The sequence below is a fragment of the Dyadobacter sp. CECT 9275 genome (assembly GCF_907164905.1).
Lineage (GTDB): Bacteria > Bacteroidota > Bacteroidia > Cytophagales > Spirosomataceae > Dyadobacter > Dyadobacter helix.
In genome coordinates, this window is record NZ_CAJRAF010000002.1 from 749,731 (window position 1) to 980,416 (window position 230,686).

Annotated in this window: 174 protein-coding genes (2 of these 174 running past the window's edge); 96 read left to right on the forward strand and 78 right to left on the reverse strand. The window is 46.4% G+C overall.

Going from position 1 to position 230,686, the window contains the following annotated elements; translation table 11 throughout:
• The 4 genes in view from KOE27_RS11255 to KOE27_RS11270 are tightly spaced (at most 28 nt apart) and all read left to right on the forward strand, a layout consistent with a single transcriptional unit that may run on beyond the window.
• Positions 1 to 1,948 carry the 3' portion of a TonB-dependent receptor gene (locus KOE27_RS11255; RefSeq protein WP_215238982.1) on the forward strand. 437 nt of this gene lie to the left of the window's left edge, so 1,948 of the gene's 2,385 nt are visible here — the last part of the coding sequence; its start codon lies beyond the left edge, outside the window; its stop codon occupies positions 1,946 to 1,948.
• A 7-nt stretch (positions 1,949 to 1,955) separates the two neighbouring features.
• Positions 1,956 to 2,156 (forward strand): hypothetical protein, encoded by a 201-nt coding sequence (locus KOE27_RS11260; RefSeq protein ID WP_215238983.1) that lies wholly within the window; start codon positions 1,956 to 1,958, stop codon positions 2,154 to 2,156.
• Complete coding sequence (locus tag KOE27_RS11265; protein WP_215238984.1) at positions 2,137 to 3,153, forward strand: sensor histidine kinase; 1,017 nt, start codon at positions 2,137 to 2,139, stop codon at positions 3,151 to 3,153. Before KOE27_RS11260 ends, KOE27_RS11265 begins: the two co-directional genes overlap by 20 nt.
• Positions 3,154 to 3,181: 28 nt before the next feature.
• The gene (locus KOE27_RS11270; RefSeq protein ID WP_215238985.1) at positions 3,182 to 3,949 is read left to right on the forward strand and encodes a LytR/AlgR family response regulator transcription factor; all 768 of its coding nucleotides are present in this window, start codon (positions 3,182 to 3,184) and stop codon (positions 3,947 to 3,949) included.
• 27 nt (positions 3,950 to 3,976) lie between these two features.
• Here KOE27_RS11270 and KOE27_RS11275 read toward each other — a convergent pair whose 3' ends face one another.
• Complete coding sequence (locus KOE27_RS11275) at positions 3,977 to 4,375, reverse strand: response regulator (RefSeq protein WP_215238986.1); 399 nt, start codon at positions 4,373 to 4,375, stop codon at positions 3,977 to 3,979.
• Positions 4,376 to 4,866: 491 nt separating this feature from the next.
• Between KOE27_RS11275 and KOE27_RS11280 the strand changes: the two genes are divergently transcribed.
• Together KOE27_RS11280 and KOE27_RS11285 are read left to right on the forward strand one after the other, a co-directional pair.
• Positions 4,867 to 5,640: a helix-turn-helix domain-containing protein gene (locus KOE27_RS11280; RefSeq protein ID WP_215238987.1), complete on the forward strand. Its 774-nt coding sequence runs from the start codon at positions 4,867 to 4,869 to the stop codon at positions 5,638 to 5,640.
• Positions 5,641 to 5,726: 86 nt separating this feature from the next.
• Entirely contained in the window at positions 5,727 to 6,119 is a 393-nt protein-coding gene (locus KOE27_RS11285) for a DUF1398 domain-containing protein (RefSeq protein WP_215238988.1), read from the forward strand.
• Positions 6,120 to 6,434: 315 nt separating this feature from the next.
• On the opposite strand, the gene KOE27_RS11290 is transcribed toward KOE27_RS11285, so the two are convergent.
• A complete protein-coding gene (locus tag KOE27_RS11290; RefSeq protein WP_215238989.1) occupies positions 6,435 to 8,945 on the reverse strand; it encodes a phosphocholine-specific phospholipase C in 2,511 nt (836 codons plus the stop codon).
• A gap of 236 nt (positions 8,946 to 9,181) precedes the next feature.
• Here KOE27_RS11290 and KOE27_RS11295 point away from each other — a divergent pair, with 236 nt between their 5' ends.
• The 5 genes from KOE27_RS11295 to KOE27_RS11315 all read left to right on the forward strand — a co-directional run bounded on the left by KOE27_RS11295 (position 9,182) and on the right by KOE27_RS11315 (position 13,999).
• Complete coding sequence (locus KOE27_RS11295; RefSeq protein ID WP_215238990.1) at positions 9,182 to 9,475, forward strand: hypothetical protein; 294 nt, start codon at positions 9,182 to 9,184, stop codon at positions 9,473 to 9,475.
• A 28-nt stretch (positions 9,476 to 9,503) separates the two neighbouring features.
• Positions 9,504 to 9,743, forward strand: a complete 240-nt coding sequence (locus tag KOE27_RS11300) for a hypothetical protein (RefSeq protein WP_215238991.1) — start codon at positions 9,504 to 9,506, stop codon at positions 9,741 to 9,743.
• 283 nt (positions 9,744 to 10,026) lie between these two features.
• Positions 10,027 to 12,351 (forward strand): TonB-dependent receptor, encoded by a 2,325-nt coding sequence (locus KOE27_RS11305; RefSeq protein ID WP_215238992.1) that lies wholly within the window; start codon positions 10,027 to 10,029, stop codon positions 12,349 to 12,351.
• Positions 12,352 to 12,360: 9 nt separating this feature from the next.
• Positions 12,361 to 13,167, forward strand: a complete 807-nt coding sequence (locus KOE27_RS11310; protein WP_215238993.1) for a DUF4249 domain-containing protein — start codon at positions 12,361 to 12,363, stop codon at positions 13,165 to 13,167.
• A gap of 16 nt (positions 13,168 to 13,183) precedes the next feature.
• Entirely contained in the window at positions 13,184 to 13,999 is an 816-nt protein-coding gene (locus tag KOE27_RS11315) for a hypothetical protein (protein WP_215238994.1), read from the forward strand.
• 80 nt (positions 14,000 to 14,079) lie between these two features.
• Here the strand turns inward: KOE27_RS11315 and KOE27_RS11320 are convergent, their stop codons facing one another.
• Entirely contained in the window at positions 14,080 to 16,302 is a 2,223-nt protein-coding gene (locus KOE27_RS11320; RefSeq protein WP_215238995.1) for a carbohydrate binding family 9 domain-containing protein, read from the reverse strand.
• 88 nt (positions 16,303 to 16,390) lie between these two features.
• Positions 16,391 to 17,428 carry a helix-turn-helix domain-containing protein gene (locus tag KOE27_RS11325; RefSeq protein ID WP_215238996.1) on the reverse strand — a complete coding sequence of 346 codons (1,038 nt, stop codon included), beginning with the start codon at positions 17,426 to 17,428 and terminating at the stop codon, positions 16,391 to 16,393.
• 260 nt (positions 17,429 to 17,688) lie between these two features.
• Here KOE27_RS11325 and KOE27_RS29835 point away from each other — a divergent pair, with 260 nt between their 5' ends.
• From KOE27_RS29835 to KOE27_RS11340, 3 genes are read left to right on the forward strand one after another with little or no spacing between them, the layout of a single operon-like run.
• The gene (locus tag KOE27_RS29835) at positions 17,689 to 18,102 is read left to right on the forward strand and encodes a sialate O-acetylesterase (RefSeq protein ID WP_215238997.1); all 414 of its coding nucleotides are present in this window, start codon (positions 17,689 to 17,691) and stop codon (positions 18,100 to 18,102) included.
• Positions 18,099 to 18,482 (forward strand): sialate O-acetylesterase, encoded by a 384-nt coding sequence (locus KOE27_RS29840; protein WP_215238998.1) that lies wholly within the window; start codon positions 18,099 to 18,101, stop codon positions 18,480 to 18,482. Before KOE27_RS29835 ends, KOE27_RS29840 begins: the two co-directional genes overlap by 4 nt.
• Positions 18,483 to 18,512: 30 nt before the next feature.
• Positions 18,513 to 19,514: a Kelch repeat-containing protein gene (locus KOE27_RS11340; protein ID WP_229252740.1), complete on the forward strand. Its 1,002-nt coding sequence runs from the start codon at positions 18,513 to 18,515 to the stop codon at positions 19,512 to 19,514.
• Between the two features lie 117 nt (positions 19,515 to 19,631).
• Here KOE27_RS11340 and KOE27_RS11345 read toward each other — a convergent pair whose 3' ends face one another.
• The 3 genes from KOE27_RS11345 to KOE27_RS11355 form a co-directional block, all read right to left on the reverse strand.
• Positions 19,632 to 21,752, reverse strand: a complete 2,121-nt coding sequence (locus KOE27_RS11345; RefSeq protein WP_215239000.1) for a hypothetical protein — start codon at positions 21,750 to 21,752, stop codon at positions 19,632 to 19,634.
• Positions 21,753 to 22,018: 266 nt separating this feature from the next.
• A complete protein-coding gene (locus tag KOE27_RS11350; protein ID WP_215239001.1) occupies positions 22,019 to 23,065 on the reverse strand; it encodes a serine hydrolase domain-containing protein in 1,047 nt (348 codons plus the stop codon).
• Positions 23,066 to 23,103: 38 nt separating this feature from the next.
• Positions 23,104 to 23,472, reverse strand: coding sequence for a hypothetical protein (locus KOE27_RS11355; RefSeq protein ID WP_215239002.1), 369 nt, complete (start codon positions 23,470 to 23,472; stop codon positions 23,104 to 23,106).
• Positions 23,473 to 23,734: 262 nt separating this feature from the next.
• Between KOE27_RS11355 and KOE27_RS11360 the strand changes: the two genes are divergently transcribed.
• The 3 genes from KOE27_RS11360 (at position 23,735) to KOE27_RS11370 (ending at position 26,038) form a co-directional block, all read left to right on the forward strand.
• Positions 23,735 to 24,769: a sensor histidine kinase gene (locus tag KOE27_RS11360; protein WP_215239003.1), complete on the forward strand. Its 1,035-nt coding sequence runs from the start codon at positions 23,735 to 23,737 to the stop codon at positions 24,767 to 24,769.
• Complete coding sequence (locus tag KOE27_RS11365) at positions 24,766 to 25,512, forward strand: LytR/AlgR family response regulator transcription factor (RefSeq protein ID WP_215239004.1); 747 nt, start codon at positions 24,766 to 24,768, stop codon at positions 25,510 to 25,512. Before KOE27_RS11360 ends, KOE27_RS11365 begins: the two co-directional genes overlap by 4 nt.
• Positions 25,513 to 25,603: 91 nt before the next feature.
• Positions 25,604 to 26,038 (forward strand): hypothetical protein, encoded by a 435-nt coding sequence (locus KOE27_RS11370; RefSeq protein WP_215239005.1) that lies wholly within the window; start codon positions 25,604 to 25,606, stop codon positions 26,036 to 26,038.
• 51 nt (positions 26,039 to 26,089) lie between these two features.
• Here KOE27_RS11370 and KOE27_RS11375 read toward each other — a convergent pair whose 3' ends face one another.
• From KOE27_RS11375 to KOE27_RS11385, 3 genes are all read right to left on the reverse strand, one after another.
• Positions 26,090 to 27,211 carry a tyrosine-protein phosphatase gene (locus KOE27_RS11375; protein ID WP_229252741.1) on the reverse strand — a complete coding sequence of 374 codons (1,122 nt, stop codon included), beginning with the start codon at positions 27,209 to 27,211 and terminating at the stop codon, positions 26,090 to 26,092.
• Positions 27,212 to 27,378: 167 nt separating this feature from the next.
• Positions 27,379 to 28,581, reverse strand: a complete 1,203-nt coding sequence (locus tag KOE27_RS11380; RefSeq protein WP_215239006.1) for a GTP-binding protein — start codon at positions 28,579 to 28,581, stop codon at positions 27,379 to 27,381.
• Between the two features lie 202 nt (positions 28,582 to 28,783).
• Positions 28,784 to 29,212, reverse strand: coding sequence for a hypothetical protein (locus tag KOE27_RS11385; RefSeq protein ID WP_215239007.1), 429 nt, complete (start codon positions 29,210 to 29,212; stop codon positions 28,784 to 28,786).
• Between the two features lie 492 nt (positions 29,213 to 29,704).
• Between KOE27_RS11385 and KOE27_RS11390 the strand changes: the two genes are divergently transcribed.
• The 7 genes from KOE27_RS11390 (at position 29,705) to KOE27_RS11420 (ending at position 39,699) form a co-directional block, all read left to right on the forward strand.
• The gene (locus tag KOE27_RS11390) at positions 29,705 to 30,721 is read left to right on the forward strand and encodes a FecR family protein (protein ID WP_215239008.1); all 1,017 of its coding nucleotides are present in this window, start codon (positions 29,705 to 29,707) and stop codon (positions 30,719 to 30,721) included.
• A 50-nt stretch (positions 30,722 to 30,771) separates the two neighbouring features.
• Positions 30,772 to 34,230, forward strand: coding sequence for a SusC/RagA family TonB-linked outer membrane protein (locus tag KOE27_RS11395; RefSeq protein ID WP_215239009.1), 3,459 nt, complete (start codon positions 30,772 to 30,774; stop codon positions 34,228 to 34,230).
• Between the two features lie 15 nt (positions 34,231 to 34,245).
• Positions 34,246 to 35,691 (forward strand): RagB/SusD family nutrient uptake outer membrane protein, encoded by a 1,446-nt coding sequence (locus KOE27_RS11400; RefSeq protein WP_215239010.1) that lies wholly within the window; start codon positions 34,246 to 34,248, stop codon positions 35,689 to 35,691.
• Between the two features lie 122 nt (positions 35,692 to 35,813).
• On the forward strand, positions 35,814 to 36,407 hold the full coding sequence (locus KOE27_RS11405; protein ID WP_215239011.1) for an RNA polymerase sigma factor: 594 nt from the start codon (positions 35,814 to 35,816) through the stop codon (positions 36,405 to 36,407).
• Positions 36,408 to 36,454: 47 nt separating this feature from the next.
• Positions 36,455 to 37,735 (forward strand): polysaccharide pyruvyl transferase family protein, encoded by a 1,281-nt coding sequence (locus tag KOE27_RS11410; RefSeq protein ID WP_215239012.1) that lies wholly within the window; start codon positions 36,455 to 36,457, stop codon positions 37,733 to 37,735.
• Between the two features lie 16 nt (positions 37,736 to 37,751).
• On the forward strand, positions 37,752 to 39,023 hold the full coding sequence (locus tag KOE27_RS11415) for a polysaccharide pyruvyl transferase family protein (RefSeq protein ID WP_215239013.1): 1,272 nt from the start codon (positions 37,752 to 37,754) through the stop codon (positions 39,021 to 39,023).
• A 136-nt stretch (positions 39,024 to 39,159) separates the two neighbouring features.
• Positions 39,160 to 39,699 (forward strand): pyridoxamine 5'-phosphate oxidase family protein, encoded by a 540-nt coding sequence (locus tag KOE27_RS11420; protein ID WP_215239014.1) that lies wholly within the window; start codon positions 39,160 to 39,162, stop codon positions 39,697 to 39,699.
• Positions 39,700 to 39,797: 98 nt separating this feature from the next.
• On the opposite strand, the gene KOE27_RS11425 is transcribed toward KOE27_RS11420, so the two are convergent.
• The gene (locus KOE27_RS11425; protein ID WP_229252742.1) at positions 39,798 to 42,371 is read right to left on the reverse strand and encodes an ABC transporter permease; all 2,574 of its coding nucleotides are present in this window, start codon (positions 42,369 to 42,371) and stop codon (positions 39,798 to 39,800) included.
• Positions 42,372 to 42,509: 138 nt separating this feature from the next.
• Here KOE27_RS11425 and KOE27_RS11430 point away from each other — a divergent pair, with 138 nt between their 5' ends.
• Positions 42,510 to 42,938, forward strand: a complete 429-nt coding sequence (locus KOE27_RS11430; protein WP_215239015.1) for an ester cyclase — start codon at positions 42,510 to 42,512, stop codon at positions 42,936 to 42,938.
• Positions 42,939 to 43,025: 87 nt separating this feature from the next.
• Here the strand turns inward: KOE27_RS11430 and KOE27_RS11435 are convergent, their stop codons facing one another.
• The 8 genes from KOE27_RS11435 to KOE27_RS11470 form a co-directional block, all read right to left on the reverse strand.
• A complete protein-coding gene (locus KOE27_RS11435) occupies positions 43,026 to 44,645 on the reverse strand; it encodes a sodium:solute symporter family transporter (RefSeq protein WP_215239016.1) in 1,620 nt (539 codons plus the stop codon).
• Between the two features lie 171 nt (positions 44,646 to 44,816).
• Complete coding sequence (locus KOE27_RS11440; RefSeq protein ID WP_215239017.1) at positions 44,817 to 45,302, reverse strand: hypothetical protein; 486 nt, start codon at positions 45,300 to 45,302, stop codon at positions 44,817 to 44,819.
• Positions 45,303 to 45,432: 130 nt separating this feature from the next.
• Positions 45,433 to 45,939, reverse strand: coding sequence for an Imm49 family immunity protein (locus KOE27_RS11445; protein WP_215239018.1), 507 nt, complete (start codon positions 45,937 to 45,939; stop codon positions 45,433 to 45,435).
• Between the two features lie 310 nt (positions 45,940 to 46,249).
• Positions 46,250 to 46,636 (reverse strand): hypothetical protein, encoded by a 387-nt coding sequence (locus KOE27_RS11450; protein ID WP_215239019.1) that lies wholly within the window; start codon positions 46,634 to 46,636, stop codon positions 46,250 to 46,252.
• A gap of 48 nt (positions 46,637 to 46,684) precedes the next feature.
• Positions 46,685 to 47,506 carry an Imm49 family immunity protein gene (locus KOE27_RS11455; RefSeq protein ID WP_215239020.1) on the reverse strand — a complete coding sequence of 274 codons (822 nt, stop codon included), beginning with the start codon at positions 47,504 to 47,506 and terminating at the stop codon, positions 46,685 to 46,687.
• Between the two features lie 239 nt (positions 47,507 to 47,745).
• Positions 47,746 to 48,057 carry a hypothetical protein gene (locus tag KOE27_RS11460; protein ID WP_215239021.1) on the reverse strand — a complete coding sequence of 104 codons (312 nt, stop codon included), beginning with the start codon at positions 48,055 to 48,057 and terminating at the stop codon, positions 47,746 to 47,748.
• Between the two features lie 219 nt (positions 48,058 to 48,276).
• On the reverse strand, positions 48,277 to 49,146 hold the full coding sequence (locus KOE27_RS11465; RefSeq protein ID WP_215239022.1) for a GNAT family N-acetyltransferase: 870 nt from the start codon (positions 49,144 to 49,146) through the stop codon (positions 48,277 to 48,279).
• An 87-nt stretch (positions 49,147 to 49,233) separates the two neighbouring features.
• Complete coding sequence (locus KOE27_RS11470; RefSeq protein WP_215239023.1) at positions 49,234 to 51,621, reverse strand: ABC transporter permease; 2,388 nt, start codon at positions 51,619 to 51,621, stop codon at positions 49,234 to 49,236.
• A gap of 250 nt (positions 51,622 to 51,871) precedes the next feature.
• Here KOE27_RS11470 and KOE27_RS11475 point away from each other — a divergent pair, with 250 nt between their 5' ends.
• Positions 51,872 to 52,552, forward strand: a complete 681-nt coding sequence (locus KOE27_RS11475) for a hypothetical protein (RefSeq protein WP_215239024.1) — start codon at positions 51,872 to 51,874, stop codon at positions 52,550 to 52,552.
• Positions 52,553 to 52,632: 80 nt separating this feature from the next.
• On the opposite strand, the gene KOE27_RS11480 is transcribed toward KOE27_RS11475, so the two are convergent.
• The 13 genes from KOE27_RS11480 to KOE27_RS11540 form a co-directional block, all read right to left on the reverse strand.
• On the reverse strand, positions 52,633 to 54,045 hold the full coding sequence (locus KOE27_RS11480; RefSeq protein WP_215239025.1) for a sulfatase: 1,413 nt from the start codon (positions 54,043 to 54,045) through the stop codon (positions 52,633 to 52,635).
• Between the two features lie 26 nt (positions 54,046 to 54,071).
• Positions 54,072 to 55,541 (reverse strand): sulfatase-like hydrolase/transferase, encoded by a 1,470-nt coding sequence (locus tag KOE27_RS11485; RefSeq protein WP_215239026.1) that lies wholly within the window; start codon positions 55,539 to 55,541, stop codon positions 54,072 to 54,074.
• 1 nt (position 55,542) lies between these two features.
• Positions 55,543 to 57,651 carry a prolyl oligopeptidase family serine peptidase gene (locus tag KOE27_RS11490; RefSeq protein WP_406566850.1) on the reverse strand — a complete coding sequence of 703 codons (2,109 nt, stop codon included), beginning with the start codon at positions 57,649 to 57,651 and terminating at the stop codon, positions 55,543 to 55,545.
• A gap of 31 nt (positions 57,652 to 57,682) precedes the next feature.
• The gene (locus KOE27_RS11495) at positions 57,683 to 58,852 is read right to left on the reverse strand and encodes an alpha-L-fucosidase (protein ID WP_229252743.1); all 1,170 of its coding nucleotides are present in this window, start codon (positions 58,850 to 58,852) and stop codon (positions 57,683 to 57,685) included.
• 104 nt (positions 58,853 to 58,956) lie between these two features.
• Positions 58,957 to 59,640 carry an SGNH/GDSL hydrolase family protein gene (locus tag KOE27_RS11500; protein ID WP_215239027.1) on the reverse strand — a complete coding sequence of 228 codons (684 nt, stop codon included), beginning with the start codon at positions 59,638 to 59,640 and terminating at the stop codon, positions 58,957 to 58,959.
• 50 nt (positions 59,641 to 59,690) lie between these two features.
• Positions 59,691 to 61,679 (reverse strand): plastocyanin/azurin family copper-binding protein, encoded by a 1,989-nt coding sequence (locus KOE27_RS11505; protein WP_229252744.1) that lies wholly within the window; start codon positions 61,677 to 61,679, stop codon positions 59,691 to 59,693.
• Positions 61,673 to 63,499: a 3-keto-disaccharide hydrolase gene (locus KOE27_RS11510; RefSeq protein WP_215239028.1), complete on the reverse strand. Its 1,827-nt coding sequence runs from the start codon at positions 63,497 to 63,499 to the stop codon at positions 61,673 to 61,675. The genes KOE27_RS11505 and KOE27_RS11510 overlap by 7 nt, the downstream gene beginning before the upstream one ends.
• Positions 63,500 to 63,518: 19 nt before the next feature.
• Positions 63,519 to 65,501, reverse strand: coding sequence for a sialate O-acetylesterase (locus KOE27_RS11515; protein WP_215239029.1), 1,983 nt, complete (start codon positions 65,499 to 65,501; stop codon positions 63,519 to 63,521).
• Positions 65,502 to 65,549: 48 nt separating this feature from the next.
• Positions 65,550 to 66,944, reverse strand: a complete 1,395-nt coding sequence (locus KOE27_RS11520; protein ID WP_229252745.1) for a sulfatase family protein — start codon at positions 66,942 to 66,944, stop codon at positions 65,550 to 65,552.
• A gap of 87 nt (positions 66,945 to 67,031) precedes the next feature.
• The gene (locus KOE27_RS11525) at positions 67,032 to 68,534 is read right to left on the reverse strand and encodes a RagB/SusD family nutrient uptake outer membrane protein (RefSeq protein WP_215239030.1); all 1,503 of its coding nucleotides are present in this window, start codon (positions 68,532 to 68,534) and stop codon (positions 67,032 to 67,034) included.
• A 15-nt stretch (positions 68,535 to 68,549) separates the two neighbouring features.
• Positions 68,550 to 71,909, reverse strand: a complete 3,360-nt coding sequence (locus KOE27_RS11530; RefSeq protein ID WP_215239031.1) for a SusC/RagA family TonB-linked outer membrane protein — start codon at positions 71,907 to 71,909, stop codon at positions 68,550 to 68,552.
• A 126-nt stretch (positions 71,910 to 72,035) separates the two neighbouring features.
• Positions 72,036 to 73,100 (reverse strand): FecR family protein, encoded by a 1,065-nt coding sequence (locus KOE27_RS11535; RefSeq protein WP_215239032.1) that lies wholly within the window; start codon positions 73,098 to 73,100, stop codon positions 72,036 to 72,038.
• A gap of 176 nt (positions 73,101 to 73,276) precedes the next feature.
• Complete coding sequence (locus KOE27_RS11540) at positions 73,277 to 73,951, reverse strand: RNA polymerase sigma factor (RefSeq protein ID WP_215239033.1); 675 nt, start codon at positions 73,949 to 73,951, stop codon at positions 73,277 to 73,279.
• Positions 73,952 to 74,596: 645 nt separating this feature from the next.
• Between KOE27_RS11540 and KOE27_RS11545 the strand changes: the two genes are divergently transcribed.
• Positions 74,597 to 75,268, forward strand: coding sequence for a hypothetical protein (locus KOE27_RS11545; protein WP_215239034.1), 672 nt, complete (start codon positions 74,597 to 74,599; stop codon positions 75,266 to 75,268).
• A gap of 45 nt (positions 75,269 to 75,313) precedes the next feature.
• On the opposite strand, the gene KOE27_RS11550 is transcribed toward KOE27_RS11545, so the two are convergent.
• Positions 75,314 to 76,771: a glycoside hydrolase family protein gene (locus KOE27_RS11550; RefSeq protein WP_215239035.1), complete on the reverse strand. Its 1,458-nt coding sequence runs from the start codon at positions 76,769 to 76,771 to the stop codon at positions 75,314 to 75,316.
• Between the two features lie 253 nt (positions 76,772 to 77,024).
• Between KOE27_RS11550 and KOE27_RS11555 the strand changes: the two genes are divergently transcribed.
• The 4 genes from KOE27_RS11555 to KOE27_RS11570 all read left to right on the forward strand — a co-directional run bounded on the left by KOE27_RS11555 (position 77,025) and on the right by KOE27_RS11570 (position 79,609).
• Positions 77,025 to 77,204 (forward strand): hypothetical protein, encoded by a 180-nt coding sequence (locus KOE27_RS11555; RefSeq protein WP_215239036.1) that lies wholly within the window; start codon positions 77,025 to 77,027, stop codon positions 77,202 to 77,204.
• Positions 77,197 to 77,571, forward strand: coding sequence for a hypothetical protein (locus KOE27_RS11560; protein WP_215239037.1), 375 nt, complete (start codon positions 77,197 to 77,199; stop codon positions 77,569 to 77,571). Before KOE27_RS11555 ends, KOE27_RS11560 begins: the two co-directional genes overlap by 8 nt.
• Before the next feature lie 169 nt (positions 77,572 to 77,740).
• Positions 77,741 to 78,943: a TlpA family protein disulfide reductase gene (locus KOE27_RS11565; RefSeq protein WP_215239038.1), complete on the forward strand. Its 1,203-nt coding sequence runs from the start codon at positions 77,741 to 77,743 to the stop codon at positions 78,941 to 78,943.
• 150 nt (positions 78,944 to 79,093) lie between these two features.
• On the forward strand, positions 79,094 to 79,609 hold the full coding sequence (locus tag KOE27_RS11570; protein ID WP_215239039.1) for a DUF7678 domain-containing protein: 516 nt from the start codon (positions 79,094 to 79,096) through the stop codon (positions 79,607 to 79,609).
• Positions 79,610 to 79,629: 20 nt separating this feature from the next.
• Here the strand turns inward: KOE27_RS11570 and KOE27_RS11575 are convergent, their stop codons facing one another.
• A complete protein-coding gene (locus KOE27_RS11575; RefSeq protein ID WP_215239040.1) occupies positions 79,630 to 80,628 on the reverse strand; it encodes a bestrophin family protein in 999 nt (332 codons plus the stop codon).
• Between the two features lie 396 nt (positions 80,629 to 81,024).
• On the opposite strand from KOE27_RS11575, the gene KOE27_RS11580 reads away from it, so the two are divergent.
• Together KOE27_RS11580 and KOE27_RS11585 are read left to right on the forward strand one after the other, a co-directional pair.
• Complete coding sequence (locus tag KOE27_RS11580) at positions 81,025 to 83,190, forward strand: GTPase domain-containing protein (protein ID WP_215239041.1); 2,166 nt, start codon at positions 81,025 to 81,027, stop codon at positions 83,188 to 83,190.
• Positions 83,187 to 84,158, forward strand: coding sequence for a TRAFAC clade GTPase domain-containing protein (locus KOE27_RS11585; RefSeq protein ID WP_215239042.1), 972 nt, complete (start codon positions 83,187 to 83,189; stop codon positions 84,156 to 84,158). The genes KOE27_RS11580 and KOE27_RS11585 overlap by 4 nt, the downstream gene beginning before the upstream one ends.
• A 132-nt stretch (positions 84,159 to 84,290) precedes the next feature.
• Here the strand turns inward: KOE27_RS11585 and KOE27_RS11590 are convergent, their stop codons facing one another.
• A complete protein-coding gene (locus KOE27_RS11590; RefSeq protein ID WP_215239043.1) occupies positions 84,291 to 86,591 on the reverse strand; it encodes a PAS domain S-box protein in 2,301 nt (766 codons plus the stop codon).
• Between the two features lie 172 nt (positions 86,592 to 86,763).
• On the reverse strand, positions 86,764 to 88,017 hold the full coding sequence (locus KOE27_RS11595) for an alkaline phosphatase family protein (protein ID WP_215239044.1): 1,254 nt from the start codon (positions 88,015 to 88,017) through the stop codon (positions 86,764 to 86,766).
• A 308-nt stretch (positions 88,018 to 88,325) separates the two neighbouring features.
• On the opposite strand from KOE27_RS11595, the gene KOE27_RS11600 reads away from it, so the two are divergent.
• The 5 genes from KOE27_RS11600 to KOE27_RS11620 all read left to right on the forward strand — a co-directional run bounded on the left by KOE27_RS11600 (position 88,326) and on the right by KOE27_RS11620 (position 92,650).
• On the forward strand, positions 88,326 to 88,523 hold the full coding sequence (locus KOE27_RS11600; protein ID WP_215239045.1) for a hypothetical protein: 198 nt from the start codon (positions 88,326 to 88,328) through the stop codon (positions 88,521 to 88,523).
• 567 nt (positions 88,524 to 89,090) lie between these two features.
• Positions 89,091 to 89,264, forward strand: a complete 174-nt coding sequence (locus tag KOE27_RS11605; protein ID WP_215239046.1) for a hypothetical protein — start codon at positions 89,091 to 89,093, stop codon at positions 89,262 to 89,264.
• A gap of 445 nt (positions 89,265 to 89,709) precedes the next feature.
• Positions 89,710 to 90,048, forward strand: coding sequence for a PadR family transcriptional regulator (locus KOE27_RS11610; protein ID WP_215239047.1), 339 nt, complete (start codon positions 89,710 to 89,712; stop codon positions 90,046 to 90,048).
• Complete coding sequence (locus KOE27_RS11615; RefSeq protein ID WP_215239048.1) at positions 90,045 to 90,290, forward strand: permease prefix domain 2-containing transporter; 246 nt, start codon at positions 90,045 to 90,047, stop codon at positions 90,288 to 90,290. Before KOE27_RS11610 ends, KOE27_RS11615 begins: the two co-directional genes overlap by 4 nt.
• Positions 90,284 to 92,650 (forward strand): ABC transporter permease, encoded by a 2,367-nt coding sequence (locus tag KOE27_RS11620; RefSeq protein ID WP_215239049.1) that lies wholly within the window; start codon positions 90,284 to 90,286, stop codon positions 92,648 to 92,650. Before KOE27_RS11615 ends, KOE27_RS11620 begins: the two co-directional genes overlap by 7 nt.
• Positions 92,651 to 92,803: 153 nt before the next feature.
• On the opposite strand, the gene KOE27_RS11625 is transcribed toward KOE27_RS11620, so the two are convergent.
• The gene (locus tag KOE27_RS11625; protein WP_215239050.1) at positions 92,804 to 93,667 is read right to left on the reverse strand and encodes an AraC family transcriptional regulator; all 864 of its coding nucleotides are present in this window, start codon (positions 93,665 to 93,667) and stop codon (positions 92,804 to 92,806) included.
• 151 nt (positions 93,668 to 93,818) lie between these two features.
• On the opposite strand from KOE27_RS11625, the gene KOE27_RS11630 reads away from it, so the two are divergent.
• Positions 93,819 to 94,742, forward strand: coding sequence for a sugar phosphate isomerase/epimerase family protein (locus KOE27_RS11630; protein ID WP_215239051.1), 924 nt, complete (start codon positions 93,819 to 93,821; stop codon positions 94,740 to 94,742).
• Between the two features lie 62 nt (positions 94,743 to 94,804).
• Here KOE27_RS11630 and KOE27_RS11635 read toward each other — a convergent pair whose 3' ends face one another.
• Positions 94,805 to 95,695, reverse strand: coding sequence for an AraC family transcriptional regulator (locus KOE27_RS11635; RefSeq protein ID WP_215239052.1), 891 nt, complete (start codon positions 95,693 to 95,695; stop codon positions 94,805 to 94,807).
• 300 nt (positions 95,696 to 95,995) lie between these two features.
• Here KOE27_RS11635 and KOE27_RS11640 point away from each other — a divergent pair, with 300 nt between their 5' ends.
• The 5 genes from KOE27_RS11640 to KOE27_RS11660 all read left to right on the forward strand — a co-directional run bounded on the left by KOE27_RS11640 (position 95,996) and on the right by KOE27_RS11660 (position 105,782).
• On the forward strand, positions 95,996 to 96,844 hold the full coding sequence (locus tag KOE27_RS11640) for a phytanoyl-CoA dioxygenase family protein (RefSeq protein WP_215239053.1): 849 nt from the start codon (positions 95,996 to 95,998) through the stop codon (positions 96,842 to 96,844).
• A 164-nt stretch (positions 96,845 to 97,008) separates the two neighbouring features.
• A complete protein-coding gene (locus tag KOE27_RS11645) occupies positions 97,009 to 99,300 on the forward strand; it encodes an alpha-galactosidase (protein WP_215239054.1) in 2,292 nt (763 codons plus the stop codon).
• A gap of 151 nt (positions 99,301 to 99,451) precedes the next feature.
• A complete protein-coding gene (locus KOE27_RS11650) occupies positions 99,452 to 100,822 on the forward strand; it encodes a M14 family metallopeptidase (protein ID WP_215239055.1) in 1,371 nt (456 codons plus the stop codon).
• Between the two features lie 223 nt (positions 100,823 to 101,045).
• Positions 101,046 to 104,279, forward strand: a complete 3,234-nt coding sequence (locus tag KOE27_RS11655; RefSeq protein ID WP_215239056.1) for a SusC/RagA family TonB-linked outer membrane protein — start codon at positions 101,046 to 101,048, stop codon at positions 104,277 to 104,279.
• Between the two features lie 21 nt (positions 104,280 to 104,300).
• Complete coding sequence (locus KOE27_RS11660) at positions 104,301 to 105,782, forward strand: RagB/SusD family nutrient uptake outer membrane protein (RefSeq protein ID WP_215239057.1); 1,482 nt, start codon at positions 104,301 to 104,303, stop codon at positions 105,780 to 105,782.
• Between the two features lie 457 nt (positions 105,783 to 106,239).
• Here the strand turns inward: KOE27_RS11660 and KOE27_RS11665 are convergent, their stop codons facing one another.
• Both KOE27_RS11665 and KOE27_RS11670 read right to left on the reverse strand, forming a co-directional pair.
• Positions 106,240 to 107,649, reverse strand: coding sequence for a glycoside hydrolase family 28 protein (locus tag KOE27_RS11665; protein ID WP_215239058.1), 1,410 nt, complete (start codon positions 107,647 to 107,649; stop codon positions 106,240 to 106,242).
• Positions 107,650 to 107,651: 2 nt separating this feature from the next.
• On the reverse strand, positions 107,652 to 109,157 hold the full coding sequence (locus KOE27_RS11670; protein ID WP_215239059.1) for a glycoside hydrolase family 28 protein: 1,506 nt from the start codon (positions 109,155 to 109,157) through the stop codon (positions 107,652 to 107,654).
• A 366-nt stretch (positions 109,158 to 109,523) separates the two neighbouring features.
• Here KOE27_RS11670 and KOE27_RS11675 point away from each other — a divergent pair, with 366 nt between their 5' ends.
• Positions 109,524 to 111,239, forward strand: a complete 1,716-nt coding sequence (locus KOE27_RS11675) for a hypothetical protein (RefSeq protein WP_215239060.1) — start codon at positions 109,524 to 109,526, stop codon at positions 111,237 to 111,239.
• Between the two features lie 321 nt (positions 111,240 to 111,560).
• Positions 111,561 to 119,240, forward strand: a complete 7,680-nt coding sequence (locus KOE27_RS11680) for a choice-of-anchor Q domain-containing protein (protein ID WP_215239061.1) — start codon at positions 111,561 to 111,563, stop codon at positions 119,238 to 119,240.
• A gap of 52 nt (positions 119,241 to 119,292) precedes the next feature.
• Here KOE27_RS11680 and KOE27_RS11685 read toward each other — a convergent pair whose 3' ends face one another.
• From KOE27_RS11685 to KOE27_RS11720, 8 genes are all read right to left on the reverse strand, one after another.
• A complete protein-coding gene (locus KOE27_RS11685) occupies positions 119,293 to 120,039 on the reverse strand; it encodes a glycosyltransferase family 2 protein (RefSeq protein WP_215239062.1) in 747 nt (248 codons plus the stop codon).
• Positions 120,039 to 120,983, reverse strand: coding sequence for a D-2-hydroxyacid dehydrogenase (locus KOE27_RS11690; protein ID WP_215239063.1), 945 nt, complete (start codon positions 120,981 to 120,983; stop codon positions 120,039 to 120,041). The genes KOE27_RS11685 and KOE27_RS11690 overlap by 1 nt, the downstream gene beginning before the upstream one ends.
• Positions 120,980 to 121,801 (reverse strand): aldolase/citrate lyase family protein, encoded by an 822-nt coding sequence (locus tag KOE27_RS11695; protein ID WP_215239064.1) that lies wholly within the window; start codon positions 121,799 to 121,801, stop codon positions 120,980 to 120,982. Before KOE27_RS11695 ends, KOE27_RS11690 begins: the two co-directional genes overlap by 4 nt.
• Positions 121,798 to 122,589 (reverse strand): class I SAM-dependent methyltransferase, encoded by a 792-nt coding sequence (locus KOE27_RS11700; protein WP_215239065.1) that lies wholly within the window; start codon positions 122,587 to 122,589, stop codon positions 121,798 to 121,800. Before KOE27_RS11700 ends, KOE27_RS11695 begins: the two co-directional genes overlap by 4 nt.
• On the reverse strand, positions 122,589 to 123,320 hold the full coding sequence (locus tag KOE27_RS11705; protein ID WP_215239066.1) for a class I SAM-dependent methyltransferase: 732 nt from the start codon (positions 123,318 to 123,320) through the stop codon (positions 122,589 to 122,591). Before KOE27_RS11705 ends, KOE27_RS11700 begins: the two co-directional genes overlap by 1 nt.
• Before the next feature lie 142 nt (positions 123,321 to 123,462).
• Entirely contained in the window at positions 123,463 to 125,160 is a 1,698-nt protein-coding gene (locus tag KOE27_RS11710) for a DUF6044 family protein (RefSeq protein WP_215239067.1), read from the reverse strand.
• 89 nt (positions 125,161 to 125,249) lie between these two features.
• Positions 125,250 to 126,314, reverse strand: coding sequence for an HTTM domain-containing protein (locus KOE27_RS11715; RefSeq protein ID WP_215239068.1), 1,065 nt, complete (start codon positions 126,312 to 126,314; stop codon positions 125,250 to 125,252).
• A gap of 3 nt (positions 126,315 to 126,317) precedes the next feature.
• Positions 126,318 to 126,716 (reverse strand): hypothetical protein, encoded by a 399-nt coding sequence (locus tag KOE27_RS11720; RefSeq protein WP_215239069.1) that lies wholly within the window; start codon positions 126,714 to 126,716, stop codon positions 126,318 to 126,320.
• Between the two features lie 198 nt (positions 126,717 to 126,914).
• Here KOE27_RS11720 and KOE27_RS11725 point away from each other — a divergent pair, with 198 nt between their 5' ends.
• The 12 genes from KOE27_RS11725 to KOE27_RS11775 all read left to right on the forward strand — a co-directional run bounded on the left by KOE27_RS11725 (position 126,915) and on the right by KOE27_RS11775 (position 142,285).
• Positions 126,915 to 127,253: a PadR family transcriptional regulator gene (locus KOE27_RS11725; protein WP_215239070.1), complete on the forward strand. Its 339-nt coding sequence runs from the start codon at positions 126,915 to 126,917 to the stop codon at positions 127,251 to 127,253.
• Between the two features lie 7 nt (positions 127,254 to 127,260).
• Positions 127,261 to 127,437 carry a permease prefix domain 2-containing transporter gene (locus KOE27_RS30035; protein WP_406566851.1) on the forward strand — a complete coding sequence of 59 codons (177 nt, stop codon included), beginning with the start codon at positions 127,261 to 127,263 and terminating at the stop codon, positions 127,435 to 127,437.
• 356 nt (positions 127,438 to 127,793) lie between these two features.
• Positions 127,794 to 128,057: a hypothetical protein gene (locus KOE27_RS11730; protein WP_215239071.1), complete on the forward strand. Its 264-nt coding sequence runs from the start codon at positions 127,794 to 127,796 to the stop codon at positions 128,055 to 128,057.
• A gap of 268 nt (positions 128,058 to 128,325) precedes the next feature.
• Positions 128,326 to 128,880, forward strand: a complete 555-nt coding sequence (locus tag KOE27_RS11735) for an RNA polymerase sigma-70 factor (protein WP_215239072.1) — start codon at positions 128,326 to 128,328, stop codon at positions 128,878 to 128,880.
• A 19-nt stretch (positions 128,881 to 128,899) separates the two neighbouring features.
• Positions 128,900 to 129,931 (forward strand): FecR family protein, encoded by a 1,032-nt coding sequence (locus KOE27_RS11740; RefSeq protein ID WP_215239073.1) that lies wholly within the window; start codon positions 128,900 to 128,902, stop codon positions 129,929 to 129,931.
• A gap of 203 nt (positions 129,932 to 130,134) precedes the next feature.
• Complete coding sequence (locus KOE27_RS11745) at positions 130,135 to 133,470, forward strand: TonB-dependent receptor (RefSeq protein ID WP_215239074.1); 3,336 nt, start codon at positions 130,135 to 130,137, stop codon at positions 133,468 to 133,470.
• Positions 133,471 to 133,492: 22 nt separating this feature from the next.
• Entirely contained in the window at positions 133,493 to 135,139 is a 1,647-nt protein-coding gene (locus tag KOE27_RS11750; RefSeq protein ID WP_215239075.1) for a RagB/SusD family nutrient uptake outer membrane protein, read from the forward strand.
• Positions 135,140 to 135,269: 130 nt separating this feature from the next.
• Entirely contained in the window at positions 135,270 to 138,314 is a 3,045-nt protein-coding gene (locus KOE27_RS11755; RefSeq protein WP_215239076.1) for a PVC-type heme-binding CxxCH protein, read from the forward strand.
• 32 nt (positions 138,315 to 138,346) lie between these two features.
• A complete protein-coding gene (locus KOE27_RS11760) occupies positions 138,347 to 139,681 on the forward strand; it encodes a neutral/alkaline non-lysosomal ceramidase N-terminal domain-containing protein (protein WP_215239077.1) in 1,335 nt (444 codons plus the stop codon).
• Between the two features lie 23 nt (positions 139,682 to 139,704).
• Positions 139,705 to 140,955 (forward strand): polysaccharide deacetylase family protein, encoded by a 1,251-nt coding sequence (locus KOE27_RS11765; protein ID WP_215239078.1) that lies wholly within the window; start codon positions 139,705 to 139,707, stop codon positions 140,953 to 140,955.
• 252 nt (positions 140,956 to 141,207) lie between these two features.
• Entirely contained in the window at positions 141,208 to 141,831 is a 624-nt protein-coding gene (locus KOE27_RS11770; protein WP_215239079.1) for a hypothetical protein, read from the forward strand.
• Between the two features lie 109 nt (positions 141,832 to 141,940).
• Positions 141,941 to 142,285 carry a low molecular weight protein tyrosine phosphatase family protein gene (locus tag KOE27_RS11775; RefSeq protein ID WP_215239080.1) on the forward strand — a complete coding sequence of 115 codons (345 nt, stop codon included), beginning with the start codon at positions 141,941 to 141,943 and terminating at the stop codon, positions 142,283 to 142,285.
• A gap of 453 nt (positions 142,286 to 142,738) precedes the next feature.
• Here the strand turns inward: KOE27_RS11775 and KOE27_RS11780 are convergent, their stop codons facing one another.
• Complete coding sequence (locus KOE27_RS11780; protein ID WP_215239081.1) at positions 142,739 to 144,343, reverse strand: SusD/RagB family nutrient-binding outer membrane lipoprotein; 1,605 nt, start codon at positions 144,341 to 144,343, stop codon at positions 142,739 to 142,741.
• Between the two features lie 19 nt (positions 144,344 to 144,362).
• On the reverse strand, positions 144,363 to 147,740 hold the full coding sequence (locus tag KOE27_RS11785; protein WP_215239082.1) for a SusC/RagA family TonB-linked outer membrane protein: 3,378 nt from the start codon (positions 147,738 to 147,740) through the stop codon (positions 144,363 to 144,365).
• Positions 147,741 to 148,541: 801 nt separating this feature from the next.
• Between KOE27_RS11785 and KOE27_RS11790 the strand changes: the two genes are divergently transcribed.
• Positions 148,542 to 149,426 (forward strand): hypothetical protein, encoded by an 885-nt coding sequence (locus KOE27_RS11790; RefSeq protein WP_215239083.1) that lies wholly within the window; start codon positions 148,542 to 148,544, stop codon positions 149,424 to 149,426.
• Positions 149,427 to 149,593: 167 nt separating this feature from the next.
• On the opposite strand, the gene KOE27_RS11795 is transcribed toward KOE27_RS11790, so the two are convergent.
• From KOE27_RS11795 to KOE27_RS11825, 7 genes are all read right to left on the reverse strand, one after another.
• Positions 149,594 to 150,331: a 6-phosphogluconolactonase gene (locus KOE27_RS11795; RefSeq protein ID WP_215239084.1), complete on the reverse strand. Its 738-nt coding sequence runs from the start codon at positions 150,329 to 150,331 to the stop codon at positions 149,594 to 149,596.
• A 39-nt stretch (positions 150,332 to 150,370) separates the two neighbouring features.
• Positions 150,371 to 150,637 (reverse strand): HPr family phosphocarrier protein, encoded by a 267-nt coding sequence (locus tag KOE27_RS11800; protein WP_215239085.1) that lies wholly within the window; start codon positions 150,635 to 150,637, stop codon positions 150,371 to 150,373.
• Between the two features lie 82 nt (positions 150,638 to 150,719).
• Complete coding sequence (locus tag KOE27_RS11805) at positions 150,720 to 152,714, reverse strand: copper amine oxidase (protein WP_215239086.1); 1,995 nt, start codon at positions 152,712 to 152,714, stop codon at positions 150,720 to 150,722.
• A gap of 44 nt (positions 152,715 to 152,758) precedes the next feature.
• Positions 152,759 to 154,489, reverse strand: coding sequence for a phosphoenolpyruvate--protein phosphotransferase (ptsP, locus tag KOE27_RS11810; protein WP_215239087.1), 1,731 nt, complete (start codon positions 154,487 to 154,489; stop codon positions 152,759 to 152,761).
• A gap of 72 nt (positions 154,490 to 154,561) precedes the next feature.
• On the reverse strand, positions 154,562 to 156,145 hold the full coding sequence (locus KOE27_RS11815) for a PTS system mannose/fructose/sorbose family transporter subunit IID (RefSeq protein WP_215239088.1): 1,584 nt from the start codon (positions 156,143 to 156,145) through the stop codon (positions 154,562 to 154,564).
• 72 nt (positions 156,146 to 156,217) lie between these two features.
• The gene (locus KOE27_RS11820; protein ID WP_215239089.1) at positions 156,218 to 156,688 is read right to left on the reverse strand and encodes a PTS sugar transporter subunit IIB; all 471 of its coding nucleotides are present in this window, start codon (positions 156,686 to 156,688) and stop codon (positions 156,218 to 156,220) included.
• Positions 156,681 to 157,100, reverse strand: coding sequence for a PTS sugar transporter subunit IIA (locus KOE27_RS11825; RefSeq protein WP_215239090.1), 420 nt, complete (start codon positions 157,098 to 157,100; stop codon positions 156,681 to 156,683). The genes KOE27_RS11820 and KOE27_RS11825 overlap by 8 nt, the downstream gene beginning before the upstream one ends.
• Positions 157,101 to 157,332: 232 nt before the next feature.
• Here KOE27_RS11825 and KOE27_RS11830 point away from each other — a divergent pair, with 232 nt between their 5' ends.
• The 5 genes from KOE27_RS11830 to KOE27_RS11850 all read left to right on the forward strand — a co-directional run bounded on the left by KOE27_RS11830 (position 157,333) and on the right by KOE27_RS11850 (position 164,199).
• Entirely contained in the window at positions 157,333 to 159,111 is a 1,779-nt protein-coding gene (locus tag KOE27_RS11830) for a glycoside hydrolase family 9 protein (RefSeq protein ID WP_215239091.1), read from the forward strand.
• 174 nt (positions 159,112 to 159,285) lie between these two features.
• A complete protein-coding gene (locus KOE27_RS11835; protein WP_215239092.1) occupies positions 159,286 to 160,044 on the forward strand; it encodes a ThuA domain-containing protein in 759 nt (252 codons plus the stop codon).
• Between the two features lie 10 nt (positions 160,045 to 160,054).
• On the forward strand, positions 160,055 to 161,548 hold the full coding sequence (locus KOE27_RS11840) for an SUMF1/EgtB/PvdO family nonheme iron enzyme (protein ID WP_215239093.1): 1,494 nt from the start codon (positions 160,055 to 160,057) through the stop codon (positions 161,546 to 161,548).
• A gap of 49 nt (positions 161,549 to 161,597) precedes the next feature.
• On the forward strand, positions 161,598 to 162,530 hold the full coding sequence (locus tag KOE27_RS11845; RefSeq protein WP_215239094.1) for a hypothetical protein: 933 nt from the start codon (positions 161,598 to 161,600) through the stop codon (positions 162,528 to 162,530).
• Between the two features lie 79 nt (positions 162,531 to 162,609).
• Positions 162,610 to 164,199 (forward strand): SGNH/GDSL hydrolase family protein, encoded by a 1,590-nt coding sequence (locus KOE27_RS11850; protein WP_215239095.1) that lies wholly within the window; start codon positions 162,610 to 162,612, stop codon positions 164,197 to 164,199.
• Positions 164,200 to 164,286: 87 nt separating this feature from the next.
• On the opposite strand, the gene KOE27_RS11855 is transcribed toward KOE27_RS11850, so the two are convergent.
• The 3 genes from KOE27_RS11855 to KOE27_RS11865 all read right to left on the reverse strand — a co-directional run bounded on the left by KOE27_RS11855 (position 164,287) and on the right by KOE27_RS11865 (position 167,431).
• Positions 164,287 to 165,207 carry a sugar phosphate isomerase/epimerase family protein gene (locus tag KOE27_RS11855; protein ID WP_215239096.1) on the reverse strand — a complete coding sequence of 307 codons (921 nt, stop codon included), beginning with the start codon at positions 165,205 to 165,207 and terminating at the stop codon, positions 164,287 to 164,289.
• Positions 165,208 to 165,254: 47 nt separating this feature from the next.
• A complete protein-coding gene (gene dgoD / locus KOE27_RS11860; protein WP_215239097.1) occupies positions 165,255 to 166,403 on the reverse strand; it encodes a galactonate dehydratase in 1,149 nt (382 codons plus the stop codon).
• 179 nt (positions 166,404 to 166,582) lie between these two features.
• Positions 166,583 to 167,431 (reverse strand): hypothetical protein, encoded by an 849-nt coding sequence (locus KOE27_RS11865; protein ID WP_215239098.1) that lies wholly within the window; start codon positions 167,429 to 167,431, stop codon positions 166,583 to 166,585.
• 350 nt (positions 167,432 to 167,781) lie between these two features.
• Here KOE27_RS11865 and KOE27_RS11870 point away from each other — a divergent pair, with 350 nt between their 5' ends.
• From KOE27_RS11870 to KOE27_RS11935, 14 genes are all read left to right on the forward strand, one after another.
• Positions 167,782 to 168,843, forward strand: a complete 1,062-nt coding sequence (locus KOE27_RS11870) for a PAS domain-containing sensor histidine kinase (protein WP_215239099.1) — start codon at positions 167,782 to 167,784, stop codon at positions 168,841 to 168,843.
• A 274-nt stretch (positions 168,844 to 169,117) separates the two neighbouring features.
• Positions 169,118 to 169,774 (forward strand): RNA polymerase sigma-70 factor, encoded by a 657-nt coding sequence (locus tag KOE27_RS11875; RefSeq protein WP_215239100.1) that lies wholly within the window; start codon positions 169,118 to 169,120, stop codon positions 169,772 to 169,774.
• 67 nt (positions 169,775 to 169,841) lie between these two features.
• Positions 169,842 to 170,855 carry a FecR family protein gene (locus tag KOE27_RS11880; protein ID WP_215239101.1) on the forward strand — a complete coding sequence of 338 codons (1,014 nt, stop codon included), beginning with the start codon at positions 169,842 to 169,844 and terminating at the stop codon, positions 170,853 to 170,855.
• A gap of 76 nt (positions 170,856 to 170,931) precedes the next feature.
• Positions 170,932 to 174,486, forward strand: coding sequence for a SusC/RagA family TonB-linked outer membrane protein (locus KOE27_RS11885; RefSeq protein WP_229252746.1), 3,555 nt, complete (start codon positions 170,932 to 170,934; stop codon positions 174,484 to 174,486).
• A 23-nt stretch (positions 174,487 to 174,509) separates the two neighbouring features.
• Positions 174,510 to 176,315, forward strand: a complete 1,806-nt coding sequence (locus tag KOE27_RS11890) for a RagB/SusD family nutrient uptake outer membrane protein (protein WP_229252747.1) — start codon at positions 174,510 to 174,512, stop codon at positions 176,313 to 176,315.
• A gap of 2 nt (positions 176,316 to 176,317) precedes the next feature.
• Positions 176,318 to 177,793 (forward strand): hypothetical protein, encoded by a 1,476-nt coding sequence (locus KOE27_RS11895; protein WP_215239102.1) that lies wholly within the window; start codon positions 176,318 to 176,320, stop codon positions 177,791 to 177,793.
• A gap of 121 nt (positions 177,794 to 177,914) precedes the next feature.
• Complete coding sequence (locus tag KOE27_RS11900) at positions 177,915 to 179,414, forward strand: hypothetical protein (RefSeq protein WP_229252748.1); 1,500 nt, start codon at positions 177,915 to 177,917, stop codon at positions 179,412 to 179,414.
• Positions 179,415 to 179,508: 94 nt separating this feature from the next.
• Positions 179,509 to 182,532, forward strand: a complete 3,024-nt coding sequence (locus KOE27_RS11905; protein ID WP_229252749.1) for a PVC-type heme-binding CxxCH protein — start codon at positions 179,509 to 179,511, stop codon at positions 182,530 to 182,532.
• 11 nt (positions 182,533 to 182,543) lie between these two features.
• Positions 182,544 to 183,464: a hydroxypyruvate isomerase family protein gene (locus KOE27_RS11910; RefSeq protein ID WP_215239104.1), complete on the forward strand. Its 921-nt coding sequence runs from the start codon at positions 182,544 to 182,546 to the stop codon at positions 183,462 to 183,464.
• Between the two features lie 83 nt (positions 183,465 to 183,547).
• Positions 183,548 to 184,900, forward strand: coding sequence for a neutral/alkaline non-lysosomal ceramidase N-terminal domain-containing protein (locus KOE27_RS11915; RefSeq protein ID WP_215239105.1), 1,353 nt, complete (start codon positions 183,548 to 183,550; stop codon positions 184,898 to 184,900).
• Between the two features lie 47 nt (positions 184,901 to 184,947).
• A complete protein-coding gene (locus tag KOE27_RS11920) occupies positions 184,948 to 185,244 on the forward strand; it encodes a Dabb family protein (RefSeq protein WP_215239106.1) in 297 nt (98 codons plus the stop codon).
• 232 nt (positions 185,245 to 185,476) lie between these two features.
• Positions 185,477 to 186,004, forward strand: coding sequence for a YcxB family protein (locus KOE27_RS11925; RefSeq protein WP_215239107.1), 528 nt, complete (start codon positions 185,477 to 185,479; stop codon positions 186,002 to 186,004).
• Between the two features lie 241 nt (positions 186,005 to 186,245).
• Positions 186,246 to 189,503 (forward strand): DUF1553 domain-containing protein, encoded by a 3,258-nt coding sequence (locus tag KOE27_RS11930; protein ID WP_229252750.1) that lies wholly within the window; start codon positions 186,246 to 186,248, stop codon positions 189,501 to 189,503.
• A 9-nt stretch (positions 189,504 to 189,512) separates the two neighbouring features.
• Positions 189,513 to 190,991, forward strand: coding sequence for a DUF1501 domain-containing protein (locus KOE27_RS11935; RefSeq protein ID WP_215239108.1), 1,479 nt, complete (start codon positions 189,513 to 189,515; stop codon positions 190,989 to 190,991).
• 104 nt (positions 190,992 to 191,095) lie between these two features.
• Here the strand turns inward: KOE27_RS11935 and KOE27_RS11940 are convergent, their stop codons facing one another.
• From KOE27_RS11940 to KOE27_RS11955, 4 genes are all read right to left on the reverse strand, one after another.
• The gene (locus KOE27_RS11940) at positions 191,096 to 191,524 is read right to left on the reverse strand and encodes a hypothetical protein (RefSeq protein ID WP_215239109.1); all 429 of its coding nucleotides are present in this window, start codon (positions 191,522 to 191,524) and stop codon (positions 191,096 to 191,098) included.
• A gap of 295 nt (positions 191,525 to 191,819) precedes the next feature.
• The gene (locus tag KOE27_RS11945) at positions 191,820 to 192,056 is read right to left on the reverse strand and encodes a hypothetical protein (protein ID WP_215239110.1); all 237 of its coding nucleotides are present in this window, start codon (positions 192,054 to 192,056) and stop codon (positions 191,820 to 191,822) included.
• 112 nt (positions 192,057 to 192,168) lie between these two features.
• Positions 192,169 to 192,738, reverse strand: a complete 570-nt coding sequence (locus KOE27_RS11950) for a hypothetical protein (RefSeq protein ID WP_215239111.1) — start codon at positions 192,736 to 192,738, stop codon at positions 192,169 to 192,171.
• Positions 192,735 to 193,799, reverse strand: coding sequence for a hypothetical protein (locus KOE27_RS11955; protein WP_215239112.1), 1,065 nt, complete (start codon positions 193,797 to 193,799; stop codon positions 192,735 to 192,737). The genes KOE27_RS11950 and KOE27_RS11955 overlap by 4 nt, the downstream gene beginning before the upstream one ends.
• Positions 193,800 to 193,937: 138 nt before the next feature.
• Here KOE27_RS11955 and KOE27_RS11960 point away from each other — a divergent pair, with 138 nt between their 5' ends.
• On the forward strand, positions 193,938 to 194,546 hold the full coding sequence (locus tag KOE27_RS11960; RefSeq protein WP_215239113.1) for a hypothetical protein: 609 nt from the start codon (positions 193,938 to 193,940) through the stop codon (positions 194,544 to 194,546).
• Positions 194,547 to 194,753: 207 nt separating this feature from the next.
• Entirely contained in the window at positions 194,754 to 197,519 is a 2,766-nt protein-coding gene (locus KOE27_RS11965) for a CHAT domain-containing protein (protein ID WP_215239114.1), read from the forward strand.
• Positions 197,520 to 197,539: 20 nt separating this feature from the next.
• On the opposite strand, the gene rpiA is transcribed toward KOE27_RS11965, so the two are convergent.
• Positions 197,540 to 198,214 (reverse strand): ribose-5-phosphate isomerase RpiA, encoded by a 675-nt coding sequence (gene rpiA / locus KOE27_RS11970; RefSeq protein WP_215239115.1) that lies wholly within the window; start codon positions 198,212 to 198,214, stop codon positions 197,540 to 197,542.
• Between the two features lie 1,654 nt (positions 198,215 to 199,868).
• On the opposite strand from rpiA, the gene KOE27_RS11975 reads away from it, so the two are divergent.
• The 14 genes from KOE27_RS11975 to KOE27_RS12040 all read left to right on the forward strand — a co-directional run bounded on the left by KOE27_RS11975 (position 199,869) and on the right by KOE27_RS12040 (position 212,715).
• Positions 199,869 to 200,666 (forward strand): hypothetical protein, encoded by a 798-nt coding sequence (locus KOE27_RS11975; protein WP_215239116.1) that lies wholly within the window; start codon positions 199,869 to 199,871, stop codon positions 200,664 to 200,666.
• 196 nt (positions 200,667 to 200,862) lie between these two features.
• The gene (locus KOE27_RS11980; RefSeq protein ID WP_215239117.1) at positions 200,863 to 201,642 is read left to right on the forward strand and encodes a hypothetical protein; all 780 of its coding nucleotides are present in this window, start codon (positions 200,863 to 200,865) and stop codon (positions 201,640 to 201,642) included.
• A 132-nt stretch (positions 201,643 to 201,774) separates the two neighbouring features.
• On the forward strand, positions 201,775 to 202,074 hold the full coding sequence (locus tag KOE27_RS11985) for a hypothetical protein (protein WP_215239118.1): 300 nt from the start codon (positions 201,775 to 201,777) through the stop codon (positions 202,072 to 202,074).
• A gap of 303 nt (positions 202,075 to 202,377) precedes the next feature.
• Positions 202,378 to 203,064, forward strand: a complete 687-nt coding sequence (locus KOE27_RS11990) for a hypothetical protein (RefSeq protein ID WP_215239119.1) — start codon at positions 202,378 to 202,380, stop codon at positions 203,062 to 203,064.
• Between the two features lie 210 nt (positions 203,065 to 203,274).
• Entirely contained in the window at positions 203,275 to 203,979 is a 705-nt protein-coding gene (locus KOE27_RS11995; protein ID WP_215239120.1) for a complement C1q domain-containing protein, read from the forward strand.
• A 145-nt stretch (positions 203,980 to 204,124) separates the two neighbouring features.
• Complete coding sequence (locus KOE27_RS12000; protein ID WP_215239121.1) at positions 204,125 to 204,811, forward strand: C1q-like domain-containing protein; 687 nt, start codon at positions 204,125 to 204,127, stop codon at positions 204,809 to 204,811.
• Between the two features lie 92 nt (positions 204,812 to 204,903).
• Positions 204,904 to 205,569, forward strand: coding sequence for a hypothetical protein (locus KOE27_RS12005; protein WP_215239122.1), 666 nt, complete (start codon positions 204,904 to 204,906; stop codon positions 205,567 to 205,569).
• A 176-nt stretch (positions 205,570 to 205,745) separates the two neighbouring features.
• Positions 205,746 to 206,411, forward strand: coding sequence for a hypothetical protein (locus KOE27_RS12010; RefSeq protein ID WP_215239123.1), 666 nt, complete (start codon positions 205,746 to 205,748; stop codon positions 206,409 to 206,411).
• A gap of 142 nt (positions 206,412 to 206,553) precedes the next feature.
• Positions 206,554 to 207,804, forward strand: a complete 1,251-nt coding sequence (locus tag KOE27_RS12015) for a hypothetical protein (protein ID WP_215239124.1) — start codon at positions 206,554 to 206,556, stop codon at positions 207,802 to 207,804.
• A gap of 13 nt (positions 207,805 to 207,817) precedes the next feature.
• Positions 207,818 to 208,882, forward strand: coding sequence for a T9SS type A sorting domain-containing protein (locus tag KOE27_RS12020; protein ID WP_215239125.1), 1,065 nt, complete (start codon positions 207,818 to 207,820; stop codon positions 208,880 to 208,882).
• Positions 208,883 to 208,994: 112 nt separating this feature from the next.
• Positions 208,995 to 210,077: a T9SS type A sorting domain-containing protein gene (locus tag KOE27_RS12025; protein WP_215239126.1), complete on the forward strand. Its 1,083-nt coding sequence runs from the start codon at positions 208,995 to 208,997 to the stop codon at positions 210,075 to 210,077.
• Positions 210,078 to 210,288: 211 nt separating this feature from the next.
• Positions 210,289 to 210,702, forward strand: coding sequence for a hypothetical protein (locus KOE27_RS12030; protein ID WP_215239127.1), 414 nt, complete (start codon positions 210,289 to 210,291; stop codon positions 210,700 to 210,702).
• Positions 210,703 to 210,777: 75 nt separating this feature from the next.
• Complete coding sequence (locus tag KOE27_RS12035; RefSeq protein ID WP_215239128.1) at positions 210,778 to 212,247, forward strand: CAP domain-containing protein; 1,470 nt, start codon at positions 210,778 to 210,780, stop codon at positions 212,245 to 212,247.
• A gap of 183 nt (positions 212,248 to 212,430) precedes the next feature.
• Positions 212,431 to 212,715, forward strand: coding sequence for an HU family DNA-binding protein (locus tag KOE27_RS12040; RefSeq protein ID WP_215239129.1), 285 nt, complete (start codon positions 212,431 to 212,433; stop codon positions 212,713 to 212,715).
• Between the two features lie 268 nt (positions 212,716 to 212,983).
• On the opposite strand, the gene KOE27_RS12045 is transcribed toward KOE27_RS12040, so the two are convergent.
• The 8 genes from KOE27_RS12045 to KOE27_RS12075 all read right to left on the reverse strand — a co-directional run bounded on the left by KOE27_RS12045 (position 212,984) and on the right by KOE27_RS12075 (position 221,548).
• The gene (locus KOE27_RS12045) at positions 212,984 to 213,772 is read right to left on the reverse strand and encodes a phytanoyl-CoA dioxygenase family protein (RefSeq protein ID WP_215239130.1); all 789 of its coding nucleotides are present in this window, start codon (positions 213,770 to 213,772) and stop codon (positions 212,984 to 212,986) included.
• An 11-nt stretch (positions 213,773 to 213,783) separates the two neighbouring features.
• Positions 213,784 to 215,070, reverse strand: a complete 1,287-nt coding sequence (locus KOE27_RS12050) for an MFS transporter (protein WP_215239131.1) — start codon at positions 215,068 to 215,070, stop codon at positions 213,784 to 213,786.
• On the reverse strand, positions 215,067 to 215,951 hold the full coding sequence (locus KOE27_RS12055; RefSeq protein WP_215239132.1) for a sugar phosphate isomerase/epimerase family protein: 885 nt from the start codon (positions 215,949 to 215,951) through the stop codon (positions 215,067 to 215,069). Before KOE27_RS12055 ends, KOE27_RS12050 begins: the two co-directional genes overlap by 4 nt.
• Positions 215,952 to 215,974: 23 nt before the next feature.
• Complete coding sequence (locus tag KOE27_RS12060; RefSeq protein WP_215239133.1) at positions 215,975 to 217,336, reverse strand: Gfo/Idh/MocA family protein; 1,362 nt, start codon at positions 217,334 to 217,336, stop codon at positions 215,975 to 215,977.
• Positions 217,333 to 218,064, reverse strand: a complete 732-nt coding sequence (locus KOE27_RS12065) for a 3-keto-disaccharide hydrolase (protein WP_215239134.1) — start codon at positions 218,062 to 218,064, stop codon at positions 217,333 to 217,335. Before KOE27_RS12065 ends, KOE27_RS12060 begins: the two co-directional genes overlap by 4 nt.
• 96 nt (positions 218,065 to 218,160) lie before the next feature.
• On the reverse strand, positions 218,161 to 218,283 hold the full coding sequence (locus KOE27_RS29845; protein WP_255573756.1) for a hypothetical protein: 123 nt from the start codon (positions 218,281 to 218,283) through the stop codon (positions 218,161 to 218,163).
• 35 nt (positions 218,284 to 218,318) lie between these two features.
• On the reverse strand, positions 218,319 to 220,964 hold the full coding sequence (locus tag KOE27_RS12070) for a DUF7133 domain-containing protein (protein WP_215239135.1): 2,646 nt from the start codon (positions 220,962 to 220,964) through the stop codon (positions 218,319 to 218,321).
• A gap of 377 nt (positions 220,965 to 221,341) precedes the next feature.
• Complete coding sequence (locus KOE27_RS12075; RefSeq protein ID WP_215239136.1) at positions 221,342 to 221,548, reverse strand: hypothetical protein; 207 nt, start codon at positions 221,546 to 221,548, stop codon at positions 221,342 to 221,344.
• 545 nt (positions 221,549 to 222,093) lie between these two features.
• On the opposite strand from KOE27_RS12075, the gene KOE27_RS12080 reads away from it, so the two are divergent.
• Positions 222,094 to 222,693, forward strand: coding sequence for a hypothetical protein (locus KOE27_RS12080; RefSeq protein ID WP_215239137.1), 600 nt, complete (start codon positions 222,094 to 222,096; stop codon positions 222,691 to 222,693).
• 83 nt (positions 222,694 to 222,776) lie between these two features.
• On the forward strand, positions 222,777 to 223,364 hold the full coding sequence (locus KOE27_RS12085) for a hypothetical protein (RefSeq protein ID WP_215239138.1): 588 nt from the start codon (positions 222,777 to 222,779) through the stop codon (positions 223,362 to 223,364).
• A gap of 121 nt (positions 223,365 to 223,485) precedes the next feature.
• On the opposite strand, the gene KOE27_RS12090 is transcribed toward KOE27_RS12085, so the two are convergent.
• The 5 genes from KOE27_RS12090 to KOE27_RS12110 form a co-directional block, all read right to left on the reverse strand.
• Positions 223,486 to 224,313, reverse strand: coding sequence for an SGNH/GDSL hydrolase family protein (locus KOE27_RS12090; protein WP_215239139.1), 828 nt, complete (start codon positions 224,311 to 224,313; stop codon positions 223,486 to 223,488).
• Between the two features lie 106 nt (positions 224,314 to 224,419).
• Positions 224,420 to 225,814 (reverse strand): enolase C-terminal domain-like protein, encoded by a 1,395-nt coding sequence (locus KOE27_RS12095; protein ID WP_215239140.1) that lies wholly within the window; start codon positions 225,812 to 225,814, stop codon positions 224,420 to 224,422.
• 96 nt (positions 225,815 to 225,910) lie between these two features.
• Positions 225,911 to 227,359, reverse strand: a complete 1,449-nt coding sequence (locus KOE27_RS12100) for a hypothetical protein (protein WP_215239141.1) — start codon at positions 227,357 to 227,359, stop codon at positions 225,911 to 225,913.
• A 140-nt stretch (positions 227,360 to 227,499) separates the two neighbouring features.
• Positions 227,500 to 229,149, reverse strand: coding sequence for a RagB/SusD family nutrient uptake outer membrane protein (locus KOE27_RS12105; RefSeq protein WP_215239142.1), 1,650 nt, complete (start codon positions 229,147 to 229,149; stop codon positions 227,500 to 227,502).
• A 27-nt stretch (positions 229,150 to 229,176) separates the two neighbouring features.
• On the reverse strand, positions 229,177 to 230,686 hold the 3' end of the coding sequence (locus KOE27_RS12110) for a SusC/RagA family TonB-linked outer membrane protein (protein WP_215239143.1). Its footprint extends 1,919 nt past the window's final position; only the last 1,510 of its 3,429 coding nucleotides appear in the window; its start codon lies beyond the right edge, outside the window — the gene reads right to left on this strand; the stop codon is at positions 229,177 to 229,179.

Below are 230,686 nucleotides of genomic sequence, written 5' to 3' on the forward strand. Positions count from 1 at the left end.
CCGAAGATACGCCGGTACTTTGGGAGACCCGTCGCGCATGGCTGCCAACTTTGCCGGGGTAGTGTCTGGTAATGACGCACGCAACGACATTGTGGTCAGAGGTAACTCCCCCAGCGGCATGCTCTGGCAACTGGAAGGACTCAACATACCCAACCCCAACCATTTCGGATCACTGGGAAGCACGGGTGGGCCGGTCAGTATGCTCAACAACAATACTCTTGACAAATCAGACTTCCTGACCAGCGCCTTTCCTGCCCAGTACGGAAATGCTTTGGCGGCCGTTTTCGATCTGAGGATGAGAGAGGGAAATAACCAAAAAAACGAATTCCTGGGCCAGCTCGGTTTTAATGGATTTGAGTTAGGCGCTGAAGGACCATTGTCCAGAAAATCCAAAGCATCCTATCTCCTCAATTATCGTTACTCAACGCTGGGGGTATTCAAGGCATTAGGTATCAGGTTCGGCACCGGCACTGCGGTTCCCGACTACAACGATCTTAATTTCAAGATTGCCATTCCAACCGGTACACGAGGCAAGTTTACGGCCTTCGGTATCATGGGAGGAAGCGACGTGGCCTTCCTGGGAAATGAAGTGGATACGACGGCCAGCAATTTATATGGTAGCGAAAATACCAATACCAGAGCGAAGTACAAGACCAACATTGCGGGGTTATCTTACGAACATACCTTCTCCGCCAAAACATTTGCCAAGCTCACTCTGGGAACAAGCACTACCAATGAAAAGGCAGAAGGTGATTCCATCAGCATTGTCACAAGGGAAGCATTCAAAAGCGGAGAATCACGGTTCAAAACCACCAAATATTCGGCAGTATTCAACCTCAGGCACAAAATAAACACAAAGCACAGCCTGTACGGAGGTGTTACAACAGACCTGCTAGGCTTCGATCTGTACAGCAGGAGTTTTTATGAAGGAGGCCTGTATGATACCCTTCGCCTGGATGTGAAGGGCGAAAATACACTTCTGACACAGGCATATCTGCAATGGAAATATCGTATCAGCCGAAGCCTGATACTCACAACGGGTATGCACGGCCAGCATTTCAGCCTAAATGACCACATGGCATTGAACCCCCGGCTGGGTCTGCAGTATGCCTTTGGCAGGGGGCAGTCTATCAGTGTAGGCTATGGACTTAATAGTCAGGCACAGAATATTTACACCTATTTTATTCAGACCCAAAAGGATGCGGGCGCTGAATTAACCAACAAAAATCTCGATTTTACCAGAAGTCATCATTTTATAATGAGCTATGAAAACCGGATCGGGGAAAATCTGCTGCTGAAAATTGAGCCCTACTATCAGCAGTTATATCATGTTCCGGTAGAACGCAACCGCTCTTCGTTTTCAATACTCAATACCGGCAGTACATTTGGCGGAGTTGATAAAGACAGCCTGGTGAACGAAGGTACCGGCGAGAACCTGGGAATTGAACTGACGCTTGAAAGGTATTTTAACAAAGGTTATTTTTTCCTCCTGACCACCTCGCTTTTTAACTCCAAATACAAAGGAAGTGACGGAATCAGCCGCAACACTGCTTTTAATTCACATTATGTACTGAACCTATTGGCTGGGAAAGAGGTAAGGCTGGGTACGCGCCGCGACAATGTCGTAAGCGCCAGTATCCGGACTACCCTGGTGGGCGGCAAATACGTGGCACCGCTCAACCTCGAACAGTCCCGAATCCAGGGAAAAGCCGTCTACGATGAAACTCTGGCATTTTCAGAACGCCAGCCTACCTATTTCCGTACCGACTTAAAGCTCTCCTACCGGAAAGAATTGCGCAAATGCTCCATCGAAGGTTCCATTGATATCCAGAATCTGACGTGCAATAAAAACACATTCATGCAAACCTACAACGCCAGAACCAACAGCATGGCGACGATCTACCAGACCGGCTTTTTCCCGATGTCCCAGTTTCGCATTACCTTTTAATAGCAATATGACATCTTTTTTGGGCGCTGCCGTTCTTTTCTCCGAACTTTATGATTCGTTATCGGTCCCGATTCTCTCCGGTTTTAAACTTCCGGAATACAAAATAGAAACGGGCAACATCCAAAATTACGATCAAACGTGCAATGGGCGGAAAGCAGCAGCCAGTATCAGGAAAGCAACCGGAAGTTATGCCACACCAGCTCAATGACCGGGCCATACGCCTGATCGGAATCCCACTCGTAGCCATTCTTATTCCGATGGTCATTCAGTTTGAGGATTTTATGAAGCTCAATGCTCGTTTTGGTATTAACGCAATGGTTACGCTGTTTATAACTCTGACCTTTTGGGAAGGGAACCGGTACATCGTCGTGCTGGCGCGCCGTAAATTTCCTGCATACAGCCAGACCAGACAAAGGTTACTGACAGAAGCTGTGCTTGCATTGTTATACACAGTGGTGGCTACCCTGCTGATGGAACTGATACTGAGCAAGTTTATTTTTAAGACAAAGGTGGAGATAGGATTCCGGATTACACTGGTTACTACTTTGCTGGTGTACCTGGTTTATGAAGCCATTTATTTCTTTGAAGCATGGAAACTCAACGTCAGAAAAACCGAATCCCTGATGCGCGAAGGTGTTGAATCGCAGCTTGAGGTACTTAAAAATCAACTGGACCCCCACTTTCTTTTCAACAGCATGAACACCCTTGCGGCGCTGATCGACGATACCAATGCCGACGCCCAGCAGTACCTGGAGCGGCAGTCGGATGTATACCGTTATGTGCTTGTAAGCCGCACCAAAAACACGGTGCTGGTGGAAGAGGAAATGGCTTTTCTGGATGCCTATGTATATCTGAATAAAATCAGGTTCAGGGACAACCTGCTGGTAGAAAAACTGCTTTCTCCGGAAACGCTCCGGCTGCAGGTAGCTCCACTGAGCATTCAGATGCTGATTGAAAACGCGATCAAACATAACATCGTGTCCAGGGAGTATCCCTTAAAAATAAGTATCCGGCAAGAAGAAAATGATTACCTGGTGGTGGAAAACAATATTCAGCAGAAAACCATTCTTGAAAAATCAACGAAGGTTGGTTTGCAAAACATCATTAACCGCTATGCCCTACTCACCACTGACCGCCGTGTGGAGGTACAGCGCACAGAAAAATTATTCACGGTAAGGATTCCCCTGACCAGAACGGTATCCTGAGCAGCCATGGAATTACAAATTTTATCTTATGAAGGTTTTAATCATAGAAGATGAATATCCGGCTGCTGAAAGGCTGGAAAAACTGCTCAGAAAACTGGATAGTAATATAGAAACTATGGCTATTCTGGATAGTGTAGAATCAGCCATACGTTGGTACGGTACCAGACAAACGGTGGATCTGACCTTTTCAGACATACAGCTGTCGGATGGGCTGAGTTTTCAGATTTTCGAGTCTTTTCCGGCGCATAGCCCCATCATCTTCACTACTTCCTACGACGAATATGCCATCAAGGCTTTCCGTGTTAAAAGCATTGATTACCTTCTGAAACCTATTAAATCCCAAGAACTGACCGAGGCACTGAAAAAGTATCACGATTTTAAAGAGGATTTTTCGCCCCCGGCATATGCTAAAAAGGTGGAATCCTTACTGGACAGCCTTGAAATGAGCCGAAAGACATTCAAAAACAGGTTTCTGGTCAAAAATGGAGAACAGCTCATTCCGATCGGCCAGGAACAGGTAGCCTATTTCTATACCGCCAACGAACTGGCCTGTCTGGTCGGGAACGATGGCCGGCAATTCCTGGTAGATTATACTCTGGAAGAACTTGAGTCACTGGTGGACCCGGCCAGTTTCTTCAGACTGAACCGCCAGTTTATAGCCAGGGTCACCGCTATTCAAAAAATACACACCTATTTCAATGGTAAACTCAAAGTAGAACTCAGGCCTGAAACCCCTCAGGAAGTAATGGTGAGCCGGGAAAAAGCACCTGCCTTCAAAGCCTGGCTGGATAAATAAATCTAATCTGCTGAAACATTTACCTCCTCAGGCAAGATATTCAGTGGCGATCTGCTTAACGATGATCTCAAGGTCCTCGTAGGTAGTAGGTTTGGTAAAAAAGTGATCTACCCCTGCATCATACGCCCACGCAATGTGAACAGGATTGGAGCTTGTAGATAACATTACTGTGGGGATACCTGCATGTTTGGAATGAGCTCTCAGTAATCTGATAGTTTCCAATCCATTACTTTTAGGCATATTCATATCCAGAAGAATCAGGTTGATCCGAAGTACTTTTTTTTGCTGAATCAACCGGATCAGTTCAAGCCCATCTTCCAGCTCCACCACTTTTACGTTTTTGGTTACATCTTCTATGGCCAGTCGCAGCAACATTCTGTCCTCCGGGTCATCATCTATAATGTAGATCGTCTTACTATCTGGCATGGATCCTTTTCTCAAAATATTCTGACAGCTTACAATAGATGATATTAAGACCTAAAAATATAGCTGAACGGCACAAACAACGCTTTTTGACAAATATATGTAGCTATTTTCAGAATCCTGCCACTTTCTTATTTCTTAATTTAACCACTTCAAAAGTTTTTTCCCGTTTTAGGTATAATAACAATCCACCCAATGACAATCGTGTTTCGGAAAGTCTGTATCCGCGCAAAGTGTAGATACTCCGGCTGAGCCCTTTGCAAATGAATATCGAGAGACTCCGTTCTAAAGACAATGAAAATCCCTGTTGCCGGCGTTTGCCGTGTGAGTACAAGAATCTTTCGTTCCCCCAGCCCCTTGATCAAACCTCTTGCTTATTAAATGGCGACTATCGGGCCAGCCAAATCGAAAAAATTCATAAATTTGAATCTGTTGGTTGCACGCCATTAGCCCCGATCACACCAGGTAAAAAGGAAATTCCAGGCCCTAGAAAAATGACAAGATTTGAAACCATACCTGCTTCGGATATCCTGAAACCATACGTTAAGAACCTGGTAATCTCTGAAAATCCGGACGAAAAAACGTATCGGGTATATCCCTCCGACGGGCTTGTCATTGGTTTTCAGTATCGCGGGAAACTGGCAAACCTCCATGGACAAAATGTTTACCCGCTTGCCAGTGCGGGTATCACCGGTATCCACGACAAAGTACGGCTATTCAAAAATTCGGCAGATACCGGCACCATTCTGGTGGTTTTTAATGCAACTGGCGCCTCTCAATTTTTCCGTGAGCCTGTTCACGAATTATTTTCGCTTAGCTTACCCCTCGACCATTTCCTTCCCCACTCCGAATTGGAGGAAATAGAGGCATGTTTATCAGAAGCTGAAACAGACCTGCAACGAATAGCGATTGTTGAGAATTTCCTGGTTTCCAGGCTTAGAGAAAAGCAAAAAGACCTGCTGGTTGCGCAGGCCGTAAAATTGATCCGTGATGCTAACGGGACAATCCGCATACATGAACTGAATAAGTTACTCAACATCAGCCAGAGCCCGCTTGAAAAACGATTCAGGGCGGTTGTGGGCACCTCTCCGAAAAAATTCTCATCCATTATCCGGTTCAACTCCGTATTGGCTGCCTTGCAAAACGGGAAAAGCCTGACCCAGCTGGGGTACGACAATCAGTATTTTGATCAGGCACATTTTATCCATGATTTCAGGAATTTTACCGGAGAAACGCCGGAGAGATTTTTAAAGGAACTGCTCAAATAAACGATTTTTTACAATTGCCGCCTTTTGTAAACAGCCACCTTTGTAACAGAAAAACAAAGTTGGATCCAGATTTAAATCAAGCAAAAATGTTTACAATCGAACAAATCAAAGCAGCGCATTCAAAAGTAAAAAGCGGCGCCGATTTCCCTGCATACGTAAAGGACCTGAAAAAACTGGGTGTCTTGTATTACGACCATTTCGTATCCGACGGGCATACCAGTTATTTCGGAAACAGCGGTTTAAGTTTATCAGGAGATGCAAAATATCCCGAAATGGAAGTCGCGAAAAAAGCTTCATTAACTGAACTCCAGAACGCCCTGAAAATACACCAGGCGGGGAAAACTGATTATCCGACATTTTGCAGACAGGCTGTGGAATCAGGCGTAGAAAAATGGAAGGTGAACATGATTGGTATGACCTGCATTTATTACGACCTGGCAGGAAACGAAATGTTAACGGAGCAGATTCCTGATGTATAGTTTCGTGTTCCCGATACCTCCGTTCATTAAGGGGATGGTCGTAAACGACCGTACCGAGCTATCTCATCTCAAAAAAGACGCGGGTCAGGAAAAAACCATTGAAGGATTATTTTGTGTTTAACCCTATCTTCAGAAAGCCCTGACTTTCCTTTTATGAAACTTGCATATCCTTCAAGGTAGCCGTAAAGTCATTTCTGATCGTATTTATAATGCTCAGGTTTTTGGCCCTCATCGGTTGAGAATACTGGTAACTTAATTCTTAGGGTTAATTTTGATTACAGCGGCTTTGGTTTCCGAAGCCGCTATTTTCCTTCATCAGCCAGCCATCAACGGGTCCGTCACACTTTCTTTGCCTGTTTCCACATGCCCCGCAAAACGTTTTACGGTTTTATTTTCATCAATATGCACGTTGAAATCATACCAGCAATGGCTTTTGGAAAGTGGAATAATGAGCTCTGCCTGCCCGGCAGCTCCCACTTTTGTTTTTATTGTGTTTTGCTGATAGGAATTATCCTTCACCAGGATATTACAGGCCTTTTTTTCATTGTTTCTGATCAATAATTTCAGATCTCCGGTTGGTTTTTCCTTTTTATCAAGTACCAGTCCGCAGGTGATCTCAACATCAGCATCCTGTTCACTTCCCGAGAATTCCCTGAAAAAACCATTGGGACCATATACTTTAAGGTGATACCTGCCATCCGTAAAGTCGGCCAGCGCCCAGGTGTCTGACAGCGTATCCCCCGCCCTGACAGCGTAATTACGTACCAGCAGGGTTTCATTCCTGTGGTTCATCGCATAAATAATAAAGGGCGATCCGGCCGCATGATTTCCGAAAACCTTCTTGCCCGCACACAGGCCGATTTCGAAAGTTTGCTTGTCCTTGTCCAATTTCCCGTTCGCGTATAATTCATAAGGTATCGCACAGGAAATGCGCGTTCCCGGTTCCTGCCTTGGTAAATAAGGTGAAGTACCCAGGGTTTCATTGATTTCCGCAATCTCCTTATCCGTTAGCGGCCTGAAGTTACTGGGCACATCCTTAAACTGTGCCTTGTGGATGGTCGTCACAATTTCATCACGATCAACGGGTACCGGTTTTTTGTATACGGATGGGTTATAAGGCTGGAAAACCGAACTGATATTACCGCAGACGGTTCTTCTCCATTCAGTGATGTTGGTCTCCTTTACGTTCTTTTTGGATTTGTGGCTGGTAAATTCCTCCAAAAACTGAAGTATCGAAGTATGATCAAAAACCTGTGAACATACTTTCCCGCCACGGGACCAAGGAGAAGCCACAACCAGCGGAACCCTGAAACCCAGACCAATGGCACCACCCCTTGCATTTGCTTTCGGTACCTGGGTCATATCCTGCTCAAGAGTCACATACTCCGCTTTCACATCAATCCCTTCGGATACTTTTCCGGTATCGGCTTTGAATGGGTCGGGTATTGAAAACGGTGGCTGGTGGTCATAATAGCCGTCGTTTTCGTCATAACATAAAATAAAGATCGTCTTTTTCCATACCTCCGGATTTTTGGTAAGAATATCCAGCGTTTCTGAAACATACCAGGCACCGTACCAGGGCGCCGACGGGTGGTCGGAGAAATTCTGAGGCGCCGCAAGATAAGATACCATGGGTAATTTCCCTTCGTTCACATCTTTGCGGAACTGGTAGAATATATCACTTTTAGGGACATCCAGGGTTCGTTTTTCTGTCCCTTCCTGGTACGATAGGGTGCTCAGTTTGAGATAATCAGGATCATTCCGGTTGGTTATAAAAGCACGGTTGTGCAGGCTTTGTTCAACAACCGAAAGTTTTTTGAAATTTTCGGAATGATAGCGCGTTTGCTCCGTTTCATATTTTTCGAGCAAAGTACGCTGCTGTTCCAGTGCTGTGGTTAATTTACTTTTTGCGTCACCGGATACTTCCGCTAGCTGTTTTTGTAAACCAGCTATGGCTATTTTCACCTTTTCCAGTTCCAGCTTGATAAACCGGACGTATTCATTTGAAAATTTCACTTGGTACTGGGCGTAACGTTCAAGCGGGTTACAGCCAAAATTACCCAGCCATGACCCACCCCTGGGGTTAAATTTCATAACCGCACTGATCTCGTTCTGGTAAAAACCCCAGGAAATGCCCGCCTCTTCCATTCTTTCAGGAAAAGTTTTCCATTTTACCGGTTTATCAACCGAAAAATAACTGTTACGAACCACCGCCAGCGAGTCAATAGAGGGCGTTTCTCTGATCGTTCCCGACCACAGATAATAACGGTTAGGATGTGTGGGCGTCATGGAAGAACAAAAATTCTGATCGCAGACAGTGAATGCATCCGCCAAAGCGTAATAAAAAGGGATATCTTCGCGGTCGTAATACCCCAGGGTAAGCGGCATGTCCGAATACTCCTTATGCCCGGATCTCTTGGAAGCAAGCCATTTGTCATATTTTCCGCCGTTATAGGCATCCACCTGCGACTCACGGGAATGCGGGAGATCGTGCATCCAGGTAGCTTTTGTATCTTTAATATTCAGCCGGAAAGGCGCGTAGGTATTCCCCTGCTGATCCGTCTGCAGCCACACCTTGTTTTTGTTGGGCAATGATATAGCCCTCGGATCATTAAAACCACGCACGCCTTGCAGCTTTCCGTAAGTATGATCAAAAGAGCGGTTTTCCTGCATCAGAATCACCACATGTTCCGCGTCGAGGTAGGTAGTTCCCGGATCAGGGTGAATGGTCATTGCTTTCCGGACAGACTCGGGAAATAATCCCATCATACCGGTACCTCCAGCTAACAGAGCCGCCTTTTTTAAAAATTCTCTTCTCGAGTCCATGTGATCAGTATTCTGGTTCAGGAATAATTCAACCGTATAAACAGAAGAACCTTCTGGCACAAAATTACTGACTGCTGGCTGGAAACGGTTTTAAGGTTTTGTTAAGAAATGTTGTGAAAAGACCTGCACTTCTTCGAAGAATTAAATGAATAACAAACTGCAATCCGATTCTTTCCACCTCCAATTTTTCAGCATTTGGCTTACTCCCACTACCCGTGGATTAACTCCCTGGATGAATGGACCGCAGCTACTATGGGGCACGCATCTCCCAAAATCACAATCTGAACCAGGCTCCGGCCAATACAATATTCCTACTTGGAGAAGTACCCTTTTCGGTATCCAGGAAAAGTTTCCGAGAGCATGTTCCAAATTTTGATCCATTCTCCATCCGGCCAGCCTACCGAGCCATGAAGTTGCCCGCGTTACTTCGCAATTTGCCCGTTTACGATACCCTGCTCTTTTCGGGCTATGGTTTTGTATTCAATTTTGTACAAGAGCGGCAACATGGCTGCGAGTTCAGAATCAGATAAAAAAGTGTTCACTTTAAAAATTACAAAAATGAAAAAGGCAATCTTTTCACTGGCGCTGCTGATAGGCAGCATTTGTGCTACCACCGCGTCGGCACAAGTATATGTTTCTGTCCGATTTGGGGTGCCTGTTTTTTGTCCCCCTCCTCCTCCAAGGGTAGTGGTGGTAAAACCGGTTCCGGTTGCAACAAAAGTGGTGGTGGTACGCCCTGCCCCGCAGCCCTTGTATGTGTTAGCAAAGCCAAGAAGGAAAGTGGTGGTTTATCGGTAAAAGCACTTTTCACAGGTTTTGGGCTAAGAGGCCTGACGGGAAACCGGCAGGAACATGCCTCAACAAAAGTAAATACCGTTTGTAACAAAATGGCCCCAGCCTGCCGATACCAATATAACCTGGTAAAATAAGTGCTCGTTTTACCTTAAAACTTCCCAAAAGCCGAAACTGAAAACCATTCAATTTCGCAAGTCTGCCATTCAACAAATTTAAAAACCAATGGGACAGGCTCCATTCCCAATGCCTGTCCCCCCAATTATCACAGGATAATTCATTCCAATTTATGACCCGATTTATCAAGATTACGCTCTGTCTGCTCCTGATGGCGGCAGGGAATTCGTACGCACAACAAAAACAGGCTACTCTTGCCGGCACTATGAAAGATGCGGCAACCGGCGAAACCCTCATCGGCGCCACCGTACGGGTAAAACAACTGCCAGCCACCGGTACTGTAACCAACGAGTATGGCTTTTACTCACTGAGCCTGCCTCTGGGGTCATACACCCTGGTGTACTCTCTGGTAGGTTTTAGCGAAAAAGCATTTGAGATTACGTTGAGTTCAGACCAAAAGCTGGACGTTACACTGTCGGACCAAGCCACTATGCTGAAAGAGGTGGTTATCACGGCCGACAAAAATGACAAGGTTTCCAGCACACAAATGGGTGCAGAAAAACTGAACATCAAGGAGATAAGCACGGTCCCGGTCCTGTTCGGAGAACGGGATCCGCTCAAAATTCTGCAATTATTGCCGGGCATCAAGTCATCGGGAGACGGAGGGAGCGGCTTTTACGTACGCGGCGGAGCCACCGACCAGAACCTGATCCTGCTTGACGAAGCACCGGTATACAACGCGTCGCACTTGCTTGGTTTTTTCTCCACTTTTAACGCCGATGCCATCAAGGATATGACGGTTTACAAAGGCGGAATGCCCGCACAATACGGCGGGAGGCTTTCGTCCGTTCTGGATATTAAAATGAATGAGGGCAACAACCAGGATTATGAGGTGAGTGGCGGGATCGGGCTCATTTCGGCCAAGCTCAATGTAGAAGGACCCATTCAGAAAGACAAATCCTCGTTCCTGCTTTCCGCCAGGCGAACCTATGCCGACGTGTTCCTGAAGGCTTCCAGCGAATACAGGGATTATCGTCTTTATTTCTATGATCTGAATGCCAAACTCAATTTCAGCCTTGGAGAGAAAGATCGTTTGTACGTTTCGGGGTACTTCGGAAAGGACGATATGGGCATGGGAGAAACCTTCGGGCTGCAATGGGGAAATGCAACGGCTACCGTGCGCTGGAACCACATCTTCAACAGTAAACTATTTTCTAATACCTCACTCATTTTCAGCAACTACGACTACAACGTGGGTATTCAGAATGGTGGAAACCAGTTTGATATCTTCTCCCAGATACGCGATTACAACCTCAAACAGGAGTTTCAATGGTTTCCCAATAACAAAAATACCGTGCGGTTCGGCGTGAATGCTATTCACCATACCATCACACCCGGTGAGGTAACGCCCACCGGTACTTCGAGTATCAATGCTTCGGAACTGCAAAAAAGGTTTTCGTGGGAGAATGCCATTTTTGCTTCGAACAGCTGGCAGGTTTCTTCCAATCTGAACCTGACTTATGGGCTAAGGCTCAACGCATTCAGCGCTATGGGCGAGGGTGATTTTTATACAGTTACCCCTGCTGGAATGGTAACCGATACCCTGCATTACGACAAGGGGCAGATCGCCAAAACCTATCTAAACCTGGAACCGAGGCTGTCTGCCAGTTATCAGCTGGGTGAGTATGCTTCTGTGAAGGCGTCTTACGTGCGGAACGTGCAGAACCTCCACCTGATATCCAACTCCACTGCCTCCAACCCTACGGACAAGTGGATTGCCAGTAATAATAACATCAAACCCGAAATATCCGATCAGGTTTCGCTGGGCTATTACAGGAATCTGGCTGAAAACCGATACGAACTCAGTACTGAGGTTTATTACAAAACCATGCAAAACCAGATCGACTACCGAAACGGGGCTAATATATTCAGCAACTTCGATGCCATTGAAACCCAGCTGCTGTTCGGCAAGGGCCGGGCCTACGGATCTGAATGGCAGCTCAAAAAGAAGTCGGGCAAACTCACCGGCTGGATTAGCTACACCCTATCCAAAACGGAGCGAAAAATTGAGGCTATCAACGACAATCTTTGGTACAACGCCCGCCAGGATCGGACGCATGATGTTGCCCTGGTGGGTATTTATCAGTTAAACAACAAATGGACATTGTCTGCGAACTGGGTTTACTACACCGGGAACGCCATCACTTTTCCGGCCGGGAAATATCAGGTGGATGGCCAGACGGCCTATTATTATACCGAGCGCAACGGTTACCGCATGCCCGACTATCACCGCCTGGACCTTGGCGCAACCATGAAGTTACGCGACCGCAAACACCTGAAACAGGAGCTGGCTTTCAGCCTATACAATGCTTACGGCAGGGAAAATACCTATACGATCGAATTCCGTGATAGCGAGTCGGTCCCCGGCAAAACCGAGGCCGTCCAAACGGCACTTTTCAAATTTATTCCATCGGTCAGCTACAATTTTAAATTTTAACCAAAGCGTATGTCAACCTTAAAAAACACGGCCGCAATACTGTTGCTCACCTCTTCGCTGTTTTCTTGTGAAAAGGTTATAGACGTTGAACTGAACCCGGCCGATCAGAAGTATGTAATTGAAGGACAGATCACCAACCTGAAAAAGGGTGCCGTGGTGGTGATCTCTCAAACCACCGATTTCGAAAACACAGGTACCTATCCGGGTATTTCCGGGGCCATCGTCACCATTTCCGACGCGAAGGGAAATGCCTATCCATTGATCGAGACACAAGAAGGGTTTTATCAGGATACACTTCTGCTGGGGAAGCCTGGAATGACCTACCACCTTCATGTAAAATTAAACGGTAGTGAATATATGGCAACTTCCACAATGCCCGATCTGGTAAAAATGGATTCAGTATTTGTCGAAAAGGACGGTTCCAATTTTTCAAACCGGGAGCGGTACCTGGCCAATGTCAGCTACACGGATCCCGGCAATACGGTCAACTTCTACCGTTTTGTTCAATTCAAAAACGGGGTAAAAGAGAAAACCATTTTTATCCGGAATGACGAACGGACAAATGGTAATGCGGTAACCGCCCCGCTGCGTTACCCGGCAGACGACGACAACGACCTCCTGACCGGTGATAACATCCGAGTGGAAATGCAGTGTATTGACCAACCGGCATATCAGTACTGGTACAGTCTCGACCGTGGTGCTTTGGGTGACGGAAGCGCTGCGTCACCGGCCAATCCGGTCAGTAACATACAAGGCGGTGCGCTGGGGTACTTCAGTGCACACACCAGTGAAATACGTGAAGTAAAGGTTCCCTGAACAAACCTTATCCTGTATGAAAAGCATAGAACTGGTCCGCGCTGCCGGATTTTTCTTCTCCTCATTTTGCCTGTTAATTTGGGCCAGAACAACTGTACTGGCCCAAATCCCCAAAGACACCCTTCGTAAAACGCCGTCCCCGCTTCTGACCGTTTCACTGAAAAGCCAGTTCCCTATTCAGCAAGCCATAGGCGTTGAGGTGATGACAAAAACAAAACTATCGGGGTACCTGGGTTTCGGGCAATTTTCCAGGTTTTATACGACGGTGGCATTAAACGCTTTGCCCAACAAAAAAGTGGAGCAGCAAATGCGGCGACAGTTCATCAAGGACAAACTGAGAAATGGTACCGTTTTTGAAATCGGACTTGCCTATCACTTACCCAAGCGAAGGAAATTTTATGCGGGCATCAATTTTCAGAATCAGAACTTCACACTTCCCTCCACAACAAAGGAGTTAATTGAAAACTACGACTTTCTTGACAGCCAGGACAGAAAGGACAAAATACTCGATATGGTCGATAAAAATACACGGCTCCAGGAATTTTACGAGACCACCGAAATCATTTCGAAGGTCACGCTGCAAAGGCTCGGTGTTACTCTAGGCCGACGTTTTGGTTTCAGGAAAATACCACGTTTCGGGCTTCACATGGAGTTGTCGGGACAATGGAATATTGGTAGCCGCACTTCGATCGAGTCTAGCTCGTTCATAGGGAACGTGCTTGTCAACCAGTTCGCAGAGCCCATATTGCGGGAGAAAACCAAAGAAAGTTTCAGTTCTTTCTATTTGCCCTCGCTGACCCTGCGGATAAGTTATGCCCTGCTCACCCGATAGCGCCATTGTTACCTGCCCGGACCATCGGACGCACAAGATCACTTCATCACCACGCAGTGCGAACGGTTTCACCAAGCACGCTACAAATTCAGCCAAAAATTCAATTTAAATACCAACGCCCGGTTTTTTGCGTGGATTCCGGGGGTTACAAAATAGTTATCGGTGTACACCAGAAAGAAATCAGACATAGGCTTGTAGCGCCATTGCAGGCGGCTGTTGATATTAAAATGATTGGCCTGGGTATTGTACTGAAAAAATGTAGTCCAGAACAGATTATTTGTGAAATTCACCTCTGTTTTTGGGCTTATCAGTAAAATATTTTCCTTTGTGTGATTCATCCGTATCTGATTCCATTCTGCTTTAATTGTGAAATTGCCCCAGGGTTGCAACCGGTAGGTGAAGCTGGGTTTGATCGTTAAAATTTGACCTCCATAATAGCCCCCCTGACCCAGGGTAACCGCATAATAAAATGGTTTGATATTAGAGGAATTGTACTGAATACTCCATTTGGTAAAATCATAAACGGCTTTTTCAACAATTAATTTATCGGTCAGTTCAAAAGCATACTGAAGATTGATGTTGCTCCTATTCACTTTAAATGTGTAATTACTTCGATTCTTTAACTCTACAGCGGTTGTGAATTCCATGATGTTCTCATTGGTCGAATGGTCCGGATTCCAGACATGGCTGTTCCAGACGTTGAGTGTGATGGTGTTGATTTGACTTTTTTTAGGTCTGATGAAATAGTCGAACCTGTTATACCACTCCTTGAACCCTACCTGAAAACTTGTATCCCTTTCCATGTCATAGGTTTTGAGCCGGGTAGAAAAGCCCATATCCGCATAGTAACGGGTACCTACGTTAATGAAATCGGTAAAAAACTGGTAGTTACGCTCCTTGTAACGGGTTTGAATATTGTAGAACCAGTTATCGGTTTTGACCCCCTCCTTCCAGGAATAATGCAGTGATGGCGTGAAAGATAATTTACCCGACGAATTGATAAACTGGAACTCGGCACCCGCATTTCTACCGTAGGCAAGCATAGGTTCCGTTTGTTTTGCGGCGTCATCCATTTTGGATGCTCTGTTTAAAAAATAAACCTTGATGGTAGAGCGTTTCAACACACGCTGATTGAAAGAAATAGCCGAATAATTTTGTTGCGGGTGACTGGCATTGGCGGCAGTTTGCATATACATTGCCCCGATTCTTAGTGCAGGCGTAACATTTCCCGATAATCTTGCCCCGAATTGTATTGGAATCGTGTTGCCGTCATCATCCAAACCGATTTTTCTGGAAAAGAACGGAGTCATAAATTCCGGGATGGCGTAGTCAGCGAAAATATCAGAATTTTCGAGAAAGAAAGTGCGGCGTTCCGGGAAATAGAGGCTGAATCTGCCAAGATTTGTCTGCTGAGCATCTACTTCGATCTGGGAAAAATCGGGATTGACCGTCAAGTCCAGGTTCAGCGATGGTGTAATGGCATATTTTGCATCAAAACCCGCATTTAGCTTTCGTTCGACTTTATTTTCTTCAATATTGTCAATCACTCCCCCAGTGGCGTATGGAATAACCGCTATGTTTTTGCCGGGCCGTGCAGGCGCTTCTTTCCAGACGAGCGCACCCGTTTGCCCCAGGTCGATAGGCCAGAAGTTTACGGGCACTTTTGTCCAGGTAGTAATCTGATTGTTGTTAAAATCTGGCCTTACGAAATTGATACCCCATTCTAAATTCCCGCTGGTATATGGGAGAATACGTAAGGGAATAGCCATTTCGAGTGTCCAATAGCGATCATGAACCAGCGTGGCTGAAAGCCATTTGTTATCCCACGAAAACGTCATGTCCTTAAATAATACGCTGCCCAGCAAGTCATCCGACTGTACATTATTAGCAGAAAGCCCAAAGAAAAAACCATTGGAACGTCGATTCATCGGATCGAGTATGACGGCAAATGATTCACTGTTCCAAAAGCCCTGGTCTCTTTTTCGTGTCTGACTTACAAAATTCCTGCCTTCGATGCGTGCCGCTACATACAGATATTTGCTATCGTACGCCACCTGAACGGTGGTCTGGGTTTTTGCCAGTGCTTGATCATTGGGTTTACTCTCCCAGAACGGAGTAGTTTTTTGGGCATATTCCCATACATTTTCGTCCAGGCTTCCGTCTATGTTTATCGCACTTCCGGATACCTTTTCAGGTGAGAGCTGAAATTCCTGATGAAAATTACTTTGCGAAAAAGAAACATTCAGGTTAATTAAAACAAGCAATAAAATAAATAAAGGCCTTGCAACGGGAGCTGTGTTCATGATAAATGTTTTGTAGTGTGATACAAAACACCTCCCAAAAGCAGGGTTTATCTACCTGAATCGCGATTCTGTAATAGATTTTGAGTGGTTAATTTAAGTTTTTCAGCAAGTGCATATTTTTATACTCGGTGGGGCTGTAACCGGTCTTGGTTTTGAAAACCGCGTTAAAAGACGAAAGCGTGTTAAACCCCGAGTCGAATGCAATGGCTGCAATCTTCTGGTTCTGGTACTCTTCGGAAATAATCCTTTTTTTAGCATCTTCGATCCGAAGGCAATTGACCCAATCGGAAAAGTTGGTACCCGACTGCTCGTTGATGATCTGGGATAATTCCCGGGCAGTCAGCTGCATTTGTTTTGCCAAAGACTGAATACTCAAATCCGGATCCTGGTATACCTTTTCATGAATTACATACGTCCTGATCTTCTCAAACATCGTGTTTGACTGCGCATTACTTAGTTTGGACTTGCGATATTTCTCGACCCTGGGATGGGCAAATACAAACTTCCGGAAAGCAACCAAAACGGACAACACCGTCACGATCAGGGAGTACGAAAACGTGGAGGTGCGGCACATGAAGAAAATGCTGCCATCATAAACAAAAGCAAAAACATAACTTCCGATGATAATACCCATGGAAGCGGTGATGATCAATGCCCAGTTGTAGACTTCCTTTGGCTGAGCCCTCCAGTGACTTACCACCAGGCAGATACATGCCCCGAAATACAGCAGATTCTGGGTGAGGATAAAAGGATATATTTCCGGCTTGAATTGATCGTCAGGCAGGGTAATCAGCAGATATACCAAGGGAGATAACAGGTGCAGGGTATCGGAATAAACTAACTTTTGCTTTTTCTCTAGGATACATCTGAGATAGAGGAAAAGCAAAGGGACCGTGAACATCATAGACACCAGGCCCAGTTTTTCCAACCAAAACGGTAACTGTGCATAGAGCAGAAGGAGAGGTTTCACAACCCGGAGCGAAACCGACATCAGCAAAAACGCTAGCAGGGCATTCGCCAAACGGCTGCTTTGATTTTGATGCCTGAAAAGTATGAATGCCAATCCAAAACTCAGAAAGATGCCAAAGGCACTGATACTTGACAATAAAAAGATTGAAAAGTCCATGGGTTATTGTCGGGTCTGAGAGATCGTTTTTTCAAAAAAATAATAAAAAAACTGATTATTAATATTGTTTTTGATGGTCGGTCACAAGAAAGCCCACTGGCTCCTGGAGGTGGCTCAGCCTTGCCAGTTACCTTATTGATTTCTTCCTGCATACTTTGTCGTAAATAGGTCGGGAGAGGTAGCCTGTTAGTGGCAGAAAAAAGTAATAAAATCAGGACATGTGCAAAGTCACCGTTAACGACGTTTTAACAAATATTAAAATGAGTACCAGAATCCTCCCGTTCCTTTTTGCAGCGATTTGTTCAGCCGTTTTCCTCTCCGCTCACCAGCCGACTGCAAAAAAAGCTGACCTGTATCTGCTGATCGGGCAATCCAACATGGCCGGCCGCGGTGTGATTAGTCAGGATTCACCCAACATAAGCCCGAATATCAGGATGCTGAATAACAGCAATGCCTGGGTTATTGCCCAGGATCCGCTTCATGCAGATTTTCCCAAAGCGGCGGGTGTAGGACCTGGGCTGGCCTTTGCCAGGGAGATGGAACGCCAAAATCCGGGAAAGCAGATTGGGCTCATTCCATGCGCTGTTGGCGGGACCTCCATTGACGAGTGGCAGCCGGAGTTAAGCCAAAACATACGGACATATATCCCTATGATGCGATGCTCCAAAAAGTGAAAGCAGCTCAAAAGTACGGGACCATCAGGGCGATTCTGTGGCACCAGGGAGAGCAGGATAGTAATCCGGAGGCTGTAAAATCATACGAACAAAAACTCGCCGCGTTTTTCCAGAGGCTTCGTAAAGACCTTCACACACCTGATACCCCCATTCTGATAGGCACCCTGGCCGATTTTTATATCCCGGCCAACCCTGAAGCGGCTACCATCAATCAGATCATCAGGCAATACGTGGCAACCAAGCCGAATGTCTACCTCGTCTCTGCAACCGGACTTACGGACAAGGGCGACGCCGTACATTTTGATACCCCCTCCGCCTGTGAACTGGGCAGGCGATATGCACAGGCGCTACTTTTGACTCACAAAAAAAGCACTCATTGAATGGACAATAAACTATCTGGAAAATCCTGCATGAAATATTTAGCAATATCCGCATTGTTAATCACGCAATTGACCCATGCCCAGTCTTCCAAACCTGAATGGGTACTGGAAACAGGCAAGGCAGCTTGGCAGGCACGTGATTCACAGGGGGAACTGGTTTACAAAAGCAAGCTATGGATACTGGGGGGATGGTTCAACTCCAAAGAAGCACCTCCACGGGATGTATGGAGCTCCTCCGACGGCAGGGAATGGCAGCAGATAACCTCCTCCGCTCCCTGGATACACAGTGACCTGCCCATGTCCATTACCTTCAAAAACAAAATGTGGATGATGGGAGGCTGGTACAATGGCAGGTTGGAAGGACATTCGGCTGGAAACGAGGTATGGTCTTCCAAGGACGGGGTTAACTGGAAAGCCGAAACCAAACAAGCCTCCTGGACACCGCGTGCTGCAGCAGCTTTGGTGGCCTTCAAAGGCAGAATGTGGATACTCGGTGGTACCGAAAACTATTATTTCGGGGACGATAAAAGTCTTAAAAACGATGTCTGGTCTTCGGCGGACGGGAAAAACTGGAAGCAGGAAACTGCCTCGGCTGAATGGCCACCCCGGGCCTATCATCAGGCGGCGGTTCTGAACGGGAAGATATATGTGTTCGGAGGAGGTAATTATGTACCGCAATACAAGGCCTATAACGATGTGTGGAGCTCGTCGGACGGTATTCACTGGACACAGGAAACGGCCTCAGCCCCCTGGCACGAAAGGATATGGTTCTCCGCTGTCACCTACAGGGATCGTATCTGGGTACTGGGCGGGTGGTCCAACAATCCGTATAAAAACTGGCCGGACGTATGGTATTCCAAAGACGGCAAAAACTGGACACAGTTTGAATCTTCCCCCGCCTGGAAGGAACGGCATGAGCCTTCGGTATTTGTGTTCCAGGATAAGCTTTGGATCGCGGGTGGTATGGTTCCGCCGCTTACCAATGATGTATGGTCTCTGAAAATTCCTGAAAAATGGTTCGGGGATGATTAACCGGGACCGTTCGGACCACTTGCTGATCTGAATTTCACTCGGATCCTATACTACCCGGGCCAAATTCAGATCAGCACCATACATGATCTCAAAACAACTACCCCTGTTTCCGGAGGCTCATTTACCCAGTAATCCGTGATAATGAGCCATGTAATAAGGTAAAAGAAAAAAAGTACCTTCATGCTCGTCGTGGCCGTCTCCCTCAGAAGCCAGCAAGGCAAACCCGTCCCGGTCCTGGCGCACATGCCCGCGCTCATCCACGGGCAAAGCGTATCCGTTGGTTCGCCAGCCAACATTTTCCTCCTGCAAAGGTGAGGTATCAAAAACAACATCCAGGCGATGGGTATTATCCATGGTATAACCGATCAGATCCAGCGGAATTTTCTGAAGGTTTTCAAGAATATAATCTCCGTTGTTACTGGCCTTGTAAAGATTTTTAACCACTTTCGGTGCATATAGCCTGTTCTCGGGAAACAGATTTTTATTTTCAAACATTTTCTGGTCTGCCAGTTCCGTAAACCGGTTGGCCATAGATGCATAGATAGCATCCCAGAAAGCATTCTTCTGTTTGCTGATATGCTGCCATGCCGCTTCCAGCGACTGCCGGTACATCAGCAGCAAAGAAGGATCCGTTTCATATTTAATCAATCCATACATACTCATCAGGCATAGATTGTTGTCCCAGGGTACTACGTTTTCCGGCGGGAAAAACTCTTTCGGATGCATCGCACTGATATGATAGTTATACTTATCACGCAGCGTTTTAGCTTCCTGGTCATATTTGGGATCACCGGTGACGTGCTTGGCAACATTCAGGAACGACAGCATCATCATGGAGTTGAGCCCGCGCTGGTCATAGCCGTATACGGAATTGAAGTATTCAGGAGAAAAATCTCCCCAGCGCGTTACCTTCCCATCATAATCCACCAGTTTATACCCATGACGAACCAGATGATCAGTTATATCCCCTACCACCTCACGGACAGCTTTTTTCTCTTCTTCTGTTTTGGCTACCAGGTCATAATAAATCCCATAGAAGAAAAAATGGCCGGCCAGCTCATCCGAACTGGTGTCACATTTCCATAAAAACTTTCCATCCTTGCTTTTGGGAAAGCGGGGATAAATGTCCTTCCACATCGGATCCGACTTCTGGTGCCTCAGATTGGATTCGCGGCTGTATATTTCGTTCACCGGTTCATGCCAGTCGACAGGGATGATGACACGGGCCGGAAACCCTTTTTCATGGGAAATATCGACGAGCCATTTGCAGGCTTTAAAACTCCTGTCGGCCAGCGCCTTTGCTTCCATATCACCTGTTGCCGCGTAACGGAAAGCCTGCGCCGCACCATACATAGCTGTATACATGCCATCGTTATCCGAAATAGCAACCTCCGACGAAGCCGGATTAAAGCGTTCTGTCAAATGACTTTGCGCAATAAAACCCATTCGGTTGTGTCTTTCCTCAACCTGTCTGGTAAAAATTTGCGCCTTGTCTTCCAGCGACATAGCCACCCGTTTGATCCTGCTGACACCTTTACCTGTTGCAAACCAGGCGGTTCCATCCTGTTGCACGGCGATATGACTGATGCGGTCATCGGCTAGCCAGCGTCGGCTGAAACGGTATTTGAAAAAATCATTTTCAACTTCAATGGCCCCTTTCACCGTCCCGAACCAAACGATACCATCCTCGCCCGCAGCGGCGCAAGTAAATTTATTGTAGGGTAATCCTTCCTTGCCGGTGAACAATTTCCAGGATTTACCATCCAGGTACCCCACCCCCTCTTCCGAACCAAACCAGAGCCTGCCCTTGCTGTCGGTAACAAGCGCGCTGACATTTTTCATCACCCAGCTATACTTGCTGTCCTCCGGGAAAATTCTTTCTAATTTTTTACTGCTGCTGTAAATATATAATCCCTGCTCACAGCCAAGTGCATAACCTCCCCTGAAAGGTACTGCCGACAACACCTTGGTGCCCTGAACAACAGGTAATGAGGGAGAAGCAGCCGACTTGACCGAAGTAACAGCAATCCATTTTTCACCATTAAACTGAAAACTTTGCTGAGGCGTCTGCGCCACGGGATTTCCCTTACTGAATATTATTTTATCCACCGGGCCATCGGGCAATCCGTCCTTGGCGGTGTATACTGTAACAACTTCCTGAATAAACTTCTGATCGCCTGCGGACTGTGCCACAAGCTGGAAGGGGATAAGGAATAAGCAAAAGAGAAAAAACTTCATGTACAGATATTTAGGTCCGTGCCGGCTTTGGCAAAAACAGAACTAATACTTACCTATGCCGGAAAGTGACTAGTACCTCCGGAAAAATCCCCGTTTTATACATTTTAAAGTTTTGTTTCTCCAAGACTGCGATAGAGCCAAAATGTTGAAATAATGCTTGTGTATATAGCCTGAATGCCGGAAATGAAGGACCATGGTCCTTCATTTCCGGCCAGGTATCATATTTATCAACTGGTAACTGAAAAGGTTTCCGTAGATCCTGCCGTTTAATCATTTTCAACGATATCCCTGATCAGCTTCCTGACCTCGAGGCTGGTATTATTGCTTTTTTTGGGCGAGGTCTGGGTAAAAATAATACCTGCTATTTTGTTTTTGGAATCCTGCCACGGATGGGTACCAAATAAGCCCGGGCTGCTCGTTTCCAGTACCTTCCCGTCCGCATCCACAACATCCAGCCAGTTGCCCATTCCATACCTGACAGGATTGTCCGGCAAGGGTGAAAAAGGATTGGTAGCGTAGGGTGTACCGTAAATAACGGCCCCGTTGGTCTGATCTGAAAGCATGACCGAAACGGCGTTTTCACTTAATACCTGCTGACCATTGTATTCTCCCCGGTTCACAATCATTTCCAGAAAATTCAGGTATGCTGCGGCCGAGGTACGAACCCCACCAGCGATGATCGGATTGGTAACTGACCCATAACGCGCGACCATTTTGCATGGCCTGCCAATCTTCTCTTCAAACAGGTCCTGCCATTGCTTACCCGAAACAAGCTCCGCAATCCTGCCACCAATGTGCATGCCTGCGCTTCCATAGCTGAACGTAGTGCCAGGTGCAAATTTCAACACGGTATGTACAGCAATAGAATCCACAGCCTCGGCCAGTGTCAGTTGGCGTTGGTATTCGTAGCCCTGAGGAGTATCTCCGTCAAAACCCGCCGTATGTGAAAACAATTGGCGAATGGTGATGGAGCCTTTCCCGTTTGCCGTAAAAATGGGCAGAAATTTACCAACGGTATCTTCCAGGGCTATTTTATGGTCATCCACCAGGGCCATGATAACCGCGGCGGAAAGCCATTTGGAAGCGGAGGCAATAGGTCTGACACTTTCGGTATCTAGTCCAATGCCCTTCTGGTAAATGAGCTTCCCGTTTTGTGAAACCAGGACTATTACCTGGTTATTATAATCGGATGCATGCTGGTCTATAAACTGATCAACCGTTGTAAAATCATAGGGTTTTTCCGGATCTGGTCCTACCTCGACACGGCATGAGCAAATTACGAGAGCGATGAATACAAGAAGAATATTTTTCATTTCAAACTTCAAAAAAATTGTGAGTGAACCTTCCGAAATTACCTTTGCCTTATCCTATCCCTCATTTCTTCCTGCATTTTCTGGTACTGTCCAAACTGTTCCTTCGAAAGTACCTTCCTCAGCTCAGCTTGCTTCTCCTGATTAATATCCCGGAAAGCCTTCAATTTTGACATTCTGCTGCCATTGCCTTTTATAACCGGGTCTATCTTCCTGGCATATTTCAGATTGATATCTCCTACTTTAACCACCTGGACCGAATCCAGTTTTAAGGAAGCCGTCATTTTTTCCGTGAGCATTTTAGCCCGCTCATCTGCTGGTAATTCTTTTAGGGTACTTTGAGCGGAAATCTTTGACATCACCAGCACAAAGCTGGCAATGAGCAGGATAATTACTTTTGTTTTTTTCATGATCGTAAGTTTTAAGTGAACATTTTTTTATTCCGATGAGCCAAAACAACACATACGCTATCAGTGACGAAAAAATATTCAGCGAACTTGGAGAAACAGGCCACCAGCGGGCTGCTCTATCCTGTGATCGGCTTTTCATGCCACCTTTATTCATTCAAAGGAAAAAGTATACCATTCGTGGGTAAGGGGTGGGCATCCGCAGGAGAAAATTGATGATACCAGGCTTTTCATTTACACTTGTGACAAAAAACAAACACAGCCTATGTGGCAGAAAGCTGAATTTAACACGCGCCGGATGCAGCCCTATCTTTTCTGGCTGGGTTATTGGCTGATCTGGATACTCATATTGTCGGGCTTTCAGCAGTTCGACAGGGCGGTTTGGGCAGCAACGGTACATGTGGGCGTCCAGGCCATGACCGCCTATATCAATATCCTTTACCTGATCCCGGAATTCCTGGAAAAGAAAAAATACCTTGCATACGGCTCTCTGGTGGTGGTACTGCTGATCATTTTGTGCCGCCTACAGATCACGCTCCATGCTCCTGAGTTCAGAATACCCACCTGGCGCCGTGAAATCCGCTTCCCCAGGCTATTTTTATTCGGAAGGATCTACCTGTTTCTGGTCACTGTACTGATCAGCAGTACAGCCTATAAATTTGCCACGGACCGCTTTAAGGCCTTACAGCGGCAATCGGAAATGGCAAAAAAACAATTGGAAAGTGAATTGCAATTCCTAAAAAATCAGATCAACCCACATTTTTTATTCAATACCCTCAACAACATTTATACACTGGCTTACCTGAAAGAAGACAACGCTGCACCGATGGTCATGAAGCTTTCCGAATTGCTGCGTTATATGTTGTACGAATGCCAGGACGACCGTGTAAGCCTCGATAAAGAAGTAAGATTCTTACAGAACATGGCAGATATGCAGAAATTAAAATCGGTGTCCTATCAGGATCAGATCGACTTTCGAGCGTCAGGTATTGTACCTGAGCACAGGATCGCTCCGTTATTGTTACTCGGTTTTCTTGAAAATGCATTTAAACATTCCGACCTTGATATTAATCCACAAGGCTATATTAAAATAACCCTGGCGGTGGACGAAAAACATCGCCTGCTGTTCAGGTGTGTAAATACCAAAAGGAAAACTCCGGCAAACGCAGAACAACCCGGGGGGCTAGGATTGCAGAATGTCCGCAAACGGCTGGACCTGATCTATCCCGACCAGTACGTTCTGCAATTATCGGAAACTCCTGAAATCTATGAAGTAGAATTGACTTTACAATTGTCATGAAAAATATCAGCTGCCTGATTGTAGATGATGAAGTACTGGCCCGAAGACTTTTGGCCGATTACGTAAACAAGATACCTTCACTCCACCTTGCCGGTACTTGTGCCAGCGCGCTGGAAGCTCAGGTAGTTTTACAGCAGCGTCAGGTTGACCTGTTGTTTCTGGACATCCAAATGCCAGACCTTACCGGTATCAGTTTTCTGCAATCACTCAGCAGCAGACCGGTTACGATTTTCACCACTGCCTATACAGAATATGCCATTAAAGGTTTTGAACTTTCCGTACTGGATTATCTGGTTAAACCTATTTCATTTGAACGCTTTTTCCAGGCGGTTAGCAAAGCAGCAGAATATATTTCCTATACCAGCACCGCCCGAAAAGATACCGAATCCAGTGAGCCGCAGCTGCAAGAAAAAAGCCTTGAAACCAACTATCTTTTTGTTAAGGCGGACTACAAAATTCACAAAATCCACTACATGGAAATTGACTACATAGAAGCATATGGCGAATACATCCGGATCCATACTGATAGGGGCAAAATCCTGACGCTGGTTGCGCTCGGAAAAATGGAAGAAACATTACCCCGTTCTCAATTCATAAGGGTCCACCGTTCCTATATTATTAATTTTGCCAAAATAGATACCATTCAGGGCAATATGATTTTCGTAAAAGGAAATGAAGTCCCGCTGAGCAAAAGTTACCGCGAAGAATTCATGAGGCTGATCAATAAAGACGAGTTATTCTGAATAAAATTCAGCGGGCCATTCCATTATTAATATTACCCGCGCACTCTTCAGTCATTGAAAAGTTTATTAAACAATTGCAACACCAACACGCATGGCGGACATACACCCTGATATTACAAGATTGCAGCCAACATCCGATTCCCTGAACGTGCTCCTGAAGAATACACATTTTAAAGACAATCTGCTGGATTCCGGATCCAAAATTGGCCTGCAGATCAAATACCATGAAAACCTCCCGATTCTGATCTTCAGCTTTCACGAGCGTTATTACGATTTCCTGGAAGTTATAGATCACAAAATCCTGAATGGAAGCCACGCCTGGCTGGACAACGCCCATTTGACCATCACGCTTGTGTTGGCTGACCCCGTCATTACTGATCAAGTTTCTTCCAGAATATTCAGGCTTGATGTTCAGGAAAGTCAGCGGTTGAGAGAACGGCTGCGCGAACAGGAAGGAATGGAAAGCGTGGCACTCGACCGTATGACAGCATACGTCCGCCAGCACGCCAGCGTTTTTCTATCCTGATATTAAACAAATGACTATCATTCAATTAATTACCACCCCCCTTCCGACAATCTAATAGGTAAACTTTGCAATAATCCGTTTTCGGGCCGCATCATCAATGCCTAGCTGGTTCCTTACAAAAAGATCTGTACCGCCATACTGCTTATCCACAATTTCAAAAACGGCGTTCAGGTAACTTTCATCCACATTCATAAATACTTCTATCGCTTGCAGATCCATTCGTGGCTTAATCACCCTGGCAAGTTTTGCCTTGCCCAGCATTTTTTCAGTCTTGCCTCTGCGGTAATAGTTGGACATCAGGTATTCGTCGACAATCGTTTGCCTGTCCACATTCAACACCGATAAAATAAATGCAGATACCATACCCGTGCGGTCTTTCCCGGCAGAGCAATGGTACAGCACCGGCTTATCTGCGTCTAAAATCTGATGTACCACATCTCTGTACGCTGCCATATTCACCGTAACCGCATCCTTATAAAAGCCAATCGTTTGCGCCACCGCCTGCTCTTCTGATATTTCCCCGGCAATGACTTTTGCACGTAACTGTGCAATCTGCCCCTCGTTATCTTTCACCATCGGAGTATGGAAGTACTTTACCTGATCGGGCAGCTGATCCTCCTTTCCTTTTATTTCATGACTGGTCCGAAGGTCATAGACGGTGGAGATATTCAGGTTATTGAATTTATCAAATTCTTTGTTTTTCAACCTGGAAAGGTTATCCGACCGGAATATCTTTCCCCATCTGACAGTCTTCCCGTCTCTGGTGATGATACCCCCTATATCCCTGAAATTAACCACTTTCCCAAAATCAACGCGCCGGTTGGCTAACACCGTACTGTCTTTCCCGGATACAACATAAAAATAAGGACGTGATACCTGTTTTCGCAAAGCAATAAGGGTGTCGGACGTTGGGAATTTTGTGTAAGGCGCCATCCCCCCGGCATTGGTTTGAACGAATACCTGTGATCCTTCTGGTATGTTGTTGAGATGCAGGGTATAATCCTCTTTTCTATTTTCAACATAATCCTTTTCAGTCAGCGGCTTCCTGTAAAATTTGGCAGGTAGTTTTACATGGCAGGCCGTTAGTCCAAAGCCCAGCAGCATGGTCAAAAAGACATTCACAGAACAGGAAAGAAAATACTCATTTCTCCTGTTACAATTATTCATTTTCATAAATCCCGGATGATAAAATCAGCTTCTCTATATATTACATCTCCGCCGCTTTGCAGCAGACCTTAAGGGAAACGTTATATTCGGACATTTGGTTTACTGTCTACGCCAGGCCAGTTCTCTCCTTCCAGCCGTCTCAGACAATCCGTTATCGGCAAAATCTTCCGATTTCAGAAATTCGGGAAAGGATCCTTCAATTTTATGCCGCTTTCCATATCCCTGATCTCCTTCTCCGTACAGAGGCAAAGATTTAATTCTTTTGTAATGGAGTGCTGATCCAGATCCTGCCCGATGATCACCAACTCGTTCGAACGGTCTCCGAAGCGCCCCCACCCCGATTCGATCTGTGTGCGGTTTTCAATAAAAGCCTGGTACCTTAACCGCTGGGCTAATGGCATACTCGCCCACCATACGCCTGCAGGTTCTGCTCTCAGCGACCCGCCTGCCTGGCTCCAGTTCAACGCATCAGCAGGCCGGGATGCGATCCAGAACAACCCTTTGCTTCTGATAATACCAGCAGGCCAGTTGCCCGACAGATATTGCCAGAATCTCTGCGGATGAAAAGGCCTCGGATCCCGGAAAACAAATGAAGTAATTCCGTATGTTTCTGTTTCAGGAAGGTGGGTTCCATTTTTATTAAGCTCCTGGATCCAACCTGCCGACTGTTCGGCTTTTTCATAGTTAAACAGCTTTGTATGGAGAATATCCCGTATTTCTACTTTTGAAAACGAGCTTTCAATCATGCGTGCTACCGGGTTCAGCGCTTTAATCACGGCATGAAGTTCTTCCAGATTCTCCCTGGACACCAGATCAGTCTTGTTGAGAATGATAACGTCCGCAAATTCAATTTGATCCGTTAACAGGTTGACAATCGCTCGGGTATCTACTTCTTCCTCGTTCAGGCTTCGTCCCGCAACGGTATCCGCAGAACCAAAATCTCTGGGGAAATTAAACGCATCCACAACCGTAACCATACCGTCTATTGCTGCCCATTCCGAAAGGTCAATGCCATTTTTATCATCTACAAAACAAAAAGTCTGGGCAACAGGCACCGGCTCGGATATCCCTGTGCTTTCAATTAACAGATAATCAAACCGGTTTTCCCTTGCCAGCTTTTCCACTTCCACCATCAGGTCTCCCCGGAGCGTGCAGCATATACACCCGTTGGACATTTCCACCAGCCTTTCTTCTGTCCGGCTGAGGGTATTTTCATTTTTGACCAATTGCGCGTCTATGTTAATCTCGCTCATATCGTTAACAATCACAGCCACTTTCAGGCCCTGCCTGTTGTGGAGAATATGATTGAGCAGGGTTGTTTTTCCAGCTCCTAAAAAGCCGCTAAGAACGGTCACGGGTAACTTTTTTCTTGTCATGATAATGATTTATATTTGCAACAATGTTGCAAATATAAACAAGAAATAAACATGCAACAACGATGCAATTGTAAAATTGTTTACATACTGTGAATAAGCTCTTTCCGTCTCTGGTTGTTTTAGTTATGCAGGCGTGCTCAGGTCTGGCAGTAGAAAGTTCAACTCGTTCAGGGCCATAAAATACGAAGAGGCGCAGCCACTTTTATTCTCTGATGAATTTGGCACGCTGGACTCCGTAACAGTAGGAAATGATGATCTCATCACCATTTTGCTGGATATCCCAGCTCGGACATCCCACGCAATCTACATAAGCACAGGCAGGATTGTCCGGAAGCCCTGATTGGGGAATAATTTTAAATGCAACGCCATTAACTTTCAAAGAGTCGGGGCTGCAACAGGCTGGCAATCCCCTGCTGTCCAGTATGACGCCATCGTCACGGAAGCTGAAATAATAGGGATCCGTATACAAAACCTTTTCCCAGACCTTCTGACCGTTCACGGTATTTTCCACCGCGTCGGCACGCCATCTGCCCACAATACTTTCGAACGGTAAAGGCGTTTCTTCCTTGTCCTTTTTACAGTTCCAAAACACAACTGAAACCAGAACCCATACAATTATCCAGAATCTCATGGCAAGGTATTTTATCCGTGATGCAATTTTAGCCAAAATGGTTGGAATATAACGACATACAATTGGTTTATCCCAAATATGCCTGCAGATAACACCGGAATTGTTAATCAAAACATCCACTACGGGTGGCCGTAATACCAGTTATGATCGTATTGATTATGTTCAGGCCCTTTTGATTAAAATGGCGGAAGACTGAAATTTTAAATAGAGGTTAAGAGTTACAGCGCTCCGGGTTTCCGGGGCGGCTGTGTTGTTTGGGTGGCAGATACTAATCCCCTTTGTGCCGCTCCTATTATTCCGATAGCCCGAAGTTACCCTGTAGGCATTTGTTGAAATTCTTTGAATAACCCCAGAGAAACTATACACCTATCTTATTCTTAATCAGAAGCTTAATACATACTGCATTTTAATTTGAAAAATTTTCACTTTTTAAAGGTTACAAAATAACCCTCTTCTCTTCTTTGGATATAGTTTAAATATTCAGTTTTCTTTTTGTCCTATCTGAAGATGCATTACAGGAATTTTACCATCGAAGATTTTTTAGCTGACGACTTCTTCCAGGAATGGGTGTTACGCCCAGACACTGAAAGTAACGTTTTCTGGCAAAACTGGATCCGGGAAAATCCTGATAAAAAGGCATTGATCGAACAGGCCGTAGCCATTGTTTACAACAACCATTTCCCTGAACAATGGAGCGCCCAGGAGCGATCCGAGATGTGGAAAAATATACAGCAGCAACTTATTCCTGCTGATGTTACCAGACCGCAGGTTTTCCGTTTAACCGGACGAAAAATCTGGCTGGCAGCAGCCAGCCTGGTGTTTATTCTGGGTTCAATCGGAATTCTGTTTCAACAATCCGGTATGAAGGAGACTTCAACTTCATTTGGACAAATCAAAAAAATAACGCTGGCCGATGGGTCTATTGTAACCCTGAATTCCAATTCCAGGCTCCGATACGCGGCGGATTTCCTTGGCACGAACGAAAGAGAGATATGGGTTGACGGTGAAGCCTTTTTTGAAGTAAAAAAAAGAATAGTACATGCCAAAAAAATTCCTTTTACAGTGCATGCGAATGACCTTTCCATCCAGGTCCTGGGAACAGCGTTCAACGTTACCAACCGGCGCGGAACCGTGAATGTTGCCCTGGAACACGGCGCAGTGAAAGTGATTGACAAAAAAAACAAGGACAATTCCGTCCTGTTGAAACCCGGAGAAAGTGCCACGCAGTCGGACGGCCATCCGACACTGACAAAGGAAAAAGTAGCTGTGGAGGATTATTCCTCCTGGAAAAACAAGGTGATAGTTTTCAGAAAAAAATCGTTGGTCGAAATTTCCGAAATGATGAAAGACCTCTACGGGATGCAAGTTGTGATTGATAATCCGGCCCTCGAAAAGGAAACTTTTACAGGTTCGTTCCCTTCCGATTCTTCACAGGTTTTGTTTCAGAAACTTGAAAAAATGTTCCCGATGGAAGTCACCAGAAACGGCGACGAATATCATTTGAAATGAACTGCCGGGGCTAAAAATAAAATTCCTCTAAACCAAACATTTAAAATAGCATGTACAAAATATTATATGCAATCATTGCAATAGTGCTATGCATAACCAGGCCCGCACTGAGCCAAACGCTCGCCGCCCATTACATACAGGAACCCGCGCAGCAGGAGGACAAATCTCCCAACACCATTACCCTGAGTGAAGCACTGGATAAACTCAGCAAACATTACAATGTAAGCTTTGAATTCAGCGACCGCCTCGTGAAAGACAAAACGGTCAATACAAAGCTGCTGAGTGGCAATGAAGGGTTAGATAAAAAGTTAAAACGTATATTAGACCCGTTAACTCTTCAGTATGAACGGTTCGGCAAAAAATCTTATGTTATCTTTGTTCAGGCAGGAGAACAGAAACCTTCTGTAAAGCCTCAGACAAGCAATCTGAAACAGGAGATACTTACCGAACCCGCGGTAATGAGTGAAGACAACAACCGGGGACAGGCAACATCTTTCCAGGCCGGGAAAGCCAAAATTGTTACAGCTTCTTCGGATATTACGATCAGCGGAACCGTTTCCGATGAAAAAAATGATCCGTTACCCGGTGTCAGTGTGATTGTGAAAGGGACCCAGCACGGAACCATTACGGACCCCAACGGAAAATTTTCACTGGATGTCCCTGATCCCGCCTCAAAGATTATATTTTCCTTTGTGGGGTATCTTTCCCAGGAGATCACAGTGGGCAACCAGGGGAATATCAACATAGTACTTAAACTGGACACGAAGGCACTTGAGGAAGTAGTGGTGGTAGGTTATGGAACCGTCAGGAAAAGTGACCTGACAGGATCCGTTACCAAGGTAGGAGAAGCTAACATTAAGGCAACGCCCATTTCATCGCTGGACCGCGCCATGCAAGGCAGGGCCGCTGGTGTGCAGGTAGTAACCAATTCGGCGCGTCCGGGCGGAGGATCCACAATCCGTATCCGGGGCTCTGGTTCCGTCAATGCGGGAAACGATCCGCTGTATGTAATTGACGGCTTCCCTACCGGGAATTTAAACAGTATCAATACAGATGATATAGAATCCATAGAGGTACTTAAGGATGCCTCAGCAACCGCTATATATGGATCTCGGGGTTCAAACGGCGTGGTATTGGTTACCACCAAAAGAGGAAAAGCCGGGAAAGCCGTTATCAGTTACGACGGATACTACGGTAACCAGTCGGTGCGCCGGACCATCCCGTTATTAAATGCCAGGCAATTTGCGGAGCTTGTAAATGAGGCACAAACCAATAACGGCGGGAAACCTTATTTCGACGGAAGCACAGCGGATAAGCCCGCGCCGACTACCCTGGGTGCAGGCACAGACTGGCAGAAAGTAGTACTCCGCGACGCCCCTATTCAAAGTCATCAGCTATCTGTTTCTGGGGGAACAGACAAATCACGTTATGCCATTTCATTTGGTTACTTCGGGCAGGACGGTATTATTCTTAATTCGAATTTCAAAAGATACACCCTGCGGGCAAACCTGGACAACGATCTCAGTACCAGATTAAAAGTGGGACTAACCATGCAGGGGGCCTATACCACTGGCAGCAACGCACGTACAGAAGTGGACGGAAATGCAGGAGGAGGCGTTATCAGTGCTGCACTGAGTTATTCCCCAACCTTTCCGGTACGCAATGCTAACGGCAGCTACTTCAAAAACCAGGGTACGCTCAACGGGCTGGCAGTGGATAATCCTTTGGCGCTGGCGAATGAATTCACAAATAAAACCGCCACCATCCGCCTGCTGGCCAATACTTTTATCGACTACAAAATTCTGAACGGACTGAATTTCAGAACGAGTTTCGGAGCTGACCTGATCACTACCAAAACCAATGCTTACGTTACGCGGCTTGCCATTGACGGCGCCAGTGTGGGCGGGAAAGGTTCGGTGGGAAATACTCAAGATGTGAACTGGCTCAACGAAAACACCCTGAATTATAACCGCCAGCTAACACCCCGTCACAACATCAGCGCTCTGCTGGGTTATACCATCCAAGGTCTGGGCAGAGAAACGGTAACGGCCTATGCCAACACTTTTTCTGACGATTTCGCCCAATACAACAACCTTGGGGCCGGTTCCACCCTGGTATCACCCTCCACAGGCGCCAGCCAGTGGCGACTGATTTCCTACATAGCAAGGGCAAATTATGCTTACGACGACCGGTTTCTCGCTACTTTCACTGCCCGTCGCGATGGCTCCTCGAGGTTCGGGCCCAACAACAAATTCGGTTTTTTCCCCTCGGGAGCACTGGCCTGGAAAATTGCCAATGAAAAATGGGTAAAGGATATTACGGCCATCTCTGATGCCAAAATAAGGATGAGTTATGGCCTTACCGGAAATCAGGACATCGATAATTACAGATACCTCGCCAATATCAGCTCTCCCTCCTACGTAATCGGAGGTACGCTTTACACTGGCTCGGCAACCGCAGGCATTGCCAATCCCGACCTGCGCTGGGAAAAAAACGCTCAGTTTGATGCGGGTGTTGATATCAGTTTTTTCAGAAACCGCATCCAGCTGTCAGCAGATTACTATATCAAGAAAACCTCAGACCTGCTTTTTAGTGTAGGTGTCCCGACTTCCTCCGGATTCTCAACCACCCTGAAAAATATCGGCAGTGTCCGCAATGCCGGATTTGAATTTTCTTTCAACAGCATCAATATCGACCACGGTGGTTTTCGCTGGGCGTCGGAATTTAATATCACCTTTAACAGAAACAAAATACTGACGCTGGACGGCCGTCAGGAGTTCAGGACCGGCTCGGACGCTACCATTCACAACACTTCACAAAACCCGATTTTACTGAGGGTCGGCAGTCCGCTTGGCAACTTTTTCGGCTTGGTAACGGATGGTATTTTCCAGAATCAGGCCGAGGTGGATGCCTCTTCACAGAAAAATGCCAAGCCAGGTGACCTCCGTTACAAAGATCTCAACGGTGACGGCAACATCAGTGACCTGGACCGGGATATTATCGGAAATTCCAATCCTGACTTTTTCGGCGGCCTCAATAATACCTTTTCCTTTAAAGGTTTTGACCTGAATATTTTCATACAGGGAAGCTATGGTAATGAAATCCTGAACTACGGAACGTTTGATCTTCTTAACATGACGGGCGGAAACAACCAGTCGGCCAAGGCACTGGACCGGTGGACGCCTGCCAACCCCGGCAACACCATTCCCCGTGCCAATGCGGCGGGCGGTTCCAGGCTGCTGTCCAGCCTGCACATAGAAGACGGCTCCTACCTGCGTGTAAAGAACATCTCTTTCGGTTATAATCTGCCCAAATCCTGGTTGAGCCGGGTATCTGTCGGCTCGGCAAAGGTGTATGTGGCTTTGCAAAACTATCTCACCTTCACTAAATATTCGGGCCTTGACCCTGAGGTGAACCGGTACGGAAGTTCGTCGCTCAGCCAGGGACTGGATTATGGCGCTTACCCCGCAGCGAAAACGATCTTGGCAGGCATCAATCTAAAATTCTAAATCCTTGCATCCATCATGAAGATTTATAAAGTAGTACCTTTAATGGCCATTTTGTTCTCTGCATGTGAGAGCCAGCTGGACCTTTCCCCGGTAACGAATTTAACCAATGCTACCTACTACAAAACAGCAGACGATGCAAAAGCAGCGTTGGGAGCATGTTATGCGGTAATCAGTAACCCGGATCCCAATCTGGATATCACCACCACCGACGACGCCATTCCGTTCCTGACAGGAGCGGCAGACCGGCCATTGCTCTGGCGATATGACCTTACCCCCTCCAATTCGCTGATCAGCTCCTATGCCAGTTCTTATTCGGGGATCAATCGTTCCAATATTGTTATTGACCGGCTACCGGGAATAACCATGGATGAAGAACTGAAAAAAAGATACATCGCCGAAGCCCGGTTTTTAAGGGCTTTGCATTATTTTACATTGGTGCAGTATTACGGAGACGTCCCGATCGTCACCAAAGAAACCAGCTCACTGGACGGCCTGGAGATCGAGCGCTCCCCCGCGGCCAAGGTTTATGATCTTATCGAGTCGGACCTGAAAGAGGCAGAAGCAGTACTGCCCAAAACCTATCCGGCCAGCGAGTCTGGCAGGGCGACACAGGGAGCGGCCAAAGGAATCCTTGCCCGGTTATACCTGTATCGGGCCGGTACCACGCAGTCCTCTCCTTTCTGGGCGCAGGCAGCAACAAAAGCAAAAGAAGTAATGGACCTTGGGGTATACGACCTGCATGCCAATTTCGCCGATGCGTTTGCACTTACGGCGCGCGGTGGTAAAGAGAATATCTTTGAAGTACAATACCTCACCGATGTACGCGGGCATAGCCTTGGTCGTGGTTTTGGGGTGCGTTCAGCTCCCATTTATCCGGGAGGTGGTGCGGGCATTGCAAGACCAACCGCCAGTTTGTTTAACCTCTATACCGAAGCCGACAAACGCAAAGCGGTCACCTTCATTACTTCCTATGTCTATAACAATGTGACCACTACCCTGTCCATCACTGATCCGGATTTCACAAAAGCCATTTCATTTCAGAAACTCTGGGACAAGTCGGCCAAAACCAACGGTGGTGAAGGAACCAGCAGACCGGTACTCCGCTATGCAGATGTATTACTGATGTATGCTGAGGCATTGAATGAAACAAACAACGGGCCAAACGCAGAAGCCTATACGGCACTGAACAAAGTCCGGATACGGGCGGGACTTACGCCGTTAGCGGGGCTTACCTACGAAAGTTTTAAGGAGGCTGTATGGCTGGAAAGGCGCCTGGAACTGACATTTGAAAACAACCGCAGGTTTGACCTCATCCGAACGGGTCGTTTGATACAGGCCGTCAAAGCGGAAAACAGTTTTAACCGAAATGCACTCATCCAGCCATATCACGTATTACTTCCAATCCCACAGAATGACATGGACGTAAATCCGAAACTGGTACAGAATCCGGGGTACAAATAATTGTAATCCGGAATCAAACCGGAAATAGCTGGTTGATTTACGGTAATTATTAGTACCTTATTATAATATTTATTCCACTTATCGTTACATAAAACACTTCCTTCATTTCCCAGTCTCGCCTGATGCCATCGCTTTCCCGACATACCGATGAAACCAAAATTTGGATCAAGCTCCTGAATGGAGATCAGGCGGCACTTGCTTTTTTCTACGAAAGGTATGCCGACTGGCTCTTGAAATATGGGTTATCCGTGCATTATAACCGGGAAATGATACGGGATGCTGTACAGGAATTGTTTGTTAATATCTGGAATCGGCGCGAAAATTTATCCGTCCCGGATTCTGTAAAATACTATCTGGCCATTTCCCTTCGTCGCATTATACTCAAAGATGTAATCAATGCCAGGTTATCAACCGATGACTTTTCTGATGATTCGGTTTCCTGTTTATACTACGAAAACCTCGCAGACGAAGAACAGGAAGAAGATATGCACAGGAAATTGCAGGATGCAGTCAGGTCATTACCAGCCAGGCAGCAGGAGGTGATCTTCCTGCGTTTTTTTGAAAAACTCAGTTATGAAGAAATTACAGGAATCACCGGGCTCGACTATCAGATCCTGCGGAACACCATTTACCGTGCCATCAAAACCTTACGACAAGTACTGGTTGAAAAAATTGCACTGATTTCTTTTTTGTCCATCCTGCCGTCACTTTTCTGATCCGGCATCCAACCATAACCACCGGAATTCCGGATAACAACAACCACATGAGAAATATCAGATATCCCGGAAGAAGGGAATTCCTTAAGGGCTCTGCGCTTGCAGCACTTTCCTTATTAACCCCGCTGCAAGGCTTTTCTAACAAAAAAAATCCGGTACTTATCCTACGCTCGTCCTGGCAGACGGTTAACATCGGTGATATAGGGCATACCCCGGGGGTACTTGCGCTGCTGGAAAAATACCTGCCCGGCGTAGAAGTGCGCCTATGGCCCTCCGACGTTGGCAACGGCGTTGAAGAAATGCTCATGAAACGGTTCCCGAAACTGAAAATTATCAAAACCGATGAGGATAAAAAATCAGCCATGGCCGAAGCCGATTTTATGCTGCATGGCTCAGGCCCATCGCTTGTTGCCCGTGCCACGCTGGAAGACTGGCGCAAAACGGGAAAGCCTTATGGTGTTTATGGGATAACTTTCCCCGGAGTTTACGGTACGCCTGATCAGGCCAGGAAAGCCTCCCCACAGGATATTGAGTTACTGAACAACGCACGCTTCGCTTATTTCAGGGATTCTGTTTCTCTTTCCATTGCCAAAGAGGTGGGAGTAAAATGCCCGATCATGGAATTTGGACCGGACGGTGCCTTTGCTGTTGATGTAAAAGACGATGCTTCCGCAATCGATTTCATGAAAACGCACCACCTGGAAGAGGGCAAATTCATGTGCGTCATACCGCGCTACCGCTATACCCCCTGGTGGAAAATACCTAGTAAAAAAAGGACAATTGATGAAGAAAAGGATGCTATCAATCAGAAAATGAAAGAACATGATAACGGTCCGATAAGGGATACCATCATTGCGGTTGTCAGGCAAACCTCCATGAAAATCCTCATTTGCCCGGAAGATGAAACACAGGTGTCCATAGGCAAGGAAATGCTGTACGACAAACTACCTGAGGATGTAAAAGCAAAGGTGGTATTAAGGGAAAAATACTGGCTGACCGACGAGGCAGTAAGTACCTATATCCGATCAGCCGGATTATTCGGGCTCGAAATGCATTCACCCATTATGTGCATTGGTAATGGAATTCCCGCTACGGTAGGCCGTTTTGGCGAACAAACCAGTAAAGGTTTTATGTGGAAAGACATCGGTCTGGGCGACTGGCTTTTCGATATGGACGTCCCCTCCGATGTATCAGCCATTACGCCGGCTGTGCTGGCTATAGCCAAAGATCCCAAAAGCGCCAAAAAGAAAGCACTTAAGGCAAGGGATTTTGTGGTCAAAAGACAACAGGAAACGATGGCCGTTTTAAAGAAAAACCTGTACTCCTAACCTATTTCCGCATCGCATGTCTACCAGCCGACGAGCATTTTTAAAACAAACACCGGTATTACTGGGCCTGCTGCAGGGATTACCCGTTTTGGGATCAGGGCAGAAAAAGAAAAAAGTAATGATTCTCCGTTCTTCCTGGCAGACCGTCAATATAGGAGATATTGCCCATACACCCGGCGTATTAACCTTACTCGAAAAACATCTTCCGGATGTGGAAGTCAGGCTCTGGCCTTCCGATGTGGGAAATGGTGTGGAGGAAATGATCCTGCGCAGGTTCCCCAAACTTATCATTCTGAAAACGGAGGAGCAAAAAGCAGCGGCCATCCAGGAAGCCGATTTTTTCCTGCACGGATCAGGTCCATCTTTTACAGGAAGAAAAGAAGTGGAACGCTGGACACAGGCCAGTAACAAACCGTATGGGATTTACGGTATCACCTATCCCGGTGTTTACGGATTCCCCGAGGACCGGGGTAAGTTCAATCCTGCTGATATAGAACTGCTTTCCAAAGCCCAGTTTGCCTATTTCCGGGATTCGGTGTCTCTACAATTTGCAAAAAACCATGGAGTGAAATGCCCGGAGATGGCGTTTTGCCCCGACGGAGCATTTGCGGTTGATGTAAAAGATGATAAGTCGGCAGTGGCTTTTCTGAAAGAACATAATTTGAAAGATGGCAAGTTTATGTGTGTGATACCACAGTTCCGTTTCTCACCATGGTGGGAAATACCCGCCAAAAAGCTGGCCATGAACGAGGCTAAAAATGCCCATAACATGAAAATGAAGGAACAGGACAACGCACCGATCCGGGAAGCCATCATTGCGGTGATCCGTCAGACCGGCCTGAAAATTCTGATCGTACCGGAAAATGAAACACAGGTTCACATTGGAAAAGAAATGCTGTATGATCCGTTGCCCGAAGATGTTAAAAAGAAAGTGGTATGGCGGGATCATTACTGGCTTACGGACGAGGCTGTTAGTACTTATGCCCGGTCGGCTGGTTTGTTTGGACTCGAAATGCATTCACCCATCATGTGCATCGGGTTGGGAGTGCCAGCCATTGTCTGCCGTTTTGAAGAACAAACCAGCAAAGGATTCATGTGGAAAGACATTGGCCTTGGAGACTGGCTGTTTGACATGGACACTCCAAAAGACGTGGCCCGCATTGTATCAGCAGTGCTGGATATGGCCAAAAATCCAAAAGCGGCAAAAGAGAAGGCAGCGAAAGCATTAAAATTCGTCAGAAAAAGACAGGACGAAACCATGGCTTTTCTAAAAGAAAAACTGGTTTAAAATACCCGCCTGGCAGGGGCCTACACAGAGGAGCCTTTGGATTGATAGCCATATCAGTCCGAAGGTTTTTCATTCATTCATACTGGAACGATCTTTGTTGATATCGGAAATGTATCAATCTGAAAAAGAAAATATAATGGACAGCATCAATCAACAGCAGCCGGAGGAAAACCATAAGGACCTTTTTGGCAGAGAGGCCGGGCAAAAAATCAGGGAGATGGCCAAAAGCGCCAATACATGCCATTTTTGTACGAGGATAACCACCGGACAGCCACTAAAAGTAAGACCGATGTCAGTACAGCAAGTAGACAATGAAGGGAATTTCTGGTTTTTAAGTGCGGATGATAGTCATAAAAATGCAGATATACAGGCTGATTCCAACGTGCATTTATTGTTTCAGGGTTCCGCCTACTCCGATTTTTTAAGTGTGTATGGCACAGCAACTATTTCGAAAGACAAACAGATCATCAAAGAGCTATGGGAACCCATTTTAAAAACCTGGTTTACCGAAGGTATCGATGATCCCCGCATTACGGCCATCAGGGTGGAAGCCCGCGAGGGTTATTATTGGGACAATAAACACGGGAATGCGGTAGCGTTTGCCAAAACACTGGTGGGTGCTATGATCGGTAAAACACTGGACGATTCCATTGAAGGAAAACTGGTTAATCCGTAGTTTTTGTAGTGCCGCCTCTTCATGATAAACCGCTTGCCTCAGGAAATGTTGAAGTCTCTTCACATTTCCTGAGGCAATTGCATTACAAATGCTCCGGCCTATTCCGACCTCAATGATTTCACCGGATTTGCCAAGGCAGCTTTTAAAGACTGATAAATTACTGTCAGCCAACAAATTAATAAAGTGAGCACACAGGCCGTAATGAATACCCAGGGCTGGATGCCTGTCTTGTAGGGGAAACTTTGCAGCCACCGATCCATAGAAAAATAGGCAACGGGTATAGCAATGGGGAAAGAAAGCAAAACCAGGCGCGTAAAATCCTTTGACAATAAAAGTACAACGCTGGATACCGAGCCCCCAAGCACTTTACGAACCCCTATTTCTTTCACCCTTTGTTCCGTAGTAAAAGTTGCAAGGCCAAATAACCCCAGGCACGCAATTAAAATGGTAAGTCCCGAAAACACGGTAAAAATCTGCCCTCTCAGCTCATCTGCATGGTATGCCGACTGAAAATCCTGATCCAGGAAGCGGTATTCAAAAAGGCGGTCCGGGTATACTTCCTGCCATTTCTGGCGGATAAATGCTAAAGTACTTGCCGTATTACTGGTTTTGATTTTTACATGCATGACAGAATTTGCCCGTCGATACATCATAATCATAGGCTCAATAGGATTATAAAGTGACTGCTGGTGAAAATCCTTGACAACACCTACCACCAGGGCAGTTGGTGGTGGATTCTTTCCATCGGCAGGCAAGCTTCCCAGTACGATCTTTTTGCCTATTGGTTCTTGCCAGTTCATCCTTTTCACAGTAGCCTCATTCACCAACACACCGTTGGTGGTATCGGCCGGAAATTCAGTAGAAAAGTCACGCCCGGCAATCACTTTCATTCCCATCGTTTTGATGTAATCGTGATCAATTACACTGGGTTTGAAAGCCATTTCTTTCATCCCCGTGGACGACTCCACAGTGAAAATAATCCTGCCCCCGATATTGCTCACCGGAGCAGAGGCAGAAGCAACCCGCTCGATACTGGGGTTGTCCAGCAGCGCCTTTCTGAAAGCATTGTATTTATCTTGTGACTGGTTATCCTGGTAATCTATAGTAAGAACCTGGTCTCGGTCATACCCCATATCTTTGTTACGCATGTAATTGAGCTGCTGATAAACGATCCATGTGCAGATCAGCATCACCAGAGAAATCGAAAATTGCGCGACCACCAGCGCCTTTCTGAAAAAGCTACCGCCTCTTGCTTTAAATGAGCCTTTTAATACCTGGGCGGGTTCAAAAGCCGACAAATAAAATGCAGGATAACTCCCGCTGACCAGCCCTGTAAAAGCTACGATCGACAGGCCGATCAATACAAACCGGGGACTGAGCAGCTGCATGTATCCGATTTCTTTACCCGAAACAGTATTAAAAAAAGGAAGTAATGCCGCCACCAGAATCAGGCTGGACACCAGGGAAACCAATGTAATCAGGACCGATTCTGTCAAAAATTGTGTGACCAGCGCTCCTTTCATAGATCCCATCACTTTCCTGAGACCCACTTCCTTGGCACGCCGGGCCGATTGCGCCGTTGCCAGATTCATATAGTTAATACTGGCGATCAGCAGCATAAAAAAAGCGATTGCGCTGAATGTATAAACGTAACCTATATCCCCGTTGGATTCTCCGTCCAGTTTTGAGTGCAGGTGGATACTCGTTAAAGGCTGCATCTGATAAGTGATATGAATGCCCATCCTTTTGAAAATGGAGGACATATACTTATCGTACAGGCCGGGGAAACCAGCCTCCAGATTTTTAATATTCGCGTTTTTTGAAAGCAGCAGGTAACTGTTAATATAAAAGCCACCCCACCCGTCTGCGTTTCGCTGATTCTGATCGAGGGACAAAAGTGCATTGAAAGTAAAATGCGAATTTTTGGGAACATCTTCTATTACACCCGTCACCTTGTAGGAAGTTGCATCACCCGTCTGCAGAACCTGTCCGAGTGCGCTTTTCTGACCAAAAAAGCGCTGAGCTACCTTTTGGGTTAAAACAACGCTTCCCGGTACATCCAGTGCCTTCTTCGGATCGCCTTCCAGGAATTTATAGGTAAAAACATCAAAAACCGTTGAATCAGCGCAATAAATATCCTCTTCATAAAAACGCCTTTCGCCCTGGCGGAACATGACGCGGCCAGCAGGAAAAAATCGCACATAGTTTTCCACAAAGGGATAATCCTGTTTCAAGGTTTTCACTAGCGGCGGCTGGGTACTTACCCACCGGTTTATTTTATCAGGCTCGCGGATGTAGGATACGACCCGGTATATCCGTGAAGCTTTCTCGTGATAACGGTCGTAGCTCAGCTCGTCGGTAACATACAGGAACAGAAGCATTCCGCAGGTAACACCAATGGTAAGACCAAGTATATTGATCAGGCTGTAAAACTTATCTTTAACAAGATTACGAAAACCCAGAATAACGTAATTTTTAAGCATGGCATAAACAAAGAGGTTAGGATAGCGGTAGCAACTTTCGTACCAGATATTTAAATAACTATATGTCAGCACATTAAAAAACAAGCACACATAAATATGTCCGATACCGGACAGCCTCTGGCACAGTTCCGAACATTTGGTATACCAGCTCCAGGGAAGAAGATAGACTAACTGGATCTTCTTGTTCATGGTCCAGATTCTTCCTGTTGCTCCGCCAGTATTTCCATTAACTAATTATTTTGGGCCGCTGTTGGTAGTATGAAAATAATTCTCCTACTTGGTCTTTAATTCCAAATCACAAATTTCTATTTGTCTACATATACTATTATGGCAGTAAGTTCCGTAGAAGACAACAAAGCAATCATGCGTTTCATCGTTGAAAGAAACGACGCCCGTGATTTTTACGCCTATGCTAAGCATTTATCAGAAGATTTTGTAGGACATCATCATTTTATACCCGATGGTTTACACGGCAATACATCTTTAAGTGATTTTTTCTATCAGGTAGAAGGCATCTCCTTTCCGGATGGTAACCATACCATACATCACCTTTTTGGCGAAGGAGACCTGGTGGGCATAGACCTCTCGTTTATAGGCACATTCACTGTGGATTTACCAATGGGAGTACCTGCCAACGGAAAGCAGGTGGAGTTCCGGTACAACATCCTCTGCCGTTTCGATGGAGAGAAACTGGCGGAGTTATGGTGGTTCCCGTACGATTCGTTCCAGCTGATGCAGGGACTTGGCATGGCCTGAAACCAGGTTCAAAGCACTTCTCATATAAAATACCTGATTTCACAGCAGGCATTTTATATGAGCAGGTATTTTCAATGACGTATGATCCTACCAATAGTAGCTATAGAGGAAGGCTAATACCGATATTACTCCCAGTGCCCCCATGACGAAACCGCGATGCGGAACGAACATAGTAACGTCAATGGCCAGGCCTTTCCGCTCATCTGGCAATGCCAGTCCCAGCATAAACATCCCCGCTACACAGATTAAAAATACCAGTCCCATGCGGTCAATGAAGGGTACCTGCGTCCAGTCCGCAAAAGGAAAATAATTGTTGTGCATCGCTATCGCGATCAGAAAACCGCCGACAATAGCAAACAAGGCCCCGGCCGAATTGGAACGTTTCCAGAAAAAACCCATCGCAAACGAAGCGAATATGCCTGGTGAAAGGAGTCCTGTCATTTCCTGGATAAACTGGAACCCTCCCTTTTTATCAATCCCCATATAGGGCGAAGCTACAATGGCCAGCACCATGGCTACCACGATAATAATCCGGCCTATTCTGACCAGCGTTTTTTCGTCAGCTTCTCTGCCAATGTAATTCTTAAAAATATCAAGCGTAAAAATGGTGGCAATGCTATTGGCTTTACCCGCCAGAGATGCCACAACTGCGGCAGTGAGTGCCGCAAACGACAACCCTTTTAAACCTGCCGGCAGCAGATTCAGCAAAACGGGATAGGCCTTATCCGCATTGATATTCCCATCCTCGCCCAGCATTTCAGCCTGAAACATACCTTTACTATGCAGTGCATAGGCAGCAATTCCCGGCAACACCACGATCACCGGCATCAGCACTTTAAGAAATGCTGCGAATAAAATTCCGTTTCGGGCGGTTTTCAGGTCGGCGCCCAGAGCACGCTGGGTAATATACTGATTACACCCCCAGTAGTTGAGGTGGCCTATCCACATACCTCCAAGCAATACCGCAAGCCCGGGCAGCTGAAGATAAAAGGGGCTGCTTTTGGGGAGTATCATGTGAAAATGATCGTCGTATCGGGTATGCATGAGCTTCAAACCTGTTACTACGCCTTCCACTCCTTCCCTATCCGATACGAGGTTGACAGCCAGGTAAGTTGTGGCCAGCCCCCCTATCACCAGAAAGAACACTTGAATCACATCCGTGAAGCCAATCACCTTCATCCCACCGATGGTGATGACAATAGAGAAAATCGCCAGGGCAATCATACAAAGCTGAAAATTAAGCCCCGAAATTCCTGAAATAGCCAAGGCTCCCAGATACAGAATGGAGGTAAGGTTGACGAGAATATACAAGGCGAGCCAGAAAATGGCCATAATGAGACTGACAGCTGAATTATAACGCTGACTCAGGAACTGAGGCATTGTGTAAATCCTGTTTTTCAGGTAAATTGGCATAAAGAAAACAGCCACAATGATCAGCGTGGCCGCCGCCAGCCACTCGTATGACGATATCGCCAGCCCCATTGAAAACCCATTACCCGACATCCCGATGAACTGTTCGGCTGAGATATTAGACGCGATCAATGATGCTCCGATCGCCCACCAGGTCAACGATCCTTCCGCCAGAAAAAAGTCTTTGGTAGAAGTAGTTTCGGATTTTTTACGCCGGTAGATCCAGTAACCATAAACGGAAACAATTATAAAATAAAAACAGAAAACGAGGTAATCCAGGGTTTGTAACTGCTGCATCCGTATAGTACAGGTTATGATGAATTCTAAACCGGAATATATTTTAAATCAGCAGAAAATACATTCAAAACTGGTCGAAATATCCGGTTAGCGATCGTAAACAAACTACGTCAGCCTTTTATAATACTCGGATTACTCCTTTTAAGACCCATATATTTTTAACGAATATTCCTATTCTATTCTTGAATAAATCAGCCAGGTGTGCAGGTTGTGGCATACCAGAAAAAGGACCATTATCAGGATATAAATGTATTGGAGATAAGGAAAGCGAAAAAATGGCCTGTCACCGGCCAATCCGATTCCGGTCAGCCAAAGCAAAGGCGTAAAAGCCGGAGCAATGAACCCTGGTGCACTTTTACTCCACGGACTGTCAGGCAGGCAGATCAGCATCAGCCAGGAGGAAAAATATAGTAGCATGCCCAGAAAATATATCGCCAAACCAGCTTTTTGCCTTACCGTAGCCATACGAAGCGGCATCAGGAACATCAACCCAAAAAGGATGATACGAGAGATATGCTCTCCGTATGTAATGGCTACCGGGATATCATGCCCAAAAACGGCCGGCTGAAATATGGGGGGTAATTCATCCGCCAGCACCATGTTCCATACCAAAACAGGTATGGTCAGTAAGAAACAATTGGCCAGATATCTTTTCAAAAATTCTAATGAAACGGCCTTCGGGACAGCGGTCACGGGCAGGTGGATTCTGTTTTAATGACCAAAGTAAATATATCTTCACAAGATTTCAGGTCCTGATATTTCTTTTTTCATGAGGTCTCATAATCATTCATTCTTCCCCCAATCTCCACAAGTGTTTATAAGGATTTTCGTAATGCTCCAGCGGCTGCACGGGCATGAGTTCCATGGGTACGAGCGGATTATTAATCTGCACCTTCATGCCCTTTAACCAGGCCAGTTTGGCATAACCAACGGATGGAAAAGATATGATCTCTTCTTTGATAGGAAAGTCATTGTTATACCGGTGAATTTTTTTGGAGCACAATGTCTCAATGGCCGCAGTCGCTTTTACCGAATTGTTTTCCATCAGTGCCACAAAAAAGTCTTTGTGGTACTGTATTATTTTTGCCTTTTTGATAAGTTTATCAAAATAGAACATGTTCTTTTCTAATCCCTCCCAGTCATCCCTGAGCACAAACTGTACCGAGCTGGCTAGTACCAGATATCCTGTACTAAGTTTCTTTTCCCACCATTGATGATGAAGCTGACTGAACTGTTCGATCAACTCACGGCTGTCACTTAATAGCACATAGGAAAAGTGATCTATAAAACTCATGAAATTAACCCGTTCGCTTGGAGAAACAGAATCAATTTCTCCTTGGAAATACCCAAATCGAAGGGTGTTATAATTCGTTAGTGTACCACAGATATAAAATTCTATTTTGGTCTCAATAATATTTTTATTCACAAAAAATTGGTGCAGCCCAATCATTTCGTGAACACTCCACAATCTAGACGAAAGTCGATCAAATTCATATGGTGATTCTAATAATATTTTATTTAATCTCTGCATGCTATTTTCTCTATCCCGCAAAATTTTATCCGAAAGTCTGTCCGATAATTCATTGCTTATTTTCATATTGATCCTAGTTCAGTTTAATTATTCCAATAGTCTCAGATCCCGCATCAACCCCGGTTACCACTCGAGTAAATTTTTGTCTGTTATTGTCAAATTCTCTAAGTAATATCTCTGCCAGCTTTACTTGCTTTGGATCTTTACTGGTTGCCATTCTACCAATAACATCTTCTACCCACTCCTCTGTCATTTGCATTGGAAGCTTTTGGCCTTCCCCATTCATTCTAAAACCTCCTCCTATTTGTTTTGACTCATTGATGATAATACCTTCAATGTTAATCTCGTCAATTGGTTTGGTAAAATCAATTGCGGGTTTAATAAAAAGGCCGTCAAAACCATTACTGGATCCTAATTTACCGTTTTGACGAAAGTATCCATCTTTTCCATGAAATAACAAGTCGGCAATCTCTTCCGTAATAGTCCCATCGGGGTCTCCATTATTTTTTTATGATCCTCCATCCGTTTCCCCCAATCTCCACAAGTGTTTATAAGGATTTTCGTAATGCTCCAGCGGCTGCACAGGCATGAGTTCCATGGGAACGAGCGGATTGTTAATCTGCACCTTCATGCCTTTTAACCAGGCCAGTTTGGCATAACCAACGGATGGAAAAGATATGATCTCTTCTTTGATAGGAAAGTCATTGTTATACTGGTGAATTTTTTTGGAGCACAACGTCTCAATGGCCGCAGTCACTTTTGCTTCATTATTTTCCATCAATGCAACAAAAAAGTCTTTATCGTACTGTATCTTTTTTGCCTTTTTGATAAGTTTATCAAAATAGAACATGTTCTTTTCTAATCCCTCCCAGTCATCCCTGAGTACAAACTGTACCGAACTAGCTAAAACCAGATATCCTGTACTAAGTTTCTTTTCCCACCACTGATGATGAAGTTGGCTGAACTGCTCTATCAACTCAGGACTGTCACTTAACAGAACATAAGAAAAGTGATCGATAAAACTCATGAAATCCACATTGTCAATGGCTGAGATATAGGGAATCTCTTCATTAAAATATCCAAATCGAAGGGTGTTATAATTCGTTAATGTACCACAGATATAAAATTCCTTTTTGGCTTCGTCTATGTTCTCCGCAACGAATAAATTATACAACCCGATCATCTCATGATTAAACCAAATTCCATATGTAAGCCTGTCAAATTCAAATGGTTTTTCATTAATAATACGATTTATCTGTGGCATGGCGATTTCTTCAATATGCCGGACTCTTTTCGAAATTCTTTCCGATAATTCATCATTTATTTTCATATCAATTCAGTTTAACTATTCCAATTGTTTCAGATATTTGGTCCACTCCGGATACGACACGTGTAAATTTTCATCTATTTTGGTTAAATTCTCGCTCTAAAATTTCGGCCAGTTTTTTTGCAGAGGATCCTTACTTCCTAGCATCCTACCTATAACATTTTTACCATTGCTCTGTCATTTGAATAGGAAGCCTGTCCTCAGCACCATTCATTCTAAAACCTCCTCCTATTTGTTTTGACTCATTGATCGATAATACCTTCAATATCAATTTCGTCAATTGGTTTGGTAAAATCAATTGCGGGTTTAATAAAAAGGCCATCAAAACCATTATTAGATCCTAATTTACCGTTTTGACGAAAGTACCCATCTTTTCCATGAAATAGCAAGTCGGCAATCTCTTCCGTAATAGTCCCATCGGGGTCTACTCCGTTGTTTTTTATTGTTGTGATTAACCCCCGGATCTTGTCTACTTGGGGCGGTTTGGGCAGATCGAATTTAAACTGATTAAATACCGAAATTCTGAAAAATAGTTGGGAGGGGCCTGCCGTCATACCTGTGGAGAGGTCCAACCGCCATGGCCCTTAGCATAATTCCTTTAATATCACCACGTATAAAACACATAAATTAATCCTTCAGCATTAATTGGAACATTGTCTGCTGATAAGATTGTAAGCTCCCCGCAGCAATTTCCTGCCAGCACCTTACAATACTTTCTTTTTCAGAAAATTGCCTTCCTTATGGCATTGAGGCCTCTGAAAAGATAATTTACCTCAACCCTTTTCCGGGCCGGAACTTGCCCAGATCAGGCCCGGCGCATCCTGAACTTCTATTCCACGGTACATCCGCATAAATCTGCGCTGCTCCGTAAATCCCTGGGTCGCTGCCCACATCACAGCGGGCTGATTGGGTACCGGAATATCTATATAAACCTGCTTTCCTACGAAATGAGATACCACCGCATCCAGTACCTTACCGCCCGAATCCGGCGTTAAAGCCACAGCCGGACCGATCTGCACTGCATTGCAGCCTTCTCTGAATCCGGCAAATGCAGTTACGGTGTTTTCACCGGGGAGGCTATCATAATAAAACGGACTATCGGCTATTCTAAGCAAAGCGTTCACAAATGATTTCCGATCCGTGCCAGTAGCTTTTTTATCCAGATCCATTATTTCCGCCATGATTTGAGAATCTGTTGAAACAACCTGTAAATCTCCCCGGTATAAATCAGCCGGAGCAGGATATCCGCAAAACCGTATCACTTCATATTCTTCACGGAAACCCAATTTTTTGTACAATCCCTGCCCCATTGCCGTTGCATCCAGCCTGATCGTTTCCACGCCGTTTCTTTCCAGGTAAGCTATTGCATACTCAACCATTCGCCGGGCGATTCCCTGCCCTCTTGCTTTTTTATCCACTAGTACCATGGCAATCCATCCGATTCCTCCCAACCGGCAGGTGGTGGTTGTGGCCAGGGGAAAATTGTCTGCCATGGCGACAAAACAGCCTTCGGGTTCCAGTTCCATGGCACGCAGCCAGTCGGCATCGAGCTGGTTCCATCCGGCCTCCTGCACCAGATGTCGGCATAGAGGCAGGTCAGTTGCGCTCATTGGTCTGATCTGGAAAGCGGATGCTTCTTGCATACTTTGTAAGTAAATGTCAGTGTCAGGTTTAAAGGTAAGCAGTTTCTTGTTAGCAGAGAAAAAGTCTGATCCTGAGCATTTCTTACTTTATTCTGATCGCAGGCTTTCTACCGGGTTGGTCAAACTTGCCTTCACGCTCTGAAAGCTGATCGTTATCGCCGCCAATACGATCGACAGCAATCCGGAAAGTGCAAAAACCCACCATTCAATAGCCACCTTGTAGGCAAAACCCTCCAGCCAGGCTTTCATGACATACCATCCTATGGGTGAAGCAATGAAAATGGAAATCAATACCAGTCTCAAAAAATCCCGCGACAACAGCAATACAACCCCGGATACCGAAGCACCCAGCACTTTTCTTACACCGATTTCCTTCCTTCTTTGCTGTGCTGTGAAGGTTGCAAGGCCGAACAAACCCATGCAGGCAATAATGATGGCGATCCCCGAAAAGAACAAAAACATTGTTCCCTTACGCTGGTCGGACTGGTACTGCCGGGCAAAAGTCTGGTCCAAAAAGGAATAATCAAAGGCAGCGCCTGGATTGACTTGTTCAAATACTTTTTTGGCATAACCCAAAGCGGCTGGTATATCGTGCCCCGAAATACGAACCAGCAGCTTGTCGGTTCGTTGCTTTTTTAGAACAAGTACCAGCGGGTCTATCTGGTTATGTAGCGACCGTACATGGAAATCTTCCATGACACCGGTGATCTCCACTTTATTCTCATCTATTTCTATCAGGCCCTCCCGCCGGTTTTTCCATCCCAGCCGCCGGATCATGGCCTGGTTCACCAATACCGCATCAGTGGTATCGTTCTCCATGACTTCCGAAAAATTACTACCCTCTTTCAGGCGGATTTTGAGAACATCGAGGAAACTATCATCCACATTAAAATACTCCGTACTGATGGCTCTTTCAACGCCTTTGGAATAAAAGGAAAAAGTCGATTTGTTGTTCAGGCCATCTCCGATAACGCCATTGGTTAAACTCACGCCACTGATCAACGGACTTTGTAACAATGTGTTTTTCAGGACCCCGGCAGATTGCTGTATCCCCGCTTCATTCAAAGGAACGATGATAACCTGTTCCTGATTAAATCCCAGCTCTCTTTTTTCCATAAACCTCAATTGCCGGTACACCATGATGGTTCCGAAAATCATAATCATCGAGATACTGAACTGTACCACCACCAGCGATTTTCTGAGCATAAAACCTCCGCCATGGACAACAGATATTCCTTTCATCACCACCACCGGTTTGAAGCCCGACAGAATAAAAGCCGGGTAAAAGCCGCTGATCAAACCAATGGCCCCAATAAATCCGATATACAAAACTATATTTTCAGGATCTAAAACACTCAGAACCAAAGTTTTGTCTGCAAGCTGATTAAAAACAGGTAAGAGCACATAAAGCAGGCAGAGGCTTACCACACCCGCCAGAAACGACAGCAGTAACGATTCGGTTAAAAACTGTCCGATCAGTTGCGATCTGCGGGAACCGACCGCTTTTCTGACACCTATTTCCTTTGTTCTTGCGATTGACCTGGCCGTGGCCAGATTGACATAATTCACCACCGCAATAAAAAGAATGAAAAGGCCGATGACTGAAATCGTATACACGTAACGCATAGTGCTGCCATTCTCTTCCCCCATTAAATGCGCGGACCGGAGGTGGATATCACGAAGAGGCTGAAAGGTAATATTAAACCGGACCTTCTTGCCCGTGTCATCGCCTATCATGCGGGCAATATATTTTTTGTAAAAGGCGGGCATTTTGCTTTCCAGATCCGCTGCTTCCTGTTTATTATTCAGCAGTACATAGGTGGCTGAATTGAAACTACCCCATCCGTCGGGCACGATGTTACTGACAGCCTGATTGGTATAAGGCAGAATGGCATCAAATTGGAGATGATGGTTGGCCGGTACCTCTTCCATAACACCTGAAACCGTAAACGGCATATTTTCTTTAACCATCACCGTTTTGCCCAACAGCCCCGATGTTCGCCCAAACAATGCAAGTGCCGTGTGCCGGGTTAACACCACGTTGTTGGGCCCTGCAAGCGCCGATTGGGCATTACCCTCCAAAAAGCGGTAATCAAAGAAAGAAAACAGTGTTGAATCCGCATATATCATGCTTTTTACATTGACCTGTTTTTCTTTGTTCCTGAGCGTCTGGCTGCCTGGCTTGACCCTCAAAGTTTTGCTGATCTGCGGATATTCCTGCTGCAGTGCAGGACCGAAAGGGGCCGATGACTGCGCCATTTTGTATTCATTATCCTCCCATTTGATATTCAGGTTAATACGATAGATACTTTCGGCATTTTGATGGTACCCGTCAAAATGCAGCTCGTCATACACGTACAGTGCCAGCGCCAGGGCGCATGTCATACCGATGGATAAACTTGCCAGAAGCAGTACACTATAAGTTTTGCTACGGAGGAGGTTCCGCCAGGCGATTTTGAAGTAGTTTTTTAGCATGACAACGGCACAATGGTATGGATATATCCGGCGGAAAGCAATAATCGTTCCCTACGGCAAAATAAACACAAAATACTGACTTCGAGGCATATACAAACCCTCTCAATGTCCGTAACCGGACATGACTGTCCGATTCCGGAGACCAAATCAAACGCCCGATATACCCTGTCAGAGAAATTACTGCGCTTTGCTTGCAACCAAAGCGCGCGCAGGAGGGTCTGTAAGGTAACCCATCATCAATCCTTAACACATGAAAAATAGAGTAACAGGAATTTTACTTTTATTAACCGCGCTGGTGACCAGTTGCCAAACAGATGACAAGGCGGAGGTAACCCCGGCTAACACAAGTGTAACCTCCCGGCTTATCGGTACCGACAGCATTGCAACCGGGAGTTTTCTGGGCATACCCGTCCACGCAGAAGCCAGTCTTGCCTATCAGGCCATCCAGGAGCTTCAGAGCAAGGGAGTTTCTTACCTGAATATCGTTGGTAATGTTTCTTCGGATCTTGAACAATTGCATAACCGCATCCCTCTATATAGCTACATTCTGCTCGACCGCAATCAGGGAACAGATTCAGGTATACAGATTACACTCGAATCGGGAAAAGTAAAAAGTATTTACCTGAACAGCGGGGCCAAACTGACGCAGTGGCCTTCCAACAGCAGACCGGAGTCTTCCGTTCGTTTGGGTGACAATTCAGGAGATCTCTATGAAAAATTTGTCAGGATCAAAGCGCAGAGCTCCTATGGAAACAAATTTGAGCGCATCATGTTGTTGACCAAAGACATATCCTCTTCTTACGATCGGGTAATGGCCCAGTCTCCGCAATGGTATTTTGTGAACAAAACCGGCAGTCTATGGGACCAGATTCAGGTATACCTCAAAGATGGCAGGGTCAATTACATTAAAGTATCGCATTATAAAGATTAAAAGCACTGGTTGCCGGTCGGGCCACTTTATTTAGCGGGCGGACCGGCAACTCTTTACATTTACCCTTCCATCCCGGTTTATCAACGGGTACCTTTCTTCAGCAAGCCAGATAGCTCCGCAACCCTGTTCCTGTATCGATTTGCTGAAGCCAAATTCGTGAATTCTTCCGGATCATTCCGTTCATCATACAGTTCCGTTCCCGATCTGCCCTCGTCCCATTCGGTATATCTCCACCTTTCCGTGCGCACACTTCTACCCGTTATTTTTCCCTTTTGGATCTGAGAGAAGGCAGGCCTGTCCCACTTTGCGGATGGCCGCCTGAGCAGTTGCACCAGGCTTTTTCCTTGTGTCCCCGAGGCCGGTAAACCACACAATTCAGCGATGGTCGGGTAAATATCCAACAATTCTACGGTGCGTGCGGATTGCCTACCTTTTAAGCCACCAGGAACCGAGATCAGCAGCGGAGCTTTGGCCGAATTTTCAAAGAGGCTGAATTTCTGCCACTGTCCATGCTGCCCCAGGTTATATCCATGATCACTCCAGAACACGATGATGGTATGTTCCGATAACTTCAACCGGTCGAGGGCGTCGAGCAGCTTACCAACCTGTGCATCCATGAAAGTAATACTGGCATAGTAAGCACGTTGTGCCTGGCGGCGTTTATCTTCATCCAGTCCGTAATGCGGCGGGTTTGTAAAAATAGCAGCTTTGGGTACATCATCCAGGTCATTCGCAACTTCCCTGGCAAGGGGGATTTTGTCCAGCGGGTACAGATCAAAGTATTTTTTCGGGGCCACGTAAGGGCAATGTGGCCTGAAAAACCCAACTGCCAGGAAAAAAGGTTCATCCTTTTTCTCTTCGAGCAGTTTCACCGCTTCGTTCGCAATCATACCATCGGTTTGTTCATCGTCCGTGCCGTCGGCGGCCAGATAGGCAAAAGCAGCCCCCAGACCATGACCAGGCGTGAGGTTGGTCAGCAACCGTTCTTCTGCCTTGTCTCTTCCTTTGGGATTGATAACCTTATGCCATGAAACGGGATCATCCATCCCATCAGTACCAATTTCATTGGGTACGCCGTAATGAAATATCTTACCAACCCGTGCGCTGAAATAATTGTTGTTTTTGAACAGCTGCGGCAACGTGACCACATCGGGCAAATTGGTTCGGAAATTGGTTTTCAAATCATAAACACCTGTCACATCCGGACGGCGGCCGGTCAGAAGCGACGCCCGGCTTGGCCCGCATAACGGAAATTGCGAATACGCCCGACTGAAAAGCACGCCTCGTTGGGCCAGCCGGTCGATGTGCGGTGTTTGGACAAGCGGGTTACCAAAACACCCTATGTCATTGTTCAGGTCATCGCTGGATATAAACAGGATGTTATATCTTTTTGCTGGCTTCGCTCGCACAGCTTGTCCGAAACAGCCAGAAGACAGTTCCAGCATGGCCCCCAGCAAAAATGCGAAGAAAGAAAAGATGAATCGGTTTTTCATTTTACCAGCTGTTAGCTCATGATACACTACCATTTCAGCAACAGGGTATCACCCATCATTTTCTGCTCAGCCAACAGCCTGTTTTTCAGATCACGAATCAGGCCTTTATTTTGCTGACTTCCAGCAATATCCTTTTTTTCTCCCGGATCATTCCGCAGGTCGAACAGCAGGGTCTTGTTTATTTTTGGGTAATAGATCAGTTTGTACCTGTCCGTCCGTACCATCCTTTGTGTGTCCATGTAACAACCATATATCCCTGTATACTGGCTCGTTTTATTTTTATTTTTGATCAAAGGAAGCAGACTGTTGAAAAACACATGCTGCGGCTTTGGGACAGCCGCCAGCTCGTAGGTAGTGGCCATAATATCCTGCAAATACACCTGCTGATCTCTTTTTTCATGTTTGGGAATCCCCGGGCCAGCCACAATAAGGGGCGTCCGCACGCTGTGATCAAACATGCTCTGCTTGCCGAGCAATCCATGATGCCCCACAGACAACCCGTGGTCGGAAGTGAAAAACAGATAGGTATTCTCCATTTTCCCGCTCTTTCTGAGCGCCTGCAAAATCCTTCCGATCTGCTCGTCCAGGTGAGTAATGCTGGCATAATATTCCTGAATATGCTTTTTTACCGCGTATGGCGTACGCGGAAAGGGAGCAAGCTGCTCGTCGCGCAGGTCGGCGCCACAGCCCATAGCGTCTTTGAAAGGATACTCGTCCAGATAACTGTCCGGTAAAACAATTTTCTCAACCGGGTACATATCCACAAATTTCTTTGGAGCCTGTCTGGGGTCATGAGGAGCGTTGAAAGCCAGGTACATAAAAAAAGGCGATTCCCGCCGACTGGCTTCCTGAATATAACCTACGGCATCATCAGCGAGTACCTCACTCCAGTGTTTTCCGCCTTTCCAAAAGCCTCCGTTTTCCTCATCCCAGGGTTGCCAGGCAGTATCATTTACGGCTAATGGCCGGTTGTAACCTTTGGGTGTCTGGTTGGGCATGCCGGGCCGTTCATGAATCACATGATCAAATAACTTGTTCACATCGGCACGCACGTGCCATTTGCCGGTCATATACGTTTCGTAGCCTGCCTTTTTAAGCTGCTGACTCCAGAAGCCGCCCTTTTCCATCAAAGTCCCCAGTTTTTTTTCCTGCTGCTGCGCCTTCCATACGGGAAACCCGGTGACGAGCATGGTACGGCTGGCCACACATACGGCACCATGCCAGGCACCCATGTTATAGGCATGAGTGAAGGTAGTTCCCGCAGCCGCCAGTGAATCCAAATTAGGGGTAATGATCTGTCCGTTACCCAATGCATGAATGGTGTTGTATCGCTGGTCGTCGGTATAGATAAAAATAATATTGGGCTTTTCTGCCGCCCCCATTTCCGGAGACGGGTGCCTGATACTGCTGATGGTAAGTACCGCAGAGATGCTCAGGGTAATGCCAAACAGTAGTCTTCTTAGGCCGGTTCGGTGATTTTTAATGAGTGTTTTCATATTATTTCCAAGTGAGTCCCATATTCCGGAACATGAAGGCGTAAAGATAGGCGGACGTTTCTAGAGACTTTTTGGCATTACTGGCTCCATGCCCTGAGTTGATGTCCACCCTGAGCAACAGCGGGTTTACCGAACTGCCTCCTGCCTTTGCCTGCAGAGCAGCGGCGTATTTGAACGAATGAGCAGGTACTACGCGGTCGTCATGATCGGCGGTGGTAATGAGCACGGCAGGATATTGCCCTCCCTGACGGATATTGTGCAGCGGCGAATAGGCATAAAGGCTTTTGAATTCGGTAGGATTTTCACTGCTGCCAAATTCCGATGTCCAGCTCCAACCGATCGTAAATTTGTGAAACCGCAACATGTCCATCACGCCAATAGACGGAAAAGCCACTTTGAATAGTTCGGGACGCTGGTTCATGACCGCTCCCAGTAACAAGCCCCCGTTGGAACCGCCCTGAATGGCCAGGCGCTCCGGTGAGGTGTATTTTTCCCTGATGAGGTATTCGGCACAGGCAATGAAATCATCAAACACATTTTGCTTGTTAAGCTTGGTGCCCTGCTGGTGCCACTGCTCTCCATACTCCCCTCCTCCCCGGAGATTGGGCTGAATGTAAACGCCACCCTGATCCAGGAAGGCAATCCGGGTAGGACTGAACGTGGGTGTCCAGCTAACGCCAAACCCTCCGTATGCATATATGAGTGCGGGAGCATTGCCATTTTTTTTAAAACCCTTTTTGTATATAACCGATGCAGGGATTTTGGTACCATCTTTACTTGCGTAGAACAGTTGCTCCACCTCATAGTCATCAGGATTAAACTGCACCTCGGGCTTGCGGAAAACGCTGCTTTTTTGGGAACGGATGTCATACCGAAAAATCGTGGGAGGATAATTCAGGGAGGTATAGTTGTAAAATACAAAGTGATCACCCGTTTCTCCGGCAAAACCCGTGGCGGTACCAAGTATGGGTATTTTCACTTCATTCTCCAGTTCGCCCTTCATATTAAACACAAGGGCTTTGGTACTAACATCCTTAAAGTAAAGTGCAAAAATCTTTCCTCCGGCCGCACCCACTCCCTGCAGCGACTCCGGCTTTTCTGGTAAAAAATCCTGCCAGTTGCCTGTCCTTGCATCGTAGGAAAGTATCTTGCCATTGGTGGCATTTTCATTGGATTCAAATAAAAACCTCTCCCCGGCATTCGTGACATAATTGTATTTAAAACCGGATACCTCTGCCTTCACCGGTAAAAACTTGTTTGTACCGCGGCGCAGCAGCCATAAGCCATTCCCCTCCTTTCCCTTCCCGCGATCTCTCACGCTGAGCAATGCAAAATCTTCGTCTTCGGTGGTGGTAATGTTGTGAAAGCGCTGCGGGTTAGCGGGATCAGAAAAGATGAGTTTGTCGTCCTCCTGCCGGGTGCCTAGCGTGTGATAAAACACCTGGTGGTTTTCATTTTTGGCAGCAAGCAAAGAACCTTCGGGTTTCGGATAACGGCTGTAATAAAACCCATTTCCCTGCCACCCCACCGTGGAGAGTTTAACCCATTCTATTTTATCGTCCAGAAACCGAAGTGTATGCATGTTCATGACCTGGTACTCCCACCAGTCAGATCCACCTTTTGAAAAACCAAATACCGCATGGTCACCCGATTTCGAAAGACTGAAAACTACCAGCTTTGTGGTACCGTCTGCGGAAAGCTGGTTGGGGTCCATGACGGTTTCCACTTTGCCTGTTTCCTCGTTCTGGCGATACAAAACGGGCTGGTTTTGCATGCCATCGTTTTTATAGAAATAAATAAAGGCCCCCTTTTTGCGCGGAGACAGATATTTGGGATAGTTATTTACCCTTTCCAGATCTTTATAAATTTTGTCTTTGAAGGGAATGTTGTCAAGATAATTGTAACTAAGCTCATTCTGGGCTTTGACCCAAGCCGCCGTTTCAGCCGAACGGTCGTCTTCCAGCCAGCGGTAAGGATCCGCCACTTTCACGCCATGATAATCATCAGTGACATCCACCATTTTGGTAACAGGATACTTCGGTATCCCTTGGCCCATGCACCAGCCCCAGGTGATCAAAAAAAGAACAAGTGCCTTTACTATGACTTTCATTTCCATATATTATCTGCTCAAAAATTGTCAGCTAGCCTTTCATTATTTTCCCCACCTTCCGCAGTATCTCGGCGTCTCCTTTATGGATACCTCCACCTGGTAGTGGGCCGGTATTCAGCAGAAGGTTCATATTCCTGGATTTCGCATCTTTCAATAATTCCAAAACCTCATCCACACCCAGATGCTTGCGTTTTCCATCATTTTCCGGCTCGTATGACCAGGCACCGCGCTGCATGGTACTGCATGTCTCGTTGTGTTTGTTTTTATGCGCTTCCCATACGCGGTCGGCCAGTATTGCCGCCTTCTCACCGTACAACGTTTTTACCTTATCCGACAAGGAATGAGCCTTCCTTTCCGGTGCGGCAAAATCCTCGGTACCGGTTGCTCCCTGCTTAAAGGATATCAGAACATGCGGGCTCAATGAGCGGATATGCTGGTAAATTTCTTCCATCGGGAATATATCCGCGTTGGCGTACAAGCCCATCGCCGGGTCAAACCAGATACCCGCCGGATTGTACTGCACGATCAGCTCTTTCAGCTGTGCTTTTACATAGGCAATGTATTTCGGAAAGTCTTTCAGCGATTTGTACTTGTATTCCGGCTGTGGCTTGTCGTACTGCGGCCGGTACATTTCCCAGCCTTCTTTGTTCGAAGCAAAATAAGGATGATGCCAGTCTGCAGCCACGGAATAGTACAGAAACAATCCCAGCCCTTTTTGATCACAGGCAGTTCGCAGCTCGCCCACCAGATCGCGTTTTGCGGCGGAATGGACACTGTTATAGTCTGTTTGCGATGATTTGAACAAACAGAAACCATCGTGATGCTTGGCCGTAATATTGACGTATTTCATGCCGGCATCCTGGGCCAGATCTGTGATATAATCCGCGTTGAAATCCTTTGCGGTAAATTCATTCTTAAGTTTTACATATTCTGCCACAGGGATTTTCTCCATGTACTGCACCCAGGCGCCACGCCCCCAGATACTGTACAACCCATAATGCATAAAGAGCCCATATCCCGCCTGGCCAAACCATGCCAATGCCGCCTTTTTAGGATCCTTTTTGTACAGATCACTATATGCAGACAGGTACCCAGGAACAGCCAACGCAGGCAACTCCGATGCGGTTAAAATGTGCGGAGCAAAAATCGCCGCACCGCTCATAAGGGAAATCTTTTTTATAAATTCTCTGCGTTCAGACATTTTTTAAAAATTGGGAGTGGGGAAATAAGGAAAAGGGGAGAAAGGACGAAAGGGAGAAGGGAGGAAGGAACATAGTGTTGGTACTTCCATGGCTTCATAGGTTGTTATGAACCTTTTGCCACCTGCTCTTTAATGGCCGCCACCACTTTTCTGGCCAGGGCTTCACTCCCCTCCTTTTTGAAATGAACGTTGTTTGGGAGCTGCATAGCCGACATATCGGGTAAAATATAGGAATAAAGGTCGTTTACAGGGATTCTGTTTTTCTTCATTATTTTCAGCGCAACCTTATTGTACTCCAGCACATCGGCCGCATTTCGGTATGGCCCGCTGGGTTTGTCGGGATAAGGTGTGGTGGTGGCCCAGATCAGTTTGGCCCCGGAAGTTTTCAGTTTTTTCACGATCACTTCAAGGTTCTCCTTATATTCCTTTATGTTGGATTGCTGCGGGTCCTCTGCCTTTTCGCTATTGACGCGGGTGACGGGATCCACATGTTTCAGGTCATGCAAACCAAAATTGAAATGGATCACGTCCCAGGGCTCCGTACCGATCCATTTGTCGATCTTCTGAAGGCCAAATTTGGTACCCTGGCAGTTTTCAACCGGATGCTCTACATAGGCTTCGTCTTTCATCATTTCCTTCACATGCGGAGTGTAACCCACCGAGATGGAATCACCGATGATCAGCACCCTTAACAATTTCCCGGACCGCCTCGTGTGCCAATCGGGAAACGACAGTACCAAACCGAAAACTCCAGCCTGTTTGATAAATTCTCTTCTTGATGTTTTCATAGTCATTATGATTGATAATATCAGCCTGCTGTTTTGTGAAACTGTATCTTTTACTCAACGATTAATTTCCCTCGCATCACCAGGTAGTGCCCGGGAAAAGTGCATACGAAAGGGTAAACTCCCGGTTTGTCGGGGGCGTTAAAATAGATTTTCTCAGACGTGTCGGGCTGTAATATGGACGTATGGAAAAGTACCAGATCCGAATCAGGAACATAATGGTAATCCGGGCCTTTAATTCCGAGATCCAGCGAAAGCTTCCCTACCTTTTCTACTGCATCACCCGGTCTGGTGATCACCAGGTTATGCAGCATGTCGTCGTTGTTGTTGAAAATAAGCTCCACTTTGCTTCCCGGTCTGACTTTGAGTTCCGCCACATCAAACTGAAGGCCAGGTTTCGTCCCGATCGTCAGGGTAGCCTCCGGACCGCTTTTCCATGTATCAGGTATTAAGGTTACTCTTTTTGGATCAGCGTTGATGTCGTATGATTTGGCAACCGGACCATTTTTCGCCACATCCGTCGGCTTGTTCCCTCCCGGTATATTATTCAAGGTATAATAGCCTCTGTCATGCAGCAGCAGCAAACCCGCAGCTGATTTCACCCCGGAAGCCTTTATCTCATGAATATATCCCTGGCGCAATCCATGAACAATCAGCCTGGCCGACAGTCCGTCCCTGGATAGTATCACCTGATGCACCATGCACGCCTGCTGATTAATTGCCTTGCTTCCGTAGGTACTCCAGTAGTGATAAGTAAAACCTGTAACCTCATAGGACCTGGGGTCCGAGGCTGCCGCAGGATTAACGGGTTGCGTAAATTCAATCAGGAAACCATCGGGCTGCGCTTTGACGGCCTTCATTTCAAAAGGTATTTTCCCGGTCCACCTCAGACGCTGTAATCCGTAGAGTTCGGGGCCGGTAGAATTCCAGCCACGGCTGGTCATTCCCACAAACATGGCGTGGTCCTTTCCCCATTTCATCCGTAAAACCCCGGAAGAAAAACCTTCCCGAAATGGAAAGCAGGCCCCTTGATAGGCTCCGTTCACTTTTTCCAGAAACACCCGCATGACCTTACTATGTCCCTGATCCCCCACGAACATCTGTCCTTTAAACGGCCCGAAACCTCCTTTGGTGGTATCCGTTAAAATATCAGAAGTTGATACCCCCATAAGTCCATGGGGAAACCATACAGCCGGCAGAGTCAGTCCCGGAACTTTTCCAATTTCCTCATGCATAGGCTGCTCGGTATCGGGTACATCACCAGGTTTCAATGTCATGGGAGAGCCAGGCTCACCCGACCACTTAAGTCCTGCCGGATTTCCTGCAAAAGTACCTTTTTGCAAATGCGTCATCCTGCCTGCACCAACCCAATCGCCCTGGTTTTCTGTGTAAAACATATCTCCCTGAGGAGTCACCGTGAAACCAGCCGGTGATCGCAGACCGGTAGCAATGGGCGTCATCTCTCCCTTTGGGGTAATTTCAAGCAGCCAGCCTCTCCATTTGGCCAGGCTCGCCCCGCGTCCGATCCACGATAAATTCAAGGTAACCAACAGATTGCCGTTGGGGGCAACATGCGGGCCGTAGGAATATTCATGGTAATTCCCCGACAGCGGCCAGGAATAGACCGCTTTAAACTGATCGGCTTCACCATCACCATCGGTATCCAGCACGTTGGTCAGCTCTCCACGCTGTGAAAGAAGGAAACCTTTGTCTGTATACGCCAACCCCAGCGCTTCATGAAGGCCCGAAGCGAATTTCCTGAATACAGGTTTCTCATTCTTTTTGAAATAAGGATTTTCCAATATCCATACTTCCCCTCTCCTGGTACTGATACCGAGCTGGTTCTTTCTGGTAAAGGCCAGTCCGCCTACTTCCAGACTGATGTTTTCAGGAATTTGAATGGTCTCGATCCGATAGTATTTTGATTCCTCGGCGGTATCGGCCGGGAAACGTGAAGGCCGGGACATGCCTTCATTTGCTGCAAAAAACAACATGGCAAGCAAAAGCCATCCTGTCCGAAATCTGATGTTTTTGTTTACCATAGCAATGTATATTGTATTACCTGAGCGCCAGTGCCTTTTACGTGAATTGTGAGTTCCTGATACGCTCCTGAATTTTTTAATACCGGTTTGATACTCTCTTGATCGAATGTCAGATAATAATTTTTATCATGCATGGCGTATGATCCATCCGGGAGCTCTTCAATACGAACACCTGATGCTACCCTGAAAGCGATATCTTTATGGCTGGTCACTGTTATCCGTCGGGTGAGGCTTCTTTCTGTAACCGATGGGATGATTTTATCAGCAACCGCAAGGTCCCGGATAAGGTAACTGAATGTTGGTAATCCTTTATTATCAATATTATATTCTAAAAAACGGAAAGCGCTCTCCTTATCATTCTGATCGTGATTCCCGGCAGCGAAATCCAGCTCATCACCCAGCGTGATCACCGTTCCCAAGGGCGTACCGTTCTGCTGATTTCCCCGGCGGTGCCACATGGAGGTGGTTTCCAAAAAGGCACCATCCCACATTTGGAATAAACTTCCGGACGAAAGATCTATAGTAAAACTGGCGGCACCCTGTGTTCCAACGGATAAACAATGGGTCCGTTTATGGCCTGCTTCCTGGATAAAACTACGCTGTATTACTGATTTTCCACCCATTGGGGCAATCACAATCGGCGTTACCGGCGGCTCAGAGAATACCGACCCTTTTGCATGCAGCGGATGCAACGCCATGCCAGGGCCTTCCACGTACAGCGCCAGCCCTTTGCGCCAGCCGATGAGCTTATTGTGAATCAGGGTAAACGGCGCCGGGCCAGCGGTGGTTGTGTATTTCGCTACCACTTCTTCATCAAAATGATGTACACCATTATTAATGACGATGGTATCTCTGTTGATGATCAGCATGCCGCCGCCTCCGTTTTGAAGCTTGAACAAATAATCCCCTGACTTCGGAAACTGAAATACCCCTTTGTATTCCAGCAGATTGATCTCCTTTTCTACCGCAGAGAGGTAGGAAATTGAGTCTGTGGTGTTTTCGTGAAGCGGCACTTGCGAAGCATAGTTCCGGATAGAATCTCCCGTGCTTTTGAATTCTCTCAGCGACAGATTACTGATTTCCAAACCCTTACCATCATACAATTTATAGGCAATATCCTTAAAGGCAACCCGCCCATGGTTTCCCTGAATCATAATAGGACCGAGCGGTTTTTCGTCTTTAAAACCCGCCGATCGGGTAGGTCCGCTGACCTCGAAATTGTCCTGAACCAGAGAACCGTTTAGATATACTTTCAGAAACCGGGCATTGGCTATTTTTCTCCCCTGGCCGTCAAACCTGGGTGCCTGGAAAATAATTCTCAGGTGCTGCCACAGGCCGGGAGCCTTACTGGCATTGACCATAGGGGCCGAACCTTCATAACCTACATTCCTTACTGTATCTGTTCGCTGATAAATTCCTCCGATATCTCCATATTTAGGTTTTTCTTTTTTACCCCAGCTATCCTGTAACTGAAGCTCGTACCGGCCTTGAAAATAAATACCGGAATTGGATTCCTTCGCCATCATGACATCCAGTTCCAGTTCAATATCTCCATGCTCCATGGTGGTGAACAAATGGCCCCGGTTTTGAGTGTCCGAAATATTGGCAAGTACTCCTTTTCCAGGCATAGCCGCAAGCATCTGCGCTACGTGGCGGTCGGCATAGGCATTACCAACAATCTGCCAGTTGGCCGTCGTTGGTTTGAAAGCCGACAAATCGTTTAAAGGAAGGGACCGCAAAGGGAGCCTGTCCGCAGGCCCGGCAATACTGTTCATGGCTCCGCAAAGGAGCAGGATGATCGTTAAAATTTGAAATTTCATAAAACCCTGGTACGGTAATCTATTTGAAAAGAACCCCTTCGGTAATCCCTTTCCAGGTATCCGTACGGAAAGGAATAGCCGGGATACCTTCCTTATTGTAAAGGTTTGCTTCTATGTTATCGTCACTCCATCCATAACGTGCAGCAACCGGCTTACTCACCTCGTCACTCCAAATTATCAGCTTATCCCCGTCAATATGAGCCTGTGCCCAGTAAAATTTCCTGTCATCACCAGCTATTTCGAAACCTTTTACATAACCATATTTGTCAGACGACTTCAGTCCGCTTCCGGTACGTTTAAAGCTGAGGGTAATCTTGTTCCCGTTCACCTGCATGGACTCATAGGCCGGGCCACTGTAAACAATATCCTTTCCATAAACCTGCTTCAACGCACTGAATGCCAGCCGGTGTCCTACGTCCTGTTTATTTTTAGGATGGATATCGGCCGTTTCTCCTATATCATAGATTACCGCCATGCCAGTATTGGGTACCGTGTTGAGTGTCATGGTCTGTGCCTCCCGTAACTCCGCCCAGGTACTTCCCTTTTCGCTCGTGCCGTTGTTGGCACTCCAGCTGGCGAGCTGGACAAACAGAAACGGAAAGTCCTCCCCCCACCGCTTACGCCAGTCGCTGATCATTAAAGGGAATGATTTACGGTACTGATACGCCCTTGGGGCATTGGTTTCGCCCTGGTACCAGATGGTTCCCCGCATCGCATAGGGGATCAGCGGTGCGATCATCGCGTTATATAATATGGTACTGGTAACATTGGCTCCGGAAAGCTGCTTATTATCCAGTGACGACTCCACCCGGTATTTCCAGCTGCCTGCCAGCGGCAGTTCATAATCATCCCGCGTCAGTTTCATCTGCTCAGGCTTACCTGTAAATCCGCCGATTGCGCCGAGGTCTTCAATGCGCACCGTAATTACATTTTTACCCGCTTTTAGTAAATCCGCCGGTATGATGTAATTTCTGCCCTGGGGTACTTTTTTAAGCGATTCCCCTATTTTCACACCATTCACATAGGTTACATCTATGTCGTCAACAGGTCCGAGCATGAGTATCATGCTTTGGTCGGCCCACTTTGCAGGCAGGTCAATTTCCTTTCTGAACCATACGGCACCGTCCAGCCCGGGAAGAAATTTAAGGTCAAAATATCCAGGCATCTCCATGGTTTTCCAGGAAGCATCGTCCAGTGAAAATGAAGGCCAGGTTTTGAGGGTTTCAGCATCCGGGAAGCTCCCTTGTTCACTTATGATCCTGTCGTCAAGTTGTTTTTTCCGCATCGCGTTGAAAGCTTCCAGTGAGGTAGGCATCGAAGCCACATGCTCTTTGAAATCATCAAGACTTTTCATTGCGTCCAGACTGATCCAGGATTCCACCTGCGTTCCGCCCCAGGATGAATTAACCAGTCCGACTGGTACATTCAGTTTTTCATGCAGATCCCGCGCAAAAAAATACGCTACGGCAGAAAAATCGCCCACGGTTTCGGGCGTTGTCAACTGCCATTCGCCTCCGGAGATATCATCCTTGGGAACCAGGCTGCGGTCGTGGGGTACTTTAAAATGCCGGATTTGCGGAAAATTGGCTTTACTTTTCTCTTCGGTGGCATTCCTTGACCGATTCACCAACATTTCCATATTAGACTGCCCCGAGCAAATCCATACTTCCCCAAAAAGCACGTCATCCATGACAACCTTATTCTTCTTTCCCGAAACGGTAATTTGATAAGGCCCGCCCGCATCAACGGGATCTACCCTGAGTAACCACTTTCCATCCTTGCCTGCTTTGATGGTTTTGGTTTGGATTGCCTTACCGCCGCTGTTGAGTACCAGCATCACTTTTTCGCCAGCATCGGACCACCCCCATACGGGAGCTGGTTTTTTCTGCTGAATGATCATGTGTGAGCCGAATATTTTTGGCAGCCTGACGTCAGCACGTGCAACACTCACGATGCAGATCAATGCGGCAATTAAGCATTTAGGGATACGAATGGTCGTCATATTAAGAAATTGTGGTTGTCCGTAACTATTTATAAGAAGGCCGGTTCTTTAAGGAATATAATCACCTCCCGCAGCGCTTTTCGCACAGGAAAGAACCCATTGGTCCAGTGCAGCTTTCATGGAATCCAGTATGCCGGGTTGTTTCGCAGCGATGTCCGTTGTTTCTGAGGGATCGTTCAGGAGATCGTACATTTCGTAATGTGCCCCGTCGTCCGGCGAAAATATTTTGAACTGGTGGTCTGTTAAAGCTCTTTGTTTGTATGATCTGAACGGAATAGGACGTGGTCTGACGGCCAGGGATCCATCCAGAACCGGTGATACGTCCAGACCGTCCAATGGATGGCTCGTCCCTTTGTTTTTATATCCGATCAGCGACAGGATGGTAGGATAATAATCACTACTGGTTACAGCTGCGGTGATTTTTTTGTGTTCCCTGAATTTCCCTGGCCATTCCAGCAGAGCCGGAACCCGGATACCTCCTTCATACAAACTCCCTTTTCTACCCCTGAACGGCCCGGCAGTACCCTGCTGGCGTTTACCAGGATGCTGATCAATTCCGCCGCCTTCCCCCGCAGGACCGTTGTCCGAAGCAAAAAGAATGATGGTATCGTCTGCTATGCCCAGTTCCCTGATCCGCCTCCGAAGTCGCCCGATCTGCTCGTCCATGGCGGTGATACATCCGTAATAGTGCTGATGATTTTCATCCATACCGGGGTACATGTCCAGGTACTTTTGCCCGGCCACCACTGGTGAATGTGGGGTATGAAACCAGATGACCGACAGAAAAGGCTTTTTCTTTTTCACTGATTCTTCGATGAAAGGCAAGGCTCTGTCCATAATCACGCGCGAATCATCTCCGTCCAGGTTATCGGTTGCATATTTTTCAGGGCCCGTCCAGTAATATGTTTTCACCATCTGGGTCTTCATAGGATCCCAGGTCGGAACTGCCTGCTCTGTTGAGAAGCAGGTTTCAAAGCCATTTTCCCAGGGCGGCGAATATTCGTCATTGTTTTTTCCACCCCGGTGTCCATCGCGGATGGTCTTAGTCAGCGTACCCAAGTGCCATTTGCCAAAATGACCGGTTGCATAGCCTAGTGTCTTTAATGTTTCTGCCAGCGTAACTTCTTCTGCTTTCATGTGCCCCACATTTGCAAAAAGAATCCCGTACCGTTCAGGGTTTCTTCCCGTCAGGCAGCTTCCCCGGGTTGGTGAACACACCGGGGCTCCGGAATAGAAGCGGGTAAACTGCAGGCTTTGAGCAGCCATTTTATCCAGTTCCGGCGTTTTGATGAGCGCACTGCCGTTGAAACCGACGTCTCCCCAACCCAGGTCATCGGCCATTACCATAATGATGTTAGGCTTTTTTTTGCTCTGAGCCAGGCTATTTCCCGAAATGATCCAGGAAATAGCGGCAAGTAAAATAGGGAGAGTTCTGAATTTCATGATAGACGGTAAAGCCAGCAGATTTGTATCTGATCCCGGGAAATAACAAATTATCGCTCATCACTCCCCGGGATGCTGTGTATTCGGTTAATAATTAGGATTTTGTACTAAACTTTTATTGATATCCATTTCGCTCTGGGGGAACGGAAACAGATAATGTTTGGCAGGGTCAAATTTACGCAAGACTCCTCCTGGATCGACTATCTTCGGAATAACGTTTTCTGCTGTTCTCCACCGTTTGATATCCTGATACCGGAGACCTTCAGCAGCAAATTCGACACGGCGTTCATGACGGATACGCTCTCTCATCCCAGCCTGGGACAGGCCTGCCGGCAACGCAGGCATTTTCACGCCCACCCTTGCACGCACCTCATTAACGGCGTCATACACACTCTGGTCTGGTCCGGTTGCTTCGTTTTTGGATTCAGCATAAGTGAGCAGCACATCCGCATAGCGCAGAATCACGTAGTCCTGCTCACTGCGCGTTGAGTATGAAAACGGCAGATTTTCCGGTTCTACATATTTACGTACCAGGTAATTGGTGTAAATCCCCGCTGTCACATTGGTAAACTTCACACCTGTGGAGCTCACGAGCGGTTCCTTAATGTCGCGGATTGCAAAATTCAGGCGCGGATCACGGTTCTTTTTATAATCCAGCGGGTCATAAAGCAGTGATTGTGAAATAGGCAGTCCATCGATACATTCAAATTCGTCGACCAGGTTCTTGCTGCCATTCAATGCCGCAGCGTTACCATACTTCATGTCCGGACTTTCCGCAGAGAAACGGTCGGGGTTCAGATACCGGGCCGAAAACATAATTTCGGTATTGTTTGTCTGCCCTTTTGCTAAAAACATATTCTGGAAGTCGGTCGTTAGCTTGAACAATTTAGCCTGAATCACCTGGTTGGCTGCTTCGGCAGCTTCGGCCCACTTTCCGTTGTGCATCAACACCTTGGCTTTGAGTCCCAGCGCACTGCCTTTAACAACGTGCCCTGTGGTATAAAGTGCGGAAGGAAGGCTGGCAATCGCTTCATCCAGATCCCTAAGTACCTGGGTAATCACCTCTTCCTTAGTGCTTTTAGCAACACCCGTCTCTTCAAGCGTAAGGGGCTTGAGATACAGGGGCACGCCTCCATAAAACTCGGTGAGTGTCCAGTAATAAAAAGCTCTCAGAAAAAGAGCTTCTCCCTTGTATCGTTTTTTCTTTGCTTCGTCCATCGTAACCCTGTCCACATTGGCCAGAAAAACATTACAAGCTGTAATACCTTTGTAGGAATCGGTATAGATCTGAGCCACAATCCCTGCAGATGTAGGTTCAATAATACCTTTTGCGAGTACATCGACTTTCCCATAGGTTCCAAATAGAAAGAAATCGTCGGACATTGCATCCAGATCCATCTTATGGTGGTCGAAAGTCAGGCCTAGCAAGGTGCTGTACACCCCTGCAATGGCCATATCCGCATCTTTCTCCGTTTTCCAGAAAGTCTGACTTGAAAGCTGGTCCACCGGATTTTTATCTAAAAAATCAGAACAGCCTGAAAACAAAATGCCTGAAATGCCGGCAATGGTAATGATGATATATTTTTTCATGATCATGTTAAGGGCTTAAAATTTCACTTTTACACCTGCTGTCAAAATCTTGACCTGCGGATAGGTAGCGAAGCGCTGACGCCCCGTACCCACACGCTCAGGATCTGCCCCGGGATACTGGGTAAAGGTCAGCAGATTGTCTCCTGATACATAAATACGAAACTCCTTGAACCTGATTTTTTCGCTGACCGCCTTGGGCAACGTATAACCTACCACAAGGTTTTTCAGGCGCAGGTAGGAAGCATCTTTCAGGAAGTAGCTGGACTGCACACTGTTCATCGGACCATAGCCGTTCAGGTACATGGCCGGATGCGTAGTAGAGCGGTTTTCAGGAGTCCAGGCATTTTCCGCAAACTCGATCGTGGGTGCACTCCCTTGTGTGAAAGGATCAATACCCCAGCGGTCTACGTAAGTTTTGATACCTTCAACCCCCTGAAAAAATGCCGAGAGATCGAGATTTTTCCAGAAAACGTTAAAACCACCTCCATAGTAGAATTTAGGATAAGCCCCCTTCATCACGACACGGTCAGCACCATCAATTTTATTATCACCATTCTGATCTTTGAACCGGAGGTCACCTGGCTTGGGATTAAACTGGTGCACGGGAGCGTTGTTAATTTCTTCCTGGCTCTGGAAAATACCGTCCCATTCAATCATGTAAAACGACATCCAGGGTAAGCCTTCCTGAATCGTGTTAAAGTTGTCGTACGAGGGTATCCTCACACGCTGAACTTTGTTTGTATTCGTTGAAAAATTCAGGTTCACCTCGTACCGTAGCTGACCCACTTTATTGGCGTGGCCCAGGAGCATTTCAAATCCAGTGTTTTTCATTTTGGCGTAATTAACCGTTGGACCCGTGAGCCCGACAGCCGCTTCAACCGGAATTACATACAGGATATCATCGGTTTGCTTGTTATACCAGTCAAAAGAACCGGATATAAGCCCCCTTCTGAAGCTGAAATCCAACCCGAAGTCCGTGATGGTAGTGGTTTCCCATCTCAGATTTTTATCCGTAAGCCGGGTTTGGATCACCCCCTGCTGAAGGGTTTCAAACGGGTAGGTTGTGACAGACAGAATATCCTGGTAAGGATAGTTCCCGATGTTCTGATTACCCAAACGTCCCCAGGAACCACGCAGTTTAAGGTTGTCGATCCAGGTCTGGTTTTTCAGGAATGACTCATTGTTGATCCTCCATCCAGCCGAAAGCGACGGGAACAAACCCCAGCGGTTGTTGGACTGTATCCTTGAAGTACCGTCGTACCTGAAGTTTGCTTCCAATAAATACTTTTCCTTAAAGTCATAGGTTACCCTTCCGAAAAGCGACTGGATCGCCCATTCGTACGAGGTTCCGGTAGCAAGTGCTCCATCAACACCGGCATTAAGTTCCAGAAGATCATCGGACGGGTATTTCTGACGATTTCCCTGTAAAAATCTGTTTACAAAAGATTCCTGATTGTAGCCCAGCAAACCGGTGATATAATGGTCCTTCCCGATGGTTTTTTTATAATTCAATGTAGAATACAGCGTCGTCAGCAACGACATATCAAATTTGTCGGTCACGCCCAGGCGGGTCGGGTTACCATTGTTCTGATATTGTCCGTTAGAAAAGAAATAGGCGTCAACAGGATTTTCATGAACTTTTGAAAAATCATTGGAATAGTTGACCGCACCCTTTACCCCCCAGGTCAGATCTTTGGTGATATTGATATCTACATAGGTTTGTGCCGTGATATTGTATTTCTGGTATTTCACGTTACCACTATTGATGACCGCGAGCGGATTTCTGTTGGAAGGAACACCCTGGCGATAGTTACCGGAGTAGTGACCGGAACCATCCTGTACGAAAGGTCCGTTGGTAGGGTTGGCCGAGTAGATCAGCAGCATGTAGTCCGAATCGGTATAAGGAGGCTCTGTCACATCCTTACGTACCAGACCGATGTTAGCACCCACCTTGATGATCTTGTTGAGCTTACTGTCAACGTTCAGGTTGAAGTTGTACCGTTTGTAATCATGCCCACCTGCAATACCGTTCTGAGTAAGATAACCGCCCGCAAAGTTAAACGTGGTTTTTTCGGAACCGCCATTGATGGAAAGGTAATGCTGCTGGGCTTTTGCGTTGCCGATCATGAAGTCGATCCAGTCAAAATTGGGATACTTGTTACGGTCCGTGGCGTTCCGGTACATATCAATCTCCTGCTGGGTATACAATGCTGCCTGACTGGACCTCGCTCTGGCCTGATTGAAATACGTCATATAATCTGCTGAGTTCGTCACCAGTTTAGGCATCCGTGTAGGCTGATGTAACTGAAAATCACCGCGATAATCAATATTAAAGGTACCCGCTTTTCCTCTTTTCGTCGTCACAAGGATCACCCCATTGGCACCCCTTGCCCCGTATATGGAAGCAGAAGCTGCATCTTTCAATACCGAAATAGATTCGATATTGTCCGAATTGAGATTACTCAGCGTTCCAACGACACCGTCCACCAATACCAGCGGACCGGCACCGGCGTCACTGAATGTACCCAGGCCACGTATCACCATGATGGCGCCGTCGTCTCCTGGCTGGCCTGAGTTCTGCGTTACCTGCAAACCTGCAACTTTCCCTTGCAGTAAGTTCTCAACGTTAGGTGTAGACCGTTTCACGAGTTCATCAGACGACACCATCGCTACTGAACCGGTAAGATTCACCTTTTTCTGCTCGCCATAACCGATCACCACGAGTTCTTCGAGAGATTTTACATCGGGGCGAAGCGCTATGGTCAGCAAAGTTTTATTGCCAACGGCTACCTCAGTTGTGATATAACCTATAGAGCTCACCACAAGAATTGCCTTTTCGTCAGGTATCTGCATCTGAAACTTTCCGTTGGCATCACTTACCGTCCCCTGAGAGGTACCTTTGATTACTATGTTTGCCCCCGGCAAAGCCTGCCCGGATTCGTCGGTAACGGTACCCTGTACGTCGGTCGCTACGGAGGTCATGGATTTTTCAATCAGAGATACTTCCATAAATTTTTTCTTGCGGACATAAATCTGAGACTGCACGCGGAGAAACTGCAGATTTGCATCTTTGGACAAGGTCCTTAAAAGTGAAGCAAAGGAGATACTCCTCGATTCAAAATTGATGACTTTGTCTTTATCTACCGTTTCCCCGTTGTAAGCAAATGTAAATTGCGTCTGATTGCTGATCGTACTCAGCGCATCTTCCAGCCTTACATTTTTAAGGGAAACATTGAGATATATTTCCTCCAGGCTTTTGCTTTGAGCCAATCCGTCTTTGGCAAACAGAAATGAGGTCAGAAAACATTGCATGAGTATCCCGCATAAGCCGTACTTAGATATCATGATAATTTGTCGTAGTAAGTTTAATTTCATACTTTCGAGGGTTAAATGTTCACAAATCGTTTAACAAAAATGCCCTGTTCAAAGCTTCGCCAAAAGGATATGAAACAGGCGTTCGGGCCGGATGTCTCCGACATCTGGTTCTTTTTTTAACTGGAGTTATTTTTCATGTTTTTGGGTTACGTAAACTTTATCCTTCACCAGATTATACTGAAACCTGGAGGTATAGTTAAGTGCGTCCAGGATTTTTTTGATGGGTGCATTTTCAAATTTGGCACTGAATTCCTCTTTCACCTTCAATCCTTTTTCCACCACAAAGGTGACTGCATATTCGCGCTCCAGTACTTTTTTAATCTCAGGAAAACCTGCATTTTTCAGTATAATCACATTGTCTTTCCAACCCAGCTCCAGCTGCCGATCAAATCCTTCCATCGTCAGCCCGCCGGTTTCCTTTGCAAAGACAGACATTTCATCAGGCACAACCAGCATTTCGTTTTCTCCTCCACTTTTTGACTCCCCCATTACCCTCACCTTACCTGTCAGCACGGCTACTTTTATGATGGGATTCTCCTCATACGCACTGATATTAAAAGAGGTACCCACAACGGTGGTTGTTAACCCGCCGGTGCGGATCCGAAAGGGCCGTGAAGTATCATGTGTTACGTCAAAAAACGCCTCTCCTTCCAGGGTAAGATCCCGGTTCTTCCGGCCGAAGTCGCTCTGGTACACGATACGGCTTCCAGCATTGAGCTTAATTTTACTTCCGTCGGGAAGTGTCAGGGTTGTTTTTTCACCTCTTGCCGTCCGATGCTCCACCCTCACCGGGCTGCTAACAGCAACTGACTCCGACTGCGAATCCTTCTGATTGAGATAATTCCGCGACAGTAATGTCAGCAACAGGACGATCACAGCCGCCGCGGCATACCGTGTTACAGCCGGTAAAGGAAGCTGCCGGTACCATGGAGCCCGGGAGCTCGCACTACGCTCTCCCGATCTTATGTTTTCCCATACGGCCATCATCTCCGACTCGGCCGGTTGGTAATAATTTTTATATCTGACAGAAAGAATAATTTCCCGCGCTCTGGCAACAGTAAGTGCTTTCTCAGGATGTTCGGACAACCATTTTTCCCAAAACAGGATCTGAGCATCCGTTGGGTTTTTTACCCATTGAATGAAATCATCGTCTTTGAGAAAATCCTCTGGCTGGTAATTTTCGTAATGCATGCCTTACTAAAAATGAATCTTCGGTGGTTCATTTTCATAGAGACCGGATGCTTTCGGACATATACAGTCCAGAAGATTTTTTTTAAATATTTACAGATTTATTTTTAAAATTCTAAAACAACTTTCTTTCACAAAGAGAAAGTCAGAGCGGGATACATCGCTTTTCGGGGCTTGACTTATCTGTTAGCGGAGAAAGCAAGCAGGATGAGGTTCAGCATAATTACCGACTCTCCCAGTTCCTTGCGCAGTTTAAGAATGGTACGGCTCATCAGGATACGGGTGTAATCAATCTTGGCAAAACCCATTAAGGAGGTAATCTGCTGGTAGGAAAAACCTTCGTAAAAATAGTAGATGACAATTTCCTTTTGCCGCTTGGTGAGGGTAGCAAAGGCTTTGTCCATTTTTTGTTTCAGCTCCTCGTCTATAACCGAGGCACCGGGGTAATCATCGGTGAGCATTACCTCAAATCCCATGTTACCTTCATCATCCAGCTCCTCCCAACTGAAATTATTCCTGTTCAGGTAGCGGATAATGCGGTTACGGTATGATTTATACAGATAAAATTTGATGGAGGATACATCTCCCAAACGATCCTTTTTCTCCTGCAGGTAAATAAAAAGATCCTGAATGATATCCTTTACCAGATCCTTGTCGCGGGTAAACTGATTGCCATAATTATACAATACCGGGAAGTACTTCACATATATATATTCAAATGCCTCTTCATTTCCAGCTTTGAACCCTGCCCACAGCTCTTGATCCGAGGCATGCTCTAATGGAGCTACCCCATATTTAGCAGCACTGGCTTTGGCAGTATCAGCTAAAAGTATATTGTCGGACCGGACTTCCATTGCGTTAAAATATAAACAAAGGCAAAAAAGGAAAGGGTATTACAATTTAAAGAAAAAATTTAATCAGACTACTATCTCTCATTGTATATTCAAATATATATATTCTATTTAATCTATAAAAATAGTATAGATTATTTTTTAAAACTATGGCAGCTCTCTCATCAAAAATGGCGCAGACATAGCTGTGTTTTCCAAGGTGTTTCAGGTAACCTGCTGAAATTTATAGTCAGTACGTGAGGTCCGGGATTCCGGGCTATCGAAAGGAGGAGAATATAAATTGGTGCCTTGGAGTCTTCCAGACTTGGAAAGTCTATATTTTCAACGAACGTATATACAATAACGTTTTAAATTTATCAAAGTAAAGGATGCTGAAAAGCTACGTGATCCATCGACCGTTTTACGAACCGGAGAGCCCAGACTTTCCAAGTCTTGAAGAATTGGAAAGTCTATACCTGCCGCCACCGGGTTACTCTCATTCCCGTATTAAAAAAATTAGTAGTTCCCTGCAACATTTCCGCCCGGATCACTCTCTTTGCGTTAACTGATGGCCAGCAGGTAATGGATCACTCCTTATACACCGGGAATTAAATTCTCAGGGAGGATTTGTTATACATCATTCTTTACACCCCCAATCACTAAAAAGCCATGAAAAAATTCAAAATGATCTGCGTTCAATTATGCGTGCTTTCCTTATTTTGCAGTACCAATGCCGTTGTTTTGGGCCAATCCTACTATTCAGGAGAAGAATCTGAAAAAGGATACTGGAAAGTATATACTGATTATAAAAGCAGAAACACAATTGTTCAGTTTTTTGACGCCAACAGCCAGCTCCTGTACAGCGAAACGCTACCTGAAAAATATATTAAACTTACAAAAAGAAACATCCGGCGTTTCGACAGCCTGCTGAGCCGGTTAATGGAAAGGGACCTCCTCAGCACCACGATCAAATCCTACCAACTGTTGGCAGATAGCAGGACTTCGTTCCCCCGAACGACAGAAACCGAAACAAACACAACTCCGGAGCAACAGGCTTACATCCAAACCAGTAATTCCAATGTATATGTATTACGAAGCGGAAATTTAAGGATCATTTTAAAAAATGATCAGCACAGGTATCTCAACGTCTCCATACTGGACGAGCAATTTCAAACCCTTTACCAGGAACATGTGAATGACGGAGGATATGGACGTTGGTTCGATATGTCGCGACTCCCGGCGGGGAACTACCGTATCCGTATCACAGGACTTGGAAAAATCCTAAATTATAAACTTAAAATAGACAAGTTTAAAGGTTATGCACTGGCTGATCTAAAATGATCACAATCACCAATTTGTGCTGTAAGGATCATTTCCTGTAACGGCTCATTCAAACCAAAGTGCGTATAAATCGGCATCTTTCATACGGATTTTCAGCCGGATCTTTTTCCCTGCCAATTGCCTAACATCGCTTTTGCTATTCCAGAAAACGGTCCGGCTGATTTCGTTGCCGATGATGATACCCGCCTCATTAAATGTAAAACCGGGAACAGGTTTCCCATTTTCATCCTGGATTTCAACCTGTATTTCGCCGGGAGCCGAGGTGGCGTAGTTCAATAACAACTGGCTGCCTTCAAAAGTGAAAAATCTGGTAGTGAGGATACCCGGCTGATATGAGGCTGCCACTGAGGCAAATCCATCCAGCCGCAACGAGTACCGGTGCACATGGGCAGTAGGCTGCGCGTAATCCTGGTTCACATAAACGGACATTTCATCCGCTCCGGTTTGCACGACATTCAAAGCGGGATAATTGGACCGTGACACCCAGTTTTTCAATCCGATCCCCGGGCGGATAAACGACTCCATAAAGGTACGGTCATAGTTATTTCCACCCCGCGTAGACATGAGAATGGCATCTGAACAATCTTTATAGTAGGACGGATTAACATTTAAAATCCTGGCCTGCTCGTCTGAAACTACTTTCCTGCCGGGCATAAACCGGGCACCGATCGCGATGGCAATATGCGGAGCACGAAAGTACGGGCTCGTCTGATGGGTGTAGATATCTTCATAAGGCGTATCCCCGAACGTCATGGCAACCGGTTCCTGCCAATGAATAAAGTCACTTGAAACAGTTTTTGAAACAGACCGTTTTCCCTTGAATCCTCCTTCGGTCCATGTTCTGAAATAAAGTACATACCGTTTTTCTTCCTCCGACCAGAAAGCCACGTTTTGTGAGTCGAAGACCCCTTTTGTAAACACAGGGCCCTGTTGCGCCCTGGTCCAATGGAGGCCGTCCGGTGAGAAATAAGCATAGAGCCCCGTTTTCACCCCTCCCCCAATTGCCTTGTAGCGACGGGCTGCCGGTGCCTGAGGATTACTGTCAAGAAAAGGACTGAAATTGTGATTTACCGCAGGGTCACCAGCCAACACTACATTGTTTTTCGAATTCCCTCCCACCTGATACAATCCAAGTTCGGGTTTGGTCCAGTTTATTCCGTCACTCGAATTTGCCACACAGGTTACCTGTATCTCCGAGTCATCGGCAGCCGTCGCAGGCATACCCCGGTAGTAAATCCTGTATCCGGTCTTGTCTTTAATCACCGTCCCGTAAGCACTGAAAGGCCCCTCCCAGGGTTTGTCAAAATACAACACAGGGCCTTCATCCCTGGGTGTATGCATCACCAGACTGAGCCCCTCCATCTTATCAATCAGATATTTATCAACAAATATTTCTCTCCTTTTGCCAAGTGTAACCACAGGCTCGTTCTGAGCAACCACCACCTCGGACAGATGGACATGCACAATTAAACATAAGATTACGATCCGGGAATAAATATTCATCCTTGCCAGTATATTACAGTTATCAGGAAATACAAATTTAGGCCATTTAGAAACTCATAGCTTGCTATTTTCTTATGCTTTTGTGATACTATCCTTCACTATGGACACAGATTGCGGGAAGAAAATGCTCCGGCCACCAAATCAGCCTTACGTGTGAAGACGGATATCAACCTATCAAAACCAACATTCAATAATGGATATATTCCAATTAATTGGAATATATCCATTATATTTGTCCCGAAAATAATCTGCTATGGAAAACATCTTATACAAAGTTGTAGCGCCGGAAATGGTATGGATATATTATTATGATGAACTCAAAAACAAGCATTTCCGCGAACTGCTTGGCGCAGAGGCTCGTCGGTTTATAGACGACATACCAAACTTTTCAAAAGAACCGGGACAAATGTTTAAAAATGCGGACGATGAATGAGCTGCTACTGGAAAAACTATTTAACTCCGTAAAGCAATACTGGCCGTATTCCCTGCTCATGGACAGACCCCTGCCCTACTGGCCGGACGAAATCCGGGTATACTGGTTCACGACCAGAGCACAGTCCAGTTACCTAATACGGATTTTGTACGAACCCGATGATAGCAGTTTTGTCATGGCCAGCTACCATTGCCCCGATCCGGATGTTTTGCAGCAATTCCGACAGGAATACCTCAGGTCCGGGGTAGACTTTCTGATGCTGCCGTACGCCGTGCAAGGTATGAAAGTGATTATTAACGGGGACGGAACATTTCTTACAAATTCCGTTAAAACAAATACCGCCGGTATGCTCCGGCCGGGCAGGTGAATCAGGCTTGCTTCGGATAATTGTTGGGTAGTACTCATTTGTAAAACAGGGCTCTACCCTTCGGAGTTATTTATGAATCAGTTAGAGAACAACTAAGTCATTAGGTTTTAAACTATTTAATTAGTTAATTTGTCAGTAGAATTTTATCCTGACACAAATAGGCAGCGGTATGAAACAATTGTTATTTGTCGGATTGGTACTTTCGGCCTTTAAAGTATTTGCACAGCCAGGTTCGGTACGTTATCCGCTTAGGGTCATTACGGACAGCACTGCGTATCCGTTTTCCTACATTTCACCAGCAAAGGAGCTGTTTCAGGTAAAGATTCCAAAAATTGACCTACAGTATTACAGCTTGTCAAGAAGTATCAAACTGGAATCTCTTGGCAGCGTCCTGACCGTATTAATCGGAAAAGACAAGTCAAACCAGAACCTTGTCATTTTTGACTCAAACTTCGATAATGATCTCTCGGACGAGCAGGTTCACTATTTCCCGGATTCTGTAACAAGCCCTACAAAAGGAAATTTCCTGCATTTCGGGACCGATATACCTCTTCCTGGCCAAACGCTTTCACTTGAATTTGACTATTCCATTATCAAACCCAAGGCACTGAACATCAGTTTTGGTGATTCCCTGGAGGATAAGATTCATTTCATGGTTCGCCCCTTTCAATACCGGTATGCCACCATAAGAATAGACACCTCGGAATACAAGCTGGTTTTGTTTTCAAAAAACTTTTTTGATTTTTCCAAAACGTCTACCTCCCTGTCAGTGCTGCCTGGCCAGTCCGATGTACACAAATTAAAATCAGCTGACAAATCGGTTAATAAATATACTTTGGGAGATATTGTGCTGATGGCAGAAAATAAGTTTCTATTTGAGAAAATAACCGGTGCAGGCGATTCAATCGTCCTTTCTCCATTGGCACATTCGGCAGAAACGTATGGCTCTAAAACTGGTTTTTTGTCTCCTGATTACCTTGGAAGGGATATCCTTTCCAATGACTCCCTGCTGATTCACCAAATGAAAGGCAAATACGTCTTGCTTGACTTTTGGGGAACCTGGTGTGCGCCCTGTATCAAGATTCTGGACGATATCAAAAAACTCCATGCCTCACTGGACCCTCAGAAGGTCAAAATGATTGGCGTTTGTTATGATACAGACGTCAAAAAAGTAAAACACTTTATGAAAAACAGAGCAATGGGCTGGACGCAGATCTTTGACCCGCAGACCAGTTCAACCTTAGGAAAAATGTTTGAGATAACAGCTTACCCTTCTTTTGTGCTAATTGACCCTAACGGAAAAATTATATACAGAGACGAAGGGATAGATGGTTTCAACCGCACGGCTGCTAAACTAGATGAATTGTTATAAAACACTTAGGGGTAGTTGTTGCTGTGGTCCCGGCCGGTATCTATAATAGGAATAATTCTAAATTTTACTTCTAAAGCAGAAAAACTTCATTTCCTTCTTCAAATCTTTTTGAAGGTGTGTAATTTTGAGATAGGTTCAACATTGGCACCAGTGATACCACCAAAAAGACGAAGAAAAAACATTATCCTTACCGAAGCACAAAGCAAGCGGCTCCATGAACTGAGCGAGTTTGACGGGCTTGATCCGGTTGAGCACACCATGAGGGCCATTGATGAATACCTGGGCAAGCAAAACCTGAACTTTACTCCGCCACGGCAAAATGAGATCACCGCTGAACTGAAAGAAAATACGCCGGAACCCAACATTCCGGGAGCATACTGGTTATCAGGTACCGTGGACAGCTATGAGTTTTCTGCTTTAATATTAAAATCGCCTTCCAAATCAGGGATTGACAAAGGAAAAATATCCAAATTATCTATCTGGGACCCGGTTGTGCTGGAAAATACCAAAAGTTTTATTGGCTCCTGTGTAGTAAATTATGATCGCGGATGGGATATAAGGCCCAGCAAAATAGCGGAGCCTTACTACCTTAAAGTGAAATCCTTACTGGATCACTCGGTCGGACATGGACTTGGCAAGCAGGCTTCGGGTAAAACCGCTTTCTGACAACTGAAATATCTTCGTGCTTAAAACAAGGCCCCGAAATAAGGTTTCAGCTTTTCGGGGATCTCCTCTTCCCCCAGCATATCCTTAAGATCAATTTCAATATTCCTGACAATGGTACCAACCGGGGTATCGTTCAGCAAGCCTTCGAAGGGGTTTTCGCTGATATCCCCAACATATTCCATGAACATGAAAACCCAGGAAACGATCAGATTAAAAGGAATCAGTAAAAACATATACTTTTCGCCAAGATCAACAAACTGCGGCAACAGACCGAAAGGAAGCAGCGTCATGAACACAAAGATAAACAGGTTGGACGTAGTGGCATACTGACGGGGGAAAGGCGTATTCTTGATCCTTTCACTTTTGCCCTGCTCGTCATACAACTTCGAAATCAAATCCTGAAGGGCCACGTGCTGAAAGGCGTCTATCCGGCCCGATTTTCTGAGCATACTCAAATGCTGCGCCTGCCGGTCCAGTATCTGGACCGGAACATTACTTTTGGTTCTCACTTCAGCCAGCTCATTTTCCGGCAAATGTCTCGCGATTTCAGCATCACAGATTACTTGATCCATGTGGAAAGCCTCCCGTTGCCTGCGGCTCGCCCGGTCCTTATGTTCCCAGTTGGTGCGCTGTGCCATCGCATTTCTTAAAGCATAAAGCCAGGCAATGTGCCTGAAAATAACCACCCTAACCTGCCCGGCGGTTTCCGTACCTGTCCCTCCTGTATCGGATGCAAAAGCCCGTACGGCCGCGCTGAACGACCGGCTATGGTTGGTTATGCTACCCCATATCTTGCGAGCTTCCCAGGAACGGTCGTATGATTGATTATTTTTAAAACCAACAAAAAATGCAGTGGCCGTACCCACCAGGGAAACGGGCAGCCACGGAATGGCAACCCACCTCCATCCCAGGTAGTCGTAAACAAAAATGGCGAGTGACCCTGTCACCAATGAAAACAAAACCATTCGCCAGGAATAATAATAAACAATCAGCGGAGACAGGTAGCGCTTGATGTACATATTTGAAAGGAAACCTTTACGATAGAAGTGAGCAGATAGGACAAATAATTCCCGAATTTAGGAAATGCCTTGCAATGGTGAAAAATTATCATATCCTAAAAGTTTTTCGATTGAAAAAATTGCAATCTTAATTAATTTATACTAGGTTTGCCCCAACCCTTAGTACTAATTCTACCGTTTATCTCACGATTCTTTTATGAATTTTAAACCTCTTAGTTCTTCAGTCAGCGAGACATCTGGAGGCATTTTAACTCCGATTTCTTTCTTCTATTCCTTGTTAATGTAGCAAAATTTGAATTATCGGGAATTATGAGACTTAGAATCTTAATGTATATAGAATTAGTTTGATATTAAAAATATCGCACTCTTCAGTCCTATACGCTAACCCAAATTTGTATGGCCCTCTCCAATATTTCCCGGCTGTTGAGTAAAAGATCTGCCTATAACAACGACGTACTAAACGAAATTCAGAAGCTTTCTAAAGTAAGCTACAATTTATCTTTAATTGAAAATTCCAGCTCTAACCCTTCCGCAGCAAACACACAAACTACTGATATTGAAGGAAGTACATCAGTAATTGGAGAAATCCTGCAACAGATTGAAGCTGAACAGGAGTGCTTGGGAAAACTTCAGGAACGTTTTTCGAAAAGGGATATTACGATCGCAGTTATTGGCCGGGCCAGGCAAGGGAAGAGTACCATTTTACAAAGTCTGTCAGGACTGGATTCCAATCTTATTCCGGGAGGAAGCGGGCTTCATTGTACCGCCAGTCTTAGCAGAATCACCAATTCGGATCAGGATCAGGCCAGCGCTACGATCCACTTTTACAGCAGAGACGATTTCTTTAATACCACCATACTTCCCTATTTCCACAGCCTCAACTTATCTCCCGTACCCAAAACGCTGGCTGAGTTTGAGGTGTCGCCTCTGCCTGTTTTTCATCAGTCGACCAACCCGATTATACACGCCAGGTATCAAAAATTAAAGGAGTATCACGACAATATTTCCAAGTATAATTATTTGTTGACGGGTATTTCCAAGCAGGTAGAACAGGATGAGATTTATGAATATGTCACGCAATATTCGGAAAACCGCATGGCTACCTACAAATACCTGGCCGTTGCGGAAATAGAGATTGCCTGCCGTTTTCCCTATCCCAACCTGGGAAAACTTACCCTGATTGACATGCCTGGTGTAGGTGACGTTGGTATGATAAACGAAGAGAAGAAAATCAGGTCGCTGAGCAACAAAGTTGACTTTTTCCTCTTCGTCAGAAAACCTGATCCGCTGGGAGACGGCTGGTCGGCGATTGATCTGGATCTTTATAAATTGTTTACAGAAGCAAATGCCCAGACGGGCAAGCCCTTGTTACATATCAAGGATAATTCCTTCCTGATATTTAACCACGTCAATATCAGCCCTGAGGTTAATAATCTGGAGAATTGCAAGGATATGCAGGCCGGACTGGCAGGACATGGCATGGAATTCTCGGATGTAAGTATTATTGACTGCAGTAACAAAAAGGATGTAACTGAAAAAGTTCTGGGAAATATTTCCTCTTCATTTATTAATAAGATTAGTCAGTTAGATGATAAAATAATGCAGCGTTCGAAAGAAAGCATATTATCTATTTCAAACCACATTCAACAACTCCTTATTAGCATGGAAGAACAAAAACTCCCGGAAGATCATATTAATTTGTATGAGTTCAAAGAACTTTTCAATAACCTATGGTCCGTTCAGACCAATTCTTTTGAGAATTTGCTGAAGCAAAAATACTCGTTATGTAATGAGCCCAATACCTTGGTATATAACCACTTCGAACGTACCAAAGATCATATCAAAAGTCTGCTAAGCAAACTAACGGAAACAGATATAAAACTCAGCCGTAATGCGGTTGGATCGTACAACAAAGCATACGAAGATTTTCTGAATGAATACAAATCGCATATTACAAATGAATTTTTAAAACTTGACGATATTTTATTTGAAGTTTTAAAAGACATCAAAAATGAAGTGTATGAAATTCTGAAAAAAGAAGGCAGGCTTATCTATATGGATAATATGCCGGATTCTTTTGATACCGTGCTGATCGAAGAAATAAGCGGTGTATCCAACCTGCGTAATCCTGTTACTTCATTTGTAAATTTTCAGTTATCTTACCTTGGATTTCTACATTTTAAGATCAGAGAATACCTTAATATCCTTACACCGGATTATTTAGAAATCCGTTTGTCGCGCCAGGATACAGACGGAGACATATTAAATTATATCAGACATTCCGTAGAGGCATGTTTGTATCAGATCCAAAAAGAATTTTCAATCTGGTCAAAAGATATCAATAAAATATCTTTCTCCTTACTGGAAGAATTCCTCAATCAGATTTTCCGGTCCAATCATGCCAAGGATAACTGGGAAATTTTCTATCAGCTGAATTCTGATAAAATCTGGCCCGAGAAATATGGTAAAGTTGCCGACAAACAAAATGAGATAAGAAACCTTAAGCTTCATTTAAATAATACCAAAGAATTAACAAATTCAAAGAATTTGGCAACTGCATGACGACACCGATTAATATCTCCGTTCTTGGCAAATCAGGCGTAGGCAAAACCTCTGCACTGATTGCTATGTTTAACCACTTTCAAAGTGATTTCTTTGAAGGTTTCAATCTGCGGTTTGCTTTTGATCCTACCACCGGAAAGCTGATATCGGAAGAACGAAACAGGTTAATCAGTTCGCTGGAAAAAGGTACGCTGGACCATACCTATGGCATCAGGCCCACGCAGGATATCGTTAGGTACAAAGTACAGCTAGGCAGAAAGGGCGAAAACTTTACACCTCTTCACATTGAATTTATTGACTATCCCGGATCCTGGCTTACCGGTACAGCGGCGGAACAGAGCAACGTTAAAGATATCATTTCCAGTTCCAAAGTACTGATCATCCCGATCGACTCCGCTTTGCTGATGGAAACCGATAATGATCTTAGCGCTAATGAAATTCTGGCGGCGTTAAAAGATATTTATTCCGAACAAGCCGGCCCGCGTATGATTGTGTTGGCACCTGTAAAATCGGAAAAATATTATGAACCGGATAATTCCAGTCACCAGGGAAAAGCTTATTACTCTTTAATAAAGAGGGTACAGGAAAAATATGAAGGTATTATTTCCTTCCTTACCAGCAAACACCTGAACCGGACAACCTCTCTGGTAATTACGCCAATTCAAACATTGGGAAGTTGTAAATTATTATACTTTTCCAGTTCGGAAGACGCTCCGCAGACACCGGTATTTGTGGTAACGCAGCGTGGTGTGTACGCTCCTAAGCATGCCGAACAACCTCTCTTATCAATCCTTAGTTTTCTTTTTAAAGATCAGTACGAGGAACAGAATAAAGGATTCAAAGGTATCTTAAGAAGATTCAAAGGTGATTCTAAATATTTGAAAACAACTTCCGAGGAATTATCTCAGTTTGGCTCCAGCTACGACGAAATGAAATTCTCTCCGTATTCTTACATCTCGCATTTTTAATCAGATTATTGCATCCGGGTTGTTAAAAAAATAGCTGCTCCTATTGATGTGCTTACCGAACGGCGAGCACATTTTTTTATACTCCTGCTAAAAATAAAAGAAAGATTATGAGCATTGAAATGCTCTTGATTATTAAAACCTTCTGAATTTATTCAGATAAAAAGCCAGCTTATTATGCAGGTCAATTGGATTGAAAGGTTTGCTGATATAGTCATTCATTCCGGCCTCGATCATCCTGGCAGATACTTCGGGTGCACTGGAAGCGCTGATCGCAATCACGGGTAATTTACCAAATTCCTCGCCAGGTAATTTTCGGATCAGTCGGGTGGCTTCGTATCCATCCATTACAGGCATTTGCAAATCCATAAGGATCAGATCATACCCCTTACTTTTTACCATTTCCAACGCCACGCTTCCATTACTGGCCACGGTACAGGCGCATCCCCACTGATCCAGAAATTTCTTTACCACCTTAACATTGATGGGATAATCATCCACTATCAGAATTTCAGCTCCTTTCAGTACTTTATCCGGCTCAAAAGAAGCACCTGCCAGCGACGTCTTATTACCTCTTCTGAAAACAATATCAAATGAAAAAGTAGAACCTTCACCAACCCGGCTGCTCAAATGCATTTCGCTGCCCATTATTTCCAGAATCCTCTTACTGATGGTGAGCCCAAGCCCAGATCCGCCGTATTTACGGGTCGTTCCGGAATCAGCTTGTGTAAACATTTCAAAAATATTCCCCTGCATTTCCATTGCGATACCTATGCCCGTGTCGACCACCTGAAAGCCGATGGTGACAGTATCTTTATCCTGCCCCTTCATAGTAGAAATTAAAGATACCTTTCCGGAAGGGGTGAATTTGATTGCATTGGATACCAGATTGGTGATGACCTGAGTGGTACGGACAGGGTCACCAGTGACGTATTCCGGGATCAAGCTATCCGTAATCAGTTCCAGCTTTAAATCTTTGGCAGCTGCCTCATTCTGAAGCGAGGAAGTAATGTTATGAAGCAAGAGATTTAAGTTAAAATCAATTTGCTCCAGTTGCACCTTACCTGCATCCAGTTTGCTGAAATTCAGTATATCGTCAATCAGTATCAGCAGGTTTTCAGCCGAAAATTTGAGGATGTTCATATTTTCGAGCTGGTCGGGCCGAGGGTCCTGAAGCAGCAGATTGATAAAACCGATTACAGCATTCAGGGGTGTCCGCATTTCGTGACTCATCACCGATAAAAACTTGGATTTCATCTCCAGAGCCTGCTCAGCCTGTTTTTTTGCTAAAATTAAGGCTTCCTGATAGGCATGTTTTTCGGTGATAACGGCAGTGTATATAATAATACCTGCCACCTCGCCATTTGTTTCATACCACGGCCTCACTTCCCACTGCAGCCATTCTATTTTACCATCCGGAAGCACGAAGCTATCTTCATCCATCCGCAACACCTCACCTGCCAGCCCTCTCTTATGATTTTGTTTCCAGGCCTCCGGTGTCTGTGGAAATATCTCATAGTAATTCATCCCCCTGATATCAATTCCCTCAAGGCCAAAAAACGACTTCCAGATATCGCTGGCGGCAATGTGGTTCATGTTCCTGTCTAGCATCGCCAGCGCCACAGGAGAATGTTGTATAAAAGTGGCAAGCTGCTGCTCCTTCAGCAGCAGCCTTTCCTCGGTCAGTTTTTGTTCATTAATATCCTGTATCGCGCCATACAGCTTGGTGCATACACCATCTTCAAATTCAGGAGCCCACATGCACCGTATCCATACCTCCCTTCCCTTATCGGTCACAATCAGCAGCTCCATGTTAAAGGATTCTCCTGAAGCAATAGATTTGCCTACTGCATCCCTCAGCATCTGCCGGTTTTCCTCTCCCTTAAAGAAGTTGATGACCGATCCGCGGATCGGAACAAAATCAGCGGGCACTTCAAATATCACTCTGATGATATCAGTCCAGATGATCTCGTTTGTCTGGAGGTCCAGAGACCATCCGCCAACTTTGGCCAGGTGGTTCGTTTCATGAAGCAAATTTCTGACACCTGTCAGTTCGGCACTTGCACGTTTCTGGCTGGTGATATCAATATGGCTGCCCACCATCTTTTCCGGCATCCCGCTATCTGCCCTTTGGGTAATTTTACCGATTATTAAAACATAAATGACAGAGCCATCTTTACGGATGAAGCGTACCTCTTCAACCAGAGGTTTTTCTATTTTGCTTTGGATGTAGTTACGAAAGTTCCTGCTCAGTTTCAGCAGATCTTCGGGATGGATTAATGATCTCCAGCCGCGCCATTCATCCGGAAATTCATCTTGAGCATACCCCAGCGATTCCTTTAAAATGGGGTTGTACAGCACGGACCCACCTTGTAAATCCCACTCCCAAAATCCCGGAGACGTATCAACATGACTAAGGGGGCTAAACTCCGGCATATCAAAAAAATTTTATGGTTCTTCCGCTACCATCATTATGTCAGCAAGAAATTTATAAAACTATTTTAATATTTGCTACCAAAAATCCTATTTAGACCCAAACAAAACAGATGTAATTATTAGAGTTAATTTTACAAACTCATTTTTTCAAGACCATGGGCCCATTTGCATTCTACTTTGCAGCAGGTTCCACAATCCATTGATTAACATTATTGTATCTTCCTTCCAGCACAATTTTAAAAAATCCGGACGGGTATTTTGACAAATCAATTTTCGCCTGCCCTGCCGTTACCGGGACCTGAGCAACCAAATGATAAATATCCCTTTCTCCTTTACCAAAATGGTTGGTAGTGGTGAGCCAGATTTTCACCTTTCCTTCCTGGTCCCATGCTTTCCATTTAATGTTCAGAATATCTCCTTCCTTTTTCAAAGTTGGGTCCGTGAGTGAAATTTTCCCTGTAAAGGACACCCCGTCTACCTCAAAAGCCTGCTCCTTTGGTATCCTGACATCGAGATGCCGGGCAATGACCGGCATAATATCAACTATACCCGGGTTAGCCTTAAAATTTCCGTTCAGGTCTTTTGCGTTAGTGACAATCCAGGTACTTCTTTCTCTGTCCGACTGCCCGCCGTGCCCTTTTCCCGTTTGCGCGTCCCGGCCATGATCTGTGGTAATCACCATGAGCCAATCCTCCTTAAAATTTTGCTCACGGTATTGGATTGCCTTCCAAAGTTTACCCATCTGCCCATCCATCAGGCGGATCGCCTCATAAAACTGTTCGCTGTCACCATAACGGTGCCCCATATCATCCGTATATTCCAGATATACCCACGACAAATCTGGGGCGTCCGACCGGATATAACCAGCCGCTTCATGAACGACCGTTTCATCTATTTGGTGGATATACCTTGCCTGCTTATCATGCGGAAAATGGACGGTATCGAGCTCAAAACCATCAAACGGGTAATTTATACGTAACTTATTTGTCTGAAGTAACCCTTCGCCCAGCAGTTTGGTACGGTTGTCAAGCCAAGTGGAAAAAACGGCGGTTTGCTTATGTGGGAATTGTTCTTTTAAAAACCGGAAAATAGTCCAGTAATGATAATTCGGATCCGCAATATTATTATCCCACACATTATGCTTATTCACCCAGGTACCTGTGAGCAGGCTGTTATAACCCACAGCAGAAATCGTCGGGGTTTGGGAATAGGTACCTTTGCCTCCTCCCACATGCGCCCGTGTATAACCTCCGGTTTTGGCTATCAAGTCCAGATTGGGCTTCTGTATCTTTTCAATTACATCACTGGAAATACCATCGACAATGACAAATAAAACCTTTTTGGTCCTTTGTTGCTGCGCGAAAACATTGAAGTTAAAAACGGCAGACAAACCTAAAATAATGGGTAGAAAATATTTTACATTCATATTTGATACAATAATCTTAAAATTAGAATAATTTATACTGATATTTCTAAAACTGAAAATATTTGAGGAACCTGATCTATTATCTAATGAACGCTAAATGGTAACAACTTCCTTAAACGCATCCGTTTAAATACCTTGCCTGACAACCCCGGAGTTAACGAAAAATATGCTATCACATGAAAAGTAACTCACGGCCCCGGCGGATCTGGGTGGGAGTGTCTGGTGCATACGAAAATTTAAAAGATTAAAATTGACAAAACCCGGTATATTTCACAACGAAATAAAATCCTTAATACAAAGTTATTCATTTGAAAACCATGCTTGTCAGAAACATCAGCAGAATGACCGGAATACCCGCAACAGAACGGGTATTGCATCGTTATAACATTATTACAGCAAAAAAACTACCCGGCAAAACCGGAACAATCTTAGGCTATGATGGTGTTCAGCATGTATATGCTGCTCCGGGCATGCATTCAGCAAGGCATGTTCTAGAAAAAAAATGATAACATACTAGTAAAATTATTATCAGCTTGATTTTGTATTTATTACTTTTATGATTTTCACAAATCAACGGAATGGAAAATTACCAGCAGAATGACCCTGACTCTGTAAGCACAGAAGAACTTATTGAAGAACTCAGGCAGATAAGTAGCCGACTGGAAATTAGAGCTAAATATTATCAGCAATTAACGCAAGAATTAAATTCGCAGCATACGGATAAGCCGCAGGAGCATTTGTTTCTCTAAGAGTGGATCTCCTTCATGATCCGCTGAAACTATCCAAAAAGGCCTTCGTTTAGCTTCGGCAGCACCGCTGGCGTCAACTCTTCTCCCTCGCCGACAAGTGTAGTGCCAAAGTATACCTCCCCAAATCTGCATTAAATCTATATTTTTTTAATCTATTCTATGTTTAACACACCGGTGTGGATATCTCCTCATGAGGAATAATCATACCTGCATCACCAAACACAGTTATAAAAATAAAGTTATCTTTCAGAAAAATAGTACTACAATTACTTTATGAAGTATTATTACTTTTGCTAAAATTTCACCCTACCTCTTTTTAAAGCAATGGAAAATTCAAAAAAAAGTAATTCAAACAAGTACTACACGGAAAACAGTGTCGAGATGTTCGAAGAATTATTTAACCTGAGCAAGTCGCTGAAAGAAATGAACCAGACGATGGTGAAGAAGCTGGAACAAATCAACGCAGACCCGGTTACCTTCCTTTACCAGCAGAAATAATATGATGCTAATGAGAATTACGAAAGTCATGTAATTCCTGCTCCCGAAATTATTGAGAATTTTGATAGCCGTCAGGCTTATGTAACCAAGATAACAGGTAGAAAAAATCTGCCTGTTATCCTGTAACATAGTAGCGGGCGGTGGTAAAATCCACATCAATCCTTCATTAAAATTTCCGGCGTCTCCATCTGATACGGCCTGTCATCGGGGGGGGAGATGTCCGGGTGATATCGGTTTCCAGACCGGTGAATCAAATTCTGAAGTCACAAACTAAGTACAATCTTGTATTCGCCCAGGTGACACAAACACCGCTGTTCATTTCCGAACACTGCCCGTTCCCAAGCGGACACAAAATACTTCCTAAAATGCCGTTTACAACCCGTATTCTCACATTTGCTACTTGGCATGAATTTATACTATAAAATATAAACTAATTGTTTCTTTGATGCGCAGGACATATTTGGGAGAATTTGAAGAACTTGTTCTGCTCATGATTACCATCCTAGACGGGCACGCTTATGGCGTTACGGTCTCCCAGGAAATTGAGCAGCATACAGGCAGGCTCGTCGCCTTCGGCTCGGTTCACAATACACTGATCCGCCTGGAAGAAAAAGGATTCGTAACCTCCGAGCTGGGTGGGGCAACCACCGAGCGCGGAGGCAGGCGAAAACGCTTTTTTAAGATAACAGCCCTCGGGAAAAATGCGCTGACCGATATCCAGCAGCTGCGTAACAAACTTTGGAATTTAATGCCCGATGATACCTTAAAGCTGAGCGGTATATGAACACACCACAACCGCCGAGGTGGTCAAAAGCATTGCTTCGCTGGCTTCACCCGGAAAATACAATTGAAGAAGTAGAAGGGGACCTGGACGAGCTGTATGCGTATTCGGTACAACGCGTAGGAAAAACGAGGCTCTTATGCGTTACCTACTCAATGTCGCAACCGTTCTGCCGCCATTTGTCCGCCGGCGTCAGCAAAAAACAAAATATGAACAATCATTTTCTCTTAGCCCTGATATGTTAAAAAACTATTTCAAAATCGCCTGGCGGAACATTGTCCGTCAAAAAGCTTATTCCATATTGAACATTGCCGGTTTATCCATCGGCATGGCGTGCAGTATCCTGATCCTGTTATGGGTGCAGAATGAACTGAGTTACGACCGGTTCCATTCACGAGCCGGTCAGCTGTTTCGCCTGACGTGTAGTGCGGGCGACTTCAAAGTGGCCGTCAGCTCGGCCGGTATGGCCAGAGGATTGCAGTCGCAGCTACCCCAGATAAAAAGCGGAGTAAGGTTGAGCAAGCTCAGTGCCATGCTGTTCGAAGTAGGCGAAAAAAAAGTGGAAGAAAAACGCGTCTTCTATGCCGATTCTAATTTTCTTAAAGTTTTCTCCTTTCCCCTGCTGGCAGGAAATGCGGCTACGGCACTCAACGATCCGGGAGCAATTTTGATCACAGAACAAACAGCCGAAAAATATTTTGGCACGCGTGATGCTGTGGGCAAGACCATCCGGATCAACAATAACGAAAACTTTACCATTTCGGGAATTCTGGCCAATACACCTTCCAATTCTCATTTGCAGTTCGATGCGATCATTCCTATGAAAACCATGGCCAAATGGAACTGGGACATACAAAACGACACATGGGGTAATTTCAACTTTTATACCTATCTCGAACTCGACGAAAAGACGGCCGCATCTGCACCAGCGCAACAAAAACTGACGCAACAAATAGCCAAAATTTTCAAGGATCACGGTGAAAAGATCAAACTAGACTTCCAGCTGCAACCATTGACGGACATCCATTTGCACTCCAATCTACAGATCGATCTTCCCGGACACGGTAACATTCAGTATGTCAATATTTTCTTTTTGGTTGCTATCTTCATTCTGATTGTGGCCTGTATCAATTTCATGAATCTCGCCACCGCTCGATCCGAGCGGCGGGCCAAGGAAGTAGGGCTGCGCAAAGTGGTGGGCGCTAATCGTTACCAGCTTGTGTTCCAGTTCCTGGGCGAATCACTCATCTTTTCATTCCTCTCGCTGGTGATTGCGGTCGGTATCGTGTATATGTTGCTGCCAGTCTTCAAAATGCTGACTGAGAAGGCCCTCGCCATTCACTTGCTGGATGGAAAACTCCTGATGAACCTGATGGGCATAGCGGTACTGACAGGCTTGCTATCCGGCAGTTATCCTGCATTGTTCCTGTCTGGTTTCGCGCCTGTGAAAGTATTAAAAGGAAAACTAAGAGTCGCCGGAGGAAACCTGCTCTTCCGTAATGCATTGGTGGTGACACAGTTTGTGGTCGCCATCGTGCTGCTTGTGGGCACTGTGGTGGTTTACAAACAGCTGGATTTTATCAAAAAGCGCAACCTGGGTTTTGACAAATCCAATCTGCTTTACCTGCCCTTGAGCGGCGAGCTGGGTGGAAAACTACAGTCCTTGAAAGCGTCACTGGCGCAAAATCCGCTGACGGAAAATTTCACCGTCATTTCCGACTTGCCTACAAAGCTCGAATCCGGCACCATTGATATTGTCTGGGACGGACAAACGACCCGCAACCAAGTCGTCTTCCCGTCTATGGATGTAGATGAAAATTTCGTTAAAGTGTTCAAATCGCAAGTACTGGCAGGCCGCGGTTTCGACAAGTCGTTTTCGGGCGACAGTGCCAGCTATATAATCAATGAAAAGGCGATGCAGATCATGGGTATGAACGTCGGTAATGCGGTGGGAAAAAGCCTGACTGTTTACAATAACAAGGGTACGATCATTGGCGTTGTGAAAAATTTTCACTTCAAATCATTGCAATATGCGATGGAGCCACTGATCCTGCGTCTCAACAAATGGGGCGGCGTGGTGATGGTCCGCACAACTCCTCACACGAACGAGCAAACCATCAGGGCATTGGAAAAGATTAATCAGCAGCTCAACCCGGCCTTCCCTTTCACATTTGGCTTCCTGGATAAGGACCTGGATAATCTTTATCGTGGCGAGCAACAAATGGGAAGTATTTTTAATCTGTTTGCCGGTCTGGCTATTTTCATTTCCTGCCTGGGTTTGTATGGACTATCCGCCTTTATGGCAGAACAGCGTACCAAAGAAATCGGCGTGCGCAAAGTGCTCGGAGCGACTGTCGCCGGAGTTGTCGGTTTGCTTTCCCGGGATTTTTTGAAACTCATATTGATCGCCATTGTCATCGCTTCACCCATTGCGTGGTACAGTATGAATAAATGGTTAGAAGGATTTGCCTACCAAACCACCCTCCAATGGTGGATCATTGCCCTCGCTGGAATATTGGCCACCGGCATCGCACTATTTACGATCAGCTTTCAGAGTATCAAAGCGGCATTAATGAATCCTGTTAAGAGCTTACGCAGCGAATAGTAAGTGATCCTGGACACATCACTAAAAAACGACCTGATTTGCGAGATTAAAGTTCAATCCCGCAAATCAGGTTTGAAGTGCTCTATACAAAGATACGCTGTTGAATATTTACCTGCCTGATATTTCACTCGTTTCTGGATTAAGTAGAGCTCATCAGAGCATTCCTTTCCTGAACTCAAAAGGTGTCTGCCCCATTTGTTTTTTAAAAACCTGTATGAAATGGGAAACATTTTCAAAGCCGATCTCATAACAAACTTCCGTAACGGAGGTATCTTTTTTACAAAGCAGGTCACAGGCGTAACGTATGCGGAGGTCGGTGAGGTAATGCGTGAAAGTACGTCCCGTCTGGCTCTTAAAATAACGGCAAAATGCCGCTTCATTCATACTGGCGATTTCCGCAACCCGGGTGAGCGATATCTGTTCCGTAAAGTGTTCGAGCAAATAGGCATAAATCTTCCCCAGTTTTTCGTTGTTCTTCGTCAGCAGGGCGCTTGGCCGGTAATCGGGGGAAATCACGGTCATCTGCTCAGACGAGCCTATTTCATGAAGAATATCCAAAAATAGCATCAATTGTCTGAACCCCTCCTGGGCAATCAGCGCATGCAATGCATCTGCAACCCGGCTTCTGAGTGGCTCATGCAATTTCAAACCTCCTCTGGCTTTTTCGAAGAGCCTTTGAATAACCTGTGTTTCAGGTATCAAAAAAAAGCCTTTCCCTGCAAAGTCTTCTGCAAATCTTACCACGATAGCTTCGGGCTTTTGCAGGCATTCGGGCTGAAGAAACTGCTGATCATTTTTCCAGTAATGCGACAGGTGTTTGCCAAGCAGGATGATTTCCCCGCCTTCAAACTTTTCAATGTTGTTACCAATGAAGCGTGTACCCGAACTGGCCACTACGTAATTCAGTTCCAGCTCGGGATGAAAGTGCCAGGGGTTATTGAAATAAGGTACTATTTCATGGCGAATATCAAACGAACGGTCGTGATTAAGCGGAACGGTTAATCGGTTCGGGCGCATGGGTGTAATGTATTTATACGGTATTGTTTGCCAATTTGGATATTAAATTATAACCAATGCAAAAAAGACAATATTTTCCGCAAAGGCAACATTAGATACGTAAAATAAAAAGCAGGTCTTTTGTCTTCTGAAAACTTTAACCAGGAGATAAATGATAAAGTATCGTCCGGGCTCGTGGTGGTACGTGCGACTCACCGCCTGCTGCCTGATGGGACTTCTTTCCGGCACAACAACCAAAACATGGTCTCAGCAGATCAAGAATGAGTTCTTTCCGCTCCATAATATCATTCGGGGCGACTCGGTGTATGATACCTATTCCAAACAAGTAGCGCTCATTAAGAATGCGGGATACGATGGTATCGAGATCAGCCAGATCGATAGCTTTGAAGGCATGAAGGCGGCTTTGGATCAACACCACTTCAAAGGTTCCTATTTTTACGTAAAACTCAATGTAGAAGATCCGTATATAGATCATCGTTTAGAAGGTTATATCCAGCGTTTAAAAGGATCGGGCACCATTATCGCCCCATTTGTGACAAGTGACTCAAAGAAATACACCGACCCGGTTGCTGCCGCTGACTCAATTGTAATAAGCAGGATTGGCCAGATCGGCCAGTGGGCGCATGAAGCCGGTTTGCAGGTAGCTATTTACCCTCATTACAGGTTTTATGTCCAGCATATCAAACATTCCCTGGATTTGGTACGCAAAATAAACCAGAATAACGTAGGGACCAGTTTTAATTTATGCCACTGGCTTGCCACTACCCCGGCAGGTGAAAGGAAATCACTCAGAGCGGACCTTAAAACCATTGCCCCATACCTGAAGCTGGTAACCCTGTGTGGGGCTAATGATGTTATCTCCGCTAAGCGGAACGTATGGGATGACTACATTCTGCCCCTGGGAACCGGTGACTTTGATACCTACGGCTTGCTTAGCTACATCATCCAGGAACTGCACTATAAAGGACCGGTTGGCGCACAATGTTATAACATCAAAGGCCCCAAACCTGAGCTGGTCCGGACCACCATGCAGGCTTGGCTGGACTATAAGGACCGTTTAAAATCAGAAAAATAATGCTACCATCCCGGGACGTAGCCACCGGAAAACTTACGTGAGGATATTATACGATGAAACAATCATAGCGTTTCGCGGCTCCTTCTGTAGGTAATCGGCGAAACGCCCATCTGATGTTTGAATAATCTGGAAAAATAAAACGGATCGTCGATTCCGATTTGGGAAGCTACCTCATTGATACGCAGATCGCTGAAATGAAGTAACTGGCATGCTTTCTGTATCCGAAGGTAGTTAAAATAAGCTATAGGTGTGTAACCAGTGTCTTCTTTGAACTTCCTGGAGAAAAAGGAAACGGAAAGATTCACTGATCCCGCAATATTTTCGAGCGTAACTGTTTCCGACAAATGTTGCTGCATGTAGACAATGGCCTTGTCGGCGGTATTCATTTTTTGGGTGTTGTTGCTCTGCTGTCCAAAATGTTCCGGATTTATAAAGGTAGACAGGTAATACGACAAGGTCAGGTTCGCAAAGGTGAGGTTGCTCGTGCTGTATCCCTTACGCAACGTCATGACCATCTGTTTGAACAGCTCGGTACGTTCTTCCGAAAATCCGGCATAGATGGCCTCATACCGCTCCCACGAATCACGCATAATTGCCTTCCCGATTTCCATACAAAGGGAGCCGCCCACGTGAACCCAATAGATACTCCAGGGATTTTTGGCATCCGCACCGTAAGAATGAGGTGTATCGGCCGGGATCACAAATATTTCTCCTGCCCGGATGTTTACCTTATGATTTTCAATCTGAAGCCAGCCTTTGCCATCCGAACAATAAATAACAATCACCGAATGAATACCCCTGGGCCGCTGATAATAATGATGAAGTGCTTTTGGATAAAACCCGATGTGGGTAATATGGAGCCCCTGAATCAGCGGGAGTTTCCGGCAACTGGATAGTCCCACCTTGGGTATTTCTATAAACTGCTCTCCATCAAACCCCCTGCTTTTTCTCATGTTTGAGCTTCTGACCTGAATTTCCGTTAAAAATTTTCTGTAAAAGTAAGATAATCCATGTTTTCAATAAGATCGTATAGCTGACTTTTTGCCAGATAACCGAATTTTGTATGACAGAAATCAAGTATTCACATGATATCTTAGGCACATAAGATAAATAACCAAAGATTAATTATGAAGATAATTGAACGCTACAATTATTAAAAAATGGATTAAATTACTTAAACCCTATGGGTGCTATACAATCGTAACAAAGTTTTTCAAGAGCTGAAACCAAGGGCAGACATTACCCGAAGCATCATGACAAAAACATCTATCACTACCGATCAGATTGAACAGTACAACCGGGATGGCTTCCTGGCCATCAGGGGATTTTTCAGCCCGGAAGAAGTATCCAAATTGTATCGGATAGCTGTTGAAGACAACGTGGCCAGTAAAAATGCCATCAATGTCAATGACAGTTCGGGGAAACGCAGCAGGCTGTCTCTGTGGTACAAACCTGGCGACGATGTGTATGGACTGCTTGCCAGAAGCGAAACGCTGGTTGATGCAATTGATCGGCTTATGTATAAGGATACCGGAGCAACGGACGGGCAGGATGTCTGCCATTACCACTCCAAGCTCATGCAGAAAGAACCACACGTGGGCGGTGCCTGGGAATGGCATCAGGATTACGGATACTGGTACAAAAATGAATTCCTTTTTCCCGACCAGATGATGTCCGTCATGGTGGGTATAACGGATGCAAATAAAGAAAACGGCTGCCTGCAGGTAATCCGGGGTTCGCACAGGATGGGACGCGTTGAGCACGGCTTCTCAGGCGAACAAGTGGGGGCATCCCAACGTTTCGTGGACCTTGCTTTGCAAACCATGGAGCTGGTATATGTAACACTTACGGCAGGTGATATCCTGTTTTTCCATAGCAATATCCTGCACCGTTCGGAAGCCAATTTATCAGTTAAACCACGATGGTCGCTGATATCCTGTTACAGCCGTACCTCCAACATTTCGCACAATCCATCTACCTCAACTGTTCTGGAGCCCATTGTCTCGGTTCCGGATCATGCATTGCTGGAATGGAACGCAGAAGGCTTGCCTGACAACGGGGCCGATTTCCTGAGCAAGGAGGCGGACGTATCCCTGAAATAGAAAACGCACGGATCAATGAGAATCGCAGTAAACCACAGATCGTTTCGGTCTTTTAGTAAATTTGGAAATGCCGTGGCTGCATGGAAAGCTTGATAGTAGTGAATCTGCACATCCCGTGTGTGCTCCATTTTTAAAAAAATATGATGTACAGGTTAACAGATAAAATGATAGGTTCATTCGCTTTATTATTGCTTGCGGGCATATTACAGGTATATGGCCAGAATCAGAATTTGCATAACATAAGCATAGAAAAAAATGTAATTACGATCCAATCCGGGAGCTTGCAAAGGGTGATCAGGATAAGTAAGTCTGACATCATGACCGAAAGTATCAAAGTCAACAACAAGCCGATCACTTCAGTAGGTTCAGTAGAACTGGCCCTGTCTTTTCATCAGGCCACACCCAACCAGGCTCCGGAAGGTATCACCGACACGGCACGGTATGAGATCAGCCAGGAAGCCAGGAAAGCCAATGCAACCGATGTACTCAAAATATTGAAAGGGGGAGAGGAAGTGAAGCAAAATGTCAGCTGGGCGAAAATATGTGATCTGAAATCCGCCGACTGGAGCAAAGTTTTCAGCCATGTAAGTTCTACCGTGAGCGAACCGGCCAAAGGTACCAAGCGGCTCAATATCCGCGTCAGGTCTGTTGAAAACAACCCACTGAACAATGTGTCTGTCAATTTGTTTTATGAAGTATATCAGGGACACCCGGCCATTCGTAAGTGGGTTGAGATCAATAACAACAGCGGACAGTGGCTTAAGATAGACGGCCTAACGCTGGACGGCGCAGTGCTGTCAGAAGCGTTCGCCCATCTCACTAAACTAACTCCTTCCGAAAGAGGAGCTACTTCCAGTATCATCAGCTTTGGCAATTCAGACCACTCGGCAGGTGTTATTGTGGGCAGTGAAGTACCCTCTGCACTGCGCCTTATCGGCGACAAGGGGGCGACAGGTTATGCCAGCGAACATTTTGAATGGGTGATTGGCCCCGCAGAAAAATTCACCTCCGAACCTGTATTCATATATGCCTATGACCAGGAAAACGTGAAAACCATATCAGCCGTATCCACCGCTTTAGACCGCACCGTTGAGCGTTCTTTTAAACAGTATCTGTACGAGGTGATCGGTCTCAAAAGAACCAATATGGCAGCATTTGTTCCTCAATGGTGCAGCTGGTCTAATTTTTCATCCTATATCACGCATGAAAACATAACCGAGATGGCGGATATTGCCGCAAAGGCGGGTTTCAGAAGCCTTTTACTGGATGCCGGATGGGCTATCAGTGACAAACCGGGCGCCTGGGCTACCTCAAGCACCGTTCCTGATCCCAAAAAATTTCCTGATTTCACAAAAACATCGTCCCACATAACCGGCAAAGGATTACAGCTGGGCCTGTGGGTATCCTGCTACCGGAATCCTGCCATGGCCGCCGATTTCAAAAATGTTGAAAATGCTTTCAGTATCCCCCTCATCAAAAGAGAAGGTGGACTGGCCATGAGCTTTGCAAGTGCTTGGAGGCATTATTATGCCAATGACATCGCCTACCTGCGCGACCGCTACGGGGCCACCTATTTCAAACAGGACCTGACCAACATCAAATTTGGTGACATTGCGAAAGGTCACGAAAGCCGTACACAAAAGGAATCACTTTTACGCGGTCTGAGAGCTTTGCTGGCAACCATGGACGAGATCAACGCTTCTTCGCCCGACATTGTAATGGAAATTACGCACGAAATCTACTGGGGTACTCCAGGGGTGCCCTGCGACCTGGCTGCACTGAAGCATGTGTATGCATACCATATTCCGCCCAATGATTATTCAGGAGCCGGAAAAACATCGCAGCGTTACAGTTCCTCCTGGAGCTACAAACCTGACAGCCTCAGAGCCAAGCTCATATCCGGATGTTTTAATGCACGAAAACAGTTATATGCACACAGAGGACTTCCGTTGCATTCCATCGAATATTATGCAGCTGCAACTGTTAATCACAAGGGAAGCCTCACTACTGAAGTCCAGCAGAGGCAGATATGCAGCTGGCTGATGGGCTCTCCTTCGGTTTTTGCTGGAGACCTGGCTTCGCTTTCGGATGAAAATATCCGCACCTACAAAGATGGCTTCAGTTTGTTAGAAGGGCTGGACAAGAAATATGCCATTTATGAAAATTTCCAATTCAGCGGGGTACCCGCTCCTACTGATACAGACTGGCACTGGTGGGGTAAGCTCAACGACCAGGGATATGGCGCGGTCGTCGTATTACGCGGTGACAGCGGCTCCCCGACACGGAAAATTAACATTCCATGGGTACAAACGGATACCCGTTACAATATCAGCCTTGGTTTCAGCAAAAAATCACTTGGTGCCTTTTCGGGACGTGACCTCCGAAAAGGTGTGCTGGAAATCGAACTCGGCACATTCGGCCAGGAAATCATTGTTATTGAACCAGTTAACAAATAAAAAGCGGTTAATTCCTGTTGATATTAAAAAACGATCTAACTCATTCTTTCAAATAACGGTTACGTACCCGTTTTTAAGAATCGAGTTAAGAGCTCAGAGGGACAAAATTGCATATTGATCATCTAAATTCCATTTTTCATTCATAGCGGTTATGACAAAATCACAAAAACAATTAGTTAACCGACGCGGATTTATGGGGCTGGCCGGTTTGTCGGTTTCTTCCATGGCGCTTCCGTCCATACTCAAAGAGAATATTACCCTTAAGCAAGCCCCCTCTGGCAAGGATACTACCGACAACTACCGGACTTTGAGGGAAGGTAATGTTTTTTTCGACGGTAATAAAGTGGTTGTCACGGCCTACAAATCCATGCGCTTTTTCAAAAAAGAGTTTAGCCATCATTTTGCCAAAATGCGCATTTATCGAATGGAATGCCCCGATTTTAAATACGGGACTGACTATGGCGAGTACTTCCCTGCACAAGATTATAAAAAGGCCGATCTCATTTTCCACGGCAAAATGGAGCCATTGCTTGACTGCAAATTTCATTTCGAGGATACCACCGCAAAGATAGGATCCACTTACAGCTACTGGATCGGTACTGACGAAGGAGAACCGGAAGGCCCTTTGGCCGTGAAGGTAAGAGATCCGGAGGTATGGTATAAATACGAACAGGTTCAGGAGAAGGTAGCGCTTCTTCAAAAAAAATACCCCGCGATGGTTAATGCCAGCCAGATCGGGCTGACCACCTACAAAAGGCCGCTAATGGGACTGAAAGTGGGCCATGGCAAAAAATGTATTGCGGTGGTGGGTGCGGTGCACGCCGGTGAAGCGGGCCCGGAAATCATCCTGTACATGCTCGAAAAGCTGCTGGAAAACCATCAGGACCTGCTGAAAAAAGTATCCATCGTTGCCATTCCCTCAGCAAACCCCGACATGCGTGACCGGCTGGTGCGCGGTAACCCCTGGTACCTCCGCCGAAACCCCAACCTGGTGGATATTAACCGAAACTTCCCCGCAAACTGGGACACCGTTGAAACCACCTATGGTTATTCAACCGATGATCCGCAGGGCAATACCTACCGCGGCCTGTTTTCCAACAGTGAAAACGAAACCATGGCTATCAGCAGTTTTATGAAAAAGCATAAACCAAAACTGCTGCTTTCCTATCACTGCCTGGCGAGCATTGCCGGAGAAACCCTGGCCGCTTCAAAAGACGCCCTTCAGAACCAGGCTTTTGTTGACAGAAGTGATAATTATGCCAGAATGTTTTGGGAAGCCCAGGATTACAGGGATCCAAAACAGGAGAAAGTCATTTACATGTGCACGGCGGGAAGTATCCCCACCTGGGGTTATAAAGAACTGGACATGCCCGCTTATGATGTTGAAGCGCCATTTGATGCGGCCGATCTTGCCAAATGCAAACTGGACCAGACCGACAGGGAACTCCTTAGAAAATATCAGGAAAAACATTTAAAAGGAATGATTGCCCTATTAAAAGGGGTGAACGCCGAAAAAAAATAGATCCGCCCGGGACCAGGCCGGGAATCAAAAGTTCCCTTCCGTAACGCAACAACAGCTTTGACTCTTCCTTGGGTACCAGTTCAATAAATTGGTACCAGGGGAGAATTATGTAAAAATTCGTATAGACAAGCCATCCGTTGTCACCGACAATTACCCCGGAAGTTCCTTGTACCCAATAACTCACTTTTCATATTAATCCATTCAACTCCAAAACAGTTAAACTATGCCCAACCTTCTATTTTTCTCCTCGAGTGGGATACGGAAGCTCTTTTTGCTTCCCATTCTCTGTCTGCTTGCCGGGCCCCTACTGGCCCAGGATTTAACCATCAATGGAAAGGTTTTTGATTCGGTTGAAAACCAGCCTTTGCCAGGTGTTACCATTCAGATCAAAAACACGGCAAAGGGAACCGTTACCGACGCCAGCGGCGCCTTTTCCGTGGCCGTTGCCAAAGGACAGGTTCTGGTATTTTCATACATCGGTTACGAAGCATTGTCATTTACGGTGGATAACAATACGGCTCCCGAAATCAGGCTCAATCCACAAAGTAATAACCTGAACGAAGTGGCGGTGGTAGGGTACGGTACGCAGAAAAAGGTATCCCTCACCGGTGCAGTATCCTCGATCAACGCAACCAATCTAAAAAATCAGGTTACGAAAAACGTGATGGATGCCATAGCCGGACAGATCGCCGGTGTACAGGTAACTTCTGCAACAGGAATTCCGGGAGCCCCTCCGGTCATCCGGATCAGAGGTACGGGGTCTATCAGTGCCGGAAACGAGCCCCTTTATGTTGTTGACGGCTTACCCTTTCAGTCGGGCAGCGACCTGAATACCATCAATCCAAACGATATCGAAACAATGGACGTTCTTAAGGATGCCTCTGCACAAGCCATTTACGGGTCGCGCGGGTCCAATGGTGTGGTACTCATCACAACGAAAAAAGGGAAAGTCGGCCAGGCCAGAATCGATTTTAACTATTACACAGGATTTCAGAATGTTCCCAAACTCATTGACGTCCTGGACCGCGACGGCGAAATCAAATATTGGAAAGAAACCAGTGCAGCCATCTGGGCGGCGTCCGGCGGTGACCCCAACGTACCCAACGGTTCCAGGGTGACATCAGCGGGTTCCAAAGCTTTTGTAAATTATCTTGAGGCTTATGATGATCCCTCAAGCCTTCCCAATACCAACTGGCAGAAAGAGGTATTCCGGACCGCCCCTACCTCCAACTACCAGCTGTCCGTACGGGGAGGATCCGAAAAAATAAGATACTTCCTTTCAGGAAATTACTTTTCCGGAGATGGCGTTGTGAAGGCTACAGACTGGAAAAGGTATACCGCCCGCTTAAATGTAGATGCTTCCCCAACCAGTTTTTTCCGCGTGGGAATGAGCCTTTCCCCTTCGTATACGAAAGAAAACCGCCGCTGGACCGACGGTTCGGTATCCAGCCCCGACAATGACGTATCTGTGGTGATGACCACCATGGTGCTGCCTTCCAGTATTGCACCAAAAACAGCAGATGGCCTGTATGACGGAACCGGAGGAAGGCTGAATATTCCCTATACCACGGTGGGATGGGCAGCAGCCAATAACCCCTTGCAGCCACTGGAAGACCCCAACTATAAATTTGTAGTAGAGAAATCAAGAATAACCGGCATCACTTATGCAGAACTGGAACCGGTAAAAGGCCTTGTGCTGAGGACCGACTTCGGTCTGGACAGGGTTGACGGGATCACCAATAAGTACCGTCCGTCCACGGTTTCCAGCTACACCAATCAGGTTCGGGTGAGATATCAGCCTCTGGCGTCTCCGATCACCATTTTTTCTTCACAGGAAAACCTTGCGGATATAACCCTGTCATGGAACAATACGCTGACCTGGCAAAAAACCTTTTCAAATGTGCATGACATCAATTTCATGGCCGGTTATACCTATCAAAAAGGAATTTACGAAAACTCAAACCTGCTGGGTGCCGCGGGATCATACCAGAACGATGCCGTTAAGTATGTATCTGGTGCGGCAACCATCAACGGATCTGCCAGCAAGTCGCAGTGGACGCTGTTGAGTTATCTAAGCCGCCTTAATTACGCATATAAAGAGAAATACCTGTTGTCTGCGAGTGTCAGACGGGATGGATCAAGCCGGTTTGGGAGGAACAACAAGTTTGCCCTCTTCCCGGCAGCGTCTATCGGATGGCGGATTTCCGAAGAGGCGTTTCTTAAAAATGTAAGCTTCCTGCAGGAGTTAAAACTTCGTGTAGGTTACGGTAAAACTGGGAACTTCAATATCGGGAATTACACCTCCATACCACAGTTAGGTACCGACAATTACAATTTCGGGAGTGCACTTGCCGTAGGGTACGCCCCTATTAGCCTTTCAAATGATGAATTGAGCTGGGAAACCAACAAAACCATTGATGCCGGTATGGACATCGGTTTATTCCGAAACAGGTTGAACATCAACTTTGACTTTTACCGCAGGGTGACGGACAACCTGCTGTATAACCTGCCGATTCCGTCCATTTCCGGATTTACCACGGCCATTTCCAACATCGGAAAAGTTGAAAACAAAGGATTTGAAATTTCCCTGAACTCGGTCAATATCAAATCAAACGGATTCACCTGGACCAGTAACCTGAATTTTTCAAGAAACCGGAATACCGCCTTGAGCCTTGGAAAGAATAATCTACCCATTACGTCCTTTTCGCTGGGCAATTACTCCATGCAACGCATTGAAGTGGGCAAACCCCTATCCTATTTTTACGGATATAAGCTGGGAGGAATTTTCAGAGATCAGGCAGATGTAGACGCTCATCCAGAAATGCGGCTCAAAAATGCTTCCGGACAGTTGATCGGGGCACCCGGCGACAGTAAAATCGTTGATCTTAACGGCGACGGAGTCATCACACCCGATGACCGTACCGAAATCGGAAACCCCAGTCCGGATTTCACTTACGGCATCAGCAACCATCTCAGCTATAAAGCTTTTGATCTGGACGTGCAGCTGCAGGGCGTTCAGGGGAATGACGTGTTGTTCTTCAATGCCCTGTACATTGGCTCTAATACCCTTGTATGGAATCAGCTGACCGAAAGTGTAGAGAACCGCTGGAAATCGCCCTCCGAACCCGGCAACGGAATTTACGCACGTGCCGAAGGTCCTACTGCCGCTTTGGGGAATGCAGAAACCCGTGCCGACAGGTTCACGAAGGATGCTTCCTACCTTCGCATCAGAAACGTAACCCTGGGCTACAATGTGCCTTCTTCTTTGTTGAAACGTGTGCATCTCAATTCCCTGCGTATCTATTCCAGCGTTCAGAACCTGCATACATTTACCAAATACATGGGCTACAACCCCGATGTAAGTGTAAACGGAGAAAGTGTTACGCTCCCCGGCATTGATTTTGGCGGTTATCCGCTTGCCCGCACCTTCACATTTGGCGTCAATATTGGACTATAACAACCGGCAACAAAAAATATTATGAAAAGATACAGTTATCACCTGCTCCTTCTTTTATGCCTTGCGAGCTGTAAGGAAGCCGTCCTGGACCTGGTACCGATCAGTACCCCTACCACGGAAACATTTTATAAAACCAGCAATGATATGCTTAATGCGCTCAATGCGGTTTACGGTTCACTCAGAAGTAACGCCGCCGGGCTAACCGAATTTTTCTACGGAGATATGACCACGGATGATGCCCAGGCCGTTCCGGGTTACCCCGCTCATGCCGATTTTGATAATTTTATGATCAATCCTGCTTCCACAGCGCCCGTTAGTGACCGCTGGAACGACGCTTACAAAGGAATCAGCAGGGCTAACATTATCCTGGAAAGAATTGAAACCGTTCCGATGGACGCTACACTGAAAAACCGCGTCATAGGCGAAACCAAATTTCTGAGGGCCTATTTCTATTTTAACTTGGTGAAGGTATACGGAGATGTACCCCTCATCCTGAAAGAACTCACCAAACCTGAAGAAGCCTACAGCTATGGACGGGAAGCAGCACAAACAGTTTATGCTCAGATAGAAAAGGACCTGACCGAGGCCATTGGCGTATTGCCCGTTAGCTACACTGGTACCGACGTTGGCAGAGTAACCAGCGGAGCGGCAAAGGGTATGCTGGCCAGGGCAATGATCTATCAGCAAAAATTCAAAGAAGCAACGCCACTGCTGGCAGACATTATTACCAAACAAAGTCCCGCTCAGTATCAGCTCCTCAGTAACTATGCCAGTGTTTTCCAGTACAATAACGGTAACAATAAGGAAATCCTTTTCGCCATTCAGTATACACCAAACTCGCAGGCAATCGGGCAGGGAAATACGCTCACGTCTACGTTCGGGCCCATTGCCGGAGCCACCGTACCGCTGTTTGGTTCCAATGCCAACCAGCCAACCATGGACCTTTACAATGCCTTCGCCCCGGGAGATTCACGACGCGACGCTTCTATTGCTTTTGCCGTACTGCAGGGACCGATGTCGTACGTAAACAAATTCATCAACAGGAGTATTCAGCTGCGGGCGGAAGATGGCACCGACTACCCCATTCTGAGATATTCGGACATCCTGCTGATGTATGCCGAATGCCTCAATGAAGAAGGTAATACCGCACTTGCCATTCCCTACGTAAACCAGGTGAGGGAGCGGGCATTTGGAAATAATACCATGAACCTGCAGTTCACCAACCCTGCCGTAACAGCCACCTATGTGGCCGATAAGGCTGCTTTAAGGGACCGTATCATCCAGGAGCGTCGCCTTGAGTTTTGTTTTGAAGGACTTCGTTTCTTTGATCTGGCCCGTACCAATACGTTGGTCCCAACCTTAAATAGTTACTTTACCAACAATAACGTGAAGTTCAACGGGAAGATCATTCAGATCGGGGCTAACAACAAGCTCTTCCCTGTACCCCAGGCTCAGATCGACGTAAATCCCACCGTTCTGAAACAAAATCCGGGATACAACTAAGATCACCCTTTAAGAATTTGATTGTTCTAGATAGTGCAGTATTCAAACGGCTTCGGGCTTCCGGAGTCGTTTTTTTGCGGTCGTATGACTAAAAAAGAAAAATACCTGGGCCGTCATTCCCAAAGCGGTTCTCTATTTTTCAGCGAACTGATTATCATGCATTTGTATGGAATTTTCTGAAGTATCAGAAAAAAACCAAAGCGAACAAAAAGTCACCGACAGTTAATCTTTTGGCAGTTCCTAAGGATTCATGTGCTTGTGTATGCTAGTCACATTGCAATTTTTACAGTACTATTAATGCTCAGTTTGTTCTAATAGGTTACATCTGAGCGTTGATGTAGAATAGTTAAAACAAAGCCCTGATTTTCGGGGCCGTTGTTTTTTATGTCAGCGATAACCATCCTGGCAATAGGCAATGGCCGTGAAGCCGGATCCTCTCCAAACAAACTCAACGTACTTAGCCGATCCTTACGTTTCTGCAGCCTGGCTTAACAGAAAGCAGCGGAGTGGGTTTAAGCCCGCTGCCTTCTAATCCGGAGCACCTGACATTGTGCACATCATCAAATACAAATGCCGGACGACCATCGTCCTGGGTAATTGTAACCGAAATGTTTTTCAGCTGAATATCCTTTGCATGGCGGATATAAAATCCATACGCCGGTAACGTTCCGAACATTCTGTTTTCGGGATACTTTTTCCCATTCTCAGGTATTTCGCGGAGAATATCTTCGCTTTGGGCAACCGGAAAACCGCCATTTACTGTAATTTTGACATCTTCAATGATTACATTTTCGATCAGATAACCCGGTAGTCCGCAGATGGACGAAGTATGAGGCAGGTAATCATGATGCTGCCGTTCGGGTTCATTAAATTTCTGGGCTTTGTTTACCGTGGCTGTGATGTTGGAAATGTGTATGTTTCGAATCATACCCGTCTGGGTTTCTGCTTCACCGTGAGGTCCACGGTTACGTTCGCCAAGCCGGATGTTAATGGGAGTGCCCACGCCGTTCATTACCATATTCCTGACCACGATATCCTCCATCACACCACCGTCAACGATCTGCAGGGCGATCCCGGATATAACCGTCTGCCACACCTCATTGTTCTCGATCAGTACCTGCCTGAACCCGCCAACCGATCCTGTACCCATTTTAAAAGCATTACACAGTGACCTTACCCTGTTTTTACGTGCAATTACCCGCCTGCATCCCCGTAAGGAGGCACTTTTAAGACAAATCCCGTCATCGTCAGTATTGATATCACAATTTTCAACCAGAACATCCTCACAATCAATTATATCAATACCATCCGCGTTATAAAAATAGTTTTCATTTATCTTTACGCCGTCTATCCACACATGTTCGCATTGCTGGAATATGGCTGTCCACATCAACGACTGCCTGAATGTGATGTCCTTAATAGTCACTTCCGAACAGAGATCGAGCGTGAACAGCGGGGGCCTGTTGTCGTTATTACCTGTATCACGGAATTCTCCGGTGCTATTGACCTGCGCATTGCCATTGATCATCCCCTTCCCGGATATCATGATGTTCTTCTGTCCGTCCGCATGCACCAGGGTTTGCATGGAATAATCCTTTTTAAACGGACTGCCCAATATAACGCCTCCTTCTTCCAGATAAAGATGCACGTTACTCTTAAGATATAATGTCCCTGTCAGAAAATCACCTTTGGGTACCACCAGCTTGCCGCCACCTTTGCGGGAACAGGTATCTATGGCCTTCTGAAGAACCGAAGTATTCAGGAATTTACCGTCTCCAACAGCGCCGAACTGGAGTATGTTCAGGGTAGTATCTTCCGTAGAGGACGGAGCGGTAGGGTAACGGGAAAAGAAATCAGTATTGATCATTTTTATAGTTGGTTCAGCAGGATACCAGTACAATTTTGTTTTAGGGAAAATACGGGAGAGTGCATGCTGTTAGTAGCACTGATGCCATTGAAATCAGAGTCATGCACATCGTCCAGGATAAACGCGGGGCGCCCGTCTGCCTGCTGCTGGGTTATTTTAATATTGTTCATGCGTATGTTTTTGGCATGTCTGAGGTAAAATGCGTAAGAAGGAAGGGCCCCATACATCCGGTTTTCAGGGTACTGGTTACCTGCCTCAGGTATTTCACGGAGGGCGTCTTCGGCAGAAGCCACAGGATATCCACCCTGAATCGTAATGTCTATATTTTCAAGGGTGACGTCTTCTATAAGGCTTCCCGGTACGCCACTAATAGATGAGGTATGCACGATATAATTGTGCCGTTTGCGTTCTTCCTCATGGTACTTCTCGGCCTTGTTCACGGTAGCCTTGATATCGCTGATATGGATGTTACGCATGATGCCCGGCAATACCGACAAAGCCCCCCGGACCAGCCGGTTGCGGTTACCAAGCCGCATATGAACAGGTGTAGCTACGCCGTTCATCGTGAGCCTGCGAACTTTGATGTTTTCCATCACACCACCATCCACAATCTGAAGCGCCAGACCGGAAATACCCGTTTGCCAGATTTCATTGTCCTCGATCACAATATTCCGGAAACCTCCGGAAGAATCCGTTCCCATTTTTATTCCGTTGCAGAGCGTACGCACTTTGTTGTTACGGATGGTACCCCGATTACATCCCGCATGCGTATAACCCTTCAGGCAAATCCCGTCGTCGTTGCTGTTGATATCGCAGTTCTCCACCACGAAATCCTCGCAATCTACGATATCCACCCCATCGGCATTGTGGAAGTAATTCTCGGTAACTTTGATGTGGTCCACATGCACATGCCTGCACCGCGTATAAGCCTGCGTCCACCATACCGAACGACAGAAGGTAACATCTTTAATGAGGATGTTTTCGCATTCGTCAAACCAGATAAAGGAAGGGTTTTCGGAATTTTGCTCTTTAAATTCTCCGCTACCGTCCAGGAGCGCATTTCCGTCGAATACGCCTTTGCCGGTCACGCTGATATCCTGCTCTCCTTGTGCGTAAACCATACTCCGGTTAAGATATTTCTGATAACGGGCCGGGGTACGTACCACACGTTTGGGAAAATCCTTAAAGTAGGTTGAAGCCAGCAAAACGGCCCCCTCCTCAAGGTGCAAATGTACTTTGCTTTTGAGCACCACGGAGCCTGTAAGAAAAGTGCCGGAAGGAATAATCACCTGGCCTCCGCCCTGTTTGAAACAGGTATCTATTGTTTTCTGTATGGCAGGAGTATTCAGCTTTTTCCCGTCACCTACAGCCCCGAAATCCAGGATACTGTATTTTTTTTGCTCCACAAACGAATCCGCATGTGCCGATGTACCGGTTACCCCGGCAAGCAAAGCACCGGCGCCGGTCAGCCCGATTTTTACAAATTCTCTTCTTTCAATGTTTTTCATTGGGAATGGTCAACAAATGCAAAGCGCTGGGTTTGGTATTTTTCTACTACATAATACGCTTATTTTAGGCACATAGGCCTATTCCCCTTGCCTAAATATCGCTGTATCAGTACTTTCAAAAATTTCAGATGGTATCCTTCCAAACAGATCGTAATTCCTCAGATATCTTTACAAAGAAACAATTGAAAGGGTACTCACCCACCGCATCGGCACCGCTGATAGTAGGAAAAAAGCTATTCTTAACTACACGAGCAGAAGATTGTTAGCTGGGAAAATCTGTTTTTGATCAGGCTAACGCTCTGCAGCCGACACACAATTTTAATGGCCGGAAGTGGTAATTTTTGTAACCTCATGTCTTATTAGGGCATGAATTCCCGTGCGCTGTATTTTTCATTCTTGCTGACGTTTTTCTCTGCTGTGCATACCTTTGGCCAGTACGAAAAAATATTGAACAAAACCTATCCCCAGCGGTACACCGAGGTTGGCAAGATATATGTAAGAGCCATTTCCAATCCCGATTCCGCAAGCGCATTCCGCGAAGCAAACACCTTAAAGGCGCTGGCAATACAATCCGGTGACAAAGATCTGGAGCTGGAGACCGATCTTTTGAAGGCTTATTACATGACGGCATGGCACAAGCTGGAAAGGGATACCATAGAAAGCAAAATCCAGACATTAATCAGTCGGGCAGCCAGGGAGCACAATCTTCAGATCAACGCAAGGGCGTTAAAGGTACTGGGTGATTACTACTGGTTCGAACTTAAAAATTACGAACTGGGTTTCCAAACCTATATCCTGCTTGAGCAATTACTGCAGAGAGTCAGTATCAAAGAGCTTCCCGACAAGGTCTACCATTTGCAGAACATGGCACAGGCCTATCACAATTTCTCGGACTATCGGAAAGCGCTGCATCTTTTTATCCAGATTGTTAACCTGGATCCGGATAACGACCCAAGGGGCAGCCAGAACTCCGCATTGTACGCGATCGGCAAAATTCACCGGCAATTAGGTAACCTTGACTCGTCGGACCATTATTACCGCAAGATCCTGAACAATACCAAAAGTATCAATTACGCTACCTGGAAGGGAATTGCCAATGGCGGACTTGGTCAGAATTATTTTTTCAGGGGAGAATATGATAAGGCAATTCCCTTCCTCCGTTACGATGCCGACCTGGCCCTGGAACAAAAAGATTATGGCTTAGCTTCCGGTTCTCTGATCACACTGGCCGATATTTTCCTGAAACGTAATGATCTTCCCAAAGCGGAACATTACGCATTGCTTGCCCGCAAATGCCTGTCTATGGCGGAGCCCGATCGGTATAAATATTTCCAGGAGCTATATCCGGTACTTGGCAAACTGTATGCCGCCAAAGGAGTAACCCGGCTCGTGGGGCCCTATCTCGACTCTGCCATGTTTGCCAAAGACAGCATTACCCGCCAGTTCAATGCCATGCAGATGATGCGTGCCCGACAAAAGATCGAATTACAGGCACATAGGGCAGAAATCGAAAAAGTAGATGCTGATAACCGGCTTAAGATCCTAGAACGGAACATGCTTATAGCGGTTGTTATTCTGGTTGCGATCACTTCGTCTTACTTTTTTTATAATCTGCACAGGCGTCACAGGCAGCAGCAGCTACTGCAGGCCCGGGAAATCCGTATGAAAGAAGAAGAACTTGCCAGCGCAACCCACCAACTTAAAGAATTTGCTAAAAACATTTCCGAAAAAAGCAGGCTGATCGAGCAGCTTGAATTCCAACAGGGACTGGGAGCGGATGCCGAGATTCTCAGCCAGCTCAGAGAAAACACAATCCTGACGCAGGACGAATGGGAATACTTTAAAAAGTTATTCGAGAAGGTGCATTCGGGTTACCTCTACCGTCTCAGGGAAAAATTTCCCGATCTCACCCAGGCTGAGATCCGTTTCATTGCCTTGTTGAAACTGGGCCTTGACTACAAGGAAATGTCTTCCACTTTGGGCGTCAGCAGCCAGGCTGTCCGGACCACCAAATACCGTCTTCTCAAAAAAATAGACCTTCCAGATGACAGAAGCCTGGAAGAATTGATGAAACATATCTAAACTTCCCCTATACCACCGACGTCATCTGTAGCTGCCAGAGCCTGCTTCTTCCCGGCCCGTATGTCCCAGCCTGCACTCCGGTTTGCATCCCTGCTCCGTATGATACCAAGGTATTATCCACCTGAGCAACTGAAATCCCTCGACCTTAGAAGCAGATATACAAGTAACTGACAGACAACACATTAAAAAAATGTGATGTTTTTGTGACGGCCCCCTACCCGCTTTCGGCTCTATAATTCTCTTATTTCACCTGGAGATTTTCACCAGGTCTCATCCTCTGTACTCAGCGTTTTTATTTTTTAATTGTGATCGTATCGCACTATGAAAACAAAAATTTACCAAACCCTCCTCTCCGTTTCTCTTTTAATACTTTTCGTTTTAAAACTGTCTCAAATTGCTCTTTCCAAAACTTGGATTGATTTTAGCCTTGACGAAAAGCATGTACCTGAGCACGTCAGGCCTGCAAAAAGAAACCCTGGCAAACAACAGGAAACTCAACCTCAGATAAAAACAGCTTCGGTACCCGAAACGCTCTATGTAAATGCGTTGCTGAGCACCGGCAATAACGACGGCACTTCCTGGGATAATGCCTACAAAGGGACGGAGGGCTTATCCAATGCACTGAGATATGCTAAACAAAACACCGGAGTAGCTTACATACTGGTGGCCAAAGGCAAATATAAACCGACTTATTCACCGGAAGATGGGAGAAATTTTGCAGACTCTGCTACTTTGGTATCAAGCAGCAAAAGCCACACGCAACGTGCTTTCCTTCTGGTGAAGGATGTGAAAATTTATGGCGGCTTCGACCCCGCCAATGGTATTACCGCATTAACTGACAAACGCATACTGCCCGGTTTTACAGGTGAGGGCAGTATCCTCAGCGGTGATTTTAAAAATAACGATGGCGCAATTACGTCCGGCAGCCAGTATACCTATACCAATTATGATGACAACGCCGGGCAGATCGTCATAGCGGCCAACGATGTTGGAACCGCCGTGCTGGACGGCTTCGCCGTGACCGCCGGATATGCCAGAGAAAACGTGTCCATTACCGTGAACACCAAAACGGTGAGTAAAAAGCAGGGTGGTGGTATGTTCAATGTAAGTGCTGCTCCGGTGGTCAGTAATGTAATTTTTTACGCAAATAAAGGAACCAATGGCGGCGCGATGTATAATATTTCCTGTCCGGAAATTAAGATTTACAACAGCATTTTTTCCGGGAATCTCTCTACCGAAAGTGGTGGAGCCATATACAACAGTACTTCTCCCACGGCGTTTGCCAATGTCATTTTTTCAGGTAATACTGCAACCCAATATGGTGGCGGGATATACAATTTTTCCAGCTCCATATCCCAAATTATTAACTCGGTTTTCTCCGGAAACAAATCAACGGCGGTTGGCGGTGCCATCATGAATGTCGGTGGGACTTCCTCTTCTGTTTTAGGTAATTCCATCATCTGGGGCAACAGCTCAACCATTACGGGCGGATCAAGCCTGGACGCCGCTAAAATCAGTTACTCCATCGTGGAAGGATTCAGCGACGGAACCGGGAATGCCAATACCGATCCGCTTTTTGAAGATGCGCCTTCTTATACAGCAGCTCCCTTTGCTGGAGGCAACTACCATGTAAAATCCACCAGCTTGGCCACCATTGACAAGGGCAGCAACACCCTCATCCCCACAGACATCTCCACCGATCTGGCAGGCAATACCCGTATACAGGCCGACAAAGTAGATATGGGGGCCTATGAAAGTGAACCTCAGGAAATTCCTCTGGAACGGCTATACGTTAATGCCGGACTGATTACCGGTAAAAACAACGGTGCCGACTGGGAAAACGCATTTTCGGGCCCTTATGCTTTCGCCCGCGCCATGCAATATGCGCAAAGCCACAGCAGCGTAAAGGATGTGTGGGTAACCAAAGGTACTTATTACACGGCCTACCGCGCCGATACCCATTCCGACACCAATCCGCTGGATCCGAACAATGCTTTTGTACTGACGGACGGTGTGAAGATTTACGGAGGGTTTACCGGAAGCGAAACCGATATTACCTTACGCGACTGGAAGACAAACGTTACGATCCTCAGCGGCGATCAGAATAAAAATAATATGGCAGATGACGATGACGCCTATCAGGTGATGATGAACGTGAACCTTGGCCCGGAAACCGTGCTGGATGGTTTCACGATAACGGGCGGGTATGCTGCTGGCTCAACGGAAACAACGCTTGAGATAGATGGTACAACCGTTGCCAGGTATGCCGGTGCAGGTATGTACAACCACCATGCCTCTCCAACGATCCGCAACTGTACCTTTCACAAAAATGTATCCCGTAACTCCGGCGGAGGCATGGCTAATATGGCCGACTCCCGGCCGGTACTTACCAATGTCAAATTCATAGAAAACACCGCAGTAAACGGCGGAGCCATGTACAACAACGGCATGGAGCATCAGTTTTCCGACCTGCTGTTTGAAAACAACACGGCTACCAGCCACGGCGGGGCCGTCTGTAATGATCGGGCATTTGTTACTTTTATGCATACTGTCTTCTCCGAAAATACGGCTGCCCGGGGAGGTGCCATTGCTACCACTTTGGACGTCGGAGATAATACAGCCACAGGAAAGTACCTTGGCTGTCTGTTTGTTAAAAATACGGCAAGTGGTTTCGGAGGTGCTTATTATTATGAAAATGGTACCGGAGATTCTCCCGTTTTCATTAACTCTACCTTTTCAAAAGATATCTGTTCTGCCGAAAATGGCGGGAACATCATTTACTTCCAGCAGCATACGGAAAACGTAACACCCAAATTTTACAATTGTATTATTGAGAAAGCTGCAACCGGTACCTTTTATGGAGGTAGCAGTCCCGGCTTGTTTCAGGCCCAGTACAATCTGACCAACTATTTATTCCCAGTTAATGAGGTTGTTAAAGACAATATCACCGCAACCGATTTTGGCTTCCAGCATGCCGATTCCCCTGCCGGTGAAGATGAGCAGTACGGCACGATCGACGACGGCTTCAGGCCGCTCATGACTTCACCGGCTGTTAATGCGGGTTTTAACGACTTTACGCCGGCTGCACTGGAAAAGGATTTAACTGGGAAAGACCGGATCCTGAATGGCTCGGTGGATATAGGAGCTTACGAATATTCGCTTATTCTGTCCACCCTGTATGTCAGAGAAGAATTGACAACAGGCAACAACAACGGTACTTCCTGGAACGACGCCTATCAGGGGAAAGGCGGCCTTTCGGAGGCACTTTATTATGCCAGACAAAATCAGGGTGTAAAAAATATATGGGTGGCTAAGGGTACTTACACACCCACCCGGCGAGGTGATAACTTTGATAAAAGCAATCCTGATGACAAGAATAATACATTTGTGCTGGTAGAGGGTGTAAAAGTTTATGGCGGATTTGCCGGAACCGAAACGTCTTTAGACGAGCGGGACTGGGGAAATAATCAAACCATTTTGAGCGGCGAAATTGGGGCTGACAATAATTATACAGACAATCTGTATCATGTGGTGGTAAGCGTCGGCAACACGGCCGCCACTGAGCTGAATGGATTTGTGATTACCCTTGGGATGGCTGATGCCAATTCCAGTCTGACCGTCGAAGGAAGAGCTATCCCGACTTCTGACGGTGGCGGAATGTACCATAGCAATTCGTCTCCTGTTTTGCGAAACTTGGTATTTACTTACAATTATGCCAACAAAAATGGCGCGGGTATCGTCAATGACAACTCGTTTCCCAACCTTGCCAATGTAGTGTTTTTCAGGAACCTGGCTAATAAATTTGGCGGAGCAGTCTATAATATAAAAGGCTCTCACCCCACTATCACACACGCCACCTTCCACAGAAATTATGCAGGAGCCATTGTCAATGAGTCTCATTCCGGCATTACCATGGCCAACTCCATTATGTGGGGCAACACGTCGTGGGAAACATCGACCCCGGTAGATATTTTCGACCGCGAAGCTTTGGGTACAACCGTTAAAAATTCCATTACCGAAGTGTTTGGCACAGAAGGTACCGACGGTATTTTGAAACAGGACCCGCAGTTTGTAAGTCTGAATCCGCCGAGTAATCCCAATGGAAAATGGATGACAGCAAAAGACGGGCTTGGCCTGAAGCCAGGATCACCCGCCGTTAATACCGGTGATGATCTGTTGACACCGGCAGACATTAATCAGGACGTTACAGGGCTGAACAGGGTCTGGGGCGGCCGTACAGACATGGGTGCTTATGAAATGCGGACCACCTGTATAGAATCTCCTACCCTGTTTGTAGACTCTTCGTTAGTAGAAAGCGGAGATGGCACCAGTTGGTCCACCGCTTTTAAAACGCTGGCCGAAGCGCTTGAAGTGCTGAACCTATGCCCTGTAGTGAAGGAGATCATGGTAGCAAAAGGCACCTATTTTCCTACGACGCTGAACAAACCCGAACTTCCGTTTGTTGTCAACCGTGCGGTTAAAATCTTCGGGGGATATCCTTCAGGCGGGGGTATCCGTGATCACAGGGCTAATCTGACTATACTCGATGGCAACATCGGTGATCCGGCACTGTCCACAGATAACAGCTCGCATATTATGGCAATAGCTGGTATCTCCGTGGCAGACAGCGTGGTGATAGACGGACTGCAGTTTCAGAATGGCAGGACAATGGATTTGGGCGGCAGTGTAACGATCAACAACGTATCGGTACCCTATTTACAGGGAGCGGGTATCTATATCGGGAAAAATTCTTCCACCACACCCATTAGTATCAGAAACTGTACTTTTACAAATAATTACTCCCTTGCAAACGGAGGGGCAATTTACAGCAGCGAGAGCCAGGTTATTTTACATAGCTGCCGTTTTTTCAACAACAATGCAGCCGATCAGGCACCGGGCATTTATGTCAGTAAAGGTGCCATGCAGATTGTCAACAGCTTGTTTACCGGAAACACGTCGGCAGGCCCGGGCGGGGCGATCACGCTGAACGAAGCCTCGGCATCCTCCCTCGTCAATTCAACCCTGTACAAAAACCACAGCACCGGAACCGACGCCTACGGAGGTGCGCTGAACTGCAATAACAGCAATCTGACCATCAGCAACAGCATTTTCAATGGAAATACCTACGGGGGCACCGCCACCGCTTCTACCAGGGAAAAGAGCGACATCAATCACAACGGCAACAGTACACTTTCAATCCACAAAAGCTTAATGCAAAGCGGCAGCCCATACCTATCCTGTACATATTGTCCCGCTCCAAATACGGATCCCCAGTTTATAGATGTAACTGCGCCAACTAAAAAAGGCCTTGGACTTCTTGCCGGAAGTAAAGCCATTAACAAGGGAGATAAACAAGAACTGCCGTCCTATGTCGTAAATGACTTGTTAGGTGCCGAGAGAGTACGGGGTGAAGAAACAGACCTCGGGGCTTTTGAAGCGATTCCCCTCACCGATCCGCTCACCAGGCTTTATGTGAAGGCAGATATTGAAACCGGATACAACAATGGTTATGGATGGGAAAATGCTTTTTATGGCTCCAATGGGTTTGCCCGCGCGCTGGAATACGCCAGAAACAATAGTAGTGTGAAGGAAATCTGGGTGGCCAAGGGAACTTATTATACTTTTGGCCGGGCCGACAACCACGATGCCTCCAACCCTTTGGATCCATCCAACTCTTTTGTGCTGGTAGAGGGTTTGAAAATATACGGTGGTTTCAATGGACACGAAGAAGATGTAGCCGAACGCGACTGGAAAACAAATACCACCATACTAAGCGGGGACCAGAACAAGAATGGTATAGCGGACAACGGCGACGCTTACCAGGTACTGATTAGCCTGAACAACGGGCCGGAGACTTTGCTGGATGGGTTTACCATTACAGGAGGATATGCCGCCAGTTTTACTTCCACGAACATCCAGATCAACGGTACTACCATCTACCAAAGCAGCGGCGCCGGGATGCATAATTTTAACTCCTCACCGACAATCCGAAACTGTATTTTTTACAGAAATACAGCGCGGGGCACCGGAGGAGGGATGGCCAATTGGGATCAGTCCAAACCGGATTTAGTGAATGTTACATTCCGGCAAAATAAGGCGCTGACGGGAGGAGGAATGTTTTACTTTCTGATCGACTTTTATGGAACCCCAGTGGTACACAAGATGTCCAATCTGGTATTCGACGGAAATGTAGCCGAAGGGGCAACCGGCGGAGAAGGCGGCGCTGTTTGTAATTCACGGTCTTTCATTTCATTTGAAAATACAGTATTTATCAACAATTCCGCCGCACAAGGGGGAGCCGTAGCAGCTTTGAACTACACCAATAACTACTACCAGCATTTTGAAACTTATTCCAACTGCCTCTTTGTAAATAACACGGCAACCGAGGCCGGTGGAGCATACTATTTTGCGACGGGGTACCCGCATGGGCCTGTTTTTATCAATAGTTCGTTTTCAAAGAATATTTGTAATCAGGCTTCTGGTGGAGATGTTTTCAATTTCCAGTATATCAGTATGACAACTGATTATCCTGCATTCTACAATTGTATTCTTGAGAAGGCCGACAACGCTCATGATTTTTTTGGAGGTAGTTATAACACCCTTTTTGTAGCTGAACGAAACCTGACCAATTACCCCCTCCTTCCCTATTGGGCTGAAAAAAATATTGTTACCGATCACCTGGGTCTGACCAATAGTAGTACTCCGGCAGGAGCCGACGGAGTCTACGGCACTTCAGACGACGGACTTATTCCTCTACCGGCATCTCCAGCAATTAACGGGGGAAACAATGACTATATTCCGATTGACCTGGTAAATGACTTTAATTCCAATAAAAGGATACAGGGGCCGTTTACGGATATAGGTGCATACGAATACAATCAGTCATGCGAGGAAACCATAGCCGCAATCAGCACGAACGGTGACATGATCCAGGATCTTGCCCTGTCGGACCAACCCGTATATCTTTTTAACGAAGATAAATGCAGCGTGATGGGAATCTTTCAGGCGGTGAATGAAGAATTACAAAGCGGCCAGCTGAATGCCTATACAACCATTGAAACAGTCACTGGTTTCTACAACGAACAACCTTTCGTGAGACGCCATTACGACCTGGAACCGAAGGCCGACCTGGACGGGCATAAGGGGATTGCTACGTTGTACTTCACCAATGATGATTTCAAAAACTACAACGGCTGGGCCGAGAATCATAAACCACTGCCCATCTCAGGTACCGACGTCAATAGTTCCAATTTGCTGATCTGGCAGTGGCATGGCAGCAGTGAGACCCGCGCACCGGGTACCTACACAAAAAACGGTATACCGTCAGCCGGGAAATATATCAAACCCAATGCCGGGGATATTGTGTGGAACGAAGCGCTCAGGCGTTGGGAAATCAAATTCCAGTTTTCAGGTTTCAGTGGCTTTTTTGTTACTACACTTGAAAATGGCTCCCTTCCCGTCACCTTATCTTCCTTCACCGTATCTGAAAAGAATACGGAGCTTGGCCACGCCGCTGCACTGCTGAACTGGACCACGACCTCTGAAAGCAACAGTGACAGCTTTGTGATTGAACGGAGCATTACGGGCAAAAGCTGGGAGCAGATCGGGCAGGTCAAAGCAGAAGGAAGCAGTGATTTTGTAAAGAAGTATACCTTTACGGACGAAAAGCCTCTTCCCGGAAACAACCTTTACCGCTTAAAGATGATTGACCAGGACGGTACGTTTGCGTTCAGCAGTATCCGCAACCTGCGCATTCAGTTCTTGCCTGGTACCATCCTTTATCCGAACCCTGTTGCCGACCTCCTCTATATCGATGTAGCCAGTGACTCTGCCATTGAAAAAATTGTCCTCAGGAACGCAGCAGGTCAACCGGTGGGTACATACCCCTATGCACCTGGCGAGGGGATACCGGTGACAGACCTGGCACCAGGTATCTATTTCGTTGAGATGGTCGGAACTGAAAAAGTGCTGCAACAACACAAGATAGTGGTAGCAAGATAACAGTTGATGCCCGGCTTTAACAGGGATAGCATTTTTGATTGTCTATCGGGATTTAAACCATGGCAGGAACATACACATGATCTGCCAAAAGATGGGCATGAAGCCATTGCACAGCCTCGTCACCCGTACCGGCAGGCTTTAAGGCGAGTGTCTTGAAAAAAATGAAGGATACCTTCAGCCGCTTTCGGAAGGTATAGGAAGTTTCTCCCAAATGGTTACCAGGGCGTTGTACGGGCACACTGGTACATTGCAATTTTGTCTTTGCAATGAGGCCGATCAGGTAGGGTGCATGCGGCAAATAGGACACAAGCCTTTTCATGGGCTCTGCCCTGGCAACCATAAAAAGGCCCACATGCATCGGAATTCTTTTCTTGGAAAACAGGTGGACGAGGCCTTTGAACAGCATGGACGTAAAAAGGCGGCCGCCGGATTCATACCGTCCCTGCCTTTTCGCAAAGACAACATCAATACCCGGGACCAGTGACTGGATCAGCGCCGGAAGATTTTCGGGTTCATCCTGTAAATCTGCATCCATGGTGGCAATCAGGCTCCCTTGCGCAAAGGCTATTCCTGCCAGCAACGCACTGCTCTGTCCGGCATTTTTGCCCAGGTCAACAATATGAAATGGGATGGTGGGTGGAAGTTTTTTGAGAATTTCCGCCGAGTTATCCGGAGAGGCATCGTTTACATACACCACTTCACATTCCAGCCCCACGTTCCGGGACAGTGCAGTGAGCCTGTCGTGAAGTTCGGAGAGCGTGGCCGCACTTTTGTAAACGGGTATGACGATACTGATCATTAATAGCCTTTTTGATAATTGACTACATTGTACAGTGGTTTACCACTCATGTAACGCGACAGATTATCTTCAAAAAGCGCCTGCCATTTGTAAACAGGTCCTTCCAGACTTCTGCCTACATGCGGACTGACCAGAATGCGGGGTTCTTTCCAGATGGGGTTTGAGGGCAGCAGCGGTTCCTGTTCAAAAACGTCCAGTGCGGCTCCGGCCAGCCTTCCCGAAGCCACCATTTCCAGTAATACGTGGTCGTCAAGAGTACCTCCCCTTCCAATGTTCACCACAAACGCATCTGCAGGAAGTTTCTCCAGAATATCCTGGTTAACAAAATGATATGTTTCCGGAGTTTTGGGCAGGCATATAATCAGCGCATCTGTCTCTGCAAGCTGCTCGTGCCAGTTATACTTGCCATAAATGGTAATACCACCTTCCACCGAATCGTCCTTTTGATTTCTCACGGCCGATACCTGCCCGTTCAAAGTTGTTATCTGACGTGCTATTTCTTTAGCAAGACTCCCCCAGCCCAGAATCAGACATTTACTTCCATGAAGTGTCCGAAGCCGGTGACGCCTCCAGACAGATGCGTGCTGGTCGTCGCGGAGCAGATGTAAATTGCGAAACAACGCGAGCAGCAGCGCCAGGGTATGTTCTGCCAGTTCTGCATCATAAACGCCGCGCGAGCAGGTCAGCAGTATGTCCCGCGCTATCAGCAGTTGCTTTTGGGACAGGATCAGATCAACCCCAACAGAATTGGACTGCATCCAGCGAAGCCTTTTGGCATAAGGCAAACTTTGCAAAAAGAACCGGTTTCCGAATACAATCTCAGCATCCGCTATCCGCATTTTCGCTTCCTCTTCCGTATGTGCGATCATAAATTCATGATCCGGCGCCAGGCTTTTTAAATTATCAAAATGCTCCGGTACAGGGTCGTACATAAGCAGAATCATACATAGGAAGGATTTGGCACCCAGCTTTCCACCTGTTTCCTGAACAACTGAAAATCCAATTCAATTTCCTGCGAAGATCGCATCCGGGCGGCCTGGTAAGCTTTCCGGATATGAAATACCATGTGCTCCATACTGTGATGGGCATAGTCACGGATAAAACTCCTGCGTAAAAAGCTGAAATTAATTCCTAAACGTGCATATTCATTGATCAGATACTTACTGGCGATAGGTAACCCGCTTGGCGGATATGTCACACCACCAGCACCTAGTGGAATCCTGACCTGCCTGCGGATATTAACCAGGGTATCATTGAGCAGGGGGACAAAAATATTCTTGCTGTTTTGCTGAATATGCAGGTCATTCAGGCCTACATATACCCTTCTCAAAGGAAGCTGGCTGAGCTCTCCGATGCACTCCAGCGCCGAGGCCGTCTCGATTAAAATGCTGAATCCGGCACGTTGCCCGATTATTTCGGATACCTGACGAGCCTCCTCATAGGTATGCACCATCGGTAAAAAAATTTCGTCTGCACCAGCCTGTAAAGCCATCTCAATTTCGCTTTCGGTATGGTCCGAAAAACCGTTGATCCGGCAGATCAGTTTGCCCTGTGGGGTAACTTCCCTGACACGGCATAAATCTTCGTAAGTATTGTAATTAATTTCGGTATCAAAGTTTTCCTGTCGCTTCTTCTTTCCCTGATTTTCCCAGTCTACAATAATTCCGTCAACACCTGCCTCGATGGCAGACTGAACCACCGACGGACTGGTCGTAAACAGAAAAAGCTGAAAATCGTTGGTTTGTGGTAGGTTTGGGATCACATTTCTCTTGTTTTTTGTGCAATAATTAAACAACTGGTACCAAGGGGTATGCTCACCCTTCTCCGAATCGCATTGATTTCCCAATGTAACAGGCTACGCAGAAGCCGGGCGGTGCGAGGCCGGCCGGCCATGTGCTCATTTTTCTTTTTCTGAGGGGTATTTTTCTTCTTTATACCGAATTTCTCCACTAACACCCTGGTTACCCACATAGGCAGCCAGACAAGTGAGAAAAAATAGGTTTTGTACTTCACCTCGAATCCTGTTTCAGACAAAAGCTGGGTGAGATCAGCCAGGGTATACCTGCGGAAATGGCCCAATTGCACATCATTTTCCGACCACAGGCTATTAAATGCGGGTACTGTCAGCATGATCCTGCCGTCAGGCACAAGCAGCTGGTTGATCTTCCGGAGAAACTCCTTATCGTTTTCAATATGTTCCATGACATCAAAGAAACCCGCTGCTGGTACTGGCTCATAGCCCATGGAAACGTAGTCTTCCAAAGTGCTGTGCACCGTTTTAACGATTCCCCTTTTCCTTGCGTTACGGACGCCAGTCAGGTAAGGTTCTATGAGTGTTACGTCATATCCGGCCTGCTGCATCGCCAGCGCGGTGATACCATTTCCGCCACCTATGTCATAAAATTCCGCAGGAAAGCCATCAGCCTTCATGGCGGCCACAAGACATTCGTTCCTGTGCTGATACCAGAATGAGGCATCTTCCAGATCATAGCATACCGAATTGCCGTCGTCAGGGTAGGAAACAATCCAGTTATTTCTGTTATCTTCCATTATCTCTTTTCTCCCATGATCATTTGGAAAGGCAGAAAAGTATTCAATCCGGGTAGCTTTTCCAGTACCGGCTCGCTTTTCTGGCCCAAGGCAGTGTTGGAAAGAAAAGGAGGATAAAAGCCGAAGCGTTTTATCTTCAGATTCTTCCATCCTGCATAATCCATTGCTTCAAAAAGTTTTGTTTTAGTCATATCGGCTACGCCCTTGTCACCTTCCCATGACATGCCGGGCGTGAACGCGATCTGCAGGTAGTATAACGGATTGTAGGCATTAGGTTCAAGAAATACCAACCTGGCTCCCGGTTTTGCGATACGATGCATAGCCTGAAAACAGGCATGAAGGTTATGAAAATGATGCAGAGCCATAAAACCCATGACAACGTCAAATTGTTCATTTAATTCCTCTGGCGCATCCAGAATGTCTGCGGCGTGTAATTTGACCGGAAATTTATTGTCGTTATGAACCAGTAATTGCTGCAGGAGAAAGGGGGAAAGGTCCAAACCTTCTACCTTATAACCCTGGGCGAGGAAATTCAGAGTATATTTTCCCATACCACAGGCTACATCTATGATGCGGTCCGTTTTTTGAATCCCGGCAAAATTAATGACTTCCCGTACGTGCCTGCGGACATACGGGGTATAGACCGGGATCATCGTCTTCTTGATCTTATGCCCGAAGTAATCGAGTTGCTGGTTGTTGTGAAACTTGATATTGGAGACAACTATGCTCATTGAAACCCGATTAAGAATATTTTAGCATTGAATATAGAAGAAAATAATAGAAAATACCAATTAATTCGCTTACTGCGAATTAATCATTTTACAATGATTTAACGATATTCACCGAAAATCTTATAAAAAAAAGTGATCGTTCTCAGTGATCCTGAATGACTTCGTACAGATGAACACGCCAGAGCGCGGAGGAGAAAATAGAGCGTTTTTTCAGACCCGATTTTTCAGGATTCTTTATATTTTCTGCAGAGAGGATGTAGTCACAGTGCAGTTGCCGGAGGGCTTTGTAAGAAAGCCTGATATCCCGGGACGCAGGAGCCTTGGTGCGGGTCATATGGGTTTCAAAGTAGTCATATCCCTGGTCGTAGACAATCAGGCACTGGCTTCCCCAAAAGTCAAAAAAGCCTCTGTTTATCTGATTCTTGCGAAGTTCAGCATCAATAATACCCCGGAATTGTCTTTTATACGGAATGGGGTAATTGCTGGAATACCCGTCAATGGTCCACATACCATTGTACTGCGCAATACCCGGCGGAATCCCTATACTGGCTACCCGGTAAGTATTTAAAGGTTTTTGAATGTGGGATTTTATACTGCGGAACATCGGTTCTGCGTAATAATCATCATAGGTAAAGATATAATGGTATGGTTTTATGTTCACCAAACTTTTAAAAAAGCGTTCGTAATACGTTGGCTGGTAGGCAAAACAAATTCCCAGTTGCAAAACTGCAATGAAAGCCACCACACGTTTCTGAAGTCCGGCGGGAATAAGCACGATCGCCTGGGCCGCCGCTATATGCCATAGCAACTGAAGGAAAATATGAAAACGTTCAAGGCTGTACATCCGGAGCAGATCCGACTGATTGCGGAGATTCACTACCGGCTCCCAGTTTAACAACCCGATATACAGGCAGATGAGCACAATAACCGCGAGTGTGCAGGTAAGTATCACTGGAAAATGCTTTTTCCGGACCCACTCAATGCTGTAAACGAATAATACAAACGGCAGTAAAACAAATGTATGCAGTGACAAGGCGACATCCACATTGCCAAAAAGGAAATATCTGGCAAACACTTTCAGGCAAATCAAAGGTGAAGTGGCAAACCGGCGCATATCCATCCGGTGTGAAACAAACCCCTTTCCACCGAGCATGTTTTGGATCAAGTCAACTTTGGTAATGCAATAAACAACCAGGAGGATACCAAACGCAACCAGCAGGTATTTAACAGGCAATTTTTTGTACAGATCATGCAAAATAAGCAAAGCCAGTGCCAGCAGAATAAACACCCCGGCCGACTGGAAGTTGGAAGCAAAAGGGAAACTTACAAGGATGAGCCAGTCCCAGGCCCTGATTTTCGTTTGACGGATATTAAGGATAGCATACAAAACCAGAGGCTGTCCTGCAATACTCAATCCCCAGGTGAGAAGAAAGGGAGTGAACGCAAAAGATAGCGCCAGAAAAGAAGCAGCAAACGTGGTCAAATGAAAATGACGGCGCATCAGCAGCCACATGCCAACAAGTGCCACTGCGCTGATGAACAAGGTAAAAAACTGGTAGGCCCGGAAAGTTGGCAGCAGAAGATTTAGCCAATAGTAAATATTAAATGTGCTGACGAGGGTAAATTTGGGTACGCCCCCCATAAATGGCTCTATAATCCTATACGCTGGCGCCCAGACATAAGGCTCCCTGGCTACAATCCGGTACCACACCACATAGGAATCAAGCGAGTCGAAGGCATTATAAAATGCGGCACTGCCCAGGAAAATCGTGGGAGTATGATACAGTAAAAATATCAGTAGTGTTCCGGGCAGGTAGTATTTCTGGTATCCTTCGCTCATAAACAGGCTTGAGTAAAATCTTAAAATGCGGACGAAACCTTCGGGTTAAATTGCACAGGCTTCTCAGGTGAAACATATCCCCGAAATCATTACGGCGCTACCTCCGCTTTGTACCCGGTATCCCTGGTTACTGATTTCCGCAATGGCCATACCCTGGTAAAGTAAACCAAAAGGATCAGCATACCAAGCGGGAAGAGCATGCCATAACGTACCAGCCCGGCGGAAGCGGTCGTCAGCATAAAAAGCAACGCGGGATGGGGAAGGAAATCCAGGAAAGTCAGCAGCCATTTCCTCACCGATTCGCTCGCCCCGGATTTTACATAAGCCCCCATCTGCTGATTAAAATCCAGCCTGGTTAACAGCGAGGTAAGCGCGGCGCTATTCCGTCCAGGCTGGTACCCAATCCGGCGGGGCCATTTAAGCAACGCTCCATAAGCCAGTAGCAGTGCAAAAAGAAACGGGCCAAAAGTCATCTGCATCAGTAAAACCATTGGCAAATGCAGTAAAAGTGCCAGTAACATTGCGTATACGACCATCTTTCGGTAACAAAGCAGCAAAGGTATGGCCAATTGTAAAACCATCACTCCAATACCGGCCATCTGCGACAGAAACAACGGCGGAAAAAGTCGGGCAATCTGCATGTATACCTCAATCTGGTGTTTGGTGGAAAGTAATGTTTCTATACTTGCACCTGTCCACCAGTCGGTATCCAGAATTTTGTTCAGATCCGCACCCAAATACAGGACAATCAATTGAAAACGGATGAGTGCAGTACCGGTCGTATGATTACTCAAGGCAGTACACATAAACATACATGCCGTAAAAAGATGCGCTACCGAAATACAGGTTTGGCAGGAAACAATACCCACTATAAACGCCATACCCACTGCGAAAGCTCCTGTACGCAGATAAGGTGTGAACCAGATGACCAGAATCCCGCCGGTAAAAATGAGGTACATCCCGGTGTTAAATTGCGTGTCCGTACCCAAACTTTCTAAAAAAGATAGAACCGGGTAATGCCGCCCCGCCCCCTGATTCCCGCCGAAGGGACTCTCTTTAGTTAAAAAAAGGTACAATGCCAGCAACCTTACCAGTAACACCAGCTCAGGTACTACTGATTTATCATAGAGGTAAAATGGATTAATCTGACGCATGTACTATTTATTCGCCTTCCAGCTAAAAAACCTTTCGGGGCCCATGTTACGGCTGTAATAAACTTTCAAACTATCCGGATTCCCCGTTTGCTCTGTTTCTTCAACCGTGAGCAGCAGCCTTCGCAAATTACCCTCGGAATGACTTTCCCAGTGCGTTTGCGCAATGCCGTAACGGCTCTGAACGGCTTCCGCTTTCCAGGGCAGGCCATTCTCATAAGCTTCAACCCTGTAATACACTTGTGTGGTATGAGGTGCCCATGAAACCGTGCGGGTATCACCCATAAGTTCATAAATTGTATTACCCATCTGCGCGGCCAGGAAAAGAAGACCTGGAAGCCATTTTTTTACCCCTGGGCCGACCTTGGACATTTGAATATGAGCGTAACGGATTTTTCGCAACATAGCAGGCTGATAAACTGGCTCTGTATTAAGTCAGCACAATTTTAGATTTAATTTCCGATAAAAGCGAACAACATTTGTCCATTATCGGACACTACCCAACCAAGATACCCTTGTATTAAACTGACTATAAACAACTTAATATATATCAAATGTTCTGGCAAAGTATTTTATCAGCAAACATGGAAATAATAAAACAACATGAACAGAGTTTACCTCGGAGAATTTGAAGAAATCATTCTGCTTGCCGTGGCGGTCCTGCACGGACAGGCTTACGGCGTTTCTGTTATGCGTGAAGTAATGGAGCAAAGCGGCCGTACAGCCCGGCTGAACCAGATACATTCCGCTTTGCAGCGGCTGGAAGAAAAAGGGATGGTCCAATCCACCTTTGGGGAGCCCACGCCTGAACGCGGTGGAAAACGAAAAAAACTATTCACCGTGACTGCCTACGGGCAACGGACCCTGCAAGAAATACAAGATGTACGCAGCGGCTTCTGGGCCAGGCTTACAGGTTCCTTTAAACTATTCACCACAGAATAACTTCCTCATGAAACAACCGCCCCGCTTAGCAGAGAAATTCCTGAAATGGTTTGTGGCCCCGCACCTGTTGGAATCTATACAGGGTGATTTAAACGAGAAGTTCAATGATGATCGCGAAACTGTAGGTAACAAGCGTGCCTCAATGTATTACTGGCGGGAACACGGTCTGAAAGTTGGAAGCTAACAAACAGTTTTCTGAGTAATTTTTCTTTCCTTAAGTTACAAAATAATGACATAACTATCAATTAGTATGAGCAGTTCTACATTAGTAATACGTGCGATTTCCTATGTCTGTTTTTTATTTTCAATTGTGGGCTTTACCATGGTAACATAGCTTGTTCCAACCCAGATGTACAAAAACCAAAAGTTTACCATATTATTGGACAAGACAAAGTTTCCGTAAAAGATACTATTGACCCGCCACCGCCACCCTTACCATTTTATGGGGAAATAAATTTGATACTATATGGCAAATCCGATGTTTATCTGCACAGGGTCGCTCCAAACTTTTTTGTTGATCCTTATTTTGACGATCGACCAATGGAAGTTGTCTTAACGAAATGGGATCTCAGAAAAATCGAACGGACCGAACTGCCTCAATTTTTAGCTACGGAATATAAGGGCGTTAGTCCAGAGAAGTATCGACATTATTTTACGGGCATTAAATCTGCTTCCGATACTATCACCAATGAGGCATTTGCTGAAATTCAACTGTTCTTCGAAGGTATTAAATTCGATAAATACTTCATCAGGAAATGGACCGACCAGGAACAACAGGCAATCGAATCAATCAAAAAAAATTAGAAGCATTCGTATATAAATCCTGACCATCGCTATGAGTTGCGCAACAGCCACCATCGTATTTCTATAAAACCGGGATACGGAACCGTGGAAAATACCTCCTCCGCAACATAAAGCCATAAACCAAAAATCTGCCAATTTTATTTACTACAATTTTAGCCAAAACAAGAGATAATTCGTCGATTAAAAATAAATGCAAAATATTTTACAAAATGAACTAGGGATTTTAGCTTGTTAGTTGCCTTAAGAGCATATTAGCATTTTGAAATCTATGTATAAACGTTTCAGCGATGAACAATTAGTAGAATCTCTTCGGATTGGCAAGGAAAAAGCCTTTGAAGAAATATACCTCCGGTACTGGCGCAGGCTGTATGCGATGGCTTACCAGGAAACCGGAACCAAGGAGGAAGCCGAAGAACTGGTACAGGATGTATTCGAGAACCTTTGGTGCAAACGGGAAGAATCTGTTATCAAGCATTTAAAAGCTTATCTGGTGGTTTCCATGAAACACCGGGTAACGAACTACATTAAGTCTTCCATTACACAGAGAAAATACCAGGAGTACCTGATATTGAATGAAATAAGACAATCATACGGCACGGAAGAAATCGTCAATTTCTCTGATCTGTCCAATGCAGTGGATGAGGTAATGAAAAAGTTACCTGAAAAAACTTCCGAGGTTTTCCGGCTCAGCCGCTTTGAAAACCGGTCGGTGAAGGACATTGCCCAAAAACTTAGCCTGACCGAAAAAGGGGTTGAGTACCATATCACGCAGTCTCTCAAAATTTTGAAAGACCAATTAAAAAATTACCATTCAGATAACTAAGGCCAGAAAAAATAACGTGATGAATCAGCACGAATTTGATATTTTGTTACAAAAATACCTCTCTGGGGCCTGTGATCCCGATGAGGAAAAAAAGATCTTGGAATGGACCGACCTGACACTCTCAAACAAGAACATGCCGCTGGGTGAGTCAGAATTAAAAATGACGGAGACAAAAATATGGAAACGTATAAAGGCGTCCGTACTTTCTGCACCTTCCGGTTTCGGGAAAGTAGGCTGGCAGTGGCTGGCAGTGGCAGCAACAGTAATAATAATTTCCAGCTTGGCCATTTTTTACCCTGGCCACCTGCGGCAGCTTAATTCAGGCTTCATAGCCAAAGACATCTCCGATGACCCCGGCTTAACACTGGTCAAAGACTATGTGGAGATACAAAACGTCTCGGACCACAGCAAAATCGTGTCTCTGGAGGATGGCAGCTTTGTTACACTCACCGGAGACAGCCGATTGAAATACCCAAAACATTTTGATAAAAAGGTGCGGCAGGTTGAACTGGAGGGCGAAGCTTTCTTCAATATTCAAAAAGATTCGTCACGCCCTTTCTTTGTTTATACCGGAGAGCTGGTCACGCAGGTATTGGGCACGAGTTTCAACGTTAAATCTTATAAAGACTCCAAAACTATCGAAGTAAATGTAGTTACTGGGCGGGTTTCGGTGTATGAAAATACCCAGAAAGCGCCGCACAACCGCAATGGGGTGATCCTCCGGCCCAACCAGAAGATAACCTTCGATAAGGAATCCAAAAAGCTGGTTCCCGGGCTTGTGGAGGAACCTGTGATGCAGAATACGCAGGATAAAAAACTCGAACTTATTTTCGAAGATGCCCCGCTGTCGGAGGTGCTGTCGGTGATTCAGAAGGCGTATGGTGTTGAAATCGTGGTTGAAAAGCCCTCGCTCAATGACTGTATTTTTTTAGGAGACCTTACCGGGCTTCCGCTGCATACCCAGTTGAGACTTATCTGTAAATCAGTGAATGCCAGTTACGAGCTGAGAGGCACTGTTTTTTTTATCAACGGTGACGGCTGTACCAAATAAGCGCGATCAATAAATAATTTGCCTATGCAGAAAACCCTGTGAAAAGAAAAAGCCAATGATGTTACGAGCATCATTGACCTTGCAAAGATCCTTGCAGAACGTCAATTCTGACAGGGATGAAAGTGTTCATGAGTCTGTAAAAATCAAAAACATTTAAAATTATGCAAAAAAATGTATCTGTCAAACGGTATCTAATTAAAGTCATGCGAATAACTGTCACGCAGTTACTGCTTTGTGCCCTGTTCTGCAACCTTTCCCTGGCGGTGGATACCCGCGCACAGGAGGCCTTGCGGAAGGAGATTTCCATTCAAATGGAGTCGGCGGAGATCAGGCAAGTTTTAAACCGCATAGAAAAGCAAGCAAACGTGAAATTCATTTACAGCGCCAACAGTATCCAGGTGCGCCAGCGAGTTTCTGTCAATGTTGCTAACAGACAGTTATCCAAAGTTTTGGAAGAATTGCTGACACCCATCCAGATATCCTTTGAGGTGGTTGATTCCCGGATTTTACTGCACAAAAAACCATTGGAGGCAGTTGCACCCGCACCCGAAATAGCCGAAGCCAGCAAAAGCATTACCGGTATTGTTTCCGATGAAAAAGGAGAACCATTGGCTGGTGTAAGCGTCATCATCAAAGGAACCCAGCGGGGCAGCGTTACCGGCACGGACGGTAAGTATGAGCTTTTAGTCGAAGATGAGACCGCCACCCTGATATTCAGTTTTGTCGGGTTCGAAAACCAGGAGATCACGGTCGGCAATCGCACAACTATTGACATCTCCATGAAAGCCAGCATCAAAGCCCTCAGCGAGGTGGTAGTAGTGGGTTATGGTACTCAAAAGAAAACATCGGTAACAGCAGCCGTGGCAACCTTGAAAGGAGACCAGCTGGCAGCTACACCACTGACCAACCTGAGCAACGGCTTAGGTGGCAGAATTTCCGGGGTGATCGCAAAACAGGCCTCCGGCGAACCGGGCCGGGATGGTTCCAGTATTTACATCAGAGGTGTTTCATCAACGGGGAACAATCAGCCACTGCTGATCGTGGACGGCATCCCCAGAAGTTTTCAGCAGCTCGACCCTAACACCATTGAAACTTTCACGGTTCTGAAAGATGCAGCAGCCGTGGCACCCTATGGCGTTGCAGGGGCCAATGGCGTGGTACTCGTTACCACCAAGCGCGGAAAAACCGGAACACCGTCATTGACCTACAATGCTTACGTAGGTTTTCAGAACCCTACCGTGATGCCGGACTATCTCTACGGATACGATTTTGCCATGCTTAAAAATGCAGCGGCCAAATATGCCGGGCTGCCCGTCCCCTATTCGGACGAAGCATTGCAAAAATTCAAAGACGGGTCAGACAATGATTCCTATCCGACGGATAATTATGTAAAAGAACTGGTGAATCGTAATGCAGTCATTACCACACATAACATAGAACTTTCGGGCGGTGCCGAACGAATCAAATATTATGCAAGCCTCGGTTACCAATACCAGGCTGGTATGTGGCCATCAACCAGCAACAAACGCTATAACCTGGCGATGAACCTGGACGCAAATGTTACCAAAACCACCAAAATATCCTTCGGACTGAACGGACGACTCCAAAGATCTCAGTATCCTTCCATCGGAACGTCACGGATCTTTGAGCTGATCGGTTACTCCCACCTGCAAAACGGCCCCCTGTTTTTCAGCAACGGCATGAACGGCACCTACGTAACAGGAAGTATTTACAACAGTGGTTACCAGAAAACCAACACCACGGCCTTGTACACGCAACTTTCTGTGGAGCAGGAAATTCCATTCATCCCGGGCTTATTTGCGAAGGGAACCATCGCCTATGATCCAACCATGCTGATGGATAAAATCTGGGCAACACCTGTTCACCTGGCTACTATTAATCCGGTCACGAAAGTGATTACAGATGGTATTTTTGGCGCAGCCAAAGCATCCCTCAACCAAAATTACAGACAGTATCAGCAGCTCACCTATCAGGCCAGTCTGAATTACGCGCGGTCGTTTGGCAAAAGCAACATCAGCGCGCTGGCGGTGTTTGAAGCAAAAGCGAACGATACTCTTGCGCTGGGCGCATCGCGCAGGAATTACAACCTGGGTATAGACGAACTGAACATGGGAAGTTCCAGCAATGCCGACATGACCACCAGCGGAACGGCTAGCCTGGGTCGCCAGATGGGTCTGGTATATCGGTTGACCTACGACTATGCCGACAAATATCTGTTTGAGGCCAGCGGCCGTTACGACGGGAGTTACTACTTTTCTCCTGACAACCGCTTCGGTTTCTTCCCGGCATTTTCGTTGGGCTGGCGATTATCCGAAGAGCGTTTTATCAAGGATAACCTACGCTGGATCGACAACCTGAAACTTCGCGGATCGTATGGGGAAGTGGGAGCGTTAGCCGGAAGTGCTTTTCAGTATATGAGTACCTATAGCGTTGCAGGTCCTGCTTATGTAATTGGTGGAAGTGCCGTTCAGGCCATCCGGGAACGTAACGAACCCAATCCGAATATTACCTGGGAGCGTGCCAAAAAGACCGATGTAGGTATTGAGGCCACCCTCTGGAAAGGCTTACTGAACCTGGAAGCAGATTACTTCTACGAAAAACGCTCCAATATGCTGGTAAATCCGGATGTGATTGTGCCGGTTGAATATGGCATCGGCCTGAGCCAGGTGAACGCTGGTATTATGCAAAATCAGGGTATCGACCTGGCCATCGGATCCTCGCGCCGGTTCACATCCGACCTCCGTGTTTCCCTGAACGCTAATCTTACCTATGCCAAAAACAAATTACTCCAGGTTTTCGAAGCGGGTGCTACCTACAATAACCCCAACCGCCGCCTGACCGGAAAACCACTCGGAACACAGTTTGGTTTTCAGTCGCTTGGCCTCTTTCAGGTGGCTGATTTTGATGAGGCCGGCAAGTTAAAACCAGGCATTGCGGTACAACCCTGGGGCGCGGTTCAGCCCGGTGATATCCGTTATATGGACATGAACAATGATGGAAAGATCAACGATGACGACAGAACCCGCATAGGAGACGCGGTAGCCACGCCCCGCATTATCTATGGCATTTCACCCAGTGTACAGTACAAAGGTTTTAACCTGGATATCCTCTTTCAGGGTGCGGCCAAAACCAACTTTTATTACGCCGGCAGCGCTGCCTGGGCATTCTCAAACGGCATGGGAGCCGTACGGGAAACACTGGATTACTGGACACCCGAAAACCCCAACGCAAGTTATCCCCGCATCACCAATGCCCCTACAACCAATAATACCCAGGTATCCTCCTTCTGGGTTGGCAATGCTGCATACTTACGCTTAAAGAGTGCCACCGTTTCATATACCATTCCGTCGGCCATTACGAGTAAAGTTAAAATTCAGAACGTAAGGATCTATGTGTCAAGCCAGAACTTACTTACCTGGACCAAACTACGGAATTTTGATCCTGAAATAACCCAGGTCAATGCGTGGAGTTATCCTCAGCAAAAAGTAACGTCAATTGGTTTAAATGTGACTTTCTAATCCCTTGAAAAACGAAACGACAATGAAACGCCATAGATATATCAGTTTGAATGGTAAAGTAGCTTTACTGTTCATGTTATTCGGAATGTTTTCCTGCCAGAATTTCCTCGACGTAGCACCCAAAGATCAGATCTCGGATACCTCAGTCTGGACGGATACCGGAACGGCCGATCTCTTTCTGAATAATGTATACTCAGGAATTCCAGGCCCTTTTAATTTCTTCGATCCCTGGGAGAATTACACCGACAATTCTATGAATGGTGTGAACGGGCTCGACAGCCGGGTATTGTACTCTCCTTCGGTATATACTCCCAGCAATGCCCCCAACTGGTGGAACCAGTATGCTAACATTCGCCGCGCCAATTTATTCATCGAAAAAGTGACGGCATCTACCCTTCCGGAGGCATGGAAAAAATCTAAAATTGCCGAAGCACGGTTCTTACGCGCCTATTATTACCAGTTGCTGTGGACCGCTCATGGAGGCGTACCCATCATCACCAAAACGCTGAATCAGAATACGCAGGGGGAGGCCATTTTTCAGGCCCGCAATACCGACGAGGAAACCTATAAATTCATCGTAGACGAATGCGCAGCCATTGCAGAAGACCTGCCGCTGAAAGCAGAAGCCGCCCGGGTTTCAAAAGCTTCGGCTCTGACATTGAAAGGATTCTGCGAGCTTTTCTGGGCCAGCCCGTTAAAAAACACCACCAACGACAAAACACGCTGGGCAGCAGCAGCAGCTACCAACAAACAGGTCATTGATCTGGGATCACATAGCCTTTTTGCTAATTACGAAACACAGTTTTACGAAGATAACAACAACAATGTTGAGGTAATTTTTGCCAAACAATACCTGGGCGGTACTGCGCTGGGAAGCGGAAAAGAGGGATTGTGGGGGCCGTGGATGGTAGGCGGCGTACAGAAAGCTTATGGCGGGGTGGATCCGTCACAGGAACTGGTGGATGAATACGCGATGGCCAACGGCCTGCCCATTACCGACCCGGCTTCGGGATACGACCCCCAGAACCCGTATGTGAACAGGGAAAAACGTTTTTACCAGTCTATTGTTTACGACGGCTCCATCTGGGTGGGAGCCGAAATGATCATGAAACAGGGAGTGGGCAGCCGAAATGCAACCGATTTGAGCAATACCAACGAAGCCACCAATACCGGTTACTATCTCCGGAAAACTCTGAATCCTAAGTACACCGTAAACGGCAATAACCTGTTGAACAGCGGAAGTTTCATTATCTACCGTTTAGCTGAAGTACTGCTCAGCTATGCCGAAGCACAAAACGAAGCCGTCGGCCCGGACGCATCCGTGTATACGGCAATTAACCAGGTAAGGGCACGGTCAGAGTTGCCTGCTCTTAAAACCGGACTGACGCAGGACCAGATGCGGGTGGCTATCCAGAGAGAGCGCAGGGTTGAGCTGGCCTTCGAAGAAAGAAGATGGTTTGATCTGATCAGGCTGAAACTTGCAGAAAAGAACCTGAACGGAACACTGCACGCCATGAAAATTGAAGTGGTGAACGGGAAAACGGTATACACGGTTATTCCCGCACCCGAAGGAACCAAAATATTTTATGCCAACAAAAATTATCTGTTACCGATCCCGCAATCGGCAATGAACCAAAATACCAAATTGGTTCAGAATCCAAATTATTAATAGGTATCTTCAATAATTTCAGGCACGCCCGTAGTCATTTCAAAGATAATCCAGTACTCGTTATAGGGTGTTCTTTGAAATGACCGAGCCTCCGCCCTATCCTTTTTGCACATTAGAAATACAAATCCTGATGAAAAGTATCCATATTCCTAAACCCCTGGTAGGACTGCTTTTGTGCGTCTTTACGCTGACCGCCAGTAACAGTCCCAAACCGGATTCTTTCAGGGAAGTACCGCCCGAAAAGGCTTTGGCCACGTTTCAGGTTGCTGATGGTTTTCAAATCGAAATGATTGCCAGTGAACCCCTCATTGCCGATCCGGTGGCCATGGAAATCGATGAACTGGGCAGGCTGTATGTGGTTGAAATGCACGGCTATCCGCTGGACAAAAGCGGGTCTGGCAAGATCAAACTGCTGTCGGATAAAGACGGAGACGGCAAAATGGACGAAAGTATTGTCTTTGCGGAAGGGCTTATGCTGCCCACGGGGGTACTGCGCTGGAAAAAAGGGATTCTTGTAACCGATGCACCCCATGTACTTTACCTGGAAGATACCGACGGAGACGGCAAATCCGATGTAAGGGACACGCTCATAACGGGTTTTGCCTTATCCAATCCGCAGCACAACCTCAATAACCCGATCCTGGGACTGGACAACTGGATTTACCTGGGACATGAACCTGCTGTTTCAACCCAAACCTATAAGAGTGAATTTGGTGACCGTGGCGGTGACGTTTACTATCCTGGCAAAAAAGATAGTCCAAGGTTACCAGATAACGCCCGGGGAAGGAGTGTCAGGCTGCGGCCCGACAGGACGGGCCTGGAGATACTTTCCGCTAACACCCAGTTTGGGCATACCTTTGATACCTGGGGCCATTACCTGCTGGTGAGCAATGCCAATCACATTATTCATCAGGTGGTATCCTCTACCTATCTCAACAGAAACCCTAACCTCCTGGTATCCAATGCAACACAGTCCATTTCGGACCATGGAAGCTCGGCACAGGTATACCCCATCACGCAAAACCCGCAAAACCAGCTGCTGACGGATATTGGTGTATTCACATCGGCCTGCGGTTCCATGAAGTACCAGGGCGGGCTTTTCCCGGCGCTTTTTGACAGCGTATCTTTTGTGGCCGAACCAGTGAGCAACATCGTTCATGCTGATTTCCTGCATGATAAAGGGGCAACTTTTTCCGCCAGCCGTGTTTATCAAAATAAGGAATTTCTTGCCTCTACTGATGCCTGGTTCAGGCCGGTAAATATGTATACCGGTCCCGACGGAGCCATGTATGTTGTTGATTATTACCGTCAGATCATCGAACACCCGGAATGGATGGGAGAAGATGTGATCAAATCGGGCCAGCTTTACAACGGGATGGATAAGGGCCGTCTTTACCGCATTACCCCAAAGGGAACCAAACCGGCTACATGGTCAAAGGATCTCAAAACTGCTGGTCTCTCTGACAAGGAATTGGTAAAGAGGCTCGCGGATCCCAATATCTGGTGGCGGCGCAACGCCCAGCGCCTGCTGATCGACCGTAACGCAGCCGGGGAAGCCTCCAGCCTGAAACAAATGGTGACTGACGAGAACAACCCGGCGGGTAGGTTACACGCGCTTTACACGCTGGAAGGCCTGGGCCTGCTTCATCCTGAAACGATTATAAAAGCGCTGAAAGATCAAACACCCGGGGTGCGGGAAAATGCGATCAAACTGTCGGAACCATTTTTGAAAGACCACCAGGACGTACAAAAAGCTTTACTTTCACTTCAGAAAGATCCGAATGCGAAGGTTCGGTTCCAGCTCTTATGTACGCTTGGCTCACTCAATACACCAGAAATAATTTCCGCCAGAGAAACTATTTTATTCCAGGACCTGGAAGATCCATGGATGCAGATTGCCGCCTTATCGGCTGCGCCTGCCGCAGGCACTAACCTACTCGGTGCTGTCATCAACAGGTTTGAGAAAGACAAGCCAGCCTATGCCTCGCTTGTAGAACGGCTTAGTACCATGACAGGCAACGGTGGAACTTCCGAAGAAATTGCGGCGGCGGTAAAAAGAGCACTCCTGGCTCCCTCAGGCAAAAACACCGGATGGCAACCCGCCGTTTTGAAAGGATTGGCAGATGGACTTAAAAATAATAAATCCGCGTCATTAAAAAATGAACAGACCTTACTTGTCAATGCTGCTTTGACCAACCCCTCGTCCGGCGTAAGACAAGGCAGCATCCAGCTTCTCAAAATTACCGGATTACCTCAGAACGCTACTACCACTGCCGCCATTGCTAAATCCGCCAAAACGGCTCTGGACAAAAACGAAAAGGTCGACAACCGTACCGCAGCCATCGGTTTTCTTTCGCTGGATAATCCTAAAAAGCAGGTAACGCTTTTAAAGAAACTGATTGCGCCGACAGAACCTCTTCCCGTCCAGCTCGCTGCTTTGCGCACGCTTTCGGCCATTCCTGACGAAACGGTAAGCAGTTTTGTCGTGACAAACTGGCCATCACTCACACCGGATGTGCGCAATGCGGCCATCAATACCTTTATGACAAGCGATGCCAGAATTACGCTGCTGCTGGATGCCGTTGAACAAAAGATAATCGATCCTTCCAGCATCGGATGGCCCAGAAGCGTGGGTCTGATGGCCCAGGGAAATGCACAGCTGAAAGCTCGTTCCCGCATGCTGCTGACCAAAAAAGATGACGGCAGACAGGAAATTGTAAGAAAGTATGCCCCGGCCTTAACGATGACCGGCAATATGGATAACGGCAAAATGGTTTTTCAAAAAAACTGTTCAGCCTGCCACCAGATCGGCGGCAAATCCGGAACGGCTTACGGTCCCGACCTGGGCACCATTCGTAACCGCCGGCCCGAATCCATCATGGGAGATATCCTGAACCCGAACATGTCCATTGCCGACGGTTTCGATATCTGGTCTATCGAAATGAAAACCGGTGAGCCTGTCCAGGGACTTATTGCCACGGAAACGCCAACTGCCCTGACAATCAAAAACTATGGCGGGCAGGAAACGGTTATTGCCAGGGCCAACATCAAATCCCTGAAAGCATTGGGTATGTCGGTCATGCCGGCCGGGCTGGAAAGCCAGATCAGCCAGCAGGAGATGGCAGACCTACTTTTATACCTCAAACAAGGTAAAGACGAAAATGCTGCCCATTAAGATCATTTGTCTTATTTATCAAAAAAGAAATCATGACTTCAAATCATAACATATCCCATTTCTCAACCGCAAAAAAAATAGTTTTTGCACTGTTTACCGTAAGCTGCTTTCTCCTGTTGCCGTCTGCGTCCTTTGCAGGTTTTCGTGCTTCGGTCGTGAAGGTGGATATTACACCAAGCAACTCGCAATATTTACTGGGTTACGGTCCGCGCAAATCCGAAAGTGTTTATGATAAAATATATCACAGGATTGTGATGATGGACGACGGCATAACCCAATTTGTGCTCATCTCTTCGGACCTGGCCCTGGTATCTCCTTCTGAATATGACAAAGTAGCGGCGAGAATCCAGAAAGAGCTGAAAATTAACCCGGTAAACATCTGGTGGACTTTCACACATACCCATTCCGCACCGGAAGTTGGCCCTCCGGGATTACCGTCGGTATTTCTGGGTGACCGTTATCAGCATGACTTTGATAAAGTATATACCGACATGGTGGAGCAAAAACTGATTGATGGCATCGCCGAAGCACGTAAAAAACTGGCTCCGGCCAAACTGGGAACAGGATGGGGATTTGCATCGGCCAATATCAACCGCCGTGCCCGTTTGGCAGATGGCCGGATTACGCTCGGCATGAACCCCGATGGCCCCGTGGACCGGCGGATCGGATTGATCCGTCTTGAAAAAGAGGATGGCAGCCTGCTGACCCTGATTGCCAACTATGCCATGCATGGTACCGTATTTGCCGCCATCACTGAAATCAGTGCGGACGGGCCTGGCGTAGTAGCAGAATATGTGGAAGAAAAACTGGGTGTACCCATGCTCTATATCAACGGGGCGGCGGGAAACATTGCACCGCTTTACAGCCAGCTGGATGCCCCCAATGGGAAAAGGGTTATTCCACAGTTCAAAGTAATGCTGGGCGATAAGATCATTAAAGCCAACAAAGATATTTTATCGATGTCGTCTGATGTAAAACTCCGGAGCAGCGCGATGACCGTGGAAACGCCCCGAAAGGCCGGAATGGGCTGGACGAATGATATGGCCAATTATACCAGAACAACAAAAGAGGGAGTGAACCTGGTTAAACTTCCGGTACGTTTCCTGAAAATCAACGAAGACGTGGCCATCTGGAGTGCTCCGCTCGAACTTTTTTGCGAGATATCCAATGAGATCCGCGACCGCTCACCCTTTCCTTATACCATGTACTTTGGGTATGGAAACGGCTGGTTGGGTTATTTGCTTACGGAAAAAGAATATGCGCAGGGTGGCTACGAAACGACTGTTACCCCCTACTCTCCCCGAGCCGGACAAGACCTGACCGACGCGGTGATGAATTACCTGCAGGGAGAAATGAAAAAACCTTGAACCAATACCTTTAAACTATGAATATGCAATCCTGTAAAAGTACTGCTTTCCTGTTCCTGATAGCTCTTTCGCTGCTTCGGTCTGAAATAACGATTGCTCAGAAAGAAACCTTCAAGTGGCCGGAGGGAAAGAAAACTGCCATTAGCCTTTCATTTGATGACGCACGGGGAAGTCAGGCCACCAAGGGGATTCCATTTCTGGACCAGTACAATGTAAAAGGTACGTTTTATCTCGTCCCCTCCGCAGCTGAAAAACAACTGACCGGATGGAAAAAGGCCGTTGCCAGCGGACATGAGATCGGTAATCACTCGGTTAACCATCCCTGCTCGGGGAACTTTGCCTGGGCGAGGCCCAATGCACTGGAAGGCTATACGCTCGAAAAGATGAAAGCCGAACTGATTGATGCCAACAACCAGATTGAACGGATGCTGGGTGTGAAACCAGAGGTTTTTGCCTATCCATGCGGAGGTACATTTGTGGGAAGAGGAGTGAATACCAAAAGTTACATTCCGGTGGTAGCCGAGCTTTTCCTTACAGGCCGCGGCTGGCTGGACGAAGGACCCAACGATCCGGCATTTTGTGATTTTGCGCAGCTAACCGGAATGGAAATGGATGGCAAAGATTTTGAGCAGATACTCCCGCTGATTCAACAGGCACGTTCAGGCGGACAATGGCTGGTACTTGCAGGCCATGAAATGGGTGAAAGCGGCGGACAAACCACACGGTTATCCATGCTGAAAAAACTGATTGAATATGCGCAGGACCCGGCGAATGGAATCTGGCTGGCACCGGTAGGGACAGTCGCGAAATATATTCAAACTGCAAAAGACGAAAAGAAGGAAGTAGCTGTGAACAAGCCGGAAACAGTCCGTGCCGCAGCCGACGGAACCTATTCTCTTTCAGCAGCATCCGGCAAAGCAACCGGCCCAAAAATCCAGTTCATGCCCGAATGGAACGCTTTCGGCTGGTTTACCGCAGCAGACAGGGTCGAATGGGATATGGACGTAAGCAAAGGAGGTACTTTTGACGTTACACTGGAATGGTCTGTTTCGGATGAAGAAGCCGGAAAACCTTTCGTGCTGGAAACCGGCAAGTCCGTCATTAAAGGGAAAACAGAAAAAAGCGGCTCCTGGGAAACATTTAAAAGCAGGCAGATCGGACAGATAAAACTCAGCCCTGGAAAACACAAAATGGTATTCCGCCCCGACTCCAAATTTGAGAAAGGAGCTTTGCTGGATTTAAGAGGAATTAAACTGAGCCCGGCAGGGAAGTAAAGTGCGGTTTTATTTATCAAGAAAGTTACTTTTTGGCCATTGGCTGTTAACTTTATCATCCGTTAATGTCGAACCGGTTTCTGGCTTGACATTAACGGATTGCCATTCCCTGATCCCCCAAAAATATAAAGCCCGAAAACTGCTATCTCCCACTTTATGACAGTTACACGCTACGACATCAAAACGGACATTAAAATCGGACAGCAGATTTTTGAAAACTTACCCAACGGCATCAGACCAATTTGGGCAGGAATGGTTTTATCTTGTTTTGACCGTTACATAAAAGACATTCCTATCTCTGTTCATGAGCTTTATCCGATTATTAATGACAATGAAAAATGGAAAGAAGCTCACGAACAATTTACCAAAATCAGCGTTTTTTGGCATGAAAACGAGAATTACGAACATGATCATTATTTGAGGCTTGCAGAGCTCGTTGCTAAGGTAACGTATAACTCTTCCGGCAGACCTGCCCCGTTTGACAGCGACAGTGGGTATTATATTCCAGGCTTAGCACTTAACCTGGCTGAGATTTTCGATGACTACAGACTTAAAGAAGAAGTAAAATCCGTCATTCTTTTATTTAATCGTCATAAAAAATTCAGGAAGAACTTGGCTACTGCCAAAGACTTTTTGCTTTATAAAAAAATTGATGACATACTTTGGTTTGACTGGGACCCAATTGGAATTAATGAGATTGCGCCAAGGGATGAATATCAGGCCTACATTCCCGAGATTTTCAGATTGGTAAAAGTTAAGGCAGACAAACAAGAAATTGCGGACAGACTTTACAAACTTGAATGTGAAAATATCGGAGTGATCGGAACAATGGAAAAATGCCTGGCCATTGCAGACAAACTATTAAACCTGCAGTAACAGATAAGAAGCAGGGTTAACATAGATTTCCTATGTACTTTAGTGCAGGCAACTCTCCGCCCCGGCAGGCAGAAAACTATTTTACGAAATTCAAGAATACTCAAAACCCGTGACAGAAAGACCCAACATACTGGTAGTGTGTGGACGAAATAAAAAACGCAGCAGAACGGCTGAGTATATTTTTAAAAATGACAACCGTTTCAACATCCGATCAGCAGGATTGAGCCCCAAAAGTGATCGGAAAATTTCAGAAAATGACCTGCACTGGGCGGACCTGGTATTTGTTATGGAAACCAGACAACGAGCAAAACTCTCGGAACTTTACAGACATATGGAGCTGCCCAAAGTTGAAATTCTGAACATTACAGATGACTATGAATTTATGGATGAGGAACTTATTGAAATGCTGACCGACAGAATGAATGATGCTTTGAACCTCCATTATCAACTCTGATCATTCAGACCCAAGCGGTTTCACCGGATTTAAGTAAGAAACGCTGAGGGTTTTATATCCAAGAATAAAAGAGGCGATTGCGCTCATTGCAAGAACGCAAATAGCAACCGGACCGATCTGAACACTCAACTAATACTTCCATAAAGAGCCCATTACCTTATCTACGAGCAGGTAACCTATGAAACTGCCGGAAATGGCGGCACAGAATATTATCAGCAAGAATTTGAAATTGATTATACCAATATTTAGTTTCGATTGCCTCAATCGTACCATACTGTTATGGAAAGGCCAATATCGGATACCGAATTTGCCTCCATTTCTTTTGCATAGAACTGACGGGAAGGGCGGAGCCGGGGGATCTAAAAAAGAAGAAGCCTGATTGAGTATGAAATCTTGCGGATTTCATACTCAATCAGGCTTCTTGCATTCAATTGGAATATCAACAAATATCTGTTATGGCATGATCCAAGGTTTTACGGATTTGCTGTCAGTACCACCTGTAACGGCTTTCCAGTTGTCGAAATTGGACGTTACTTCCACGGGGGGATAGGTCAATCTGTTGAAATTCAGCGATTCGCTCGTTGGTGCCAGCGGTACGTTTGGTGTTGCACCGCCCGTACGGCGTTGTAAAATCCAGGCATCAAGCGGTTGGTGGAATAATGCTATCCAGTTTTGTTTGTAAATCTGCGCCAGTGCGGTAGCAGGAGTTGCACTATAAGCAACTGCGGGGTTGGTCAGCATGGCCGTCAAATCCGCGGGAGCTGGTGCGGCGGCTGGTTTGTTCACTGTCCACACAGCTGATCCGTTTGCCAATTTATACCAGAACTTCACGGATGATGTAATCCCATCTTCATAAGCCTGTTTCGCACTGGCTGGGTTTGCTGCCGCTCCACCGATTCCCCGATTGTAAATTTCGGCTTTCAGGAAGCTGATCTCCGTTCCGGTAATAAGCAAATCAGGGAAGGTTCTGTCTCCGATGTAATAAATATTCAACGGGGAGTAGTAGTAAGTACCGCCTGATACCCAGGTTGTCAGTCTTTTGTCGGCGTAAGGATCGTTTAACCCTCCCTCAGTATCATTCCTGGTTTCTGCCTGCACGTTAGCAGGTGGATTTTGTGGATACGGTTTCCATTTTCCAGCGCTGTTCGGTTCAAAGAAAATTTTGGTTCTGAGATCATAAATTCCTGAGCCATCTTCTGCATTGCTGCTCGACATAGCACTCCACATCGTTGAACCCATCCTTACATAAGAGTTCCCTCTGTAATTGCCTGCCCTGTCGATCTGCAATCCGCTAATTGCTGCGGGGTCAATGGCGATAAACTCATCCGGCCCCAAAAGCGGTTTAGACAATGCCTCAGCAATAATCGCATCAGCCGCTGCCGCATTTTTATCACGCATTACCAAGGCATACTTAAGCCTCACCGAGTTGGCAAATTTTATCCATTTTGCAATGTCGTTATGAAGCAGGGTTTCGCTTGCTCCCAGAGACACCTGGTCAGCACTGGTACTAAATCCATCCACAGCTTTTTTCAAATCGCCGAGGGCCGCAGCAAAAATATCTGCCTGCTTGTCGTATACCGGCCGGTAATATTCCGATCCGTAAATTGATTTCGCCGCTTCGGAATACGGCATATCACCGTATAAAGACGTTGTCTTTAAAGTCTTCAGCGCCATCAGCGTTTGCAGCATGGCCCTCACGTTTGTCATTTTGGCGGCGTTAGGGTCAGCATCCAGCAGTTCCATTGCCTTCCGATAGTCAACCAACGCGAAGTAATAGTTTTCCCAGGTACCACCCACCTGGTTATCCAGCCGGTAACCCGAAGCAGCATAATTGGCTGCCAGCTGTGTTGCCTGATAGATGAAGGTGGAAGCAAGCCCTCTGCCGGTTTCGGTCATGGTGGATACAATGCTGTTATACAGGGGTGGTACGCTAACCGAGTACTGCTTATTGTCCCAAGGGTCGTTGATGGTCCCGAAATCCTTTTCACAGGAAGTAACCATTGCCATAGAACTGATGATGGCCAATGACAAAGCCGTTTTCTTTATATATATCTTCATTTTATCAACTGATTAGAGTTTAAAACTGCGCCTTAAGGCTGAAACCGTACGATCTGATGCTTGGCATACCCGACCACTGCAGCCCTTGTCCGTTACCAACACCGTTGATAGCCTCAGGGTTAAGATGTATAGGCAAGCTGGAATACAGATAGAACATATTTCTTCCGATTACGGAAACGGTCAGGTTCTGGAATATTTTTGTTCTGGCCAGTATACCTTCGGGTACACGGTACGACAAACTGAATTCGCGAAGCTTCGCCCAGCTGTTTTCAAAAACGGAAAGACTTCTGGGAACATTAAGGTGCGTCCATCCGGCATACGCACCGGCATATTTGTAGATGGGATTAACCACCCTGTCGTTCACTCTTTCGTCATCGGTGTTATACCCTTCCATGATCACCCCCACATTGGCAGTGGTACCATCAGGGAATGTATAGGGTAAGCCGCCTCCGTTTCTTTCCACTACTGTTTCGGGAGCTATACCGCTTCCCATGGCAGTCGAATGGTCGATAGAATAAATGTCTCCGCCCAGTTTGAAGTCAACCAGTGCTGAAAGGCTGAAATTCTTGTAACGGAAATTGTTCCCGATACCGCCGGTAAGTTTAGGGGCTGCGTTACCAATTGCAACAGGCTCGTTGGATACCTGGTATTTGGTACCATACACATTCCCCGCTGCGTCTTTTACGTTGTATAATAATTTACGGCCCGACGCATCCCTTACAAAATCAGTCCCGTAGATGGTTCCGTATTTTTCGCCCGGGGTTACTTTCATAAAGGCACCCAGGTTACCAAACACATCGGCTATCCTTAGCTCTCTGACACCCGGTGCCAGGGAGATTACCATATTGTCGTTTTTGGCTCCGTTGAGTGTAACATTCCATCCGAAGTTGTTCGTTTTGATGATCGATGCATTAATGATAAACTCAAAACCCCTGTTTCTCAGTTCGCCTGAATTGAACGTTACGACGTTTGCACCGGAAGAAGGAGCCAAATCTGCCGACAATATCTGATCAACCGACTTGATATTGTAATAAGTCAGGTCAAGATTTAATCTGTCTTTCAGGAACGACAAATTAGTACCTACTTCAATAGAGCTGGAAGTCTGGAATCCAAGTTCCTGAGGGCTTAAGGTTGTAGGAATAGAGTTAGTTGGCTGGCCACCAAACGAGCCTACGTCATAGGTAAGGCCCAGTTTATAAGGATCGCTGGCATTCGCACTTCTACCATACGCCAAACGGAGTTTACCATACGAAAGCACATTGCTGACTTTACCCATATCGAAGGCATCGGTAAATACAAATCCGAGGCTGGCCGATGGATAAAAAGTTGAATTTTTGTCCGGCGTCAGGGTGGAGTTCACGTCATTTCTACCTGTCATCTCAAGGAACAGGTAATTCTTATAGCTCAAGTTCAAAATACCTAATACTGACTGTGACTCAACTTCGTATCTTCTTTCCCGGGTATAATACCTGTAATCATTTGCATTATTGATATCACCAGGAACGTATTGCCTGTCAGCAGTTATGATGTTATTAAGTGAATAAATGCCGGGAACCAAAAATTTCCCTGAGTTTTTACCACTCATTCCCGTTGCTTTATTAGAATAAGCATTGAACATCGCCGAAGCGCTGACATTAAACCCATCCAGCAGGAAATTATCCTTGTGGGCAGTCACCATGACATCCGTATTGAATATTTTGGACTTGTCCAGATCTTTCTGGTACATTCCACCGGATACCTTATCAGGGTTGGTGGTGTTATTAATGGTTTCAAACTTGCTGGCAATGAGGTTAGCAGAAGTTCTCACAAAAGCATTTAACCAGGGAGTGATTTCTGCATTCAGTTTAATGGTCGAAAGTAGTTCGTCCCTATTCAGACGGCTGTTCATTTCATAGAATCTCCAGTACAGATCTTTTCCATATTCCTGGTGAGGATAGGTACTTCCGAAATCACGTTTGGAGCCATCCGGGTTTTTGTAATATTGCTCTTCCAGCGGTTTATATTCTCTTGACATACCGTAAATCGAGAATTTAGACCAAGAGTTGTTGTTCCCAATTTCAGGGGCATTCAACCTATAGCTCTGGTTATAACCGATGTTTACGTCAGCCGTTAACGCTTTGGAGATCTGGATGCTTGATCCAAGAGACAAATTGGTATTGTTATTACCGGTATTAGGAACCACGGCTTTGCCATCCGTACGGGAAAGTGCCAAACGAAGCGTCCCAAATTCGTTTCCTGAAGAAAACGATACACTATGTGTAGTTTCATTACCTTCCCTGTAATAGGCTTTCCGGTTGTCTGGCTGTGGTGAGTAAGGTCTCATCTGACCATCCCACCAGCGCACCATTTGTCCGTCCAGTTTTGGGCCCCATGAAGCACTTGCACCAAACCAGCTAAAGATATCCCATGTATTGAAGCCACCAGGAATGGTACCATGTACCCCTCCAATACCTGTACCACCGTTTCCGTAACTAGAACCGCCATACAAAGTAGGCAGGTAAGATTCACCCGTGCTGGTTTTGGGCAATTGCGGATTGGCGCTCCATAACCCGGCTGCAAATCCACCGCCGTACTCGTTTTGCACATCCATAAACCTGAAAACATTGGAGAAATTGGTAGAGAAATTGTAGTTGATACCAATTCCCTTTTGCACCATACCCTTTTTGCTTGTTATTAAAAGCACACCATTTGCACCTCTTGCGCCATACAAGGCAGCTGCACTAGGCCCTTTCAAAACGGAAACACTTTCCACGTTATCCATATTTACATAACTAAGGTAGTTCCCCCAGTCCTGCACGTTGTCCTGTCCGGAAATGTTGGATTGAGCAAGAGGTGTATTGTCAACAATAGCTCCGTCAATGACAATCAGGGGCTGGTTGTTGCCGGTAAGGCTGTTGTTACCCCTGATCACAATTTTTGAGGAGGCATTACCAATACCGTTTCCTGTGGAAATATTCAACCCGGCCACTTTACCCATTAGCCCCTGGGCAAGGTCTGCGGGAGCTGCCACGGTCACGTCAGCGCCTTTTACCTGCTGCACAGCATAACCGATAGACCGTTTGTCCTGCTTTATACCCAAAGCGGTTACTACAACTTCGCCGAGGGCGGTTGCATCCTCTTCAAGAGATATGTCCAGCACTGTTTTGTTGTCAACAGGTACCTCCTTGCTTTTAAATCCGATGAAAGAGGCAATCAATGAACTTCCTGCCGGAGCAATAATTTTGAATTGTCCACTCGCGTCTGTAGTGGTTCCTGTGGTGGATCCTTTCACAAGGACCGATACACCAGGCAGTGGTTTTCCATCCGCACTGCTGGTGATTTTCCCGGTTACATTTTGCGCAACCGCCGAAGCACTCACCATCAAAAAGACGGTAAGCTTGAGTAAAAAATTTCGCATAAGTTAAGTGGTTGTTAAAGGTGGATATCTATCTTCAGCTATAAAAAAACATCATTTTATACCAGAAGAGTAAATATGGAGCCAAATTAATAAATTATTTTAATAATTTAATTTAGTCTAATTATTTATTTGCCTATCACCCATATTTTCTTAGGATAAAACACCATATATAGTGTACTTATACTGTTTAAATATGAATAATCGGAATATTATTTCAGAAATCTCTAAATTTATCCTATAAAAATACGTGGAAGCTGAGTATACTAAACAGCTAAGGAGAAAAATTCAACTGCCTCATGTAAAGAACAATAACAATTGACACCATTGCATACCGCCCACTGTAAACTGCATACTTAAGAATAAACTGTCTCCGGAGTTGACAGTTTTGAGTTCAAAGTGCTAACGCCTGCACACTGTAAACTGTTTACTTCAAACTGCATACTACACCCGTGGCACCGTTAATCCATCAAGCTTAAACGTGCCAACTATCACAACCGTACCACGGTCAGACGCCTACTGTGAACTGCATACTTAAAACTAAAAACTGATCACCTGCTACTAGACCCGTGTTTTTATCCAAGAAATCGCTCGCATAACGTCCCTGAGATTTAATTTTAGCTTACGTTTTGTATCCAAAAATACCGATATTGCACCCATCTGAGATCACAAGGCGGCTTGCTCCGCTCGTCGGCATACTGTTTGATCAACTCGTAAACCGGGGCTATTCGGCGATTTGATTACTGCAAATGATGACACGATCTCTATTCTTTTAAATTCTCAAACATGCTCTAAATCTTTATAATGGCAGAAAATAGAACGGGGACAGTAGATGTGGCGATAAACGCCTACGGAAAACCCTATCAGACGGCAGTTACCATATTAACGCTGCTTAAGCATTCAGGCGAATGGATTAATAAAATATACTTTATTGAGGAAAAGAAACAGCCTGAACCATCCAACTTTCAATTCCTTTTTGATCATCTGGGAGATAAAATTGTTCATTACCGGCCAAAAATCTGGTTATGGACGAATAAATTGAGATTTAACTTCCTGATGAATTTCAAAAAATACCGTTATGCACTCAGATACCAGTACGCGTGGGAAAAGTCGGACAGAGAATATCTGCTGATCATGCATAACGATGTATATTTTAAAGACGATCTTGTAGGAGCATATCTGGAAAACATTGGTAATGCTTCCGGGATTGGGCGGATAGGACAGTGCTGGGTGTGCCCCGCATTTGCTGCTAACTTATGCAATCCGGAAAAGTATACGGAGTACAAGCCATCCTATAAAGAATTGATGGAACTGGCTGACAAATATCCTCAACCCCGTACCAAAGAGTATGCACGGGTAATGGACAAAAACGTGCCCTGGCCTTTACCTGAATGCAGACTGAATGAATATGTTGCATTGGTAAACCTGTCCCGAACGAAGCCAGATACCGTACCTGTTGGCAAGGCCATTCCCTTTGGAGCCATCAATCGTATTGATACTGGTGTACAATGGTTTTCTGATATCAGTAACCTGGGGCATACTTTTCGTCATTTTGACTATGACCCTTATGCGACTCATAGCTGGATCAGTTTGAAAAATGCGGGTCACGCTGCGCTTTTTAATCAGGATCTGTACAAATATGAGGAGTCCGTGGCGAAGGAAGTCCTGAAAAAGGAGTTTGGTATATAATCAGTTGTAGGGGATTAGGAGTTAGGAATTAAGAGTTAAAAGTTCGCAGTGGGCGGTTCACAGCGGTACCCGTGGCACGGTTGATGCATCAGGCCCAAACGTGCCAACTATCACAACCGTGCCACGGGTCAGTCGCCCACTGTGAACTGCCTACTTAAAACTGCATCCTAGACCCTCCCCGCAATCCTTGCTCCTGCATCGGCATCCAGAAGTATCTCGCAGTTAGGATGCATCTGAACGATGGATGCCGGGATATCCGTGGTAACAGGTCCCAGTATTGCCTTTTCTACCATTTCGGCTTTGTGAGAACCCTTGGCAATCAGTATCAGTTTCCGGGTATGCATGATGTTCTTGATACCACGCGTTAGCCCGCCCAGCTCTGTTCCTTCGGGCACCTTCGTTTCTCTGCGAACCCGCGCTTCAAAGTCAGGATCCATGGGAGATACCCATGTTTCACTTTCAAATGGTGTCCCGGGTTGATTAATCCCAATATGGCCATTGAGGCCCAGCCCAAGCATCTGCAGGTCCGCTCCTCCCCTTTCGGCCAGGCGCTGCTCAAATAGTGCCGCTTCCCTTTCAAAGTTATCGGACATGGTGGGAGGCATAATAAAATTCTCCTCCGGGATACCAAGCGGCCCCGCAATCTGATTGCGTATCATCGTATAACAGCTTCCGGCATATTCCCGGGGCAGATTAGTCAGTTCGTCAACGTTAAAAAGGGTGATACGCGATACATCAAAAGGATACTGGGTGTAGATATGGGAGACGATCGCATGCATATCCATCGTAGTTTGTCCCGTAGAAAGTCCGATAACGGCATCCGGTTTTTCAAGCATCTGGGCTATAATCCGCCATGCTGCCGTGACGTTAAATTCCTGTTCGGTTTTACAGATTGTGATTTTCATAATTCGGTTAATTACAATAATGGTTTCAGTTTTGGATGATTACAAATTTGGCAAATGTTCATTAAAAAAAATATCCATCGCCGACGCCGCCTCTGCCTCATCTTCCCCGTCGATTAATATGGAAATAAGATCCCCTCCTTTTGTCGACAATGCCAGAATGTTCAACATGCTGTTTAACTGGATGGTTTTATCCCCTTTTTTTAAACTTATACCCGATTTGAACTTCTTAACAAGCCTTACCAAAGCGGTGGCTGGTCTGGCATGTATCCCTTCGGGAGCAAGGATGGTGTATTCTTTTGAAATCATATGCTGCGCTTTTAAATATTTACTTACCCTAAACGGCGGCACGGTTACAACGCTTCAAGCCACGAAGCCTTGCCGTCGATACTCACTTTTTCTGGCCGGCTACCGGTTTTGACGCAGGCATACCCAGAACCGGATTGGAGGATAAAAACCCCATGGGCATCAGATGAACCGCAATACTGTGCTGATTCATGATGGGCCATTCCTCCGGTCTTACGATATGGGTGACACCTCCTACATACCATACGACCACATCTGTATTGTCGATACTCCTGTTTTTGGCAGTCCAGGCAGGTAATCCCTGCCCTTTTTGTTTGGTAGTAGGATAGTCGCCTGCGGGGTACAATTCCTCCGGATGGTACGGAGTTGCCCAGAAGTGATGGTATAAAACTTCGGCGCGGTTAAAGAGCGACGAACGCCTGTCGGGCAGCGGGGTAATTCCAGCGGTCGGCATTAGCATATAAGATGAATGATGACCAAACCTGTTCATCACGTGGTGGTTCATCACCATCCAGTTACGGTTGGTAGCAATGTTGGCATCACGTTGTGCCTCTTTTTCATTTTTAAACATCGTTGTTTTTGCAACCAGGGTACTTCCCAGCGGGTTGGACGGACCTCTGGGAACAGCGGTGGTATTCATTTCACCCACATTGTTTTGCTGCCCGTCAACATCCAGGTCAAAACGGTAGACAAACCAATGCTGATGGTTATTTGCTTCCACGTGTGGCTCCACCAGTGTGCCGTAATAATTCCCCTGATGTGCTTCGTCTGCCGACCCGGGCGCATCCATGGTCCTGGTTACCGCCCTTACGTGCGGATAACCATTCAGCTCAGTCTCAACTACAATCACACCATCTTCCTTAAAGATCCATTTAAAACCATAATCATAGTTTCCCGCCGTGATGTAGTATTTAATAGCGAGGTTGGTAGCCTTTCGCGCATGATTTTCATGCCGCCAGAGCACCCCGCCATATTCTTCGAAAACAGCCACGGAGCTATCCGACTTTATCGGAGACCCCCATTCATTGTGTAATATTGACGGCAGATAAGTTGCATTTTCAGGTGCGTCCACGCCGTATGTCAGTGGACGGGCAACGTTTTGAAACAAACGATATACCCCCACATCAAAATAATTGTTGGCAGCATTCAGCAAATCCGGTGATCCATAGTTGACGATCATTTCTGCCAGCCCTCCGCGGTACATAATGTATCGCCATTTTCTCTGTGCGTGATCAAAATACTGAACATCCGAGATCACAAGGCCTTCGCGGTTGTGAATACCAAAGCGGAATTTCCAGAACGGCGAAATCACCTGATTCCCTTCAATACGATAGTTTGTTCCTTCGGGCTGGGTAATTACAATAGGCTTGGGGGCCTCCAGGTCAGCCACTATTTTTTTCGCATCAAAATAATTGACGGCCGTAGGTTTGTCGTATCCGGCGCCGGTATCAATGACTTTCAAAACTTTTTTATCCGTAATATCAATATAGGCGTAGATACCCGCGATAGGCATTTCGTAAAAATCCTTATTTTTATAGGCAGGAGACACGATTCTTTCCCGGTGCCCCACCGGGGCCAGGCCAATATCCGCAGCAAAGGTTCCGCGATGGGATTTCACCGAATCCGGATTAATACCTCTTTTTTTCAGCGCATCGTTCCACTCCTTGTTATCTTTCACAATAGCAGAAACAATGGTATCTCCTTTGAAAGAGCCTACTGGCTGTTTGTCAGGGATTTTATCAAAAGATAAGAGTTTTGCCGTTTTCAGGTCCACCACCGCTTTGGCCAGGGTATTGCTCGGAAAATCATAAACCATGGCATAGCCCTCTCTCCGGAATGCTTCTCCCGACTTGTAAGCAAGTACCTCCGCCTTTGGCGGTTCCTTAAGATTTATAATACTGAACAGACTGCTGCTGTCATTCCGGATTTTCTGTTCATCCAGCAGAACCTGCCGGATAAGCTTAATTTCCATAGAATCCAGCGGATCCAGCGGATGTCTGTATTGCATCATCGTTTGCTGCGCAAGGGCGCTGGCCATGGAAAGAAAGAACAGGCCAAGGATCGTAACTTTTTTTTTCATATTGGGTTTTAACAGGAGTGGCTTGGTAACTGTCAAATGGTTTGCTACGCATTGGGATAACCGGATAAAAAAGCTCTGATATCCTCCGAGCTGTCCATTTCGCTAATTTTTTGATACATAGCTTCTGCACCGGAAAGGCTTAAATCCATTATCCGCTGCTTGATACCGGGAATGGAGACAGCACTCATGGAGAACTCCCTGAGCCCCATCCCCAACAATAACGACGTAGCCATCGGATCAGCGGCCAGCTCTCCGCACATGGCAACATGAATATTGTTTTTTTGCCCCTGGGCAATCACCTGGGCGATCAGCCGTATAACAGCCGGATTAAAAGGGTCATACAATGCGGAAACTTTTTCGTTCATCCGGTCTACTGCAAGTGTATACTGGATAAGGTCATTGGTACCGATACTAAAAAAATCAACTTCCTTCGCCAGTATATCCGCAGTAACAGCAGCAGAAGGGATTTCAATCATGATACCGACCTGCATCTCCTGATCGAATGCGATACCTTCCTTCAGCAATTCTTTTTTTGCTTCGGCCAGCACCGCTTTTGCTTCTCTTACTTCCCTTATATTGCTGATCATAGGAAACATCATTCTCAGATCCCCAAAAACACCGGCACGAATTATAGCCCGCAACTGTACCAGAAACAAGTCCTTCCGATCCAAAGAGAACCTGATAGCCCGATAACCCAGAAACGGATTTTGTTCCTGCGGTAGTCCGAAATAAGGCAACTCCTTGTCGCCGCCGATGTCAATGGTACGGATGGTTACAGGCCTGTTTCCGGCTTCAAGTGCAACTTTTTTATAAAAATCAAATTGTTCGTCTTCTGTCGGAAACGAGTCCCGGCCCATGAACAACAGTTCGCTGCGCAGCAGTCCAACACCTTCTCCCCCATTTTCCAAAACCTGTTCCATATCTCCCGCATCCGAGATATTGGCCACCAGCTGAATGGTACAGCCGTCGGTAGTGGCAGCAGGTACATCCCGTAAAGCTTTTAGCGCATCGGTCTGCCGGGTATATTCTCCGCTCTTTGCCCTGTACCTTTCCAGCGCCGCCTCATCGGGGTTGACGAGTACCTCCCCAAGCATACCATCCAGCAGGATAGAATCGCCGTTTTGAACACCTGCCAGTATTTCTCCGCAGCCCACCACAGCAGGAATACCCCTGGCCCTGGCGACGATGGCCGCATGCGAAGTTTTCCCTCCTGCCTGCGTGGCAAAACCCGTGACATTCCGGGTATCCATCGAGATAGTATCCGACGGGGATATATCTTCCGCTATCAGGATCGTTCCCGCCTCCAAGATTTCCCGGCTCTCCGTTACCTGTCCCAGATTTCGGAGGATACGGTTACCAATATCCTGAACATCCGCTGAGCGCGCCCGCATGTATTCGTCCGTCATATCCTGAAACATTTGCACCAATTGTCCGGTTACCTCCAGGAGTGCATCGTTTACATTTTTTCTTTCTGTCCGGATTTTCTCCACCACATCAAGCCGTATCTGTGGATCTCCCAACAGTTCAACCTGCGTTTCCAGTATTTCAATACTTTCTTCCGGCCAGCTTTCATCAGCATCCGTTATAAGAGCTTCCACCTCTGCCACAGAAACCTTTACGGCATGGTCAAATCTTTCTATTTCGGAACTTATATCCTCATCGGTATCGAGTAAAAGACCCGTCAGCCCTGTTTCCTGCTTTCTGATCACCCGGGCCCTTCCGATGGAAATTCCAGGCGACACACCTATTCCGTTGATTTGAAGCTGTGAAGCCATTTTGCAGTCTTAATTAGATATCGTACCGAAATGTGAGGTTCAAAAACAGATCACTATTCTATTGAAAGTTCATCAGGCAAACACATGCAACACGCTTCCTGCGAAACCCAACAGCAGCAAACCTAGCAGCAGGTAAGTGGTTTTTATATTTTTTTTCACAAAATAGAAAACCAGGAAAGTGAGCGACAGCGGTAATATATTCGGGACGATCTGGTCAAGGATCCCCTGTACCGGTACCGCAGCATCCGCTGAGCCGATCAGCAACGGCGTTTTGACAGACATTAACATAGCGGGCATTGCCCCAACAACCATCAAACCCAGAATGGAAGACCAGGATTTTAATTTATCCATCACGTTACTTTTAGACAGGTCCTGAAGGAATTTTGTACCAGCCTGGTACCCTATGAAAGTCAGATGGTAGCGCAGCACAAGATGCGGTATGTTAAAGATCAGCAAAAACAAAACGGGCCCCAGTACACTACCCTGCATGGCCAGCGAGGTACCCACTCCGGCTGCAATCACCTTCACGGTTCCCCAGAACAAGGAGTCAAAAACACCTGCCAGCGGCCCCATCAAACCAAGTTTCACTGCGTTGATGGACGCTTCATCAAAATCTGCTTCACGGCTGTTCTGTTCTTCCATCGCTGCCGAAATGCCGATAATCAGTGTTGAACCGTGCGGTGCAGTATTAAAAAACTGCAAATGCCTTCTCAGAGCTAGAGACATGGATTCTTTTGTGGTATACAGTTTTTTCAAAGCCGGTAATATGGAAAAGGCGAAGCCGGTGTTCTGCCAGGTTTCAAAGTTGAAATTAGCTTCCAGTGCCATAGACCTCAGAAACAGACTCCGGATATCCCTTTTAGTAAGGATTGTCGATACCGGCTCCGCTATCGCAGGCGTTTCGTCCATATCAAAATCGTCAAAATCACTGTCGCTCCCAGCAACCGGTATTTCTTTGTGCGTAATACCTGTAACGATCAGTGCAATAATCACTCCCAGCCCTCCTATGGCGATCATGGGCAGTTTCAGATAGCTGGTAAGAATAAATCCGAGAAAAAAATACGGCGCCACCACTTTGTTGTACATCAGGTTCATGAGCAGCGCAAAGCCAAGCGCTGGCAACATATTCCCGGCCACCTGTAAACCCGAATGCACCCAGGGTGGTATGGTTTCTACAAAAGTTTTGATAACATCGGCTCCCAGCAGCAAAGCAAGTAAGGTAACCGCGCCCATCAGCAGCGGTTTGAGTAATCCTGATAAAATATGGAGCTGTTCCACTCTTTTGTAATTCCCTTCCGAGGCATACTGATCAAACTTTTTATTAAGTACAGGCCGGAGTACAAACAGACCGCTGATGACCATCTCTGCCAGGATGGAAATAGGTACGGCCAGTGCGAGCGCCACCGCGGAACCTTTCCCAGACATGATCGCAAACGCTGTTCCCAATACGCCGCCGGTAATTACGTCGGGTGGAATGGCAGCCCCCACTTTGATATTCCCCATAAAAATGAGTTCCAGCGTGGCTCCGATCATCACTCCTTGTTCCAGATCGCCCAGGACAAGACCCACCAATGGCCCCAGGACCAGTGGCCTGCTCAGCAAAGTTGTTCCCAGAAAGTCTTCGGAGTGCCCGAACATGGCAATTAACGTAAGCATTAGGTAGGTTGGCAACACTTCCGAAGTATGTTTTATGGTTAGGAAATCACGATCATCCAATGTAATCTGCACTCAGATCAGGTCTGCCACCCACTGCTTTTTGTCCGTTGGAACCTGCCTTATTTCAAGTTCAATTCCTTTCACCAGCAGTTGCTTTATTATTTCAATATCATCGTCATTAACGGCTATGGCTTTGGATATCAGCCTTGATCCCTCCTTCCCGCGAATTCCTCCAAAGTTGACTGACTGTATCTCGGCAATAGCTCCCGACAAAAACGCTGCATCTTTAATGGAACTTACCAGAACAAAGATTTTCATATTCCTGCTACGCTCGTCAGACAAAAAGGAAACCGTGTCCGCAAGTGATTTGATCAAAAGTTTGGCAGCGGCCGGCTTGGCAAGATTCATCGTCATTTTCAGAAAATCATCCTTGGCGGCTTTGTCATTGGCAACCACCAGACAATCTGCACCCAGGGCCGGTGTCCAGGTCAGTGCCACCTGGCCATGCACCAGGCGATCGTCAATCCGTAATAATTTAATCATCGAAATCGCTTTCTGCGTTGGGGGTTAATAAGTTATTGACGTAAACTATCTGCTCCTTTGCCATTTGAATTGCATTGGTAAGTACTTCCGTAACCGCTAACTCCTCATCCGACAGCATTACATCCACCAGCAACGGAAGATTGAAACCGGAAACCACATGAACATTCTCCCTTAAGGCAAAGCGTAAAATCTGATTGGTAACACTTCCTCCCATGAGGTCGGTAAAGACAACGAGCTCGTCTTCTTCAGACACCTTTTCCATGACCCGGGCGAGTTCGTCTTCAATTCCTTTATTTTCCTCAACATACGCCTGAATAAGAAAAACGTTTTCCATCGGGCCAACAATAATATCCAGCGACGACTGAACGCCCTTTGCAAAAGTACCATGGGTTGCAATCAGGAATTTTCGCATTTAAAATGAGGATTATATAAAATTTCCGAAATAACGCTGTTGATACTCAGGACATACAACAATGGACTACTGCCCTTTCAAAATAATTTAAAACCGGTACCTGCCGCCCCGCAGCACAAAATAGTATTATAAATATCGATCTATGTAAATATTATTCCAAAATTTGATAATTTCCCGACCGATTGTCAGACGCATTGATTATCAGCCAATAATGACCTCCCCTAACTTCTTTATGAGACAGATTTTTCATACCCTGCCCCTCATCTGGTGCCTGATCTTTTTTGCAGAGCATGTTTCAGCGGCAATTATTATTCACGTCAACCAGGTAGGATTTGACAGCAATGGTGCCAAAACAGCTGTGATTTCGGGAAATCCCGCTGAACTTAGCGAAATCACCAGGTTTGACCTTATTTCATCCGGCTCTTCCCGAAAGGAATTTACAGGAAAACTATCCCCATCTATGACCATTGATGAGTGGTTTCCCGGAAAAGTTTATTATCGTATCGACTTCTCTTCTTTTACCAAACCAGGGAAGTATAAAATCTCGCTGGGTGTAAACGGTAAGAGCTATACTTCTGATGAATTTCTGATAGAAGACAAAGCGCTCGCCAGGCTGCTGATCCCATCCATCCTTCATTATTATAACAAACAAAGGGCTGACAAACCTGAAGAGCTGATCGCCGATCAAAATATAACGCTCTATGGCAGCACCAAAACGGTGGACCTGCGCGGGGGATGGGATGATGCCTCCGGTGATATCAGCAAATATTTCTCCCACCTGGCCTACGCCAATTTCATGTCTCAGCAGCAGATACCGTTGTGTACCTGGTCCATGGAAAACGCTGCAGAAAGTATTCCCAGGCTCCTCTCACAGCTTGGTGTACTGGATTCCATGAAACGGGAGGCACTATATGGGGCCGATTATATTGTCAGGTCGTTGTCAGAAGAAGGGTATTTTTACATGACCGTTTTCAGTTATTTCAATCCGGACCCCAAAGCCCGGCGTGTAGTTGGACTGAACGCCAACAGTGTCACCACTTCCAATTATCAGTGTGCCTACCGCGAAGGTGGCGGCATGGGTATAGCTGCCCTGGCCAGGATTTCACGCTGGAAAATGAATGGTGATTTTACCTCACAGCAGTATCTGGATGCGGCAAAAAGGGCCTTTGCCCATTTACAAATCAACAATTTAAAATACTGTGACGATGGAAAAGAAAATATCCTCGACGACTATTGTGCGTTGCTCGGCGCAACAGAACTTTGGCTGGCTACCGGTGAAAACATATACAGGGATGAAGCCCGGGAAAGGGCTAAAAATCTTGAAAAGAGAATGAGCCTGGCAGGTTATTTTATAGCAAATGATGCCAATCGGCCTTTCTGGCATGCCTCGGATGCCGGATTGCCCGTGGTGGCACTATGCCGGTATCTGAAAATTGAAAGTGATGCTGCCTTGAAAGCTGCCGCACTTGGTACTGTAAAAAAAGCATTGGACTATAACCTCAACGTTACCAGCAATGTAAGTAATCCGTTTGGCTATGCACGGCAATCCTTTCTGTTTAAAGGTATGGTGAAAGATGGCTTTTTTATACCGCATGAAAATGAAAGTGGCTGGTGGTGGCAAGGCGAAAATGCACGGCTCGCTTCACTTGCCACAGCTGCGCTGGTGGGCGGAAAACTCGTATACCCTAAGCCAGAAGGATGGGGAACCAGTGAACCGCTGCAAACTTACGCTTCGCAACAGATTTCATGGATACTGGGGGCAAATCCTTACGAAGCCTGTTTCATGTATAAGTTCGGCAGGAACAACATGCCCTACATGAAGTCGCTGTACGGACATGGATCCGAGCGCGGTGGTATATCCAATGGCGTTACCGGGAAAGACGGAAACGCCGACGGCAGCGGAATTGACTACAAAACCAATGATAATGGTAACGAGTGGCGCTGGACGGAGCAATGGATACCGCACTCGGCCTGGTTTTTACAAGCAGTTACGGCAATGGCGGAGGAGTAACCGGCCAAAAAATGAAGCGTTAAAAGTTTAGAGTTAATCAATGAGGCAAAGCAGGCAGGTGCAGGTAGGGAGTATGCGGTAGGCTGGCGATGGCCATTCATGGGTTGTTAGCTTTAATTCACTTTAGAATTACATCCGTCTTAAATAAATATTTGCTTTTACAATCTGGTTAAGATGAAAAAGAACACCATTATAACCGTTTTAATATACCTGCTTTTCGCAAACTGTTACGCTCAAAAACCCAGCTTCAAAGCTGTGGCATTTTATTCTGCGAAGGTAGAAATGGACCACGTTCTGTTTGCCAATGACGCCTTGTATTTCTTCAGGCTGATCGCATCACAGAACAATTTTACCTTTGATGCCACCACCGACTGGACCAACCTCAACGATGCCTACCTGAGCAATTACCAGATCGTGATTTGGCTCAATGACGCTCCGCACACGGATGAAGAAAAGGCTGCCTTCGAAAAATACATCGCCAACGGAGGAGCCTGGTTAGGTTTCCACGTAGCGGGTTATAACGACAAGAGCTCTCAATGGAACTGGTTCCTTGATTTTCTCGGCGGTCCTGTTTTTCATAGTAACAATTGGCCGCCCGTGGCTGCAAGGGTGAATATTGAAACCCGCGACCACCCTGCAACCAAAAGAATGCCAGAAAGTTACGACGCCCCGGTTACGGAATGGTACCAGTGGAAACCAAGCCCTAGGCTGGACAAGGACGTGCGGGTACTGGCTTCCATTGCTCCTGAAAGTTACCCGCTTGGCGTAAAAACTTTCATCCAGGCGGGAGATACGCCCATTGTCTGGACCAATACAAAGTACAAAATGTTATACATGAATTTCGGGCATGGCAACAAAGTACTCTCCAGTGCAGATCAGAACCGAATGATCACCGATGGCATTTTGTGGCTCGGCGGAGTATCTAAAAACTGATATCAGGCTTATGAAAAAAAATTTATCAATCATTTGCGTCCTTCTGGAATCCATTTTTTTCCCGGTTTTTAACTCCCTGGCCCAAAAACCGGATTTTAAGGTAATCGCCTTTTATTCCAATAAAGTTGAAAAAGATCATATTGATTTTTCGAATGATGCGCGCGAATTTTTTAAAACCCTGGCCGCAGAAAACAATTTCACTTTTGATGCTACCACCGACTGGACCAACTGTAACGATGCCTATCTCAGCAACTACAACATTGTGATGTGGCTGAATGACTTCCCGCAAAATCCCCAGCAACGGAACGCTTTTCAGAAATATATGGAAAATGGAGGCGGATGGTTCGGATTTCACGTGGCTGGTTACAACGACAAACATACCCAATGGCCCTGGTTTGTTGATTTTCTGGGTGGAGGTGTGTTTTACAGCAATAGCTGGCCGCCTATTCCCGCTCGACTGCTCGTAGATGACAACAATCACCCGGTTACGAGACGGCTGCCGGGTGCCTATGCATCACCGGTGAATGAATGGTACCACTGGCGGCCCAGCCCACGCAACAACAAGGATGTAAAAGTACTGGTAACACTAGACCCGGCCAATTACCCCCTGGGTATCAAAGACATATTGACAGATGGAGACACTCCGGTTGTTTGGACCAACACAAGGTACAACATGATTTACATGAACATGGGACACGGCAACAAAGTCATGACGGATTACCAGCAGAACAACATGATCACAGATGCCCTTTTCTGGCTCGGCAAGAAAAAGCAGAAAGTACAGACCAACACACTTCCTGAACTCTCAGACAAATACTATCCGCAACTGATATCTGTAAAAGGCGGCACCTTCAAAATGGGGGATGAAAAAGGGAGCAACGACGAACAGCCTGCACATCAGGTTACCGTGAAAGATTTCAAAATAGCCAGAACCGAGACCACCGTGGCACAATGGCGGGTATTTTGCAATGCCACCAAACGGCAGATGCCGGACCTGCCAGGCTGGGGTTGGCATGAAAACCATCCGGTGGTAAATGTGAGCTGGGACGATGCAGTGGCCTATTGCCGCTGGCTTGGTGAACAGACCGGCATACCGTTCCGTCTGCCCACGGAGGCAGAGTGGGAATTCGCTGCACGCGGTGGTGTTAAAAGCAATCATACGGTTTTCAGCGGGGACCCGCGTATTGACTCCGTGGGCTGGTATGCCGCCACAGGTTATGGTACCAAACCCGTAGCCACCAAAAAACCAAACGAACTGGGCCTATTCGATATGACGGGCAACGTTTGGGAATGGGTCAGCGACTGGTATGACGCGGCATACTACACTCAAAGTGCAAAAGAAAATCCAACCGGTCCTGCCACGGGAACCTACAAGATATACCGTGGCGGAGCCTGGTCGGTGCCCGCCCCAAACTGCAAAGTGAGCTACCGTAACGTAGTACCTCCCTCTAGCAGTAACTACAACCGTGGATTCAGAGTATGTACGGATACATTAAATCAATGAAATTGTCAGTTATTTTCCGAATTCGGATCTTCATAAAAACTCACCGCTCATGAAAACAAGAATACTCCTCCTCCCGCTCATTTTGTTCGGAATCCTGCTGGCTTCGGCATACATTGCGATCAAACCGGCCCCGGCTTACAAGTATACCGGTGCCTGGCAACCATCCCGCATCAGCGCTGCCGACGGCATTACTGCGCTTGATATCAAGATCGGGAAGTTTATCAATTTATCCAGGGAAGAGCTCGCCCAGGTTATTTTCAATGTCAACAACCGGTTCCCAGGCTCTAAGGCCTGGTCCTTCTGGGCGGTAGGAGATATGTCGGCGCTGACTCCCGCTCATCACGGACTGACCGACGCGCAGCATGAAGCCTATTTAACCTATATGGATCAATTGGGCGTATCCGTATTTCTGGAAATTTTCCCTTCAAAAAAAGCAGGTACCAATGTATCAGCGGAAATCGATCACTGGCTGGGCAAGTTCAAGCATCATCAATCGATAGCTGGCTTAGGTATTGACCTTGAGTACTACGAAAAGGCTTCCGACGCAGCAGCAAAACAATGGGATGAAAAAATAAAATCGCACAATGCCGCCTACCGGTTATTCCTGAGGCACTACGATCCGGGTTTCATGCCACCTACTTATCGGGGCAAGGGAGATCTTATTTTCGTGGATTTTGCGTCTGAAGCAACAGTGGAAGATCTGACCAAAGGATTTGCCACATGGGCCAATCGCTTTGCCCCCACAGCCTGCGTCTTTCAGATCGGGTATCCGGCCGACGAGGATGGCATGAACGGAAGCAGTACGCTGGGATGGTGGAAACTAAAGGACCCGATACGCGACTGGGGAAATATGATCCTGGCTCAGGTGAAGGATCCGCAGCAGGAACTGGGGCTAATCTGGGTGACGGCCCAATCCGGAAAAAGTTACCACCAGAAATGGAACCTGTCTAAAGGAGCGAAAATTCCACCGGTCAAAAAATGATAAACGCCTGTGATTTTGAGTATAAATCAGCAACATCATAACTTATATGATGGCTATTTGTATTCAGTACCGAGATTTTATGACTTTTAGAATTTTCCTTTTACTTGCATTTTTTGGCAGTTTTACGTTTCAAATATCCGCCCAGAACGACCCGAAATGGGATGATACCAAATCCAAAGACTGGCCGGCGGAGGCCAAAAAAGTAAGCATCCGCTCCACAATCGACGGCAGCGAGCAACCCGCTTATTTTTATGCCGCCACAAGTGCCGGACCGCGCCCGTTGGTCATCAGCCTGCATACATGGAGCGGTGATTTTGCACAGAAGGATACGGTTGTTAATTTCTGTATCAGAAAGGGATACAATTACATACATCCCAATTTCCGGGGGCCAAACAACAAGCCCGAAGCATGTGGGAGCGACCTGGTCGTCAGCGACATCGATGATGCGATCAGCTGGGCGCAGGCCAACAGCCAAACCGATCCGGAGAATATTCATGTCATTGGTGTGAGTGGCGGAGGCTATGCCACCGTACTCACCTACATGAGATCAAAACACAAAATCCGTAGCTTTTCGGCCTATGCAGGCATTTACAATCTGGTTGACTGGTACCACGAATCCCTTGGAAGAAAAGCCAAATATGCAGGAGACATCGCAGCGGCAACTTCCGGCAACCGGGATGAAATCAATATTGAAAACGCAAAAAAACGCTCACCGTTTTTCACTGCAAAGCCCGTAACCGACAGACAAAACAGCACGCTGGCTATCTATTGCGGCATTCATGACGGATACACCGGCTCGGTACCAATCAGCCAGTCTTTTAATATGTATAACAAACTGGTGAGCGATTTTAATCCTGCCGCTCCTTTCGCAAGGGTTCCTCAGGAATACATCAATCTGATGATCAGGGAAAGGACAATGCCTGGGGGCGGGGATCAGGGGAAAATTCTTGGCAGGAAAATCATTTACAAAAATCATTATCAGGATAAAATAAGTCTTACCGTTTTTGAAGGCGGACACGAAATGCCCCCAGGAGATGTGCTGGCGCATATCCCGTCCAAAAACATTCTGGCGATCGGGGATTCCAACGGGGCGCTGGAATACGGCTGGGTAAACCAGCTGAAAACACTGCGACCGGCCGACAGGATTATCAATACCTGCATATCAGGAAATACGATCGGGTTCGATAACCAGGATAAAAAAGAATTGAATACACTGAGGAATGTGGATCAGATATTGCTGAAAGCCGAAGGAAAACCAGATGCCGTGGTAATCATGCTTGGTACCAATGACTGCAAGGCCATTTTTGCCGGACAACTGAAAGAAGTGCCCGAAAACCTCGACAAGCTCATTAAACAGATTAAATCCAAAACTACCGACAATCGTGTTCAAACCCCGATTTTTATCGTTTCGCCCCCGCCTTTCGGGGAAGACAATACACTGGCAGACAAATACCGGGGGGGCTCAAAACGAGTTGAATATCTTGTGCAGGAATTCCGGAAAGTAGCGGAGAAAAACAAATGTTACTTCATCGATACCCACAGTAAAATTAAAACGGCTTACAAATACCTTACCCCGGATGGTATCCATCTTCTGGCAGAAGGGCAGTATCTCCTGGCTTCGGTGATCCATGATGAAATGAATCCATTGCTGAACGCGGATACCCGTTAAATAAATCTGCTGAACAATCCCGGAGCTAAAATCCAGAAATTGTTCAGCAGCATGCCTTGACGTACCTTAGCTTTTAAAGGCCGCTTTTCAGAAATATTTTTTCATCGCAACCGGATAGTGCGGAATGGTGATTTCCGGATCCTCGATTTCGGGATGCCACCGCTTTTCCCATTCAAAACTGTAATAACCCTTATAGCCCCCGGCCTGAAGTGCCTTGAATGCTTCTGTAAGAGGCGCTATCCCCTCTCCTATTTTGACAAACTTTTCTTTCCCCTCCACCCATACTGCATCCTTCACATGGATGTGCCGGATGTACTTTTTGAGCTGCGCATATACCTCCGCAGGAGCCTCCTTCGTTACCGACCACATATTAACGATGTCCCATATCATCCCCACCTGACGGTGTTCCGCCGCCTTCATAATTTCGGACAGGATATCCTTGCTCACCACTTGCCCGTGCGATTCCAGCAATACAGTCACCCCGCTTCCTTTTGCATAATCCGCCAGTTCGAGCAACCCCTTACTGATCAGGTCAATCGTTTGCTGGCGTTCCTGGTCTTTGGGCAAATCTTCCGGAAAAACGCGGATGTAACTCGCCTGCAATTCTTTCGCCAGATCAATAAATCTGCGGGCCTCATCCAGGTTGGCCTGCCTTTTTGCCGGATCGGCAAAGTGCATTTTAGCGGATGAATCCAGGCTTACTATCTTTATACCCCGGTCCTCTATCATTTTTTTGGTTGCCCGGATATGCTCGGGGCTATTAAACTCCGGACATTTGGGCAAATCCATCTGATCCAATATTCCCCTGATCTCGATACCCTGGTAATGGTTGTCTGCCGCATACTGGAGTATTTTTTCAAATGACCATGCCGGACAGCCCAGCGTTGAGAAGGAAAGAAGCGGTTTGGGCCTGGCAAAATCAAAGGACAATTCCAACATTGCCAAACCAGCCAAACCAGAGGTAACCTTGAGAAAATCTCTTCGTGTTGCGTCAGTTGTTAATTTCATAATGTGTTTGATCAAATATTGTTAGTTTAAGTCACGGTTGTCCTGCGCTACCACTCTGCCGCGCTGCCGTCCTGGTGTTTCCAAAGCGGATTTTTCCAGTTATGTCCCACTTCCGCCATTTTTCTGACCTGGTTTTCATCAATCTGTATACCCAATCCCGGCCCGCCGGGAATTTTCACATAGCCATCTTCATAGCTAAATACTGATTTGTCCTCCAGATAATCCATCAGATCATTACCCTGATTATAATGGATACCAAGGCTTTGCTCCTGTATAAAGGCATTATGACAGGTAGCATCCACCTGCAGACAAGCCGCCAGGGCTATCGGTCCCAGCGGACAATGCGGCGCCGCTGCCACATCAAAAGCCTCCGCCATGGAGAGTATCTTTTTACATTCTGTGATACCACCGGCATGGGACAGGTCGGGCTGGATAATATCCGCATATCCCTGTGTGAGCAGTTCTTTAAAATGCCAGCGGCTGAACATCCGCTCACCCGTTGCAATAGGAATGGAAGTATGCCTGGCAATTTCTCTTAGCGCCTCGTTGTTTTCCGGCAGTACCGGCTCTTCGATAAACATGGGATGAAATTGTTCCAGTTCTTTTGCCAGTACCTTGGCCATAGGCTTGTGCAAACGGCCATGAAAGTCAACGCCGATATCCAGCCCATAACCAACTGCTTCCCGGATAGATGCCACCCGCTTCAGTACAAGATCAATTTTGTCAAACGTATCGATATACTGCATTTCATCCGTTGCATTCATTTTAATGGCTTTGAAGCCCCCGTCAAACGACTGCCTGGCGGCCACTGCCACCTCGGCCGGCCGGTCGCCCCCGATCCACGAATAAACCTTTATCTTGTCCCTGCATTTTCCTCCCAGGAGCTGGTACACCGGTGCATTGTAAAACTTCCCTTTGATATCCCACAGTGCCTGATCAATACCCGAAATCGCGCTCATCAGGATAGGCCCTCCCCGGTAAAAACCGCCTCTGTAAAGCGTATTCCAATGTCCCTCAATATCCATGGGGTCCTTACCCACCAACCCTTCCATCAATTCTATAACCGCTGCTTTGACAGTCGCTGCTTTACCTTCTATAATGGGTTCTCCCCAGCCGATAATCCCTTCATCCGTTTCTATTTTCAGAAACAACCACCTGGGAGGTACCTGAAAAAGCTCATAACTTCTGATCTTCATTTTAACGAATTTTTATAATACCGATAATTAAAACGAAGGAAGCAGAGTTATCTTCTGCTGCGCCCCCTTTCCGGTAAAAGCATTTTACGAAGATTTTATATCCGCCATAGTCTGGAGAAAGATCATCGCAGGGTCCATTTTTAATGAATTCCCTACAACAACCCGGCACAACCGGGGTATTACTTATTATTTTGCCCCTCCTTAATGCGGCCCAGCCTTTCCTGAAGTCCGGGAGAAGGCTTAAGAACATATGCCGTTTGATACCATTCCAAAGCGTACTGTCTGGCAGCAGCTTCACCGGTTTTCTGATAATCCAGCAAAGACCTGGCCCCTCTTCCAGCGCACATGATGTAGATTGAATCCACCAGAGCCTGATGCCCCCCCGAAGCTTTTAATCCGGCAAATGCTTCCCTCGCTTTTACAAAAGCAGCTCCCTGCTCGGCCTTTGGGATAGCACCCAATGATTTCAGTTTTTGCAATGCTTCGTTGACAGAAGTTATCGAAGTACCCGCGGCTGTATTCTCCTGTTGAACAATGGGTTCAACATCAACAGAAGTGGTATCCGCACTTTCTGTTTTCTCTGTCTTTGCCTCCTGTGCAATACTATCGGAAGGTATCCTGGCCGGAGTGGGGTTAACCACTACCTCAGCAGTTTTTTCATCTGTAAAGGCTGACTTTATGAACCCTGTCACTGGTTTGTAAAACAAGTAAGCCGCGGCAGCAAAACCAACCACCAGCACGACTGGTAACACCCTTTTCAGCGACCTTTCCCGTTCAACAGCGGGCGGGGTACCCTGGGCCGATGATGGAGAAGCCGGGCTGGGAGGCGGTGAAGACTGGGCTGCTGGCTGACGGTTGTCGTTGAACCATTCCGTCCTGCCATCGGAATAAAAATGTACCAGATATGCCTGGCTCGTTTGCTGGTCCAGCACAGACCATATCCGCTGTCCCTTTCTGGTGTCCTTTGAAATTTCTTCTATCAGCAGGAAACGGTCGTAAATGACGGTATTGGGTATGAGTTCCACCATGGTAACATTTTTAAATGCGGCGAATCCGGGAATTCACGCAGCACTTCATTAAGAATTGAAGTATAAATTTAATGTTCAGATAACGTATGTTATGCTTCGTTAAAGGGTAACAGGCTTACGTACAATAAGTTTTACAATGTATACAACCAGGGGCATCAAACAAATGATACGACCAATATTCTCACATAAATTCAGTAAAATATGTAAAAGATTCTATTTTTATACCAATGTCGTTAAAAAACTACAAGTTTTGTAGATAATTTACTAGACCCGTAATTATGGTTTTGATTTTTAGCCTTATCTTTCTAACTTAACCATGAGAATAAAGGGATTATTGAATATTTTTTGTGATGCATCATTATAATAAAGAGCTTTTTTTTCAAATATCCCCCGACTTCCTGTGCATAGCAGGCTATGACGGCTACTTTAAACAGGTCAATCCTGCATTTTCAAAATTACTTGGTTATACACATAAGGAATTACTGGCCCGCCCCATCGACGAATTTGTTTATCCCGAGGACCGCAATCTGACTTCCCAGTACCGGGAGCACCTTAAAAGCGACAACCCGCTCTTAAATTATGAAAACAGATATGTCACCAAAAGCGGGGAGATTATATGGTTATCATGGACCTCCGTGCCGAGGTATTCCGAAAAACTTGTATATGCGATTGCTAAAAATATTACCCATATTAAAATTCAGGAAAAAGACAGGAATACACTCATCACAAATCTTACCAAAGTAAACCATGATCTTAAACAATTAACCTATAAGACATCTCACGACCTGAGGTCTCCGGTGAGTAATCTGCTCTCTGTTTTTGATCTATTGGATACCTCTAAAATCAAGGATGCCGAAACACTTGAATTTCTGTCCATCCTCCGATCTGCGGCTGAGAACTTAAAAGATACCCTGAACAGCTATGTGGATGCCCTGGTACAGAAGGATTTGCTGACAGTACCCGTTGAAGTTGTCAGTTTCAGTAGGTCGTTACAGGTGGCACTGCATTCCCTGAAATCTCTGATAGAAAATTCCAAAGCCGAATTCCGCACTGATTTCTCCGAAGTGGATGAAGTCCGGTTTAACGAGTCGTACATGGAAAGTATTTTTCTTAACCTGATCACAAATGCCATCAAATATGTGATCGCCGGGCGTACTCCGGTTATTTCGATTGTAAGCAGGAAATGGAATGATGTAACCCAGCTGATTTTTTCTGACCAGGGTATGGGATTTGACCTCGAGCAGGTGAAAGATAAGATTTTCCGGTTGAATCAGACGTTTCATAACCATGCTGATGCTAAAGGAATCGGGCTGTACCTGGTCCACAACCAGATCACCAGCCTGGGAGGGAATATCGTGCTGGAAAGCAGGCCAAATCAAGGCGCCCGTTTTACGCTGTCATTTAAGAGATAATTTTGCAGACTGGCATTAGGGTACACATGACCGGCGGACAGCCGGTTTCAGAAAGGTAGTTCAAACATTATCTTGCTGCAGGATTGAATATTTTATTATACGCCAAATATCCTAATTTAATTTCCCTCAAATACTGCCTTTCCAAATCAGAATGCGGCATATTCAAATATTAGCAAAATAAATTGCTAAAAGCATAGGTGTTTTTCAGGGTGTTGACAGTCTCTCTTACAGGACGATAATTCTTAACGCCGATTACCTTCTTGAATAACCCAGTATGGAGAAAGCAGGCAATTTTAATGAAAGCAACAGACAGGCGATTCCTTCACTACAGCCGCACAACGGTTCAGGGGAAACGGGTATCAGCCTGGACTCGGAAATTCTGATCAAAAAGGGATTCGACACGGACGTAAACCTTGGGATAGAGCTACTTTTCAGATACTATTATCGTCCGCTTTGCAGCCATGCGGTGAGGTATGTTTCATCCAAGGAAATAGCCGAGGATATCGTCTCTGATATCTTCTACAAGTTTCATGCAGAACAAGCTTTCCTGGAAGTACAGACGTCCTTCCGTGCTTACCTTTTTACCTCGGTACGTCACCGCGCCTTTGATTATGTGCGGGTGGAGATGAAACGGAATGCGCCCATGCAATATGCCGAGTATGTTCCCATACAGCCAGAGCAGCAGCCCGACCATATCACGCAGTATGAAGATCTTTTTAACGACGTAGAGAACGCTGTGAACAGCCTGCCTCTCAAACGTCGGCGGATCTATGTGATGCATCGGTTCGAAGGTAAAAAATACCAGGAAATAGCCCGTGAGCTGAACCTGTCACTGCGTACGGTCGAAGCGCAGATGTACCAGGCCATGCATCAGGTCAGGAAGATGATCAGGAATAAATGGTTCCTGGCTTTTCTGGTGTTTCTGAAATGAACCGCTGCACAATCCAATACAAAAGACGAAGACTGATACAAACAGGTCTTCATTTAAAGCAGAAGCAATGAACTCAGACATAAATAAAGAGCTTATTTTCAATTATTTTTCGGGAAGAGCCTCAGCGCTTCAGAAGAAGGGTATAGAAGAATGGGCTGAAATTCCCGCTCACCGTGAGCAATTTTTCGTCTGGCTGCAGGAATGGGAACAACAAAACTCCCAGTATTACCCTGACACCGAAAAGGGAATGGCCCGGCACCGGGCACGCATGCAACAACTGCATACGGCTCCTAACAAACAGGAAGAGGAATTGATTTTGGATGAAAAGAAACCTGCTTTTGGTATTTCCCGGATTAACTGGCTGGTTGCGGCGACAATAGCGCTGGCCGTTTTGTCAGGAGCCTGGCTATTCCGTGACAACATCCGTTACCAAATGTACCGGACGGATTTCAGTGAGATACAAAGAATCACACTGACCGACGGCAGCAAGGTTGTGCTCAATGCTAATTCTTCCCTCCATGTCCCCCGTTTTGGTTTCGGCTCCAAAACCCGCGAGGTAATACTAAACGGTGAGGCTGATTTTGACATTGTTCATACCAAAGACCACCAGCGGTTCATTGTCAAAACAAGTAAAACGCTGGAAATTGTCGTATTAGGCACACAATTCAACGTATATACCAGACCGCGGGGAACGAAAGTGATACTTAACCAGGGGAAAGTACAACTGAACTATCAGGAAGGCACGGCCAGAAAAAAACTGACCATGAAACCCGGCGATCTGGTGACGATGGATGTTTATGGCCGTGCGAGCCTGAGGAAAACCGATAACCCCGAAAAGTTTTCCGCCTGGAAAGCGCACCGCTTTGTTTTTGACAAAACTACCTTGCGGGAAGTGTGCCATTTATTTGAAGATAATTTTGGTGTAACCGTGCAGATCCCGGATTCCAGCCTGGCCCAGCTGACAATATCAGGTTCTTTTACAGCCTTAAATGCGGAAGAACTGCTCGGAATCCTGACAGACGACTCTGGCCTTAACTACCAAAAATCCCCCGATGGGGAAACCATCATCTTATCCTATTAATACGCTTACCGATTATTCCTAAACCTACCATTTTATTTCTAAACCCATCATTTTTTCATTATTATTTTTTACTGTTATGAAAAAAACAATACGTCTGCTTGTATTGCTGATGCTCCTGTGCTTACAAGTGCAGCCAGGATTTACACAGTTCATTGCAAGTGCCCAACGGCAAATGCGCCCAGGCTCGACCCAGCCGTCTTTCAAAAATCTGAAGGATGTCCTGCAGGAATTCAAAAGTCATTACCGCGTGGATATCCTCTATTTTGACCATCTGGTAGAAGGTTATAAGGTATCCACAGAAGCCATTGTGCTGGACCCTAATGTAGAACATTCTCTGGCCAACCTGCTTAAGCCGCTTGGTTTGAAATACAAGAAAACCAGTACAGGAGGTTACGTAATTACCAAAAAGAAAGATGCAGAAAAAGGAGACCGCAAACAAGCAGCTCAGGAGGAGTCCCAGCTACTGAAAAATGAAGTACGCCTACCCGACTACCTGGAAGGAAACATCCCTGCCAGAACGCAACGACCTGTCGAAAGCATCATTTCCATTGAAAAGAGAGTGTCAGGAAAAGTAACGGATGACAAAGGGGAGACACTGCCCGGTGTGAATATACTTATTAAAGGCAGCACCAACGGAACCGTAACGGACGGAGACGGAAGCTATAACATGAGAATACCGGATGGCCCGGTTACCCTGGTTTTTTCCTTCATAGGTTATGTTAGCAAAGAGGTGGAGGTGATTTCACAAACAGTCGTTGACGTTACCCTGATGACCGACGTCCAGTCACTGAGTGAAGTAGTGGTTACAGGGTATTCCTCCGAAAGAAAAAAGGACATCACAGGTTCCGTGGCTGTGGTGGATATGAAAGCACTCAAATCCATTCCCGGGGGCTCAGCCGTGCGTGCACTTCAGGGGCAGGCCGCGGGTGTGAATGTAATCAGCTCGGGGGTACCTGGTGGAGCCAGTACCATCAATATCAGGGGGATCAGTTCGTTTGGCAACACCCAGCCGCTGGTCATGGTGGATGGCGTTGAGGCCAACCTAAACGAAATCAGTTCCAATGATATTGAATCCATCCAGGTACTGAAAGATGCCGGAGCAGCAGCCATTTATGGTGTCCGCGGGTCCAACGGTGTAATAATTGTCACCACCAGAAAAGGAAAATCTGGAGCGCCCAAGATCACTTATGATACTTACTATGGCCGTCAGGTACCGCTCAAAGGCAATGTTTTTGATATGCTGAATCCCGAGGATTTTGCACGGCTCTCGAAAATTGCATTCCCTTCCTCCGTATTATTCAAAGATGGCCTGCCCGATTACTTATACAGCGGCCCGGGCGTGTCGGGTACCGGAAAGGAGGGCGATGCCGTTGTTTCCCCTTCCAGATATCTTCTGGACCCGTCCAATCCGGCCAACAATTACCTGATCCAGAAAGTCAACAAGTCCGGTACCGACTGGTTTCATGAGATTTTCAAACCCGCGCCCATTCAGGAACATAACCTGTCCATCAGCGGAGCCACCGACAAAGCAAATTACCTGGTAGCGTTGGGATACCTCAACCAGCAGGGTACCTTAATTGAAACCTTTCACAAAAGAACATCGGTGCGCGTCAACACCGGCTTTAAGATCGGGCGGAATATCAGAGTCGGGGAAAATCTTTACCTGTACAGCACCAATAATCCGGGTTATTCCAACCAGGCTGAAAGTAATTCCATCTCCCATGTTTACCGGCAAATGACCATCCTCCCCGTTTATGATATTGCCGGAAATTTCGGCGGGATGTTTGCGGGCCCTGACCTTGGAAATGCTGCCAACCCGGTAGCCATTCAGAAACGTACGGTAAACAACAGGGGAAATACCTGGAACATCGTGGGAAATGCGTATGCCGAAATAGATTTCCTTAAGCATTTTACCGCCCGCACCAGCATTGGCGGAAGTATCAATAACCGCTACAACGTGGCATTCAATTTTAACCAGTATAACGACCGTGAGGGAAATACAACTTTAAACAACCTGAATGAAAGCTCGGGATATTCCACCAACACGATCTGGACCAATACCCTGAATTACAATAACCGTTTTGGTAAACATGCGGTAAAGGTACTGGTAGGTTCGGAAGCCATTATCAACTACTCAAGGGCTGTAAATGCCAGCAGAAGTGATTTTTTCTCCACGCAGTTCGACTATCTCGTTCTGGGTAACGGAACCTCCAATATCAACAATTCCAGCAACGCATCAGAAAACACCCTCTATTCCCTTTTCAGCCGGGTAGACTATGCTTTCAGCGACAAGTACCTCATCGGAGCAACCATCCGCCGCGACGGATCGTCCAGATTCGGGTCCGAAAAAAGATACGGGGTATTCCCTTCTGCATCCGTAGGCTGGCGCTTGTCCGACGAAAACTTTATGAAAGGAATTCACTGGCTCAACGACCTGAAAATCAGGGGAAGTTATGGCATACTGGGTTCTCAGAACAACGTAGATCCTGCCAATGCCTTTACACTGTACGGTTCCGGGATCGGAACATCCTATTATGATATCACAGGAGCCAACACCAGCTCCAGGCCTGGCTTTTATCAGACACGCAATGGCAATAAAAATACAAGCTGGGAAAAGAACATTGTTTCCAACTTCGGAATTGATGCCTCGGTGCTGAACAACAAACTGGACGTGTCCCTGGAATACTACAAAAAATCAATCAATGGGTTACTGTTTCCACTGCCTTTGGCTGCAACGGCTGGTGCTGCCGCAGCTCCTACGGTGAACATCGGAGACATTCAGAATACTGGTTTTGATCTTAACGCTACCTACCGCGGCAAAATCACCGACGATTTTCTCTTCACGATCGGTGCCAATATCACCACTTATAAAAACGAAGTGGTCAGTACCCCTGATCCCGGTTATTTTGACACCGCCGACTCACGCAACGGAAATCTGGTCCGAAACAAGATTGGTCATCCGGTAAGCTCGTTCTTCGGTTATCAAGTAATCGGTCTGTTCAAGGATGAAGCCGAAGTGAATGCCTCTCCTACCCAGACTGCCGCAGCACCGGGACGTTTCAAATACCAGGATATCGACGGCGACAGAGCCATCACCGCCGCAGACCGTACTTTTACAGGCAATCCCAATCCTGATTTTACATATGGCCTCAACCTGGGGTTCAACTATAAAGGTTTTGATTTCTCTTCCGTTTTCTATGGTTCTCAAGGAAATGAAGTATTCAACCTTGTACGTTACTATACCCATTTTTACTCCGGTTTCAGAGGAGGCAAAAGCAATGCATTGCTGAACGCCTGGACGCCCGAAAACACCAACACAACGGTTCCGAAAATCGAAGCGGCCGGTAACTTCAGCACTTCCAGCGTTCCCAACTCCTACTATATAGAAAACGGCTCGTTCCTGAAACTGAGGTCCATCATCCTGGGGTACACCATCAGTCCTGCTATTCTGCAGAAAATCAGGGCCAATAATCTGAGGGTTTACATTCAGGCTTCCAATCTTTTTACGATCACCAAGTATTCGGGGCTGGATCCCGAGCTGATGGGCGACAGTTCGGCCTTTGGCATTGATCGCGGTAATTACCCCAACAACCAGCAGAGTTTCCTTTTTGGTATCAACTTATCATTCTAATATCCGCTGTTTTAACATTTCTAATGATGAAAAACATATCTCATAAATTCATAACCGCCGGATGTCTTATTTCCCTGCTCACCCTGCCTGCCTGCAAAAAGGATTTCCTGGAAATCGGAGCGATTGGTACGGTAAGCGAAACCACCCTTGCCAATAAAGCCGGTGTAAACCGATTGCTGATCGGTGCCTATTCTCTTTTGGACGAAAACGGCGGTGCTCCCGGAGCCTCCTACTTTAAAAGTGGCACCAACTTTCTTTACAGCAACATCGCCTCTGACGAGGCACATGCAGGAACCCTAGGCAACCTGCCGAATAATGAACTGATAGAAGCCTGGCGACATGATGCAAGTAATGTGAATTTCGGTTTTAAATGGGCCGAGATATACGCAGGAGTGCAACGCGCAAACGATGTGCTGCGCGTACTGGCCCAGGTACCTGAGGGCGGAATATCTGCCGACGAAGCAAAGCAGATCAAAGCAGAAGCAATATTCCTGCGCGCTGTATATCATTTCAATGCCATCAAGATGTGGCGGAACATCCCGTATCTGGACGAGAGTGTAAGTTTCGGAAACGGAAATTACCTGGTATCCAATACGGAGCCTGTCTGGCCAAAAGTGGAAGCAGATTTCCAGTTCGCAGCCGAAAACCTTACGCCCACCAAAACGGACGTGGGCCGGGCCAACAGTTGGGCAGCAAAGTGTTTTCTGGCCAAGGTTTATATGTTTCAGAACAAATTTACCGAAGCAAAACCACTCCTGGCGGACATCATCGCCAACGGGGTTACGGCTTCTGGCAAGAAGTATGCACTTGTAAATTATTCCGACAATTTTAACCCCACCAAGCAAAACAATTCTGAATCTGTATTCATGGTACAGAATTCGGTAAAAGACGGTTCTAATGGCGGAAACGGAAATCATGGGGATGTGATAGCAATACCTCTGGTTCCCGGAGCGGGCGGGTCAGGGTCCAACCAGCCCTCGTTCAGCCTTGCCAATTCGTTCAAAACGGACCCGGCTACCGGTTTGCCTTTGATCGATACCTTCAACGATTTTGATATCAAACATGACCAGGGCCTGGCCGCGACAGATCCGTTTACACCTTATACAGGAACGGTGGATCCCCGGCTCGACTGGACCGTAGCACGGCGCGACATCCCCCTGATGGATCATGGTCTTTTTGGCCGGTACTGGATTTTGTACCAGGATATTGGCGGACCGTACGGCCCTAAGAAAAATATGTTTTACCTCGCCGACGCTGCCACCACCACAGAATCCATCGGCTGGTCACTGGCAACGGCCAACAATTATAACATGATCCGTTTTGCAGATATCCTTCTTTGGGCGGCAGAGGTGGAAGTGGAGACAGGGAGCCTGGATCAAGCCGAAAAATATGTAAATATGATACGGGCCCGTGCGGCGAATCCTGTGGATTGGGTTAAAACTTACGTGGATAAAGCCAACCCCTCCAAAGGTTATACAAGCCAGCCAGCCGCCAACTACAAAATAGGCATGTATACCGGCCAGTTCACCGCCCAGGGTAAGGATTTCGCCCGCAAGGCCGTTAGGTTTGAACGTAAAATAGAACTGGCCATGGAAGGTCACCGCTTTTTTGATCTGCAACGCTGGGACAATGGCACCGGTTACATGGCCGACGAGCTTAACAAATACCTTGCACATGAAACCAAGATACCAGGATTTGTATATTCCAACCGGCTGGAATCAAAATTCATCAAAGGCAAGCACGAACTTTACCCTATCCCACAAAAAGAAATTGACCTGAGTGTAAAGGATGGTGTATCTGTTTTGAAACAAAATCCAGGTTTTCAATAAATATGAGATTTCTTAAAATCATTGCCATCCTGACAACGCTGGCCTGCAACACGGGTAAAGCAAAGGCCTCTGAACTGCTTGTTGGTACCGCTTCGGCGGATATCACACCCGCTTTACCGGTTGTGGTTACCGGCCAGTTTTTTCTGCGGATAGCACCCGTAGCGGAAACACCTCTGACAGCCAATGTGGTGGCTATAGAATCAAGAGATCAAAACAGGCAGGCTGATGCGGCCATATTCGTTTCCTGCGACCTGCTGTACATCCCAACAGATCTGATTGAAATGATCCGAAAAGAAGTACGGCAGCACCTTCCCGAAATGGATGTCAGTAAAATCATCATGAACGCTACGCATACCCATACAGCTCCGGTACTGGTGGCGGAAAACGAATACCTGATTCCGAAAGAAGGTGTAACACAGGTGGAAACCTACCGGAAGTTCTTTGCCGATAAGGTATCCCAGGCCATTGTAAAAGCATGGAAAAACCGCAAACCCGGTAGTATAACCTGGGGCCTGAGCCATGCCGTGGTTGGCAACAACAGAAGGGTTTCTTACGCAGACGGAACTGCCGGCATGAACAGCAAAACCAATTTGCCCGAATTCCGCAGTTTTGAAGGATACGAAGACCACGACGTGAACATGCTCTTCTTCTGGGATAAAAATAAAAAACTGATAGCCATGAGTATTGACCTGGCCTGTCCCGCACAGGAAGTGGAAGGGCGCGTAGCCGTGAATGCCGATTACTGGCATCCGGTACGGGAAAAGTTAAAAAAACAGTTTGGTGAGCAGCTGTGTGTAATGGGGTGGATTGCTGCCGCAGGGGATCACACCCCACACCTGATGTACCGCCAGGCTTCGGACGACCGCATGCGGGAGTTCAGGAAGCTTAGCAGAATGGATGAAATTGCCAGGCGCATTGTCAATGCTGTAAACGAAGCGTATGACGCCGTAAAAGAGGATGGCCGCACATCTGTTAGCATGACGCATCAGGTGGAGAAACTCTCTCTGCCGATGCGCGTGGTAACCGAAGCGGAATACAATGACGCGAAGGCATTTGTTCAGGAATCCGAAGTCAGCATTGCCAAAGATCCGAAAACCGCAGACCAGCTTTACCGGAAAATGAAGTGGAATGATGCTACGGTGAAACGATATGAAAACCTGAAAACCAACCCCCGCCCTATTTACGACATGGAGCTTCATGTGCTCCGGCTCGGCGATATTGCCATTTGCACCAATGAATTCGAACTGTTTTCGGATTACGGAATCAGGATACAGGCCCGGAGCAAAGCACTGCAGACGTTTGTGATCCAGTTGGTGGGGAGTAAGGCGTGGGGTGCCTATCTGCCAACCGAAAAGGCCGTAAAAGGAGGAGCTTACAGCGCCGTGGTACACAGCTCACTGATCGGCCCGGAAGGTGGGCAGATCATAGTAGACCGGACCGTTGAACTGATCGGCAGGTTATGGCCCGAGGTAAAATAAGTTTGTTTCAGATATCCAGGATTTTCATGAATATATTCTGAAATAATCAACTTTATAAGGTAGTATCTGCTTTCTCAAATCCTATCCTGTCACCATTCTGTTAAAGTTATTAATGAACATCATGTCCAAATCCTTCAGTAAGAAGAACATCGTCCTGTCTGCTGTCTTTTTGTTTGTCTCACTTGTTTGCAGCCAGGCTCGCGCATCAGAATTACATATTGGAAAAGCCACTGCCGATATCACCCCCGGGTTACCGGTTGCGCTGATGGGCCAGTTTAATTTACGGATTGCACAAACTGCCGACACGCCGCTGACAGCCAATGTGATTGCCCTGGAGTCCCGCGAAGGCTCCCGGTCTCTGGACGCCACCATTATCGTCTCCTGCGACCTGATCTATATTTCAGCCCAGATTCTGGCAATGGTCCGCCAGGAAACCGCCAAGCGCATCCCGGGGTTTGATGTCAATAAAATTATTCTTAATGCTACTCACACCCACACCGCACCGGTACTGGAAGACGGCGCTGACGAAGCCTCCTTTTTATACCCGATTCCCAAAGAAGGCGTAACGCAGGTGAAAGACTACAAAATACTCTTTACAAAAAAAGTAACAGAGGCCATCGTAAAAGCCTGGACCAGTCGCAGCCCCGGCAGTGTAACCTGGGGTATGAACCGGGCCGCCGTCGGGTATAACCGTCGTACGGTTTACGAAAATAAAACCACCGTCATGTATGGCAAAACGGCAGTGCCGGAGTTCCGGAACCTGGAAGGATACGAGGACCATGACATCAACTCATTGTTTTTCTGGAACAAATCCGGAAAGCTGATCGCCATGAGTATCGACGTGGCCTGCCCTGCTCAGGAACTTGAACACAAGCAGGCTGTCAATGCCGACTACTGGCATCTGGTGCGCCTGGAACTGCAAAAGAAATATGGTTCCGACTTATGCGTACTGGGGTGGATTGGTGCTGCGGGGGATCAGTCACCGCATATTATGTACCGGAAAGCATCGGACGAACGGATGCTGAAACTTAATAAAATTACCCGTCTCGAAGATATCGCACAAAGAATTGTGGCTGCGGCAGAACAAAGTTACAATGCCGTGAAAGACGACAGACACAGTGATATTCCGTTTGCGCACCGGGTGGAAAGAATTCCATTGCCTATGCGTATCATCACCGAAGCCGAATACGCCGACTCTAAAAAAGTAAGGGATGAAGCTGCAGAAATCATGGCCAAAAATCCTGCCAAGACGGGCGATCAGTATGCCAGGATGACCTGGTTTGGTGATGTTCTGAAACGATATGATAAACAGAAAGCCAATCCCGCCGCTACTTACGAAACCGAGATACACGTACTCCGCATCGGTGACGCGGTGGTTTGTACCAACCAGTTTGAGCTTTTCACAGACTATGGCATCCGGATACAGGCACGCAGCAAAGCCCTGCAAACATTTGTGGTTCAGCTGGCCGGGCCGGGCACCTATCTCCCAACCGAAAAAGCCATTGCCGGAGGAGGATACAGTGCTGTCTGTCAAAGTAATGTAGTTGGGGCTGAAGGCGGACAGATCCTGGTTGACAGGACCGTCGCGCTGATAGATGCTCTGTGGGAAGAGAAAAAATAATAACATTTCCGCTGCTATTCGCGGAAGTACATTTCTTCCAAAAAATTGTGATTAACGACTTATGAAAAGACCTGATTTTTGCCTTCATTTAAAATTGAAGTTCTCTGTTTCTCTGATACTGCTCAGCCTGCTTTCCGCCTGCCAGAAAAAAGAGGCAATCACCGGATCGAGAGAAGGATCAACCCCGCTGGAAAAGGCGTTGTCTACCTTTGAAGTAGAGCCTGGTTTTAAGATAGAACTCCTTGCCAGTGAGCCCGAAGTGGCCAGTCCTGTAGATATGGAGATAGATGAATACGGCCGGTTGTATGTGGTGGAAATGCCGGGTTATCCGCTTGACAAAAGCGGAACAGGAAGGATAAAGCTGCTTTCAGATACCGACGGCGATGGGAAAATGGACAAAAGTACTGTCTTTGCCGATGGCCTGGTACTGCCTAACGGGATACTCCGCTGGAAAAAAGGCATTCTGATCACCGACGCTCCCGACGTACTTTACCTGGAAGATACCGATGGAGATGGCAAAGCAGACAAACGGGAAACTGTACTGACCGGCTTTTCATTATCCAATCCGCACGTGAACGTCAACAATCCCGTTTATGGACTGGATAACTGGGTACATTTATCGCATCTTGGCGCCATCGGAACCAGAAAATATGGCACAGAATTCGGAGATCAGGGTACGGAGATCCATTTTCCAGGCCAACCGGATTCGCCGCGCCTGCCCAAAAATGCCGACGGCCACAATGTACGTTTCCGCCCTGAGACTCATGAACTGGAAATGGCCTCGGGCAGGTCACAATTCGGCCATACTTTTGACCGCTGGGGTCATCATTTTTTCACACACAACCAGAATCATATTTATCAGGAAGCCATACAGGCCGAGTATTTGAAACGTAATCCAGACCTGCTCGTCCCTGATGCCACGCAGGTGGTATCCGATCACGGCAAGGCAACCGAGGTTTTCCAGATCACTAAAAAACCTGACCGGCAATTATTTACACCAGTAGGTGTAACCACCTCTTCCAGTGGTATCACGGCTTATCTCGGCGGAGCATTCCCTGCTCCTTATGACGGAAATGTGACATTCGTGGCGGAATCGGTGAGTAATCTGGTACATGTGGATATCATAAGTGACAAAGGAGCCAGTTATACGGCCAACCGCCAGCATCCGGACAGGGAATTCCTGGCTTCAACAGACTCTTGGTCGCGGCCGGTAAATATGTACGTCGGTCCCGACGGCGCACTGTATGTACTAGACTACTACCGCCAGACCATTGAACACCCCGAATGGATGTCCGATGAAGCGGTTGCAGCGGGAGGATTATATAACGGATACGACATGGGCCGCATTTACCGCATCACTCCTACCCAAGCCAAGGGTCCCGAATGGACAAAAGGCCTTAAACTGGGTGACGCGACCAACGAAGAACTGGTGGCGTATCTGGCAGATGCCAACCTTTGGTGGCGAAAAAATGCGCAGCGGCTGCTTGTGGACCGTGGTGATAAATCTGTGATTCCTGCCCTAAGTAAAATGAGTGATAATACGTCGTCACCCATGGGCCGCCTGCATGCCATGTGGACGCTGGAAGGAATGCATTCACTTACCCCGGCCCTTATCCAGACGGCATTGAAGGATCCTGTAGCCGGAATCCGGGAGAATGCCATCAAACTCGCTGAACGTCACCTGAAAGATGCGGCCGGTTTACAGGAGCCCCTGCTTACCTTACAGAATGATCCCGACCCCAAAGTAAGATACCAACTACTTTGTACACTGGGGTATATCAATACTCCCGAAGCGGGTGTCGCAAGACAAAAACTGTTATTCCAGGACCTGGATGACGACTGGGTACAAATTGCTGCACTTTCTGCAAATGCTTCGCAAACTGCACCACTCCTGAAAACGGTTCTGGCATCCTACAAGGCTGGGAATCCTGCCTATGCCTCTCTTTTGCAGCGCCTGACGGCCATCATCGGTGCCGGGGAAAAGCCCGAACCAATCCGTGAGCTGATACAACAGGCCGTTCAGCCTGCTGGCGGGAAACAGGGCTGGCAATCCCCCGTACTTTCAGGCCTGACAGATGGCTTAAAACGAAAAAAAATAGATTTCGCAACCCTCTCACACGAACAAACCCTGCTGATCACCAGCGCATTTGAAAACCCGTCGGCAGAGGTACGGAAAGCTTCCTTGCAAATACTGAAAGTGATCGGTGTACAGGATTCGGTACAGTTAAAAAAAGGAATTGAAAAAGCAGTTAACCTGGCAAAAAACCAGGCACTTCCGGACGAAAAACGGGCCGAAGCGCTTGATTTCATAGCCCTTGGCAATCCTGCTCCTTACGAGGGTACCGTACAGAAACTCATCATTCCTCAGGAGAAGCCTGCAGTCCAGCTGGCGGCCTTAAAAATCCTGGGACAAATCCCCAATGAAAGCGTTGCCCATTATGTACTGAAAAGCTGGGATGCCCTAACACCCGAAATCCGGGATGCAGCATTGAATACCTTTTTAACCAGCCCGGAAAGAGTGAAGCTGCTATTGGACGCGATTGAGTCCGGAAAGATCAAACCTGCCAGTGTTGGCTGGCCTCGCAGCGTGCAGCTCATGAGCCACTCCGACGAAAAACTAAGGGAGAAAGCACGTGCCCTGCTTACAAAAAATGATAAAGACAAAGTGAATAAGGATTATCAGAAAGCACTGGAACTGACAGGGGATGTGGGTAAAGGTAAACTGGTATATATGCAGAACTGCGCATTATGTCATCAGGTGAGAGGGAGCATTGGGGTATCCTACGGGCCAGACCTTGGAACGGTTCATAACTGGTTGTCCAAAGATCTGATGGCCAATATCCTGGATCCCAGTTTGTCGATAGCCCCTGGTTTTGATCTGTGGGAAGTGGAAATGAAGGATGGGGATCCCGTGCAGGGTATGATCATGAGCGAAACGTCGGCGGCCATCAAACTGCGGACCGCCCCCGGCATTGACAAAACGATCAACCGGCAGGATATCAAAGGTTTGAAGGCACTGAATATGTCGGTAATGCCCGTACTGACCAGCCAGATCGACCATCAGAAAATGGCAGATTTGCTGGCCTTCCTGAAAAACAGCCGAAGTGAACAACCCTAATCCAATACCCTATGAACCGACATACCTTTATAAAAAACAGCTTACTGGCCGGTACGGCGCTGGTTTCAGGAATAGCCACTCCAATAACCGCTTCGGCATCAAATCCTAAAAAAGAAAAACCATTTCACATGAAGTTTTCTCCGGAGTTCGGGATATTTAAGGAACTCCCGGGAAAGGATATCATCGATCAGATCAAATGGGGCTACGACCAGGGATTCAGGGCATGGGAAAATACATGGCTCACGCGCAGGCCGGTTGAAGAACAGGAACGGATCAGCAAAACCGTCCAGCAACTGGGGATGGAATTCGGTCAGTTTGTGGGAACCATGAATTTCAAGGAACCTACATTTGCGGGCCGTGATCAAAGCATACGGGATAATGTTCTTAAAGAAATACGAGCATCCGTAGAGATAGCCAAGCGTATGAACACCAAATACATACACAATGTACTGGGCATGGCGGACCCCAAATTGCCCTGGGATTTTCAGATGGCCAATGCCATTGAACTGCTGAAACGGGCGGCAGCCATTTATGAACCGCATGGTATTGCCATGGTCATGGAAACGATGAACCATAAAATCAATCATCCCGGTATGTTCCTTCATGCTATCCCGCAGGCCTATGCCATGGCCAAGGCAGTAGGAAGTCCCAGCCTGAAAATCCTGTTTGATTTTTACCATGTCCAGATACAGGAAGGCAACATTATCCCCACGCTCGATTACGCCTGGGACGAGATCGGATACATGCAGATCGGTGATACGCCCGGCCGGAACGAACCTACTTCAGGAGAGGTGAATTTTGTAAATGTTCTTCAGCATGTTCACGACAAAGGGTACCGCGGTTTCATGGGCATGGAACATGGGATCAACAGGCCTGGGAAAGAAGGTGAACGGGCTGCGCTAGCCGCCTACCGCGCCGTAGACCCTAAATAATTTCCTGACATGCGCGCCGTTTTTCATAGTAATACCAAGGTGTTCCGTACTTTTAAGATCATATAAAACCGGAAAACACATCTATGTTTATACTCCCGACGAGGCTTGTTATCTTCTTATTTGTACTGTGTTCAGCTATTTGTCTGAACGCAGTACCAGGTTTTGCCAAAAATCGGATCCGGGCGGGAGTTGCCAGAACGGACATCACACCTCCACTGGGTACGCCACTCAGAGGTTATTATGTCGAACGACTCGCTTCTGCCGTGCACGACCCTCTTTTTGCCAAAGCACTGGTTATTCAGGACGGCCAAAACACCATCGTATTGGTTTTCCTGGATTTGATAGATGTACCGGAAATCGCTGTAAAAAAGGCAAGAGCAGAAATCGCTGCAAAATTCAAGGTGCCTTATGCTAACATTTCGGTATCTTCCACGCATACCCACACAGGCCCGTTGTTTAACAATACCTATGAATTAATGGTGGCCGACCGGATTTCCGAAGCGGTTGAAAAAGCCTTCGGGAATCTTCAGGAGGTGACCATCAAGTCCGGGAAGGGCACCGAGGAACATATCTCTTTTCAAAGGCGGTACATGATGAAAGACGGTACCGTGAAATTTAACCCGGGTATCCTCAATCCGGAGATCGTACGTCCCATGGGCCCCATCGACCCGGAGATCGGGATACTCTATTTGGAAAGAACAGATCAAAAGCCCTTGGCAGTCCTGGTTAATTTTGCCCTGCATCTGGATACCGCAGGGGGAACTGAGATATCTGCAGACTTTCCGATGTACCTCCAGCAACAGATAGGAAAGGCTATCGGGGAAGATGTACTCGTGCTGTTCGGCCTTGGTACCTGCGGCAATGTCAACCACATCAACGTAAAGGAAGCCAGTACGCTAAATGGATTTGCAAGAACTGAATCCATTGGAAATACCCTGGCAGCGGATGTGATCAAGGCTATTCCAGCCATGAAGGTGCAGCGGATCAAAAAGATAACCGTCAAAAGGGAAGAACTAAAACTGACTATCCCCGAATATACCACGGCTCAGATCAACGCCGCCAGGATAAATGCAAAAAAGGTATCTACACACGGATCTTCCACACCAGAAATCCGCGAGGCAATGAAAATCCTGCGGGTGCATGACCGGCAGGGCAAACCAATTGATGCCGAGGTACAGGTTTTCGGACTGGGGGACGTTGGTATTGTCACGTTGCCCGGAGAAATCTTTGTTGAACTGGGGCTGGCCATAAAAAAAGGCTCTTCCTTTCCCAATACTTTTATTTTTACTTTGTCCAATAACTCTACCGGTTACATACCAGACGCTCCCGCCTATGCCTACGGCGCCTATGAGGTGGAAGTGAGCCGTGTGGTAAAAGGCCAGGGAGAAAGGCTGGTAGAGTCGGCATTGAAAATGATCCATGAGATCAGAAAGTAAGGGTTATTTGTCTTAAAATTATATCGTTATTTTATCATCATCATTACATGATTTACCACTCTGTTTTCTTTAAACTGAAACATCCGCAAAATTCGCAGCAAGAAAGCCGTTTTTTAGACGCGGCTAGAGGACTGTCGGCCATACCTGGCGTTCAGCATCTGGAGGTCCTGAAACAAACCAGCCCCAAAAATAATTTTGACTACGGCTTACTGATGGAATTTACCGACCAGCAGGTTTATGACAACTATTCCGATCATCCGGACCACGTACTGTTCATTGAGCAATTCTGGCTTAAAGACGTAGAAGATTTTCTGGAAATTGATTACGAAAAGATAATATCCTGATCCCTTCCTTCGTCTTCTGGTCATAGCCTTTTCCCATTGCCGGTATCAACTTTGCGACTGGCAATGGGGAACCTATACAAAACTCCTTTCCAAACCGCAGGGGAGATAGGGCATTTGAATAATAATAGCCCATAGTATCTGCATCTCGCTGCTTTGAAATGACCATCTCAGCATTTTTATCCCTATTTTTGATGCAGGATTACTGCCATTATTAACCCGCATCTCCTCTGTCATGATTCAAGTTAATTTCAAGCTTACCGAAGACGAACTGTATAAAAGCCTCGTGGATGTATCCAAATCGCGGATGATCACAAAAATTTTGCTGATTGTCGGCAGCATCTTACTGGCCATCATGCTGTATATCACCACGATCAACATTGTAAAGGGTATATTTTACTTCAGCATGGGATTTATATTTCCTCTTTTTCTGGGCGTATACCTCATTTTCCTGTCCGAGATCACTGCCAAGTTTCAGGTACCTAATCTGATCAAAAAGAAAAACCCATTCACGGAACGGGTTACCGTCCAGCTGGACCATACGGAATGCCGGACCAAAGGCGAAACCTTCAGCCATAGGCTGACGTGGGAAAAATTTCACGCCATTGTGGAAACGGATGATTTCTTTCTGCTCAAAGTAACCGATGTTACAGCCAATGTACTGCCCAAGCGGGCCTTTACACCGGAAGATATCCTGGCATTTAAAGGTATTCTAGCATCTGTCAAAGGTCCGCAATTAAAGCTTAAAAAGGAGGCATCCTAGCCTGTGTACACATTCCCTGCCTGAGCAGTTTAGAGCAACATGTTTTACGAGTGTATAAGTAAAGCGGCTGACAGGCAAACCCAATTTACGAAACAACGCCGCATTTTTGGAAACAATTAACCGGAATGATAACATTTTCCGGTTTTGACAGGTAAATTATCAGTATATGCATACTTCATATAAGAAGCTGCTTTAGAGTACGATTGATTACCTTTTGTTTCCTTAAATAACCCGCCCCGTCATGCTTAACGGTTTGATAAAAATCAGTATGTTGGTCTTCACAGGATGCTGCTTTCTGTCCTGCAATGATCGCCTTGATTTACCGGAAGATGTTGCTGCTGAGATGGCCAAACTCATACAGCCTATCGACTACACCTACGATGTAAAACCCATCCTGTCTGACCGTTGTTTTGCCTGCCATGGCCCTGACGCCAACCAGCAGAAAGCAGGCCTGCGCCTCGATGTTGCCAAAGTGGCTTATGAAAAAGTGGGTGAGAACGGATTGAAAGCGGTTGTTCCGGGCAAAACGGGGAAAAGCGAACTGGCACATAGGATACTTTCTGAGGACCCGGAAGTGATGATGCCGACTCCATCCTCTCACTTAACGCTGAACACCCGTGAAAAGGCCATCCTGATCAAATGGATAGAGGAAGGCGCGGAATACAAACCACACTGGGCTTTTACCAAAGTAAAAAAAACAGTTGCGCCCAGGGTGAAGGACGAAAAATGGGTTCGTAACGACATTGACCGCTTCATACTTGCGAAACTGGAAGACAAAGGCATGAAGCCTTCTCCCGAAGCAGATAAAACTACTTTGCTCCGCCGGGTATACATGGACCTGAACGGTTTGCCGCCAACACCCGAACAGGTGCAGACATTTTTGGCAGACAAATCTCCAAATGCTTATGAAAAAGTAGTGGACCAACTGCTGGCGTCACCGCGTTACGGAGAACACATGGCTGTCTCGTGGCTGGATGCCGCACGTTATGCGGACACCCACGGTTACCAGGACGACGGCCCCCGGACTGCCTGGCCTTTCCGCGATTGGGTGATCAATGCGTTTAACAAAAACTTGTCATACGATAAATTCATCACCTATCAGCTGGCCGGTGATATGCTGCCTAACCCTACCAGGGAACAACTGGTTGCCACGGCATTTAACCGGATGCATCAGCAGAGCCAGGAGGGCGGGATCATTCCGGAAGAATACCGCACCGCCTATGTTGCGGACCGGGTGGATACTTTTGGAAAAACATTTTTAGGAATAACCGTAGAATGCGCCCGCTGTCATGACCATAAATATGACCCGGTAAGCCATAAGGATTATTATTCGTTGTATGCGTTTTTCAACAATAATAATGAAAACGGGCAGATTCCCTACAATGGAGAAGCCAGCCCTACCCTCACGTTGCCGACACCGGAAGCCGAAGCAAAACTGAATGATATACATGCTTACCTGGTGAAGAAAAAAAATACGCTCAACAAGGCCAGGTTATCAGAAAGTGGTTTCCGAAATTGGCTTTCTGTGGTCGAAAAACAACCGGAAAAAGCCCTGGTACCTGAGAAGAAAGACCTGCTCGGACACTTTACTTTTGATGAACCGCAGGGCACGGAATTCCAAAACCTCGCCGACCCTAAACACAAGGCCAGAGCGGGAGGTGACGACAGTCTTTCCAATGCTGCTTCCCGTAACGGGCGACTTGGAAAAGCAAGGTATATCTTTGGTGAAAATGCAATAGGCTTCGGAGATAACTTTGCGTTCTTCGAAAGAAACCAGCCATTTAGTATCAGCATCTGGCTTAATCTGCATGACCCGAGCGTAAATGGATCTTTGATTCACAAGTCCAACGGGGTTTTTAACGGGTACCGGGGCTGGAATGTTTTCCGTCTGCCAGATGGCCGCATTAAACTGACAATCAGCCACGTATGGCCTGAGAATGCCATTGAGATACAGACCCTCGAAAAGTTCCCGATGAACAAATGGACGCAGCTTGGTTTTTCATACGACGGATTAAGCAAAGCGCAGGGGCTTAAATTATACATCAATGGCAAGCAGGCGCGTGTGACGGTCCACAACGATAACCTGAACCAAAGCATTCTCTATGGAAAAAACAAAACCAACTGGTATGTCGACAACCTGAATATCGGTCGACTCTCGGACCAGCGTACCAAAAATTTTGAAGTCGATGAATTCAGGATTTATACCCGTGCGCTCTCACAGCTTGAAATGCTGAGCCTGTATTCTCAGAACAATGAATTGCTTGCGATCCTCAAAATGCCCGCAGCCCACAGGAACGCTCAGCAGCAGTCAGCACTAAAAGAATATTACATCAACAATTTTGACGAAACCTACCGGAAAGAGCTTACCGCTAGCCTGGCGCTGATCGGAGAAGAAACGGAATTGCTGAATAAACAGATCGATGTCATGATCATGAAGGAGCGTAAGTTTCCAAGAAAAACCTACATCCTGAATCGTGGGGCGTATGATGCACCCGGCAAGGAAGTCACGGCAGATACTCCTGACGAGTTTTTCAAAATACCCAGGGAATTCCCCAAAAACCGGCTGGGACTTGCGCGATGGCTGCTGCATGAAGATCATCCGTTGTTCACCCGTGTGACGGTGAACCGTTTCTGGCTTTCATTCTTTGGGAAAGGGTTGGTAGTATCCAGTGACGACTTTGGGAACCAGGGAGAATTACCCACGCACCCGCAACTGCTCGACTGGCTGTCGGCTACCTTCCGGGAGACTGGCTGGGACGTGAAAGCAATCCAGAAGCTGATCGTTACCTCGGCAACCTACCGCCAGTCGTCCAAAGCCAGCAGGCAGCTGCTTGAACAGGACGGAGAGAACCGACTTTATGCAAGAGGCCCCAGTTACCGGATGAGCGCGGAGCAGATCAGGGATAATGCACTTGCGGCCAGCAGTTTGCTATCTGACCGCATCGGCGGTAAAAGCTCCTATCCTTACCAGCCTAATGGTATATGGGAGGCGCTGGCAACCCGGAACGATATCCATTATATGCAACAGCACGGGGATAGTATCTACCGGAGGAGCCTGTACACCGTGTGGAAAAGAAGTGCTCCACCACCCATGATGCTGAACTTTGACGCTTCGGAACGCCATTTCTGTGTAACGAAGAGGCAAAAAACAAGTACGCCTCTTCAGGCCCTGGTGGTTATGAATGATCCGCAATTTGTGGAAGCGTCCAGAGTGCTGGCACAGCAAATGATAAAACATGGCAAAAGTCTGGAACAAAAGATTACCTATGGTTTCACTGCTTTAACGAGCCGCCCGCCGAGTACAAAAGAGCTGGAGATACTGAAAGATCTGTACCAGGAGGAATACCGGGATTTTAGCAAAAATCCCAAACGTGTGAAAGCGATACTCGCAACAGGAGAATATCCCGTAGACAAGCTGCTGAACCCCGTGGAGCTGGCAGCCAGTACCATTGTTGCCAGTACGGTTATGAATTTTGATGAATTTGTCATAAAAAGATAAGACTGAGAGATGAGCATCATTAAAGAAATTGAAAATCACGTACATGAACAGCTCAGCCGCCGCAACTTCCTGTCAAGAACGAGCTTGGGATTAGGCGCTGCGGCAATGGCCTCATTACTGGGTTCCGACCAGTCGGTGGCGGGCAAAATGACCGGGACGTCTGCTGAATCTACCGGACTGCCACTCGGCAAACCCCACTTTGCACCCAAGGCTAAAAGGATTATCTATCTTTTTCAGAGCGGGGCTCCTTCTCAGCTCGAACTTTTTGACTATAAGCCCAAGCTGGAAGAAATGTGGGGCCAGGACCTGCCGGAATCCATTCGTAAAGGACAGCGACTGACCGGTATGACTGCCGGGCAAAGCAGCTTTCCGCTGGCAGCTTCAAAATATAAATTCTCAAGATACGGAGCAGGGGATATGATGATAAGCGAGTTATTGCCATATACATCTGGAATTGTAGACGACGTAACATTTATCCGCTCCATGCATACGGAGGCCATCAATCATGACCCGGCCGTAACCTTTTTCCAGACAGGCAGCCAGCAGGGCGGCCGCCCATCCTGGGGATCATGGATCAGCTACGGCCTTGGCTCGGATAACCAGAATATGCCTTCATTTGTGGTTCTGCTTTCAAAAGGGCGTCCCGGCGACCAGCCTTTGTATGCCAAATTATGGAGCAACGGGTTTCTTCCTTCGGTGCATCAGGGCGTAGTGTTCCGGTCCGGTCCGGATCCTGTTTTTTATCTCAACAATCCCGAAGGAATTGACAATAACAGCCGCCGCCGTATGCTGAATTCGCTGGCCAAACTGCAAAATGTACAGTATGAAAAAATTCTGGACCCGGAGATAAACTACCGCATGGCCCAGTACGAAATGGCTTACCGGATGCAAACTGCCGTGCCAGAAACAATGGATATTTCCAAAGAACCTGAGTATATCTTCGACCTCTACGGTGAGGATTCCAGGAAACCTGGCACTTTTGCGGCCAACTGCTTACTCGCCCGCAAGCTAATCGAAAAAGATGTAAAGTTTGTACAGTTATATCACCAGGGCTGGGATCAGCACGGCAATTTGCCCAATGATATCAAAACAATGGCAAAAAGTATAGATCAGGCCTCAGCTGCTTTGATTCAGGATCTTAAACAACGAGGGTTGCTCGACGAAACGCTGGTGGTTTGGGGAGGAGAATTTGGCCGGGGGTCTTATTCGCAGGGCAAACTTTCCAGAGATAATTACGGTCGCGACCACCACCCTCGGAGTTTTACCATCTGGATGGCTGGCGCGGGTGTGAAGAAGGGTTTTGTTTTTGGGGAAACGGATGAATTCGGATACAACGTTATCAAAGATCCTGTGCATGTGCATGATTTCCAGGCAACTGTCATGCATTTATTGGGGATTGACCACGAACAGCTTGTTTTCAAACACCAGGGAAGACGTTACCGCCTCACTGATGTTCATGGGAAAGTTGTTAAACCTATATTGGCGTAAAGTAAAATCCGTGGCACGGCTGGCGCACCTGGCCTATTGCAGCCCAAGCCGTGCCACGGATCAGCTCACTGCCTACCGCTTACTGCCTACTAAAAACTGCCTACTCACTTCGTCCCTGAAAAACTACCCGTCAGCTCCACCTTTTTCTTTGACTTATCCTGGTAAACAGTCCAGTTCATCAGCAGGGTTGACTCGCCTTTTATACCTTCCAAAACAACATACTCATCCACCGACTGAACCTCCCCTCCAAACTTATTAACAGCCTGCATTGTGAAAGGCCCCAGCACCGGGCTTTGTCTGGAACCATCCTCATTGAGCCCGATCAGAAATAGCGACTTATTGTCCACACGTTCGAGTAGAAAGCGGGCCTTATCCCGGTTGAAATTGTATCCGTTCTCATTTCCAGAGAGTTTTCCGGCATAAGTTCCGGCAATACCCGTGGTCCAGTCGGCATCTGTCTCTTTGTCTTTGCAACTTAACACACAGCCCGCCAGCAAACTAATCACTACAATTTTTGTAAATAATATTTTCATAACCTGTACATTTAGACCAATTCAAAGTTTTATTCCGAATAAAAACTCCTTGAGTATTTTCAATTCAGCATTGCCCAAAAGTGATCCATATCCCACTGCGGGGTTGGATCTGCACATACTAAAAATGGCAATCCGCTTATTACAAGTCCGGAGTTTTGACTTCCGCAAAACCCGTGGCACGGCTGATACGCCAGGCCTATTGCAGCCCAACAGCACGAGCCGGGCCACGGATCAGTTCGCAGTCTCTGCCCACCGCCTACTGCTGACTGCCTACTCCAAACTACATGATAACCGCCTACTGCAAACCTCCCCTCGATTTGATCTGTGCATTCAGTGAATTTAATGCCCATAAACCGGCCAGACCGAGGCCGCTGACCAGGCCACCCAGGGTCCGTACCAGTTGCACATGAGACTTCCAGTCAATGGGGGGTGGCGGTGTGGGTTTTACGATAATGATGATCACAATGCCACCAATAATAATGATGACGACGATCACAAATAAGAAGCGAATGAGCTGTGTGAATTTAGACATGACTGACAAATGGTTAAAGGTGAAGTATTTCTTGTTTAACCCTTAGTCGCATACCCTCTTCAGGAAGGAAACATTTTTTTAATTTTTGGAAGAAAACCGGTTTTTCAAATTCTCAATTCTTCTTTTGGTTCTGCGCATCTTTTAAATTATAAGTAATCGCCAGACAAACCACGTTGGCGGTATCGGCAGGACACAAATCTTTCCTTAATACCATCAGTTCCGCCATTCCGCCTTTCAGAAGACTGAGTGCAGAAACAGCCCTGGTCTGGTACAGTAAATTATATTTCTCCATGTAATATTTCTCAAACTCACTGATGCCCATGGCAGCCTTTTTTCCTCGTCGTGCCAGATAATCCTCCATCTTTTTATAATCCTGCTGTAACGTGGCCATATAACTTTTCTGTTTGTCGGCAGGTGCTCCGTACCTGACAATTTCAGAAAGAAAAGAAATCCTATTGCCTTTTAGCTTTATTATACCTGTCGAGTCTTCCGCATTGCACTCGATGCACTCCATATAATTATAAATCGCGTCAAAATCGGAAACGCCGGTACCTTTTAAGGTACGCACCGGTTTGTTCGTTTTCCCCTTCGGCTTTGTCTGTGCACAGGCTATTTCCGATATCAGAGCGGTACTGATCAGCACGATATACAGGTAGCGAAAAAAAGTATGTCGACTGGTCATGGCACATTCATCATAGTGGCGGGATAGGATGCAGTTTCTCTCGTGCTGGACGAGGTACCCCTTGAGCTGGCACCAGGGTACACAACGATATCACGGTCTGGATTTAATGCAGGAACCACGTCAAACAACCCTGATGTATTACTAAAATTGGCCTGAAAAGCCTCTCCAACGGATAACATGGGCGTTACATTGGGAGCTCTGGACTCTCGATAGAACATCAGTGAGGCCGAATTATTTACACCTACGCTATTGTAGACATGGTTAAGATCTAAAAAATGGCCGACTTCATGCGCCAAAGTTCTTAACGTCCTGCTTTGGTTAATTGTGATCGCGTTTTTGAGTGGCAGCCTGAACACACACATACAGGAATACCCCATGTACGCACGAAAACTGGCCGCGCTGGTGAAATCAGTATAATAAATATTTAACCTCGTAGTATCATATCCATAATTTGATTCCAGGCGCTCTTTTCTGTCCCGACCGCAAAAAAAAGCATCCAGGCTCAATGTCCGGTTTTCCAGATCCAAAATCGCATAATCCACTATTTTTATATTACTATCAAGCTGCAGCCGTATCCCCATTCTGCGTTCCTCCAGTATGGCATTGGTAAAATCAATATCCGTCTGAACCACCGCTTCGTTAAACCGACTGGAGATACTGCCCTGCCCAAAACTGGCGGACACCGGAACAACTATTGGACTGAAAAGTGTCACTTCCGTCAGATTTCCATCGGCATCTGTTTTCCTGATTTCTCTGGAGGCATTTTCTCCCGAAAAAACAGTCATTTTGGATATACTGTTATACTCCGACAAAGTTATTTTTAACTCATAAATGGCATTACTTCCAGTTACCGGCAGAAATTTAAGCGTACGAAAAGTTTCAGCAGTTTGACTTCCCCATTTTGCACGGGCAACTAATATGGGAGTATATGGCGTGGGTGTGACATGAACAACGAAACGGTGCTCTTCTGCTGCGCCGGAAAATGTAAAACCGGCCATGCCGTTACAATAGGATTCGCCTGCATAAATCAGCAGACAGTTAATAAATAGTAATAGCTTCATCACGAGACTGCCAGATTGTTAAAAAACTATTATATTCAATGATTTTGTTACCCTGCCGATACTGATATCCGACTAAATGATGCAGAAAGAAGGTATCTTTCTATTGAATATTTCCTTCCCCCTAAATTTAAACCTAATATGGCAAAGTTTATCCCAGAAGAACCTACTTTATTACTCAGATCCGTTAGCGCTGTTACAGATACCGAATCCATCCGTGTATCTCCGCCAAATCTTTATTCCCGACAGAAAATAAGTGCGATACTCCCTGTTTCCTACACACCGGAAACGGATCCGTTACCCGCAGACGACGAAGAATCCGATGAACCATCCGTTGCCCTATATTTCGGGCTAAAGGCACTGCTGTATCAGGGTAGCAGTATCCGTGTATGTTTTTCCGAAGACCGTCAAAACTGGCTGTGCAGTTATGTTCCCAGTCAGGACCTGGGAATGCTGGTAGCATCTGAAGAAGCCTATTGGGAAGAAGTTGAACAGGAAGGTTTCAGGACCATTAATGACGGAGCCGAATTCACCTACTTTCGGGTCATTATTCCGGAAAGTGAGCTGTCATTGTCGCAGGGAGCAACGGGCATCGATCTCTTTGTCCAGTTTATTTTTGAAACCAATGTTAACGCCAGTACAGATCAGTTTGTAGAAATCGACGAAAGAACTTTATACATTACCCGTTGGCCCGATGGCGGAGATATCCCTATTGTTGCCACAACTCCTCCCAAAAAATTACTCCCTTAAAGACCTGCTATGCGTGCGGAGTACTCCCGAAAGTACCTTATGAAGCACAAATAATGAGTAACCCCGGTATTCCTGAAAGTGATACCGGGGTAAATGGCATCCCGCAAATAAGGTTAAATAAATCAATGCTTCAATCTGAATATCACGGTGGTTTATTATCTTCGGATCTGTTTCACTGATCCTGGCAAGCCGATAAACTTCTGAATTTTGAGCTTCAATTTTGTATCAAGCGTTCTGATATTTTTCCTTTGGGCTTCCGGCAGTTACAGCTATTCCCAGGACTGCAATTTTTCAGTGTTAGCCCGTCAGACCGGCCACATCAGCCAGGATACCAGCCTTACGCCCCAGGTACAGTTACAACAGCTCCGGAATTTACACACCCGGTATAAAAATTGTCCCATGTTACCTGACAGCCTGCTGGCAGAGCTCTTTCGCCAGCAGGGTAAAGCATACAACAGCCTGGACCAGCCCGACCATGCCATTGCCGTAATGCTTCAAGGATACAGACTGCTGAAAAACAAAGGGCGCAGTGAGGTGCTGGGAAAACTTTCATTTAACCTGGGTATTCTGTACTACTGGAAGCAGGAATTACCCAACGCTGTTTTTTATTACACACAGGCTGCGGAAAATCTTTCTGAATCAGGTCTGCGGTCCACAGCCCTTAAATATGCCGCAGATGTTTGTTTCAGTATCGGAGATTATGAAAAAGGGATAACGCTGGCCCAGCGAAGTATCGAGGCAATTGATCCGGACATTTATCCGCTGGAAGCGGCAGAAGCATATAATGCACTGGGTTTCAATCAGTATACACTGGAAAGATTCCACGAAGCCGCTCAAGCCTTCACGCTGGCTCAGCAGTATTATTATAGCTGGACTAAAAATACAGGACAGGAAAATCCTGAAATAATAGCCGCCATCATCTGTAACGACGGCCTTAATTCGCTCAGACTCCAGAAAAGCACTGAGGCAATCGGTCAGTTTAAAAAGGTAAGTAACATTTACCGGACACAGAAGGATACCGATAAACTCATCCGCTACGGTTTATCCAATGCAGGTATAGCCTATCTCATGGCTGGCGACACGCTGATGGCCGTGAAACGCTATCAACAGGCGATTGATCTGATCGAAAAACATTTCCCGCAGGCCAAAAACAGCAAGTATGCAATTATCTACAGCAATATGGCCATGCGCCTTGGTTATCAGCATGCAGCTGCTATCCCCACTTTCAAAAAGGCTTTATCTGTTTTCCCCCGGTTCCGTTCCGTACAGGAGAAGGACCTTTCACAGATACCCTACAAATACGATCTTCAGGAAATTATCCATGACTACGGAAAAGTTGTTTTCCAGGCGGGGAAAAACAGGAAAGATCTGAAAACCGTCCGGGATGCACTGATCATCTTTGAGTACAACGACCGCCTCATCGATTACATGCGGCGTGAACACAGCAGCAACGTCTCCAAACTTTTCTGGCGCAAAAAAACGCGGGATATGTATGAACGTGCCATTGAGGCTTGTTACCTGCTGAACGACCCTGTAAAAGCTTTCTACTTTTTTGAAAAGAGCCGGGCCGTCCTGCTGAATGACCAGCTCAATGAACTCAGTGCCCGGCAACAGCTGTCTCCCGCCGCAAAGGAAAAAGAGCGCTCGCTTTTCAGTCGCATCGCTGATTTGCAGAACAAACTGGGTGATACCAGCCCCGGTTCGGCCGAAAACAAAAAGCTCCTCTCTCAGCTGGCGGCGGCACGTTACGAGCAGGACATCTTTATCAGCAGTCTGGAACAAACATTACCACAGTACTATGCCTATAAGTATGACAATCATGTACCTTCCATTCCGCAGGTGCGGCAAAACATACTGGCCAAAAACCAGACCTTCATTTGCTATTTTATGGGAGAAGAGGCCGTTTATGGACTGGCCGTCACAGCCAAAAACTTAATTTTCCGGAAAATAAACGTGGATACTTATCGCAAGTATTCCACGGTTTTCAGACGTCTCCTGGCCGATAGAGAAACTCAGAACAAAGCTTTTCCTCATTACCTGGCCATCTCCAGCAGGTTATATCAGCTACTGATCCAACCTTTCGGCTTTCCACAAAATACCCGGGTGATTATTTCTTCGGATGGGCACTTCCTTCCATTTGAAGCCCTGAGTACCTCAGCCTCTCACCCTGCTTTTCTGGTGAATGACCATGCATTCAGTTATACCTATTCTGCAGGTTTCCTGCAGAAGATCAGACGGAAGGCCGAGGGTTTCCTTCCCGGAAAATCTTATCTTGGACTTGCGCCGGTGGAATTTTCTCCCCTGCTCAAACAGGCCACGCTGCCGGGTTCTGATATTTCCCTGGCAAAAATCAATAAACAATTCTGGTTCTCTAAGATCGTCACCGGTACGGAAGCGTCCCGGGAAACTTTTGTGAACGAGTCCCCCGCCTACCGGATCGTGCAGCTCCTCACGCATGCCACAGCCGACAGCACCGGCTCGGTACCTAAATTGTATTTTGCAGATTCCACCCTGTCTCTTCCCGAACTAACGGCCACAAGGGATTACTTCACACAGCTGCTCGTTTTATCCGCCTGCCGCACGGGTATCGGCCAGGACCAGCAAGGCGAAGGTGTATTCAGCCTGGCCCGTGGATTTGCGGCGCTGGGGATACCTTCTACCTTAACCACTTTGTGGAGAGTTGAAAACCAGTCGGTATATGATCTTACCGAACGATTTTACGAATATCTGAACAAAGGACTTCCGCTGGACGTTGCGCTGCAGCAAGCTCAGATCCATTGGCTAAAATCAGCGTCCTCCGGGAATCGTCTGCCCTATGCCTGGGCGGGTATCGTACTCGTCGGAAACACCGAGCCGGTTATCCGGGGGAGTGGTTTCTGGTGGGCGATTTTCGGTATCCTGGGAGCCATGGTGATACTGGCATGGTGGGCAGGCAGGCGGTTCTTAGTAGGTTCGGGACTTTCCAAGTCTTGAAGACCTGGAAAGTCTTCTGCTCAACCATACACCATAACCCCCTCGCCATCCCCCATGATTACTTTGCTGGCGAGTTGAATGAACAGCCCATGTTCAACCACACCCGTGATATGATCCAGTTTTCCTGCCAGAGATGCCGGATCTTCTATCAAACCGAAGTCTGCATCAATGATATAATTTCCCTCATCCGTCCGGTAATATCCGGCAGAATCCTTTCTGATCTCCCCTGTACCACCCAATTTTGCCAGCGCTCCAAGCACATACGCCGAGGCAAAAGGAATCACCTCAACAGGCAGTTTAAATTTCCCAAGAAACGCCACCTTCTTGGAAGAATCCGCAATGATGATCTCCTCCCGGCTCAGTGACGCAACAATTTTCTCCTTCAACAGTGCCCCGCCACCGCCTTTAATCAGCATGAGCTCCGTGGTGAATTCGTCTGCACCGTCAATGGTGATATCAATGGCATCCACCGTATGGATGTCAATGAGCGGTATGCCCAGAGATTCTGCAAGCTCTTTTGTTTTATCCGAAGTCGGGATTCCTTTTATAGACAAGCCATTTTTTACCAGTTCCCCGATTTCCCTGATGGCCAGCGTAGAAGAAGAGCCAGAGCCCAGCCCCACAATCATACCATCCTTCAGAAACTTTACGGCTTCTCTGGCGGCCGTCCGTTTTTCACTTTCAAAATCTCTCATGTGTATTTTATGCTTTGGGACTGCCAATATGAACTTCAATTCGGGATAAATTTAATCATTCTTCTGCTGACTCCATGCCCTCTAAGGACCAGGCTTTGCAGGATGCCCCCTCCGGAATACCTCTCTGTACGCCTTGGTACCACAGCAATTATCACCTACTTGCCACCGTTTTCTCTTGTTTTTATAGAGAGGAAAAGATCTTTTCCTACTGAGGCCAAGGTGCTGTCTGAACGACGTAAACCGATTTGGATAAGACTATCCAAAGGGTTACTACTGTTAAAAACGCCTTGCCGCAACGTCGTGTAGAACAAAAATTTCACCTCACATTTGCATAGCAAACCAACCACCCATTACATAATAAATTGAATATCAAATCATTAAATTAAATCTGCCATTAATTTTAGCCGAAAAATATTAGTAACATTTCTATTTTCTACATGTAGCAATACTACAACTTTCTAGCCCAAAGCCAGATACATTTGTTCTGTCGATAAGTGGCGTGGAATCAACTCCTGCTTTATTGACTTTTTTAGAGTTATCACTTAACCGCCAAAATATGTAAATAAAAGTACACATCCTCAAAACGCACGTAACAGTTGGTTTGTAGTAACATGGTTTCGGACAGACGGAATATTACACCGTTTCTTCAGCGTCACCAGGTTCTTATTCCTGCAGACCAAAAAGGTATCTGGTAAAGCGCCGTTCCCATGGGAGGCAACGGCGCCGAAATAGATAACGTATGTATATATGCGTTAGAATTTCGGAATAATGTGTAAAATTTTCAAAAATCACCGGTTTACCGTCATCCGTTATCTTCGGAAGAGCCGCCGGGATATTTTCATCTGAACCAAAATCATCCGAAAACAGAGACGAAAAAACATTAAAAATAAAAGTGACCAATTAAAAAAAGGGCGTATCAAGGAAACAGAAAGGCTTTTTGCAAAAGCGGAAGGCAATTGACAAAAACTAAAAAACACTATACACACCACAAGCAAAAAGCTGCCAGGGCTCCTTCACCGGACCTGGCAGGAAAATTTACTACCCTCAACTGTTATGACTAAACTTCAACTACTGTCAGCAAACTAAAAAATTAATAACGGGGCTGCCATCAAGAGCTCCGGCAAACTAAAAACCATCTTTGAAACAGGCCGCCAGCGTGCAGCTGGCGGTAGTAGTACAGTAAGAAGTTTAACAGTTAACCTAAGCACACACGCCAGAAGCCCCATGCCCAGGCAGCGGTTTTTCCGTTACCAAAGCGGGCAGGTTATGGCAGAAAGCCAGTACGCATGATTACAACTTTACGCATACCTGCCCTGTGGAGGGGAAGTCTCCGCTCCGCCGCTCTACACACACCCTTGTCCTCCGGAGTATATCCGGAGGCTTTTCTCAACGCATCTTACCTCACTTACTTGAACAGCCATGAGAAAGGGCAATGGTACTTATCACCGTTGCCCGGCTCAATCCACGGCTAAACCGAACTCGTTACATGGCATCACAGAAAGGCCAGGAACTGTCATACAGTCAAACATTCTGTTATTTTAGCTAAGAAGGCAGACCGCTTTAAAGGCAATAAATTAAAAACCTAAAAATCAATCAGTTAAACACATTACAATCAGTCGAACAAGTTATTACATTCATCATCAAACTAGAACAAATGAAACTTTCAGGAATAATCGCAAAAACATTTTTTGCCTCAGCTATGCTATTGACATCCACCAGCATTTTTGCGCAAGTAAAAATCGGAACCAACCCCACCGCCATTGAAGCGGCCTCCAACCTGGAGGTAGAAGCTTCCACGGCTGGCCGAAAGGTGAAGGTGGATAAAACGACCGGACAACTGACCATAAAGGATGGTACTGAGGGTTCAAATAAAGTTCTATTTTCAGACGCCGTTGGAGGATCCAGCTGGAAAAAACTGAAGCTTATGGAAATTTTCTCATTCACTCAGGTTAGCGGTATTCAGCTAGTAGTGCCCGTCGGCAATAGCCTATGCCAGGATGGAAGTATCAATCCTCCTGCTTGTGCGAAGGACCTAAACCTGAACGGTTCATTCAATATCCATGAAAGTACAAGTGACGTGGTACTGGAGACCCTGTCAATATATACCTCCATAGGAAATGTGGCAGGTTCTAAAAACCAATTTACGCTGATGTTATATGTAGACAAAACGACACCTGGGGTGTTTGAAAGCGTTGGTTACACCCTGGAAACCTCCAGCACCGTGGGCTGTAATGCAAAATCCGTTGGTTTGAAAGCAGTCCTTAAGGACCTGCCGGTACGAGCTACCCCTTATCAAGTTAAGACGTTCGTCGGCCCATGGTCTAATGATGGACAGTTTGCAGCAGTAGTTGGATTGGGCAAGGCTGCGGTAGAAGCCGCGCCGTCCGTAAGTCCTTGTGGAACAAGCCCGGCAGAAGGAAATAACAAGCTGACTATCACAGTAATCCAATAACATATTTACCAAAGTCGGTAGAAGTATTGGGCATGATAAACATTAAACCTTTAAGAAAAAAAATTAAGGAATAATAGAAAATAAGCAAACAAAAACAATTATTGTAGGTATATCCTTCAATAATTGTTTCCCAAAGCTAACAAATTGAACAATAATATTTAACCTAGTTTTTACTTAAATCTTACACACAAACACTATGAAAAAACTTTCAAAAACTCTTCTTGCCAGTGCTATTACTGCAGCACTATTTTCCTCCTCACCACTGTTTGCACAAGTGAAAATCGGATCAAATCCTACTACCATTGAAGCAGGTTCCAATCTCGAGGTGGAGGCTTCTACCCCGAGCAGACAGGTTAAAGTAGACAAAACCTCGGGACAGCTGACCATTAAAGACGGTACCGAGGGATTAAACAAAATCCTGGTTTCTGATGCCAATGGCGGAGCAAGCTGGAAAAAGATAAGGTTAACCGATGTTACAACATTCACACAAACATCTGGAATTCAACTAGTTATACCATTAGGTAACACCCTTTGTCAGAATGGAAACGTTAACCCACCGGCCTGTGCCAAGGATATGAATCTGGATGGCTCATTCACCATTACTGAGGTCACAAGTGATGTAATCATAGAGTCGTTATCAATTTATACCTCGGAGGGTAATGTTGCAGGGTCCAAAAACCAGTTCACGATCATGTTGTATGTGGACAAAACCACACCCGGAGTATTCGAAAGCGTGGCGTTCTCCTTACAAACTTCCAATATTGTGGGCTGCGACGCGCAATCTGCTAATGTAAAGGCCGTGCTAAAGGACCTTCCACCAAGGGCTGCACCTTACCAGATTAAGGCATTTGCAGGAGCCTGGTCCAACAATGGAACATTTGCCGTGGTAGTAGGAATGGGTATGGCAGCAGTGCCGGGCTGTGGTACCACACCATCTGTAGGAAATAACCGTCTCATTGTCAGCGTAACACAATAAAATCTCAATGACAGTAAGTTGTATAAACAAAGTTTCATCCCGCGCAAAGCCCAAACTATAGTATCCGCAACTCCTCAAATAAGTAACCAAAACATTTACCCAAACCATAATTCACACTTTACACAAAACACAATGAAAAAACTTTCAAAAACACTGATCGCGGGCACTTTTGCCGCTATGCTATTTTCATCGGCCACGCTGTTTGCACAGGTGAAGATTGGCAGTAACCGAACTACCATTGAAGCTACCTCCAACCTGGAAGTGGAGGCTTCTACGCCCAACAGACAAGTAAAAGTGAATAAAACGACCGGGCAGGTTACAATTAAAGATGGTACCGAGGGAGATGGTAAAGTTCTGACATCCGATGCAAATGGAAATGTAGGAGATACTGTTGTACTCGCCGCCGCAACTAGGGGCCAACTCGACGTTTAAAATTGTAGTATCCTCCTTTTACACCTATAAAATTGGGGACTGATTATGATCATCTTGACTGGCCCTATTTGAAAAGGTATGCTCCGTTTCCGAGTTAAGTATCTATGTTTTAATTAATCTAAAATCACACGTATGTAAGTAACTTATTTCTCAACTTAAAAAGTACCCGCAAAGAGTTTGATTCATCTGAATCAACCCGGTACCGGTTTCAGACAAATCCTTAATAATGAATCAAATGCGCAAACAATCAAAATAATCGAGTACAGTAACCGAACTATTACATTCATCATCAAACTAGAACAAATGAAACTTTCAAGAATAATCGCAAAAACATTTTTTGCCTCAGCTATGCTATTGACATCCACCAGCATTTTTGCACAAGTAAAAATCGGAACCAACCCCACCACCATTGAAGCAGCCTCCAATCTGGAGGTAGAAGCTTCCACGGCTGGCCGAAAGGTGAAGGTGGATAAAACGACCGGACAACTGACCATTAAGGATGGTACCGAAGGGGCTGGGAAAATTCTGAAGTCAGACGCCGTGGGCGGCGCAAGCTGGCAGACCGAAGGGCCTCAAAATTCTCCGGTAATTTTTTCGGTGACGAATGGTCCTTTACAGGAGCTCCCATTAAGAACTTTCATAAGAATAAATTTTGAAAATAAAAATTTGGATAAAAACAATGTGTTTGATCTGTCATCAGATTCCTTTACAATACCTGTGGGGGCTACCGGTTATTACGAAATAGCAGTAAGGACAACGACTCCTCATAAGGACCACGACCTTAACTGCTACGTATGGGCCTTTGTAAACGGCGTACAGTCTACCTTGCTGGGAGTCGGAAATTCCGGCCCGGGTTCAGGAGTAATCGTTTCAGGTTCTGTTATTCTCCAGCTGAACGCCGGGGACGTTGTTGATCTGAGGGCATGGACGGACAAACCTGACGTAGGCGTAAGCACCAGGAACCTCTTTGTCAATATGCTTTCAAAATAACACCCTTTAACAAAAGGAAAGTATAATATGCAGCTGGCCAGCTCAATTTTAAAACACATGAGAAATATATAAAACAAACACAAAAATCGGATTATATGAGTATAAACACAAAACGAAAAGAAGGGCAAGCATAATTAAACTATTACTGGACAAACCGTTGCAATAATGTCCTCTTTAACCTGTTAAGAACACACTTTACACATACACACAATGAAAAAACTTTCAAAATCACTATTTGCCAGCGTTTTGACAGCGGCGCTTTGCTCATCCCTAACCCTGTGTGCTCAGGTAAAAATAGGCACAAACCCGGAGACCATCGAAGCCACGTCCAACCTGGAAGTGGAAGCTTCCACAGCAGGCCGCAAGGTGAAAGTGGATAATACATCAGGACAGCTTACGATCAGCGACGGAACACAGGGTACAGGCAAAGTACTCACTTCTGATGCAACAGGCGGAGCTTCCTGGCAGGACAAAGATGTTTTATGTAATTCATTTGAAGCGAGCAGAACAAGTCAGACCATTGCAACAGGGGCCAGTACCACCCTCATTCCAACGACTGAGAATTTTGATCCCTCAAATGCATATAATGTCGCCACGGGTGTTTACACAGTCCCTGAAGATGGGGTATATGTGTTCACAGGATCGGCAAATGACGGGGGATCGGCAACTGGTGTCCGCAACTCAATCATTTCTATCCTGAGCGACGTGAAGGGAAATCTAACGCTTGCCAATAGTGCGGACCTGGCCTATACGAAAGGAATCTGGCTGTCGGTTTCAGCCATTACCAAGGCCGTTGCAGGCGAAAAAATAACCCTGAAATATAGTGTTGCACATGTGTCCGGCACAAATCCAACCAACATTAATATTGGTGCTATAAGGTTTGCCGGTTCCAGGATGGATTGTAACACCAACTAAAACGCTTAGCAAACCTGAAATTGCAGTGCAGGGAGAAACGTATTGTTACCTCCCAAGTCAGGGAAGCACCCTGTAACAGACAAAACGGACAGACAAATTAACCAAAACTCAGATTTTCTTTTTAACCAAACTTATGTCACAACTCATGAAAAATCTCACAAAAACCCTCATGGCAGGTACCATCGTAACGGTTATGTGCTCGGCTCAAACCTTGTTTGCACAGGTCAAAGTGGGCACAAACCCTACTACGATCGAAGCCGCCTCCAATCTGGAAGTAGAAGCTTCCACCACTGACCGTAAGGTAAAGGTGGATAAAACAACAGGCCAGCTGACGATCAAGGATGGCACAGAAGGAGCCGGGAAAATACTGACCTCTGATGCAAACGGCGGCGCGAGCTGGCAAACTCCGGAAGTACAGAATTCTCCTGTTGCTTTTGCCGTGAATACCGGAGCCGCGCAAAACCTGCCACTCAGCACTTTCGTAACGGTCAACTTTGACAACAAAGCTTTTGATAAAAATAATGTGTTTAACCTGACCACCAATCAATTCACGGTGCCGGCTAATGGTACAGGATATTATGATCTGAGTGTAAGGGTTACCACTGCCAATACCAACCACTCGATTAACTGTTATTTGTATATCTACGTAAATGGTGTACAAAACTCCCTGGTGGCGGTAGGAAACGCAGGAGCAGGCTCGGGAATAATCGTTTCAGGTTCGGTTCTCTCCCAGCTAAACAGCGGAGATGTGGTTGACATTAGGGTATGGACTGATACACCGGATGTAAGCGTAACCACAAGAAATCTCTATGTAACAATGGCGTCAAGGTGATTTGCCGGATAAACCGTATTCCAAACGAAAAACCTAAAACAAAGAAGTTCTGACACAATCCTTTGAATCAAACACACTTTACACAAAACACAATGAAAAAACTTTCAAAAACACTGATCGCAGGCACTTTTGCCGCTATGCTATTTTCATCGGCAACGCTGTTTGCGCAGGTGAAGATTGGTACTAACCCTACCACCATTGAAGCTACCTCCAACCTGGAAGTGGAGGCTTCCACGCCCAACAGACAGGTTAAAGTGGATAAAACTACCGGGCAGCTTACAATTAAAGATGGTACGGAAGGGACGGGAAAAGTCCTGATATCCGATGCCAACGGCGGAGCCGCCTGGACGCTGCTGACCTCTGCGTTCAGGATGACATCTATTACGGATCAAGGGATCACGAGCGGGACTGGCGTTTATTATCTGGTTACCTTCACTGCAGCTCCGCTTGACCAGGATGCCGGCTGTACCACTGGTGCTTCTTCGAGATATACGGTAAAGCAGGCCGGGACTTATACAGTTCTGGGAAGTATCAATTTTTACACCTTTGCGAACACCGGTGCCTCCCTACGAATCTTCAAGAATGGTTCCTTCCTAAAGAATGTTGGTATCACTGCCAAATCGATGGAAGCTAACGCCATTGAGATTTCCCTGGTGGATTCTGCCGTTGTTGGCGATTATTATGAACTGAAAGCTAACAATAACACCGGAGGTATGATTATCCAATCTGCTGATTTAAACGGGACCAGGATAAAATAATGCCCTTGGTTATCACGGATGAGCATGCAACTCAATATTCAGAAAGAATGGAATCTTCGGCGCCGGTAGATTTCTGATCGGACACAGTAACAATCAATTTAATCAATCTAAAACAACTTAATAATCAAACAATTACAATCAATCGAACAATTACATTCATCATCAAACTAGAACCAATGAAAATTACAAGAACTCTGGCAAAAGCAATATTGGCCTCGGCTATGTTGTTTGCATCATCCAACCTTTTTGCACAAGTGAAAATCGGGACAAATCCTACAAATATTGAACCCGCCTCTAACCTGGAGGTAGAAGCTTCTACCGCAGACCGTAAGGTGAAAGTGAACAAAACAACCGGGCAACTTACCATTAAGGACGGAACCGAAGGAATAGGGAGAATATTAACTTCGGACGCGGTAGGTGGAGCAAGTTGGACATTGGAAACCTCTGCTTTTAGAGCAAGGAGAACCAGTACGCAGGGGATTACAAGTAGCCTGACAGACTTCTTTAATGTAAATCTTGAGAAAGTAAATTTTGATCAGGATGGAGGGCTAACCATGGGCGCAGCAAGTGGTTTCACTGTTAAAAAACCAGGAACTTACATTTTCAATGCCAACATATCTTTTCAGGCCAATTCTCCTACAGCGGCGTCTGTTGCGATATTTAAAAATGGGGTTCTCTTAAAAAACTCCGGTGTAACCGTAAATTCTAAGGAAAACTATGCCTTTGAAATTTCAATTATTGACATAGCAACTACCGGTGACTTTTATGAACTAAGGGCAAACAACAATACCGGAGGTATGTTCATTTTCAGTGGAGATTTTTCAGGATCCCGGATGAGGTAACCGAAATGATCGCAGGTGAAAGTGAGCACCATTTATTCATAATTGCCTTAGTCCCTTGACGGATTATGCAGTGGATAAAACAATAACACACAATCACAGAGTAAAACAAAAATTTCTTTTAACACACTAACAAATCGAAACAATGAATAAGACATACAATACTTCAACACGTAACGGCGCACGGGAATTGGCCAATGTGCTTATCCTGCTGGTGCTGCTTGCGCTGGCCTTTGTAGCCCGTGCCCAGGAAGGCAGCCAGGGTAACACGGTAATCCACAACAACGGACAGATGACTTTCTTCGGCAACCACAATTTCCTCACAGGTGGTGGTGGAGCCCTGCCCGGCCTTATTCTTACCCAGCGTGAAACCGCTACCATGAGCGTGCTCAATTACGGGCCTGCGGTAACCAATGCCATCACCGGGGCAGACAATACCAACCACGTGGATGGTTACGTACGCAAGCTGGGTGCAGGTGCATTTGTTTTCCCAACCGGGGATAACGGCCAGTTCGGAGCTTTCGGTGCTGCTGCAGATGGTACCACGGGGGCTTATTTCTTTGCCAATCCTACTACGGCCGTCACCAGCAATCTGTTTACTGGCGGCAGTTACGGTCCGCTTCCCGGAGGTGCCACTTTTCCTACTTCCAGCAAAGCGGCCGGTGTAGCTACGGTCAGCACGGTGGAATACTGGGATATTGACGGGGCCAATGCCACCCCTATCACCCTCACCTGGGATGCCACCAGTGACGTAACCACGCTCACCGGAAGCAACCTCAATAAGCTGAGCATCGTTGGCTGGGATGGTTCCAAGTGGGTCGCCATCGCCTCCGCGGTGGATGCTACGTCCATCCTGGGCGGGGCCAGCAGCCTTACAGATGGCTCCATCACCACATCCTCGGCCATTGTACCCAGTTCATTTACGGTTTACACCCTGGCTTCGACTGCATCCATTGACCTTACCCCCAGCATTATCAGGCCCATCAGCACCAATGCTGTCCTGAATCAGGTGTCTGAAGGTGTGTTGCGTCTCACCAACCTGAAGCCCAACCCCACCACCGGAACAGTGACCGTGTTTCTAACCATGGGTGCAGATTTTGAACTTACCGTTGATCCTGCCGCTACCACTTCCGCAGGCATAGCGGTTACCAACTCCCAGTGGATCATCACCGACCTCACCGGAGGTGCCTTCCAGTTTGACTCCAAACCAGGGACCATCATTGCCGCTTCGGGCGCAGTTAGCCTGGGCTTCAAACTCAAAGCGACCGGCACCATCACCTCCACAGGTATCGCCACTGCCACCATCCTCCAGCAGACAGGCGGTGAGACACCTCAGTCGGGTGACGATAACGATAACAATAATACAGCTGTCAAAATAATGTCCATCGTTCCATAAACAATTATCAGGTATGAAAAAATTAATGTTGAGTATAGTCCTGCTGGCCGGGATGTACACCGCTGCTTTCGCACAGTGCGATCCAGGTTTTGGTGCCACGCCTGCTTATACAGGTACCTCTGTTTCGGCGGGAGGTGTGCCTACGATCGAAGTAGGACAAACGGCCACGCTCAATGCGAGCTTTGGAGTAGGGTCAGATCCTGCCTGCGTTGCAGCAGCCGGTAATACGCCCGGTACCATCACGATGACCCTCTCCTTTTCGTCCACTTACGAGCCCATGTCAGCAGCGGACATCTCCGGCCCTCTCGCCGATCTGTTCGACTGGGTGTGGGACCAGGCGTCTCACACGCTGATCGGGGTAAACAATTCAGTCATCCCGCTGGGCCCGCCCCTGCCCTTTACCGTGACGGTAACAGGTAAATTGCTGACTCCTTTGGAGCAGGCTCCCAAAACAACCATGAACTGGTTTTCGGAAACCAACCCTCCGACGACCAACGCCAGTATCCTGAATGACATCGCAGCTCCGGAGCTTAACATCGACGCTGCCCTGCCGGTGACACTGGTAAGTTTTTCAGCAGCACGTGAAGGAAAAATTGCCAACCTCAGCTGGGCCACAACTGCAGAAACCAACAGCGACTACTTTGAAATACAGCGCAGTGTAAACGGTACTACCTGGAACCGGATCGGCAGTGTGAATTCGTACGGAGAAAGTGCGTCCCTGAAAAAATATACTTTCTCGGACAACAGCCCGCTGAACGGAGACAACCTGTACCGCCTGCGCATGGTGGATAAGGATGCCACATTTGCTTTCAGCAAGATTGTTAATCTGCGGTTTGAAGGACTGGGAACAGATGTATCCGTTTACCCCAACCCGGTCTCCGACAAGTTATATCTGCGGGACCATGCAGGTATTACCAAAGTGGTGATCACTGATATGGCCGGAAGGACGGTATACCAGGCTGCTAATGCTTCAACGGGCTGGATCAACGTCAAAAACCTGCCTGCCAGCATGTATATCATTTCGGTGACCAAAGCAGATGGTGCAAAAAGCGCACAAAAAATATTAGTCAACAGATAAGACAAAAAGCACTGTCATCAGCATGGCTGTTCACCGCGCCATGCTGATGACTTTCACCCTTTGGGGACTCATATATGAAAGACATCACTCACACTAAAACATAAAAAAGATCATGTTAAAAATGTACTCAAGGATCACCAGGTTTTTCCTGGGCGTATTATTAATAACAGCCATTGGCACCACCGCTTCTGCCCAGTGCGATCCGCAGTTTGGTGGCGCCGGTTACGTCGGAACCTCCAGTCCGGGTAACATCGCTACTTCACTTGTAGGTGAAAACGCTCAATTGAGATTTAACTTTGGCTATGGTTTCCAGCCCAGTTGTAACGCAGCAAATGGTAATGTGGCCGGATCGGTAACCATTACCATGCAGTTTCCGGCTGAATATGGCCCCGAGGACGCAAATGTTGTAACAGGCACACATGCATCACTTTATGACTGGGTTTGGGACCCTGTGACGCGCCAGCTCAAAGGTACCAACAATGCGCCCATCCCGGCAGGACCTCCTCGCCTTTTCACCGTACAGGTGAAAGGACTGATTGCAACCGCCGGTGCAGGAATCGCTATGACGACCCTTTCCTGGTCTGCCAATCTTACCCCTCCCATCACAAATGCGACAGGCGGATTGCAGGATCAAGCGTCTGCCGGATTAAATATAGATCCCACCTTGCCTGTAACATTGGTTAGTTTCACAGCAGCCAAAGAAAACCGCAGTGTGATGCTCAACTGGGTTACCACCGCAGAAACCAACAGCGATCGTTTTGAGATCGAAAGAAGTCAGGAGGGCAAAAACTGGAACAAGATCGGAACGATTGCTTCTCACGGTGAGAGTATCAGCCGAAAAAACTATTCTTTCAGTGATACCAATCCGTTACATGGTGAAAACCTGTACCGCCTCAGAATGGTGGACAAAGATGAGACTTTTGCTTACAGCCGTAAAGTCAGCGTAACATTGGAAGGCCCCGGCCCAGATCTCTCCGTTTATCCCAATCCGTCGGCGGATATGGTTTTTTTGCATAATCCTACCGGTATCATGGAAGTAGTGTTGTCTGATCTTACGGGGCGTACTGTTTACAAAAACAGCAAAAACTTCACGGGAAGTATCAATGTTAAAAACTTACCCGCGGGCATGTATGTCATTTCAGTAAAGCGTGAAAACGGCACAAAAGACACACAAAAAATAATCGTTACAAAATAGTACTTCCCTGTCGTCCGACCGGTGATAAGGCGACAGCCAGCACTTATATTAACTCCCCATGGTACCTGCCGGTACTGTGGGGAATCATTTTAATGGTTACGGGTAAATGCCCTGTAACTTTTGCCAGTGGCCTGCCGGGCTGACCATTTCCTGATTATACCGACTAAACAGAAAATCCAATCCTCTTCAGTAACACTTAATAGTCAACGTCATGAAACATGTATTAATACTGGATACCAATCCATTGCCTCTAAACAGCAGGCTGATGGATTTACCTGAAAACTGCCGGAACGAAGTCATGGTGGAGGAAGTAAAATACATCTACCAGGTCATAAGAAAGCTGCTCTTCCGGCCAAAAGATCGCTTAAGCCCCGTTCCCAGTGAATATGATCTCCTCATCGTAGGCCTGACTTCCACGGATGAAGATTACGAAAAAGTAAATTTCATTCGTTACATCAAGCGCAACAAACCCGAACTCCCCCTGCTCATTTTCTCCCACAAGGAAAAAGACTGGCTGATCAGGCAACTGCTCATTATTAAAAATCATGAGCTGGCTCCCATAACTGACCGTCGGGATATCCGCGAAGTGGTGGAAACGTTCCTGGAAAGAGGAATTCTTGACTGACGTTTTTCCACCCGTGGCACGGCTTGGAGCCGTGCCACGGGTCAGTACCTATCTCTCACACTAACTCCGGTACGAATGAAAAGTTATGCTCTTCTGCCTTTCCTGGCAATTTGTTTTATGCTGCCCGGCCAAGTGTCCGGACAATCCCCGGTTGACCTTACAACCAATATCAATCTTCCCGACGACGTCCCGAATACCTACACCAATTCGTCCTCCGGCGCAGCCACTTTCAGTTCGACCTTACAGATTGTGGCAGCCTTCAATTATGCACGGCGTCAGGAAGAAATCCAGATGGGAATGGGGGCCAATGTGCTCGGCAACCTCACGCTTCCCGCAGATTTTGCAGCTGCTACACCTCAGGAACAGGCATTATATCTGATAAATGAAGAACGCAAGGCACGGGCAGGACAGGATTACCCAGGCAGCACAGCCGTACTCGGTCTGCCGCTGGAAGGACTGGAAGCAAACCTGAGCGCCATAGCCCAGGGCCATGCCGACGATATGAGCACCAACGGTTTCTTTGGTCATACCGGCTCCGACGGCCTCAGTCCTTATCAACGTATTTCCGCAAGCGGTACCTTCGGAGCCGGCTGCAGCGATAACAATTTTGCCTACGCCGAAAATATTTACAGCAGTTGCAATTTTTCATCTGTACCGCCGCCAATGGGTGTTACCCCCACTCCAGCACCATTTTTAACAGCTCAGGCCATTTACAGCTGGCTTTATCGGGACGCGGGCAGTTCCTGGGGGCACCGCCGCGCGATTCTGATCCAGAATACGGATTCTTATGGGGCAACGGGGTATGATAATGACAGAGCCTCTGCCAGCAGCGAAGGTTTTCTGGGCATTGGTGTGGTGAGTGTTATCAATTATGCAGGCTGTACCGCCCCAGCGGGCTTCTACAGTACCGGCAGCCATGTTGTGGTCATGAATGTGGCCGACCCGGTTGCCACTGGTAGCTGCATATACGCAGTTGAAGAAAACCCGCTGCCTGTAAGCTTGATTCATTTCAGTGCTAAAAGAACCGGACTAAAGACCGAACTTTCATGGACAACCTCTTCGGAACTGAACAATTCCGGATTTGACATAGAAAAGAGTAATAACGCTGTTTCATGGCGTGTTGCGGGCTTTGTTGACGGGGGTAATACATCATCTATGACCAGAACCTACCACTTTTCCGATGACGAGACAACCACAGATCCGGTCTCGTTTTACCGCCTGAAACAGATCGACATGGATGGTACCTTTGAACACTCCCGCATCATTTCAGTGACAAATACGATAACCCCTGAAAGTGTATACATCTATCCCAACCCCGCAAGACAATCGGAAATTAATGTTTTCCATCCCTCACCGGAAAACTGCACTTTTCAACTGGCAGATGTTGCAGGTAAAAAGTATGAACTGACAGTAGCTCATGCCGTGGGAAGTAAGCGGGCTATACTTGCAACGCACGCCCCCGTTAACCGGGGACTTTATTTATTGATGATCTACGATAGCCAGTATCACACGCTGGTTACGAAAAAGTTAATACTTGATTTTTGAATTAACGGGTCATCCTTTTCGACGGAACAAAAAAATCTGATAAAGGCGATGCTATCACCTGGGTTTGTAGTATTTGCAAAAAATTGTAACTGATTGATTTCTTTATCGTTGCGATTCGACAGTTTTTAAACCAAAGATCGTAGATTTGTGAATCAGGTATCATCTACAATTTTTTCAGGTTTTATGACAAAAGCAGACACCGTTTCAAAAATAGCCGATCAGACGGGTATCCAAAAGGACCATATTGAGCAGGTACTGGAAGAATTTTTCCTGACCGTAAAAAACTCGATCAGTGAAGGAGAAAATATTTACATACGCCGTTTTGGCAGCTTCATTGTCAAGAACAGAGCGGCCAAAACGGCCAGAAACATTTCTCAAAAATCGACAATTATTGTTCCGGCCCAATCCGTACCCTTTTTCAAACCGTCACAGGAGTTTGTGTCCCAGGTGAAGGAGGGTAAAAAATAATATTGGAATCTTCATTGGATCTATATTCCGGCCGCCACAGCCGCCGGCGTCATTCACGCAGTGATTTCGGGCAAATGGCAGCAACAGAGCCGAGCAGATGACGGCTTATATCGTAAAGAAAAAATTACTCAGGCAGACAAACCGGAAGCAGCGGCTCGCTTTCAGTTTGTCTGAGTATTTTACTTAGAACAGATTCGTCTGAGACAACTACACCGTCTCCTATTCAAAACACTACCCTGCTCTCCCCAACACCCCAGTCAGCCCACTATTACTTCTCAAGAAAATCAGCGTCATCCGATATGCTGATTACTTCTTCTTTTAGCAAATCTCCTGTAAAAGGAATCACGGGCGTATAGCTGCTGGTGTGAATATCTTTGTAAGGCTTGTTGCTTGCAAGATTATAGGCCGTAATAATAGACCAGCGGGGCTTATCCGAAAGGTTGGCAGCAGAAGCATGTAATATATTACAATGAAAAAAGGCAGTATCGCCAGGGTTCATTTCCAGGTAGTCAAGAGGCATAATCTTGAGTGCCTCATTGACCTTCTCCATATCCGCACCTACCTGCTCACCCGAAAATCCATGTTCAACGCGACCCATTTTATGAGACCCGCGGATCATTTGCATACATCCGTTTTCTTTGGTAGCGGCCGTCAGCGCTGTAACCACACTGAGCATTTCAGGAAACAGAAAACCATTGTTTTTATACCAGTAACCATAATCCTGATGCCACTCCCAGGCCCCCCCGGTTCTGGGTTCTTTCTGCATGAGTTTGGAATGATAATGCGCTGCTTTTCCTCCCAGTATTTGCTCCACTCCTTCAATGATCCGGGCTGAACGGGCAAATTTGCTGTACAGGCTTTCGTCCAGCGAATACCATAGGGCAAGTTTGGTTTTAAGGCCGGAGGCATCCGTACGATCATAACTTTTCTTGCTGATCAGGTCATCTTCCGTAGCAATTTTATAAAGCAGGCTGATCTCCTCTTCTGAGAAAAAATTTCGTACGACCACGTAGCCATCGCGGTGATAAGCAGCGAGGTGTTCCTCTGTGAATTTCATAATTTTAATGTTTAAGATTTTACAGCGTCAATATCAGGGACAAGAAAATGGATGAGCACCAGTGCCAGGGAATACATGGATGCTGCTACGATGAAAATACTCTTGTAACTACCCGTGGCTTCCAGCAAATGACCCGTTGCGGAGGCCATTAACATCCCTCCCACAGCACCTGCCATGCCGATGAAACCAACCACGGTACCAACGTCCCGCTTGGGGAAAAAATCGGTGGCGAGCGTATACATATTAGCCGACCAGCCGGTATGTGCCGCCATGCCCAACCCAATCAGCCACACAGCCGGCCACAGTTCAGCAATGCCCGATACCCAGTAAATGGGAATCACTAGCAATGCGCAAATCAGCAATGTGGTTTTCCGCGCCGCGTTGATCGTCCAGCCCATTTTCAGGAATTTGGAGGAAATCCATCCTCCACCAATACTCCCGGCGTCGGCGATCAGATATGCCGTAATGAGGGGCAAACCTATTTTATCCAGCTGCAAGCCGTAAGTTTGGCTCAGAAACTTGGGAAGCCAGTACAGAAAGAACCACCAGATCGGATCGGTCAGAAACTTACCAACGGCCACAGCCCACACTTTGCGGGTTCTCAGTATCTGGAGCAACGGGGTCGGTTGCTCCGAAGTCAGATCAGTATCTGCCTCAATGATTTTCAGCTCCGCAGTATTCACCCCAGTATGCTGAGCAGGTTTGCCTGCCAGTTTTACCCAAAAAACCAGCCAAATAAAACCCAGAGCCCCGGTAGCAATAAAGGCCCACTCCCAGCCAAAGTGCAAAGCTATGGCCGGTACCAGCAACGGCGCCACGATGGCCCCTATGTTGGACCCTGAATTGAAAATGCCGGTTGCCAGCGCCCTTTCCTTTCGCGGAAACCACTCCGAAATGGTTTTGATGGCTGCCGGAAAGTTACCGGATTCACCAATTCCCAAAGCCAGCCTTGCCAGCCCGAAACCCGTTGCCGTGCGGGCGAGGGCATGGGCCATTGCAGCAAGTGACCATAAGGTGATGGATAAGATAAAACCTCGCTTGGTTTCTAAAAAATCAATCAGCTTGCCTGCCAGCAATAACCCAATGGCATAGGAAAACTGGAAGGCCGTTACGATATATCCATACTCAACCTCCGACCAGCCGATTTCACTTTGCAGTTGCGGCGCCAGGATAGCCAGTACCTGCCTGTCCACATAGTTAATCGTTGTTGCAAAAAACAAAAGCGCACAGATCCACCAACGCATGAACGTAGGCTTTTGAACTGCTGCCAGTGATGATGGTCCTGTCTGTACTTTCATTTACCGCTTTCCAGTCGTGTTTTGTAATCTTTCCATACCGCCATGGTGTTTTGAATGAGCGTCTGCTTATTACCTCTGATGTTATAACACTGTACGCCAACGGGCCCTTTGAACCGAAGATCTTTCAGTATATACCTGAGCAAACCGTAGGTATCAAATGTGCCGGTGCCCAGGGGTAATATGTAATCGTTCCAAACACTTTTTTGCTTTGATAGCACATCGTTTGCCCCGCTGATGGTGATCATTTTCAGATAGGGTTTCAGTTCCTTTAAATGCGGCCTTAAACGCGAACGCTCCTGTTCGGATGTGGTTGCGAGCCAATGACACAGATTAAAAGTCATTCCGGTATTCTTCCGGTTGATTTGCTTAATCAAGGCAAGCGCATGATCCGTCCGTTCCAAATAAAATGAATAGTGCGGGTATAGTGCCATCTGCAGGCCCGCCTCATCCGCCCAGCCTGCAAGCTGCCTGACCAGACGGACCACCAGCGTATCCGCATCATGAGAGGAGGGTTTATAACGTTTGGATTCGCTCACGATATACGGAGCAATGATGGTTTTGCTGCCTTTGAGTCTGCCCATGTATTCCTGCAAACGGGGATCAATATACGGCTCTTCCAGTTTGAGTTTGACGTAAAAATAAGACCCGGTCATACCATACTTGTCCAGAGCCGCTTTCATACCGTCAAAACTTTCAGCCTGGTTGATCTCCACACCGTCAAAACCGGCGTTTTTCAAAAGCTCCACCTGCTTGTCAAAAGTATTGTAAACCGAGTCTCCCCGGATGATATTATGCAAAGCAAAGAAATCGTTGGTTACCTTTTGAGCCCGACCTTCCCCAAAAAAGAAAATGGTGAGCAGGATGACTATAAAAGATTTCATAAACCCGGTATGATGTTGAACAATCACATGATCCACTCTTTCCTGGCCAGAGGTGCTGCCAGCAAAGCATTGGCCGCATTGTTACCTTCAAATAATTCCTTCGCCGGATCCCACTTGAGCTTTTCTCCAGTCTGACAGGCAATAAGCCCTATCTGCGAAATGGAAATGGTCCGATGGCCTACCTCGATTGGCTCCAGGGTTTTACGATTCGCTTTGATCGCCTGTATGAAATCTGTTTTATCCCATTGAGTCTGCGAGAGATCCAGCTCCCCGGCGGACGGCCTGGAAGAGAGTATCTTCGGATTACTTGCCGTGGCCACACCCGGAAATCCGTCAATCAATATCCATCCTTCCGAACCGATATATTTGATGGATGGCTGGCTGGTCGGGGTTTGCACACAGGTTAGTTCCATACCGTTTGCATAGTGATAAGTAACCTTGAAATTAATCATGCTATTCCAGAGGCTTTTTGGAAATTCACCTTTTCCTTCCACTGCAATTGGCCCTGAATACTCGCTGTTATTAGCCCATTGCGCCATATCAAAATAATGAGCACCCCAGTTGGCAATCATACCCTGAGCGTAAGTATCCACCCTCATCCAGTTCGGACGTTTCTTGATGTCAAACGGGGTATGCACACGCATGTCGGTATAGGGTACATAAGGCATCGGGCCGAGCCATAGGTCATAATGAAGCTCTTTGGGAACGGGCATGTCCGCCTGTGCGGGCACCGGAGGCGGATCTGACGGGAACGATACTTCCACCTTCTGTAACTTACCAATCCGACCGTTTCTGACCAGCTCTACGGCCAGGTTCTGAGGTCTTACGGAGCGGAACTCACTGTCTGTCCTGTTCACTACTCCGTATTTTTTTAATGCCTCCACCAGCTCACGTCCCTGATGAACGCTCATGCTGAGTGGCTTTTCACAGCTAATATGTTTTTTTGCTTTTGCGGCCAGTATGCCCATCGGCACATGCCAGTAATCCGGGGTCGAAATCATGACGGCATCTATATCCTTTCGGTTAAGGATTTCGCGAAAATCGGTATGTGCCGAACACCCCTTGTATGTTCCGCCTGCCGAATTTTTGGCATAATAAGCGTCAACAACGGACTTTGCCTGGTTCATGCGCCAGCTATCTGCATCACAAACCGCAACAATCTGAGCATCCGGAATTTCCAGCAGCCCCGGTACCCGTGTACCAATACTTTTCATATCCGAACCCTGCATATTTTGCCCCAATCCCTGCCTTCCCGTACCGATCATGCCAACGGTTATCCGGTTGGACGGTGCATTTTTTCCAAAAACCGATGCCGGAACAATGGTAGGTATACCCATTGCAGCCACAGCGAGTGAAGATTTTTCTATAAAATTTCTGCGGTTCATAACTCTTTAATTTTTATATTCCTGAAAGCCACACTATGTCCATGATCCTGTAACAGGATACGTCCCTCGGGTATATCGGCAAAGCCCTGGTAGTCTTTAAATTTACTATCCGCTACACCTTTCTTAAAGGCTTCATCGGTTCTGTTCACACTGAGTACCTTTTTCCCGTCAAGCCAGTGTTCAAGGTGATTTTTGTTAACAACTATTTTTGAAGTATGCCAGATTTCCAGTTGCACATCGGGTTTCTGAGCTGCTACTACATCATAAATAGACGCGGTTTTCAAGTCCTGCGGCAGATGTTTATCCATATAAATATAATCCGCATCATCAATCAGCTGGTATTCGTAACCTGCCTGAGACCCCTTCGCCGGTTTAGGCTGCCGCTCTTCTATAAAATATTTCACACCCGAATTGCCTCCTTTTCCAAGTTTCCAGTCAAATACCATTTCAAAATTCCGGTATTTTTTCATTGTCACGATGTCCCCTCCATCACCTGATTCCGCTCCGTCGGATAATTCGCCGCGCAGTTCTCCGTTTTTCACCACCCAACCGTGCGAAGGAAATTTATCAGAATAAGCACCACGCCAACCATTTGTAGTTTTACCGTCAAAAAGTAATACCCACCCGCTCTTTTGCTCGGCCGGAGTGAGGCTGTTCATTTTTTGACCAAAAGAAACGAATTCCAGAAAAAGGGTAAATGCAAGAATACTGGTTAAGGTTCGGAACATGTGCTTATTATTTTTTAGCAAAAATCAGGCAAAAATCAGCATTTTTCTAATGATGATTTTGCAGATAATGTTTTATAATTTGCACTCTATGGTTACTTATATGTCATCCTGCAAACAAAACAACAGATCCACCCAGGATCGTCGCACCAGTGTCACGGTCCCCGTTTCCTGATCCTGGAATACAAAAAACCGGCTGATGTATCGTGTGGTTCGTTTCATCAGCCGGTTTTTTAAAATGCCTGCAAACACCTGCCCTATTTTTTTTGCTGAGATAAAAAAGTAATAAGCGAAGCAAATTCTTCATAAGATAATGCATTGGCCAATCCGCTTGGCATCATCGAAGATTCCATTTCTTTGCGGGAGATGACATCGGCGGCTTTGATCGTATATACCTGACCGGTAATATCTCTCAGCACCAGTTTTTCTGCCGATTCTTCGGTAACAAATCCCATATAACTTTTGTCGCCTTTGGCCGTAATCAGTACCGAGGCAAACCCCTGTGAGATAGAAGCATTTGGTTTCAGGATAGATTCCGCAATTTGCTCACGCGTCATGATAGAGCCGATCTGCCCCATGAAAGGCCCTTTCATGGTTTCGCCCCTACTGATACTATGACAGGCCACACAGCCTTGTTTGGTGAACAGCGTTTTGCCCAGGGCCGCATTGCCGCTGATTTTTGCCATGGCAAGCATCACATCCTCAATGGACGCCTCGCCCACCTGTCCTTTTTTGTTTCTGATCTTGTTAAGATCCACTTTTACTTCCTCCTTCGCCGCAACAACTTCCTCCCCCCCAAATTCCGGGATTTCCATGCGATGTCTGCTGTTCAGATCAGCAAAAAACTGTTTATCTGCATTGGGTTTATTAAATTCGGACAAAAGCAGGCTCTTAATAACATCCGACGAACCCCAGGTTACTGACTTGTAGTAAGGCCCATGGGTATCCGGCCGGGTAGACCACCACCAGGAACCGTCATAAGCTGCTTCCTTTTTATAGATCCTTGATAAAGTAGTCAGAATTCCCCTTTTCAAGGTTGTATCTTTTGTCCTTTTGTAGGCAGTGATCAGGCCGTTGGCAGCCTGGGAATGATGCATATAACGCAACGCCCAAAGCGCGAGCGCAGAGTTTTCGGTTCCGATTGCTTTTACACAGGCATCCACAGCATTGATACTCACCAGTGCACGTACGGCAATATGTGCGGGAACGATTTCAGAATTAGGGGTAGCATGCGGCCCTTCAGTACCTTTTGCCAGGGCAACTAATGACTTTGGCACTCCGGTTTTAAGCAGAGCAGTCGCAGCTTCCACCCTGCCCAGCCGTCCCAGACCCACCGCGGCCGCAACACGCACCCGAACGGAGGGATCTTGCAACCCCTTTATAAAGGGAGCGACAGGAACATTTTTGAGGTAACCCTTTCTGTCCGCAAGGGCCCGTAAGGCAAATTCCCGGATAGCACTGTCAGCCGTCAGCTTCACCAGCTGAGCGGTCCCATTCATTCCGGCTACCTGGGCATAGGTATATATCCCCGCTACCCGGATGTGCAGCGGTAAGGTTTTGTTACTGGCAATGTCCCAGGTTGCGGCCGCAACTTCTTTTACGGGACGTTTCAATAATTCCTGCTGCGCAGCCAGGCGGGCTACGGCCCCCTCCGTCTGCAGCAGTGATACAAGTTCCCTTACCGAGGCTTTTGTCACATCAGGAAAAGACTGGTACTTCCAATCCCTGGGAACAGCACGTACTACAAAACCTTTTCCGGGATTTCCGGAGTACCCGGCTCCGTCCCACGCAGCCAGATACAACACGCCGGAGCCGTCAACATCCAGATCTGTAACCTGCGAAAGTTTGATAAACTCTTCCTCCGTTTGCTTAAAAGTAGGTCCGTCGGCATCCACACGGTGGGCATATACCTGGTTTCTCCCCCAGTCGGCCATCATGGGTATATGGTTGTATTTTGCCGGCCAGCGGGCATCATCCATAAAAAGAGAACCCGTACCGGATCCTCCGCCAAGGTCAGCCAGGGCCGGGATGATCTCATCCGTAAAATGTTTGAAAAGAACAGGATACCCATATTCCCCGGACTGGATCTGATGACTGAACCGGATGTTCCATCCTCCACCGTCATTGGTGTTGTCGCGGGTGAAGATATTCATGTAAGGATCAATGGCAACATCATATATATTACGTAAACCATGCGAGTAAACCTCCATTTCCTTCCCGTCTGGTCGTACCCGCACGATGCCGCCTCCGAGCATAGTCATCTTTTTTCCCGATCGGTCCACGGCCCCATGGAAACCAAAATCTCCGACAGCAATGTATATCCATCCGTCTATCCCCATACGTATTCCGTTGGTCGCGTGGTCCGTACCGCGGTTTTGCAGAAATTTGGGAGAACTTATATTTTCTATCAAAGGTCGGGACGGGCCATCGGCCACGCCATTGTGGTCTTTATCTTCAAAAACTACCAGTGCCATCCCGCTTGCCTTTCCTGTCTCTTCCGAAAATGTGGTATGTAATACAAAAACCTGATCGCCCTGTACAATGATACCACGTGGGTTATCTGCCCTGGCAAATACAGTATGGGTGTCAGGCGTCCCATCATGGTCGCTATCCACCAGCCGGACGATACTTCCTTTACCGGGCTCCTTACCCAACGACCCCATCATGTCTACTCCTACGTACACCTCCCCGGTCGCGGCCACAGCCAGACAGGCCGGGCTTGGGGTGACATCAGAGCCAGTAAAATGCCTGATATCGAGCTCATCAGGCCAGCTTTTTGCATTGGGAAGAGAATCAGCATTGACAGCTGCCTGTCTCTGGGTTGGCTCAGTTTTTTGACCGATCGGATTGAACCACACAAACATCAGAAAAGCTGAGAACAAACTGAATGAAATTTTTAACATTTTAAGGTTTTTTTAGATCTGGATTTTCGCCCGATGCCGGTAAAAAAAAACACAGCAGCATCTGACATATTCATTCCGGCAAAATAGAAAATAAATGGAGCCGATTCAATCTAAATATCCTCAAAGCGGGATAAAATTACCGGAACTACTTTCGATTGGCCTGATCTACACCTCAACAGAACGATAAAACAAATCTTTTCCAAAACAAAAAAGCACCGGGCCCTGGCCTGGTGCTTTTTAACTCCTTCTTCCTCGAAGCCTTTACCACTCATCGTAATTAATCAAATAACTAAAATCAGGCTGGCCGATCCTATCCCAAAACCTTAGAGATGTATCAGAAACGCAGTGTGTGTAAGGGTGAGAAATTAAAAAGTATATTAATTTAGCGACTCCATTTTAGACGCAGAAGCAGCACGTGCATTCCCACCCGGCGTGAACTCACCGTTAATCCATCGTACAAAATTTATAGACTGGGTCTGATACATTTGTGCGGATAACGGCTTCAGGTTGGATTCACTAACTTCTTTCAGATACAATTGTAATAGTCTGTTAATTTCTTTAAGATACTTTTCCTCGGTTCTCATACAATTAGAGGTGGTTTAGTGAGTGACTGACATTAATATTGTTATGTGTTGCTAAAAATTTGTATACAATATTACTTCATTCTAATTCCTTCCTATATATAAATGGTATATGACCGCCCCTTTTTGGGGTGTCCAGCAGTTTTACCGGGATTACCATAAAATTACCTAGTACAAATTCTTCTAATTATTCAATTTGGATGCAGATCCGTTGCCTGTCCGGCCGCCCCGGAAACCTGTATCTGACAAGTCTGGATGAGATTTACCCAAGCTCCACTCAGAAATTTCAACCAGACAAATCTGCGGCTTAAACAAAAAATACAATACTAATATTTTAATATACAGTTAGTTACCACAACAATAATGTCTGACCGTATTTCTTCAGATACTGCGTTTTACGCCTGTTTTACCAGCATCTCAAACGACATTGACAGAGATATTTCCCTGCCCTGGCACGTTTGTTTACTATGAACCTGAAATGAACGGGGTGTACACATACAAATACAACACACTTCAAATCAATTAATTAAATTCAAAATCAACGAAATATGGAAACCAGCAAATTCAGGAAGATATTCAGGTATTGTGTTTACATTTTATTGATCGCAGCCACGACCGTAATCGTAAAACATTTCACAACCCCAGAACCGATTGACACGGCATCCAATAAGGATCTGACTTTATTCATTGAGAAAGCGATTTCTGAAATAGACCAGAAATTAAAAAGTAACGAAACACGGCCTGATATCGCCACAGCGTTGTCATGGCATCAATCACACGCGGTACTTTACAACAATGCCCGCAGAAACAGCGACAAAGTGGTTAAAGAGCAAAGTGAAGTACTGAAAAAAAAGATACTAAAGGTGCAGGCTCAGGATTTCCCAAAGCTCAGAAAAGAATATGCGGACTCAAAAAAAGAGATACTTGCCGGGGAGCATATTACCATCAACACATCCGGAAGCGCCGAGGAAACCCTGAGATTTACCGGGGCATTATTTGAACCCTCAGGTAATAAGAAGAAATTCATGAGGGATATTGACGAAATTGTAAAAGACCTGCGGTTTAAAAGGGTGGTTTTTCAGTGGCCGGGAAAAGATACCGACTCCAGCGATTATGAAATAAATTCCAAAGACGATGATGAAATCTAGCAAGTGGTACTGAAAATCACTGCCACAAAAAGTGGCCTTTTGCGCAGAGGCGCGTCTACAGGAGGTCACAAAAAAACGACTTTATGAAAAATTATATTTTGTCCCTTGCAACAGTTCTTTGTCTGCTGTGTACTTCGGGTGCGTATGCACAGGATTTATCTGCAGAAACACTTCTGGACCAGGCAGTTTCGCTTTCTAAAAACGGTGATGAAGCGGAAGCAGCAAAAGCGCTGGCCGAAGGTACCACGGCCTTGGAAAATGAAGCTAAAAGTTCCGGCGGAGACCTTAAAGATAAAATCCTGAGCAAGGTGGGTAATTTGAAATCCCTCACACCGCTCGCCTCCTCAGGGAAACTCCAGACTGGCGTATTGGCAAAAGCAGTGAGTGCTGTAAAAATGCTGCTGGGCGCCAACAGGATCAGCACTTTGCTGGGCAAAGGAGAATCTGGTTTGCTAGGAAAAGCATCTAGCGTTACCAGCAGTCTGGGCCTGATCAAGGCGGGCACGTCCATTCTTGGCTCGGATTCACAAAACCAGCTCAACGGATTAATCAGTGAGGCAACCAAGTCAGCTAGCGGGCTTGATAAAAAAGGGACCGTCGGAAAACTTGCCGCTGCTGCATCTTCCAAGCAATTAGGTAGTATTGTAAAACTGGTAGGTTCGGTTTTGTAAAAATTTGCTATTTCAACGTACAAGAAAGCCAGCCGTGATACGAACTCCGGCTGGCTTTCTTGCAGGCTATAGGGCTAACATGCGTTACCCCATCCTAAAAGGATTGCATGGCAAATCAATGTTACTTCAATTTCTTCCATTTTTTCTCCAGCATTGCTGCAATTACCTCATAACCTTTGTCTGACGGATGCAGTCCGTCGTACGTCATATTAACGGCATCGGGCGGATAGGGATACGCATCCTTACCCGGCTCAAAAGGAATATGGGTGTACTCCGGATAGGAATAGTTTTTATACTCACCGCTAACCGGGTCTTTCAGTCTCTTAAAGTTAACCATATTTTCCAGGGTTATCCCACTGTCATGATAAAGGTCAGCCACTGGTATTCCTTCATGATTTCCTATGGCCACCACCGCGTTGGCAAACTGTTCCAGACTTTGTTCTTTCTTAGGTTGGTATGACCCAAATGCATTATTGCGGGCGTCGTTGATATAGACAAAATCTCCGCGCTGCATCGGAGTGATCAGTATGATCCTTGCCTTTTTATTCAGTTGTTTTAATTTACTGATAATCACCCTGAATGCACCATAAACTGTGCCTGTACCCGTATTTTGTTCATAATCAGAGAGTGTACCCAGCGCTTTTCCCTGCCACCAGTCGTTAGTGCCCAGGAACACTGTATATACATCTGCCTTCACCAGCCCAATTGATTCGATTTTATCAGCGATATTGACGGAAGTCCAGCCGTTATGGCCCTGGTTGATATACTGCACCCGCGGATACTTTTCGGTAATCAGCGTCATGTACCCTTTCGTAATCCGGTTACCGGTTTCATTCTGATGATCATTCAGGTAAGTAATGGAGTCCCCGATGGCTACCCATGTAATTTTACGAGGAGCGGATGCCAGTGTTAAGAAGAGTAAGATAATAAGCGAAAGGAATCTCGTCATTGCTTTTAAATTAAAGTGTACCTACCATTGGTAATCGGATCTCCGCGGTTTTTACACCTGGCCCTGCATCATTCATTCTTAGTACCTGCCGGCTTTTCCTTTTCTCTCATTTAAACATTTTTTCATAATGGACCGGCGAATCAAAAATCCCGCCGCTGGTTTCATAAAAATCTGGACCGAGCTCGAACACCCCTCTTTTTACATTTGCCCATGCGGCATCCGGCTTAGGCAGGTATTGGCGCATCTGGTCCCAATTCTTATAGTTCATATCTCCATTGGTTTCCAAAAGCCCCATGGATAACCCCGGAAAGGGGGTCAGTCGTGCTGCCAGGTTTTTTTGCCAGTCCACCAGGATGGGATTAACCGTGAGATCCGAACAGGCACATGGAATCTGATGTTCGTGGGCGATGGACGCAATTTTCAGGGAAAGGCTTAACGTTTTGGCCACCCCCTTCAGAATAATGCCACGGTAGCCGAGTTCAATACATTTCAAAGTACTTGCTTCATCATTTGCCCTTTCATCTGCTGCAATGCGTATGCCCAGGCCACCCACTTCTTCATCGTTGGTATCCGGCAGTGGTTCCTCAATGAAAAGAATATGTGAAAAAGCGCCAATTTTATGGGCATGGTCAATCAGTTTTTCCAGGGTTTCTCTTTTCTCATACCTACCGTTGGAATCCAGGGTATACAGAATCCTGCTGTCCGGGGTATGTCCGCTGGTTTTGTTTTTTAATGCCTCATGAATCTGAGCCAGCCGCACCTTGTCTTTTTCAAGCATTTCGGACTGGCTGCCTGGCTGCCCTGTTTTAATTTTTATAACAAAATATCCCTGCTCAACAGCCCGGACAATATCACTGACGGGCATCCCATAGGAAACCTGGAACATCACGGCAACCTTTGGGTTTTTATGGGCCAGTGCGGGCTTGAATTTCTCCGGTATCATGGCATCATAGGTATTAAATCCGTTTTCCCTGGCATATACCATCCATGCAGCGTTGTCCACGCTGATGAGGGAATTCAGAATAAAATTAATACTGACGCCCGGGTTATCGGTCAGCTGGCGGGCAACCGGAATCAACGCAGGAATGAGTTGTTCGGTCAATCTGACGGGGTTATCAAAAGGGATATCTTTGACCATCTGCAGTGCCCGTTGGGTTACGGAATACATGAGGGCATTTCCGGCGGCCTCGGGGTATTGGGCAAACAGATCGGAATCACCGTAAAGCACACTTTGCGTACCGAGCCCTATCCCACTGTACTGCCCGGTTGACAACTTGGAAATTGATTGCCAGAGCTCTGTAAGATATCCCCCTTTAAAACCAAAAGGACGTACCAGAGGCTCTCTTTCAAAATTCGAATTAATGGAAGTAATTTTCAGCATACGATGTTTTTGCGAAGATAGCTCCGAAGGCTGATTTCCCAGACAAACCATCATAGCAGCCGCTCCGGATTTCTTCAGAAAATCTCTCCTGTCATATTTTTTTAACCCGATCCCGGACATTTTTATCTTCCTGTTTTAGGATAAAGTCTTTTCATGCCCGAATATAACCACATCTTCACAGTCAAAAAATCATTTGAATTCATATCATGGAATTAATCATTTTTCCAGCAATACATGGATGGCTTTCAGCAGGACCGGTTCAACTTCGGGGGCGACGTTCGAAGCAAGCTCACTCACTTCGTAACCTCCTTTCTCATAAGCCATAGCAGTACCTATATAGCCGGGCCCCAGGTCACCATAGGCAGCCATCGCAACGAAAAGGTCGGGGCGGTGCGCTTTTGCCGCCAGCTGATACTCCACAAAAAGCTCGCCCGGCATATAAAGTATCCTTGCATTTTTAAGTTTAAGACAGCCTATTTCAATTTTTTTACCACTTTGACTTCTCCTAAGCCAGGCCATTGTTCGTGCATTACCCCTGTTTTCCAATAAAAGCGCACGGTCCTTTTTCAGGTCTTCCTGCATTTTATACAAATGCTTAGCCGGTGGCAACGCAACTGGCTCTACCGTCCAGCCGATATCTCCGGCCGTCAGCGGTTGCCTTTTCGTGGATTCCCAGGCGCGCTTCATACCATCCGCAAGACGTTCAGCAAGTATCAAACGATTTCTCCTGGATCCATCATTGTACTTCCCTGCTGCAATGTTACCACCTGCGCCGTTAAAGTGAACATGGAGGGGATCCGGCTCCGCCAGCTGACGGTAAAAACGGGCAACACCGGGAAAATCGGGATTCACTACTCCGGTACGATAATAACTCTGGGGATGGGTGGCGTAGTAACTCAGTACGGCCACGGGCTTTTCGTTATTCCAAAAACTGACCATGGACAACTCGGGATCTATCAGTCCCTCGGGTTCGGCCCGGAGCACCGAATCCCTGGTCGTAGACATTCTTGTGACCCTCACCTTGCCATCCTTACCATAAATATTCCGGTTGGAGGCCACCTTGTACACCTGTGCCTTACCCAATCCGATATGAGTGACAGGCTCTGATTTTACAAGAGAGGCTTTTACTGCCGCTGTCAGATTCCTGAGGGCCTCTCTGGGAAATACTCCGTCGAAGTTGGTAGGACGAATTTCTGCGGGATCTATGCCGGCTTCAATGAGGATCAGCTCCGCACCAGCATCGTAACGCGGAGCATCATGCTGGTGTAAAACATGGACGGCCACGCGTTGCGGAATGGTACCGGCAGCTACTGCCAAAGCATTTTTAAACTGATCCATCCCCTCGTTTCCAATTTCCAGCCAGTCCACCGCACAGAGTACAACAGGTTGTCCGGCACCGAGTAAGACGATCCCTCTGGCCCGAAGCCCCAGATCCCATTTATTGATTTCAATGTCATAGGCAAGCGGGCTGCCTACCGGCGGGGTTACATCCACATCAAATACGGATAACCTGAGGGTATCCATAGTATGAGAAAAGTGGTTTGACTTCGCTTTCACCCAGCCTGTCGGCGCCAGCAGCGTTAAAACAAACAAAAATGTGGTTGTGAATATAGTACCTGGCCAGCCGAAAGAGGAGGCCCTGGAGTTCAACAAGGTTTTACGCATGATACTCGGTTAGTTAACTGAAACATCCGGATGGTTATGTTTAAACTTAAAATATCAAAAGGCAAAAGATATAGCTAAAAAACACAGGTTAATGCAACCACCTCCGCAGCTGCATTAACCTAAACATAACTTACTGATGATCAATAATTAGGATTCTGTTTCAGTTTGGCGTTCTTATCTATCACCACTTGCGGAATGGGCAGAAAATAATTCTTGCTGGCAGAAAACAACCGCCCGCCGTTGGGTGCTTCAATAACTGAATACACCTTTTTACCGCCTTCTTTTACAATCCGCATGGCATGAAAAGATCCGTTTAATGTTTTTTCCGCCATTTTGAGCCTTAACAAATCCGGCCATCGCTTTTCCTCAAACGCCAGCTCAACCCTTCTTTCCTGCTGAATCCATACCCGCATCTCAGCCTGCGTGAGTCCCTCTTTAAGAGCAGGCAACCCCGACCTCGCCCTCACTTTATTAACCGCCTCATAGACCGACTTATCCGGACCTGTTGCTTCGTTGGCGGCTTCGGCATAACTCAAAAGGACTTCGGCATAACGGAAAATAACAAAATGAGCACTGCTAAGCTTCTGATCCCCGATCGGGAACTCAAACCTGGGGTTCAATCCTTTTCGCAGGTAGTATCCAGTATTGGTGGCTTCGTTGGCACTGGACAAATCCAGGGTATTTTTTGAGTTGGACCCGATCCACATTTCCATTTCGTATCCCAGCCAGGTACATCCGTCATAGATAATAGATTCATAAAATCTTTTCTCACGGTTCCGATACGGATTTTGGGGATCATATCCGGAGGCCGGATCTGTGATGGGGAGACCGTTCGCCATATAATAGGAGTCAACAATTTCCTGTGTCGGGTTGGGTGCGCTCCATGCCCGCTGTGTCCCCCCCACAAACCAGGCACCATGGAGGCCCTCCTTGCTGCTGCCCAGCGCAGTACCTCCCAGGTAAGCCTTATCGAAAATAACTTCGGCATTGTTATTGTTTTCCTCGTAAAACAATGTTTCCAGGTTAGGGAAAAGACTATAAACATTGAGGTCCATCACCTGTTTATTGGTTGCCGCAGCAGCAGCCCACAATGCCTTATCGTTCTGCGGGTTATTCAGTGGGCTTGCCTGAAAAAGTTCACACCAGCCTTTCAGCGTCAGTGCAGCACCCTTGCCTACCCTTCCCGCTTCCGGGCTCGCTGGCAGATCACTGACAATGGCCGCGCATTCATCGGTAATGTACTTAAAGGTTTCCTGGGAAGTACTCCGTTCCCTGAAAATCTCATCGCCCTGCTCGGCACGGTTCAATACATCGGATATAAGAGGTACCCCACCATACCGGACCCAGAGCACCTGATAAAAGTAGGCACGTAAAAAACGCGCTTCACCAATCCTTTGCTTCTTCCAGGCTTCAGGAAGCGATGATGCAACAACCTTCTCGATAAACAAATTACATTTTCTGATTTTAGCGTAGTTGGTGGTCCACTCGTCCCTTACCGAGCCCGGGGTATAACTGGACTTGGCATAGGTTGTAAAAGTATACCCGGAAGACGAGCCCCGCATGGTGTTATCCGAAAGACTTTCGTCCGGATCGTTCGTCGTAAATGGTCCCAGCAGACTTCCGTAGATATCATTGAGAAACATGTCCGCGTTGCCTGTCGACTCCCATGCATTGTTATCAGAAACCTGGTCCGTTGGTGTGACATCCAGATAATTGTCACACGCTGTGAGCAGTATGATACAAAGCACTGTTACAATTTTTGTATACAAATGGTTGGTTATTGCTCCCATAACTATTGATATTTTTATCTGTATAAATTAGAATGTAATGTTCAAACCCAATGAAATAACTCTTTGCTGAGGATAGTTAAGTCCCGAGCTCACAATATTTTCGGGATCATAGTTAACAATCTTTGTCCAGGTGAGGATGTTCTGCCCTGAAACAAAAACCCGGACATTCTGAAACTTCACCTTTTCAAGGATCACAGCGGGCAGCGAATAAGACAACATGGCACTTTTCAACCTCAGGTAGCTGGAATTATTCATCCAGAAAGAGGAAGTTTGCGTATTGTTGGTAGTCGGGGCGCTGGTGATCCGGGGGTTTTTCGCATTGGTATTTTCAGGCGTCCAGTAATCCAGGTTTTCCTTCACAGGGACTGTTCCGCCATAAAAAGCCCAGGCAGCGTATAGGCTGGTATAAAAATTGGTTTTGGCAGCACCTTGAAAAAGCAGATCGAGGGTTATCCCTTTGAACTTCACAGAAGGCATCACACCATAAATAATCTGCGGAACATCCGAATGCCCGATCACCGTTTCATCATCGGTAGTGATTTTACCATCGTTGTTCATATCAGCATATCGGATATCCCCTGGCTGAACTTTACCCCAGGGCTGTACGGCTATACCTTCCTTAAGAGCACCTGTTGAGGTAAAATCATCCACCTGGAAAAAGCCGAGTGATTTGTATCCGAACTGGGTCCCCAACGGCCTGTTGGTTCTTCTTCTATTCTCATTGTTATAGGTTGAAGCGGTTTCAAATACCCTGAGAAGAGAGTTCTTTGCATAAGTAAAATTACCCGTCAGGGATACCTGCAGGTCCTTTGTCAGACTATGTGTGGTGCTGACGGACAGGTCAATTCCGTTATTTTTCATTACACCCGCATTGACCTGGCTCAGCCCTATCCCGTATTCAGCAGGCACGGTTACGTCAGGATTGGTAAGCATATTGGATCTTTTTTCAAAAAAGTAATCCGCTTCAACGGTCATTTTACCCTTCCATAGTGTTGCTTCAATACCAATATCGGTTTTCTTTGCCCGTTCCCAGGTGATATTCGGATTGGGTTCCGTACGTTCCCTGGTGCCCTGAACTGCCTTGTTGCCTAACACATACGCAGGTCCGTAAACACCGTAGGTGCTCAGATATTGAAACGCGCTTCCCGCCAAAGCACCAACTTCTCCGTAAGACGCTCTTACTTTCAGGTTATTGATCCAGTTGAAATTTTCCCTGATGAAATTTTCCTCGGATAATCGCCAGCCCACAGAAAACGCAGGAAAAAACCCGAACTTTTTACCTGGGGCAAAATAATAACTGCCATCATACCGGCCACTGGCTTCGAAGAGGTACTTGCCGTCATAATCGTACTGCGCACGATAAACAAGGCCAACCTGACGGGCCTTGCTGGAACTGCCGGTATTGGAAATATCGGCCTGGTTTGAACTACCCAGATCGAGTTCATCAATACCCAACCCGAAGTTTTTACGGGTTGCACCAAAAGAAAGCAGGTCGTTTCCTTTGGACTCAAAAAGCGCCAGCAGCCCTATGCCATGT

Excerpts from the sequence above, each read along its gene's own strand:
- KOE27_RS11260 (WP_215238983.1), top strand. The coding sequence starts at position 1,956 with ATGACATCTTTTTTGGGCGCTGCCGTTCTTTTCTCCGAACTTTATGAT.
- KOE27_RS11265 (WP_215238984.1), top strand. The coding sequence starts at position 2,137 with ATGCCACACCAGCTCAATGACCGGGCCATACGCCTGATCGGAATCCCA.
- KOE27_RS11270 (WP_215238985.1), top strand. The coding sequence starts at position 3,182 with ATGAAGGTTTTAATCATAGAAGATGAATATCCGGCTGCTGAAAGGCTG.
- KOE27_RS11275 (WP_215238986.1), bottom strand. The coding sequence starts at position 4,375 with ATGCCAGATAGTAAGACGATCTACATTATAGATGATGACCCGGAGGAC.
- KOE27_RS11280 (WP_215238987.1), top strand. The coding sequence starts at position 4,867 with ATGACAAGATTTGAAACCATACCTGCTTCGGATATCCTGAAACCATAC.
- KOE27_RS11285 (WP_215238988.1), top strand. The coding sequence starts at position 5,727 with ATGTTTACAATCGAACAAATCAAAGCAGCGCATTCAAAAGTAAAAAGC.
- KOE27_RS11290 (WP_215238989.1), bottom strand. The coding sequence starts at position 8,945 with ATGGACTCGAGAAGAGAATTTTTAAAAAAGGCGGCTCTGTTAGCTGGA.
- KOE27_RS11295 (WP_215238990.1), top strand. The coding sequence starts at position 9,182 with ATGGACCGCAGCTACTATGGGGCACGCATCTCCCAAAATCACAATCTG.
- KOE27_RS11300 (WP_215238991.1), top strand. The coding sequence starts at position 9,504 with ATGAAAAAGGCAATCTTTTCACTGGCGCTGCTGATAGGCAGCATTTGT.
- KOE27_RS11305 (WP_215238992.1), top strand. The coding sequence starts at position 10,027 with ATGACCCGATTTATCAAGATTACGCTCTGTCTGCTCCTGATGGCGGCA.
- KOE27_RS11310 (WP_215238993.1), top strand. The coding sequence starts at position 12,361 with ATGTCAACCTTAAAAAACACGGCCGCAATACTGTTGCTCACCTCTTCG.
- KOE27_RS11315 (WP_215238994.1), top strand. The coding sequence starts at position 13,184 with ATGAAAAGCATAGAACTGGTCCGCGCTGCCGGATTTTTCTTCTCCTCA.
- KOE27_RS11320 (WP_215238995.1), bottom strand. The coding sequence starts at position 16,302 with ATGAACACAGCTCCCGTTGCAAGGCCTTTATTTATTTTATTGCTTGTT.
- KOE27_RS11325 (WP_215238996.1), bottom strand. The coding sequence starts at position 17,428 with ATGGACTTTTCAATCTTTTTATTGTCAAGTATCAGTGCCTTTGGCATC.
- KOE27_RS29835 (WP_215238997.1), top strand. The coding sequence starts at position 17,689 with ATGAGTACCAGAATCCTCCCGTTCCTTTTTGCAGCGATTTGTTCAGCC.
- KOE27_RS11340 (WP_229252740.1), top strand. The coding sequence starts at position 18,513 with ATGAAATATTTAGCAATATCCGCATTGTTAATCACGCAATTGACCCAT.
- KOE27_RS11345 (WP_215239000.1), bottom strand. The coding sequence starts at position 21,752 with ATGAAGTTTTTTCTCTTTTGCTTATTCCTTATCCCCTTCCAGCTTGTG.
- KOE27_RS11350 (WP_215239001.1), bottom strand. The coding sequence starts at position 23,065 with ATGAAAAATATTCTTCTTGTATTCATCGCTCTCGTAATTTGCTCATGC.
- KOE27_RS11355 (WP_215239002.1), bottom strand. The coding sequence starts at position 23,472 with ATGAAAAAAACAAAAGTAATTATCCTGCTCATTGCCAGCTTTGTGCTG.
- KOE27_RS11360 (WP_215239003.1), top strand. The coding sequence starts at position 23,735 with ATGTGGCAGAAAGCTGAATTTAACACGCGCCGGATGCAGCCCTATCTT.
- KOE27_RS11365 (WP_215239004.1), top strand. The coding sequence starts at position 24,766 with ATGAAAAATATCAGCTGCCTGATTGTAGATGATGAAGTACTGGCCCGA.
- KOE27_RS11370 (WP_215239005.1), top strand. The coding sequence starts at position 25,604 with ATGGCGGACATACACCCTGATATTACAAGATTGCAGCCAACATCCGAT.
- KOE27_RS11375 (WP_229252741.1), bottom strand. The coding sequence starts at position 27,211 with ATGAAAATGAATAATTGTAACAGGAGAAATGAGTATTTTCTTTCCTGT.
- KOE27_RS11380 (WP_215239006.1), bottom strand. The coding sequence starts at position 28,581 with ATGACAAGAAAAAAGTTACCCGTGACCGTTCTTAGCGGCTTTTTAGGA.
- KOE27_RS11385 (WP_215239007.1), bottom strand. The coding sequence starts at position 29,212 with ATGAGATTCTGGATAATTGTATGGGTTCTGGTTTCAGTTGTGTTTTGG.
- KOE27_RS11395 (WP_215239009.1), top strand. The coding sequence starts at position 30,772 with ATGTACAAAATATTATATGCAATCATTGCAATAGTGCTATGCATAACC.
- KOE27_RS11400 (WP_215239010.1), top strand. The coding sequence starts at position 34,246 with ATGAAGATTTATAAAGTAGTACCTTTAATGGCCATTTTGTTCTCTGCA.
- KOE27_RS11405 (WP_215239011.1), top strand. The coding sequence starts at position 35,814 with ATGCCATCGCTTTCCCGACATACCGATGAAACCAAAATTTGGATCAAG.
- KOE27_RS11410 (WP_215239012.1), top strand. The coding sequence starts at position 36,455 with ATGAGAAATATCAGATATCCCGGAAGAAGGGAATTCCTTAAGGGCTCT.
- KOE27_RS11415 (WP_215239013.1), top strand. The coding sequence starts at position 37,752 with ATGTCTACCAGCCGACGAGCATTTTTAAAACAAACACCGGTATTACTG.
- KOE27_RS11420 (WP_215239014.1), top strand. The coding sequence starts at position 39,160 with ATGGACAGCATCAATCAACAGCAGCCGGAGGAAAACCATAAGGACCTT.
- KOE27_RS11425 (WP_229252742.1), bottom strand. The coding sequence starts at position 42,371 with ATGAACAAGAAGATCCAGTTAGTCTATCTTCTTCCCTGGAGCTGGTAT.
- KOE27_RS11430 (WP_215239015.1), top strand. The coding sequence starts at position 42,510 with ATGGCAGTAAGTTCCGTAGAAGACAACAAAGCAATCATGCGTTTCATC.
- KOE27_RS11435 (WP_215239016.1), bottom strand. The coding sequence starts at position 44,645 with ATGCAGCAGTTACAAACCCTGGATTACCTCGTTTTCTGTTTTTATTTT.
- KOE27_RS11445 (WP_215239018.1), bottom strand. The coding sequence starts at position 45,939 with ATGAGTTTTATAGATCACTTTTCCTATGTGCTATTAAGTGACAGCCGT.
- KOE27_RS11455 (WP_215239020.1), bottom strand. The coding sequence starts at position 47,506 with ATGAAAATAAATGATGAATTATCGGAAAGAATTTCGAAAAGAGTCCGG.
- KOE27_RS11460 (WP_215239021.1), bottom strand. The coding sequence starts at position 48,057 with ATGACGGCAGGCCCCTCCCAACTATTTTTCAGAATTTCGGTATTTAAT.
- KOE27_RS11465 (WP_215239022.1), bottom strand. The coding sequence starts at position 49,146 with ATGCAAGAAGCATCCGCTTTCCAGATCAGACCAATGAGCGCAACTGAC.
- KOE27_RS11470 (WP_215239023.1), bottom strand. The coding sequence starts at position 51,621 with ATGCTAAAAAACTACTTCAAAATCGCCTGGCGGAACCTCCTCCGTAGC.
- KOE27_RS11475 (WP_215239024.1), top strand. The coding sequence starts at position 51,872 with ATGAAAAATAGAGTAACAGGAATTTTACTTTTATTAACCGCGCTGGTG.
- KOE27_RS11480 (WP_215239025.1), bottom strand. The coding sequence starts at position 54,045 with ATGAAAAACCGATTCATCTTTTCTTTCTTCGCATTTTTGCTGGGGGCC.
- KOE27_RS11485 (WP_215239026.1), bottom strand. The coding sequence starts at position 55,541 with ATGAAAACACTCATTAAAAATCACCGAACCGGCCTAAGAAGACTACTG.
- KOE27_RS11490 (WP_406566850.1), bottom strand. The coding sequence starts at position 57,651 with ATGAAAGTCATAGTAAAGGCACTTGTTCTTTTTTTGATCACCTGGGGC.
- KOE27_RS11495 (WP_229252743.1), bottom strand. The coding sequence starts at position 58,852 with ATGTCTGAACGCAGAGAATTTATAAAAAAGATTTCCCTTATGAGCGGT.
- KOE27_RS11500 (WP_215239027.1), bottom strand. The coding sequence starts at position 59,640 with ATGAAAACATCAAGAAGAGAATTTATCAAACAGGCTGGAGTTTTCGGT.
- KOE27_RS11505 (WP_229252744.1), bottom strand. The coding sequence starts at position 61,679 with ATGGTAAACAAAAACATCAGATTTCGGACAGGATGGCTTTTGCTTGCC.
- KOE27_RS11510 (WP_215239028.1), bottom strand. The coding sequence starts at position 63,499 with ATGAAATTTCAAATTTTAACGATCATCCTGCTCCTTTGCGGAGCCATG.
- KOE27_RS11515 (WP_215239029.1), bottom strand. The coding sequence starts at position 65,501 with ATGACGACCATTCGTATCCCTAAATGCTTAATTGCCGCATTGATCTGC.
- KOE27_RS11520 (WP_229252745.1), bottom strand. The coding sequence starts at position 66,944 with ATGAAATTCAGAACTCTCCCTATTTTACTTGCCGCTATTTCCTGGATC.
- KOE27_RS11525 (WP_215239030.1), bottom strand. The coding sequence starts at position 68,534 with ATGAAAAAATATATCATCATTACCATTGCCGGCATTTCAGGCATTTTG.
- KOE27_RS11530 (WP_215239031.1), bottom strand. The coding sequence starts at position 71,909 with ATGAAATTAAACTTACTACGACAAATTATCATGATATCTAAGTACGGC.
- KOE27_RS11535 (WP_215239032.1), bottom strand. The coding sequence starts at position 73,100 with ATGCATTACGAAAATTACCAGCCAGAGGATTTTCTCAAAGACGATGAT.
- KOE27_RS11540 (WP_215239033.1), bottom strand. The coding sequence starts at position 73,951 with ATGGAAGTCCGGTCCGACAATATACTTTTAGCTGATACTGCCAAAGCC.
- KOE27_RS11545 (WP_215239034.1), top strand. The coding sequence starts at position 74,597 with ATGAAAAAATTCAAAATGATCTGCGTTCAATTATGCGTGCTTTCCTTA.
- KOE27_RS11550 (WP_215239035.1), bottom strand. The coding sequence starts at position 76,771 with ATGAATATTTATTCCCGGATCGTAATCTTATGTTTAATTGTGCATGTC.
- KOE27_RS11555 (WP_215239036.1), top strand. The coding sequence starts at position 77,025 with ATGGAAAACATCTTATACAAAGTTGTAGCGCCGGAAATGGTATGGATA.
- KOE27_RS11560 (WP_215239037.1), top strand. The coding sequence starts at position 77,197 with ATGAATGAGCTGCTACTGGAAAAACTATTTAACTCCGTAAAGCAATAC.
- KOE27_RS11565 (WP_215239038.1), top strand. The coding sequence starts at position 77,741 with ATGAAACAATTGTTATTTGTCGGATTGGTACTTTCGGCCTTTAAAGTA.
- KOE27_RS11575 (WP_215239040.1), bottom strand. The coding sequence starts at position 80,628 with ATGTACATCAAGCGCTACCTGTCTCCGCTGATTGTTTATTATTATTCC.
- KOE27_RS11580 (WP_215239041.1), top strand. The coding sequence starts at position 81,025 with ATGGCCCTCTCCAATATTTCCCGGCTGTTGAGTAAAAGATCTGCCTAT.
- KOE27_RS11585 (WP_215239042.1), top strand. The coding sequence starts at position 83,187 with ATGACGACACCGATTAATATCTCCGTTCTTGGCAAATCAGGCGTAGGC.
- KOE27_RS11590 (WP_215239043.1), bottom strand. The coding sequence starts at position 86,591 with ATGCCGGAGTTTAGCCCCCTTAGTCATGTTGATACGTCTCCGGGATTT.
- KOE27_RS11595 (WP_215239044.1), bottom strand. The coding sequence starts at position 88,017 with ATGAATGTAAAATATTTTCTACCCATTATTTTAGGTTTGTCTGCCGTT.
- KOE27_RS11605 (WP_215239046.1), top strand. The coding sequence starts at position 89,091 with ATGGAAAATTCAAAAAAAAGTAATTCAAACAAGTACTACACGGAAAAC.
- KOE27_RS11610 (WP_215239047.1), top strand. The coding sequence starts at position 89,710 with ATGCGCAGGACATATTTGGGAGAATTTGAAGAACTTGTTCTGCTCATG.
- KOE27_RS11615 (WP_215239048.1), top strand. The coding sequence starts at position 90,045 with ATGAACACACCACAACCGCCGAGGTGGTCAAAAGCATTGCTTCGCTGG.
- KOE27_RS11620 (WP_215239049.1), top strand. The coding sequence starts at position 90,284 with ATGTTAAAAAACTATTTCAAAATCGCCTGGCGGAACATTGTCCGTCAA.
- KOE27_RS11625 (WP_215239050.1), bottom strand. The coding sequence starts at position 93,667 with ATGCGCCCGAACCGATTAACCGTTCCGCTTAATCACGACCGTTCGTTT.
- KOE27_RS11630 (WP_215239051.1), top strand. The coding sequence starts at position 93,819 with ATGATAAAGTATCGTCCGGGCTCGTGGTGGTACGTGCGACTCACCGCC.
- KOE27_RS11635 (WP_215239052.1), bottom strand. The coding sequence starts at position 95,695 with ATGAGAAAAAGCAGGGGGTTTGATGGAGAGCAGTTTATAGAAATACCC.
- KOE27_RS11640 (WP_215239053.1), top strand. The coding sequence starts at position 95,996 with ATGACAAAAACATCTATCACTACCGATCAGATTGAACAGTACAACCGG.
- KOE27_RS11645 (WP_215239054.1), top strand. The coding sequence starts at position 97,009 with ATGATAGGTTCATTCGCTTTATTATTGCTTGCGGGCATATTACAGGTA.
- KOE27_RS11650 (WP_215239055.1), top strand. The coding sequence starts at position 99,452 with ATGACAAAATCACAAAAACAATTAGTTAACCGACGCGGATTTATGGGG.
- KOE27_RS11655 (WP_215239056.1), top strand. The coding sequence starts at position 101,046 with ATGCCCAACCTTCTATTTTTCTCCTCGAGTGGGATACGGAAGCTCTTT.
- KOE27_RS11660 (WP_215239057.1), top strand. The coding sequence starts at position 104,301 with ATGAAAAGATACAGTTATCACCTGCTCCTTCTTTTATGCCTTGCGAGC.
- KOE27_RS11665 (WP_215239058.1), bottom strand. The coding sequence starts at position 107,649 with ATGATCAATACTGATTTCTTTTCCCGTTACCCTACCGCTCCGTCCTCT.
- KOE27_RS11670 (WP_215239059.1), bottom strand. The coding sequence starts at position 109,157 with ATGAAAAACATTGAAAGAAGAGAATTTGTAAAAATCGGGCTGACCGGC.
- KOE27_RS11675 (WP_215239060.1), top strand. The coding sequence starts at position 109,524 with ATGAATTCCCGTGCGCTGTATTTTTCATTCTTGCTGACGTTTTTCTCT.
- KOE27_RS11680 (WP_215239061.1), top strand. The coding sequence starts at position 111,561 with ATGAAAACAAAAATTTACCAAACCCTCCTCTCCGTTTCTCTTTTAATA.
- KOE27_RS11685 (WP_215239062.1), bottom strand. The coding sequence starts at position 120,039 with ATGATCAGTATCGTCATACCCGTTTACAAAAGTGCGGCCACGCTCTCC.
- KOE27_RS11690 (WP_215239063.1), bottom strand. The coding sequence starts at position 120,983 with ATGATTCTGCTTATGTACGACCCTGTACCGGAGCATTTTGATAATTTA.
- KOE27_RS11700 (WP_215239065.1), bottom strand. The coding sequence starts at position 122,589 with ATGGAAGATAACAGAAATAACTGGATTGTTTCCTACCCTGACGACGGC.
- KOE27_RS11705 (WP_215239066.1), bottom strand. The coding sequence starts at position 123,320 with ATGAGCATAGTTGTCTCCAATATCAAGTTTCACAACAACCAGCAACTC.
- KOE27_RS11710 (WP_215239067.1), bottom strand. The coding sequence starts at position 125,160 with ATGAGCGAAGGATACCAGAAATACTACCTGCCCGGAACACTACTGATA.
- KOE27_RS11715 (WP_215239068.1), bottom strand. The coding sequence starts at position 126,314 with ATGCGTCAGATTAATCCATTTTACCTCTATGATAAATCAGTAGTACCT.
- KOE27_RS11720 (WP_215239069.1), bottom strand. The coding sequence starts at position 126,716 with ATGTTGCGAAAAATCCGTTACGCTCATATTCAAATGTCCAAGGTCGGC.
- KOE27_RS11725 (WP_215239070.1), top strand. The coding sequence starts at position 126,915 with ATGAACAGAGTTTACCTCGGAGAATTTGAAGAAATCATTCTGCTTGCC.
- KOE27_RS30035 (WP_406566851.1), top strand. The coding sequence starts at position 127,261 with ATGAAACAACCGCCCCGCTTAGCAGAGAAATTCCTGAAATGGTTTGTG.
- KOE27_RS11730 (WP_215239071.1), top strand. The coding sequence starts at position 127,794 with ATGGAAGTTGTCTTAACGAAATGGGATCTCAGAAAAATCGAACGGACC.
- KOE27_RS11735 (WP_215239072.1), top strand. The coding sequence starts at position 128,326 with ATGTATAAACGTTTCAGCGATGAACAATTAGTAGAATCTCTTCGGATT.
- KOE27_RS11740 (WP_215239073.1), top strand. The coding sequence starts at position 128,900 with ATGAATCAGCACGAATTTGATATTTTGTTACAAAAATACCTCTCTGGG.
- KOE27_RS11745 (WP_215239074.1), top strand. The coding sequence starts at position 130,135 with ATGCGAATAACTGTCACGCAGTTACTGCTTTGTGCCCTGTTCTGCAAC.
- KOE27_RS11750 (WP_215239075.1), top strand. The coding sequence starts at position 133,493 with ATGAAACGCCATAGATATATCAGTTTGAATGGTAAAGTAGCTTTACTG.
- KOE27_RS11755 (WP_215239076.1), top strand. The coding sequence starts at position 135,270 with ATGAAAAGTATCCATATTCCTAAACCCCTGGTAGGACTGCTTTTGTGC.
- KOE27_RS11760 (WP_215239077.1), top strand. The coding sequence starts at position 138,347 with ATGACTTCAAATCATAACATATCCCATTTCTCAACCGCAAAAAAAATA.
- KOE27_RS11765 (WP_215239078.1), top strand. The coding sequence starts at position 139,705 with ATGCAATCCTGTAAAAGTACTGCTTTCCTGTTCCTGATAGCTCTTTCG.
- KOE27_RS11770 (WP_215239079.1), top strand. The coding sequence starts at position 141,208 with ATGGTTTTATCTTGTTTTGACCGTTACATAAAAGACATTCCTATCTCT.
- KOE27_RS11780 (WP_215239081.1), bottom strand. The coding sequence starts at position 144,343 with ATGAAGATATATATAAAGAAAACGGCTTTGTCATTGGCCATCATCAGT.
- KOE27_RS11785 (WP_215239082.1), bottom strand. The coding sequence starts at position 147,740 with ATGCGAAATTTTTTACTCAAGCTTACCGTCTTTTTGATGGTGAGTGCT.
- KOE27_RS11790 (WP_215239083.1), top strand. The coding sequence starts at position 148,542 with ATGGCAGAAAATAGAACGGGGACAGTAGATGTGGCGATAAACGCCTAC.
- KOE27_RS11795 (WP_215239084.1), bottom strand. The coding sequence starts at position 150,331 with ATGAAAATCACAATCTGTAAAACCGAACAGGAATTTAACGTCACGGCA.
- KOE27_RS11800 (WP_215239085.1), bottom strand. The coding sequence starts at position 150,637 with ATGATTTCAAAAGAATACACCATCCTTGCTCCCGAAGGGATACATGCC.
- KOE27_RS11805 (WP_215239086.1), bottom strand. The coding sequence starts at position 152,714 with ATGAAAAAAAAAGTTACGATCCTTGGCCTGTTCTTTCTTTCCATGGCC.
- ptsP (WP_215239087.1), bottom strand. The coding sequence starts at position 154,489 with ATGGCTTCACAGCTTCAAATCAACGGAATAGGTGTGTCGCCTGGAATT.
- KOE27_RS11815 (WP_215239088.1), bottom strand. The coding sequence starts at position 156,145 with ATGCTTACGTTAATTGCCATGTTCGGGCACTCCGAAGACTTTCTGGGA.
- KOE27_RS11820 (WP_215239089.1), bottom strand. The coding sequence starts at position 156,688 with ATGATTAAATTATTACGGATTGACGATCGCCTGGTGCATGGCCAGGTG.
- KOE27_RS11825 (WP_215239090.1), bottom strand. The coding sequence starts at position 157,100 with ATGCGAAAATTCCTGATTGCAACCCATGGTACTTTTGCAAAGGGCGTT.
- KOE27_RS11830 (WP_215239091.1), top strand. The coding sequence starts at position 157,333 with ATGAGACAGATTTTTCATACCCTGCCCCTCATCTGGTGCCTGATCTTT.
- KOE27_RS11835 (WP_215239092.1), top strand. The coding sequence starts at position 159,286 with ATGAAAAAGAACACCATTATAACCGTTTTAATATACCTGCTTTTCGCA.
- KOE27_RS11840 (WP_215239093.1), top strand. The coding sequence starts at position 160,055 with ATGAAAAAAAATTTATCAATCATTTGCGTCCTTCTGGAATCCATTTTT.
- KOE27_RS11845 (WP_215239094.1), top strand. The coding sequence starts at position 161,598 with ATGAAAACAAGAATACTCCTCCTCCCGCTCATTTTGTTCGGAATCCTG.
- KOE27_RS11850 (WP_215239095.1), top strand. The coding sequence starts at position 162,610 with ATGACTTTTAGAATTTTCCTTTTACTTGCATTTTTTGGCAGTTTTACG.
- KOE27_RS11855 (WP_215239096.1), bottom strand. The coding sequence starts at position 165,207 with ATGAAATTAACAACTGACGCAACACGAAGAGATTTTCTCAAGGTTACC.
- dgoD (WP_215239097.1), bottom strand. The coding sequence starts at position 166,403 with ATGAAGATCAGAAGTTATGAGCTTTTTCAGGTACCTCCCAGGTGGTTG.
- KOE27_RS11865 (WP_215239098.1), bottom strand. The coding sequence starts at position 167,431 with ATGGTGGAACTCATACCCAATACCGTCATTTACGACCGTTTCCTGCTG.
- KOE27_RS11870 (WP_215239099.1), top strand. The coding sequence starts at position 167,782 with ATGCATCATTATAATAAAGAGCTTTTTTTTCAAATATCCCCCGACTTC.
- KOE27_RS11875 (WP_215239100.1), top strand. The coding sequence starts at position 169,118 with ATGGAGAAAGCAGGCAATTTTAATGAAAGCAACAGACAGGCGATTCCT.
- KOE27_RS11880 (WP_215239101.1), top strand. The coding sequence starts at position 169,842 with ATGAACTCAGACATAAATAAAGAGCTTATTTTCAATTATTTTTCGGGA.
- KOE27_RS11885 (WP_229252746.1), top strand. The coding sequence starts at position 170,932 with ATGAAAAAAACAATACGTCTGCTTGTATTGCTGATGCTCCTGTGCTTA.
- KOE27_RS11890 (WP_229252747.1), top strand. The coding sequence starts at position 174,510 with ATGATGAAAAACATATCTCATAAATTCATAACCGCCGGATGTCTTATT.
- KOE27_RS11895 (WP_215239102.1), top strand. The coding sequence starts at position 176,318 with ATGAGATTTCTTAAAATCATTGCCATCCTGACAACGCTGGCCTGCAAC.
- KOE27_RS11900 (WP_229252748.1), top strand. The coding sequence starts at position 177,915 with ATGTCCAAATCCTTCAGTAAGAAGAACATCGTCCTGTCTGCTGTCTTT.
- KOE27_RS11910 (WP_215239104.1), top strand. The coding sequence starts at position 182,544 with ATGAACCGACATACCTTTATAAAAAACAGCTTACTGGCCGGTACGGCG.
- KOE27_RS11915 (WP_215239105.1), top strand. The coding sequence starts at position 183,548 with ATGTTTATACTCCCGACGAGGCTTGTTATCTTCTTATTTGTACTGTGT.
- KOE27_RS11920 (WP_215239106.1), top strand. The coding sequence starts at position 184,948 with ATGATTTACCACTCTGTTTTCTTTAAACTGAAACATCCGCAAAATTCG.
- KOE27_RS11925 (WP_215239107.1), top strand. The coding sequence starts at position 185,477 with ATGATTCAAGTTAATTTCAAGCTTACCGAAGACGAACTGTATAAAAGC.
- KOE27_RS11930 (WP_229252750.1), top strand. The coding sequence starts at position 186,246 with ATGCTTAACGGTTTGATAAAAATCAGTATGTTGGTCTTCACAGGATGC.
- KOE27_RS11935 (WP_215239108.1), top strand. The coding sequence starts at position 189,513 with ATGAGCATCATTAAAGAAATTGAAAATCACGTACATGAACAGCTCAGC.
- KOE27_RS11940 (WP_215239109.1), bottom strand. The coding sequence starts at position 191,524 with ATGAAAATATTATTTACAAAAATTGTAGTGATTAGTTTGCTGGCGGGC.
- KOE27_RS11945 (WP_215239110.1), bottom strand. The coding sequence starts at position 192,056 with ATGTCTAAATTCACACAGCTCATTCGCTTCTTATTTGTGATCGTCGTC.
- KOE27_RS11950 (WP_215239111.1), bottom strand. The coding sequence starts at position 192,738 with ATGACCAGTCGACATACTTTTTTTCGCTACCTGTATATCGTGCTGATC.
- KOE27_RS11955 (WP_215239112.1), bottom strand. The coding sequence starts at position 193,799 with ATGAAGCTATTACTATTTATTAACTGTCTGCTGATTTATGCAGGCGAA.
- KOE27_RS11960 (WP_215239113.1), top strand. The coding sequence starts at position 193,938 with ATGGCAAAGTTTATCCCAGAAGAACCTACTTTATTACTCAGATCCGTT.
- rpiA (WP_215239115.1), bottom strand. The coding sequence starts at position 198,214 with ATGAGAGATTTTGAAAGTGAAAAACGGACGGCCGCCAGAGAAGCCGTA.
- KOE27_RS11975 (WP_215239116.1), top strand. The coding sequence starts at position 199,869 with ATGAAACTTTCAGGAATAATCGCAAAAACATTTTTTGCCTCAGCTATG.
- KOE27_RS11980 (WP_215239117.1), top strand. The coding sequence starts at position 200,863 with ATGAAAAAACTTTCAAAAACTCTTCTTGCCAGTGCTATTACTGCAGCA.
- KOE27_RS11985 (WP_215239118.1), top strand. The coding sequence starts at position 201,775 with ATGAAAAAACTTTCAAAAACACTGATCGCGGGCACTTTTGCCGCTATG.
- KOE27_RS11990 (WP_215239119.1), top strand. The coding sequence starts at position 202,378 with ATGAAACTTTCAAGAATAATCGCAAAAACATTTTTTGCCTCAGCTATG.
- KOE27_RS11995 (WP_215239120.1), top strand. The coding sequence starts at position 203,275 with ATGAAAAAACTTTCAAAATCACTATTTGCCAGCGTTTTGACAGCGGCG.
- KOE27_RS12000 (WP_215239121.1), top strand. The coding sequence starts at position 204,125 with ATGAAAAATCTCACAAAAACCCTCATGGCAGGTACCATCGTAACGGTT.
- KOE27_RS12005 (WP_215239122.1), top strand. The coding sequence starts at position 204,904 with ATGAAAAAACTTTCAAAAACACTGATCGCAGGCACTTTTGCCGCTATG.
- KOE27_RS12010 (WP_215239123.1), top strand. The coding sequence starts at position 205,746 with ATGAAAATTACAAGAACTCTGGCAAAAGCAATATTGGCCTCGGCTATG.
- KOE27_RS12015 (WP_215239124.1), top strand. The coding sequence starts at position 206,554 with ATGAATAAGACATACAATACTTCAACACGTAACGGCGCACGGGAATTG.
- KOE27_RS12020 (WP_215239125.1), top strand. The coding sequence starts at position 207,818 with ATGAAAAAATTAATGTTGAGTATAGTCCTGCTGGCCGGGATGTACACC.
- KOE27_RS12025 (WP_215239126.1), top strand. The coding sequence starts at position 208,995 with ATGTTAAAAATGTACTCAAGGATCACCAGGTTTTTCCTGGGCGTATTA.
- KOE27_RS12030 (WP_215239127.1), top strand. The coding sequence starts at position 210,289 with ATGAAACATGTATTAATACTGGATACCAATCCATTGCCTCTAAACAGC.
- KOE27_RS12035 (WP_215239128.1), top strand. The coding sequence starts at position 210,778 with ATGAAAAGTTATGCTCTTCTGCCTTTCCTGGCAATTTGTTTTATGCTG.
- KOE27_RS12040 (WP_215239129.1), top strand. The coding sequence starts at position 212,431 with ATGACAAAAGCAGACACCGTTTCAAAAATAGCCGATCAGACGGGTATC.
- KOE27_RS12045 (WP_215239130.1), bottom strand. The coding sequence starts at position 213,772 with ATGAAATTCACAGAGGAACACCTCGCTGCTTATCACCGCGATGGCTAC.
- KOE27_RS12050 (WP_215239131.1), bottom strand. The coding sequence starts at position 215,070 with ATGAAAGTACAGACAGGACCATCATCACTGGCAGCAGTTCAAAAGCCT.
- KOE27_RS12055 (WP_215239132.1), bottom strand. The coding sequence starts at position 215,951 with ATGAAATCTTTTATAGTCATCCTGCTCACCATTTTCTTTTTTGGGGAA.
- KOE27_RS12060 (WP_215239133.1), bottom strand. The coding sequence starts at position 217,336 with ATGAACCGCAGAAATTTTATAGAAAAATCTTCACTCGCTGTGGCTGCA.
- KOE27_RS12065 (WP_215239134.1), bottom strand. The coding sequence starts at position 218,064 with ATGTTCCGAACCTTAACCAGTATTCTTGCATTTACCCTTTTTCTGGAA.
- KOE27_RS29845 (WP_255573756.1), bottom strand. The coding sequence starts at position 218,283 with ATGAAACGAACCACACGATACATCAGCCGGTTTTTTGTATTCCAGGAT.
- KOE27_RS12070 (WP_215239135.1), bottom strand. The coding sequence starts at position 220,964 with ATGTTAAAAATTTCATTCAGTTTGTTCTCAGCTTTTCTGATGTTTGTG.
- KOE27_RS12075 (WP_215239136.1), bottom strand. The coding sequence starts at position 221,548 with ATGAGAACCGAGGAAAAGTATCTTAAAGAAATTAACAGACTATTACAA.
- KOE27_RS12080 (WP_215239137.1), top strand. The coding sequence starts at position 222,094 with ATGGAAACCAGCAAATTCAGGAAGATATTCAGGTATTGTGTTTACATT.
- KOE27_RS12085 (WP_215239138.1), top strand. The coding sequence starts at position 222,777 with ATGAAAAATTATATTTTGTCCCTTGCAACAGTTCTTTGTCTGCTGTGT.
- KOE27_RS12090 (WP_215239139.1), bottom strand. The coding sequence starts at position 224,313 with ATGACGAGATTCCTTTCGCTTATTATCTTACTCTTCTTAACACTGGCA.
- KOE27_RS12095 (WP_215239140.1), bottom strand. The coding sequence starts at position 225,814 with ATGTCCGGGATCGGGTTAAAAAAATATGACAGGAGAGATTTTCTGAAG.
- KOE27_RS12100 (WP_215239141.1), bottom strand. The coding sequence starts at position 227,359 with ATGCGTAAAACCTTGTTGAACTCCAGGGCCTCCTCTTTCGGCTGGCCA.
- KOE27_RS12105 (WP_215239142.1), bottom strand. The coding sequence starts at position 229,149 with ATGGGAGCAATAACCAACCATTTGTATACAAAAATTGTAACAGTGCTT.